The sequence below is a fragment of the Bacillus sp. B.PNR1 genome, assembly GCF_030386235.1.
Taxonomy (GTDB): Bacteria; Bacillota; Bacilli; order Bacillales; family Bacillaceae; genus Bacillus; species Bacillus stercoris.
Window position 1 is genome coordinate 800,676 of the sequence record NZ_JANYMN010000001.1, and the last position, 229,663, is coordinate 1,030,338.

242 protein-coding genes, 2 other RNA genes, 16 pseudogenes and 2 riboswitches (1 of these 262 running past the window's edge) are annotated in these 229,663 nt (G+C 42.0%); of the genes and pseudogenes, 184 read left to right on the plus strand and 76 right to left on the minus strand.

Features of this window, described 5'->3' with window-relative positions; translation table 11 throughout:
* Nucleotides 1-221 precede the first annotated feature (221 nt).
* The 21 genes from cheR (at nt 222) to ypjB (ending at nt 19,813) form a co-directional block, all read left to right on the plus strand.
* Complete coding sequence (gene cheR, locus NZD81_RS04450; RefSeq protein ID WP_014664412.1) at nt 222-992, plus strand: protein-glutamate O-methyltransferase CheR; 771 nt, start codon at nt 222-224, stop codon at nt 990-992.
* A 74-nt stretch (nt 993-1,066) separates the two neighbouring features.
* Nucleotides 1,067-2,239: a chorismate synthase gene (aroC, locus tag NZD81_RS04455; RefSeq protein WP_041521366.1), complete on the plus strand. Its 1,173-nt coding sequence runs from the start codon at nt 1,067-1,069 to the stop codon at nt 2,237-2,239.
* The gene (gene aroB / locus NZD81_RS04460; protein WP_040082766.1) at nt 2,239-3,327 is read left to right on the plus strand and encodes a 3-dehydroquinate synthase; all 1,089 of its coding nucleotides are present in this window, start codon (nt 2,239-2,241) and stop codon (nt 3,325-3,327) included. Before aroC ends, aroB begins: the two co-directional genes overlap by 1 nt.
* Nucleotides 3,324-3,707, plus strand: a complete 384-nt coding sequence (gene aroH, locus NZD81_RS04465; protein ID WP_014664409.1) for a chorismate mutase — start codon at nt 3,324-3,326, stop codon at nt 3,705-3,707. The genes aroB and aroH overlap by 4 nt, the downstream gene beginning before the upstream one ends.
* Nucleotides 3,708-3,923: 216 nt before the next feature.
* Nucleotides 3,924-5,471, plus strand: a complete 1,548-nt coding sequence (trpE, locus tag NZD81_RS04470; protein WP_040082768.1) for an anthranilate synthase component I — start codon at nt 3,924-3,926, stop codon at nt 5,469-5,471.
* A complete protein-coding gene (gene trpD / locus NZD81_RS04475) occupies nt 5,443-6,459 on the plus strand; it encodes an anthranilate phosphoribosyltransferase (RefSeq protein WP_282372497.1) in 1,017 nt (338 codons plus the stop codon). Before trpE ends, trpD begins: the two co-directional genes overlap by 29 nt.
* On the plus strand, nt 6,452-7,204 hold the full coding sequence (gene trpC / locus NZD81_RS04480) for an indole-3-glycerol phosphate synthase TrpC (protein WP_282372495.1): 753 nt from the start codon (nt 6,452-6,454) through the stop codon (nt 7,202-7,204). Before trpD ends, trpC begins: the two co-directional genes overlap by 8 nt.
* A 4-nt stretch (nt 7,205-7,208) precedes the next feature.
* A complete protein-coding gene (locus tag NZD81_RS04485) occupies nt 7,209-7,856 on the plus strand; it encodes a phosphoribosylanthranilate isomerase (protein ID WP_014664405.1) in 648 nt (215 codons plus the stop codon).
* On the plus strand, nt 7,837-9,039 hold the full coding sequence (gene trpB / locus NZD81_RS04490) for a tryptophan synthase subunit beta (RefSeq protein WP_282372494.1): 1,203 nt from the start codon (nt 7,837-7,839) through the stop codon (nt 9,037-9,039). Before NZD81_RS04485 ends, trpB begins: the two co-directional genes overlap by 20 nt.
* Nucleotides 9,032-9,835 (plus strand): tryptophan synthase subunit alpha, encoded by an 804-nt coding sequence (gene trpA, locus NZD81_RS04495; protein ID WP_040082776.1) that lies wholly within the window; start codon nt 9,032-9,034, stop codon nt 9,833-9,835. The genes trpB and trpA overlap by 8 nt, the downstream gene beginning before the upstream one ends.
* Before the next feature lie 10 nt (nt 9,836-9,845).
* Nucleotides 9,846-10,928, plus strand: coding sequence for a histidinol-phosphate transaminase (gene hisC, locus NZD81_RS04500; protein ID WP_040082777.1), 1,083 nt, complete (start codon nt 9,846-9,848; stop codon nt 10,926-10,928).
* Between the two features lie 48 nt (nt 10,929-10,976).
* Nucleotides 10,977-12,092 (plus strand): prephenate dehydrogenase, encoded by a 1,116-nt coding sequence (locus tag NZD81_RS04505; protein ID WP_282372492.1) that lies wholly within the window; start codon nt 10,977-10,979, stop codon nt 12,090-12,092.
* An 11-nt stretch (nt 12,093-12,103) separates the two neighbouring features.
* Nucleotides 12,104-13,390 (plus strand): 3-phosphoshikimate 1-carboxyvinyltransferase, encoded by a 1,287-nt coding sequence (gene aroA / locus NZD81_RS04510; RefSeq protein ID WP_282372491.1) that lies wholly within the window; start codon nt 12,104-12,106, stop codon nt 13,388-13,390.
* Between the two features lie 349 nt (nt 13,391-13,739).
* Nucleotides 13,740-15,011 carry a tetratricopeptide repeat protein gene (locus NZD81_RS04515; RefSeq protein WP_282372490.1) on the plus strand — a complete coding sequence of 424 codons (1,272 nt, stop codon included), beginning with the start codon at nt 13,740-13,742 and terminating at the stop codon, nt 15,009-15,011.
* A 71-nt stretch (nt 15,012-15,082) separates the two neighbouring features.
* On the plus strand, nt 15,083-15,622 hold the full coding sequence (locus tag NZD81_RS04520; protein WP_014664397.1) for a ReoY family proteolytic degradation factor: 540 nt from the start codon (nt 15,083-15,085) through the stop codon (nt 15,620-15,622).
* Between the two features lie 54 nt (nt 15,623-15,676).
* On the plus strand, nt 15,677-16,123 hold the full coding sequence (locus NZD81_RS04525; RefSeq protein ID WP_014664396.1) for a YpiF family protein: 447 nt from the start codon (nt 15,677-15,679) through the stop codon (nt 16,121-16,123).
* A 142-nt stretch (nt 16,124-16,265) separates the two neighbouring features.
* Nucleotides 16,266-16,769, plus strand: a complete 504-nt coding sequence (locus NZD81_RS04530) for a Rieske (2Fe-2S) protein (RefSeq protein ID WP_004398062.1) — start codon at nt 16,266-16,268, stop codon at nt 16,767-16,769.
* Between the two features lies 1 nt (nt 16,770).
* Nucleotides 16,771-17,445, plus strand: a complete 675-nt coding sequence (qcrB, locus tag NZD81_RS04535; protein ID WP_003225560.1) for a menaquinol-cytochrome c reductase cytochrome b subunit — start codon at nt 16,771-16,773, stop codon at nt 17,443-17,445.
* 34 nt (nt 17,446-17,479) lie between these two features.
* Nucleotides 17,480-18,247, plus strand: a complete 768-nt coding sequence (locus tag NZD81_RS04540) for a menaquinol-cytochrome c reductase cytochrome b/c subunit (RefSeq protein ID WP_014664395.1) — start codon at nt 17,480-17,482, stop codon at nt 18,245-18,247.
* A 109-nt stretch (nt 18,248-18,356) separates the two neighbouring features.
* Nucleotides 18,357-18,950 carry a lipoprotein heptaprenylglyceryl N-acetyltransferase LhaT gene (gene lhaT, locus NZD81_RS04545; RefSeq protein ID WP_041521364.1) on the plus strand — a complete coding sequence of 198 codons (594 nt, stop codon included), beginning with the start codon at nt 18,357-18,359 and terminating at the stop codon, nt 18,948-18,950.
* Between the two features lie 68 nt (nt 18,951-19,018).
* Nucleotides 19,019-19,813 (plus strand): sporulation protein YpjB, encoded by a 795-nt coding sequence (gene ypjB / locus NZD81_RS04550; RefSeq protein ID WP_014664393.1) that lies wholly within the window; start codon nt 19,019-19,021, stop codon nt 19,811-19,813.
* A 40-nt stretch (nt 19,814-19,853) separates the two neighbouring features.
* Here ypjB and NZD81_RS04555 read toward each other — a convergent pair whose 3' ends face one another.
* A complete protein-coding gene (locus NZD81_RS04555) occupies nt 19,854-20,726 on the minus strand; it encodes a YitT family protein (RefSeq protein WP_003230635.1) in 873 nt (290 codons plus the stop codon).
* Between the two features lie 140 nt (nt 20,727-20,866).
* Here NZD81_RS04555 and NZD81_RS04560 point away from each other — a divergent pair, with 140 nt between their 5' ends.
* The 18 genes from NZD81_RS04560 (at nt 20,867) to NZD81_RS04645 (ending at nt 37,093) form a co-directional block, all read left to right on the plus strand.
* Nucleotides 20,867-21,202: a nucleotide pyrophosphohydrolase gene (locus NZD81_RS04560; protein ID WP_014664392.1), complete on the plus strand. Its 336-nt coding sequence runs from the start codon at nt 20,867-20,869 to the stop codon at nt 21,200-21,202.
* Between the two features lie 11 nt (nt 21,203-21,213).
* A complete protein-coding gene (gene dapB / locus NZD81_RS04565) occupies nt 21,214-22,017 on the plus strand; it encodes a 4-hydroxy-tetrahydrodipicolinate reductase (RefSeq protein WP_014664391.1) in 804 nt (267 codons plus the stop codon).
* A 15-nt stretch (nt 22,018-22,032) separates the two neighbouring features.
* The gene (gene mgsA, locus NZD81_RS04570; protein WP_014664390.1) at nt 22,033-22,446 is read left to right on the plus strand and encodes a methylglyoxal synthase; all 414 of its coding nucleotides are present in this window, start codon (nt 22,033-22,035) and stop codon (nt 22,444-22,446) included.
* Nucleotides 22,439-23,149 carry a bacillithiol biosynthesis deacetylase BshB1 gene (gene bshB1, locus NZD81_RS04575; protein ID WP_282372482.1) on the plus strand — a complete coding sequence of 237 codons (711 nt, stop codon included), beginning with the start codon at nt 22,439-22,441 and terminating at the stop codon, nt 23,147-23,149. The genes mgsA and bshB1 overlap by 8 nt, the downstream gene beginning before the upstream one ends.
* A complete protein-coding gene (bshA, locus tag NZD81_RS04580) occupies nt 23,146-24,279 on the plus strand; it encodes an N-acetyl-alpha-D-glucosaminyl L-malate synthase BshA (RefSeq protein WP_282372480.1) in 1,134 nt (377 codons plus the stop codon). Before bshB1 ends, bshA begins: the two co-directional genes overlap by 4 nt.
* 4 nt (nt 24,280-24,283) lie before the next feature.
* Nucleotides 24,284-25,477, plus strand: coding sequence for a CCA tRNA nucleotidyltransferase (locus NZD81_RS04585; RefSeq protein WP_148343687.1), 1,194 nt, complete (start codon nt 24,284-24,286; stop codon nt 25,475-25,477).
* On the plus strand, nt 25,462-26,439 hold the full coding sequence (locus NZD81_RS04590) for a biotin--[acetyl-CoA-carboxylase] ligase (protein ID WP_103032260.1): 978 nt from the start codon (nt 25,462-25,464) through the stop codon (nt 26,437-26,439). Before NZD81_RS04585 ends, NZD81_RS04590 begins: the two co-directional genes overlap by 16 nt.
* Nucleotides 26,440-26,684: 245 nt before the next feature.
* Complete coding sequence (panB, locus tag NZD81_RS04595) at nt 26,685-27,518, plus strand: 3-methyl-2-oxobutanoate hydroxymethyltransferase (protein ID WP_136654144.1); 834 nt, start codon at nt 26,685-26,687, stop codon at nt 27,516-27,518.
* Between the two features lies 1 nt (nt 27,519).
* Complete coding sequence (gene panC / locus NZD81_RS04600; RefSeq protein ID WP_014664384.1) at nt 27,520-28,380, plus strand: pantoate--beta-alanine ligase; 861 nt, start codon at nt 27,520-27,522, stop codon at nt 28,378-28,380.
* A 1-nt stretch (nt 28,381) separates the two neighbouring features.
* A complete protein-coding gene (panD, locus tag NZD81_RS04605; RefSeq protein ID WP_014664383.1) occupies nt 28,382-28,765 on the plus strand; it encodes an aspartate 1-decarboxylase in 384 nt (127 codons plus the stop codon).
* Between the two features lie 125 nt (nt 28,766-28,890).
* Complete coding sequence (dinG, locus tag NZD81_RS04610; RefSeq protein WP_069149775.1) at nt 28,891-31,686, plus strand: ATP-dependent DNA helicase DinG; 2,796 nt, start codon at nt 28,891-28,893, stop codon at nt 31,684-31,686.
* Between the two features lie 143 nt (nt 31,687-31,829).
* Nucleotides 31,830-32,000: a YpmA family protein gene (locus tag NZD81_RS04615; RefSeq protein WP_003225588.1), complete on the plus strand. Its 171-nt coding sequence runs from the start codon at nt 31,830-31,832 to the stop codon at nt 31,998-32,000.
* An 8-nt stretch (nt 32,001-32,008) separates the two neighbouring features.
* Entirely contained in the window at nt 32,009-32,494 is a 486-nt protein-coding gene (tseB, locus tag NZD81_RS04620) for a cell wall elongation/penicillin-binding protein regulator TseB (protein WP_040082796.1), read from the plus strand.
* 22 nt (nt 32,495-32,516) lie between these two features.
* A complete protein-coding gene (aspB, locus tag NZD81_RS04625; protein ID WP_069839238.1) occupies nt 32,517-33,698 on the plus strand; it encodes an aspartate transaminase AspB in 1,182 nt (393 codons plus the stop codon).
* Between the two features lie 142 nt (nt 33,699-33,840).
* The gene (gene asnS, locus NZD81_RS04630; RefSeq protein ID WP_040083776.1) at nt 33,841-35,133 is read left to right on the plus strand and encodes an asparagine--tRNA ligase; all 1,293 of its coding nucleotides are present in this window, start codon (nt 33,841-33,843) and stop codon (nt 35,131-35,133) included.
* Nucleotides 35,134-35,225: 92 nt separating this feature from the next.
* Nucleotides 35,226-35,924 (plus strand): DNA replication protein DnaD, encoded by a 699-nt coding sequence (gene dnaD / locus NZD81_RS04635; protein WP_014664378.1) that lies wholly within the window; start codon nt 35,226-35,228, stop codon nt 35,922-35,924.
* Nucleotides 35,925-35,942: 18 nt separating this feature from the next.
* Nucleotides 35,943-36,602, plus strand: coding sequence for an endonuclease III (gene nth, locus NZD81_RS04640; RefSeq protein ID WP_014664377.1), 660 nt, complete (start codon nt 35,943-35,945; stop codon nt 36,600-36,602).
* A complete protein-coding gene (locus tag NZD81_RS04645) occupies nt 36,599-37,093 on the plus strand; it encodes a YpoC family protein (RefSeq protein ID WP_069149774.1) in 495 nt (164 codons plus the stop codon). The genes nth and NZD81_RS04645 overlap by 4 nt, the downstream gene beginning before the upstream one ends.
* A gap of 73 nt (nt 37,094-37,166) precedes the next feature.
* Here the strand turns inward: NZD81_RS04645 and NZD81_RS04650 are convergent, their stop codons facing one another.
* Both NZD81_RS04650 and recU read right to left on the minus strand, forming a co-directional pair.
* Nucleotides 37,167-39,911: a PBP1A family penicillin-binding protein gene (locus NZD81_RS04650; RefSeq protein WP_282372472.1), complete on the minus strand. Its 2,745-nt coding sequence runs from the start codon at nt 39,909-39,911 to the stop codon at nt 37,167-37,169.
* A 21-nt stretch (nt 39,912-39,932) separates the two neighbouring features.
* Nucleotides 39,933-40,553: a Holliday junction resolvase RecU gene (gene recU, locus NZD81_RS04655; RefSeq protein WP_014664374.1), complete on the minus strand. Its 621-nt coding sequence runs from the start codon at nt 40,551-40,553 to the stop codon at nt 39,933-39,935.
* A gap of 40 nt (nt 40,554-40,593) precedes the next feature.
* Between recU and NZD81_RS04660 the strand changes: the two genes are divergently transcribed.
* Nucleotides 40,594-41,556 carry a DUF2515 domain-containing protein gene (locus NZD81_RS04660; protein WP_040082801.1) on the plus strand — a complete coding sequence of 321 codons (963 nt, stop codon included), beginning with the start codon at nt 40,594-40,596 and terminating at the stop codon, nt 41,554-41,556.
* A 24-nt stretch (nt 41,557-41,580) separates the two neighbouring features.
* Here NZD81_RS04660 and sspM read toward each other — a convergent pair whose 3' ends face one another.
* Nucleotides 41,581-41,685 (minus strand): acid-soluble spore protein SspM, encoded by a 105-nt coding sequence (sspM, locus tag NZD81_RS04665; RefSeq protein WP_003225606.1) that lies wholly within the window; start codon nt 41,683-41,685, stop codon nt 41,581-41,583.
* A gap of 197 nt (nt 41,686-41,882) precedes the next feature.
* Between sspM and NZD81_RS04670 the strand changes: the two genes are divergently transcribed.
* Together NZD81_RS04670 and NZD81_RS04675 are read left to right on the plus strand one after the other, a co-directional pair.
* The gene (locus tag NZD81_RS04670) at nt 41,883-42,128 is read left to right on the plus strand and encodes a DUF5446 family protein (protein ID WP_014664372.1); all 246 of its coding nucleotides are present in this window, start codon (nt 41,883-41,885) and stop codon (nt 42,126-42,128) included.
* 45 nt (nt 42,129-42,173) lie between these two features.
* Nucleotides 42,174-42,545, plus strand: coding sequence for a YppE family protein (locus NZD81_RS04675; RefSeq protein WP_069149771.1), 372 nt, complete (start codon nt 42,174-42,176; stop codon nt 42,543-42,545).
* A gap of 39 nt (nt 42,546-42,584) precedes the next feature.
* On the opposite strand, the gene NZD81_RS04680 is transcribed toward NZD81_RS04675, so the two are convergent.
* Nucleotides 42,585-42,773 carry a YppF family protein gene (locus tag NZD81_RS04680; RefSeq protein ID WP_003230690.1) on the minus strand — a complete coding sequence of 63 codons (189 nt, stop codon included), beginning with the start codon at nt 42,771-42,773 and terminating at the stop codon, nt 42,585-42,587.
* A gap of 186 nt (nt 42,774-42,959) precedes the next feature.
* Here NZD81_RS04680 and NZD81_RS04685 point away from each other — a divergent pair, with 186 nt between their 5' ends.
* Complete coding sequence (locus tag NZD81_RS04685; protein WP_014664370.1) at nt 42,960-43,337, plus strand: YppG family protein; 378 nt, start codon at nt 42,960-42,962, stop codon at nt 43,335-43,337.
* A gap of 20 nt (nt 43,338-43,357) precedes the next feature.
* Here NZD81_RS04685 and NZD81_RS04690 read toward each other — a convergent pair whose 3' ends face one another.
* Complete coding sequence (locus NZD81_RS04690; RefSeq protein WP_282372469.1) at nt 43,358-43,777, minus strand: Hsp20/alpha crystallin family protein; 420 nt, start codon at nt 43,775-43,777, stop codon at nt 43,358-43,360.
* 138 nt (nt 43,778-43,915) lie between these two features.
* Here NZD81_RS04690 and NZD81_RS04695 point away from each other — a divergent pair, with 138 nt between their 5' ends.
* From NZD81_RS04695 to NZD81_RS04735, 9 genes are all read left to right on the plus strand, one after another.
* Nucleotides 43,916-44,422: a PTS sugar transporter subunit IIA gene (locus NZD81_RS04695; protein ID WP_282372467.1), complete on the plus strand. Its 507-nt coding sequence runs from the start codon at nt 43,916-43,918 to the stop codon at nt 44,420-44,422.
* Between the two features lie 102 nt (nt 44,423-44,524).
* A complete protein-coding gene (mrfA, locus tag NZD81_RS04700) occupies nt 44,525-46,774 on the plus strand; it encodes an ATP-dependent helicase MrfA (RefSeq protein ID WP_282372466.1) in 2,250 nt (749 codons plus the stop codon).
* A gap of 15 nt (nt 46,775-46,789) precedes the next feature.
* Nucleotides 46,790-48,031 carry a metal-dependent exonucleaseMrfB gene (gene mrfB / locus NZD81_RS04705; protein ID WP_172640331.1) on the plus strand — a complete coding sequence of 414 codons (1,242 nt, stop codon included), beginning with the start codon at nt 46,790-46,792 and terminating at the stop codon, nt 48,029-48,031.
* A 100-nt stretch (nt 48,032-48,131) separates the two neighbouring features.
* Nucleotides 48,132-48,260 (plus strand): hypothetical protein, encoded by a 129-nt coding sequence (locus tag NZD81_RS04710; protein WP_003230707.1) that lies wholly within the window; start codon nt 48,132-48,134, stop codon nt 48,258-48,260.
* Between the two features lie 82 nt (nt 48,261-48,342).
* On the plus strand, nt 48,343-48,567 hold the full coding sequence (cotD, locus tag NZD81_RS04715; protein WP_040082809.1) for a spore coat protein CotD: 225 nt from the start codon (nt 48,343-48,345) through the stop codon (nt 48,565-48,567).
* An 89-nt stretch (nt 48,568-48,656) separates the two neighbouring features.
* Entirely contained in the window at nt 48,657-49,199 is a 543-nt protein-coding gene (locus NZD81_RS04720; protein WP_040082811.1) for an SLOG family protein, read from the plus strand.
* 77 nt (nt 49,200-49,276) lie between these two features.
* Nucleotides 49,277-49,573 (plus strand): cell division regulator GpsB, encoded by a 297-nt coding sequence (gene gpsB, locus NZD81_RS04725; RefSeq protein ID WP_003225629.1) that lies wholly within the window; start codon nt 49,277-49,279, stop codon nt 49,571-49,573.
* A gap of 64 nt (nt 49,574-49,637) precedes the next feature.
* An RNA gene (gene rnpB / locus NZD81_RS04730) (RNase P RNA component class B) lies at nt 49,638-50,019 on the plus strand.
* A 100-nt stretch (nt 50,020-50,119) separates the two neighbouring features.
* Nucleotides 50,120-51,277: a THUMP domain-containing class I SAM-dependent RNA methyltransferase gene (locus tag NZD81_RS04735; protein WP_282372455.1), complete on the plus strand. Its 1,158-nt coding sequence runs from the start codon at nt 50,120-50,122 to the stop codon at nt 51,275-51,277.
* Nucleotides 51,278-51,329: 52 nt separating this feature from the next.
* Here NZD81_RS04735 and NZD81_RS04740 read toward each other — a convergent pair whose 3' ends face one another.
* Complete coding sequence (locus NZD81_RS04740; protein ID WP_010327933.1) at nt 51,330-51,482, minus strand: YpzG family protein; 153 nt, start codon at nt 51,480-51,482, stop codon at nt 51,330-51,332.
* A 163-nt stretch (nt 51,483-51,645) separates the two neighbouring features.
* Here NZD81_RS04740 and NZD81_RS04745 point away from each other — a divergent pair, with 163 nt between their 5' ends.
* Both NZD81_RS04745 and NZD81_RS04750 read left to right on the plus strand, forming a co-directional pair.
* Nucleotides 51,646-51,837: a hypothetical protein gene (locus tag NZD81_RS04745; RefSeq protein ID WP_014664362.1), complete on the plus strand. Its 192-nt coding sequence runs from the start codon at nt 51,646-51,648 to the stop codon at nt 51,835-51,837.
* Between the two features lie 102 nt (nt 51,838-51,939).
* Nucleotides 51,940-53,865, plus strand: coding sequence for an ATP-dependent DNA helicase (locus NZD81_RS04750; protein ID WP_282372454.1), 1,926 nt, complete (start codon nt 51,940-51,942; stop codon nt 53,863-53,865).
* A gap of 41 nt (nt 53,866-53,906) precedes the next feature.
* Here NZD81_RS04750 and kduD read toward each other — a convergent pair whose 3' ends face one another.
* A complete protein-coding gene (gene kduD, locus NZD81_RS04755; protein WP_014664360.1) occupies nt 53,907-54,671 on the minus strand; it encodes a 2-dehydro-3-deoxy-D-gluconate 5-dehydrogenase KduD in 765 nt (254 codons plus the stop codon).
* Between the two features lies 1 nt (nt 54,672).
* Nucleotides 54,673-55,500 carry a 5-dehydro-4-deoxy-D-glucuronate isomerase gene (gene kduI / locus NZD81_RS04760; protein ID WP_069149766.1) on the minus strand — a complete coding sequence of 276 codons (828 nt, stop codon included), beginning with the start codon at nt 55,498-55,500 and terminating at the stop codon, nt 54,673-54,675.
* A 221-nt stretch (nt 55,501-55,721) separates the two neighbouring features.
* Between kduI and kdgR the strand changes: the two genes are divergently transcribed.
* From kdgR to exnP, 14 genes are all read left to right on the plus strand, one after another.
* Complete coding sequence (kdgR, locus tag NZD81_RS04765; protein ID WP_282372451.1) at nt 55,722-56,741, plus strand: pectin utilization transcriptional regulator KdgR; 1,020 nt, start codon at nt 55,722-55,724, stop codon at nt 56,739-56,741.
* Nucleotides 56,742-56,778: 37 nt separating this feature from the next.
* On the plus strand, nt 56,779-57,753 hold the full coding sequence (gene kdgK, locus NZD81_RS04770) for a 2-dehydro-3-deoxygluconokinase (protein WP_282372450.1): 975 nt from the start codon (nt 56,779-56,781) through the stop codon (nt 57,751-57,753).
* 1 nt (nt 57,754) lies between these two features.
* Nucleotides 57,755-58,345: a bifunctional 4-hydroxy-2-oxoglutarate aldolase/2-dehydro-3-deoxy-phosphogluconate aldolase gene (gene eda / locus NZD81_RS04775; protein WP_282374322.1), complete on the plus strand. Its 591-nt coding sequence runs from the start codon at nt 57,755-57,757 to the stop codon at nt 58,343-58,345.
* 44 nt (nt 58,346-58,389) lie between these two features.
* Nucleotides 58,390-59,382, plus strand: a complete 993-nt coding sequence (gene kdgT, locus NZD81_RS04780) for a 2-keto-3-deoxygluconate transporter (protein WP_136654133.1) — start codon at nt 58,390-58,392, stop codon at nt 59,380-59,382.
* A gap of 110 nt (nt 59,383-59,492) precedes the next feature.
* Nucleotides 59,493-60,998: a carboxypeptidase gene (ypwA, locus tag NZD81_RS04785; protein ID WP_136654132.1), complete on the plus strand. Its 1,506-nt coding sequence runs from the start codon at nt 59,493-59,495 to the stop codon at nt 60,996-60,998.
* 140 nt (nt 60,999-61,138) lie between these two features.
* Nucleotides 61,139-61,239: riboswitch (purine riboswitch) on the plus strand.
* Between the two features lie 89 nt (nt 61,240-61,328).
* Complete coding sequence (gene xpt, locus NZD81_RS04790; RefSeq protein WP_014664353.1) at nt 61,329-61,913, plus strand: xanthine phosphoribosyltransferase; 585 nt, start codon at nt 61,329-61,331, stop codon at nt 61,911-61,913.
* Complete coding sequence (gene pbuX, locus NZD81_RS04795) at nt 61,910-63,226, plus strand: xanthine permease PbuX (RefSeq protein WP_282372448.1); 1,317 nt, start codon at nt 61,910-61,912, stop codon at nt 63,224-63,226. The genes xpt and pbuX overlap by 4 nt, the downstream gene beginning before the upstream one ends.
* Before the next feature lie 73 nt (nt 63,227-63,299).
* Nucleotides 63,300-64,397: a type III polyketide synthase BpsA gene (bpsA, locus tag NZD81_RS04800; protein WP_282372447.1), complete on the plus strand. Its 1,098-nt coding sequence runs from the start codon at nt 63,300-63,302 to the stop codon at nt 64,395-64,397.
* A gap of 3 nt (nt 64,398-64,400) precedes the next feature.
* On the plus strand, nt 64,401-64,907 hold the full coding sequence (bpsB, locus tag NZD81_RS04805) for an alkylpyrone methyltransferase (protein WP_282372446.1): 507 nt from the start codon (nt 64,401-64,403) through the stop codon (nt 64,905-64,907).
* Between the two features lie 70 nt (nt 64,908-64,977).
* On the plus strand, nt 64,978-65,067 hold the full coding sequence (gene fbpC / locus NZD81_RS04810; protein WP_100069434.1) for a Fur-regulated basic protein FbpC: 90 nt from the start codon (nt 64,978-64,980) through the stop codon (nt 65,065-65,067).
* Between the two features lie 175 nt (nt 65,068-65,242).
* A complete protein-coding gene (dynA, locus tag NZD81_RS04815) occupies nt 65,243-68,824 on the plus strand; it encodes a dynamin GTPase (protein WP_282374321.1) in 3,582 nt (1,193 codons plus the stop codon).
* 64 nt (nt 68,825-68,888) lie between these two features.
* Complete coding sequence (locus NZD81_RS04820; RefSeq protein ID WP_014664348.1) at nt 68,889-69,146, plus strand: YpbS family protein; 258 nt, start codon at nt 68,889-68,891, stop codon at nt 69,144-69,146.
* A 74-nt stretch (nt 69,147-69,220) separates the two neighbouring features.
* Nucleotides 69,221-69,367, plus strand: a complete 147-nt coding sequence (locus NZD81_RS04825) for a hypothetical protein (RefSeq protein WP_003230761.1) — start codon at nt 69,221-69,223, stop codon at nt 69,365-69,367.
* Between the two features lie 98 nt (nt 69,368-69,465).
* The gene (exnP, locus tag NZD81_RS04830; protein WP_014664347.1) at nt 69,466-70,356 is read left to right on the plus strand and encodes a 5'-3' exonuclease ExnP; all 891 of its coding nucleotides are present in this window, start codon (nt 69,466-69,468) and stop codon (nt 70,354-70,356) included.
* A 7-nt stretch (nt 70,357-70,363) separates the two neighbouring features.
* Here the strand turns inward: exnP and sspL are convergent, their stop codons facing one another.
* From sspL to NZD81_RS04845, 3 genes are read right to left on the minus strand one after another with little or no spacing between them, the layout of a single operon-like run.
* A complete protein-coding gene (sspL, locus tag NZD81_RS04835) occupies nt 70,364-70,492 on the minus strand; it encodes a small, acid-soluble spore protein L (protein ID WP_003218255.1) in 129 nt (42 codons plus the stop codon).
* A gap of 41 nt (nt 70,493-70,533) precedes the next feature.
* Nucleotides 70,534-70,932 carry a reverse transcriptase-like protein gene (locus tag NZD81_RS04840; protein WP_069149758.1) on the minus strand — a complete coding sequence of 133 codons (399 nt, stop codon included), beginning with the start codon at nt 70,930-70,932 and terminating at the stop codon, nt 70,534-70,536.
* Entirely contained in the window at nt 70,932-71,621 is a 690-nt protein-coding gene (locus NZD81_RS04845; RefSeq protein WP_134975414.1) for a queuosine precursor transporter, read from the minus strand. Before NZD81_RS04845 ends, NZD81_RS04840 begins: the two co-directional genes overlap by 1 nt.
* Nucleotides 71,622-71,703: 82 nt before the next feature.
* Here NZD81_RS04845 and NZD81_RS04850 point away from each other — a divergent pair, with 82 nt between their 5' ends.
* Together NZD81_RS04850 and NZD81_RS04855 are read left to right on the plus strand one after the other, a co-directional pair.
* Nucleotides 71,704-72,384, plus strand: a complete 681-nt coding sequence (locus NZD81_RS04850; protein WP_040082831.1) for a ribonuclease H family protein — start codon at nt 71,704-71,706, stop codon at nt 72,382-72,384.
* Complete coding sequence (locus NZD81_RS04855) at nt 72,377-72,559, plus strand: zinc-finger domain-containing protein (RefSeq protein ID WP_004397944.1); 183 nt, start codon at nt 72,377-72,379, stop codon at nt 72,557-72,559. The genes NZD81_RS04850 and NZD81_RS04855 overlap by 8 nt, the downstream gene beginning before the upstream one ends.
* Before the next feature lie 27 nt (nt 72,560-72,586).
* Here NZD81_RS04855 and NZD81_RS04860 read toward each other — a convergent pair whose 3' ends face one another.
* Nucleotides 72,587-72,856, minus strand: coding sequence for a DUF2564 family protein (locus tag NZD81_RS04860; protein WP_040082832.1), 270 nt, complete (start codon nt 72,854-72,856; stop codon nt 72,587-72,589).
* Between the two features lie 155 nt (nt 72,857-73,011).
* On the opposite strand from NZD81_RS04860, the gene degR reads away from it, so the two are divergent.
* A complete protein-coding gene (gene degR / locus NZD81_RS04865) occupies nt 73,012-73,194 on the plus strand; it encodes a transcriptional regulator DegR (protein WP_014664342.1) in 183 nt (60 codons plus the stop codon).
* A gap of 51 nt (nt 73,195-73,245) precedes the next feature.
* Here degR and cspD read toward each other — a convergent pair whose 3' ends face one another.
* The 4 genes from cspD to metA form a co-directional block, all read right to left on the minus strand.
* Nucleotides 73,246-73,446 (minus strand): cold-shock protein CspD, encoded by a 201-nt coding sequence (gene cspD / locus NZD81_RS04870; protein WP_003153604.1) that lies wholly within the window; start codon nt 73,444-73,446, stop codon nt 73,246-73,248.
* Nucleotides 73,447-73,461: 15 nt separating this feature from the next.
* On the minus strand, nt 73,462-73,608 hold the full coding sequence (locus tag NZD81_RS04875; RefSeq protein WP_139236111.1) for a hypothetical protein: 147 nt from the start codon (nt 73,606-73,608) through the stop codon (nt 73,462-73,464).
* Nucleotides 73,609-73,689: 81 nt separating this feature from the next.
* On the minus strand, nt 73,690-74,838 hold the full coding sequence (locus tag NZD81_RS04880) for a diglucosyl diacylglycerol synthase (RefSeq protein ID WP_134975415.1): 1,149 nt from the start codon (nt 74,836-74,838) through the stop codon (nt 73,690-73,692).
* A 230-nt stretch (nt 74,839-75,068) separates the two neighbouring features.
* Nucleotides 75,069-75,974, minus strand: coding sequence for a homoserine O-acetyltransferase MetA (gene metA, locus NZD81_RS04885; RefSeq protein WP_014664339.1), 906 nt, complete (start codon nt 75,972-75,974; stop codon nt 75,069-75,071).
* A gap of 328 nt (nt 75,975-76,302) precedes the next feature.
* On the opposite strand from metA, the gene NZD81_RS04890 reads away from it, so the two are divergent.
* The 10 genes from NZD81_RS04890 to NZD81_RS04935 all read left to right on the plus strand — a co-directional run bounded on the left by NZD81_RS04890 (nt 76,303) and on the right by NZD81_RS04935 (nt 84,632).
* Nucleotides 76,303-76,785, plus strand: coding sequence for a glutathione peroxidase (locus NZD81_RS04890; protein WP_040082835.1), 483 nt, complete (start codon nt 76,303-76,305; stop codon nt 76,783-76,785).
* Between the two features lie 13 nt (nt 76,786-76,798).
* Complete coding sequence (gene hdhQ, locus NZD81_RS04895; protein ID WP_134975416.1) at nt 76,799-77,416, plus strand: Mn(2+)-dependent (deoxy)ribonucleoside pyrophosphohydrolase; 618 nt, start codon at nt 76,799-76,801, stop codon at nt 77,414-77,416.
* A gap of 59 nt (nt 77,417-77,475) precedes the next feature.
* Nucleotides 77,476-78,609 (plus strand): conserved virulence factor C family protein, encoded by a 1,134-nt coding sequence (locus NZD81_RS04900; protein ID WP_069149754.1) that lies wholly within the window; start codon nt 77,476-77,478, stop codon nt 78,607-78,609.
* Between the two features lie 288 nt (nt 78,610-78,897).
* On the plus strand, nt 78,898-80,574 hold the full coding sequence (gene ilvD / locus NZD81_RS04905; RefSeq protein WP_289859679.1) for a dihydroxy-acid dehydratase: 1,677 nt from the start codon (nt 78,898-78,900) through the stop codon (nt 80,572-80,574).
* Between the two features lie 106 nt (nt 80,575-80,680).
* Complete coding sequence (gene brxA, locus NZD81_RS04910) at nt 80,681-81,115, plus strand: bacilliredoxin BrxA (RefSeq protein WP_134975417.1); 435 nt, start codon at nt 80,681-80,683, stop codon at nt 81,113-81,115.
* A gap of 41 nt (nt 81,116-81,156) precedes the next feature.
* A complete protein-coding gene (locus NZD81_RS04915; protein ID WP_134975418.1) occupies nt 81,157-81,939 on the plus strand; it encodes a class I SAM-dependent methyltransferase in 783 nt (260 codons plus the stop codon).
* A gap of 260 nt (nt 81,940-82,199) precedes the next feature.
* Nucleotides 82,200-82,811 carry a YpjP family protein gene (locus NZD81_RS04920; protein ID WP_009967559.1) on the plus strand — a complete coding sequence of 204 codons (612 nt, stop codon included), beginning with the start codon at nt 82,200-82,202 and terminating at the stop codon, nt 82,809-82,811.
* A 17-nt stretch (nt 82,812-82,828) separates the two neighbouring features.
* Nucleotides 82,829-83,362 (plus strand): phosphatidylglycerophosphatase A family protein, encoded by a 534-nt coding sequence (locus NZD81_RS04925; RefSeq protein ID WP_040082840.1) that lies wholly within the window; start codon nt 82,829-82,831, stop codon nt 83,360-83,362.
* Between the two features lie 142 nt (nt 83,363-83,504).
* Nucleotides 83,505-84,011, plus strand: a complete 507-nt coding sequence (gene dfrA / locus NZD81_RS04930; protein ID WP_040082841.1) for a dihydrofolate reductase DfrA — start codon at nt 83,505-83,507, stop codon at nt 84,009-84,011.
* The gene (locus NZD81_RS04935; RefSeq protein WP_014664330.1) at nt 84,012-84,632 is read left to right on the plus strand and encodes a lysophospholipid acyltransferase family protein; all 621 of its coding nucleotides are present in this window, start codon (nt 84,012-84,014) and stop codon (nt 84,630-84,632) included.
* A gap of 32 nt (nt 84,633-84,664) precedes the next feature.
* Here NZD81_RS04935 and trhA read toward each other — a convergent pair whose 3' ends face one another.
* Together trhA and NZD81_RS04945 are read right to left on the minus strand one after the other, a co-directional pair.
* Entirely contained in the window at nt 84,665-85,306 is a 642-nt protein-coding gene (trhA, locus tag NZD81_RS04940; protein WP_172640318.1) for a PAQR family membrane homeostasis protein TrhA, read from the minus strand.
* Between the two features lie 20 nt (nt 85,307-85,326).
* Nucleotides 85,327-86,322, minus strand: a complete 996-nt coding sequence (locus tag NZD81_RS04945) for a sigma 54-interacting transcriptional regulator (protein ID WP_014664328.1) — start codon at nt 86,320-86,322, stop codon at nt 85,327-85,329.
* Nucleotides 86,323-86,570: 248 nt separating this feature from the next.
* Here NZD81_RS04945 and ilvA point away from each other — a divergent pair, with 248 nt between their 5' ends.
* From ilvA to NZD81_RS04980, 7 genes are all read left to right on the plus strand, one after another.
* On the plus strand, nt 86,571-87,839 hold the full coding sequence (gene ilvA / locus NZD81_RS04950) for a threonine ammonia-lyase IlvA (RefSeq protein ID WP_040082842.1): 1,269 nt from the start codon (nt 86,571-86,573) through the stop codon (nt 87,837-87,839).
* Between the two features lie 85 nt (nt 87,840-87,924).
* The gene (locus NZD81_RS04955; RefSeq protein ID WP_014664326.1) at nt 87,925-88,176 is read left to right on the plus strand and encodes a YpmP family protein; all 252 of its coding nucleotides are present in this window, start codon (nt 87,925-87,927) and stop codon (nt 88,174-88,176) included.
* A gap of 146 nt (nt 88,177-88,322) precedes the next feature.
* Nucleotides 88,323-88,904, plus strand: coding sequence for a cytochrome c oxidase assembly accessory protein ScuA (scuA, locus tag NZD81_RS04960; protein ID WP_071578114.1), 582 nt, complete (start codon nt 88,323-88,325; stop codon nt 88,902-88,904).
* 77 nt (nt 88,905-88,981) lie between these two features.
* Nucleotides 88,982-89,749 (plus strand): SGNH/GDSL hydrolase family protein, encoded by a 768-nt coding sequence (locus NZD81_RS04965; protein ID WP_134975422.1) that lies wholly within the window; start codon nt 88,982-88,984, stop codon nt 89,747-89,749.
* Between the two features lie 9 nt (nt 89,750-89,758).
* On the plus strand, nt 89,759-90,322 hold the full coding sequence (locus tag NZD81_RS04970) for a YpmS family protein (RefSeq protein ID WP_282372419.1): 564 nt from the start codon (nt 89,759-89,761) through the stop codon (nt 90,320-90,322).
* 12 nt (nt 90,323-90,334) lie between these two features.
* Complete coding sequence (gene ypmT / locus NZD81_RS04975) at nt 90,335-90,529, plus strand: protein YpmT (protein WP_282372418.1); 195 nt, start codon at nt 90,335-90,337, stop codon at nt 90,527-90,529.
* A 71-nt stretch (nt 90,530-90,600) separates the two neighbouring features.
* Nucleotides 90,601-91,938, plus strand: coding sequence for an MATE family efflux transporter (locus NZD81_RS04980; protein WP_282372417.1), 1,338 nt, complete (start codon nt 90,601-90,603; stop codon nt 91,936-91,938).
* A 49-nt stretch (nt 91,939-91,987) separates the two neighbouring features.
* Here the strand turns inward: NZD81_RS04980 and NZD81_RS04985 are convergent, their stop codons facing one another.
* Entirely contained in the window at nt 91,988-92,413 is a 426-nt protein-coding gene (locus tag NZD81_RS04985; protein WP_282372416.1) for a MarR family transcriptional regulator, read from the minus strand.
* A gap of 131 nt (nt 92,414-92,544) precedes the next feature.
* Here NZD81_RS04985 and msrA point away from each other — a divergent pair, with 131 nt between their 5' ends.
* Nucleotides 92,545-93,078: a peptide-methionine (S)-S-oxide reductase MsrA gene (gene msrA / locus NZD81_RS04990; protein ID WP_040082847.1), complete on the plus strand. Its 534-nt coding sequence runs from the start codon at nt 92,545-92,547 to the stop codon at nt 93,076-93,078.
* Entirely contained in the window at nt 93,079-93,513 is a 435-nt protein-coding gene (gene msrB / locus NZD81_RS04995; RefSeq protein ID WP_014664319.1) for a peptide-methionine (R)-S-oxide reductase MsrB, read from the plus strand. It abuts the gene before it with no gap.
* Between the two features lie 43 nt (nt 93,514-93,556).
* Here msrB and NZD81_RS05000 read toward each other — a convergent pair whose 3' ends face one another.
* Nucleotides 93,557-94,582 carry an SDR family NAD(P)-dependent oxidoreductase gene (locus NZD81_RS05000; RefSeq protein ID WP_172640315.1) on the minus strand — a complete coding sequence of 342 codons (1,026 nt, stop codon included), beginning with the start codon at nt 94,580-94,582 and terminating at the stop codon, nt 93,557-93,559.
* Nucleotides 94,583-94,925: 343 nt separating this feature from the next.
* Between NZD81_RS05000 and NZD81_RS05005 the strand changes: the two genes are divergently transcribed.
* The gene (locus tag NZD81_RS05005; RefSeq protein ID WP_282372410.1) at nt 94,926-96,074 is read left to right on the plus strand and encodes a phytase; all 1,149 of its coding nucleotides are present in this window, start codon (nt 94,926-94,928) and stop codon (nt 96,072-96,074) included.
* A 70-nt stretch (nt 96,075-96,144) separates the two neighbouring features.
* Here NZD81_RS05005 and cgeB read toward each other — a convergent pair whose 3' ends face one another.
* A complete protein-coding gene (cgeB, locus tag NZD81_RS05010) occupies nt 96,145-97,098 on the minus strand; it encodes a spore maturation protein CgeB (RefSeq protein ID WP_172640313.1) in 954 nt (317 codons plus the stop codon).
* Nucleotides 97,099-97,104: 6 nt separating this feature from the next.
* Nucleotides 97,105-97,506, minus strand: coding sequence for a spore crust protein CgeA (cgeA, locus tag NZD81_RS05015; protein ID WP_040082853.1), 402 nt, complete (start codon nt 97,504-97,506; stop codon nt 97,105-97,107).
* Nucleotides 97,507-97,711: 205 nt separating this feature from the next.
* On the opposite strand from cgeA, the gene cgeC reads away from it, so the two are divergent.
* The 14 genes and pseudogenes from cgeC to NZD81_RS05085 all read left to right on the plus strand — a co-directional run bounded on the left by cgeC (nt 97,712) and on the right by NZD81_RS05085 (nt 108,144).
* On the plus strand, nt 97,712-98,017 hold the full coding sequence (cgeC, locus tag NZD81_RS05020) for a spore maturation protein CgeC (RefSeq protein WP_014664314.1): 306 nt from the start codon (nt 97,712-97,714) through the stop codon (nt 98,015-98,017).
* Nucleotides 98,018-98,080: 63 nt separating this feature from the next.
* Nucleotides 98,081-99,361, plus strand: coding sequence for a spore maturation glycosyltransferase CgeD (cgeD, locus tag NZD81_RS05025; RefSeq protein WP_282372405.1), 1,281 nt, complete (start codon nt 98,081-98,083; stop codon nt 99,359-99,361).
* A 28-nt stretch (nt 99,362-99,389) separates the two neighbouring features.
* A complete protein-coding gene (gene cgeE / locus NZD81_RS05030; protein ID WP_040082856.1) occupies nt 99,390-100,169 on the plus strand; it encodes a spore maturation N-acetyltransferase CgeE in 780 nt (259 codons plus the stop codon).
* A 43-nt stretch (nt 100,170-100,212) separates the two neighbouring features.
* Complete coding sequence (locus NZD81_RS21245; RefSeq protein WP_370881202.1) at nt 100,213-100,362, plus strand: YjcZ family sporulation protein; 150 nt, start codon at nt 100,213-100,215, stop codon at nt 100,360-100,362.
* A pseudogene (locus NZD81_RS05040) lies at nt 100,356-100,510 on the plus strand (hypothetical protein). The gene NZD81_RS21245 and the pseudogene NZD81_RS05040 overlap by 7 nt, the downstream one beginning before the upstream one ends.
* Complete coding sequence (locus tag NZD81_RS05045) at nt 100,491-101,825, plus strand: aspartate aminotransferase family protein (RefSeq protein WP_282372400.1); 1,335 nt, start codon at nt 100,491-100,493, stop codon at nt 101,823-101,825. Before NZD81_RS05040 ends, NZD81_RS05045 begins: the two are co-directional and overlap by 20 nt.
* 6 nt (nt 101,826-101,831) lie before the next feature.
* Nucleotides 101,832-102,521, plus strand: coding sequence for a CoA transferase subunit A (locus NZD81_RS05050; protein ID WP_014664308.1), 690 nt, complete (start codon nt 101,832-101,834; stop codon nt 102,519-102,521).
* Nucleotides 102,506-103,159 (plus strand): 3-oxoacid CoA-transferase subunit B, encoded by a 654-nt coding sequence (locus NZD81_RS05055; RefSeq protein WP_289859680.1) that lies wholly within the window; start codon nt 102,506-102,508, stop codon nt 103,157-103,159. The genes NZD81_RS05050 and NZD81_RS05055 overlap by 16 nt, the downstream gene beginning before the upstream one ends.
* A gap of 8 nt (nt 103,160-103,167) precedes the next feature.
* Nucleotides 103,168-104,478 (plus strand): peptidase, encoded by a 1,311-nt coding sequence (locus NZD81_RS05060; protein WP_205440301.1) that lies wholly within the window; start codon nt 103,168-103,170, stop codon nt 104,476-104,478.
* Entirely contained in the window at nt 104,456-105,283 is an 828-nt protein-coding gene (gene ablB, locus NZD81_RS05065; protein WP_205440300.1) for a putative beta-lysine N-acetyltransferase, read from the plus strand. The genes NZD81_RS05060 and ablB overlap by 23 nt, the downstream gene beginning before the upstream one ends.
* A 28-nt stretch (nt 105,284-105,311) precedes the next feature.
* Nucleotides 105,312-106,727 carry a lysine 2,3-aminomutase gene (gene kamA, locus NZD81_RS05070; RefSeq protein ID WP_289859681.1) on the plus strand — a complete coding sequence of 472 codons (1,416 nt, stop codon included), beginning with the start codon at nt 105,312-105,314 and terminating at the stop codon, nt 106,725-106,727.
* Nucleotides 106,724-107,002, plus strand: coding sequence for a YokU family protein (locus NZD81_RS05075; protein WP_040082864.1), 279 nt, complete (start codon nt 106,724-106,726; stop codon nt 107,000-107,002). The genes kamA and NZD81_RS05075 overlap by 4 nt, the downstream gene beginning before the upstream one ends.
* Nucleotides 107,003-107,088: 86 nt before the next feature.
* The gene (locus NZD81_RS05080; protein ID WP_003241575.1) at nt 107,089-107,313 is read left to right on the plus strand and encodes a YozE family protein; all 225 of its coding nucleotides are present in this window, start codon (nt 107,089-107,091) and stop codon (nt 107,311-107,313) included.
* Between the two features lie 150 nt (nt 107,314-107,463).
* Nucleotides 107,464-108,144, plus strand: a complete 681-nt coding sequence (locus NZD81_RS05085) for a hypothetical protein (protein WP_014664302.1) — start codon at nt 107,464-107,466, stop codon at nt 108,142-108,144.
* On the opposite strand, the gene NZD81_RS05090 is transcribed toward NZD81_RS05085, so the two are convergent.
* Nucleotides 108,141-108,284: a hypothetical protein gene (locus tag NZD81_RS05090; RefSeq protein WP_040082865.1), complete on the minus strand. Its 144-nt coding sequence runs from the start codon at nt 108,282-108,284 to the stop codon at nt 108,141-108,143. The two genes, NZD81_RS05085 and NZD81_RS05090, sit on opposite strands and share 4 nt — an antisense overlap.
* Nucleotides 108,285-108,402: 118 nt before the next feature.
* Here NZD81_RS05090 and NZD81_RS05095 point away from each other — a divergent pair, with 118 nt between their 5' ends.
* The 3 genes from NZD81_RS05095 (at nt 108,403) to yodL (ending at nt 109,644) form a co-directional block, all read left to right on the plus strand.
* On the plus strand, nt 108,403-108,579 hold the full coding sequence (locus tag NZD81_RS05095) for a YozD family protein (RefSeq protein WP_003231166.1): 177 nt from the start codon (nt 108,403-108,405) through the stop codon (nt 108,577-108,579).
* A gap of 78 nt (nt 108,580-108,657) precedes the next feature.
* Entirely contained in the window at nt 108,658-109,269 is a 612-nt protein-coding gene (gene pgpB / locus NZD81_RS05100; protein WP_289859682.1) for a phosphatidylglycerophosphatase PgpB, read from the plus strand.
* 60 nt (nt 109,270-109,329) lie between these two features.
* Nucleotides 109,330-109,644, plus strand: coding sequence for a shape determination protein YodL (gene yodL, locus NZD81_RS05105; RefSeq protein WP_014664300.1), 315 nt, complete (start codon nt 109,330-109,332; stop codon nt 109,642-109,644).
* Between the two features lie 38 nt (nt 109,645-109,682).
* On the opposite strand, the gene NZD81_RS05110 is transcribed toward yodL, so the two are convergent.
* Entirely contained in the window at nt 109,683-109,808 is a 126-nt protein-coding gene (locus NZD81_RS05110) for a hypothetical protein (protein ID WP_003231174.1), read from the minus strand.
* A 201-nt stretch (nt 109,809-110,009) separates the two neighbouring features.
* Here NZD81_RS05110 and deoD point away from each other — a divergent pair, with 201 nt between their 5' ends.
* Entirely contained in the window at nt 110,010-110,711 is a 702-nt protein-coding gene (gene deoD, locus NZD81_RS05115) for a purine-nucleoside phosphorylase (protein ID WP_003241589.1), read from the plus strand.
* An 82-nt stretch (nt 110,712-110,793) separates the two neighbouring features.
* Entirely contained in the window at nt 110,794-111,615 is an 822-nt protein-coding gene (gene ldcB / locus NZD81_RS05120) for an LD-carboxypeptidase LdcB (RefSeq protein WP_014664298.1), read from the plus strand.
* 80 nt (nt 111,616-111,695) lie between these two features.
* Here the strand turns inward: ldcB and NZD81_RS05125 are convergent, their stop codons facing one another.
* Both NZD81_RS05125 and NZD81_RS05130 read right to left on the minus strand, forming a co-directional pair.
* On the minus strand, nt 111,696-111,947 hold the full coding sequence (locus NZD81_RS05125) for a hypothetical protein (RefSeq protein ID WP_014664297.1): 252 nt from the start codon (nt 111,945-111,947) through the stop codon (nt 111,696-111,698).
* A gap of 86 nt (nt 111,948-112,033) precedes the next feature.
* On the minus strand, nt 112,034-112,735 hold the full coding sequence (locus NZD81_RS05130; protein WP_014664296.1) for a class I SAM-dependent methyltransferase: 702 nt from the start codon (nt 112,733-112,735) through the stop codon (nt 112,034-112,036).
* Nucleotides 112,736-112,887: 152 nt separating this feature from the next.
* Here NZD81_RS05130 and ctpA point away from each other — a divergent pair, with 152 nt between their 5' ends.
* The gene (gene ctpA, locus NZD81_RS05135; protein ID WP_069149737.1) at nt 112,888-114,288 is read left to right on the plus strand and encodes a carboxy-terminal processing protease CtpA; all 1,401 of its coding nucleotides are present in this window, start codon (nt 112,888-112,890) and stop codon (nt 114,286-114,288) included.
* Nucleotides 114,289-114,322: 34 nt separating this feature from the next.
* On the opposite strand, the gene NZD81_RS05140 is transcribed toward ctpA, so the two are convergent.
* Nucleotides 114,323-115,813 carry a sodium:solute symporter family protein gene (locus NZD81_RS05140; RefSeq protein WP_282372385.1) on the minus strand — a complete coding sequence of 497 codons (1,491 nt, stop codon included), beginning with the start codon at nt 115,811-115,813 and terminating at the stop codon, nt 114,323-114,325.
* Nucleotides 115,813-116,013 (minus strand): DUF3311 domain-containing protein, encoded by a 201-nt coding sequence (locus NZD81_RS05145; protein WP_014477095.1) that lies wholly within the window; start codon nt 116,011-116,013, stop codon nt 115,813-115,815. Before NZD81_RS05145 ends, NZD81_RS05140 begins: the two co-directional genes overlap by 1 nt.
* 183 nt (nt 116,014-116,196) lie before the next feature.
* Here NZD81_RS05145 and NZD81_RS05150 point away from each other — a divergent pair, with 183 nt between their 5' ends.
* Nucleotides 116,197-117,108 carry a ring-cleaving dioxygenase gene (locus NZD81_RS05150; protein WP_289859683.1) on the plus strand — a complete coding sequence of 304 codons (912 nt, stop codon included), beginning with the start codon at nt 116,197-116,199 and terminating at the stop codon, nt 117,106-117,108.
* Between the two features lie 14 nt (nt 117,109-117,122).
* Nucleotides 117,123-117,725, plus strand: coding sequence for an alpha/beta hydrolase (locus NZD81_RS05155; RefSeq protein ID WP_289859684.1), 603 nt, complete (start codon nt 117,123-117,125; stop codon nt 117,723-117,725).
* Between the two features lie 43 nt (nt 117,726-117,768).
* Here the strand turns inward: NZD81_RS05155 and NZD81_RS05160 are convergent, their stop codons facing one another.
* On the minus strand, nt 117,769-118,377 hold the full coding sequence (locus NZD81_RS05160) for a nitroreductase family protein (protein ID WP_014664292.1): 609 nt from the start codon (nt 118,375-118,377) through the stop codon (nt 117,769-117,771).
* 129 nt (nt 118,378-118,506) lie between these two features.
* Between NZD81_RS05160 and yodB the strand changes: the two genes are divergently transcribed.
* Nucleotides 118,507-118,845 (plus strand): transcriptional regulator YodB, encoded by a 339-nt coding sequence (gene yodB, locus NZD81_RS05165; protein ID WP_014664291.1) that lies wholly within the window; start codon nt 118,507-118,509, stop codon nt 118,843-118,845.
* A 371-nt stretch (nt 118,846-119,216) separates the two neighbouring features.
* Here yodB and NZD81_RS05170 read toward each other — a convergent pair whose 3' ends face one another.
* Nucleotides 119,217-119,606: a tautomerase family protein gene (locus NZD81_RS05170; protein ID WP_147772018.1), complete on the minus strand. Its 390-nt coding sequence runs from the start codon at nt 119,604-119,606 to the stop codon at nt 119,217-119,219.
* 478 nt (nt 119,607-120,084) lie between these two features.
* Here NZD81_RS05170 and NZD81_RS05175 point away from each other — a divergent pair.
* Both NZD81_RS05175 and NZD81_RS05180 read left to right on the plus strand, forming a co-directional pair.
* Nucleotides 120,085-120,264, plus strand: a pseudogene (locus NZD81_RS05175) (GntT/GntP/DsdX family permease); the annotation flags it as partial.
* An 86-nt stretch (nt 120,265-120,350) separates the two neighbouring features.
* Nucleotides 120,351-120,587, plus strand: coding sequence for a hypothetical protein (locus NZD81_RS05180; protein WP_040082877.1), 237 nt, complete (start codon nt 120,351-120,353; stop codon nt 120,585-120,587).
* A 31-nt stretch (nt 120,588-120,618) separates the two neighbouring features.
* Here the strand turns inward: NZD81_RS05180 and NZD81_RS05185 are convergent, their stop codons facing one another.
* The gene (locus NZD81_RS05185; RefSeq protein WP_040082879.1) at nt 120,619-121,092 is read right to left on the minus strand and encodes an Hsp20/alpha crystallin family protein; all 474 of its coding nucleotides are present in this window, start codon (nt 121,090-121,092) and stop codon (nt 120,619-120,621) included.
* Between the two features lie 98 nt (nt 121,093-121,190).
* On the opposite strand from NZD81_RS05185, the gene rarD reads away from it, so the two are divergent.
* The 4 genes from rarD to bshB2 all read left to right on the plus strand — a co-directional run bounded on the left by rarD (nt 121,191) and on the right by bshB2 (nt 123,472).
* A complete protein-coding gene (gene rarD / locus NZD81_RS05190; protein WP_040082880.1) occupies nt 121,191-122,087 on the plus strand; it encodes an EamA family transporter RarD in 897 nt (298 codons plus the stop codon).
* A 75-nt stretch (nt 122,088-122,162) separates the two neighbouring features.
* Nucleotides 122,163-122,441: a hypothetical protein gene (locus NZD81_RS05195; RefSeq protein WP_040082881.1), complete on the plus strand. Its 279-nt coding sequence runs from the start codon at nt 122,163-122,165 to the stop codon at nt 122,439-122,441.
* Entirely contained in the window at nt 122,438-122,788 is a 351-nt protein-coding gene (locus tag NZD81_RS05200) for a YojF family protein (protein WP_003231213.1), read from the plus strand. Before NZD81_RS05195 ends, NZD81_RS05200 begins: the two co-directional genes overlap by 4 nt.
* Nucleotides 122,789-122,806: 18 nt before the next feature.
* On the plus strand, nt 122,807-123,472 hold the full coding sequence (bshB2, locus tag NZD81_RS05205; RefSeq protein WP_040082883.1) for a bacillithiol biosynthesis deacetylase BshB2: 666 nt from the start codon (nt 122,807-122,809) through the stop codon (nt 123,470-123,472).
* Between the two features lie 25 nt (nt 123,473-123,497).
* On the opposite strand, the gene rsbRC is transcribed toward bshB2, so the two are convergent.
* Nucleotides 123,498-124,346 (minus strand): RsbT co-antagonist RsbRC, encoded by an 849-nt coding sequence (gene rsbRC / locus NZD81_RS05210; protein ID WP_014664282.1) that lies wholly within the window; start codon nt 124,344-124,346, stop codon nt 123,498-123,500.
* A 14-nt stretch (nt 124,347-124,360) separates the two neighbouring features.
* A complete protein-coding gene (locus tag NZD81_RS05215; RefSeq protein ID WP_069149730.1) occupies nt 124,361-125,719 on the minus strand; it encodes an MATE family efflux transporter in 1,359 nt (452 codons plus the stop codon).
* A 265-nt stretch (nt 125,720-125,984) separates the two neighbouring features.
* Here NZD81_RS05215 and cdaS point away from each other — a divergent pair, with 265 nt between their 5' ends.
* The 8 genes from cdaS (at nt 125,985) to odhB (ending at nt 137,600) form a co-directional block, all read left to right on the plus strand.
* Nucleotides 125,985-126,608, plus strand: a complete 624-nt coding sequence (gene cdaS, locus NZD81_RS05220; RefSeq protein ID WP_082033042.1) for a cyclic di-AMP synthase CdaS — start codon at nt 125,985-125,987, stop codon at nt 126,606-126,608.
* Nucleotides 126,609-126,843: 235 nt separating this feature from the next.
* Entirely contained in the window at nt 126,844-128,061 is a 1,218-nt protein-coding gene (locus NZD81_RS05225) for a macrolide family glycosyltransferase (RefSeq protein WP_289859685.1), read from the plus strand.
* 379 nt (nt 128,062-128,440) lie between these two features.
* Nucleotides 128,441-129,679: a D-gamma-glutamyl-meso-diaminopimelic acid endopeptidase CwlS gene (gene cwlS, locus NZD81_RS05230; RefSeq protein WP_014664277.1), complete on the plus strand. Its 1,239-nt coding sequence runs from the start codon at nt 128,441-128,443 to the stop codon at nt 129,677-129,679.
* A gap of 93 nt (nt 129,680-129,772) precedes the next feature.
* A complete protein-coding gene (locus tag NZD81_RS05235) occupies nt 129,773-130,363 on the plus strand; it encodes a superoxide dismutase family protein (RefSeq protein WP_014664276.1) in 591 nt (196 codons plus the stop codon).
* Nucleotides 130,364-130,426: 63 nt separating this feature from the next.
* Nucleotides 130,427-131,341 carry an AAA family ATPase gene (locus NZD81_RS05240; RefSeq protein ID WP_080478239.1) on the plus strand — a complete coding sequence of 305 codons (915 nt, stop codon included), beginning with the start codon at nt 130,427-130,429 and terminating at the stop codon, nt 131,339-131,341.
* 10 nt (nt 131,342-131,351) lie between these two features.
* A complete protein-coding gene (locus NZD81_RS05245) occupies nt 131,352-133,268 on the plus strand; it encodes a vWA domain-containing protein (protein WP_282372373.1) in 1,917 nt (638 codons plus the stop codon).
* Nucleotides 133,269-133,496: 228 nt separating this feature from the next.
* Nucleotides 133,497-136,331: a 2-oxoglutarate dehydrogenase E1 component gene (gene sucA / locus NZD81_RS05250; protein ID WP_069149726.1), complete on the plus strand. Its 2,835-nt coding sequence runs from the start codon at nt 133,497-133,499 to the stop codon at nt 136,329-136,331.
* A gap of 15 nt (nt 136,332-136,346) precedes the next feature.
* Nucleotides 136,347-137,600, plus strand: coding sequence for a 2-oxoglutarate dehydrogenase complex dihydrolipoyllysine-residue succinyltransferase (odhB, locus tag NZD81_RS05255; protein ID WP_069149725.1), 1,254 nt, complete (start codon nt 136,347-136,349; stop codon nt 137,598-137,600).
* 48 nt (nt 137,601-137,648) lie between these two features.
* Here odhB and NZD81_RS05260 read toward each other — a convergent pair whose 3' ends face one another.
* Nucleotides 137,649-138,614, minus strand: coding sequence for a bile acid:sodium symporter family transporter (locus NZD81_RS05260; protein ID WP_040082892.1), 966 nt, complete (start codon nt 138,612-138,614; stop codon nt 137,649-137,651).
* Nucleotides 138,615-138,833: 219 nt separating this feature from the next.
* Here NZD81_RS05260 and NZD81_RS05265 point away from each other — a divergent pair, with 219 nt between their 5' ends.
* Entirely contained in the window at nt 138,834-140,171 is a 1,338-nt protein-coding gene (locus tag NZD81_RS05265) for a sodium-dependent transporter (RefSeq protein ID WP_282372363.1), read from the plus strand.
* Nucleotides 140,172-140,203: 32 nt separating this feature from the next.
* On the opposite strand, the gene NZD81_RS05270 is transcribed toward NZD81_RS05265, so the two are convergent.
* From NZD81_RS05270 to dhaS, 3 genes are all read right to left on the minus strand, one after another.
* Nucleotides 140,204-141,049: a superoxide dismutase gene (locus NZD81_RS05270; protein WP_282372361.1), complete on the minus strand. Its 846-nt coding sequence runs from the start codon at nt 141,047-141,049 to the stop codon at nt 140,204-140,206.
* Complete coding sequence (sqhC, locus tag NZD81_RS05275; protein ID WP_014664268.1) at nt 141,039-142,937, minus strand: sporulenol synthase; 1,899 nt, start codon at nt 142,935-142,937, stop codon at nt 141,039-141,041. Before sqhC ends, NZD81_RS05270 begins: the two co-directional genes overlap by 11 nt.
* 100 nt (nt 142,938-143,037) lie before the next feature.
* On the minus strand, nt 143,038-144,525 hold the full coding sequence (gene dhaS / locus NZD81_RS05280; RefSeq protein WP_071582002.1) for an aldehyde dehydrogenase DhaS: 1,488 nt from the start codon (nt 144,523-144,525) through the stop codon (nt 143,038-143,040).
* A 229-nt stretch (nt 144,526-144,754) separates the two neighbouring features.
* Between dhaS and NZD81_RS05285 the strand changes: the two genes are divergently transcribed.
* Both NZD81_RS05285 and NZD81_RS05290 read left to right on the plus strand, forming a co-directional pair.
* Nucleotides 144,755-144,958 carry a DUF6501 family protein gene (locus NZD81_RS05285; protein ID WP_003231245.1) on the plus strand — a complete coding sequence of 68 codons (204 nt, stop codon included), beginning with the start codon at nt 144,755-144,757 and terminating at the stop codon, nt 144,956-144,958.
* 354 nt (nt 144,959-145,312) lie between these two features.
* The gene (locus NZD81_RS05290) at nt 145,313-145,657 is read left to right on the plus strand and encodes a PH domain-containing protein (RefSeq protein WP_003220141.1); all 345 of its coding nucleotides are present in this window, start codon (nt 145,313-145,315) and stop codon (nt 145,655-145,657) included.
* A 78-nt stretch (nt 145,658-145,735) separates the two neighbouring features.
* On the opposite strand, the gene NZD81_RS05295 is transcribed toward NZD81_RS05290, so the two are convergent.
* Together NZD81_RS05295 and NZD81_RS05300 are read right to left on the minus strand one after the other, a co-directional pair.
* A complete protein-coding gene (locus NZD81_RS05295; RefSeq protein ID WP_014664266.1) occupies nt 145,736-145,969 on the minus strand; it encodes a hypothetical protein in 234 nt (77 codons plus the stop codon).
* A 4-nt stretch (nt 145,970-145,973) separates the two neighbouring features.
* Entirely contained in the window at nt 145,974-146,237 is a 264-nt protein-coding gene (locus NZD81_RS05300; protein ID WP_004399338.1) for a hypothetical protein, read from the minus strand.
* Between the two features lie 66 nt (nt 146,238-146,303).
* On the opposite strand from NZD81_RS05300, the gene yocM reads away from it, so the two are divergent.
* A complete protein-coding gene (yocM, locus tag NZD81_RS05305) occupies nt 146,304-146,780 on the plus strand; it encodes a salt stress-responsive protein YocM (RefSeq protein WP_014664265.1) in 477 nt (158 codons plus the stop codon).
* On the opposite strand, the gene NZD81_RS05310 is transcribed toward yocM, so the two are convergent.
* Complete coding sequence (locus tag NZD81_RS05310; RefSeq protein WP_014664264.1) at nt 146,767-146,994, minus strand: hypothetical protein; 228 nt, start codon at nt 146,992-146,994, stop codon at nt 146,767-146,769. The two genes, yocM and NZD81_RS05310, sit on opposite strands and share 14 nt — an antisense overlap.
* Nucleotides 146,995-147,070: 76 nt before the next feature.
* Here NZD81_RS05310 and NZD81_RS05315 point away from each other — a divergent pair, with 76 nt between their 5' ends.
* From NZD81_RS05315 to NZD81_RS05340, 6 genes are all read left to right on the plus strand, one after another.
* Nucleotides 147,071-147,403 carry a hypothetical protein gene (locus NZD81_RS05315; RefSeq protein WP_172640301.1) on the plus strand — a complete coding sequence of 111 codons (333 nt, stop codon included), beginning with the start codon at nt 147,071-147,073 and terminating at the stop codon, nt 147,401-147,403.
* 74 nt (nt 147,404-147,477) lie between these two features.
* The gene (locus NZD81_RS05320) at nt 147,478-147,969 is read left to right on the plus strand and encodes a TraR/DksA family transcriptional regulator (protein ID WP_069149721.1); all 492 of its coding nucleotides are present in this window, start codon (nt 147,478-147,480) and stop codon (nt 147,967-147,969) included.
* A gap of 150 nt (nt 147,970-148,119) precedes the next feature.
* A complete protein-coding gene (gene azoJ, locus NZD81_RS05325) occupies nt 148,120-148,746 on the plus strand; it encodes an FMN-dependent NADH-azoreductase AzoJ (RefSeq protein WP_014664261.1) in 627 nt (208 codons plus the stop codon).
* A 232-nt stretch (nt 148,747-148,978) separates the two neighbouring features.
* Nucleotides 148,979-149,165: non-coding RNA, 6S RNA (gene ssrS / locus NZD81_RS05330), on the plus strand.
* Nucleotides 149,166-149,306: 141 nt separating this feature from the next.
* Nucleotides 149,307-151,082 carry a DNA helicase RecQ gene (gene recQ, locus NZD81_RS05335; RefSeq protein WP_136654100.1) on the plus strand — a complete coding sequence of 592 codons (1,776 nt, stop codon included), beginning with the start codon at nt 149,307-149,309 and terminating at the stop codon, nt 151,080-151,082.
* 247 nt (nt 151,083-151,329) lie between these two features.
* The gene (locus NZD81_RS05340) at nt 151,330-152,193 is read left to right on the plus strand and encodes a LysM peptidoglycan-binding and 3D domain-containing protein (RefSeq protein ID WP_014664259.1); all 864 of its coding nucleotides are present in this window, start codon (nt 151,330-151,332) and stop codon (nt 152,191-152,193) included.
* A gap of 569 nt (nt 152,194-152,762) precedes the next feature.
* On the opposite strand, the gene desR is transcribed toward NZD81_RS05340, so the two are convergent.
* The 5 genes from desR to NZD81_RS05365 form a co-directional block, all read right to left on the minus strand.
* Nucleotides 152,763-153,362 (minus strand): two-component system response regulator DesR, encoded by a 600-nt coding sequence (gene desR / locus NZD81_RS05345; protein ID WP_014664257.1) that lies wholly within the window; start codon nt 153,360-153,362, stop codon nt 152,763-152,765.
* Between the two features lie 18 nt (nt 153,363-153,380).
* Nucleotides 153,381-154,493: a two-component sensor histidine kinase DesK gene (desK, locus tag NZD81_RS05350; RefSeq protein ID WP_014664256.1), complete on the minus strand. Its 1,113-nt coding sequence runs from the start codon at nt 154,491-154,493 to the stop codon at nt 153,381-153,383.
* Between the two features lie 119 nt (nt 154,494-154,612).
* Nucleotides 154,613-155,671: a Delta(5) desaturase DesA gene (desA, locus tag NZD81_RS05355; RefSeq protein ID WP_040082903.1), complete on the minus strand. Its 1,059-nt coding sequence runs from the start codon at nt 155,669-155,671 to the stop codon at nt 154,613-154,615.
* 161 nt (nt 155,672-155,832) lie between these two features.
* A complete protein-coding gene (locus NZD81_RS05360; protein WP_282372345.1) occupies nt 155,833-156,810 on the minus strand; it encodes a S66 family peptidase in 978 nt (325 codons plus the stop codon).
* A gap of 63 nt (nt 156,811-156,873) precedes the next feature.
* A complete protein-coding gene (locus tag NZD81_RS05365) occupies nt 156,874-157,371 on the minus strand; it encodes an N-acetyltransferase (protein WP_040082905.1) in 498 nt (165 codons plus the stop codon).
* Nucleotides 157,372-157,541: 170 nt separating this feature from the next.
* Between NZD81_RS05365 and NZD81_RS05370 the strand changes: the two genes are divergently transcribed.
* Both NZD81_RS05370 and NZD81_RS05375 read left to right on the plus strand, forming a co-directional pair.
* Nucleotides 157,542-158,324: a VLRF1 family aeRF1-type release factor gene (locus tag NZD81_RS05370; protein WP_148343712.1), complete on the plus strand. Its 783-nt coding sequence runs from the start codon at nt 157,542-157,544 to the stop codon at nt 158,322-158,324.
* Nucleotides 158,325-158,461: 137 nt separating this feature from the next.
* A complete protein-coding gene (locus NZD81_RS05375; RefSeq protein WP_003231280.1) occupies nt 158,462-158,998 on the plus strand; it encodes a DUF420 domain-containing protein in 537 nt (178 codons plus the stop codon).
* Nucleotides 158,999-159,087: 89 nt separating this feature from the next.
* Here NZD81_RS05375 and NZD81_RS05380 read toward each other — a convergent pair whose 3' ends face one another.
* Nucleotides 159,088-159,765 (minus strand): lysozyme family protein, encoded by a 678-nt coding sequence (locus tag NZD81_RS05380; RefSeq protein WP_289859686.1) that lies wholly within the window; start codon nt 159,763-159,765, stop codon nt 159,088-159,090.
* A 192-nt stretch (nt 159,766-159,957) separates the two neighbouring features.
* Here NZD81_RS05380 and czrA point away from each other — a divergent pair, with 192 nt between their 5' ends.
* Nucleotides 159,958-160,281, plus strand: a complete 324-nt coding sequence (czrA, locus tag NZD81_RS05385) for a Zn(II)-responsive metalloregulatory transcriptional repressor CzrA (RefSeq protein ID WP_003231284.1) — start codon at nt 159,958-159,960, stop codon at nt 160,279-160,281.
* 26 nt (nt 160,282-160,307) lie between these two features.
* Here czrA and csk22 read toward each other — a convergent pair whose 3' ends face one another.
* Complete coding sequence (csk22, locus tag NZD81_RS05390; protein ID WP_282372339.1) at nt 160,308-160,853, minus strand: mother cell-specific sporulation protein Csk22; 546 nt, start codon at nt 160,851-160,853, stop codon at nt 160,308-160,310.
* A gap of 206 nt (nt 160,854-161,059) precedes the next feature.
* On the opposite strand from csk22, the gene NZD81_RS05395 reads away from it, so the two are divergent.
* The 7 genes from NZD81_RS05395 to csaA all read left to right on the plus strand — a co-directional run bounded on the left by NZD81_RS05395 (nt 161,060) and on the right by csaA (nt 165,851).
* Nucleotides 161,060-161,998: a helix-turn-helix transcriptional regulator gene (locus NZD81_RS05395; RefSeq protein WP_289859687.1), complete on the plus strand. Its 939-nt coding sequence runs from the start codon at nt 161,060-161,062 to the stop codon at nt 161,996-161,998.
* Between the two features lie 53 nt (nt 161,999-162,051).
* The gene (locus tag NZD81_RS05400) at nt 162,052-162,534 is read left to right on the plus strand and encodes a GyrI-like domain-containing protein (RefSeq protein ID WP_289859688.1); all 483 of its coding nucleotides are present in this window, start codon (nt 162,052-162,054) and stop codon (nt 162,532-162,534) included.
* A 77-nt stretch (nt 162,535-162,611) separates the two neighbouring features.
* Nucleotides 162,612-163,313: an MBL fold metallo-hydrolase gene (locus tag NZD81_RS05405; protein ID WP_289859689.1), complete on the plus strand. Its 702-nt coding sequence runs from the start codon at nt 162,612-162,614 to the stop codon at nt 163,311-163,313.
* A gap of 5 nt (nt 163,314-163,318) precedes the next feature.
* Entirely contained in the window at nt 163,319-163,894 is a 576-nt protein-coding gene (locus NZD81_RS05410; RefSeq protein ID WP_289859690.1) for a TetR/AcrR family transcriptional regulator, read from the plus strand.
* A 76-nt stretch (nt 163,895-163,970) separates the two neighbouring features.
* Complete coding sequence (locus tag NZD81_RS05415; protein ID WP_289859691.1) at nt 163,971-164,714, plus strand: GNAT family N-acetyltransferase; 744 nt, start codon at nt 163,971-163,973, stop codon at nt 164,712-164,714.
* Nucleotides 164,715-164,728: 14 nt separating this feature from the next.
* A complete protein-coding gene (locus NZD81_RS05420; protein WP_080478332.1) occupies nt 164,729-165,454 on the plus strand; it encodes a helix-turn-helix domain-containing protein in 726 nt (241 codons plus the stop codon).
* Between the two features lie 64 nt (nt 165,455-165,518).
* Entirely contained in the window at nt 165,519-165,851 is a 333-nt protein-coding gene (gene csaA / locus NZD81_RS05425) for a chaperone CsaA (RefSeq protein WP_014664243.1), read from the plus strand.
* 475 nt (nt 165,852-166,326) lie between these two features.
* Here csaA and NZD81_RS05430 read toward each other — a convergent pair whose 3' ends face one another.
* Together NZD81_RS05430 and NZD81_RS05435 are read right to left on the minus strand one after the other, a co-directional pair.
* Nucleotides 166,327-166,596 (minus strand): hypothetical protein, encoded by a 270-nt coding sequence (locus NZD81_RS05430; protein ID WP_134975448.1) that lies wholly within the window; start codon nt 166,594-166,596, stop codon nt 166,327-166,329.
* A complete protein-coding gene (locus tag NZD81_RS05435; protein ID WP_014664240.1) occupies nt 166,571-166,921 on the minus strand; it encodes a winged helix-turn-helix transcriptional regulator in 351 nt (116 codons plus the stop codon). Before NZD81_RS05435 ends, NZD81_RS05430 begins: the two co-directional genes overlap by 26 nt.
* Nucleotides 166,922-167,089: 168 nt before the next feature.
* On the opposite strand from NZD81_RS05435, the gene NZD81_RS05440 reads away from it, so the two are divergent.
* Entirely contained in the window at nt 167,090-167,836 is a 747-nt protein-coding gene (locus NZD81_RS05440) for an SDR family NAD(P)-dependent oxidoreductase (protein WP_014664239.1), read from the plus strand.
* Nucleotides 167,837-168,268: 432 nt separating this feature from the next.
* Here NZD81_RS05440 and NZD81_RS05445 read toward each other — a convergent pair whose 3' ends face one another.
* A complete protein-coding gene (locus NZD81_RS05445) occupies nt 168,269-168,442 on the minus strand; it encodes a hypothetical protein (protein ID WP_169051584.1) in 174 nt (57 codons plus the stop codon).
* A gap of 44 nt (nt 168,443-168,486) precedes the next feature.
* Between NZD81_RS05445 and NZD81_RS05450 the strand changes: the two are divergent.
* The 3 genes and pseudogenes from NZD81_RS05450 to NZD81_RS05460 all read left to right on the plus strand — a co-directional run.
* Nucleotides 168,487-168,639: pseudogene (locus tag NZD81_RS05450) on the plus strand (ABC transporter ATP-binding protein); the annotation flags it as partial.
* A gap of 13 nt (nt 168,640-168,652) precedes the next feature.
* A complete protein-coding gene (locus tag NZD81_RS05455; RefSeq protein ID WP_040082925.1) occupies nt 168,653-168,862 on the plus strand; it encodes a bacteriocin-like WGxF protein in 210 nt (69 codons plus the stop codon).
* Nucleotides 168,863-168,943: 81 nt separating this feature from the next.
* Nucleotides 168,944-169,477, plus strand: a complete 534-nt coding sequence (locus NZD81_RS05460) for a GNAT family N-acetyltransferase (protein ID WP_003230849.1) — start codon at nt 168,944-168,946, stop codon at nt 169,475-169,477.
* Nucleotides 169,478-169,599: 122 nt separating this feature from the next.
* Here NZD81_RS05460 and yokF read toward each other — a convergent pair whose 3' ends face one another.
* Entirely contained in the window at nt 169,600-170,490 is an 891-nt protein-coding gene (yokF, locus tag NZD81_RS05465; protein ID WP_282372319.1) for an endonuclease YokF, read from the minus strand.
* A 180-nt stretch (nt 170,491-170,670) separates the two neighbouring features.
* On the opposite strand from yokF, the pseudogene NZD81_RS05470 reads away from it, so the two are divergent.
* A pseudogene (locus tag NZD81_RS05470) lies at nt 170,671-170,924 on the plus strand (SunI/YnzG family protein).
* Nucleotides 170,925-170,982: 58 nt separating this feature from the next.
* Nucleotides 170,983-171,537 (plus strand): annotated as a pseudogene (locus NZD81_RS05475) (SMI1/KNR4 family protein).
* A 117-nt stretch (nt 171,538-171,654) separates the two neighbouring features.
* Here the strand turns inward: NZD81_RS05475 and NZD81_RS05480 are convergent.
* Nucleotides 171,655-171,759, minus strand: a pseudogene (locus tag NZD81_RS05480) (hypothetical protein); the annotation flags it as partial.
* A gap of 251 nt (nt 171,760-172,010) precedes the next feature.
* Entirely contained in the window at nt 172,011-172,250 is a 240-nt protein-coding gene (locus tag NZD81_RS05485; RefSeq protein WP_081483625.1) for a hypothetical protein, read from the minus strand.
* A 72-nt stretch (nt 172,251-172,322) separates the two neighbouring features.
* On the opposite strand from NZD81_RS05485, the pseudogene NZD81_RS05490 reads away from it, so the two are divergent.
* The 4 genes and pseudogenes from NZD81_RS05490 (at nt 172,323) to NZD81_RS05505 (ending at nt 175,828) form a co-directional block, all read left to right on the plus strand.
* Nucleotides 172,323-172,687: pseudogene (locus tag NZD81_RS05490) on the plus strand (hypothetical protein).
* Between the two features lie 91 nt (nt 172,688-172,778).
* Nucleotides 172,779-173,093, plus strand: a complete 315-nt coding sequence (locus tag NZD81_RS05495) for an XkdW family protein (RefSeq protein WP_014664233.1) — start codon at nt 172,779-172,781, stop codon at nt 173,091-173,093.
* A 603-nt stretch (nt 173,094-173,696) separates the two neighbouring features.
* The gene (locus NZD81_RS05500; RefSeq protein ID WP_282372312.1) at nt 173,697-174,053 is read left to right on the plus strand and encodes a hypothetical protein; all 357 of its coding nucleotides are present in this window, start codon (nt 173,697-173,699) and stop codon (nt 174,051-174,053) included.
* Between the two features lie 485 nt (nt 174,054-174,538).
* Nucleotides 174,539-175,828, plus strand: coding sequence for a Na+/H+ antiporter NhaC family protein (locus NZD81_RS05505; RefSeq protein WP_069149705.1), 1,290 nt, complete (start codon nt 174,539-174,541; stop codon nt 175,826-175,828).
* A 134-nt stretch (nt 175,829-175,962) separates the two neighbouring features.
* Here the strand turns inward: NZD81_RS05505 and NZD81_RS05510 are convergent.
* A pseudogene (locus NZD81_RS05510) lies at nt 175,963-176,522 on the minus strand (transposase); the annotation flags it as partial.
* A gap of 269 nt (nt 176,523-176,791) precedes the next feature.
* Nucleotides 176,792-176,947, minus strand: a pseudogene (locus NZD81_RS05515) (ATP-dependent DNA ligase); the annotation flags it as partial.
* A 311-nt stretch (nt 176,948-177,258) separates the two neighbouring features.
* On the opposite strand from NZD81_RS05515, the gene xynA reads away from it, so the two are divergent.
* On the plus strand, nt 177,259-177,900 hold the full coding sequence (gene xynA, locus NZD81_RS05520) for an endo-1,4-beta-xylanase XynA (RefSeq protein WP_069149704.1): 642 nt from the start codon (nt 177,259-177,261) through the stop codon (nt 177,898-177,900).
* 1,233 nt (nt 177,901-179,133) lie between these two features.
* Here xynA and NZD81_RS05525 read toward each other — a convergent pair.
* Complete coding sequence (locus tag NZD81_RS05525) at nt 179,134-181,536, minus strand: peptidase G2 autoproteolytic cleavage domain-containing protein (protein WP_289859692.1); 2,403 nt, start codon at nt 181,534-181,536, stop codon at nt 179,134-179,136.
* Between the two features lie 363 nt (nt 181,537-181,899).
* The gene (locus tag NZD81_RS05530; RefSeq protein ID WP_136654085.1) at nt 181,900-183,336 is read right to left on the minus strand and encodes a flavin monoamine oxidase family protein; all 1,437 of its coding nucleotides are present in this window, start codon (nt 183,334-183,336) and stop codon (nt 181,900-181,902) included.
* A gap of 113 nt (nt 183,337-183,449) precedes the next feature.
* Between NZD81_RS05530 and NZD81_RS05535 the strand changes: the two are divergent.
* Both NZD81_RS05535 and ppsA read left to right on the plus strand, forming a co-directional pair.
* Nucleotides 183,450-184,003, plus strand: a pseudogene (locus NZD81_RS05535) (SMI1/KNR4 family protein).
* Nucleotides 184,004-184,338: 335 nt separating this feature from the next.
* Nucleotides 184,339-186,939: a phosphoenolpyruvate synthase gene (ppsA, locus tag NZD81_RS05540; protein ID WP_289859693.1), complete on the plus strand. Its 2,601-nt coding sequence runs from the start codon at nt 184,339-184,341 to the stop codon at nt 186,937-186,939.
* A gap of 406 nt (nt 186,940-187,345) precedes the next feature.
* Here ppsA and NZD81_RS05545 read toward each other — a convergent pair whose 3' ends face one another.
* Nucleotides 187,346-187,609: a hypothetical protein gene (locus NZD81_RS05545; RefSeq protein WP_040082952.1), complete on the minus strand. Its 264-nt coding sequence runs from the start codon at nt 187,607-187,609 to the stop codon at nt 187,346-187,348.
* 371 nt (nt 187,610-187,980) lie between these two features.
* On the opposite strand from NZD81_RS05545, the gene NZD81_RS05550 reads away from it, so the two are divergent.
* Nucleotides 187,981-188,346 carry a DUF3221 domain-containing protein gene (locus tag NZD81_RS05550; RefSeq protein ID WP_151257411.1) on the plus strand — a complete coding sequence of 122 codons (366 nt, stop codon included), beginning with the start codon at nt 187,981-187,983 and terminating at the stop codon, nt 188,344-188,346.
* 234 nt (nt 188,347-188,580) lie between these two features.
* Here NZD81_RS05550 and bla read toward each other — a convergent pair.
* Nucleotides 188,581-189,476, minus strand: a pseudogene (bla, locus tag NZD81_RS05555) (class A beta-lactamase).
* A gap of 332 nt (nt 189,477-189,808) precedes the next feature.
* On the opposite strand from bla, the gene NZD81_RS05560 reads away from it, so the two are divergent.
* Nucleotides 189,809-190,240 (plus strand): hypothetical protein, encoded by a 432-nt coding sequence (locus NZD81_RS05560; protein WP_172640281.1) that lies wholly within the window; start codon nt 189,809-189,811, stop codon nt 190,238-190,240.
* Nucleotides 190,241-190,397: 157 nt separating this feature from the next.
* Here the strand turns inward: NZD81_RS05560 and NZD81_RS05565 are convergent, their stop codons facing one another.
* On the minus strand, nt 190,398-191,285 hold the full coding sequence (locus NZD81_RS05565) for a DMT family transporter (RefSeq protein ID WP_289859694.1): 888 nt from the start codon (nt 191,283-191,285) through the stop codon (nt 190,398-190,400).
* Between the two features lie 100 nt (nt 191,286-191,385).
* On the opposite strand from NZD81_RS05565, the gene NZD81_RS05570 reads away from it, so the two are divergent.
* Nucleotides 191,386-192,258: a LysR family transcriptional regulator gene (locus NZD81_RS05570; RefSeq protein ID WP_136654079.1), complete on the plus strand. Its 873-nt coding sequence runs from the start codon at nt 191,386-191,388 to the stop codon at nt 192,256-192,258.
* Between the two features lie 132 nt (nt 192,259-192,390).
* On the opposite strand, the gene NZD81_RS05575 is transcribed toward NZD81_RS05570, so the two are convergent.
* The 3 genes and pseudogenes from NZD81_RS05575 to NZD81_RS05585 form a co-directional block, all read right to left on the minus strand.
* Nucleotides 192,391-193,182: a DUF817 domain-containing protein gene (locus NZD81_RS05575; RefSeq protein ID WP_069839333.1), complete on the minus strand. Its 792-nt coding sequence runs from the start codon at nt 193,180-193,182 to the stop codon at nt 192,391-192,393.
* Between the two features lie 105 nt (nt 193,183-193,287).
* Nucleotides 193,288-193,544: pseudogene (locus tag NZD81_RS05580) on the minus strand (helix-turn-helix domain-containing protein).
* A 10-nt stretch (nt 193,545-193,554) separates the two neighbouring features.
* Entirely contained in the window at nt 193,555-194,037 is a 483-nt protein-coding gene (locus NZD81_RS05585; RefSeq protein ID WP_069149696.1) for a DUF2975 domain-containing protein, read from the minus strand.
* A gap of 337 nt (nt 194,038-194,374) precedes the next feature.
* Here NZD81_RS05585 and NZD81_RS05590 point away from each other — a divergent pair, with 337 nt between their 5' ends.
* Together NZD81_RS05590 and NZD81_RS05595 are read left to right on the plus strand one after the other, a co-directional pair.
* Nucleotides 194,375-195,286, plus strand: coding sequence for a VanW family protein (locus tag NZD81_RS05590; RefSeq protein WP_282372279.1), 912 nt, complete (start codon nt 194,375-194,377; stop codon nt 195,284-195,286).
* An 85-nt stretch (nt 195,287-195,371) separates the two neighbouring features.
* Nucleotides 195,372-195,866 (plus strand): hypothetical protein, encoded by a 495-nt coding sequence (locus tag NZD81_RS05595; RefSeq protein ID WP_282372278.1) that lies wholly within the window; start codon nt 195,372-195,374, stop codon nt 195,864-195,866.
* A gap of 389 nt (nt 195,867-196,255) precedes the next feature.
* Here the strand turns inward: NZD81_RS05595 and NZD81_RS05600 are convergent.
* Nucleotides 196,256-196,614, minus strand: a pseudogene (locus NZD81_RS05600) (hypothetical protein).
* Between the two features lie 345 nt (nt 196,615-196,959).
* On the opposite strand from NZD81_RS05600, the gene NZD81_RS05605 reads away from it, so the two are divergent.
* The 3 genes from NZD81_RS05605 (at nt 196,960) to oxdD (ending at nt 199,673) form a co-directional block, all read left to right on the plus strand.
* Nucleotides 196,960-197,721: a GNAT family N-acetyltransferase gene (locus NZD81_RS05605; protein WP_147771981.1), complete on the plus strand. Its 762-nt coding sequence runs from the start codon at nt 196,960-196,962 to the stop codon at nt 197,719-197,721.
* Nucleotides 197,722-197,883: 162 nt separating this feature from the next.
* Nucleotides 197,884-198,372 carry a DUF4944 domain-containing protein gene (locus NZD81_RS05610; protein WP_172640275.1) on the plus strand — a complete coding sequence of 163 codons (489 nt, stop codon included), beginning with the start codon at nt 197,884-197,886 and terminating at the stop codon, nt 198,370-198,372.
* Between the two features lie 122 nt (nt 198,373-198,494).
* The gene (gene oxdD / locus NZD81_RS05615) at nt 198,495-199,673 is read left to right on the plus strand and encodes an oxalate decarboxylase (protein WP_289859695.1); all 1,179 of its coding nucleotides are present in this window, start codon (nt 198,495-198,497) and stop codon (nt 199,671-199,673) included.
* A gap of 499 nt (nt 199,674-200,172) precedes the next feature.
* Here oxdD and NZD81_RS05620 read toward each other — a convergent pair whose 3' ends face one another.
* Together NZD81_RS05620 and NZD81_RS05625 are read right to left on the minus strand one after the other, a co-directional pair.
* On the minus strand, nt 200,173-200,853 hold the full coding sequence (locus tag NZD81_RS05620; protein ID WP_014664199.1) for an SOS response-associated peptidase: 681 nt from the start codon (nt 200,851-200,853) through the stop codon (nt 200,173-200,175).
* A 231-nt stretch (nt 200,854-201,084) separates the two neighbouring features.
* Nucleotides 201,085-202,122 carry a polysaccharide lyase family 1 protein gene (locus NZD81_RS05625; protein WP_282372268.1) on the minus strand — a complete coding sequence of 346 codons (1,038 nt, stop codon included), beginning with the start codon at nt 202,120-202,122 and terminating at the stop codon, nt 201,085-201,087.
* Nucleotides 202,123-202,294: 172 nt separating this feature from the next.
* Here NZD81_RS05625 and NZD81_RS05630 point away from each other — a divergent pair, with 172 nt between their 5' ends.
* Nucleotides 202,295-202,972 (plus strand): YoaK family protein, encoded by a 678-nt coding sequence (locus NZD81_RS05630; RefSeq protein WP_069839340.1) that lies wholly within the window; start codon nt 202,295-202,297, stop codon nt 202,970-202,972.
* Between the two features lie 270 nt (nt 202,973-203,242).
* Nucleotides 203,243-203,941: an expansin ExlX gene (gene exlX / locus NZD81_RS05635; protein ID WP_282372263.1), complete on the plus strand. Its 699-nt coding sequence runs from the start codon at nt 203,243-203,245 to the stop codon at nt 203,939-203,941.
* Nucleotides 203,942-203,978: 37 nt separating this feature from the next.
* Here the strand turns inward: exlX and hpaB are convergent, their stop codons facing one another.
* A complete protein-coding gene (hpaB, locus tag NZD81_RS05640; protein WP_014664194.1) occupies nt 203,979-205,430 on the minus strand; it encodes a 4-hydroxyphenylacetate 3-monooxygenase, oxygenase component in 1,452 nt (483 codons plus the stop codon).
* A gap of 326 nt (nt 205,431-205,756) precedes the next feature.
* Here hpaB and NZD81_RS05645 point away from each other — a divergent pair, with 326 nt between their 5' ends.
* On the plus strand, nt 205,757-207,442 hold the full coding sequence (locus NZD81_RS05645) for a methyl-accepting chemotaxis protein (RefSeq protein ID WP_282372258.1): 1,686 nt from the start codon (nt 205,757-205,759) through the stop codon (nt 207,440-207,442).
* A gap of 114 nt (nt 207,443-207,556) precedes the next feature.
* Here NZD81_RS05645 and NZD81_RS05650 read toward each other — a convergent pair whose 3' ends face one another.
* Together NZD81_RS05650 and NZD81_RS05655 are read right to left on the minus strand one after the other, a co-directional pair.
* Complete coding sequence (locus NZD81_RS05650; RefSeq protein WP_282372256.1) at nt 207,557-207,850, minus strand: YozQ family protein; 294 nt, start codon at nt 207,848-207,850, stop codon at nt 207,557-207,559.
* 43 nt (nt 207,851-207,893) lie between these two features.
* Nucleotides 207,894-208,019 carry a hypothetical protein gene (locus NZD81_RS05655; RefSeq protein WP_014664191.1) on the minus strand — a complete coding sequence of 42 codons (126 nt, stop codon included), beginning with the start codon at nt 208,017-208,019 and terminating at the stop codon, nt 207,894-207,896.
* Nucleotides 208,020-208,293: 274 nt separating this feature from the next.
* On the opposite strand from NZD81_RS05655, the gene NZD81_RS05660 reads away from it, so the two are divergent.
* The gene (locus NZD81_RS05660) at nt 208,294-208,698 is read left to right on the plus strand and encodes a UPF0715 family protein (protein ID WP_282372253.1); all 405 of its coding nucleotides are present in this window, start codon (nt 208,294-208,296) and stop codon (nt 208,696-208,698) included.
* 397 nt (nt 208,699-209,095) lie between these two features.
* On the opposite strand, the gene NZD81_RS05665 is transcribed toward NZD81_RS05660, so the two are convergent.
* Together NZD81_RS05665 and NZD81_RS05670 are read right to left on the minus strand one after the other, a co-directional pair.
* Complete coding sequence (locus NZD81_RS05665) at nt 209,096-209,389, minus strand: hypothetical protein (protein WP_014664187.1); 294 nt, start codon at nt 209,387-209,389, stop codon at nt 209,096-209,098.
* A 103-nt stretch (nt 209,390-209,492) separates the two neighbouring features.
* Nucleotides 209,493-211,535, minus strand: a complete 2,043-nt coding sequence (locus tag NZD81_RS05670; protein WP_282372249.1) for a molybdopterin oxidoreductase family protein — start codon at nt 211,533-211,535, stop codon at nt 209,493-209,495.
* Between the two features lie 145 nt (nt 211,536-211,680).
* Nucleotides 211,681-211,772, plus strand: a riboswitch (SAM riboswitch).
* Between the two features lie 95 nt (nt 211,773-211,867).
* Here NZD81_RS05670 and NZD81_RS05675 point away from each other — a divergent pair.
* From NZD81_RS05675 to NZD81_RS05700, 6 genes and pseudogenes are all read left to right on the plus strand, one after another.
* Nucleotides 211,868-212,902: a 2-hydroxyacid dehydrogenase gene (locus NZD81_RS05675; RefSeq protein WP_282372247.1), complete on the plus strand. Its 1,035-nt coding sequence runs from the start codon at nt 211,868-211,870 to the stop codon at nt 212,900-212,902.
* A 4-nt stretch (nt 212,903-212,906) separates the two neighbouring features.
* Nucleotides 212,907-214,369 (plus strand): annotated as a pseudogene (locus NZD81_RS05680) (FGGY-family carbohydrate kinase).
* Nucleotides 214,370-214,463: 94 nt separating this feature from the next.
* Nucleotides 214,464-215,708: an MFS transporter gene (locus tag NZD81_RS05685; protein ID WP_071580939.1), complete on the plus strand. Its 1,245-nt coding sequence runs from the start codon at nt 214,464-214,466 to the stop codon at nt 215,706-215,708.
* Between the two features lie 190 nt (nt 215,709-215,898).
* Nucleotides 215,899-216,729: a lipase family protein gene (locus tag NZD81_RS05690; RefSeq protein WP_282372244.1), complete on the plus strand. Its 831-nt coding sequence runs from the start codon at nt 215,899-215,901 to the stop codon at nt 216,727-216,729.
* Between the two features lie 24 nt (nt 216,730-216,753).
* Nucleotides 216,754-217,581, plus strand: a pseudogene (locus NZD81_RS05695) (lipase family protein); the annotation flags it as partial.
* Nucleotides 217,561-219,075 carry an arylsulfotransferase family protein gene (locus tag NZD81_RS05700; protein WP_354669334.1) on the plus strand — a complete coding sequence of 505 codons (1,515 nt, stop codon included), beginning with the start codon at nt 217,561-217,563 and terminating at the stop codon, nt 219,073-219,075. The pseudogene NZD81_RS05695 and the gene NZD81_RS05700, both read left to right, overlap by 21 nt.
* A gap of 156 nt (nt 219,076-219,231) precedes the next feature.
* Here NZD81_RS05700 and NZD81_RS05705 read toward each other — a convergent pair whose 3' ends face one another.
* From NZD81_RS05705 to NZD81_RS05715, 3 genes and pseudogenes are all read right to left on the minus strand, one after another.
* Nucleotides 219,232-219,765, minus strand: a complete 534-nt coding sequence (locus NZD81_RS05705; RefSeq protein ID WP_282372243.1) for a GNAT family N-acetyltransferase — start codon at nt 219,763-219,765, stop codon at nt 219,232-219,234.
* A gap of 41 nt (nt 219,766-219,806) precedes the next feature.
* Nucleotides 219,807-220,579, minus strand: a pseudogene (locus tag NZD81_RS05710) (hypothetical protein).
* Nucleotides 220,580-220,647: 68 nt separating this feature from the next.
* Nucleotides 220,648-220,953 carry a DUF948 domain-containing protein gene (locus NZD81_RS05715; RefSeq protein ID WP_014664180.1) on the minus strand — a complete coding sequence of 102 codons (306 nt, stop codon included), beginning with the start codon at nt 220,951-220,953 and terminating at the stop codon, nt 220,648-220,650.
* Nucleotides 220,954-221,105: 152 nt separating this feature from the next.
* On the opposite strand from NZD81_RS05715, the gene NZD81_RS05720 reads away from it, so the two are divergent.
* From NZD81_RS05720 to proB, 4 genes are all read left to right on the plus strand, one after another.
* Entirely contained in the window at nt 221,106-221,822 is a 717-nt protein-coding gene (locus NZD81_RS05720) for a 3-ketoacyl-ACP reductase (protein WP_040082991.1), read from the plus strand.
* Nucleotides 221,823-222,111: 289 nt separating this feature from the next.
* Complete coding sequence (gene rtp, locus NZD81_RS05725; RefSeq protein WP_003220337.1) at nt 222,112-222,480, plus strand: replication termination protein; 369 nt, start codon at nt 222,112-222,114, stop codon at nt 222,478-222,480.
* 147 nt (nt 222,481-222,627) lie between these two features.
* Nucleotides 222,628-223,521 (plus strand): pyrroline-5-carboxylate reductase, encoded by an 894-nt coding sequence (proC, locus tag NZD81_RS05730; protein ID WP_010886524.1) that lies wholly within the window; start codon nt 222,628-222,630, stop codon nt 223,519-223,521.
* Nucleotides 223,518-224,633, plus strand: coding sequence for a glutamate 5-kinase (gene proB, locus NZD81_RS05735; RefSeq protein ID WP_014664179.1), 1,116 nt, complete (start codon nt 223,518-223,520; stop codon nt 224,631-224,633). Before proC ends, proB begins: the two co-directional genes overlap by 4 nt.
* Before the next feature lie 49 nt (nt 224,634-224,682).
* Here proB and gltC read toward each other — a convergent pair whose 3' ends face one another.
* Nucleotides 224,683-225,585: a glutamate biosynthesis transcriptional regulator GltC gene (gltC, locus tag NZD81_RS05740; RefSeq protein WP_014664178.1), complete on the minus strand. Its 903-nt coding sequence runs from the start codon at nt 225,583-225,585 to the stop codon at nt 224,683-224,685.
* A gap of 146 nt (nt 225,586-225,731) precedes the next feature.
* Between gltC and gltB the strand changes: the two genes are divergently transcribed.
* Nucleotides 225,732-229,663 carry the 5' portion of a glutamate synthase large subunit gene (gene gltB / locus NZD81_RS05745; RefSeq protein WP_282372239.1) on the plus strand. Its footprint extends 628 nt past the window's final position, so 3,932 of the gene's 4,560 nt are visible here — the first part of the coding sequence; the start codon lies at nt 225,732-225,734; its stop codon lies beyond the right edge, outside the window.

The window sequence follows — 229,663 nt, forward strand, 5'->3', positions numbered from 1 at the left end:
GTAACAGAGCCGGCATTATTGAACGCCGCCGGTTTTTGAACTGTTTTGTAAAGGTTTACATTGAAGTGAATAAAGGGTTCAATGGCAGTGCGCATCAGGCCTCTGCCTTTCCCAATGATCTAAAATCAGCTGAAAAGCTGATTTTTTTATTGAATTAATACAATTTCCTGATAAAACAAGCTATACTAGGACAAAAAGACAGCGAGACTGGGAGAGTAGAGATGGATACATACAGCGTTTTTACAACGAAATGGAAACAATTAACCGGAGTCGATTTGACACTATATAAAGAGTCACAAATGAAGAGAAGGCTAACATCACTTTATGAGAAAAAGGGGTTCCAAAGCTTTAAGGAATTTGCGGCGGCATTGGAAAAAGATCCCGCTCTCTTAAATGAAACATTGGACAGAATGACGATCAATGTTTCAGAATTTTATCGTAATTATAAAAGATGGGAAGTTCTTGAGACTGCAATTCTGCCGTTAATCAAGACCTCTAGACCTTTAAAGATTTGGAGTGCCGCCTGTTCAACAGGTGAGGAGCCATACACGCTTGCCATGCTTTTGGACCAGCAAAAAGGTCTTCCGGGCTATCAGATTTTGGCAACGGATATTGATGAAAAAGCATTGGAAAAAGCGAAAAAAGGCGTTTATCAGGAGCGGTCTTTACAGGAAGTGCCGTTATCAGTGAAGGATCGTTATTTTACTCAAAACACAAATGGAAGTTATGAAGTAAAACCGGGAATCAAAAAGAATATTACATTCAAAAAGCACAATCTGCTGGCGGATCGTTATGAACAAGACTTTGACTTAATCGTGTGCCGCAATGTATTTATTTACTTTACAGAAAGCGCGAAGGAAGAGCTTTATTTAAAAATGGCAAATAGCTTGAAAAAGAATGGAGTTCTTTTTGTCGGCAGCACCGAGCAAATCTTCAACCCTGAGAAATTCGGCCTGGCTCCAGCCGATACATTCTTTTATCAAAAAAGATAGACTGACTTTTTGCTGAAAAATATGTTATAGTAGTCTTACTTAAAAGCGTTAATGCGATGAAGGGAGAAGAAGTCATGAGATATTTAACAGCCGGAGAATCACACGGCCCCCAACTGACAACCATTATTGAAGGTGTGCCTGCCGGGCTTTACATAACGGAGGAAGATATCAATTTTGAGCTTGCCAGACGCCAAAAAGGCCACGGCCGCGGCCGTCGCATGCAGATCGAAAAAGACCAAGCCAAAATTATGAGTGGGGTGCGCCATGCACGTACACTCGGCTCACCAATTGCTCTCGTTGTTGAAAATAACGATTGGAAGCATTGGACAAAAATCATGGGTGCCGCTCCGATTACAGAAGATGAAGAGAAGGAAATGAAGCGCCAAATTTCCAGACCGAGACCTGGGCACGCTGACTTAAATGGCGCGATTAAATATAATCATCGTGATATGAGAAATGTGCTTGAGCGCTCTTCAGCAAGGGAAACAACTGTCAGAGTGGCGGCAGGGGCTGTTGCTAAAAAGATTCTTTCTGAGCTCGGCATTAAGGTGGCGGGCCACGTGTTGCAAATTGGCGCAGTTAAAGCTGAAAAAACAGCATATACGTCAATTGAAGACCTGCAGCGTGTAACGGAGGAGTCTCCTGTCAGATGCTACGATGAAGAGGCAGGAAAAAAAATGATGGATGCCATTGATGAAGCGAAGGCAAACGGAGATTCGATCGGCGGAATTGTGGAAGTCATTGTCGAGGGAATGCCAGTAGGTGTGGGCAGCTATGTCCATTATGACCGCAAACTGGACAGCAAGCTTGCTGCAGCTGTACTGTCAATTAACGCATTTAAAGGTGTTGAATTCGGGATCGGATTTGAGGCGGCAGGCCGAAATGGAAGTGAAGTCCATGACGAGATCATTTGGGACGAGGAAAAAGGCTACACCCGTGCCACCAACAGACTTGGAGGGCTGGAAGGCGGCATGACAACAGGGATGCCAATTGTTGTCCGCGGAGTCATGAAGCCGATTCCGACTTTGTATAAACCGCTGAAAAGTGTCGATATTGAAACGAAAGAACCGTTTTCCGCCAGCATTGAACGTTCTGACAGCTGTGCTGTTCCTGCGGCAAGTGTAGTAGCTGAAGCGGCTGTCGCTTGGGAAATTGCGAACGCAGTCGTTGAACAATTCGGCTTAGATCAAATCGACCGCATTAGAGAAAATGTGGAGAATATGAGAAAACTGTCGAGGGAATTTTAATGAAGACACTGCATGTTCAAACTGCTTCTTCGTCGTATCCTGTTTTTATCGGACAAGGCATCAGAAAAAAGGCTTGCGATCTATTAACCTCCTTAAACAGGCCTTTAACAAGGATCATGCTTGTTACGGATGAAGAGGTGGACCGCCTGTATGGCGATGAAATGCTTCATTTGCTGCAAGAAAAGTGGCCTGTGAAAAAAGTGACGGTACCGAGTGGAGAGCAGGCGAAATCCATGGACATGTATACGAAATTGCAGAGTGAAGCGATTCGTTTTCATCTGGATCGCTCCTCTTGTATCATCGCATTCGGAGGCGGTGTTGTAGGGGATCTTGCCGGTTTTGTGGCTGCCACTTTTATGCGCGGCATTGATTTCATCCAAATGCCCACGACGCTCTTGGCGCATGACAGCGCAGTCGGAGGAAAAGTAGCCGTGAACCATCCGCTTGGAAAAAATCTAATCGGTGCGTTTTACCAGCCGAAAGCCGTGCTCTACGATACAGAGTTCTTGCGTTCTCTGCCTGAAAAAGAACTTCGGTCCGGAATGGCAGAAGTAATTAAACACGCATTTATCTACGACAGAGCGTTTCTGGAAGAGCTGCTGAATGTCCGCTCACTTCGTGATATCACTAATGATCAGCTGAATGACATGATTTTTAAAGGCATTTCAATTAAAGCGTCTGTCGTTCAGCAGGATGAAAAAGAAGAGGGGATAAGAGCTTACTTAAACTTTGGGCATACGCTCGGCCATGCCGTTGAGGCGGAATATGGCTACGGGCAAATCACTCACGGTGATGCAGTAGCCCTCGGGATGCAGTTTGCTTTATATATAAGCGAAAAGACTGCAGGCTGTGAAATGGACAGAAAACGTTTGGTCAGCTGGCTAAAACGTTTGGGTTATCCAACTCAAATCAGAAAAGAGACGGAAACTTCGGTTCTCTTGGACCGTATGATGAATGATAAGAAAACCCGAGGCGGGAAGATTCAGTTTATTGTGCTCAACGAATTAGGGAAAGTTGCTGACCACACATTTTCAAGAAATGAACTTGAGAGCTGGCTGAACAAATGGCGATTGGAGGAGACATCATGATGATTCGCGGAATTCGCGGAGCAACTACAGTTGAACGGGATACTGAAGAAGAAATTTTACAAAAAACAAAACAGCTGTTAGAGAAAATCATAGAAGAAAATCAAACAAAACCGGAAGATGTTGTTCAAATGCTTCTTTCGGCTACACCTGATTTGCACTCTGTTTTCCCGGCAAAAGCTGTTCGCGAGCTTTCAGGATGGCAGTATGTACCGGTAACATGTATGCAGGAAATGGACGTAACAGGCGGTCTGAAAAAGTGCATAAGAGTCATGATGACGGTCCAGACAGATGTCCCTCAGGATCAGATCAGACATGTATATTTAGAAAAAGCCGTCGTATTGAGGCCCGATTTATCATTGACAAAAAATACTGAATTGTAATACGATAAGAACAGCTTAGAAATACACAAGAGTGTGTATAAAGCGATTAGAATGAGTTGAGTTAGAGAATAGGGTAGCAGAGAATGAGTTTAGTTGAGCTGAGACATGCATGTTTATTCTACCCAAAAGAAGTCTTTCTTTTGGGTTTATTTGTTATATAATATTTTATCCTCTCATGCCATCTTCTCATTCTCCTTGCCATAAGGAGTGAGAACATTGAATTTCCAATCAAACATTTCCGCATTTTTAAAGGACAGCTTGTCCCACCACACGATACCGATTGTGGAGACCTTCACAGTCGATACACTGACACCCATTCAAATGATAGAGAAGCTTGACAGAGAGATTACGTATCTTCTTGAAAGCAAGGACGATACATCAGCTTGGTCAAGATATTCGTTTATCGGTCTGAATCCATTTCTCACAATTAAAGAAGAACAGTGCCGATTTGCAGCCGTTGATCAGGACAGCAAATCTCTTTACACGGGAAATGAACTAAAGGACGTACTGAACTGGATGAATGCCACATACAAAATCAAAACACCTGAGCTTGGCATTCCTTTTGTCGGCGGGGCTGTCGGGTACTTAAGTTATGATATGATCCCGCTGATTGAGCCTTCTGTTCCTTCGCATACAAAAGAAACAGAAATGGAAAAGTGTATGCTGTTTGTTTGCCGGACATTAATTGCGTATGATCATGAAACCAAAAACGTCCACTTTATCCAGTATGCAAGGCTCAATGGAGAGGAAACAGAAAACGAAAAAATTGATGTGTTCCATCAAAATCATCAAGAGCTCCAACATCTCATCGAAAAAATGATGGACCAAAAAAACATAAAAGAGCTGTTTCTCTCTGTTGATTCATACAAGACACCCAGCTTTGAGACAGTATCTTCTAATTATGAAAAATCGGCTTTTATGGCTGATGTAGAAAAAATCAAAGGCTATATAAAAGCAGGCGATATCTTCCAGGGCGTTTTGTCACAAAAATTTGAGGTTCCGATAAAAGCAGATGCTTTTGAGTTATACCGAGTGCTTAGGATCGTCAATCCTTCTCCGTATATGTATTATATGAAACTACAAGACAGAGAAATAGTCGGCAGTTCTCCGGAACGGTTAATCCACGTTCAGGACGGGCACTTGGAAATCCATCCGATTGCCGGTACGAGAAAACGCGGTGCAGACAAAGCCGAAGATGAGAGGCTGAAAGTTGAGCTGATGAAGGATGAAAAAGAAAAGGCGGAGCATTACATGCTCGTTGATCTTGCACGAAACGATATCGGCAGAGTAGCAGAGTATGGGTCTGTTTCTGTGCCGGAGTTCACAAAAATTGTCTCCTTTTCACATGTCATGCACATTATCTCGGTGGTTACAGGGCAACTGAAAAAAGGGGTTCATCCCGTTGATGCACTGATGTCTGCTTTCCCGGCGGGGACTTTAACAGGAGCACCTAAAATTCGTGCCATGCAGCTTTTGCAAGAGCTCGAACCAACACCGAGAGAGACATACGGAGGGTGTATTGCCTACATTGGGTTTGACGGGAATATCGACTCTTGTATTACGATTCGCACGATGAGTGTAAAGAGCGGTGTTGCATCGATACAGGCAGGTGCCGGCATTGTTGCTGATTCTGTTCCAGAAACCGAATACGAAGAAAGCTGTAATAAAGCCGGTGCGCTGCTGAAAACGATTCATATTGCAGAAGACATGTTTCATAGCAAGGAGGATAAAGCTGATGAACAAATTTCTACAATTGTGCGTTGACGGAAAAACCCTTACAGTCGGTGAGGCTGAAGCGCTGATGAATATGATGATGGCAGCGGAAATGACTCCTTCTGAAATGGGCGGTATATTGTCTATTCTTGCTCATCGGGGAGAGACGCCAGAAGAGCTTATGGGTTTTATGAAGTCAATGCGGGCACACGCTCTTACAGTCGATGGACTTCCTGATGTCGTTGATACATGCGGAACCGGGGGAGACGGTATTTCCACTTTTAATATCTCAACGGCATCGGCAATTGTTGCCTCGGCAGCTGGCGCGAAAATCGCTAAGCATGGCAATCGCTCTGTCTCTTCTAAAAGCGGGAGCGCTGATGTTTTAGAGGAGCTAGAGGTTTCAATTCAAACTACTCCTGAGAAGGTCAAAACAAGCATTGAAACTAACAATATGGGATTTCTATTTGCGCCGCTTTATCATTCGTCTATGAAACATGTAGCAGGTACTAGAAAAGAACTAGGTTTCAGAACGGTATTTAACCTGCTCGGACCGCTAAGCAATCCTTTGCAGGCGCAGCGTCAGGTGATCGGGGTCTATTCCGTTGAAAAAGCTGGACTGATGGCAAGCGCACTAGAGTCATTTCAGCCGAAGCATGTCATGTTCGTATCAAGCCGTGACGGTTTAGATGAGCTTTCAATTACAGCGCCGACCGACGTGATTGAATTAAAGGACGGAGAGCGCCTGGAATATACGGTTTCACCCGAAGATTTTGGTTTTGTAAATGGCAGACTTGAAGATTTACAGGTGCAGTCACCGAAAGAGAGCGCTTGTCTCATTCAGAATATTTTTGAAAATAAAAGCAGCAGTTCCGCTTTATCTATAACGGCTTTTAATGCGGGTGCTGCGATTTACACGGCGGGAATTACCGACTCACTGAAGGAAGGAACGGAGCTGGCCTTAGAGACGATTACAAGCGGAGGCGCAGCTGCGCAGCTTGAACGACTAAAACAGAAAGAGGAAGAGATCTATGCTTGAAAATATCATCAAACAAAAGAAAGAAGAAGTGAAAACACTGGTTCTGCCGGTAGAGCAGCCTTTCGAAAAACGTTCATTTAAAGATGCGTTGGCAAGCCCGAATCGGTTTATCGGGCTGATTGCCGAAGTGAAGAAAGCATCACCGTCAAAAGGGCTGATTAAAGAGGATTTTGTCCCTGTACGGATTGCAAAAGACTATGAAGCTGCGAAGGCAGATGCACTTTCCGTTTTAACAGACACCCCGTTTTTTCAAGGGGAAAACAGCTATTTATCAGATGTAAAGCGCGCTGTTTCGATTCCTGTACTCAGAAAAGATTTTATTATTGATTCTCTTCAAGTGGAGGAATCAAGAAGAATCGGTGCGGATGCCATATTGTTAATCGGCGAGGTGCTTGACCCCTTACACCTCTATGAATTATATCTTGAAGCAGGCGAAAAGGGGATGGACGTGTTAGTGGAAGTTCATGATTCATCAACGCTAGAACAAATATTGAAAGTGTTCACACCTGATATTCTCGGCGTAAATAACCGAAACCTAAAGACGTTTGAAACATCTGTAAAGCAGACAGAACAAATCGCATCTCTCGTTCCGAAAGAATCTCTGCTTGTCAGCGAAAGTGGAATCGGTTCTTTAGAACATTTAACATTTGTCAACGAACATGGGGCGCGAGCTGTACTTATCGGTGAATCATTAATGAGACAAACTTCTCAGCGAAAAGCAATCCATGCTTTGTTTGGGGAGTGAGGTTGTGGAGAAACCGGCATTAAAATATTGCGGTATTCGGTCACTAAAGGATTTGCAGCTTGCGGCGCAATCGCAGGCTGACTATCTTGGCTTTATATTTGCTGAAAGCAAACGAAAAGTATCTCCGCAAGATGTGAAAAAGTGGCTGAACCAGGTTCGCGTCGAAAAAAAAGTTGCAGGTGTTTTTGTTAATGAATCAATAGAGAGGATGTCACGCATTGCTAAGGACTTGAAGCTCGACGTCATTCAGCTTCATGGTGATGAAAACCCGGCGGATGCTGATGCGCTTCGCAAGCTGACAGATTGTGAAATCTGGAAGGCGCTTCACCACCATCATAATACAACTCAAGAAATAGCCCGCTTTATAGATAATGTGGACGGCTTTGTGATTGATTCATCTGTAAAAGGGGCTAGAGGCGGAACTGGTGTTGCATTTTCATGGGATTGTGTTCCGGAATATCAGCGGGCGGTGATTGGTAAACGCTGCTTTATCGCTGGCGGCGTGAATCCGGATAGTGTCACAGGCCTATTGAAATGGCAGCCGGCAGGAATTGACCTTGCCAGCGGAATTGAAAAAAATGGGCAAAAAGATAAAAATCTGATGAGGCTTTTAGAAGAAAGGATGAACCGATATGTATCCATATCCGAATGAAATAGGCAGATACGGTGATTTTGGCGGGAAGTTTGTTCCGGAAACACTCATGCAGCCGTTAGATGAAATAGAGACAGCATTTAAACAAATCAAGGATGATCCTGTTTTTCGTGAAGAATATTATAAGCTGTTAAAGGACTATTCCGGACGGCCGACTGCATTAACATATGCTGATCGAGTCACTGAATACTTAGGCGGCGCGAAAATCTATTTGAAACGAGAAGATTTAAACCATACAGGTTCCCATAAAATCAATAATGCGTTAGGCCAAGCGCTGCTTGCTAAAAAAATGGGCAAAACGAAAATCATTGCTGAAACGGGCGCCGGACAGCACGGCGTTGCCGCTGCAACAGTCGCAGCCAAATTCGGTTTTTCGTGCATTGTGTTTATGGGCGAAGAGGATGTTGCCCGCCAGTCTCTGAACGTTTTTCGCATGAAGCTTCTTGGTGCGGAAGTAGTGCCTGTAACAAGCGGGAACGGAACATTGAAGGATGCTACAAATGAGGCGATCCGTTACTGGGTTCAGCATTGCGAGGATCATTTTTACATGATTGGATCGGTTGTCGGTCCGCACCCTTATCCGCAAGTGGTCCGCGAATTTCAAAAAATGATCGGAGAGGAAGCGAAGGATCAGCTGAAACGTATTGAAGGCGCTCTGCCTGATAAAGTAGTGGCATGTGTAGGCGGAGGAAGCAATGCGATGGGTATGTTTCAGGCATTTTTAAACGAAGATGTTGAACTGATCGGAGCTGAAGCTGCAGGGAAAGGAATAGATACTCCTCTTCATGCCGCTACTATTTCGAAAGGTACGGTAGGGGTTATTCACGGTTCATTGACATATCTCATTCAGGATGAGTTCGGGCAGATAATTGAGCCTTACTCTATTTCAGCAGGTCTCGACTATCCGGGGATCGGTCCGGAGCACGCTTACTTGCATAAGAGCGGCCGTGTCACTTATGACAGTATCACAGATGAAGAAGCGGTGAATGCATTAAAGCTCTTGTCAGAAAAAGAGGGGATTTTGCCGGCAATCGAATCTGCCCATGCGTTAGCGAAGGCATTCAAACTCGCCAAAGGAATGGATCGCGGTCGAATCATTCTCGTTTGTTTATCAGGACGGGGAGATAAGGATGTCAACACATTAATGAATGTATTGGAAAATGAGGTGAAAGCCCATGTTTAAATTAGATCTTCAACCATCAGAAAAATTGTTTATCCCGTTTATTACGGCTGGCGATCCAGTGCCTGAGGTTTCGATTGAACTGGCGAAGTCTCTCCAAAAAGCAGGCGCCACAGCACTGGAGCTTGGTGTTCCATACTCTGACCCGCTTGCAGACGGCCCGGTGATACAGCGGGCTTCAAAGCGGGCGCTTGATCAAGGAATGAATATCGTAAAGGCAATCGAATTAGGCGGAGAAATGAAAAAAAACGGAGTGAATATTCCGATTATCCTCTTTACGTATTATAATCCTGTGTTACAATTGAACAAAGAATACTTTTTCGCTTTACTGCGGGAAAATCATATTGACGGTCTGCTTGTTCCGGATCTGCCACTAGAAGAAAGCGCCAGCCTTCAAGAGGAGTGTAAAAGCCATGAGGTGACGTATATTTCTTTGGTTGCGCCGACAAGTGAAAGCCGTTTGAAAACCATTATTGAACAAGCCGAGGGCTTCGTCTACTGTGTATCTTCTCTGGGTGTGACCGGTGTCCGCAATGAGTTCAATTCATCCGTGTACCCGTTCATTCGGACTGTGAAGGATCTCAGCACTGTTCCGGTCGCTGTAGGGTTCGGTATATCAAACCGTGAACAGGTCCTAAAGATGAATGAAATTTGTGACGGTGTCGTAGTAGGAAGTGCGCTCGTCAGAAAGATAGAAGAATTAAAGGACCGGCTCACCAGCGCTGAAAAGAGAAAACAAGCGCTGCAGGAATTTGAGGAGTACGCAATGGCGTTTGGCGGCTTGTACAGTTTAAAATGAGGTGACTGATTTGCGTATCAAAGAACATTTAAAACAGCTGAAGCCTTATCAGCCCGGTAAGCCGATCGAAGCAGTGAAATCAGAATATGGCTTGGATAAAGTTGTGAAGCTTGCTTCAAACGAGAATCCGTACGGCTGTTCGGAGGCTGCAAAAGAGGCGCTTCATCATGAGATTCAACAGCTTGCCCTTTACCCAGACGGGTATAGCGCCGCTTTGCGGACAAGGCTCAGTAAGCACCTCAATGTCAGCGAAACATCACTTATTTTCGGCAACGGTTCTGATGAAATCATTCAAATCATCTGTCGGGCATTTTTAAACGATAAAACAAACACGGTTACTGCTGCCCCCACTTTTCCGCAATATAAACATAATGCGGTCATTGAAGGTGCTGAAGTACGTGAAATCGCACTTCGTCCTGACGGCTCACATGATCTAGACGCCATGTTAGAAGCGATCGACGAACAGACACAAGTCGTTTGGATATGCAGCCCGAATAATCCGACTGGCACTTATACATCTGAAGGAGAATTACTCGCATTTCTGGAGCGCGTTCCTTCACGTGTCCTTGTCGTCCTTGACGAAGCATATTATGAATATGTAACAGCCGAGGATTACCCGGAAACCGTGCCGCTCTTAAGCAAGTATTCCAATTTGATGATTTTGCGCACATTTTCAAAAGCATATGGTCTGGCTGCACTTAGAGTCGGATACGGAATTGCTGACGAGAACCTGATTCGCCAGATTGAGCCGGCGAGAGAGCCGTTTAATACGAGCCGTCTGGGCCAGGCTGCGGCGATCGCAGCACTTGATGATCAAGCGTTTATTGCTTCCTGTGTCGAGCAAAATAATGCAGGCCTTCAGCAGTATTATGATTTTGCGAAGACTCATGGTTTAAAGTGCTACCCTTCACAGACAAATTTTGTGTTAATGGACTTTAAACGCCCTGCTGATGAACTGTTTCAGGCTCTGCTGGAAAAAGGCTATATCGTCCGGTCAGGAAATGCGTTAGGTTTCCCGACATCACTCCGGATTACGATCGGAACAAAAGAGCAAAACGAAGAAATACTTGCCATTTTAGCTGAAATTTTATAAGAGGTGATCAAATGTCACCTCTTTAGTCTATAAACCAGGTGATGACGTATGAATCAAAAGAAAGATACAATATTGCTCGCCGGTCTCGGATTGATAGGCGGTTCGATTGCGCTAGCGATCAAAAAAAATCATCCCGGCAAACGGATTATCGGAATCGACATCTCTGATGAACAGGCGGTTGCCGCATTAAAGTTAGGTGTGATAGACGATCGTGCTGATTCGTTTATCAGCGGTGCGAAAGAGTCGTCTACAGTCATCATTGCGACACCAGTCGAACAAACGCTGGTTATGCTTGAAGAGCTGGCTCATTCAGGAATTGAACACGAGCTTTTGATTACGGATGTGGGAAGCACAAAGCAAAAAGTGGTTGATTATGCTGATCAAGTGCTGCCTAGCCGCTACCAATTTGTCGGAGGGCATCCGATGGCGGGTTCACATAAATCAGGGGTGGCCGCTGCGAAAGAATTCCTATTTGAAAATGCATTTTATATTTTAACACCAGGCCAGAAAACGGATAGACGAGCGGTAAGACAATTGAAAAACCTGCTGAAGGGGACGAATGCCCATTTTGTGGAAATGTCACCAGAGGAACATGATGGCGTCACGAGTGTTATTAGTCATTTTCCGCATATTGTCGCAGCAAGCCTTGTTCACCAAACTCATCATTCGGAAGACCTTTATCCGCTAGTTAAGCGTTTTGCTGCCGGCGGGTTCAGAGATATTACAAGGATTGCATCGAGCAGCCCGGCCATGTGGCGGGATATTCTACTACATAATAAAGATAAAATTTTGGATCGTTTTGATGAGTGGATTCGTGAAATTGACAAGATCCGTACATATGTAGAACAAGAAGATGCAGAAAATCTATTTCGTTATTTTAAAACAGCTAAGGATTATCGCGACGGGCTGCCGCTTCGGCAGAAGGGAGCGATACCGGCATTTTATGATTTATACGTGGATGTTCCCGATCATCCGGGTGTGATATCCGAGATAACGGCGATCTTAGCTGCGGAGCGCATCAGCATCACGAATATCCGCATTATTGAAACACGAGAGGATATTAACGGGATTTTAAGGATCAGTTTTCAGTCTGATGACGACCGCAAACGGGCAGAACAATGCATTGAAGCCCGGGCGGAATATGAAACTTTTTATGCTGATTGAGGTGGAAAAAAATGAAACTAGAAAAGGTGCAGGCTTTACACGGAGAAATACATATTCCCGGTGATAAATCCATTTCTCACCGCTCTGTTATGTTTGGCGCGTTAGCGACAGGCACAACAACAGTTAAAAACTTTCTGCCGGGAGCAGATTGTCTGAGCACAATCGATTGTTTTAGAAAAATGGGTGTTCAAATTGAGCAAAGCGGCAGCGATGTCGTGATTCACGGAAAAGGAATCGATGCCCTGGAAGAGCCAGAGTGCCTTTTAGATGTCGGAAATTCAGGTACAACAATTCGCCTGATACTCGGAATATTGGCGGGTCGTCCTTTTTACAGCGCGGTAGCAGGAGATGAGAGCATTGCGAAGCGTCCAATGAAGCGTGTTACTGAGCCTTTGAAAAAAATGGGGGCTAAAATCGACGGCAGAGCCGGTGGAGAATTTACACCGCTGTCAGTGAGCGGCGCCTCATTAAAAGGCATTGATTATGTATCACCTGTCGCAAGCGCGCAAATTAAATCTGCTGTTTTGCTGGCCGGATTACAGGCTGCGGGCACAACAACTGTCACAGAGCCCCATAAATCCCGCGACCACACTGAGCGGATGCTCTCTGCTTTTGGCGTTAAGCTTTCTGAAGATCAAACAAGTGTTTCCATTGATGGAGGCCAGAAACTGACAGCTGCTGATATTTTTGTTCCTGGAGACATTTCTTCAGCCGCGTTTTTCCTTGCTGCTGGCGCGATGATTCCAAACAGCAGAATTGTATTGAAAAACGTTGGGTTAAATCCGACTCGGACAGGTATTATTGACGTCCTTCAAAACATGGGGGCAAAACTTGAAATCAAACCATCTGCTGACAGCAGTGCAGAGCCTTATGGAGATTTGATTATAGAAACGTCCTCTCTCAAAGCAGTTGAAATCGGAGGAGATATCATTCCGCGTTTAATTGATGAAATCCCTATCATCGCGCTTCTTGCGACTCAGGCGGAAGGAACGACCGTGATTAAGGACGCGGCAGAGCTTAAAGTGAAAGAAACAAACCGCATTGACACTGTTGTTTCTGAACTTCGCAAGCTAGGTGCTGAAATTGAACCGACAGCAGATGGAATGAAGGTTTATGGCAAACAAACGCTGAAAGGCGGCGCAGCAGTGTCCAGCCACGGAGATCATCGAATCGGAATGATGCTTGGTATTGCTTCCTGTATAACAGAGGAGCCGATTGACATCGAGCACACGGATGCCATTCACGTTTCTTATCCAACCTTCTTCGAACATTTAAATAAGCTTTCCAAAAAATCCTGAAGTTTTACTTCAGGATTTTTTATGCAGATTGACTGGAAGAATCATAACTCGAGGCAAAAAAACATAGCTTGTCTTATAGAGAGGAAAGAAAAACGAAAAGGGGGGATGCGCTTTACTGACAAGCCGGCAGGTCAAAGAGCTGCTTTACTGTACAGAGGGCGATCTTCCTTTTTTTCATTTTCTATCTCAAGATCTTTTGGTAAACTAATAAGACTCAATAATTCCCTTCCGTACAGCAAGCATCTTATTTGCCGGGGGCATTCGTCTGAATTATGATAAGATTAACCCGAACAAATAAAGCTTTTTTGTATGGTTGATGTTGTATAGGAAAAGAAAGGACCGGTCCGATTTGAATACATTAATTCAAGAAGCCATAAAATTAGTTGAAGCAGGTGAAACAGAAAAAGGTCTCAATACGCTCTCGAAAGCCGAAAAACAGCTGCATGATGAAGATAAAGCGATTGCAGCCCAGCTTTATTACGAGTGGGGCGATGTAGAAAAAGCCATTTCACTGATTAGTGATTTACATGATTTATACCCAAATGAAACAGAACTGACGAATTTCTACGCTGAACTTTTAATAGATATTGACGAAGAAGAAAAAGCTCTTGCTGTGCTGGAGACTATTCCGGAAACAGATCCATCATATCCGGAAAGTTTGCTGCTTATGGCGGATCTTTATCAGATGCAGGGATTATTCGAAGTCAGTGAACAAAAGCTTTTACAGGCAAAGTCCATTCTGGCCAATGAACCCGTTATTGATTTTGCACTGGGGGAACTTTACTTTACTCAGGGAGCCTATGCAAAAGCGGTTCAATATTTTAAAACAACGGCTGAGGAGAAGAGTGAGATCGGAGGCGTTAATGTCCATCAAAGACTGGCAGAATCGTTAAGTGCCTCAGGTGAATTTGAGGATGCCATTCCATGGTACGAGAAAGCTGTTGATGAGAGTCCTGATCCTAATACGATTTTCGGCTATGGGTTTACAGCCTTACATGCGGGGCTTGTAAAAACGGCTATTAAGCAGCTGTCTGATTTAAAGGAGCTTGATCCATCTTATTCTTCACTGTATATGCCGCTCTCAAAAAGCTATGAAGCTGAAGGAATGTATGAAGAGGCATTAAAAACGGCAAAAGAGGGTATCAGATTTGATGAATATAACAAAGAACTTTTCCTTTATGCCGCTAAAATGGCCCTGAAAATCGGGAAGTCAGAAGAGGGGAAAAAGCTGCTTCAGGAGGCGCTTGCGCTTGATCCGGGATTCGTCGAAGCGCTTCATACACTTCTTGCCGTGTATCATAAAGAAGAGGATTATGAACAGATCATTGATCTTATTCAAGAGGTTCGCAGCTACGGTGAAGAAGATCCGAAATACAATTGGTATCTTGCAAGCGCATATACTGAATTAGAGCAATACGAGGAAGCAAAACAATCCTTTGAGGCTGCCTATCTTCATTACCGGGAGGATAGAGATTTCTTATATGAATACGCAAGCTTCCTATTAGAAGAAGGCCTTCAAAAAGAAGCGCTGCCGCTTTTGAAAAAGGTTCTTGAAATGGACGGAGCCAATGAAGAGCTGGAAGAAACGATTTTGCGAATCGAGGATGAATTTTCGAGATAAGCAGGAATATTAACCGTTCATGTGGAACATATAAGTATATAGATTATACGAACGATAGAGGAGGGAATTACATGCAGACCCCTGTTTCTGTCAATGAGAAAAAGGATTTTATCCGTTGGTTTTTAAACCATTATCAGTTAAAGCGCCGAGAGTGCGTTTGGATCTTGAACTACTTAATGAGCCATGATTCTCTCATGGAGAAGGTTCATTTTGTGGAGCAGGCTGAATTTTGCCCGAGAGGCATTATAATGTCAACACATTGTGTTGAAGAAGTTCCGTTTCGGTTCTATAAAGAGAATGTCATGACTACCGACGCGGAAAAATCTTTTCATGATATTAGATTAAATAAACAGCAGGATTTGTTTATCCAGCTTAATTTCCGTTCGGCCTACAGCTCACCTGAGTATGCGGCGGTGCTGGAGTCCAATCCGCATATGCCGAAAGATCTTTTTGAGAATAAAAAAGACCAGGGGTTGGCGGAACAGATTTTGGAGCACGCCATTTCCACATTCCAAAGAGAAAAATTATTAAAAGACATTGACGACGCGTTAGATCGTCATGATAAAGAAGCATTTGAACAATTATCGCGCCAATTGAATCAGCTCACATAATATGACCAGCCTTGCAGCGTATTGCAAGGCTTGTTGCCGTAAAGGGGGAGAACAATGAGGTGGAGAATCACTGATGCCAAGGACTATTTACAAGCTAAGGATTACATTGATACCGCTGTCATTCCATTAATTAACATAAAGGTGGATAACCATTTTAAAATGGCGGCGGAGAAAGGCGAGTTTACACAGCTTCTCTCAGAGGAATTGGAAAGGCAGTTAAAGGGACGGGTATATTTACTGCCTCCTTATACATATGTTGATAGAAATGACATAACCGTTCAAGGGCTTAAGGATTTGCGGGAAGAGCTGCTAACGGAATTTCCGCATGTTGTCCTGCTCACATCTGACGAAAATTGGAGAACTGAGGATACGTTAGGCAAAATGATTGTTACACCGTCTGTTCCATTAGAGCATTTAAATGACTCTTTAAAAAGAAAAATATTGGATGAACGCACTGCTGAAATTTTGAACGTTTTGTTACAGTTATGGAGCACTTCATAAAAACACTTACATTTCCTCATAAACAATATTTTGGCTATATTGACCTTGCTGAGAGATTCATATATTATGAGGGTGTCTAGAGTTATTGCAATATTTTCTATTTTAGTCAGTTTGCAGGGGTGACCTAGAGGGGGGAGAAGAGATGGGCGGAAAACATGATATATCCAGACGTCAATTTTTGAATTATACGCTCACAGGCGTAGGAGGTTTTATGGCGGCTAGTATGCTCATGCCTATGGTTCGCTTTGCACTCGACCCGGTATTAAAATCGACAGGGAAGCAGGACATGGTTCAGGTTGTCAGTGTTGATGAGTTGACAAAAGAGCCGCAGCGCTTTGATTTCAAAATTAATCAAGTCGATGCCTGGTATGAGTCCGAAGAGTCAAGATCAGCCTGGGTCTTCAAAAACGGGGATGAAATTGTAGCACTTTCGCCAATTTGTAAACATTTAGGGTGTACGGTGAACTGGAATAGTGATCCTAAAAACCCGAATAAATTCTTTTGTCCATGCCATTACGGACTCTATGAAAAGGACGGCACCAATGTCCCTGGCACGCCGCCGCTTTCGCCTCTTGATCATTACGAGCAAGAAGTAAAAGACGGCTTCCTGTATCTTGGAAAAGCAAAGCCTAAGGGGGAAGGGTGACATGCTGAACAAAATTTATGACTGGGTAGACGAGCGGCTTGATATTACACCGATGTGGAGGGATATTGCCGATCACGAAGTACCGGAACATGTGAATCCCGCCCATCATTTCTCTGCGTTTGTGTATTGCTTTGGGGGACTGACGTTTTTTGTAACCGTTATCCAAGTATTATCTGGAATGTTTTTAACGATGTATTATGTGCCTGATATCAAAAATGCCTGGGAATCGGTATATTATTTGCAAAATGAAGTGGCATTCGGCCAGATTGTCAGGGGGATGCACCATTGGGGTGCGAGCTTGGTCATTGTGATGATGTTTTTACATACGCTGAGGGTCTTTTTCCAAGGCGCGTACAAAAAGCCGCGCGAGCTGAACTGGATTGTCGGTGTGCTGATCTTTTTTGTCATGCTCGGTCTTGGTTTTACAGGCTACTTGCTTCCTTGGGATATGAAGGCACTGTTTGCAACAAAAGTCGGGCTGCAGATCGCCGAAGCCACACCTTTGATCGGGACGCAAGTTAAAACGCTCCTTGCAGGGCATCCGGATATTGTAGGCGCCCAAACGCTGACTAGGTTTTTTGCGATCCATGTATTCTTTCTTCCTGCCGCATTGTTCGGGCTGATGGCTGCACATTTTATTATGATCCGGAAGCAGGGGATTTCAGGACCGCTTTAAACTCTTGATCTGCGAATAAAAGGGAGGGAATGACATGCACCGGGGCAAAGGGATGAAATTTGTAGGCGACTCAAGGATACCGGCTGAAAAAAAGCCGAATATACCGAAGGATTATTCGGAGTATCCCGGTAAAACAGAGGCTTTCTGGCCAAATTTCTTGTTAAAGGAATGGATGGTTGGAGCTGTCTTTCTCATCGGTTTTCTTGTTTTGACGATTGTGCATCAGCCGCCTTTAGAGCGGATGGCTGACCCGACTGATACTGGTTATATTCCGCTGCCGGATTGGTATTTTCTTTTCTTATACCAGCTGTTGAAGTATGAATACGCCGCCGGAAGCTTTACAGTGGTCGGCGCCATGATTATGCCAGGTCTCGCTTTTGGAGCCCTGCTTTTGGCTCCATTCTTAGACAGAGGGGCAGAAAGAAGGCCGTGGAAGCGTCCGGTCGCTGTCGGTATGATGCTTCTGGCCATTTCCGCTGCTGTATTTTTGACGTGGCAGTCAGTTGCTACTCATGACTGGGCCAAGGCAGAGGAACAGGGGAAAATCACAAAAGAGGCCGACATTGACACCAATACAGAAGGATATAAGATTTTTAAGGAACAAGGCTGTATTTCTTGCCATGGAGATAACCTTCAGGGAGGAGCGGCTGGACCTTCATTGGTTGACAGCGGACTGAAACCGGAAGAAATCAAAAAGATCGCTGTAGAAGGGAAAGGCAAAATGCCGGCGGGTGTGTTCAAAGGAAATGATAAGCAGCTCGAAGAACTTGCGAAATTTATTTCTGAAACAACCGCAAAATAACGTATTGTGAATTGTCAAATGGAAGGATATACTTTTAATATCAAAAGCTGACCTGGCGTCAGCTTTTTTATATGGACACATTATTTTTACAGACTGAGAGTTGATTGATGTGAAATGGTTTCAATATGTATTAGGACAGAGGCCGATGCTTTTTCTTGTCTTAGCCATTAATTTTCTGGGAACGGTTTACGGCTACTATTGGTACTTGCCGCAGCTCCTGGAGACACCGGCCCGTTTCCTGGTTTTTGTTCCAGATAGTCCGACAGCAACGTTTTTCTTTCTGTTTGTGCTGCTTGCCTTTATCATGAAACGGAATGCTCCGCTCTTTGAAGCGCTTGCGCTAGTTACTCTCGTAAAGTATGGCCTATGGGCGGTCGCTATGAATTTTCTTGTGCTTGCAGTAACTGGTGACTTGCCTTGGGAGGGCTACATGCTAATTGCTTCGCATTTTGCAATGGCAGTGCAAGGCGTATTATACAGTCCGTATTTTCGTTTTTCATTTTGGCATCTTGCAATTGCTGCAGTCTGGACACTGCATAACGATGTCATTGACTACTTGTTTGATATGATGCCGCAGTACTCTATGCTTTCTAATTATATGACTGAAATAGGGTACGGAACATTTTGGCTAAGCATCTTTTCAATCGGGCTTGCTTACTTCCTTGTGATCTCGAAAAAGCAAACGAAGCTTAAGCTGATGTAAAGACAATGTTGGTCTATCCTTGTCCCTTTCTTCATATTCTGTAAGGAGAGAGAGTGGGAGGGACCTGCATGAAACGAAAGCTGACGATCTGTTTGTTGATTGCTCTTATTTTTTATAATGGAAATGCCAAGGCTGCAGAGCGGGGAAGCCTCGAGGAATTGAATGATTTATCCGATACGGTCTTTCAAATGACCCGTCAGTCGAAATATGAAGAGGCGCTGCAAGTCCTGGGTTATTTTGAAAAAACATTAAAATCCGCTGAGAAAAAACAGCAAGACTCCATGCTAACAGGAGCCCAAATCCGTCAAATCACACTGGGCTATAATGATATGGTTCGAAGTTTAAAGCAGGCTGATACATCAGACACGCAAAAACTCAGAGCAGCCGCGCAGTTCAGAATGCTGATGGATGCGGTTGACAACCGGTCTGACCCACTTTGGGGTTCACTGGAAAAACCGATTATGGAAGCCTTTACTGAGCTGAAGCGAGATGTCCAAAAGAATGAAGGCACTAGCTTCCATGAAAAATGGAATGAATTTATCAGTTTATATGATTTGATTTACCCAAGTCTTACAATCGATGTATCAGAGGAAAAGCTGGAAACAGTCGGAAAACATATAGATGTGATTGAACAAGGGGAATTTCAACAAATGACAGAGAGCACGAAGCTTGAACGGCTTTCCCTTCTTCAGCATGACCTGAAAAATTTGTTTGACAGGGCGGAGGAGGATGATGCCGATCCGTCTTTACTCTGGGTGATGATTACAACCGGCAGTATCATCATTACAGCTCTCACCTATGTCGGCTACAGAAAGTACAAGGCGGAAAAAAACAAGCTGAAAAAACGGGACTACCCTAAATAAGGATGAGGGGCGGCGTCAGCCGCCTTTTTTCTATTACATGTCAGCGTGGAAGCGGATTTTTATTTTCATCAAGCGTAAATCCTTCTCCGAGCACATCGTGGACATCGCTTACCGCTACAAAGGCATGAGGGTCAATGGAGTTAATCACGCTTTTCAGCATCACCAATTCGTTTTTCGGCACCACACAATAAAGTACATCTATATCCTCTTTTGTGTAGGAACCTTGTCCTTTCAAAATAGTGACGCCCCGTTCCATTTCTTCAAGGATCTTTTTCTGAATCAGGTCGTTTTTCGAAGAGATGATCGTAGCGCCTTTAGCAGCGTAGCCGCCTTCCTGAATAAAATCGATTAATCTTGCCGCTACAAATACAGCTACCAGCGTATACATCGCTTCTTTATAGGAGAGATAAGTAAGCAAAGACAAAATGATGACGCAGGCATCGAAAGCAAACATCGTTCTGCCCATCGGGATTCCAAAATACTTATTCACTAAACGTGCGATGATATCAACACCGCCTGTCGTACCGCCGAACTTGAAAATAATTCCCAGTCCGGCTCCAATGAATACGCCGGCAAATAAAGCGGCGAGCGCTAAGTCGTGCTGAAGGGGCATATGGATTTCATATCGCTGAAAGATGCTGAGGAACAAAGACAAGGCCACAGTGCCGACAAGGGTATAAACAAACATTGTCCTGCCGAGCAAACGCCAGCCAATAAAAAAAATCGGAATGTTTAACACTAGGTTCGAGATAGAGGGGCTGATGTGGAAAAGAGCATAAAGCAAAAGTGTAATACCTGTAAAACCGCCCTCAGCCAGATTGTTTTGCATATTGAAATGAACCAAGCCAAATGAAAAAATTGCCGCTCCGATTAAAATGAAAAATATGTTTTTTAATCTAATTTCTCCAAGCATCACACAAAACCCCTTTTCCTTCCATTAGATAGCGTTTATATTATAGTGGATGAAAAAGAAAACAGCAAACGTGCTTAAACATTTGTCAAACGTATCTGAATTAGCTAACATGTAAGAGGATGATAGGAGGTTTCGTTTCAGTGAGTGATAAAACAATGAAAGACATACAGGCTGAAGTAGACCGTTACATCGGCCAGTTTAAAGAAGGATATTTCAGCCCGCTAGCCATGGTGGCAAGGCTGACTGAAGAACTGGGCGAACTTGCCAGAGAAGTCAATCACCGCTACGGAGAAAAACCAAAAAAAGCGACTGAAGACGATAAAAGCATGGAAGAGGAAATGGGCGATGTGCTATTTGTATTGGTTTGTTTAGCCAACTCTCTTGATATCTCTTTAGAGGAAGCCCACGACCGAGTCATGCATAAATTTAATACAAGAGATAAAGATCGCTGGACCAGAAAAGAAGAAGGAAAGTAGAGGAGATCAAGATGTCAAACGAAACAATTAAAGTAGTCATTGCAGGGCCGCGTGGAAGAATGGGGCAGGAAGCTGTTAAATTGGCAGAACGAACCCCTCATTTTGACCTTGTCGGTGCTATAGACCATACATACGATCAGCAAAAATTATCTGATGTGATGCCTGTTGAGTCAGATGCTTTAATTTACACAGATATCCATGCCTGCTTTACAGAAACACAACCGGATGTCTTGATTGATTTAACAACGCCTGAAATCGGAAAAGTACATACAAAAATCGCATTAGAGCACGGCGTCCGTCCAGTTGTCGGAACAACCGGTTTCTCAGAAGCTGATTTAAAAGAGCTCACGTCCTTAACAGAAGAAAAGGGGATCGGAGCCATCATTGCTCCAAACTTTGCGCTGGGCGCGGTGCTGATGATGAAATTTTCAAAAATGGCTGCCAACTATTTTGAAGATGTAGAGATTATTGAGCTTCATCATGACCAGAAGCTTGACGCACCAAGCGGAACTGCGCTTAAAACAGCGGAAATGATTTCAGAAGTCCGTAAAGAAAAGCAGCAAGGACATCCAGATGAAAAAGAAATTCTCCCAGGAGCTAGAGGAGCGGAGCAAAACGGTATTCGCTTGCACAGCGTCCGTCTTCCAGGGCTGATCGCACATCAAGAGGTCATGTTCGGCATGGATGGCCAAACGCTTCAGATCCGACACGATTCTTATAATCGCGCTTCTTTCATGTCAGGCGTTAAGCTGTCAGTCGAACAAGTCATGAAGATTGATCAGCTTGTGTACGGACTAGAAAATATCATTGATTAGACGGGGGGAGAAACGATGAAAATTGCTTTAATCGCGCATGACAAGAAAAAACAGGATATGGTTCAATTTACGACTGCCTATCGGGATATTTTGAAGCATCATGATCTGTACGCGACCGGAACCACAGGGTTGAAAATTCAAGAGGCGACAGGCCTTCAAATTGAACGTTTTCAATCCGGTCCTCTAGGGGGAGACCAGCAAATCGGAGCACTGATCGCAGCTAATGCACTCGATCTTGTCATTTTTTTGCGCGACCCGCTGACCGCCCAGCCGCATGAACCGGATGTCTCGGCATTAATTCGGTTGTGTGATGTGTATTCCATTCCGCTCGCCACAAATATGGGTACTGCGGAAATTCTTGTCCGGACACTTGATGAAGGTGTTTTCGAATTCCGCGACCTTCTTCGGGGAGAAGAGCCGAATGTATAATGCTGACGTTCTTGCTTTCGGCGCCCACAGTGATGATGTCGAGATCGGAATGGGTGGCACAATAGCGAAGTTTGTCAAACAGGGAAAAAAAGTAATGATATGCGATTTGACAGAAGCGGAACTCTCTTCTAACGGTACGGTCAGTTTGCGTAGAGAAGAAGCAGCTGAAGCAGCACGCATATTAGGCGCAGATAAAAGAATTCAGCTGACGCTTCCGGACCGCGGCCTAATGATGAGCGATCAGGCAATTCGGTCGATTGTTACAGTGATCAGAACCAACCGGCCAAAAGCGGTTTTTATGCCGTATAAAAAGGATCGCCATCCGGATCACGGCAATGCGGCTGCACTGGTGGAAGAAGCAATTTTTTCCGCTGGAATCCATAAATATAAAGACGAAAAAAACCTTCCGGCGCATAAAGTCAGCAAGGTTTACTATTATATGATAAATGGTTTTCATCAGCCGGATTTTGTCATTGATATCTCGGATACAATAGAGGCAAAAAAACAAAGCCTCAATGCCTATAAAAGCCAGTTTATCCCGTCAAAGGATTCAGTTTCTACTCCACTGACGAATGGTTATATCGAGATCGTCGAAGCGAGAGAAAAGCTTTACGGTAAAGAAGCGGGCGTGGAGTATGCCGAAGGTTTCTTTTCCAAACGGATGCTGATGCTAGATCATGATGTTCTTGGGGGCGAACAATGAAAAAACTAAAAATAGGGATCACATGCTATCCGAGCGTCGGAGGCTCAGGTATCATTGCGACAGAACTGGGGAAGCAGCTTGCTGAAAAGGGACATGAAATCCATTTCATCACATCAAGCATTCCGTTTAGACTGAATACATATCATCCCAATATTCATTTTCATGAAGTTGAGGTTAATCAATATGCTGTTTTCAAGTATCCTCCGTATGATTTGACATTGGCAAGCAAAATCGCTGAGGTGGCGGAGCGGGAGAATTTAGACATTATCCATGCTCACTATGCTCTCCCGCATGCTGTTTGCGCCTATCTTGCAAAACAGATGCTGAAACGCAATATCGGCATCGTCACAACTTTGCACGGCACGGATATCACGGTATTAGGTTATGACCCGTCTCTAAAAGATCTGATCCGTTTTGCCATCGAGTCATCAGACAGGGTAACTGCCGTCTCTTCAGCGCTTGCAGCTGAAACATATGATTTAATTAAACCGGAGAAAAAAATCGAAACGATTTATAACTTTATAGACGAGCGCGTGTATCTGAAGAAAAACACAACAACAATTAAAGAGAAACATGGAATCTTACCAGATGAAAAAGTCGTCATCCATGTGTCCAACTTCAGAAAGGTCAAACGCGTGCAGGATGTCATTCGTGTGTTCCGTAATATCGCCGGTAAAACGAAAGCGAAGCTGCTTTTAGTCGGAGACGGTCCGGAAAAATCGACAGCCTGCGAGCTTATCAGAAAATATGGCTTGGAAGACCAAGTCTTAATGCTTGGTAATCAAGACCGTGTTGAAGAACTTTATTCTATTAGCGATTTGAAGCTGCTGCTGTCTGAAAAAGAAAGTTTTGGCCTTGTCCTTCTGGAAGCGATGGCTTGCGGGGTGCCTTGTATCGGAACGAACATTGGCGGTATCCCGGAGGTTATTAAAAACAATGTGAGCGGATTTTTGGTGGATGTCGGTGATGTTGCAGGCGCAACAGCCCGCGCGATTAGCATTTTAGAAGATGAACAGCTAAGCAGTCGTTTTACAAAGGCGGCAATAGAGATGCTTGAAAATGAATTTTCCTCCAAGAAAATTGTCAGTCAGTATGAACAGATTTATGCCGATTTAGCAGAACCGGAGTGATCACATGGAAAAAGTTTTTGTCAAAGCACTTCCCGTGCTCCGCACCTTAATCGAAGCGGGCCATCAAGCTTATTTTGTCGGGGGCGCAGTTCGTGACAGTTATATGAAACGAACGATCGGAGATGTCGATATCGCGACAGATGCGGCACCTGATCAAGTAGAACGGCTGTTTCAGCGGACTGTTGATGTAGGCAAAGAGCACGGGACCATCATTGTGCTCTGGGAAGATGAAACCTATGAAGTCACGACATTCCGGACTGAGTCTGATTACGTGGATTACAGAAGACCGTCAGAAGTGCAATTTATCTCATCATTAGAAGAGGATTTAAAACGCAGAGATTTGACGATCAATGCGATGGCCATGACAGCGGACGGGAAGGTGCTTGATTATTTTGGCGGAAGGAAAGATATTGATCAGAAAGTGATTCGAACCGTTGGAAAGCCCGAGGACAGATTTCAAGAAGATGCGCTTCGTATGCTGAGAGCCGTCCGCTTTATGAGCCAGCTTGGCTTTACGCTTTCACCGGAAACAGAAAAAGCCATTTCGATAGAAAAATCTCTCCTCTCCCATGTTTCAGTCGAACGAAAAACAATAGAGTTCGAGAAATTGCTGCAGGGAAGAGCTTCCCGCCAGGCGCTTCAAACGCTTATTCAAACGAGGCTGTATGAAGAGCTGCCTGGTTTGTATCATAAACGAGAAAACCTGATTTCAGCGAGTGAGTTTCCATTCTTCTCTTTAACATCACGTGAGGAGCTTTGGGCAGCTCTTTTAATTGACCTCGACATCGTCTTGAAAGACGCGCCCCTTTTCCTGACAGCCTGGAAGCTCCCGGGAAAAGTGATGAAGGAAGCCATTCACATTGCCGATACGTTTGGCCAGAGCCTTGACGCAATGTCAATGTACAGAGCTGGGGAAAAATCACTGCTCTCAGCGGCCAAAATATCGCAGCTGCGGCAAAACAAAACACTGGATGAAAAAAAACTGAAGGACATTCAATACGCTTATCAAAACCTGCCGATCAAAAGCCTTAAGGATCTTGATATCACAGGTAAGGATTTGCTTGCGCTTCGAAACCGGCCGGCCGGAAAATGGGTGTCGGAAGAATTACAGAGGATCGAGCAGGCTGTTGTGACAGGAAAGCTCTCCAATCAAAAGAAACACATAGAGGAGTGGCTGAAGACATGCGGTCAACATTAAGAAAAGACCTTATTGAATTATTTGCTCAGGCCGGCAAAGAATTTATTTCCGGCCAAAAAATCAGTGATGCACTCGGCTGTTCTAGAACTGCTGTATGGAAGCATATTGAAGAGCTTCGAAAAGAGGGCTATGAAGTAGAAGCCGTAAGAAGAAAAGGATATCGGCTCATCAAAAAGCCCGGGAAACTCAGTGAAAGTGAAATTCGCTTTGGATTAAAAACGGACATGATGGGGCAGCATCTTATTTATCATGACGTTCTTTCAAGCACCCAAAAAACGGCTCATGAGCTTGCGAATAATAATGCACCGGAAGGCACCCTCGTGGTGGCTGACAAACAAACAGCCGGAAGGGGCCGAATGTCTAGGGTATGGCATTCTCAAGAAGGAAACGGCATTTGGATGAGCCTGATTTTGCGGCCAGACATCCCGCTCCAAAAAACACCCCAGCTCACACTGCTTGCTGCAGTAGCTGTTGTGCAGGGAATAGAAGAGGCGGCAGGCATCCAAACGGATATTAAATGGCCTAATGATATTTTAATTAACGGAAAAAAAACAGTCGGCATCCTAACAGAAATGCAGGCTGAAGAAGACCGCGTACGTTCAGTGATCATTGGAATCGGCATTAACGTTAACCAGCAGCCCGATGATTTTCCAGATGAATTGAAGGACATCGCGACAAGCCTCAGCCAAGCCGCTGGAGAAAAAGTCGATCGGGCTGGCGTCATCCAGCAAATTTTACTTTGCTTTGAGAAACGGTACCGGGATTATATGACACACGGATTTACGCCGATTAAGCTTTTATGGGAAAGCTATGCGCTCGGAATTGGCGCTAATATGAGAGCAAGAACGTTAAACGGAACCTTTTACGGGAAGGCGTTAGGTATAGATGATGAAGGCGTTCTGCTTTTAGAAACGAATGAAGGCATGAAAAAAATCTATTCTGCCGATATTGAATTGGGCTAATGTGTTGGTACAAGCCCGTTGATTTTGGTATACTTCCATTGGGCAGTATCGCCTGCGAACTGCACCTATTATTAAAATAGATAGACATTGCAGCAGTCTGCCTTGATCCAAAAAAGGACTGGGACAGAGGGATGAAACTCGCCGAACTTTAGAAAGTGAAGGATCCTTCTCGTTGTAACGGAAGGTTTTTTGGCTTGCAGAAGAAAACGGCAGCTCATCTCCTCTAAACATGAGGAGGAGAAAACATGAAAACAAAACTGGATTTTCTAAAAATGAAGGAGTCTGAAGAACCGATCGTCATGCTGACCGCTTATGATTATCCGGCAGCTAAACTTGCTGAACAAGCGGGAGTTGACATGATTTTAGTCGGTGATTCACTCGGAATGGTCGTTCTCGGCCTTGATTCAACTGTCGGTGTGACAGTAGCGGACATGATTCATCATACAAAAGCCGTTAAAAGGGGTGCGCCGAATACCTTTATTGTGACAGATATGCCGTTTATGTCTTATCACCTTTCCAAGGAAGATACGCTGAAAAATGCAGCGGCTATCGTTCAGGAAAGCGGAGCAGACGCACTAAAGCTTGAGGGCGGAGAAGGCGTGTTTGAATCCATTCGCGCATTAACGCTTGGAGGCATTCCAGTGGTGAGCCACTTAGGTTTAACTCCGCAGTCAGTCGGCGTATTGGGTGGATATAAAGTACAGGGCAAAGATGAACAAAGCGCCAAAAAATTAATAGAAGACAGTATAAAATGCGAAGAGGCAGGAGCTATGATGCTTGTGCTGGAATGTGTACCGGCGGAACTAACAGCCAAAATTGCCGAGACGCTAAGCATCCCGGTCATCGGAATCGGGGCTGGTGTGAAAGCGGACGGACAAGTTCTCGTTTATCATGATATAATCGGCCACGGTGTTGAGAGAACACCTAAATTCGTAAAGCAATATACGCGCATTGATGAAACCATCGATACAGCAATCAGCGGATATGTTCAGGATGTACGACATCGTGCTTTCCCTGAACAAAAGCATTCCTTTCAAATGAACCAGACAGTTCTGAACGGCTTGTACGGGGGAAAATAAAATGAGACAGATTACTGATATTTCACAGCTGAAAGAAGCGATAAAACAATACCAATCGGAGGGCAGGTCAATCGGATTTGTTCCGACGATGGGGTTTCTGCATGAGGGGCATTTAACCTTAGCAGACAAAGCTAGACAAGAAAACGACACTGTTATTATGAGTATTTTTGTCAATCCTGCACAATTCGGCCCTAATGAAGATTTTGAAGCATATCCACGCGATATTGAGCGGGATGCAGCTCTTGCGGAAAACGCGGGAGTCGATATTCTTTTTACGCCGGATGCTCATGATATGTATCCCGGTGAAAAGAATGTCACGATTCATGTAGAAAGACGCACAGACGTGTTATGTGGGCGCTCAAGAGAGGGACATTTTGACGGTGTTGCGATCGTACTGACGAAGCTGTTCAATCTTGTTCAGCCGACCCGTGCCTATTTCGGTTTAAAGGATGCGCAGCAGGTAGCTGTTGTTGATGGCTTAATCAGCGACTTTTTCATGGATATTGAATTGGTTGCTGTCGATACGGTGAGAGAGGAAGACGGCTTAGCCAAAAGCTCCCGCAATGTATACTTAACAGCTGAGGAAAGAAAGGAAGCGCCTAAGCTGTATCGGGCCCTGCAAACCAGTGCGGAGCTGATCCAAGCCGGTGAAAGAGACCCGGAAGCGGTGATAAAAGCTGCAAAAGAAATCATTGAAACGACAAGCGGAGCGATAGATTATATAGAGCTTTATTCCTATCCGGAACTCGAACCTGTGAATGAAATTGCCGGAAAGATGATTCTCGCTGTTGCAGTTGCTTTTTCAAAAGCGCGTTTAATAGATAATATCATTATTGATATTCGAGAAATGGAGAGAATATAATATGTATCGAACAATGATGAGCGGCAAGCTTCACAGGGCAACTGTTACGGAAGCAAACCTGAACTATGTGGGAAGCATTACAATTGATGAAGATCTCATTGATGCGGTGGGAATGCTTCCTAATGAAAAAGTGCAAATTGTGAATAATAATAATGGAGCACGTCTTGAAACGTATATTATTCCTGGTAAACGGGGAAGCGGCGTCATATGCTTAAACGGTGCAGCCGCACGCCTTGTGCAGGAAGGAGATAAGGTTATTATTATTTCCTACAAAATGATGTCTGATCAAGAAGCGGAAAGCCACGAGCCAAAAGTGGCTGTTCTCAATGATCAAAACAAAATTGAACAAATGCTGGGGAACGAACCAGCCCGTACAATTTTGTAGAAGAAAAGCCCCCTTTATCGGGGGTTTTCTTTTAAGATTTTGAGAGTAAAACGGTTTTGCCGCTCCATTTCCGTACAAAACGTGTTACACTTTTGTCGTATGCAAGAATTGAGGTGTCCATTTTAATGAATAAGCAACGGTTCGTTGTAATAGACGTAGAGACAACAGGGAATTCGCCGAAGAAAGGCGATAAAATCATACAAATCGCAGCGGTTGTAATTGAAAATGGACAAATTACTGAGCGGTTTTCAAAATACATTAATCCAAATAAACCAATCCCTGCTTTTATTGAGCAGCTTACTGGAATCTCTAGTCAAATGGTAGAGAATGAACAGCCATTTGAAGCAGTCGCTGAAGAAGTATTCCAATTGCTTGAGGGCGCTTATTTTGTCGCTCACAATATTCATTTTGACCTTGGATTTGTCAAGTATGAGCTTCATAAGGCGGGTTTTCAGCTCCCAGATTGTGAAGTGCTGGATACTGTCGAACTTTCACGGATTGTTTTTCCGGGATTTGAAGGGTATAAGCTGACGGAATTAAGCGAGGAGCTTCAGCTGCGGCATGATCAGCCGCACCGGGCTGACAGCGATGCTGAAGTGACAGGGCTTATTTTTTTGGAAATCCTTGAAAAGCTGCGGCAGCTTCCTTATCCGACATTAAAGCAGTTAAGAAGGCTTTCGCAGCATTTCATCAGTGATCTGACGCATTTGTTGGATATGTTCATTAATGAAAACAGACAAACCGAGATACCGGGCTATACACGCTTTTCTTCCTTTTCTGTCAGAGAACCTGAATCGATCGATGTTCGTGTGAATGAGGACGGGAACTTTTCATTTGAGATCGAACGATGGGAAGCGGAAAATGAAAAAGCGCTGTCAGAGTTAATGCCCGGGTATGAAAAAAGAGACGGCCAAATGATGATGATGAAAGAGGTGGCTGAAGCGTTTGCCAATCGTGAGCATGCGCTGATTGAAGCTCCTCCGGGAATCGGAAAAACGATTGGCTATCTTATTCCGGCTGCGCTTTTTGCCAAGAAATCAAAAAAGCCGGTCATTATCAGCACGTATTCGACGCTTTTACAGCAGCAGATTCTAACAAAGGATTTGCCGATTGTCCAAGAACTGTTTCCATTTCCGGTAACAGCGGCGATTTTAAAAGGGCAATCGCATTATTTATGCCTGTATAAATTCGAGCAGGTGCTTCATGAAGAAGATGATAATTATGATGCGGTATTGACAAAGGCACAGCTTCTCGTTTGGCTGACAGAGACAAATACAGGGGATGTAGCGGAACTGAATTTGCCTTCAGGCGGAAAGTTGCTGTGGGACAGATTGGCTTATGACGATGACTCCTATAAAAGAAGCCGCAATGAGCATGTGACCGGCTTTTACGAGCGGGCCAAACAGATCGCTATGCGTTCCGATTTGGTGATCACCAATCATTCCCTTTTGCTGACCGATGAAGGCAGCCAGAAAAAAAGGCTCCCCGAAAGCGGCACATTTATTATTGATGAAGCACATCACTTTGAACGAGCGGCAAGTGAACATTTAGGAAAAAGAGCCACGTACATAGAATTGCATACGAAATTGAGCAGGATCGGCACTCTGAAGGAGCAGGGACTTCTAAAAAAAATGAGACAGCTATTCCAGCGAAACAGCCTGCCGGTTGATTCATTTTTCGAATTGGAAGAGTGGCTTCAGCACATTCAAGCAGAAAGTGATGCTTTCTTCAGCTCTGTTCATTCTTTTGTCAAACGAAGAAAACCTAAAGAGGACTTAAACCGTCTAGTTTTTAAGGTGAACAAAGAAAGCCAGGATAAAAGCTGGTCGATCTTAACGGATGGTGCGGAGAGGCTTTGTTCCATGCTGACACACCTGCAGCAGCTTTTTGAGGCACAGTCGTCCCTGATAGAAAAACATCTGAAGGGTATGAAGAGCAAAACTGTCTTTTTGGCCGATGAATACCAAAGAAGCATGAAAGGTTTGCAGCATTACTGTCAGACGTTGCAGAAGCTGTTCTTTGGGTGCGATGACGATGAAGCGGTTTGGATTGAAATTGATGCTAAAGGTGCGAAAAATGCAGTGGCCATTTACGCACAGCCCCTTGAACCTGGGGAACTTCTGGCTGATCAGTTTTTCGCGCGCAAAAATAGTGTTGTGCTGACATCAGCAACCCTTACAGTCGAAGGCTCTTTTCAATTTATGATTGAACGACTGGGACTGAGTGACTTTTTCCCGCGGACAATGAGAATTGAGTCGCCCTTTTCTTATGATGAGCGCATGCAGGTGATGATTCCTAAGGAAATGAAGTCAATTCAGGATACAGGACAAACTGAATTTATCCAGGATACGGCTCGTTATATCGAACTGATGGCAAAGGAAAAACAGCCCAAAATCCTTGTGCTGTTTACATCCCATGAGATGCTGAAAAAGGTCCACCAGGAGCTTAAGCATATCATGAGTGCTTCCGGCATTCAGCTCTTGGCACAAGGGATTACAGGCGGAAGTCCCGGCAAACTGATGAAAACTTTTAAAACATCCAATCAGGCGATCCTGCTTGGAACAAATCATTTTTGGGAAGGCGTTGATTTCCCTGGTGATGAGCTGACAACAGTAATGATCGTGAGGCTCCCATTCCGATCCCCAGATCACCCGCTTCATGCTGCAAAATGTGAGCTTGCCCGCAAAAAAGGAAAGAATCCATTTCAAACAGTGTCATTACCGGAGGCTGTACTGACCTTCAGGCAAGGAGTCGGACGCTTGCTGCGTACTGCGGGAGACAAAGGAACGATTATGATATTGGACAGACGGATTAAAACCGCTGGATACGGCCGGCTGTTTCTTGATGCCTTGCCGACAACCTCAGTATTCGAAATGACTGACAGCGAGCTTGAAGCTTATGTTGCAGGGAAAAATAAATAAAAGCCGCATAAAGCGGCTTTTACGGTGTGGGAGTAGGATGATGTTTTATTTAAAAGCGGTTATTCCCGCTCTGTGATACTAGTATGGCGTGTCCTGAAATGGAGTATGACTAACAATATTTGTTCAAACTGGAGGATGAAAAAATGGAAAGTAAAATCGAGATTCTTTCAACAATTAATGTAGAGCATTCTGATGATTTGTATAAAATTGTGGACACACTGAATCGGACACTGAAAAGAGACAATCTGATGTTCGGTCTTGCACTTGATGAAGAAAACAAAAACCAAGCCGTTTTTACCATTTATCGTACGTAGGTGAGAAGATGAGAAAAAAAGCATTAATATTTACCGCCATTTTTGGTATTATTTTTTTAGCAGTACTTCTTGTCTCGGCAAGCATTTATAAATCAGCCATGGCACAAAAGGAAGAGGGGCACGAAGCAGCAGCTGCTGAAGCTAAAAAAGAAACCGATCTCGCCAATGTTGATCAAGTCGAAACATTTGTCGGAAAAGAAAAATATTATGTTGTCAAGGGTACGGATAAAAAAGGCACTGCCTTATATGTCTGGGTTCCTGCTAATAAAAAAGCAAAAATTCTCTCAAAAGAAGCAAAAGAGGGAATCTCGGAAGACAAAGCGGCGAAAATCATACAGGATGAAGGGCTGGTTTCAAAACAAAAAGAGGTTCATCTGGCAAGAGAAGGTAACGTTCTGCTTTGGGAAGTGACGTACTTAGACAAAGAAGGTCAATACAGTTTAAGTTATGTGGACTTTACAACTGGAAAGATTCTCAAAAATATCACGCCTTAAGACGAATTAGGGGGAGTTCAAGTTGAAACTGGCAAAAAGAGTATCCGCATTAACACCATCAACCACACTGGCAATCACAGCGAAAGCGAAAGAACTGAAAGCCGCGGGCCATGATGTCATCGGTTTAGGCGCAGGCGAGCCGGACTTCAATACACCGCAGCACATTATTGATGCCGCTGTGCGTTCGATGAACGAGGGCCATACGAAATACACGCCTTCAGGTGGCTTGGCTGAACTGAAAAACAGCATTGCAGAGAAATTTAAACGCGACCAGAATATTGAATACAAACCGTCTCAAATTATTGTCTGCACTGGTGCCAAACATGCTCTGTATACCCTTTTCCAAGTGATTTTGGATGAAGAAGATGAAGTCATTATTCCGACGCCTTACTGGGTAAGCTATCCGGAGCAGGTGAAACTCGCTGGCGGAAAGCCTGTTTATGTACAAGGACTTGAAGAAAATCACTTCAAAATTTCGCCTGAGCAGCTAAAAAATGCGATTACGGAAAAAACAAAAGCAATCGTTATTAACTCTCCAAGCAATCCGACTGGAGTCATGTATACGGAAGAAGAACTGTCTGCGCTTGGTGAAGTATGCCTTGAACATGACATCCTAATTGTGTCTGACGAAATTTATGAAAAACTTACATACGGCGGAAAGAAACATGTTTCCATTGCACAGCTGTCTGACAGACTGAAAGAGCAAACGATCATTATAAACGGCGTATCGAAGTCACACAGCATGACGGGCTGGCGAATTGGCTATGCAGCTGGAGCTGAAGACATTATAAAAGCGATGACGAACCTTGCTAGCCACAGCACATCAAATCCGACATCAATCGCACAGTACGGGGCGATTGCTGCTTATAACGGACCTTCTGAGCCATTGGAAGAAATGAGAGAAGCCTTTGAACATAGATTAAACACGATCTATGCAAAGCTCGTAGAAATCCCTGGGTTCAGCTGTGTGAAGCCGGAGGGTGCTTTTTACTTGTTCCCGAATGCAAAAGAAGCGGCTCAATCTTGCGGTTTCAAAGATGTAGATGAATTTGTTAAAGCGCTTCTCGAGGAGGAAAAAGTTGCGATTGTTCCTGGATCCGGATTCGGTTCTCCTGAAAATGTCCGTCTTTCTTATGCCACCTCGCTAGATCTTCTTGAAAAAGCGATTGAAAGAATCAAACGTTTTGTCGAAAAACATAGCTAATAGTGAAAAAAGCGGCTGACAGAAAGCCGCTTTTTATCTGCATTGACCCGGTTAGTTAAGAGCGGGTATAATAAAGTGATGATAAAAGAGTTCGCGGGGCAATGAGCTTCCGAATGTCTTTCTTGTTTTGGAGGGAAATATGTTGAAAACAACAATCAACCAAGTGTACAAGCACGTAGGTGAGGAAGTAACGATCGGAGCTTGGGTCGCTAATAAGCGTTCAAGCGGGAAAATTGCATTTTTACAGCTTCGGGACGGTACTGGTTTTATTCAAGGTGTCGTAGTAAAAGCGGAAGTGGAAGAAAGCATTTTCCAAACAGCTAAATCAGTGACTCAAGAAACGTCACTCTATATAAAAGGGATTGTCAAAGAGGACGAGCGTTCCCCGCTTGGATATGAACTAGCTGTGACAGATATTGAAGTCATTCACGAAGCGACTGATTATCCAATTACACCAAAAGAACATGGTACGGAATTTTTGATGGATCACAGACATTTATGGCTTCGTTCAAAGCGCCAGCATGCGATCATGAAAATCCGTAATGAAATCATTCGCGCGACTTACGAATTCTTTAATAACGAAGGCTTTGTAAAAGTGGATCCGCCGATTTTGACTGGAAGTGCACCTGAAGGAACAACAGAGCTCTTTGCGACAAAGTACTTTGATGAAGATGCGTATCTGTCTCAAAGCGGCCAGCTTTACATGGAAGCTGCGGCAATGGCTTTAGGAAAAGTATTCTCTTTCGGACCGACATTCAGAGCGGAAAAGTCTAAAACAAAACGCCACTTAATCGAATTCTGGATGATTGAACCGGAAATGGCGTTTGTAGAGTTTGAAGAAAACCTTCAAGTACAGGAAAATTATGTTTCTTTCATCGTGCAATCCGTTCTTAAGAATTGCAAAATTGAATTAAACACATTGGGAAGAGACACGTCAAAACTTGAGCAAATCAAAGCTCCTTTCCCAAGAATCACGTATGATGAAGCGATTGAATTTCTGAAAGAAAAAGGCTTTGACGATATCGAGTGGGGAGATGATTTCGGAGCGCCTCATGAAACAGCAATTGCTGAACACTATGACAAACCGGTATTCATCACTCGCTATCCGACGTCTTTAAAACCGTTCTATATGCAGCCGGCTTCTGACCGTGAGGACGTCGTGCTTTGCGCTGACTTGATTGCACCGGAAGGCTATGGAGAAATCATTGGCGGATCTGAACGGATTCATGATATGGAACTTTTGGAATCGCGTCTTACAGAACATGGACTGGATTCTGACGCATATAAATGGTATGCTGAACTTAGAAAATATGGATCAGTTCCTCATTCAGGCTTCGGTCTTGGATTAGAGCGGACAGTAGCTTGGATTAGCGGAGCGCCTCACGTTCGTGAAACGATCCCGTTCCCAAGACTGTTAAACCGTCTGTATCCGTAATACATTCAAATGAAACAAAAAAGAGTCTCCTGCAAGGGAGACTTTTTACAGTAAAGGGGAAATCACAATCCTTTACAGTAAGAGGTGTGACGATGAAAAAACAGCAATTTATTGATATGCAGGAGCATGGAACATCAACAATCCCCAATCTTCTGCTCACGCATTATAAACAGCTTGGACTTAATGAAACAGAACTTATTCTGCTGTTAAAAATTAAAATGCATTTAGAAAAAGGATCATATTTTCCTACACCGAATCAGCTGCAGGAAGGTATGTCAATTTCTGTTGAGGAATGTACAAACAGATTGCGCATGTTTATTCAAAAAGGCTTTCTGTTTATTGAAGAATGCGAGGATCAAAACGGCATCAAATTTGAGAAGTATTCTCTCCAGCCTTTATGGGGCAAGCTGTACGAGTATATTCAGCTTGTACAGAATCAAACACAGGAAAGAAAAGCAGAAGGGGAACAAAAAAGCCTTTATACCATTTTTGAGGAAGAGTTCGCAAGGCCGTTATCACCTTTAGAGTGTGAAACGCTGGCGATCTGGCAGGACCAGGATCAGCATGACGCACAACTGATCAAACACGCGTTAAAAGAGGCTGTACTGTCAGGAAAACTCAGTTTCCGCTACATTGACCGGATTTTGTTTGAATGGAAGAAAAACGGGCTGAAAACTGTGGAGCAGGCAAAAATACACAGCCAAAAATTCCGGCGGGTACAAGCAAAGCAGAATGAACCGCAAAAAGAGTATAAAAGGCAGGTTCCTTTTTACAATTGGCTTGAACAATAAAGTGAAAAGGTGACAATCGTGTTAAATCTAAAACAAATTGAATTCTGTTTGGACAAGATAGGTGACATGTTTCCTCATGCGGAGTGTGAACTGGTTCATTCCAATCCTTTTGAATTAGTGGTGGCTGTCGCTTTATCTGCTCAATGTACAGATGCACTTGTAAACAGAGTGACCAAAACATTATTTCAAAAATATAAACGGCCGGAAGACTATTTGGCTGTCCCGCTGGAAGAGCTTCAGCAAGATATTAAATCAATCGGTTTATATCGTAACAAAGCGAAAAATATTCAAAAACTGAGTAAAATGATTATTGAAGAGTACGGCGGAGAAGTGCCGAGGGACCGCGATGAGCTTGTTAAACTGCCAGGGGTCGGAAGAAAGACTGCTAACGTAGTGGTATCGGTTGCCTTTGGTGTGCCGGCCATCGCCGTAGATACCCATGTGGAGAGGGTCAGCAAACGGTTGGGTATCTGCCGGTGGAAGGACTCAGTGCTGGAAGTTGAAAAGACGCTGATGCGCAAGGTTCCAAAAGAAGACTGGTCCGTTACGCATCACCGCCTTATTTTCTTCGGCAGATATCACTGTAAAGCCCAATCTCCGCGCTGTGCGGAATGTCCGCTGCTTTCTTTATGCAGAGAAGGGCAGAAGAGAGATAAAAAAGGACTGGTGAAACGATGACGCAAGCGAAAGAAGTGTTGGCTTCCTATGAGGAATACTTGCGCAGTCTTGGCCCGGTGATCTCCCCGGATATGAAAGATGTCTTGCTGGTTAACCCTGTGTATTTTGATTTCAGCACGGAATCTCAAGGTGTTTTGCCATGGGAGGACAGAGGCAAGTATGTTCCGCTTTTATTTAATGTGTGGGAAGACATTAAAGAATCACTTCTGCCTGTCTTTCAAACACGAAAATCGAGATGCGATCAAAATGACATGCTGAAGGGCATTGTGTGTTTGCTTGCTTCGTTTCATTGGACAGCAGGTGAGCGGGTGAAATCTCTTGATTGGGCAGAACTGACGGAGAAATCATTTCCCGTAATGCCGATCAATTGGGCCGAACGAGTGGAATTTATCCTCCTCAAGCCGACTCAATATCATTGCTTTATTCAGCTTGATGAGCTGTTTACTGAAATGAAAAAGCATTTTTATAAATATCATGCGATGAATCGATAAAACCTTCTCTTAAAAGGGGAGGTTTTTTTATGAACAAAAAAAGCCATCACCCGAAGGGTGACGGCTTTTTTGTTTAATTTGTTTTTTCAGTTGATGATGAGTTTGTTTGTGCTTTATTAGATGTGTCTGTTTTATTTTTATTCGTGTCAGAACCTGATGAATCATTTTTACCAGAGTTCGAATCACCATCCGACGTATCCTGGTTGTTACTGTTGTCGTTATCGTTTGATTGGTCTTGGTTACTGTTGTCGGACGGATTGGTGTTTGTATTGTCTTGTTTTTTGTCTTGATCGTTTGTTGAATCATCTGTCTGATCTTGATCCGTCTGACCGTCATCTTTTTGAGAATCATCAGTTTGTGTATCATCCTGGGTCTTCTCATCATCTTGTTTTTCATCATCCGTTTGTTGCTGGTCTTTTTTATCTTCATCATCTTCAGCTTTTGGCACCTCATAGGATGTGGAAGCTGTGCTTTTGCCATCATCACTGACGGCTGTTACTTCGAATTTGTACACAGATCCTGGCTGCACACCCGAAATGACTGCTTCTTTTGTAGAGCTGTTTTGAATTTCCGAGTAGCTGCCGCCATCAACAGATTGCTTAACAGCAAAGGTCGCATCTCCGTCGTAATTCCAGCTTAACGTTAAAGATTGATTGTCTTTATCGTATTTCACGTTTAAACCAGACAGTTTAGCTGTTTCCTCTTTTTCTTCTTTCTCATATGTTTTAGAAACAGTAGAAGGAGCTGTGCCTTTAACAAAGTACTCTGTGAGCTTCTTATCGCTTGGCGTATTTGGCCCTGCCAGTTTTGCCGGATTAGAGCCTTTTTCTACAGTGGCTTCCACTACGCTGTCAGGCTTCTCAAATGATCCGCTTCCGTCATCGACATCGGAGATGAGTTGGGCGAATAGACGTTTTGCGACTTGCTGCTCTGTTTTATTTAAAGATTTTTTCCCTATCTTATTTTGAGAATCTACACCTGTCCAAACAGCAGCGGTATATTGAGGTGTATATCCTACAAACCATGAATCTGGTACACCGCCTTGTGCGATATTGTATTTTTGCATTGTCGCATCGTCAAAGTTTGTTGTACCTGTTTTACCTGCGACTTCCACTCCTGGTACTTGAGCGAGCTGTCCAGTACCTGTCTTAACAGCTGTTTTCAGCATATCTGTAATCATAAACGCAGTATAATCGCTCATGGCTGACTTTGATTTTGGCGTTAAATCAAGCTTCGTGCCATCGTTAAATTCAATAGACTTTACAAAATGCGGTTCATTATACGTTCCGTTATTTCCGAATGCACTGTATGCTCCAGCCATAGTTAGAGTAGAGACACCCGGATTACCTTCTCCGAATCCTCCGATAGAATATGATTCATACACTTTTTCTTTATTTAATCCGAGCCCCAGTCCATTAGCAAAATCAACTGCTGCATCTTTTCCGGCTGCTTGGAATGCTTTTAGAGCCGGGATGTTACGCGATTGGGCAAGGGCTTCACGCATAGACATGACCCCTTTATAGGAACGGTCAAAGTCACGGATGGCTGTTCCGTCTGAATACGTATAAGCTGAGTCATCAATTTGCTCGTAAGTTGACCATTTTTTATTTTCAATAACTGGACCGTAGTCGAGAATAGGTTTAATGGTAGAACCAGGCTGTCGCTGAGATTGCGTCGCGTAATTATAACCCCCAACTGTAGAATCTCTACCGGCACCAACCGCTCGGACTTCTCCGGTTTTTGTATCGAGAAGCGTAACACCGCCCTGCATACCTTCAGTAAATCCGACAGTGTCTCCGTCCATTAATTCATCTAGTTTATCTTGTGCTTTTGTATCTAATGTCGTATAGATCTTTAATCCGTCAGCAGATGGATCGACATCAGATTTTTCATCAATTTCTTTCATGACTTCTTCAACAAACGCGCTGTATTTATTTGAGTTTGTTTTTTCATATTCCTTCTGTGACACAATGCCTTCGTCTTTCACTGCCACTTTTTTCGCTTTGTTGTATTGAGAATCAGAAATGAATCCTTGTTTTTTCATCAGACTGAGGACGATGTTCCGTCTTTTTTCCGCTTTATCCGGGTTTTTAACCGGGTTGTATGCTGTTGGGCTCTGCGGCATGCCTGCCAGTGTGGCAGCCTGTTCGACAGTCAATTTGCTTAAATCTGTGACGCCGAAAAACTCTTCCGCTGCTTTTCCGATTCCGTATGCTCTAGGAGAAAAATAAATCCGGTTTAAATACATTTCTAAAATTTCATCTTTAGAGTAATTGCGCTCCAGCTGAATCGAAAGCCATACTTCCTGCACCTTCCGTTTTAACGTCTTCTGATGTGAAAGAAGGGAGTTTTTGACGACCTGCTGGGTGATCGTACTTCCGCCTTCAGCTCCGAAGCCGTCTGTAAAGTTTGCAACTAAGGCGCCGCCGATACGGACAGGGTCAATCCCGTGGTGCTCATAAAAACGAGCGTCTTCTGTCGCGATGAAGGCTTCTTTCACAACATCGGGAATTTGATCTATCGGCACGTAGGTCCGTTTTTCAGCGCCGACTTCAGCGATTTCTTTTCCGTTTTTATCGTATATTGTTGATGAATAAGGCGTCTTCAATTTACTTTCATCCAGTTTTGGCGCATCTGAAACCATGACGGCAAATGTAACGGCACCGCCGACAACGCCTAAAACAAACAGAATGAGTAAAGTGAGAAGGGTCTTTTTAAACAATCCGCCCTTTTTTCGTTTCTTTCCTTTTTTTGGTGAAGGACTCGACTTGCTGTTCGCTTTTCGTCGAGCTTCACGGCTGTTAAATTGATCTGACATAACATCTCAACCTTTCGTTAATCAACCTTTCGCACCAGATGATGGCGAAAAATAAAGCTGTTCAATAATACTAATATAATCAATTCTAGGTGCGTATCCAAGAGAAATCGGATAAGCCGCTTCTTCCAACTCATCTTTTCGAATTGATTTCCTGCCATTTTTTTCTTTTCTGTCCCAGAAATAAAACAGCTTATCGGCTTCCAAAAAATAAACCTGGTCGAAAGCGGATATAATAACAAAACAAATACCGTCTTGAGCCTTTACCTGCTTCATATGCTCGATTTGATGGTCATGGAAATTCTGCAGGGGGAAAGAGGTCTTGTTTTTCGTTTCTTTCGCCTCAAAATCAATATACCGTCCTTTGTAAATCCCATTGTAGTCTGTTGTCGATGATTGTTTAAAATAAGCTTCTTTAATCACTGCGGCACTTCTTTTTGGATAATGGACATTTACAATTTGAACAGGTGTCGGCTTTTTGTGTATAACGGCAATTTGGTTTGTCAGATAATACTTATTCGTTTCGTTTAAGTCATCTTCGAGGGTCATTCCGCGATTACTGTATGACGGGGCCCTTTTCTGACTGCTTTGGGATGAAACCGAATGTTTCGGCTGAAATGTTTTTCCATTAGGATACCGAATCACTTTCTCATCCTCCTTATTAAACTATTCATGACGGAAGTGAATGAACGTGCAAGAACAACAGACCATCAGAAAGCTTCTGAGCCGGATTGAGCGGCAAACAAAAACAAAAAACGCAGATAACATTTCAAGAACAAATGCATATAAAGCATTTTATGACCGTCATCCGGAAATCAAATGGTCACTCTTAGCTTCTTTCGTTTCTCGTAATGCCGGCTGGTCAATGACTGACTTAAAAGGCAGTCTGTTTCAGCTTGGACTCCGTGAGAGACAGCAAAAATGGTTCTTTTTAGCCTACGAAAGAGCGAACTGGCTTATTTTTTCGGATGCCTATCCGCAGCTTCTTTTGTACCACTGGTCCAAAAAAGTCGGGAAACCGCTGTTTCATCTTCTGCATGTGTTTGGCGTCTCACAATTTATGTCGGAAGAATGGGCCCGTTTTTGGCATGAGCGAAACACAGAGCGGCTAATGTATGCCCTCATTATAAATGAACAAAACACTATCCAAACACCTATTATACAAAATCCTTCGTTTAAAAAGAATGTTTTTGACACGATTCCTTTTTATTTAAGTGACTGGTTTCATTTTAACACCGTTATTTTTCCTTCCTCAGACGGGTTTCTTTACGGCATTTCAGTGAAACGCTTTTCAAAGGCGGAGGAAAGGATAAGGCTGGGAAAGCAGCTGTCTGAATTGCTGTTCAAGCCAGAATTGTTTTCCGCTTTTTATCACTTTTTGCACACAGTGCCGCACACAGGTTCCCGTTTTGATATGGAAAAGATAATCGGGATTACAAAGAGAACATCTCCTATGCTAAGGACATGCTACCCTGAGGTAATTCACTCATTAGACGGAACGAAAACAGATTGGTTTCATGGAAAGATAAAGAAAACGTTCTTTAGGCGCGAGGAATTGCCGAAGCAGATTGAATTGACAGACTGGTATTTACATAAAAAGCGCCAGCTTCATGCGCTTTTTGCGGTGGAACATTGGCTGAAAAAATAAAGAAGCAAGGAAATTCCTTGCTTCTTACGTAGAAGGGCGGTTCGGGCCGCCTAATTTTTTATCTAAAGAATCGATTGCTTTTGATTCAGTCTTTTTTTGTTGGCCGGCTTTTTTCGGTCTAGTTTTCATACGGCACCTCCTCACAAGTATCGTTTGCATTAAGGAGGAGGATCATACAATTTTTGCAGGTGTTTTTGTCGAAAACTTCAGCTTTTCGTGGAATACCTGTTTGTTTGGCGATTTGCTTCTAGTTTTGTCATGAAGAAGGAAAGAGCCTGGGGAGCAAAGAATGTTAACCGGAGAGACGAGGAAAGGGAGGTACACGAATGTCCGGTTATGTAAGCAAGACAGATATTCTCCGTATGCTTTCTGATATAGAAGATGAATTAACGCGAGCTGAGCAAAGCCTGAATCATTCTGTAAATGCATTAGAGGCTGAGATGCGGGAAGCGGAAAACGATCGCCTGAGTGTGCTGGAAGAAGAAATCATAGATCTTCATATTTGTATAAATGAGCTGTATCAATCGCCTGAACACAGGTATGCGTTTGAGAAGGTATACCGCATCGGCTGAATTTACGAGTGAAATTTGGTACGATAGGCATTGAGGTGAAAGGTATTGCTATCACAAACATTGCTGGGAATGACCGAGAAAATGATTGAAGTTGCTGAAAAAGGCGCTGATCGGTATCAGGAAGGAAAAAGCAGTAATCATTCTTATGATTTTTTTGAGACGATAAAGCCTGCAGTTGAAGAGAATGATGAGCTGGCGGCTCGCTGGGCGGAGGGTGCTCTTGAATTGATAAAAGCCCGTCGCCCTAAATATGTGCATAAAGAGCAAATTGAGACCGCAAAAGATAATTTCCTGGAATTGGTCCTTCAATCATATGTTCATCATATTCATAAAAAACGATTCAAGGACATCACTGAGTCAGTCCTTTATACATTGCATGCAGTAAAGGATGAAATTGCAAGAGAAGACAGCCGGTAAAGGCTGTCTTCTTTTAAATTCGTTATAGGGGGCCGGACGTTAATTCATCTCATATGCCGGGCTTTCTGCTCCATTTGCTTCGAGAACCTTCATACTGTTACGAAACTCAGTTATGCTGAGATGTCCTTGAATATAGAGGAACTTGGCAAAGTCCATCAGTTTATTCATACAGTCTGTTTCATATTTCTTCATTTCTGCAAAACGTTTGCTTAAGTATGATACGTTCATTATGGTGCATCCCCTCTCATCTGTATTGAAAACATGGTACCATAATGATTCGACTTTTTTCTGTTTTTAAAAAATTTAAACTTTCGACACAATTTGACAAACGCTAACCTTTACTCGTGACACAAACAATAGAAGTCATTCATACATATATAGAAGAGAAATATGTTGAGTTTAGGGGGAATCGCAATGAACAGGAGCTCTCGAAGCTATCCTCGGCAAATGGGCTATTATGATCCTCAGCAAATGCAAGGATATTATCAGCAGGCTGCACCCGGTTATTTGGAGCAACATCTGCCTCAGCAGCATTATGGACAGCAGGATTACTATCAGCCCTATGCTCCGATCCAGCCTATGCCTATGCAGCCGCCTGTATTTTCCAACCCTTATCCTATTCCAAGGCCTAATCAACAGCAGCCTTCGCAATTTCAAAGCATTATGTCGCAGTTCAAAAAAGCCAATGGGCAATTTGATTTTAATAAAATGATGGATACGACAGGCCAAGTGATGAGTGCAATGAATCAGGTCGGATCTTTAATAAAGGGATTTACCAGCTTTTTTAAATGATAGAAGCATGAATGAATCGTTCATTCATGCTTATTTTTTGGAAAGAATAGTGTCATTGTCTGCTCGTTCCAAGATGTTTCCATATCTTCTTGGCGAACTTCATAAGGAAGCTGCACCGTTCTTGTCATGCTTGTAAAAGTAGCTTCATATTGGTGTTTCTGTTTTTCTTGGAGTGTGACATGGAGATACCTCGATTTGACATCAACGACGATCTCGCCATCTCGAAACGTCGCCGGAATGGTAATATCGACATAGAGCCCAGTTTCTCTTTCTCTGACATGTATGGTTGTCTGCACATCCTTTAAACTCGAATTGATGAGGTTTTGAAATCCGTTTATAAGGTTGCCGAATGCTGAGGATTGAAAAAGAGTGTCTATTGCCTCCGTTATGATTTTCTCTTTCTTTTGCAGTTCGTTCTTTTTGTCATCATAGAATTCCACTTCAGCCACCGCCTTTTTTTAACCAGATTATGCGTCTATGCCAGATGTTGTTATAAATTGAAGCAAAATTGAAAGTGTGGTTAAATAGTGGTGAATGAAGGGATAACGGTTGAAGTGAATGAGAAGGGAGAAAACACATTGCTGAAAAAATTATTCGGAATGGGCAAAACTCAAGAAAAAGTGACAGAAGAGGTTATTTATTCTCCGGCAGACGGTACAGTAATGGACCTGTCAGATGTGCCGGATCCAGTTTTTTCACAGAAAATGATGGGAGAAGGAATAGCGGTGGAGCCCTCTAACGGTGAAATCGTTTCACCTGTTGAAGGTGAAGTCATTCAGATTTTCCACACCAAACACGCCGTTGGCATTCGGACTCGCTTGGGAATTGAACTGTTAATTCATGTCGGGCTGGAGACAGTCAATATGAACGGAGAAGGATTTACTGCCCACATTAAAGAAGGGGATAAAGTGAAGGTCGGTGACCCGCTGATTACATGTGATTTGGAATTAATAAAAGAAAAAGCGAGCAGCACCGTCATCCCGATCGTTATTATGAATGGTGAGGCTGTAGGATCAATTGTGCCGGCAGGCGAAAAGGCTGCCCGTAAAGGCGAATCAAAGCTCCTTACAATCAAAGCGAAATAAGCAGGGCGTATGCCTTGCTTTTTTTATTCAACTGTATAAAATTTGCACCTAGCCATGCAAACAAATATTCGGTAAACTGTACTTGACAAAGAGGTGTAAAGAATGAAAAAGAAATCACTGACTGAACTCATTTCTGATTTGAAAGGAAATGAAAACGTTGTGAATTGGCATGAAATTGAGCCTCGTGAAGCAAAAACAAGGCCCATGCCTGAAAGTATAGATGAGAGAATCAAAGCTGCCCTTACGAAAAGGGGCATTGATGAACTATATACCCACCAATATTCCGCTTTTCAATATGTGCAAAAAGGAGAAAGCATTGTTACCGTTACGCCAACCGCGTCAGGAAAAACGCTATGCTACAACCTCCCAGTCCTGCAGTCCATCGCTCAGGATGAAACAAACCGGGCGTTATATTTATTTCCGACTAAAGCGCTGGCACAAGACCAAAAGAGCGAGCTAAATGAAATCATCGATGAAATGGGAATTGACATTAAAAGCTTTACATATGACGGGGATACGTCTCCGGCAATCAGGCAAAAGGTGAGAAAAGCAGGTCACATTGTCATTACAAATCCCGATATGCTGCATTCTGCCATTCTTCCGCATCATACGAAATGGGTCAGTTTGTTTGAAAACCTTAAGTATATCGTCATTGATGAGCTTCATACGTATCGGGGGGTGTTCGGCAGCCATGTGGCAAATGTGATCCGTCGGCTGAAGCGGATCTGCCGGTTTTATGGAAGTGATCCGGTTTTTATTTGCACTTCTGCAACGATTGCCAACCCGAAGGAATTGGGAGAGCAGTTGACAGGCAAACCGATGCGGCTGGTCGATGACAACGGTGCCCCGAGCGGACGCAAGCATTTCGTATTTTATAATCCGCCAATTGTAAACAAACCGCTGAATATTAGAAAGAGCGCAACTGCAGAAGTGAATGAACTGGCGAAAGAGTTTCTTAAAAACAAAGTGCAGACCATTGTTTTTGCCAGAAGCAGGGTCCGGGTGGAAATTATTTTAAGCCATATCCACGAGCTCGTGAAAAAAGAAATTGGAACAAAATCAATCAGAGGCTATCGGGGAGGCTATCTGCCTAAAGAGCGAAGAGAAATCGAAAGAGGCCTGAGAGAAGGCGACATTTTAGGAGTGGTCAGTACGAATGCCTTAGAGCTTGGTGTTGATATCGGCCAGCTGCAGGTGTGTGTGATGACAGGTTATCCCGGAAGTGTCGCAAGTGCTTGGCAGCAGGCGGGACGAGCTGGCAGAAGACACGGTGAATCTTTAATTATCATGGTAGCTAATTCGACGCCGATCGACCAATATATTGTACGGCATCCTGAATACTTCTTTAATCGTTCGCCGGAATCTGCAAGAATCAATCCGGAGAATTTGATTATTTTAGTAGACCACTTAAAGTGTGCTGCTTATGAGCTTCCATTTAGAGCTGATGAAGAATTTGGGCCCATGGATGTAAGTGATATTCTTGAGTATCTTCAGGAAGAGGCCGTTCTTCACCGCAACGGCGAACGGTATCATTGGGCAAGTGAGTCGTTCCCTGCTTCAAACATCAGTTTGCGTTCCGCATCACAGGAAAATGTCGTCATAGTTGATCAGTCGGATATTGCAAATGTCAGGATTATCGGTGAAATGGACCGTTTTAGTGCGATGACGCTTTTGCATGATGAAGCCATTTATTTGCATGAAGGCGTTCAGTATCAAGTAGAGAAGCTCGATTGGGACCATAAAAAGGCTTATGTCAGAAAAGTTGATGTCGAATATTATACAGATGCAAACCTGGCAGTTCAGCTGAAGGTGTTAGAAATCGATCAAACGAAAGAAAAAAGCCGTACATCATTGCACTACGGAGATGTCACTGTCAATGCTCTGCCGACCATTTTTAAAAAAATAAAAATGACTACGTTTGAAAATATTGGGTCTGGACCTATTCATTTGCCGGAAGAAGAACTGCATACAAGTGCAGCTTGGCTCGAAATCAAAACAGCGGACGAAGACATCGCAGAAAAGACATTGGAACAGCTGCTTCTTGGCATCACGAATGTGCTTCAGCATATTGTCCCTGTGTATATCATGTGTGATCGAAATGATGTTCATGTCGTTTCTCAAATTAAAGCAGCCCATACAGGATTGCCAACCATATTTTTATACGATCATTATCCGGGCGGTATCGGTTTGGCAGAGGAAGTCTTTAAACGTTTTTCAGACATCAAAGAAGCGGCGAAACAGCTTATAAAACGATGCCCTTGTCATGACGGCTGTCCGTCTTGTATAGGTACCGAAATAGAAGGGATAAAAGCAAAGGAAAGAATTTTGCGCATGTTGGATCAGATGTCGTAAGGAGGGAGGTTGGATATGTCATTAAAAGGGAAACTCCAGCGTATGAAAAAGCACATGGTGCTCGACGAAGGAGAACAAAAAATAGAAGCTGGCAAACAAGAAAACCACTTTGATGACATCCCGTTTTTAGAAGAGTGGGAGGCTTTTGGCATGAAGCCTTTCTTTTTCGAAGATGAATACTGCCTCATCAGAGAAGTAGAATATCCGCTTTCTCACCGGCATGGGTTATACCATTTTTCTGAACTTGAGGAAGTGATCACATTGTGGAATCAAAGCGGCCTGTCGCATACGTTGTCAGCAAAAGGGTATAACAAAAACAATCTCTTTTTCTTTGATACAGAAACAACCGGTCTTGGAGGCGGAGCTGGGAATACCATTTTTTTGCTTGGCCATGCGAGAGTGTATGAAGACCGAGTGACAGTCAAACAGCATCTTTTGCCTAAGCCGGGGAACGAAGTCGCCTTGTATCAAAGCTTTTTAAGCGAGGTTGACATTACATCACTTGTGACCTACAACGGCAAAGCCTTTGATTGGCCTCAGGTGAAAACAAGGCATACCTTGATCCGTGACAGACTTCCGAAGCTTCCGGAATTCGGCCACTTTGACCTTTTACATGGAGCTAGACGCCTGTGGAAACACAAAATGGACCGTGTATCCCTCGGCACGGTTGAAAAAGAAGAGCTCGGCATCCGCAGACTAGAAGACACACCGGGCTACTTGGCGCCGATGCTTTATTTTCATTTTATCAAGGCGCAAGAGCCGGATCTTCTAAAAGGCGTCCTGCAGCATAATGAAATGGATGTGCTATCCCTTATTTCATTGTATATTCATATGTCTAAAAAAATCCTTTCAGAATCACATGCGCCAAAAGAACACAGTGAAGCTTATGCCATGGCCAAATGGTTTATGGCTCATAAAGAGATGGATCAAGCGATCAAACAGCTGGAAAGGCTTATAGAAAAACCGTTTGAGGATCAGGACAGTGCACGACTGGATTTATCGCTCCTGTACAAAAAACAAAACCGCTTGGAAGATGCAGTGCAGCTTTGGGAAAAACTGTCCTGCTCGCAAAATCAGAAGTGCAGATACGCTGCTGTAATAGAGCTCGCGAAATATTTTGAGCATAAGAAAAAAGAATTCGGAAAAGCATTGCAGATAGCAGAACAACTGCTTAGCGATGCGGCATTTTTATCAGAAAAAGAAACAGAAAAACTGCATATGAGAATCGCCCGGCTGAAGAGGAAATATTCCTCTTAAATATTCCCCGGGAAAGCGCAAAAGACGACTTGTTTCGCTATGAATTTTTTTTGCTGAATTCACAGTGATTTTGTTGTAGAATAGCGGCGAATCCTGTAAAATGACGTTAGTTATTTTTAAAGGGAGAGTTGGTATGTATAAGGGTGTTTTTTACTTGTTCTTTGTTGTGGTATTTTTGATTGCTTTTGTGTTTTCAAACTTTAAAGACAGCTTAATTGCACACTTTTAAAATAGGTTTTTGTATTAGAACATGTACCCCTTATGTTTCATAACCTAATATTGTAATAAAGTTATGGAAAGGGGATCTTATTATGTACCACTGCAGACCGCACGTGATGGCGCCGATTGTCCATCCTACGCATTGCTGTGAGCACCATACGTTTTCCAATACTGTCGTGCCGCATATTCATCCACAGCATACGACAAATGTAAATCACCATCATTTTGAGCATGTTCACTACTATCCACACACATACTCTAGCTATGATCCGACAACACATCAGCATTTTCAGGCAGGAAAACCTTGCTGCGATTAGTATTGAATCGTGCAGACTGATTGGTGTAACACGCAACAATAAAAATGGGGCCCTGAAGGGGACCCCATTTTTTAAAAGTAGGTGAAAACTTGAAAGTTTTGGCTATTACGGGATATAAACCGTTTGAATTGGGGATTTTTAAGCAGGATGATAAGGCGCTGTATTACATAAAAAAAGCGATTAAAAACCGGCTGATCGGATTTTTAGATGAGGGTTTAGAATGGATTTTAATTTCGGGACAGCTTGGAGCGGAGCTGTGGGCTGCTGAAGCTGCATATGATTTGCAGGAGGAATACCCTGATTTAAAGGTAGCTGTAATTACCCCTTTCTACGATCAGGACAAGAACTGGAAAGAGCCTAATAAAGAGCTTTACGAAGCTGTCCTGGCACAGGCTGACTACGAAGAAAGCCTGACTCACAGGCCGTATGAAAGCCCGCTTCAGTTTAAACAAAAAAATCAGTTTTTTATAGAAAAATCAGACGCCTTGATGCTGTTATATGATCCTGAAAAGGAAGGATCTCCAAAGTATATGCTTGAGACGGCTGAAAAGAGACACGAACGGGACGGGTATCCCATCTATTTTATCACGATGGATGACTTGAGAGTGACAGTGGAGGAAGACAGCTACTAACAAAGAGAGAGAAATTTGACAACCGTACAGATTTCTGAAAAAATATATGTGATGATTCACGATACGAGGTGAAAAAGATGCTTGCTGATAAAGTAAAGCTTTCTGCGAAAGAAATTTTGGAAAAAGAATTTAAAACAGGCGTTAGAGGCTACAAGCAAGAAGACGTTGACAAATTTTTAGATATGATTATTAAGGATTATGAAACCTTCCATCAAGAGATTGAAGAACTGCAGCAGGAAAATCTGCAGCTGAAAAAACAGCTTGAAGAAGCCAGCAAGAAACAGCCTGTGCAATCTAACACAACAAACTTTGATATTTTAAAACGGCTGTCTAACTTAGAAAAACACGTTTTTGGCAGCAAGCTTTATGATTGACGCGCTTGAAAAAAATGGCGCTTGTAAATTGTAATCAGTTGTTATATAATAATTCATGTTCTTAACGTTCGGGTAATCGCTGCAGATCTTGAATCTGTAGAGGAAAGTCCATGCTCGCACGGTGCTGAGATGCCCGTAGTGTTCGTGCCTAGCGAAGTCATAAGCTAGGGCAGCCTTTAGGGGCTGACGGCAGGAAAAAAGCCTACGTTCTCTGGATATGGCTGAGTATCCTTGAAAGTGCCACAGTGACGAAGTCTCACTAGAAATGGTGAGAGTGGAACGCGGTAAACCCCTCGAGCGAGAAACCCAAATTTTGGTAGGGGAACCTTCTTAACGGAATTCAACGGAGAGAAGGACAGAATGCTTTCTGTAGATAGATGATTGCCGCCTGAGTACGAGGTGATAAGCCGTTTGCAGTACGACGGAACAAAACATGGCTTACAGAACGTTAGACCACTTACATTTAAAATGATGAAAACAAGCTCTCCCGTATAAGGAGAGCTTTTATCTTGAAATGAGAAAAGTTTTAAAAGACAGGGTGATACGATGAAGAAGTATACACTAATTGCAACGGCACCAATGGGTATTGAAGCTGTTGTCGCAAAGGAAGTAAGAGATTTAGGATACGAATGCAAGGTTGATAACGGGAAAGTTATTTTTGAAGGTGATGCGCTCGCCATCTGCCGTGCAAACCTTTGGCTTAGAACAGCCGACCGCATAAAGGTTCAGGTTGCTTCTTTTAAAGCGAAAACATTTGATGAACTGTTTGAAAAAACGAAAGCGATTAACTGGCGCTCATTTATACCTGAAAACGGGAAATTCCCTGTCATCGGAAAATCGGTAAAATCAACACTCGCAAGCGTTCCCGACTGTCAGCGGATTGTCAAAAAAGCAATTGTCGAAAAGCTAAAGCTGCAGTCCGGCAAAGCCAATGATTGGATTGAAGAAACAGGTGCCGAGTATAAAGTGGAAATTTCTTTATTGAAAGATCAGGCTCTTATTACACTGGACTCATCAGGGACAGGCCTTCACAAACGAGGATACCGTGTCGATCAGGGCGGTGCGCCGATTAAAGAAACACTTGCAGCCGCTTTGGTGCAATTAACCAATTGGACGCCGGACCGTCCGTTTGCCGATCCTTTCTGCGGTTCCGGAACAATCGCGATTGAAGCGGCATTAATCGGCCAAAACATCGCTCCGGGATTCAACCGCGATTTTGTCTCAGAGGATTGGGAATGGATCGGCAAAGACCTGTGGGACAAAGCGCGGCTTGAGGTCGAAGAAAAGGCAAACTATGACCAGCCGCTTACGATTTTCGCAAGCGATATAGACCACCGCATGGTTCAAATCGCTAAAGAAAATGCAGAGGAAGCAGGACTGGGAGATTTCATCCAATTTAAGCAGATGCAGGTCAAAGACTTCACAACGAATCTGGAGTTTGGCGTAATTGTCGGCAATCCGCCATATGGAGAGCGTCTCGGCGAGAAAAAAGCTGTTGAACAGATGTACAAAGAAATGGGGCAGGCGTTCGAGCCGCTTGATACTTGGTCTGTGTATATGCTGACATCAAATGAAAACTTTGATGAAGCATACGGCAGAAAAGCAACGAAGAAACGCAAGCTCTTTAACGGGTTTATTAAAACGGATTATTATCAATATTGGTCAAAAGTAAGACCGCAGCGCAAGAAAACAGAAAACGAATAAAAAGAAGACGCTCTGCATGCGTCTTCTTTCATCTTTCAGCCATATTCTATCGTTACCAACGGTGAGCTTTCGCATTGCTTCTCAATATAATGTTGGTTTGGGACATTTCAGTGTGACCGTTTACTTGAGACTTAGAACGTTTAGGCCGCGTCCAATTGTGATGAAACAGTTCAGAATGCTGATCTAATCGGTTTCTATAACTCATGTCAACATCACTCCCTGATAGAATATTGTTGATAAGACGGATAATCCAAAGACGGAATATCAAGTGTAGTTTGTGCAAGTTTCGGGGATAACATGCGGTAAAGCATGTATATAAAATGAAAAGTTCGCATACAATGATGATTATTTCCATCAGAGGTGATCTCATGCTGAACAGCGAACATTTTAATCTTATTCAAAGGGCGCTTGACGCAACAGCAAACGAGCTAAAGGAGCTCGGGACTGATTCGTCTCCGTCTGTGATGTCGCATGCGCAAAATGATTTAGAAAAAGCGGTAGAACATATTTATTCAACAGACCATCCTTTTTTATCGTCGCATGTGATCAATCGCAAGTAAACTGCAAAAAACTTGGCAATGCCAAGTTTTTTTATTGTATTCATCAGCGGAAAATGATATTATTGGTGGTCTGAATGTCGAATAGTTGGGGGTTGGAACTAGGTGACAACATCACGTTTGCCTTTTTCTTTAACGAAAACAAAGAATTTTTATGAAGAATTGAACAATTGGATTGGTGACGTGTTTTACGATATCCTTCCCGAAAAAGGGTTTGATCTTCGGGATGAGCAAGTATTTATGGCTTTTCAGCTGGAGCGGGCGTTTAAAGAGAAAAAAGTCATGTTCGCCGAAGCTGGAGTGGGAACGGGGAAAACGCTGGTTTATCTTCTGTTTGCGATCAGCTATGCAAGGTATGTCGGCAAACCGGCCATCATTGCTTGTGCCGATGAAACATTAATCGAACAGCTGGTGAAAAAAGAGGGCGATATTTCAAAGCTGGCTGAGCATCTTGATCTGAAAATTGATACAAGGCTGTCAAAATCACATGAGCAATATTTATGCTTGAAGAAGCTTGAAAAAACAATGCAGCGTTCTGATGATGATAAATGGCTGGATCTTTATGAATCGTTACCGTCATTTGTCCATGAGTCACAGGCGATGCAGCGCTTTTATCCGTATGGCGACCGTAAGCAGTACGCAAATCTATCAAATGAAGAATGGTCTGACGTAAGCTACGACTCGTTTCAGGACTGTCTGACTTGTGATATGAGACACAGATGCGGCCTGACGCTTTCCAGAGATTACTACCGCAAGTCAACGGACTTAATCATATGTTCTCATGATTTTTATATGGAGCATGTATGGACGGAAGAATCACGCAAACGAGAAGGACAGCTGCCGCTTTTGCCTGATCATAGTGCAGTTGTATTTGATGAAGGGCATTTGCTAGAGTTTGCTGCACAAAAAGCGCTTACCTACAGAGTGAAGCAGTCTACACTTGAATTGTTTTTAGAACGTTTGCTGCAAAATGACATCAGAGAAGAGTTTGCAGAATTGATTGAAGATGCACTTGCTGCAAACGACGAATTTTTCTATGTTCTTTCTGAAGAATCAAAAGAAGTAGCCGGTTCACACCGTTTAGAAATAAAAAATGACCAGCGTGTCAAAAAGACGGCGGACGAGCTTTGCCGTTTACTTGATAAAATCGGTGAGGCACTTGTATTCGAGTCTGAAATGTACACGATTGATCAATACGAGCTGTCAGTTGTAGAAGAGTATGTTGAACAAATGGCGTATTCATTATCTCTATATCAAAAGGACGCGATCAGCTGGCTGGAGAAAAAGGAAGCAGAATCCACTTTTGTCGTGATGCCGAGAACGGTAGCAGAAGTACTTGGCGAAAAGGTGTTTTCTAAGAAAATCCCTTATATCTTCTCGTCTGCTACGTTGTCAGAAGGCGGTTCATTTGATTATATTGCCGACAGTCTCGGGATTCATGATTATTTGTCATTAACTGTTGATTCCCCTTATGATTATGACGAGCAAATGACTGTTAATCTATACACAAAAACAGACATGGCGGCTGAACAAAAAGCGGCTGAGACGATTGAAACAATCAAACGTTACAAAGGTAGAACCCTTGTGCTATTCCCTTCTTTTGAAGAATTAAACGAGTTTAAAGAGCTGTCGGCTGCATGGGAGCTGCCGTATCCGATTTTCTTTGAAGGTGATGAAGAAATCAGCAGCTTAGTGGAGAAATTCCAAGAGGAAGAGGAAACAGTACTTTGTTCGGTTCACTTATGGGAAGGACTCGATATTCCTGGTGACGCATTGAGGAATGTTACAATTTGGTCATTGCCATTCCCGCCTCATGACCCTGTATTTACTGCGAAACGCAACGGAGCGAAAAAAGATTCGTTCGAAGAAGTGGATCTGCCATATATGTTGTTACGCGTACGGCAGGGCATCGGGCGTCTGATTCGCTCGAATCAAGACAGCGGCTCGATTCACATTTACGCTGGCGGAGAAAATGAACGCATCATTGATGAGGTCAAAAAGGTCCTGCCTGTTGAACCGCATATGATGTAATAGGAAAAGCTGACGATCTTGTTCGTCAGCTTTTTTCATTGTCAGCGGGATAGCCAGCCTCCATCAACAGCTAAGATATGTCCATTCACATAATCTGAAGCACGTGACGCCAAAAAGACTGCTGTCCCTCCGATATCATCCGCTTGGCCCCAGCGGCCGGCAGGAATTCTTTTTAAAATGTCCTCATTTCGCTTTTCATCATCCCGAATAGGCTTTGTATTCGCAGTAGAAATATAGCCTGGGGCGATTGCATTGACCTGAATGCCCGATGCTGCCCACTCATTTGCAAAGGATTTTGTCAAACCGGCAACAGCGTGTTTGCTCGCGGTGTAAGCAGGAACGAGTATCCCGCCTTGAAAAGACAGGAGAGAGGCGATATTAATTATCTTTCCATAACCTCTTTTCAGCATGTGTCTGCCTGCCAGCTGTGTCAGAATAAACAAGCTGTTTAGATTGACATTCAGTACGTGCTGCCAGTTCTCTTCTGCAAAATGTTCCGCTTTTTCTCGATGAATAATACCCGCATTATTAACAAGGATGTCGATCTGCCTGTTTTCGAACAGCTCAGCTGCTGAATTCTTGATCGCTTCCGGCTTGCTCATGTCCAATGTAAAAGATGTAAATGTCCGGCCTTCCTGTTCCACAAGCTGCTGTGTTTCAGACAGACTGCTTGTATGTGATGTGCCGATAATATCAGCGCCAGCCCCGGCCAGCGCTTTGGCAATTCCTTGACCGATCCCTGTTCCCGGGCCTGTCACCAGCGCTGTTTTTCCTTCTAGTGAAAAGGCGTCATGCAGATAACCCATCTTATTTCAGCCCATCCATCGGAATGAGATCCATGTCCGTAAAAGTATAATTTTCTCCAGCCATCGCCCACACAAAGCTGTAATTTGATGTTCCTGCGCCAGAATGAATAGACCAGGCGGGGGAAAGGACAGCCTGCTCATTACCAACCACAAGGTGGCGTGTTTCGTCTGGCTGGCCCATGAAATGAAACACCTTTGAGTCTTTTTCAAGATCCAGGTAAAGATAAGCCTCCATCCGACGGTCATGAACGTGAGCCGGCATGGTATTCCAGTTGTTGTTTTGATCTAACATCGTTATTCCCATCATCAGCTGGCAGCTTTTAATGCCATCCTGATGTATGACTTTGTACAGGCTTCTGACATTAGACGCTGCATCATCACCAAGGCGGTCCGGTGTCAGCTCAGATAGGGCGGCTTTTTGTGTCGGATAGCTTTTGTGGGCGCAGGAGGAGACGAAGTAAAACTTCGCTTTTTCCCCGTTCAAGCTTGAAAACGATACATCCTGATTGCCCATTCCAATATAGAGAAAATCCTTTGTTTGAAGCACATATTCATCATCGCCAACCCTGACAGCACCAGGCTGGCCGACATTAATAATCCCGATTTCACGCCGTTCCAAAAAGAAGTCTGTTTTTAGAAAATCACCTGCATCAAGCTTCAGTTCACTTTGCCCTGGAGCCGCTCCGCCGATGACAACCCGGTCTTCATGTGAGTAATACATCGTAAGTTTGTTTTCTGTAAATAAAGAATCCATTAAGAAATGACTGCGAAGCTCCTCTGTTGTAAAGCGTTTTACTTGTTCAGGATGTACAGAATAACGATTTTCCATTATATTTCCCCCTTGGTTAGGATTTCAGCATCACTTGAATGAAAATATTTTGGTAACGGTTTCAAAGAAAATTTTAGGATAAATAGTGTAAAGAGTCAACGAAAAAATAATGAATTGACACATTATTAAAAAAACTCTTCCCAAATGTTAAAATTATGGTATTCTTTTGTTGTAACGGTTTTGAAATCGGTTTCAAATATAAGAGATACAGGAGTACTTGAATGAAAAAGAAAACAACAGGCCATACAACCATCAAAGATGTAGCTGAATATGCAGGAGTTTCGAAATCAACAGTTTCCCGCTATATTAACGGAAAAATTGACGCGATTTCTCCTGAAAAAGTGAAAAACATTAAAAAGGCAATCGCAGAACTGAATTATCGGCCGAGTAAAATGGCCCAAGGTTTGAAAATAAAAAAAAGCAAGTTAATTGGATTTGTTGTAGCGGATATTACAAACCCTTTTTCGGTCGCTGCTTTTAGGGGAGTCGAAGAGGTTTGTGATCAATATGGCTACAGCATTATGGTGTGCAACACAGATAACAGTCCTGAAAAAGAGCGGGAAATGCTCTTAAAGCTAGAAGCCCATTCGGTTGAGGGCCTGATTTTAAACGCAACAGGGGAAAACAAGGATTTGCTGCGCGCTTTTGCTGAACAGCACATTCCGACGATCTTAATTGACCGGAAACTGCCGGATCTGAAACTGGATACCGTAACGACTGACAACAGATCGATCACTAAAGAGATTCTTCAGAAGTCTTACAGCAAAGGGTATACTGATGTCGCGCTGTTTACCGAACCAATTTCCTCTATCAGCCCTCGTGCAGAAAGAGCAGCGGTGTATCAGGAAATGGCTGCGGTTCAAAATGTGAACGGGCTTGTCAGAATGTATGAAATTGACGTAAAGGACAAGGAGCAGCTTAAAGCGGCGCTTCGTTCTTTTCACAAGGAGATGCCGGAGCAAAAAAAAGCGATTCTGGCTTTGAATGGCTTGATTATGCTGAAAATCATCAGCTGTATGGAAGAGCTTGGCCTGCGCATCCCTCAAGATATAGGGATTGCAGGGTTCGATGATACGGAATGGTACAAACTGATCGGTCCAGGCATTACAACGATCGCTCAGCCGTCACATGATATGGGCAGGACGGCGATGGAACGTGTATTAAAAAGGATTGAAGGTGACAAAGGAGCGCCTCAAACCATTGAATTGGAGGCAAAAGTCATCATGAGAAAGTCACTTTAATCCTAGGTGCCCTCAACTAAGAGGAGGTTGGGAAGAGATGAAGCTTGATGCGGTGACATTCGGTGAATCAATGGCCATGTTTTACGCAAATGAGTATGGAGGCCTTCATGAAGTATCCACTTTTTCTAAAGGGCTTGCCGGAGCAGAAAGCAATGTCGCCTGCGGCCTTGCCAGACTCGGATTCCGAATGGGATGGATGAGCAAGGTCGGCAATGATCAGCTCGGCACGTTTATTGTACAGGAGCTTAAAAAAGAGGGAGTGGATGTGTCCCGCGTGATCCGCTCGCAGGACGAAAATCCCACCGGGCTGTTGCTGAAGTCAAAAGTGAAGGAAGGCGACCCGCAAGTTACCTACTATAGGAAAAACTCAGCTGCAAGCACATTAACTTCTGCTGAATATCCAAAAGATTATTTTCAATGCGCAGGCCATTTGCATGTGACAGGCATTCCGCCTGCCTTATCAGCCGATATGAAAGACTTCACGTATCATGTCATGAACGACATGAGAAACGCCGGGAAAACCATTTCATTCGACCCTAATTTAAGGCCTTCGCTTTGGCCTGATCAAGCAACAATGATACACACAATCAATGATCTGGCTGGGCTTGCAGACTGGTTTTTTCCGGGGATCACAGAGGGAGAGCTATTGACCGGAGAAAAAACACCTGAAGGTATTGCTGATTATTATCTGAAAAAAGGAGTCAGCTTTGTTGCTATTAAACTCGGAAAAGAAGGCGCTTACTTTAAAACGGAGACAAGTGAAGGATTTCTAGAAGGCTGCAGGGTCGATCAGGTGGTTGATACAGTCGGCGCCGGAGACGGATTTGCAGTCGGTGTGATCAGCGGTATCCTAGATGGTTTGTCGTACAAGGATGCGGTGCAAAGAGGGAATGCGATTGGCGCTTTGCAAGTGCAGGCACCGGGGGATATGGACGGTTTGCCGACCAGGGAGAAATTAGCTTCGTTTTTATCTGCTCAAAGAACGGTTTACCAAAAGAAAGGGGATTATTAATATGGATTCCAAAATCGTTGAAAACCGTCTGCAAGAAGCCAGGCTGATTGCAGTCATTCGCTCAAAGGATAAACAGGATGCCTGTCAGCAGATTGAGAGTTTATTAGATAAAGGGATTCGTGCAGTTGAAGTGACGTATACGACGCCCGGGGCATCAGATATTATCGAAACCTTCCGTAATAGAGACGATATTTTAATTGGCGCGGGCACGGTCATCACCGCGCAGCAAGCTGGGGAAGCTGCTGAGGCTGGCGCACAGTTTATTGTCAGTCCGGGTTTTTCAGCTGATCTTGCTGAACACCTTTCTTTTGTAAAGACACATTATATCCCCGGCGTCTTGACTCCGAGCGAAATTATAGAAGCGCTGACATGCGGTTTTACTACATTAAAACTGTTCCCAAGCGGTGTGTTTGGAATTCCGTTTATGAAAAATTTAGCGGGCCCTTTCCCGCAGGTGACCTTTATTCCGACAGGCGGGATACATCCGTCTGAAGTGCCGGATTGGCTTAGAGCCGGAGCTGGCGCCGTCGGAGTCGGCAGCCAGCTGGGCAGCTGTTCAAAAGAGGATTTGCAGGCTGTTTTCCAAGTGTAAGTGGAATTGTTTTTTCATAACCGGAGGATGGGAGAATCCACAATATGAAAATCAAGGCGACAATTGAACGGGTACCTGGCGGAATGATGATTATTCCGCTATTTCTTGGAGCGGCGCTCAACACGTTTGCTCCTGGAACAGCGGAGTTCTTTGGAGGTTTTACGGGTGCTTTGATTACCGGAACGCTGCCGATACTGGGTGTTTTTATCTTTTGCGTAGGAGCAACGATTGATTTTCGTTCCTCAGGCTACATCGCAAGAAAAGGAATCACGTTATTATTGGGAAAGGTCGGATTTGCGGCGCTGCTCGGCGTGATCGCAGCGCAATTTATACCAGACGATGGCATACAATCCGGCTTTTTTGCAGGCCTTTCTGTTTTAGCAATTGTCGCGGTAATGAATGAAACGAACGGCGGACTGTATTTGGCGCTTATGAACCATATGGGAAGAAAAGAGGATGCGGGCGCTTTCGCCTTTATTAGTACAGAATCAGGTCCTTTTATGACCATGGTGACGTTTGGTGTGACGGGACTTGCCGCATTCCCATGGGAAACGCTGGCAGCGACAGTCATCCCGTTTTTGCTCGGATGTATACTTGGAAATCTGGATCATGATCTCAGGGACTTATTCAGCAAGGTTGTGCCAGCGATCATTCCATTTTTCGCCTTTTCGCTCGGCAATACCTTGAATTTTGGAATGCTGATCCAATCAGGGCTGCTCGGCATTTTTATCGGAGTTTCTGTCGTCATTTTATCGGGCAGCTCCTTGTTTTTGCTTGATCGTTTTGTCGCGCGGGGGGACGGTGTCGCGGGTGTGGCGGCTTCTTCTACGGCGGGGGCGGCTGTAGCTGTCCCATACGCATTAGCGGAAGCGAATGCCTCATTTGCCCCAGTTGCTGAATCGGCAACTGCAATTATAGCGACGAGCGTAATTGTCACCTCGCTCTTAACCCCGCTGGCAACAGTGTGGGTGGATAAAAAAATCAAACAGAAAAAGAGGAGAACACCTCCGCCAAAAAATCAAATGACGATCAACTGAATAAAAGGCTGCCGCCAAACGTACCGGCAGCCTTTTATACAAACAATTTGACTTTCATTCCCCCTTCCATTAGCCTGTAATGGAACGGCTAGAATAGGGAGGGAATGGATATGGAGATACATACATATGAAAAGGAATTTTTTGATCTTTTAAAACGAATTTCACATTACAGCGAAGCAGTCGCGTTAATGCACTGGGACTCCAGAACTGGCGCGCCGAAAAACGGCTCAGAGGACCGGGCTGAAAGCATCGGCCAGCTTTCAACAGATATATTCAATATCCAGACATCCGATCGAATGAAAGAGCTAATCGATGCCCTGTATGAACGATTTGATGACTTGTCAGAAGATACGAAAAAAGCGGTGGAACTGGCAAAAAAAGAGTATGAAGAGAATAAGAAAATCCCTGAGGCTGAATACAAAGAATACGTAATTCTGTGTTCAAAGGCAGAAACAGCATGGGAGGAAGCGAAAGGAAAATCTGATTTCAGCTTGTTTTCTCCTTATTTAGAGCAGCTGATTGAATGTAATAAACGTTTTATTACGTACTGGGGATATCAAGAGCATCCTTATGATGCATTGCTTGATTTGTTTGAGCCCGGTGTTACGGTAAAGGTGCTTGATCAGCTGTTTGCTGAGCTGAAGGAAGCGATTATCCCTCTTGTTAAACAGGTGACAGCTTCCGGAAATAAACCAGATACAAGCTTTATTACAAAAGCGTTCCCGAAAAAAAAGCAAAAAGAGCTCAGTCTGTATTTTTTACAGGAGCTTGGCTACGATTTTGATGGCGGAAGACTTGATGAAACCGTTCATCCGTTTGCAACTACGCTGAACCGGGGAGACGTTCGAGTCACGACGAGATATGATGAAAAAGATTTTCGGACGGCAATCTTTGGCACCATTCATGAGTGCGGGCACGCGATATACGAGCAAAATATTGATGAAGCGCTGAGCGGTACGAACTTGTCAGACGGTGCATCAATGGGAATTCATGAATCTCAATCATTATTTTACGAGAATTTTATCGGCCGCAACAAGCATTTTTGGACACCGTACTATAAGAAAATTCAAGAGGCATCACCTGAACAGTTCAAGGACATCTCCCTGGATGATTTTGTCCGGGCAATCAATGAATCAAAACCTTCATTTATCAGGGTTGAAGCGGATGAATTGACGTATCCTCTTCATATCATCATCCGTTATGAAATTGAAAAAGCGATTTTCAGCAATGAAGTGTCTGTAGAAGAACTGCCATCGCTTTGGAATCAAAAATACCAAGATTATTTAGGGATTACACCGCAGACGGATGCAGAGGGGATTTTACAGGACGTCCATTGGGCAGGAGGAGATTTCGGTTACTTCCCATCCTATGCGCTCGGCTACATGTATGCGGCTCAGCTGAAACAAAAAATGCTTGAGGATCTCCCTGAATTTGACGCTCTCTTAGAAAGAGGGGAATTTCATCCGATAAAGCAATGGCTGACGGAAAAGGTGCATATTCATGGAAAACGGAAAAAGCCGTTAGACATTATTAAAGATGCGACAGGAGAAGAACTGAACGTTCGCTATTTAATTGACTATTTATCAACCAAATATTCAAATCTCTATTTGGCATAATCAAAGCCTGGCGGCGCGGCCGCCAGGCTTTTTATGATCGGATTCCTTTTAAATACGAATGATATCTAAAATAAAGAAAATAAAGTTCGGAAATTTTCACTTTCAGCCTATGCAAGAGATTAGAATCTTGATATAATTTATTACAATATCATAGGAACACTCATATAATCGCGTGGATATGGCACGCAAGTTTCTACCGGGCACCGTAAATGTCCCGACTATGGGTGAGCAATGGAACCGCATATGTACGGTTTTTTGTTATATCAGCATTGCTTGCTCTTTATTTGAGCGGGCAATGCTTTTTTATTCTCATAACGGAGGTAAGACTGGATGGAAGCACTGAAAAGGAAGATAGAGGAAGAAGGCGCCGTATTATCAAATCAAGTATTGAAAGTGGATTCTTTTTTGAATCACCAAATTGATCCGCTGCTTATGCAGAAAATTGGTGACGAATTTGCGACCAGGTTTGCACAAGACGGTATTACCAAAATTGTGACAATCGAATCATCAGGTATCGCTCCCGCTGTAATGACAGGCTTGAAGCTGGGTGTACCTGTTGTCTTCGCAAGAAAGCATCAATCATTAACACTTACTGACAACTTGCTGACAGCGTCCGTTTATTCCTTTACGAAGCAAACAGAAAGCCAAATCGCGGTGTCTGGGACCCACCTGTCGGATCAGGACCATGTGCTGATTATCGATGATTTTTTGGCAAATGGACAGGCAGCGCACGGGCTCGCGTCAATTGTGAAGCAAGCGGGTGCTTCTATTGCAGGAATTGGCATTGTGATTGAAAAGTCATTTCAGCCGGGAAGAGATGAACTTGTAAAACTGGGCTACCGAGTGGAATCTTTGGCAAGAATTCGGTCTTTAGAAGAAGGGAAAGTGTCCTTCGTACAGGAGGTTCATTCATGAAAAATGGATTCGGCAAAACGCTGTCATTAGGGATTCAGCATGTTCTTGCCATGTATGCCGGTGCCATTGTCGTTCCTCTGATTGTCGGAAAAGCAATGGGACTGACTGTCGAACAGCTGACCTACTTAGTATCGATTGATATTTTTATGTGCGGTGTGGCTACACTTCTGCAAGTATGGAGCAACCGCTTTTTCGGGATCGGACTTCCGGTAGTGCTTGGCTGTACATTTACAGCGGTATCGCCGATGATTGCGATTGGATCTGAATACGGGGTTTCGACGGTTTACGGAAGCATTATTGCTTCAGGCATTCTAGTCATACTTATTTCATTTTTCTTTGGAAAGCTCGTCTCGTTTTTTCCGCCGGTTGTGACAGGCTCTGTTGTTACGATTATCGGTATTACTTTGATGCCGGTTGCCATGAATAACATGGCTGGCGGAGAAGGAAGTGCAGATTTCGGAGATCTCTCCAACCTTGCCCTTGCTTTTATCGTTTTGAGTATCATTGTGCTTCTATACCGTTTTACAAAAGGCTTTATCAAGTCCGTCTCGATTTTGATCGGTATTTTGATTGGGACCTTCATCGCTTATTTTATGGGGAAAGTTCAACTTGCTAATGTGTCGGATGCGGCAGTTGTACAAATGATTCAGCCATTTTACTTCGGAGCGCCGTCTTTTCATGCAGCGCCTATCATTACGATGTCTATCGTTGCGATTGTCAGTCTTGTGGAGTCTACTGGTGTTTACTTCGCCTTAGGTGACCTGACAAACCGCCGTTTGACAGAGAGAGATTTGTCTAAAGGCTATCGCGCTGAAGGGCTGGCTGTGCTTCTGGGCGGTATTTTTAACGCTTTTCCTTACACGGCATTCTCTCAAAATGTCGGGCTTGTTCAGCTCACAGGAATCAAAAAAAATGCTGTCATTGTGGTCACAGGTGTGATCTTAATGGCATTCGGGCTGTTTCCAAAGATCGCTGCTTTCACGACGATTATTCCATCTGCTGTTTTGGGCGGTGCAATGGTTGCGATGTTTGGAATGGTGATCGCTTACGGAATTAAAATGCTTAGCCGCATTGATTTTGCGAAACAGGAAAATCTGCTGATTGTTGCCTGCTCAGTGGGTTTGGGACTCGGTGTGACCGTTGTGCCGGATATTTTCAAACAGCTTCCGAGTGCCTTAACGCTTCTTACAACGAATGGCATTGTGGCGGGCAGCTTCACTGCAGTTGTCTTAAATATTGTATATAACGTATTTTCTAAAGCCAAAAAAACAGAACAAGAAGCTGACCTTACGGAACAAAAAACAGCAGTCTAACTCCGCCGCGGCGGAGTTTTTTTTGCATATAAAAAAGATCGTTGCGGCACAATGTATGCAAAGAGGTGATTGCATGGCGTTTATTTTATCCATTGGAACAAGTCTTCCTGTATATGATGTAAATCAAGAGAAAGCGGCTGAGTTCGCCCGCTATATGTTTCAGCATTCCTTTAAGGATATTGACCGGCTGTTATCCTCCTTTAAAAACGGGCAAATCCATTCGAGACAGTTTGTTAAGCCGATTGAATGGTATAAAGAGGAGCACAGCTTTGAAGAAAAAAATCAAATATACATAGAAGAAACACTTAAGCACAGCAGGGAGGCTGTTCGTGAGTGCCTCTCTCACCCTGAATTTGTTCAAGAAGCCATACCTTATGAGAAAGTGGAAGCGGTTTTTTTCGTCTCCAGCACAGGTCTTTCCACACCGAGTATCGAGGCGCGGCTTATGAATGAACTTCCGTTTTCTCCATATACGAAGCGGGTTCCGATTTGGGGCTTAGGCTGTGCAGGAGGGGCCAGCGGGCTTGCGCGCGCAGCCGAATACTGCAAAGCGTATCCGGAGGCTTTTGTGCTTGTCATTGCTGCTGAGCTGTGCAGTCTGACATTTCAGCCGGAAGATAAAACGAAAAGCAATCTGATCGGCACCTCGCTATTTGGTGACGGCGTTGCCGCAGCGTTATTATGCGGAGAGAAGGCAGAACGCACGGTGTCCAAACTGAAGCTTGCCCCGAAGATAACAGACTTCCAATCTGTTTTGATGAAACAATCAGAAGATGTCATGGGCTGGGACTTTACCGATCAAGGATTCAAAGTCATTTTCTCACGAGACATACCAACTTTGGTAGAAAATTGGCTCAAAACAAATGTACAGATTTTTTTGGATAAACATCAGCTGTCATTCCGTGATATCAGTGTTTTTTTGGCGCATCCAGGCGGAAAAAAAGTGATCGACGCATACATCAAAAGTCTTGGACTGTCGTCAGAAAAGCTTTCATCAGCGCAAAACATATTGCGAAAGCACGGAAATATGTCTTCAGCCACAATCTTGTATGTGGTCAAAGACCATCTGCAGAACGGACATAAAAAGGAAGCTGAACGGGGACTGATTGGCGCATTAGGGCCGGGTTTCTCATCAGAACTGCTATTATTCAGCTGGGAAAAGGGGGCTTGACTTATGTTTTGGTTGTTGATCGCCATTCTCATTGTTCAAAGAGCAGCAGAAATGGCAGTGGCCAGACAAAATGAACAAAAGGTAAAGAAGCAAGGAGCAATTGAATTTGGCGAGAGCCACTATCCGTATATCATTACGATGCATATCCTTTTTTTCCTGTCCTTAATTGCCGAAGTGCTGCTGATGAATAAACAGCCGTCAAGCTGGTGGGTCGGTATCGCCGCAGTTATTTTAAGTGTACAGGCAGTGCGATATTGGGCGCTTTGTTCCTTAGGAGCAAATTGGAATACGAAAATCCTTGTCGTTCCAGGTGCAGAGCTTGTAAAAAAAGGTCCTTATAAATGGATGAAACACCCAAACTATGCTGTTGTTATACTTGAAATTTTGCTGATTCCGCTGCTTTATCAAGCGTATGTCACCATGTGTCTGTTTTCCATTTTAAATGCCGTGTTGTTAACCGTCAGAATTCGCGCAGAAGACAAGGCATTACAGGAATACAGTGTAAAATAGCGATTGAAAATCATTCTCACTCATGTTAAAATGAATTTGAAAAAGATTCTCAATCAGGATGGTGAATCAAATGACAATGCTGTTTTTGCTCGGAGCGGTTTGTACATATAGTGTATTAATTGGTTTTGTATTAAAAGGAATCTCTAATAAATCTGTTTGATGAATCTGGAACTTGTAAAAGTTGCAGATTTTCTTTTATAGAAGCTGCCATAATGGCGGCTTTTTTCTATTCTCCTAAAGAAATTTGGTTTATTCTTGTGTAAAATGAAAAGGGAATGAATTCAGATCTTTCGAAAAAGGTTCACAATTGAAACGGCACAAAGGGGTTCAGACTTATGACAGATCAAAACAGAAAAGAGCTTTTGCACAAAACTGGGGAACTTTATCAGCAATTTATTGAGAATCAAGATGAACAAAGGGCTGCTAAACTGGCTGCGGTCATGAAAAAAGCGGCAGATGAAGAGGTTTATATCGCGTTTACGGGGCATTATTCAGCGGGGAAATCATCACTGCTGAACTGCCTGTTAATGGAGAATATTTTGCCGACAAGCCCGATCCCAACGAGCGCTAACCTTGTTGTGATCAGAAACGGGGAAAAGCGAGTTCGGCTTCATACAACAGACGGAGCGTGTGCTGAGCTGGAAGGGGCTTACCAGAAAGACAAGGTACAGCAATATTGCAAAGACGGTGAACAGATTGAAAGCGTCGAAATTTTTGACAGGTATACTGAGATCGATCCCGGGGTTGCGTATATTGATACTCCAGGGATCGATTCAACAGATGATGCTCATTTTCTATCGGCTGCTTCTATTCTTCACCAGGCGGATGCGCTGTTTTACGTTGTTCACTATAATCACGTGCACGCCGAGGAAAATGTAAAGTTTCTCAGATCAATTAAAGAAAACATTCCGAATGTGTATTTTATCGTTAATCAAATTGACCGCCATGACGAGACGGAGACAAACTTTGGAGACTATAAAAAACAGGTAGAGGAGATGCTTTGCAATGAAGGGATTTCAAAGGAAGCGCTCTATTTTACGTCAGTAACAGAACCTGATCACCCGTTTAATCAGATTGGGGCTTTGAGAGAAGAGTTAAAAAGAATAGAAAAGCAATCAAAAAACAATTTGCAGGCTTTAACCGAACAAAAGATCCGTAATCTGCTGAAGAAACATACGGAAATGCTGAAGAAAGACGAAACAGACGGCCCGAGTTTCGTTGCACAGCTTAACATCCAAACTGGACTGGTCCAATCGCTGCGTGATCAATTGGATGAGGCTGCAAATCAGGCGGCTGAGGCAGAGAAGAGGATGCAGGAAGAAATCAATCGTATTTTAAAAAACGCCAACCTGACGCCTTTTGAAATGCGTGAATTGGCGGCTGCATTTTTAGAGTCACAAAAGCCTTCTTTTAAAACCGGCTTTTTCTTTTCTAAAGCGAAAACTGCACAAGAAAGAGATAAAAGGCGGAATGTTTTTTTCTCTGATGTGACCAAACGAACAGAAGCCGAAGCGGATTGGCACATAATAGACACGCTCCATAAACTCGCCAAAGCATTTGATGTCCATGACGCTGAGTGTGAAAAGCTGATTCAGTCCTATCGCACTCCGCTTGATATAAGCATCATTGAACGCGCGGTCAAGCAAGGTGCAGCCTTTTCTTCTGAATATGTATTGCAATATACAAAAGACTTGGCAGAGCTGGTCCGGAAAGAGGCGAAAAGAGAGGCCGCAGACATCATAAAGGTACTCTCCGCTATGGTGAAAGAGCGTGTTTCCAAAGACGTGCAAACGGTTAACGACCGGCTCGTCCAAGAATCGGAAAAACTTGTCCTTCTTCAAGAACAGGCTCGTTTAGAGAATCATGCCCGCGAGAAAATCAATCGCCTGTGGGCCATTTGGGAAGAAGAGTCCGAATGCCCGATGCATATAGATATAGAATGGTTTAAATTGAAGAAAAAAAGAGTGGCGGCTCCAGAACAGAAACAAGGCCGAGGCCAGCTGGCGGAGCAGCCGATGCCGAATCCAGAAATCAATATAGAACAAGAACTGCCGCTTCAAGACCAAATCAAACGCTTTTACACTTTGTCTGATGTTTTAGGCGAAAGCAGCATGTTGTCAAAGCATATTTCAGCGTTTCGTGAAAGGGTTAAACGGCTTGAGGAACGGAAATTTACACTTGCTCTTTTTGGAGGCTTCAGTTCGGGGAAATCATCTTTTGCCAATGCGCTTGTTGGCGAAAGAGTGCTGCCATCCTCACCAACGCCAACCACAGCGACAATTAACAAAATCACAAAGCCAATCAATGGCAGCCTAAACAAAACAGCGGATGTAGTATTTAAGACGGAGGATGACATAACAGCTGAAATTTTGCAGCTCACCGAAATATCAAAAGAACCCACAGGTCGTTCCTTCACAGAGAAGTGGGAAAAGGCAGTCAAAAAAAACAGGCTGCAAGAAGAGCACGTGAAATTGATCAGAAATTTTCTGCTTGCATACGAGAGGTATCAGCAGTATATACAGGAACAGAAGATATTAACGATTCCGCTGTCTGAATTAAAGCCGTATGTAGCAGAGGAAACAACGGCCTGTGCTGTGAAAGAGGTAACGGTCTACTATACATGCCCACTCACTGAAAAAGGGATTACGATTGTTGATACACCCGGCGCGAGCAGCATGAATAAACGGCATACAGAGCTGGCATTCCAATATATCAAAGATGCGGATGCATTTTTTTATATGACCTATTATCAACACTCCTTTTCAAAAGGAGATCGTTCATTTTTACGGAAGCTCGGACTTGTGAAAGAATCGCTCAGCATGGATAAAATGTTTTTCGTTATTAATGCCGCAGACCTTGCAAAAGATAAAACAGAGCTTGAAACAGTGACCGATTATGTCAGCGTGGAGCTTGTAAAAGAAGGGGTTTATGAGCCGCAGCTCTTTACCGTTTCAAGTAAGGAGGAGCTGCTGGGAAAACCGGAATCATTTTATAACCAGTTCCCGAAAGTAAGAAAACACTTAGATCGATTTATCGAAGTGGACGTAAAAAAAGCGTCCGCTGCACAGCTCAGTTTGGAAGCAGACAAACTATGCGAAACTGTTTTCCAGCTTCACAAATCCCAGCATCAGTCCATAGAAGAGAAGGAAGCGCAGAAACAGCGTCTCATGCTGTCATTTGAGCAGGCAGTTGCCGGTATCGAGAAACGGCGGAACTCAGTAACCATCATTGAGAAAGTGAAAAAAGATACAAGAGAGCAGCTTTATCACATTACACAGCGATTATCGTATTTTGCAAATGATTTATTAAAATCGGCATTTCATCCCGGGCTGCAAAACGGGGATTGGAAAAAGAATGTGAGTAAGGCGATGACAACAGCCTTGCATGAATACCAGTTTGAATATATTCAGGAAATCAAAACGCTTGATGTTCGCATGAGCGGTTTCATCGAACGGCATATCACAGAAGAATGGCTGGATAACTTTCAAAAAACATTAAACGCAGACGGTTATTTTTCCATTTATGCGGGTGATCAGCATTTGAGCGGCATACAGCTGAAGGAAGTTGAACCAGAAATGGAAGAACGTGTTTTTGAAAAGGAACTAAAAGAGGTCAAATCACCGAAGCAGTTTTTTGAGCAGAAAGGAAAAGCGGCCTTTATCGAAGCTGTACGGTTGAAACTTACGAAAATCACAGAGGCATGGATAAAAAATGAAGAAGAGAGCCTGATCTCTCATTACACAGCTCACCTCAGACGCTTACAGGAAGATATGGCTGAAAAGGCAATCGCGCAAATAACGGATCAAAAAGAGACGTATTTCAGAGGATATGCAGAAGGGGAACATGCGAAAGAGATTGAAATGGCGTACCAAGCGTGCATCTCCTGGAAAAGTTCAGAGAATACAATAAAAATGTAAAATTCAGTTGGCTTGTATGTCAAGGCATGATAGACTAAATAGAAAAAAGCGAGATGAACGATTAATGTCAGAGGTACATAAAGCAATTTCAGCACATTCATCAAAACAGCACGAGCATATCAAAGCATTTATGCGTCTTGAAAATATGCGTGAAATGGCCATTGAAGAAGCTGTAGCTAAATGCAAAAACGATGAGCCTTTTACTACAGACGCTATTAATGACATCACCGAGCAAATGAATCAGCTCGCTAAAAAAGGCATCGTCCCGACAAGACGGCTTGTATCAAAAGAAATGGTCAGAGAATACGTAAGCCGAGTGTAAGCTGGATGATCCTGCCGCGATTGAACCTCCTGCCGGATGCATATACTATGGACATCCGACGTAAGGGGGGATTCATGTTGGGCAGAACAAAGCTGGGAAACAGAAATGCACAGGCGAATAACAATGCCAAAAAGAAAAACGGATTTCAAACCCATTTTGACTCTTACGCAGGACGCGAAGCTGAGAAGCTGATCGCCAGCAACAAAAGACACAACGACTGATAATACCCAAACAGTATCTCTTTATTAGAGATACTGTTTTTTATTTCTGGGCCGCTTTATGCTAAAATAGAAGGAATGAAAGAAAAGGGAGTTATCAGATGAATAATAATAAACTATTGCTGGTTGACGGCATGGCTCTTTTATTTCGGGCTTTTTTTGCCACGGCCGTACATCGCAACTTTATGATAAATGACAGCGGGGTGCCGACGAACGGCGTCAATGGCTTTTTAAAGCATTTGATTACAGCCGTGGAAACATTCCAGCCGACACACGTCGTCTGCTGTTGGGACATGGGGAGCAAAACGTATCGTAATGACTTGTTTCAAGATTATAAGGCAAACCGCAGCGCACCGCCTGTGGAACTGATCCCGCAGTTTGATTTGGCAAAGGAAGCAGCCGCTGAGCTTGGGATCATGAATATTGGCTTTGCCGGTTATGAAGCAGATGATTGTATTGGAACTCTTGCCGATTTATTTGCAAATGAAGCAGACATTACGGTCGTAACAGGGGACAGAGACTTACTCCAGCTGCTAACGGATAAAGTAAGCGTTGCTCTGCTTCAAAAAGGAATCGGAAATTATAAAGTCTATACAAAAGAGACTTTTTATGAAGAAACAGGGGTAATGCCGAAAGCTTTGATTGATATTAAAGCGCTTATGGGTGATTCCAGTGATAACTATCCCGGCGTCAAAGGGATTGGAGAAAAAACAGCCTACAAACTGATTCGTGAATATGAAACGATTGACCGTTTATTGGAAAATCTTTCTCTTCTTCCAAAGGGACAGCAGGGAAAAATTCAGCAAGGTTTAAGTGATTTGGAGATGTCGAGGAAGCTTGCGGAAATTCATTGCTCTGTGCCGCTGGTCTGCACACTGAAAGACGCTTTATTTACTTTGCAAATGGAGCAGGCGGCTCAAATGCTTCGCCGCCACCAAATTAAAGGAATTGAGCGCATGCTTGAAAAGCTGAACGCTAGAGAGATCGTATAGATCTTCTCTAGCGTTTTGTATTGCTTTTTTTTGCCCTTTCCTCAAGCTCTGTTTTAGGGTCATTATGTGTATTGCCTTCCAGGTCGCCTTGCGGAGTAACGCCGCCAGTCAGCCGGCCTTTATCTTTCTTTTTCATGTTAGTTCACCTCGCCATTAGGATGAACCAATGACTAAGATTTAATTCTTTTCATTCAGCCGAATTGCATCTTTTGCCAGGAGATCGGCTTTTTGGTTTTGCTTGCCCGGTATCCATTTGATGAAAAATAGAGGGAAGGCTGCTTTTAAGCGGGTGATTTCCTCTACAAACGGCTGAAACGTTTTATTTTTAACCATTTCAAGCTCAGCGGCGCGCTCCACAATATCTGAATCCGTTCGAAAGGAAACCGATTGATACCCGCGCGTTGCGCATAGCTTCATCCCTTCAATTAATGCAAGAAATTCCGCTTCCTGGTTTGTATGCACTCCGATTGGAATAGAGAAAGATTCTGCTTTCCCCTCATGTTTGATAAAAATGCCGATACCGGAAGGCCCGGGATTACCGGCGCTTGCGCCGTCTACATATATTTCTGTAGGCATTATGAACTCCTTTCATCTTTAGGTATCATTTTTTTGGCTGCATAAGCATAAGGCAATGAAATCAAAGATACCGCAAACTTAATCAAATATGTAGAAATAAAAATATGAAGCCAAACGTCTGCCGGATAAATGCCGAAAAAAGCGACAGCAGTGAATATGAATGTATCAAACAACTGGCTGACTGCTGTACTGCCGCCGTTTCTGAGCCATAAAAGCCGATCAGAAGGAAATATCCTTCTAATTGCCGAATATACATAAACATCCAGCGTTTGGCTGAAGATAAAGGCAAGCAGACTTCCTAACCCAACTCGCGGAAGGAATCCAAAAATCGTTTCCAGCGCTGTTTGTGATATGTCGCTGGAAGCCGGTTCGAAAAGCAGCACGCCCTGCATGACAAATGTCAGCGTCAGGAGCGTTGAGAATCCGAGCCATACCGCTTTTCTGGCTTCAGCCGGCCCGTATTTTTCATTCAGTACATCTGTCGCAAAAAAGATTGTGCCATACATCACATTCCCGAGTGTCGCTGTTAAGCCAAACAGTTCCACTGTTTTGACGACTTGGAGGTTGGCGCAGACTGTCGCAAAACCGATCCAAACAAACAGTCCCATTTTGCCAAATCCTTTATAAAATAAAAGAACAATGATAAAATGAATGATCGCAAAAAAGATCCAAAACGAATTATTAAACAAGATGAAAAAGCTTCCTTTCCGGGGTAAGATTGGTTTGATTATAGCATAAGCCCGGCAACTAATGAATGGTAAGGTGATCGTAATGAAGCTCAGACCGCATTTAAAAATAGAAGCAAAAGGAACGGGATCCGTCTCATTTTTCAGCGAAGACTGGCTGACAGCACAGCAGGCACGTATGCTCGCCAGAGAGCTTGGACGTTTTCCATACATGAAAGAGCTGGAGTTCGAAGACGAGAAAGGCGGCAGCTGGACGCTGAAGGAATTGGAAAAGCTGACCGAGGAGCTTGCTCAAGAGCCTGATAACATCACTGTTTATTTTGATGGCAGTTTCGATAAGGAGAGCGAACTTGCGGGTCTAGGGATTGTTATCTATTATTCGTTGGGAGGAGTCCGGCATCGTTTGAGAAAAAATAAAAGCTTCCGGCTGAAAACCAATAATGAAGCTGAATACGCGGCACTTTATGAAGCAATAAGAGAAGTAAGAGAGCTTGGGGCAAGCAGAAATTCAATTACGATCAAAGGGGACTCGCTTGTCGTATTGAATCAGCTTGACGGCAGCTGGCCTTGCTATGATCCATCTCATAATGAATGGCTGGACAAAATAGAAGCACTCCTTGAATCACTGAAGCTTACTCCAACCTACGAAACGATACAGCGGAAAGACAACCAGGAAGCTGACGGCCTCGCTAAAAAAATTCTATCCCATCAATTCGTAGAAAGCCACACGAAATTAGACCGTAACGGAGATGACGATATTGGATAAGAAAATGATCTTTAAAGAACTGACAGAACTGCACGATGAATATTGCAAGGACTGTTTTATTAAGAAGCAATTTCGCAAAGAATTTGGCAAAACTTATGCACATTCTTTTTGTATCAATAAATGTACGGTTGGTGAAAAATTGAAAGCATACGGAGATGTCTTAACCAATCACTAAAAATAAAAACCGCAGAAGCTGCGGTTTTTATTCTTTGAATTCATCGAGCTGATGCTCGCTGTCATCCAGCAGCTGCTGTTGCTGCTTTACAAATTCAGGATCGTCGAGAGCTGCCAGCTCTTCAGAGTGTGACAGTTCTCTAGCATCCTCAATGGCTTGGTATGCTGAGTCGACTAATGTTTTGCTTTGGCCTCTCGTCGCGGCTCCTGTTGTTTTCTGCGCTGTTTCCACTGCTAGCTCCAGCTGCCGCTTATCCGTAAAGCCAGTCTGATCCTCATTATGGAATTTTGAAGTCAACAAAAACACCTCCACAATTATTTTGCAGAGTTTTTTTGAAATTTATGTACCAAAATAGAAAATAAAATAAAAATAAGCCGATATAACTATTGAACCAGAAATAATAGGACTGTTTTACTATTTGAGGTATCTTGATAGAGAAGGGGAACGCAGCTATGGATGATAAAGATTTGAAGTCGATCCTTCACAAAACATTTATAGAAATATACAGTGATTTAGAAGAACTGGCGGATATCGCGAAAAAAGGAAAACCGTCAATGGAAAAGTATGTTGAAGAGATTGAACAGAGGTGTAAACAAAACATTTTGGCGATTGAAATCCAGATGAAAATCAAATAGGAGAGGCGAATGCCTCTCCTCTATTTGTCATCTCATCATAATGTATTGAGTTTAGAGTTTTACAACATTAGAAGCTTGAGGTCCACGATTACCTTCGACAATTTCAAAAGAAACTTCTTGTCCTTCTTCTAATGATTTGTATCCTTCTCCTTCGATAGCTGTGAAGTGAACAAATACATCGTCTCCGCCTTCAACTTCAATGAAGCCGAATCCTTTTTCGTTGTTGAACCATTTTACTTTACCGTTTTGCATATTGCTTAATTCCTCCTAGTACTGTAGCACCCATGTGCTAAAAAAAATTTTGTCATCATTTAACTTTGATTCATTGTTAAATGATGGTTCAACTATACACCATCTGGGAGCACCCGTCAAGTTGCGAATCGGCTTATTTTTGAAAAGGAAGGTGAGTTTCACGAAAAAAATGTAACCGCTTTTATTAATGGCTGAATATAAATAAAAAGAGCACACGGTTTTCGTATGCTCTCAAGTACGCCATTAAGATAGCGCTTTGGTTTTTTGTTTGGCTGTCATCATTTCTGATTCTCTCAGGATATCCTCTAAAATGACTTCAGAGGAGTTTGCTAAATGAAGGCCCTTAATGTTTTTCTTCATGCGCTGCAAGGTATCTTCATCTGCAAGAAGGGAAGTGACTGACTCGAGGATCTCCTCATGTCGGTTCACGACGATGGCAGCTCCGCGGTCTTCAAAGAAGTTTGCATTTTCTTTTTCCTGGCCAGGCACAGGTTTGTACAGAATGACAGGCACACCAATGGCAGTTGCTTCAGTCAAAGTAATGCCGCCTGGTTTGGTAATCATGCAATCTGTGACCCGGAATAGCTCATCAATGCGCTCCACATAGCCCAGAACTTTTAATTTGTCACCGTTTTCCGCCTCAAGCGGACTCAAAGATTCTTTTAAAGCCGTATTTTTCCCGCACACGACAACCACTTGCACTTGCTCATCTTTGACAAGGTTTTCGCACAGCTCTTTTACGTTCTTTAATACACCGTGGGCACCTGCCATGATCAGAAGCACTTTTTTGTCTGGCGAAAGATTGTACTTTTTATATATCGGTCCAACCGGCATGGATTCTTCAAATTGCGGCCTGATTGGAATTCCTGTGATTTTTACGTTGCTTGGATGAGTGCCGATCTCCAGCAGTTTTTCCTTCACGTAATCTGTCGCCACATAATATTTATCCACGTTCTCGTGAACCCAAATTTTATGAAGGCAAAAATCAGTCATAACATTGAAGGTAGGAATGACTCTTCCTGTTCGGCGTCTGTACTCCGGCACGACAATCATCGGAAATGTATTAATAATAATATCGGGCTGATGTTCATCAACAAGTTCACCCAATCTTTTATTACCCATTTTAAAGTAAATATTGAATTTGCGTTTATTATAGATTTTGTCAACTCCGTAATAAAACAAACGATAAAACTGTTTCCCGATTGAGAAGCTTTTTAAATAAAGGTATTGAGTTACCTCTGAAACAATCGGATTTGACTCTTGGTACAAATTAGAAACTGTTACATGCTGAAAGCCGAGCCTTACACATTGTTCATAAAGTGTTTTGGCTACCTGCACATGTCCATTTCCGTAATTTGCAGTCAAAATTAATACTCTTTTATTGGTATTCAAGTAAATTCACCTCAATGTAATCAACAACAAGCAAGCTTCATGCATCGTAAGGAGTTATTGTCTATACATAAACATAACACAAATACATAATCGAATTATTAATGCAGTGAAAAAGTTAAGCTAATTTTAAATGATTTGGATTCCAGTATTTTAAATTTTTGTTATAGGCAGACTGAATCAGATGTATTTTATCATATTTTTTGCTCAGCGTATCACTAAAATAAGAAAAATTAGTCCCATTCATAAGGAGTTTCTTGGTAAACGTAATAATTCAGCCAGTTCATAAACAATAATGTGGCATGCGCTTTCCAGCGATTCACTGGCTCGTTGCTGCCTTTTGCAAAATAATGTTTAGGCGCCTCGACAGTAGAAAGGTTTCGTTCCAAATCTCTTTCATACTCTTGAAGAAGCGTATTTGTATCATATTCTGGGTGCCCTGTCAAAAAGACTTGTTTTTCGTCTTTAGACACAATTAAGCAAACCCCGGCTTCCTTTGATGCGGTAAGAATGTTTAACTCGGACACTGCTTGAAGCTGTTCCATATTTATATCTGTATGCCGGGAATGCGGCACGTAGTATAGCTCGTCAAAACCTCTTACTAATCTTTCATGTTTTGAAAGAACGGTATGCTCGAACACACCGAAGATTTTTTTCGGCATTTGAATTTTTTCCACACCATAATGGTAATACAAACCTGCTTGAGCGCCCCAGCAAATATGCATGGTTGAAGTAACATTTGTTTTGCTCCACTCCATGATTTCCTTGAGCTCTTCCCAATATGAAACCTCTTCAAACGCCAAATGCTCGATCGGCGCACCGGTGATAATCATTCCGTCAAACTTCTTGTGACGGATATTGGAAAAAGTCGTGTAAAATTCGTCAAGGTGTTCTCTTGCAGTGTTTTTCGGCGTGTGTGTGCTTGGGATTAAAAATGTGAAATGAACCTGTAAAGGCGAATTTCCAAGCAATCTGAGAAGCTGAGTCTCTGTTTGGATTTTTTTCGGCATCAAATTTAAGATAATAATTTTTTGCGGCCGGATATCCTGATGAAATGCTCTGCTTTCATCCATTACAAATATATGTTCACTTTCAAGCACCTGTTTTGCCGGCAGGTGTGTTGGTATATTAATAGGCAACGTGCCACCTCCATTATTTCCCCGTTTAATTTTCTTCATTATAGGAATTTTCACGCCAATTTTCAATCTATCTATACGTGTTGAGGGGGGAAACAACAGAAAACTCTTTATATAAAACGCACTGACACATCTTTTGGTTTCACAGAAAATGATTTTCCATGATGTCGGAGGGAATTGAAATGTTTTATAGAATGATAAGATAAAAACGAACCCTATGAATTGAAAATAAACGACTGCTCATGTCGTCAAGTTTCTTAATTGATGTTTACATTTTGAATTGAAATTTAAAAAAGATAAAATATTCACCAGGGACATAGGAGGGAATTACATGTCTATATATCATATGAAGGTACGTACAATAACAGGGAAAGACATGACACTTCAGCCTTTCACGGGAAAGGTACTGATGATCGTGAATACTGCAAGCAGGTGCGGTTTTACTCCCCAATTGAAGCAGCTGCAGGAATTATATGATACATATCAGCAGGAGGGGCTTGAGATCTTAGGGTTCCCCTGCAATCAATTTATGAACCAAGAGCCTGGAGAAGAGGCTGACATACAGGAATTTTGCGAAACAAATTACGGTGTTACGTTTCCCATGTTTTCAAAAGTGGATGTAAACGGAAAAAACGCCCATCCGCTGTTTGTGTATTTGACAGAGCATGCAAAAGGAATGCTGGGAACTAAGGCAATTAAGTGGAATTTCACGAAATTTATAGTGGATAGAAATGGAGAAATCGTTGGCCGTTATTCACCAAATACAAATCCGAAAGAGCTGGAAGATGCTATCGTGAAGCTATTAGGGCAATGAAGAGGGTGTTTTTGTGAAGAAATTGAAGCAGGCAGAGCAAATCAGGACATGGGTTCAATCTATCCTGACTGGCGAAAGCTCTGGACATGATTATCATCATGTATCAAGAGTTGCAGATCTTGCTGTGTATATTGGAGAAAAGGAAAAAGCGGATTTGTTCATTGTTGAAACGGCGGCTTTGGTTCATGATTTAATTGATGTGAAGCTGCCTGACACGGTCAGGCTTTCTGTGAGCGAAGTGTATGATCAGCTCGTTTTTTTCGGGGTAGGAAAAGAGGCTGCTGACAGAGTGATTCATATTATAACAAGGATGTCCTTTCGGGACAGGGGGAAATTGGCGAAGGAGCCGCTCTCAATTGAAGGAAAAGCTGTACAGGATGCTGACAGACTTGATGCGATTGGTGCTGTCGGCATTGCGAGAGCTTTCATGTTTGCGGGCGCAAAAGGGTATGGCCTATATGGAGATGATCAAAGCGCCTACGCTCATTTTTTTCATAAGCTGCTGCGGCTGAAAGATATGATGAATACAGACACTGCACGGGAACTGGCAGAAGAAAGACACGATTTTATGCTTCAGTTTGTCCGCCAATTAGAAAAAGACATACCCGGGATTGATGCCAAAACGTCGTAATAGAAGGCTTGGAACGACTGTGATAGAATAAGTCACAGATATGCTATAGGAGGACGATCATGAAGATAAAATCAATTGAACCTACACCAAGCCCGAATACAATGAAAGTCATCTTAACGGAAGAGCTTCCGGCGGGCAAAAGCAATAACTATAAACCTGAGCAAGCAGAAGGCGCACCGCCCGTTATAGCGGAAATCCTTAAAATAGATGGAGTTAAAGGGGTATATCACGTCGCAGATTTTCTAGCTGTTGAACGGAATGCAAGATACGACTGGAAAGACATTTTACCGCAAGTCCGCACTGCATTTGGGATGGAAAGTGCTGAAAGCGCAGAAGAAAACCGCTCTGAACAAGAATCTTTTGGAGAGGTAAAAGTTTTTGTGCAGATGTTCAGCGGCATTCCTATGCAAGTTAAATTGACGGATGGGGAGCGGGAAGAGCGCTTCGGCTTACCTGAGCGCTTTCAGCAGGCGATCTTAAAACTCAGATCTGAGGCTTCAAATGTTGTATTTGAACGGGCCTGGAAAGAACAAGGTGTCAGATTCGGCGACTTTAATGAAATCGGCCATGACGTGACAGAAGAGCTTCAGGCGGCATACAGTGATGAACGGCTGAAACGACTGACAGAAGCAGCTGCTCAAGGAAAGAGCGAAGCAAAACAAGCAGTACAGCGCAAAGCGTATAAAGTAACGCTCGACATGCTTGATGATGAGGACTGGAAAAAGCGTTATGCGCATCTGGAACAGATGGATCCAAAAGAAGAGGATATCCCGGTTTTACAGAAGGCATTGGATGATCCAAAGGTGTCCATCAGAAGACAGGCTGTTGTGTACTTAGGAATGATTGAAACACCTGATGTTCTTCCTCTATTGTATAAAGCACTTGAGGACAAAGCGGTCTCAGTCAGAAGAACGGCCGGAGACTGCCTGTCTGATATCGGCGATCCTCAAGCCATTCCTGCTATGATCAAGTCGTTAAGCGACTCCAGCAAGCTTGTTCGTTGGCGTGCGGCTATGTTCCTGTACGAAGTCGGCGATGAAAGTGCAATTGAAGCTTTGCGCGCTGCCGAAGATGATCCCGAATTTGAGGTCAGCCTTCAAGTGAAAATGGCGCTTGAGCGTATTGAACATGGAGAAGAAGCAAAAGGGTCTGTTTGGAAACAAATGACAGAGAGCAGAAAAAAAGGTGAATAGAGGTGAAAAAGGTGCAGATCATGCACCTTTTTTATGTGAATTCACTTTTTATAAAAATTATTTCGAATATTGTTGAAAAATATTCGAAAACTATTTATAGTAAGTAACAATATTAATAGTTGGAGGGTTCAAATCGACAGAAAGCTATATAAATATAAAAACACAAAAGAACAAACCAAGGCGAGGGCGGCCTGAAATTATCTTTTTCGCAAAAACAGTCCATAAATAAACTGAAAATTGTTAAAATAAAATCCAATCTAACAATTGAAAGAATTTAGGGGGATCACCATGGCAGAATTACGCAGTAACATGATCACACAAGGAATCGATAGAGCTCCGCACCGCAGTTTGCTTCGTGCAGCTGGTGTAAAAGAAGAGGATTTCGGCAAGCCGTTTATCGCGGTGTGTAATTCATACATTGATATCGTTCCCGGTCATGTTCACTTGCAGGAATTTGGAAAAATTGTAAAAGAAGCAATCAGAGAAGCAGGAGGCGTGCCATTTGAATTTAATACCATTGGAGTAGATGATGGCATCGCGATGGGGCATATTGGTATGAGATATTCGCTGCCAAGCCGTGAAATCATCGCTGACTCTGTGGAAACGGTTGTATCCGCACACTGGTTTGACGGAATGGTCTGTATTCCGAACTGCGACAAAATCACGCCGGGAATGCTTATGGCGGTAATGCGCATCAACATTCCGACGATTTTTGTCAGCGGCGGGCCGATGGCGGCAGGAAGAACAAGTGACGGGCGAAAAATCTCCCTTTCCTCAGTATTCGAAGGGGTAGGCGCCTACCAAGCAGGGAAAATCAATGAAAACGAGCTTCAAGAACTAGAGCAGTTCGGATGCCCAACGTGCGGGTCTTGCTCAGGCATGTTTACGGCGAACTCAATGAACTGTCTGTCAGAAGCACTTGGTCTTGCTTTGCCGGGTAATGGAACCATTCTGGCGACATCTCCGGAACGCAAAGAGTTTGTCAGAAAATCGGCTGCGCAATTAATGGAAACGATTCGCAAAGATATCAAACCGCGTGATATCGTTACTGTAAAAGCGATTGATAACGCGTTTGCACTCGATATGGCGCTCGGAGGTTCTACAAATACCGTTCTTCATACGCTTGCTCTTGCAAACGAAGCCGGCGTTGAATACTCTTTAGAACGCATTAACGAAGTCGCTGAGCGCGTGCCGCACTTGGCCAAGCTGGCGCCTGCTTCGGATGTGTTTATTGAAGATCTTCATGAAGCGGGCGGCGTGTCAGCGGCTCTGAATGAGCTTTCAAAGAAAGAAGGAGCGCTTCATTTAGATGCGCTGACTGTTACAGGAAAAACTCTTGGAGAAACCATTGCGGGACATGAAATAAAGGATTATGACGTTATTCATCCATTGGATCAGCCATTTACTGAAAAGGGCGGTCTGGCTGTTTTATTTGGTAATCTGGCTCCGGACGGCGCTATCATTAAAACGGGCGGCGTACAGAATGGGATTACAAGACACGAAGGGCCGGCTGTCGTATTCGATTCTCAGGACGAGGCACTTGACGGCATTATCAACCGAAAAGTAAACGAAGGCGACGTTGTCATCATCAGATACGAAGGGCCAAAAGGGGGACCTGGCATGCCGGAAATGCTGGCGCCAACATCTCAAATCGTTGGAATGGGACTCGGACCAAAAGTGGCATTGATTACGGACGGACGTTTTTCCGGAGCCTCCCGTGGGCTCTCCATCGGTCACGTATCCCCTGAGGCCGCTGAGGGCGGACCGCTTGCCTTTGTTGAAAACGGAGACCATATTATCGTTGATATTGAAAAACGCATCTTGGATGTACAAGTGCCAGAAGAAGAGTGGGAAAAACGGAAAGCAAACTGGAAAGGTTTTGAACCGAAAGTGAAAACCGGCTACCTGGCACGTTATTCTAAGCTTGTGACAAGTGCCAACACTGGCGGTATCATGAAAATCTAGCAGGTGAGGACACTTACTTCTGTATTTTAAGGCGTGAACATTTGAAATCCGGCCCTCTCTATAGTATCCTTTACTTCAGATGAAGGATACTAGAGGGGGCTTTTTTATGTCAATGGCTTATGAAGAATACATGCGTCAGCTTGTCGTACCGATGCGCCGCGAGCTGACTGGAGCAGGTTTTGAAGAGTTAACAACTGCGGAAGAAGTAGAAAACTTTATGGAAAAGGCAGAGGGCACAACTCTTGTAGTCGTTAACTCTGTATGCGGCTGCGCCGCAGGCCTTGCACGTCCTGCAGCAACACAGGCAGTTCTCCAGAATGACAAAACGCCTGACAATACGGTGACTGTATTTGCGGGCCAAGATAAAGAAGCTACTGCAAAAATGCGTGAGTATTTTACTGGCCAAGAGCCTTCTTCACCGTCAATGGCTCTTTTGAAAGGCAAAGAAGTTGTACATTTTATTCCGCGTCATGAAATTGAAGGACACGACATGGAAGAAATTATGAAAAATCTGACTACAGCCTTTGATGCACACTGCTAAATGCCCGTTTTCCGGGCATTTTCTTTTTGGGAGTACAGAAGATGATAACAACAAGCTATAGACCGTCTGAACACACCATAAAAACTGCAAAGCAGCTATCTAAAGAGCTAAATATGCCATACTGCGGCCGAAATAAACAAACGGTTGAAAACCTGCTGAAGTCATCTGAACGTGATTTGCTTGTGGTCGGCAAAGAGCGATTTGAGCTATTTACGAAACAAGGTGCCAAATTCTTTTTTCATCCGAATACCGCGATGTTCAGAGCCAAACGCTTCTTACGCGGCGAGCAAGAGCCGATGCTTCGGGCTGCCGGTTTATCGGAAGGAGATACGTTTTTAGATTGCACACTCGGGCTGGGGTCAGATGCCATTATCGCAAGTATGGCGGTAGGCGAAACGGGTTCTGTGGTTGGGGTGGAAAAAACCCATCTTGTATCCGTTTTAGTGAGGACGGGGCTGCATTCATGGGAAACAGGTATAGAAGAGCTTCAAGCAGCGATGAGAAGAATTCAGGTGAAGAATGGTGATTGCTTAGAATACATCAAGCAGCTTCCTGACGGCTCTGTTGATGTGGTTTACTTCGATCCAATGTTTCATGAACCTGTAGAGACCTCTGACGGTATTGCGCCTTTACGCGATTTGGCTGAGGATTCCGTTTTGCACGAAGAGTGTATCAAGGAAGCGGTACGCATTGCCAGAAAAAGTGTTGTGCTAAAAGACCATTGGAAAAGCCCGCGGTTTGAACAGTTTGGTTTTCATGTCATAAAAAGAAAAACAGCACTGTTCCATTATGGTGTCATTCAGGCAAGTAAAGAAATCCCGTGATTCATACCACGGGATTTTCTGTTAATCGGTGACTTCCATGACGACAAAGTATAACAATGTTAAGAGTGAAACTGTGGCAAACAGAGCGTCAATCATGCGGAAAGCCTCCTTTCACAGAATATTGTAAGCGTTTTTACACAAAGTGCATAGCAACGAATCTCCTAATTTGTGTATCAGTTTCATATAGTACATGACTTGAATGTTTTGGTTGTGCTAAAATAAGAGAAACATGACAATAAAATAGAGAGGAATAAGCAGTCATGAAATTGTGGATGAGAAAGACCCTAGTGGTTTTATTTACCATTGTGACGTTCGGGCTCGTATCTCCTCCGGCTGCTCTTATGGCGGACAAGCCTTCCGGACAGCCGAGCAGTCTTGAGCAGAATGATTACACCGCTTTTTATGATGAGCATGACCTGTACGATGATGAGTCGGATGACAGGCGAGATCCTGAACTGCTTTTTCAATCGTACAAGGAACAGCTCCTTGACAGCGCTGAGGATCAGTCCTTTTTAAAATTCGGCAGCAGAATCGCTCCGGTCATTGAAGATGATTATCGGAAAGAGATCCTGCCAAAAATCGAAAATGTGATTAGTGATTATTTAGCGACATTGCAAGATGATGAAGCGTACCAAGATGTTGTGATCTCAAGCATGCCTTCAGCAGGCAAAACGGAAAAAATATTCAACGTCTACAATCGGACAACTGGAGAAGATCTTCTGAGATTCCATGTGCGCAGAGACCATCCGCCTCATGACGGCTACTGGTTTAATTTTCATTATCATACAGCAGAAGATGGATTTCAATCACATCATGAGCTTGGGAGCATTTACTGGGACCGCAACACGCCTCCCAACTGGATGAGTGCTTAAAGGAGATGCCATTAGACATGAAAAAGTACACAATGAATGAAATGGTTAATATAACAAAAGATATGCTGAATAAACGGGGCGTTATGATAGAAGATATTGCACGCATTGTTCAAAAACTTCAGGAAAAATACAATCCAAACCTGCCGCTCAGTGTTTGCATGGAGAATGTAGAAAAAGTCTTGAACAAACGTGAAATTATTCATGCTGTTTTGACAGGACTTGCACTCGATCAGCTTGCAGAACAAAAGCTTCTCCCCGAACCGTTGCAGCATCTTGTTGAAACAGATGAACCGCTTTACGGCATAGATGAAATCATCCCGCTTTCAATCGTTAATGTGTATGGATCGATCGGCTTGACCAATTTCGGTTATTTGGATAAAGAGAAGATTGGTATTATTAAGGAACTTGATGAAAGTCCAGACGGTATTCACACCTTTTTGGATGATATTGTGGCAGCTCTTGCTGCAGCAGCGGCGAGCAGAATTGCGCATACGCATCAGGATCTGCAAGATGAAGAAAAAGAACAGGATGAAAAGCCTGTCGTCAGCTGACTATAAAAAAATCATTTCTGGGTTCAGAAATGATTTTTTATTGTGTTACACTACAAGAAGACTACTTTTAAAGGATGAAAAAAATGAAACAATATAAGGATTTATGCAGACATGTTTTAGAGCAAAAAGGGGCGGTCAGCATATGATTTCATTTATTTTTGCGATGGATGCCAACAGGCTTATCGGCAAAGACAATGATTTGCCGTGGCATTTGCCCAATGATCTTGCATACTTTAAGAAAGTAACATCGGGCCATTCAATCATTATGGGCAGGAAAACATTTGAATCGATCGGACGTCCGCTTCCAAATCGGAAAAATATTGTCGTCACATCAGCGCCGGCTTTAGAATTTCCGGGATGCACGGTTGTCAGTTCGTTACAGGATGTACTGGATATTTGTTCAGGCTCTGAAGAATGCTTTGTGATCGGAGGGGCTCAGCTCTATACGGACCTGTTCCCTTATGCGGATAGACTGTATATGACGAAAATTCATCACGAGTTTGAAGGTGACCGTCACTTTCCTGAATTTGATGAAGGCGATTGGGAACTGGTTTCTTCTGAGCAGGGGATCAAGGACGAAAAAAACCCGTATGATTACGAATTTCTCGTGTATGAAAAAAAGAATTCTTCTAAAGCGGGAGGATTTTAATTGGTTCGCTACAGCTTTCTAATGGTTTATATTGTGTATATGCTGTTGAAAAATATGAAACAATTATTTAATCAAACAATGCTCGACCCTCGTCTGTCATATAAAAAACAGATGACTCTTGTGTACGAACAGCCAAAGGCATTTTTGGAAGGCTGTATTGGCATCTCCGGTTCAGTTGTGACAATCCATCAGCCAGAGCCAATCCCACAAGGTCCTGTTTTGTATGTGCACTCTCGTTTGCGCTTGGCTGAACTGGCCTTAATTGCTGGATATATTGAGGAACCGGCCGGCTTTATCGCCAACCCAAAAGTGTTCCGCTTGCCTTTTATCGGGCAATGGCTGGATCGTATGGATGTGATTTCAGACGGTCATTCAGAGAAGGTATATGAAAATGTGACAAAACAGCTGGAAAAGGGGCAAAGCTTGATTCTTTCACTAGATGGTTCTATTGATCCTGTAGAACTTGCAGCCCGCTATCAACTTCCGTTAGTGATGGTGGAAACGAAAGGAACAGAGCACCTGCAAAAGGGGGCGTTTTTTAAACGCTTAAAACCAGCCGACATTGAATTGTCCTTTTCAAAAGCTTATATACCTGCCAATGAAAAACAATTACGTGCATAAAAAAGCGCAGTCGTTAAGACTGCGCTTTTTTGTTACGAAAGGAACGGTACCTTTACACAATAGAAAAGCACGCAGAAAAACATAGCAGCGCTCCCGCCCAATACGAAGCTATGCCAAATGGCGTGATGGAAGGGGATCTTTTTCCAAATGTAAAAGATGGTTCCGACAGAGTATAGAATGCCGCCGAGAAAAAGAAGGCTAAATCCCACTCCGCTCAGCGAAGCATATAAAGGTTTAACCGCAATAATCATCAGCCAGCCCATGATCAAGTACACTATGGTTGACAGTAGGATAAAGCGTTTCACGAAGAAAATTTTAAAGACGATTCCACCCAGGGCAAGTGACCATACGATAACCAGCAGGGTAAAGCCGAGTGTGCCTTTCAGCGGTCCGAGTAAAAAAGGCGTGTAGGTTCCTGCGATGAGTACGTAAATCGCGCTATGATCGATAATCTCCAAAATGTCCTTCGTCTTTTTATGTGTGATACTGTGAAGCAGTGTAGAGCTCAAATATAACAGCAGCATAGAGACACCGAAAATCGTAAAGCTGACAATGTCCCAGGCAGACCCGTAATTAGCCGCGAATATGATTAAAAACACTAAAGCAGGGATGGATAAGAGTACACCAATGCCGTGTGTAATGGCATTGGCGATCTCTTCTTTCATTGTAAACAAGTGCATTCTCCTTTCGATCGCTAAATCATTTGATTTTTTAACGTCTCTATAAAGCGCAAGCCCTCAAAGGTAATTTTTGTGCCGGCGCGTCCGCGGCTTTTGGTGACATAGTCTTTTTTCTCCAAATAGTCGAGACGGCTTCTGACCTGCTGTGGCGTTAACGAGGTTTGGGTATTTTTGCTGTGTTCAGAAATGATCCGTCTGCTGGCAGGTTCTCCTTTTTCATTCAATACTTTTATTGTTTCCAAAATAAACAAAAACTCAGCTTTTTCCATTAAAGTCAGCAGCTTTGCTTTTTTCTTTGAGGTTTTTCCGTCTATCGCGCCTCTAATATATGGCGGCAGGTCATGTGGATGAATCGTTCCCCCGCTTGATACTGCCGCCATATAATCTGCAGCGTTTTTTAATTCCCTGACATTGCCTTCAAATGTATGCTGCTCAAGCACCGGAAAGACAGAGGGGTCGATTAACAATTGCTGCCCGGAATTTGAGAGGAAATATTGTGTCAAAAGCGGTATATCGCTTTTTCGTTCGGATAATTCGGGCAGTGTGAGCGTTAAAATGTTCAGCCTGTAAAATAAGTCTTGCCTGAAGGAATGTTCCACGGATCCGTCTGCAGAAGCACAGATCATTCGCGGCTTCTCCATGTCTGAATCAAACGCTTTTAACAGCTGAGCTTGTACAGAAGCCGGCATGCGCCATACTTCATCAAGAAAAAGGGTTCCTCGTGCCGTTTTGTGAAAAGCACCTGAGTTTCCGTTAGGACCAAAAAGCTCATGCATAAGGCTTTCTTCAGAATGCGTGCTGCAATTGACGCTTATAAACGGTTCATTGCTTCTCGAAGATTCCAAGTGTATGGCATGTGCGAAATGATTTTTGCCTGTTCCGATTTTTCCTGTTATTAAGACAGGAAGCTCAGATAATGAGAACTGCTTGGCGATTCGCTTTGCTTCCAGGAAAGTTTGATGTTCTCCGATTAGTTGTTGAAAGGTATTGAGTTTTGGTGCGCTATTCATCAATTGGCTCCTTTTGGTTCTAATTGGTTTCATTATATCATGCCTTTTGGCTGAAAACACCTTTTATTTTACGATCATCTTTTTTCTTGAGTCTGCAGGATAATGGTTAAACAGAAGTTTCCACGAGATGTGGTGGACATAGTCTGTATTTTTTTAATTATTAAATAAAAATAATTGTCTTATTTTTTGAATATTCGTGTTATAATGGCATATTAAATAGGGATTTAAAACAAGAAAGGAATCTGTACATGAAACCGTTGTTGAAAGAAAACTCTCTCATCCAAGTGAAAGACATTTTGAAGGCTCATCAAAACGTAAAGGACGTTGTCATTCACACACCTTTGCAGAGGAATGACAGACTTTCTGAGAGATATGAATGCAATATCTATTTAAAACGTGAAGACTTGCAAGTTGTTAGATCTTTTAAGCTCAGAGGGGCTTATCATAAAATGAAACAGCTTTCCAGCGAGCAGACAGAAAACGGAGTGGTGTGTGCAAGCGCCGGAAATCACGCGCAAGGCGTGGCATTCTCGTGTAAACATCTTGGCATTCACGGAAAAATTTTTATGCCGTCTACTACACCGAGACAAAAAGTATCTCAAGTTGAACTATTCGGAAAAGGATTTATCGATATTATTTTGACAGGCGATACGTTTGATGACGCGTATAAAAGTGCCGTAGAGTGCTGTGAGGCGGAATCTCGGACGTTTATCCATCCGTTCGATGATCCGGATGTGATGGCCGGACAAGGAACGCTCGCAGTCGAGATTTTAAACGACATTGATGCAGAACCGCATTTTCTTTTTGCAAGTGTCGGAGGCGGCGGTCTTCTCTCAGGGGTAGGTACATATTTGAAAAATGTGTCTCCTGATACAAAGGTAATTGCTGTTGAGCCGGCGGGAGCGGCATCCTATTTTGAATCAAACAAATCTGGGCATGTCGTCACACTTGATAAAATTGATAAGTTTGTAGATGGGGCAGCAGTTAAAAAAATTGGAGAGGAAACCTTTCGGACGCTGGAATCTGTTGTTGATGACATTCTCCTTGTCCCTGAAGGAAAAGTATGTACATCCATTCTTGAATTGTATAACGAATGTGCGATTGTTGCTGAACCGGCCGGAGCTCTTTCTGTCTCAGCGCTTGATTTGTACAAGGATGAAATTAAAGGAAAAAATGTGGTGTGTGTGGTCAGCGGGGGAAATAATGATATAGGAAGAATGCAGGAAATGAAGGAGCGATCCTTGATTTTTGAAGGTCTTCAGCATTATTTTATCGTCAACTTTCCGCAAAGAGCGGGGGCACTCCGTGAATTTCTTGACGAAGTCCTAGGGCCGAATGATGACATTACAAGGTTTGAATATACGAAGAAAAATAACAAAAGCAACGGACCTGCTCTTGTTGGCATCGAGCTGCAGAACAAAGCCGATTATGGGCCGCTGATTGAACGGATGAACAAAAAACCGTTTCATTATGTAGAGGTCAATAAGGATGAAGACTTATTCCATCTGCTGATCTAATTTTTTTCGCAACCGCGCAAAATGACAGACAGCCAGGCTGGCATCATATATAATAGAAGAAAAACAAAAAAAGAGGATTGATAGCTTGTTACTCAAAAGCCTAGAGTTCAAACGCGGTGACGGGATTCAGGTGAAAGTGACAGAAATACCTGTATTAAAGGAAGATGAGCACTATTTCTTTATGTTACATCACCATTTGCAATTCTACTTAAAAGAAGTGTTTTCATCAAACAGCAGGACAAAAGTGTATTCTTTCCGACATTATATGAAGCGCCGGATGAAGTGGGCAGATTATCAGGCTGTTTTTCATCAAGAGGTGTTAAAGCACAACGCATAACATGCCGTTTTTTACCTGTATGTTCTCCTTTGTAATCGTTTAATGGGGAGGCATGCAGGATTTTTTTTGCTCAGTATCGAATACAAATATGGGACAGTAAGGACAGGTTAGAAAGCGTTTTTATGCTGGCTGAAAGGATGAATGTCATGAAGGTTATCAAAGGTTTAATGGCTGGGCTGTTTTTTCTGCTTTTGTGTGCCTGTGGAGGACAGCAGATTAAAAATCCGCTCAATTACGAAGTGGAGCCTTTTACATTTCAAAACCAAGATGGCAAGAACGTTTCATTAGAGAGTTTAAAAGGAGAAGTATGGCTGGCGGATTTTATTTTTACTAATTGTGAAACTGTATGTCCGCCGATGACTGCTCATATGACCGATCTGCAAAAAAAACTGAAAGCCGAGAATATAGATGTCCGCATCGTATCATTTAGTGTTGATCCAGAAAACGATAAGCCGAAACAGCTGAAGAAATTTGCCGCAAATTATCCATTATCTTTTGATAACTGGGATTTTCTCACCGGATACAGCCAGAGTGAGATTGAAGAGTTCGCACTTAAGAGCTTTAAGGCGATTGTGAAGAAACCTGAGGGAGAGGACCAAGTCATTCATCAATCTTCTTTTTGGTTAGTAGGCCCGAACGGCAAGGTGCTGAAAGATTATAATGGAGTGGAAAATACACCGTACGATGAAATTATCGCCGATGTAAAATCAGCAGGCACACTCAAGTAAGCTAGAAGACTAGGCATTTGCAAATCTTCTAAAACATGATACACTTTCCACTAGTAGAATGGGAAGGAGCAACAAGATTGAAGCTGCGCATTTTTTCAATCATGGCTGGTTTGATTTTGCTTCTTACTGCTTGTACGAGCATACGTACAGCATCTGAGGGAAAACAAAAAGATCATGAAACGAAAACGAAAGAGCACATTGTCATAGCGGCTGTCGGAGATTCGCTGACAGAAGGAGTCGGAGATCCCGATGGAAAGGGATATGTCGGCAAGGTGGCGGATTCTATCCGGTCAGATAAACAAGTCAAAACGGTTGACGTGAAAAATTATGCCGTAAAAGGGAACCGTTCGGATGATTTATTAGAAAAACTAAAAGATAAAAAGGTTCAAAAAGGCATAAAGGACGCAGATTATGTCTTTTTTACAATTGGTGGTAATGATTTGATGAAAGTCCTTCGCCAAAACTTCCTGCAATTAACCGTTGAACCGTTTCAGGAAGCGGAAAAACCGTACGAAAAGCGCTTTGAAAAAATCATTTCTGAAATTCGCAAGCTGAATGATCACGCTGAGCTGATTTATGTCAGCATGTACAATCCGTTTACGTTTACATTATCTGAACTAAATGAAATAAACGGTGTTGTCACGGATTGGAACCATATTGCTGAAAAAGAGCTGAAAAAGGATAAGCATGCGAAAATCATTTATATCGAAGATTTGTTCAACAAAAAAAGTGACAGCAGCCGAATTTCTGAGGAAGATGATTTTCATCCTAATGGTACGGGTTATTCTCTAATTGCGAAGCGCGTCTATCAATCCATAAAAAAAGAAGGATTACCGAAAGAGTAGGGTGACAGCATGAATAAGTGGAAACGACTGTTTTTTATATTGCTTGCAATCAATTTTATCCTCGCTGCCGGGTTTGTAACACTTGTTTTGCTCCCGGGAGAGCAAGCTCAGGTGAAGGATTCATCTGAGAGCGAGTATGGATTTCAAGTGACAAGCACAAAAGAATCATTAGCTGCGTTTGTTAACTCATATTTAAACGACAAGGCATCAAACAAGCTTGATTATAAAGTAGAGATTGATGATGATGTTCATGTCGCAGGGAAAATCATGGCATTTTCTACGTCTATTGATGCTTTTATCGCTTTTGAACCGACCGTGAAAAAAAACGGTGATGTAGAGTTGAATGTTACGAAATTTTCGTTAGGGAAATTGAGTATACCGATTAGCTTTGTGTTAAATTATATGGACAGCTTTTATGAATTGCCGTCATTTGTCCACGTTCATCCCGGAGATAAAAGCATTGAAGTGCGTTTGTCAGAAATGCCTTTAACGAATGGTATGTATGTCAAAGCGGATAAAATAAATTTAGAAAATGATGAAATTGAATTTTCCTATTACCATCCTAAACAATAGAGGTGACTGAAAATGAAACAGGTTTACCAGTATTTCAGTTTATTATCCTTTACATTTTCCCTGTACTTCGGCTGGCTGGCTTATCATCATCTGGCCGCTGAAGACATGGATCAAATGTATTTGAATGTTTCCTATTGTGCCTTGTTCCTAAGTGTGATGGTGTTTACATTCGGTATGCGAGACCGAAAAAAAAACGATAAATCATGAAAAAAGAGACATGAAACAACGTCTCTTTTTTCGTGCGGTCCGAAGAAAATTTGAGAATACAAGGAGAAAAGATGAAAGCATACGATTTTACACAGGGGAACGTGCTGAAACAGCTTGTACTGTTTTCAACGCCTATTATGCTCGGAAACGCATTGCAGGTTTCCTTTCAGTTTATAGACAGCTTGTGGATCGGCAATTTACTGGGGGCACAGGCTCTTGGGGCAGCCGCGGTATCAAGCACGATTGTTCTAACCGTGCTGTCTTTTATTTTGGGCCTTAACAATGCGACGTTAACCATTTTATCTCAGCAAAAAGGAAAAGATGATGAAAAGGGAATGACGTCGTATATTAACGCTTTTGTTGTTTTATTAACAGGCCTAAGCATCGGATTCGGCGCGGCCGGTTTTTTTCTGTCAGAGCTTTTGCTGCGTCTTCTAAAAACGCCGGAGTCTATGCTGCCGCTTGCTGAGACTTATTTGCAGATTCAATTTATTGGCATTTTGTTTTTATTTGGTTATAACTTTATCAGTACTGTGCTTCGGGCGCTGGGCGACAGCAAGACACCGCTCCGGTTTATTGCGTTTGCTGTTGTACTGAATACAGTGCTGGCGCCGCTCTTTATTTCTGTGTTTCACATGGGAATAGCGGGTGCGGCTTATTCAACGATTTTGTCGCAAGGCATTGCGTTTCTGTATGGGTTGTTTTATGTCATCAAACACAAGCTTGCGCCATTCTCAATTCCGAGAGTGCCCAAGTGGGAAGAGTCTGCGCTGATTTTAAAACTCGGAATTCCGGCCGGTCTGCAGATGATGGTGATTACAGGCGGTATGATGGCGATTATGAGTGTTGTCAACTCATACGGGGAGCACGTGGTATCAGGTTTTGGCGCGGTCCAGCGGCTCGACAGCATCATCACGCTTCCAGCAATGGCTGCCGGTACGGCCGTCAACAGTATGGCAGGGCAAAATATCGGAATCGGAAACAATAAAAGAGTAGGAACGATTGCAAGGCTTGGTGTGCTGGCTGTTATTTCCTGCATGCTGGTGATTGCGGTTATGATTTGGGTGTTTGGTAAATACCTTATAAGGTTATTTATCAGCGAGCCTGATGCGATCGCATTTGGTGAACAATATTTGCGGTGGATCGCGTTTTTCTACCCTTTTATTGGGATTAATTTCGTGCTGAACGGAATTGTCAGAGCCGCGGGAGCGATGCTGCAGGTGCTGGTTTTAAATTTAATCTCGTTTTGGGTGCTGCGATATCCTTTCACGGTTCTCTTTTCAGCTTGGCTTGGACAAAAAGGAATCGGGCTTGGAATCGGAATGAGTTTTTTATTTAGCAGCTGCGCGGCATTTTTGTATTACAGGTATGGCCGCTGGAAAACAATGAAGCTGTTTGCTGAAAAATAAGTGAAGCACTGCGAAAAGCACATACCTATATAGCGGTATGTGCTTTTTTTTACCGTTTTTTATCAAGTTTGCTGAAGAGCTCGATTAACGTGGCAAGTTCAGCATCAGTGTAACAGTCAAAGCGTTTGAAGAAATATTCCGTTTTTTTCTCGTTAAAGTGCTGAAGGACTGTTTCGCCAGCTTCAGTGATATGAATGCGAATAATGCGTCTGTCTTCCTTCGATCTGATTCTCGTAATCCATTCCTTTTCTACCAGCGCATCAGTCACAGCCGTAATGTGGCTTGCCGATACCTCTAAAATAGGCGCAAATTCAGTGACTTTTTTAGGCCCTTGCTCACTGAGGATCCGAAGAATGGTGAATTCATTCCGCGACAGCTCTTTATCTAAAATTTCATTGATTTCATTGCGTATTTGTTTAAAGACTTTACGGAGTAAAGTTTCCATATCGTACATCATCTGTGTTCTTACTTTCAAATTTGTGAACCTCCATTACATAAGCATATTGCTTAAAACCTATAGATTTTATTGAAAAGCAGAATCATTTTCATTCTATTTTTACATGCTATAATATAATAATACCACGTATTAACAAAGGAGGCACCAGTATGTCTGAAAAAAAAGAAATCGCCACATTTGCAGGAGGCTGTTTTTGGTGTATGGTTAAACCTTTTGACGAACAGCCGGGAATTGAAAAAGTGGTGTCCGGGTATACAGGCGGCCATACTGAAAACCCTACGTATGAAGAGGTGTGCAGTGAAACGACAGGACATCGTGAAGCTGTTCAAATCACGTTTCATCCTGATGTATTCCCTTATGAAAAACTGCTTGAATTATTTTGGCAGCAAATCGATCCGACTGATGCCGGCGGCCAGTTTGCTGATCGCGGCAGTTCCTACCGCGCAGCCATTTTTTATCATAATGATAAACAAAAGGAGCTTGCGGAAGCTTCCAAGCAACGTCTTTCGGAAAGCGGCATCTTTAAAGATCCGATTGTAACGGACATTTTAAAAGCTGAACCTTTCTATGAAGCGGAAGGTTACCATCAGCATTTTTATAAAAAGAATCCAGCACATTATCAACGCTACCGGACAGGCTCCGGACGTGCCGGATTTATTAATGAGCATTGGGGGGATAAATAAATGGCGTACAATAAAGAAGAAAAAATGAAGTCATTAAATCGCATACAATACGAAGTAACGCAAAATAACGGCACGGAGCCGCCGTTTCAAAATGAATATTGGGATCACAAGGAAGAAGGGCTCTATGTAGACATTGTGTCAGGCAAGCCATTGTTTACATCCAAGGATAAATTTGATTCCCACTGCGGCTGGCCAAGCTTTACAAAGCCGGTTGAAGAAGAAGAAGTGGAAGAAAAACTGGACACGAGCCATGGCATGATTCGCACTGAAGTAAGAAGCCGAACTGCTGACTCTCATCTTGGCCATGTATTTAATGACGGTCCGGGGCCAAACGGGCTTCGTTACTGCATAAATTCAGCAGCGCTGCGGTTTGTTCCAAAGCATAAGCTGAAAGAGGAAGGATACGAAAGTTACCTGCATCTCTTTGATAAATAAAATATTAAAAACAGGCCTGCCTAATGGATAGACAGGCTTGTTTTTATGCCTTTTTCTCTTGATGCAAGTCTTCAATAATCTGGGCAATTCTTTCTTTCGTAATGAGCGGGGCCTGATCAGATTGATACCCAGGCAGATTGACTTTGCGAAAGTCAGGATGTTTTTCAGGCTCTGGAAGGATCGCATAAAGGTTGCCCCATTCATACAGTGATTCAATTTCATGCGGGGATGTTAATTCTTCGTGAAGCTTTTCACCTGGACGCTTGCCGACTTCTACTGCAGCCGGCCGCGGGAGCCCGTGCTGCGATGCATATTCTTCAAATCCATGAATCAGTTCTTCAAGTTTCAGTGATTCCATTTTAAAAATAAAGGTTTCTCCGCCTTTTGTAATCGCAGCTGATTGCAAAGTCAATGTAGCTGCATCGTCTATTGACATGAAAAATCTGGTCATGTTCTTGTCTGTGATAGTCAGAGGCTGACCCTCCATCATCTGTTCAAATAATATAGGGATGACCGAACCCCTGGAGCCCAGAACATTTCCGAAGCGGACCGAACAAAACACGGTTCCTTTGTTTTGAACGTGGCGGTTTGCTTGATGAAACAGCTTTTCAGATAACAGCTTGGTGGCACCCATTGTGTTCACAGGAGATACAGCTTTATCTGTACTGATATTAATGACATGCTGCACTCGGTGTAAAAGGGCAGCTTCCACCACATTTTGTCCGCCGATGAGATTGGTCTGGATCGCTTCAAATGGATGATCCTCACATGTCGGAACCTGTTTTAGCGCAGCCGCGTGAAAGACGATATCGACGCCTTTCATCACCTGATTCACCCTTCTGTGATCGCGCACATCTCCGAGTACAAAGAATAGTCGCTTATCCTCCGCATACTTTTGGCTCATGACATACTGTTTACTATCGTCTTTGCTGAATACAATCACCTGTTTAGGTGTAAGCAGCAAAAGGCGTTTGACAATTTGACTCCCGATTGAACCTGTTCCGCCAGTGACTAAAACTGTTTTGTTATGAAAAAATGGTTTTAGTTCTGCTGTTTGCTGTTTAGGCATGGCTTATCCTCCAACTCTCGTTTCTCTACCATGCATCATATGTTCAACTTTATAATCGAATTAATGAAAGCAACCAATAAAACAAAATTTAGGGGAATGATCATGTCACAACGTGTTCTTTTTTAATAGAAAATGATGAAACTAAATAAACAATGTACTAAATATTCATTATGTTTTTATTTCGCACCTCAAAAACAAAGCTGACAAAGTCATCTCACGTACCTCTTTAGGGAAAGTTGTTTATGAGCCAGAAACCCTATAAAAAAAGGTTCATTTTCCTCACGGTAAATACATGTATATATTTTACAATAGGGATGATAGTGATAAAAGAGGAGGGTACCAAATGAAGTTTTCAAAAACAATGCTGCTAAGCACCGCCGCGGGTTTATTGCTTAGCCTGACAGCAAACTCGGTGTCGGCTCATGATGTGAGTGAGGAACATCATTTCAAAGTGACTGCGCAAACGGAGACAGATCCGGTCGCTTCTGGTGATGACGCAGCTGATGATCCGGCTATTTGGGTACATGAGAAACATCCGGAAAAAAGCAAATTAATTACGACAAATAAGAAATCAGGGCTCGTCGTGTATGATTTAGATGGAAAGCAGCTTCATTCTTATGAATTTGGCAAGCTCAATAATGTCGATCTGCGCTATGATTTTCCATTGAAAGGTGAAAAAATTGATATTGCTGCAGCATCCAACAGGTCTGAAGGAAAAAATACAATTGAAGTATATGCAATAGACGGGGATAAAGGAAAATTGAAAAGTATTACAGATCCGAAACATCCTATTTCCACTGGTATTTCTGAGGTTTACGGATTCAGCCTGTATCACAGCCAGAAAACAGGGGCATTTTACGCATTAGTGACAGGCAAACAAGGGGAATTTGAGCAGTATGAAATTGTTGATGGTGGAAAAGGTTTTGTAACAGGAAAAAAAGTGCGTGAATTTAAGTTGAATTCTCAGACTGAAGGCCTTGTTGCGGATGACGAGTACGGAAATCTATACATAGCAGAGGAAGATGAGGCGATCTGGAAATTTAACGCTGAGCCAGGCGGAGGATCAAAGGGACAGGTTGTTGACCGTGCGACAGGTGAACATTTGACAGCTGATATTGAAGGACTGACAATCTATTATGCACCAAATGGCAAAGGATATCTCATGGCCTCAAGTCAAGGAGATAACAGCTATGCAATGTATGAACGGCAGGGGAAAAATCGCTATGTGGCCAACTTTGAAATTACAGATGGAGAGAAGATAGACGGTACTAGTGACACGGATGGCATTGATGTTCTCGGTTTCGGGCTTGGTCCAAAATATCCGTATGGGATTTTTGTGGCGCAGGACGGCGAAAATATCGATAATGGACAAGCAGTCAATCAAAACTTCAAAATTGTATCGTGGGAACAAATTGCACAGCATCTCGACGGAATGCCTGATCTTCATAAACAGGTGAACCCGAGGAAGCTGAAAGACCGTTCTGACGACTAGAAACAAAAGCAGCTGAACAAGCTGCTTTTTTCTGTGAATGAAAAAATCGTTCATAGCAATGAACGATTTTTCAAGAAAGCGCCAGATGAATCGCCTTTAGTGTTGCAGGAAGCTCATCAAACGTAAATGCAGGTACGGTCTCATTATAATTGGCTGCTGCAGCTTTATGCCGTTCTTCAGGGTTTTTGATATAGAAAGCGGTTTTTTCCTTAAAGTCGTCCATGCCGTGATAAGAAATAAAGGATGAAAAAGGATGGGCCGCGGGTAAATCGGTTAATTGAAATGCTTCGCATGCAGCGATATCAAACGTTCGGTTATTAAAACTGGCATTTTTGATGCGCATAGTATTTTGGTTGAAAGCAAAATGATAGGGCCGATGCGCATTGATTACGATATCTGCTCCGTTATAATAATGAACGGCCTGTTCGGGTGGAACCCATGTGCTGACGACATCAATGTGCGGCTGTTTGAGCACTTTTTTAGGCAGATATTTTCTCCATTCCTTGCCGATTACCCGAACCGTGAAAGGCAGATGGACCGCTTCTTTCATAAGCTGAACCCGATTAGGGTAAGGATAGCCGATGATTAACAGATTTGAATGATAGGAATGTTCGGTGCCCATTTTTTTAAACAGCCGATGGTTAACTGGTATCGGAACATAATAGACGTTCTGGTAGCCGAGCTCTTGATAATAGAAAGCGGCATTTTGTTCAATCGTTAATATGGCGTCAGCAAGCTTAATTACCTGTAGGCTGATATCAATATAAAATGGGTCTTCGGTCAGCCAAACATACACGGGGATATCCTTACCCTTTAACCAGGTCAGCCAGTCGTGAGGAACGCGGTCTCCAACCATTATAAGTGCGAAGTCCGGCTGAAACGCTTCGATCTTCACCAAATATTCTGCTTCAGGTTTATCTGCAATCATATACTCTGTATGAGTGTTCTGAAAACAATCTTCAGCCCAGCGATCAAAATAACTGTATATGCCTCCGTATCCCGACTGGATATACAAGACTTTCATCGGATGTTATGAAAAGAACGTAACGCTTTCTACTTTGTCTACATCAATTAATGTTGTAGCTTGACCTGCCGGAGTGACGGAGCTTTCCTGTGTTACAAAGACGATACCGTGAACTTGATCGAAAGCAACGAAAACAACCGGTCCGATCATGTCACCTGAATCAGTCACAATGCTGATTGTCGTGCCTGGCGTAATTCTGGCAAAAATCCATCTTGCCGGAAGGGAAGGGTCTAAAATAGATTCTGCCGTAACCGTTTCACTTTCATCTACTTTTTGATCGATGGCAGCTTCAAGCAAGGCTTTAAGATTACTTTCCATGTTTTCTCCTCCTTCTGTTGCAGTTGGAAATAAAGGACTTAAAACGGTTTTAATTAAATCCTTTTTTAACTGTGCATTTTCAGAGCTCATTACACACACCTCCTATTCGATAGTGAACTCACGTTAATCTATTCTTCTGGCTGTTGTTTGGTATGAGTCGAACGCCGTACCAGACCTATTTTTCATGTATTTAAGGAAAATGCTGATTTTTTAATGGAGTGGACATAGCCCTATACCATACATCAAAGTCGCTCATATTGTGAAACAGAGTAAAGGGATAAGGGAGAGGGATTATTTGGATTTAGAGAAACAAGTGGATCGAGAAGAAAACCAAGATGAACTGCATTTTATTTTGCTTTTGCTGATTCTGCTTATTCGTCAATCATCTACTGAAGGAAATCCATCTGATCTCAGACGCCAGCTCGTTTTTGCAAAGGAGCTGGGCGTACCGGTTTCAAAAGTTCATTTGATCAACGGAGATACGCTTCAGAATGTCATCGTAAAAGAAGTACTGACTGATTTGGTTATTTTTCAAAACCCGTTAAATAACACGAGATCTCATGTGTCACTCTCAAGTGTTGTAAGCTGGGGTGCTTTTTAAATGATGACAGAGGCTCTGCTTGCTGCGGAGCCGTTTTTATGTTTGACGGCGGGGGCGGTATAGATGGGAGAGAAAGTGTCTATTATTTTAACAAGTTACAACAAACCTAAATATTTGCAAAAAGCGATCGAAAGTGTGATTCAGCAAACGCATGATCTTTGGGAGCTTTTTATTATGGATGATCATTCGAATGAAGAAACAACTGCGGTGATTCACAAGTATCTCCATGACCGGCGCATTCAATATCATAACAGTTTCGTGCAACCTGCAGATCGATTAAAAACAGCCCGTTATGCCACATTAATTAACAGTGCGCTCCCATTTGCAGACGGCGATTACATTTCCTATCTTACTGATGACACTGTTTATCATCCCGAGCGGCTGAGCCGTATGGTGCAAGAATTTTCACATCAGCCTGAAGCGCAGGTTGTCTATTCAAAACAAAAAGTTGTACATGTAAACGAAAGGGGAGAGGAAATCTCACATTTCTACAGAAATGCCAATGCAGTGCTAGAGCAGGCGGCTTTTCATGTTGATCATTGTTCAGTAATGCATCGCCGTTCGCTACTTAATCTCATTCACTATAAATATGGAGGCTATTGGGATGATGATATGAAGCATTGGAATCATGGCGACGCAATTTTTTGGGCGAGACTCAACAACTTTACCCCATTTCTGCCGATAAATGAAGTATTAGATACAACTTATAAAACCCCAGATTCATTTCAAAATGCATATCGGTTTCTGCCCGCCGATTTGATTGACGGCTCTTTTGTGAAAGGTTCAGATCAAACTGTGTATTTTCTTGATCAGGGTGTACGGCACCCTGTCGGGGAAAAGTGGAGTTTTTGGTATCTAAATCGGACTGTCGCTGTTCCAGACCCATATTTATTCCAATATAGGATGGGGAAAATTATAAACATTCCGAATTATATTTTAGTAAAGGAAGCTGACCATCCTGCCATATTTTATATCGAAGCCGGAAAAAAAAGGCGCATTGTGGACCAGTATGCGTTTCAATTTTATCAATTTCAAAGAAAAGACATATTGACAGTTGGAAAAGAGGAGCTGGAGGCGCTTTTGGAAGGACCGCCGATTATGTGGAAGCGATCTGAATTGATCAAAAATCCGCCTGGCCGAAGGCTGTTTTTCATCGAACGCGAGCCGTTTTTGTTTCTAAACGGCTTCTTTCACCCAATTAGTGAACAAGTAGCAAGGAAGTTTTTTTTACATCAGAAACCAATCTCCGCTTCTTTCCGAAATATTCAGCAATTTCCAATTGGAAAGCCGTTTTATCCGGTGTACGATGAGATTATAAAGAAATTGAACATTGCAACAGAGTAAAGGGATAGGTCATAAAAAGGAGACGTTCATGACAGGACATTATGCAAAAACGGAACATCAATATATATTGTTAACGTCTGAATCGACATCGTTTGATCATTACAGCGTATACAGAGATCCTCAGCTTCCGCAAATTTTTTCTCATAATTTTGTTCAGCTCCATGATACGTTTCCATTGGAGCGGTTATTGAATTTTTTGCCCTCCGTACCAAAGCTGCTTGAAGCGAATTATCTCCATTTAAAAGCATCGCCGCAGCATGTTTTTCCGCTCGGTTTGAAGCAGTCGCTTGTAAAAAGCGGTTTTGTCGTCGAGGATGAGCTACTATATGACATGAAGCTTAGTGACTGGAAGGGACAGATGGGACATCCTTTAACCGCATGGGGGACGGCAAAGAGCCTTAGCGACGGATCTTCTATTATGAAAATTTACGATTCCATTTATATTGGAGAAGCGATCGCCGAACAAAAATTAAATAGAAAATATCCTTTCTACGAAGCGGGTACAATCATTCTTGTTGTTTGTTATAGCGACCAGGCACAGAAAATTCCCATTGGGTGCGGAGAGCTGTTTATCGATCAGCAAGAGAAAACAGCTAAAATCGAAGAAGTGGCAATTTTAGATCAGTTTCAAAGGAGGGGCTACGGCAGTATCTTAGTGCAAGAAATGCTGTCCATCGCCAAATCACTAGGAATGGAAGCAGCCTACTTAGTCGCTACAAGCACAGACGGTGCAACCCATTTTTACGAAAAGCTGACATTTAAAAAATATGAGCGGGTGCATACTGTTTTTCATTATTTCCTTACATGAAATAGGCGTTTGCACAAACCATTTGGGACTTGGCCCGCATAAAATGCCGTATATCGTGATAAGAAAGGATGAAAACAGCATGTATGGATACCCTGGATACGGTTACGGATTTGGCTGCGGGACAAATACATTTGTATTGATTGTCGTCTTGTTCATTTTATTAATTATTGTTGGAGCCGCTTTTATTTGCTAGATGCTGAAATTCAAAAAGAGCCTTCCCCTTCAGGGAGGCTCTTTTTATGTGAAAAAGTTTTTGCTGGGAACGTCATGCCGCCATTTGGACACTCATACAATATGTTAAAAGGGTTTTGAGGTGGGAGCATGAGCAGTTATTTGATTAAGCCGGAGCTTAGCTCGGTCTATCCGGTTGTCGGTTATGCGAGGGGTTCATATGTTTATGATCAGACCGGAAAAAAATATCTTGACGGCTCGTCAGGTGCGGTGACATGTAATATCGGCCACGGAGTTCGGGATGTGACTGAGAAGCTGAAAGAACAGCTTGATCAGGTGTCTTTTGCTTACCGCTCACAGTTTACGAGCGAGCCCGCCGAGCAATTAGCCGCTCTCTTGGCACGGGAGCTGCCGGGAGATGTGAATTGGTCTTTTTTTGTCAACAGCGGATCAGAAGCGATAGAAACAGCGATGAAAATCGCCATTCAGTATTGGCAGGAAAAAAAGCAAACACAAAAATCCATCTTTTTGTCTCGGTGGAGCAGTTACCACGGAATAACTTTGGGAGCGCTTTCATTATCTGGTTTTTATGAAAGGAGATACCGGTTCACCCATCTCATTGAACGGTATCCAGCTATCTCAGCTCCACACCTTTATCGGCTGAATCAAGAGAAGGCAGAAAATTTTGTTCAGTCTGCAGCTGATGAATTGGACACTGCAATCAAAAGAATCGGAAGCCAATTCATCGCTGGCTTTGTGGCTGAGCCAATTATTGGTGCTGCAGGAGCAGCGATTACTCCGCCTCCGGGATATTATGAGAAATTAAGCGAGGTATGCCGCACACACGACGTGCTTTTTATTGCAGACGAAGTCATGACAGGGCTTGGGAGAACAGGAAGGATGCTTGCGACAGAGCATTGGCACACCATTCCTGATATTGCTGTACTGGGCAAGGGTCTCGGTGCGGGGTATGCCCCTATTGCTGCTGCTGTTGTATCTGATTCTATTGTTGAAACGATTAAACAAGGATCAGGTGTGATTATGAGCGGCCACACATATAGTGCACATCCCTATTCAGCCAAAGCTGCTCTTGAAGTTTTGCGGTATGTGTTAAAGCACGGCTTGATCAAACAATCAGAAATAAAAGGAGCTGTGCTGAAGAAGAAGCTTGAAGAGGCGGCATCTCAAAGCGGCATCATAGGTGATGTGCGCGGAAAGGGTCTGCTATTAGGCATTGAATTTGTGGCAGACAAGAAAATGAAAAAAGTGTTTCCGCCAGAACAGGCGGTAACCCAGCTTATTGTCAGCGAGGCGAAAAAACGCGGGCTGATTGTTTATCCTTCCAAAGCTGGGATAGACAGCGGAGAAGGAGATGCTGTCATTATTGCTCCTCCTTTTACCATTTCTGACGGTGAAGTTGAAGAGCTTATCTCTATTTTTTCAGAAACAGTTGCAGCGGTCGAAAAAAACTTAAAAAAGGATTGACATCAAATGGCGCCATTTCAAAAAGCAATCAGCATTGAAACAGCAATTGCAGATGTTCAGGACGGATCGGTTCTGATGTTTGGCGGTTTTGGAGGAGTCGGGTCGCCTCCTTCATTGATTGAGGCTATTTTGGACAGCGGTGTAACGGATTTAACTGTTATTTGCAATGACGCCGGTTTCCCGGAGATAGGGATCGGCCCGCTTATTGTTAATCAACGGGTCAAAACCCTGATCGCCTCGCATATCGGTTCCAATCCTGTAGCGGGGAAACAGATGACAGACGGGACATTAGAAGTTCAATTTTCACCTCAGGGAACGCTTGCGGAGCGGATTCGCGCCGGCGGAGCAGGACTTGGCGGTATTTTAAGCGATATCGGCATTGATAATCAAATGGTTTGCGAGGAAAAGGACATCGTAACTGTGGCGGGAAAACGATATTTGATAGAAGAAGCGCTGACGGCTGATTTTGCTTTCATCAATGCGTGCATTGCCGATGAATTCGGCAATCTAACGTATGACAAAACCGCGCGCAATATGAATCCGTTAATGGCAATGGCCGCCAGGAGAACCTTTGCCGAAGCTGAGCGTATCGTCCCGATGGGAGAGATTTCTGAAGAAATGATTGTCACACCGGGGGTTTTTGTCGAGGGGGTTGTACGAAGTGAAGGAGTGAAGTGGAAATGGGCTTGGGAGTAGCAGAAAGAGAACAAATCGCAAAACGGGCTGCTGCTGAAATTAAGCAGGGCATGATTGTGAATCTCGGCATCGGCATCCCATCCTTGGTCCCTAACTTTTTGCCAACTGACATGCAGGTCATGTTTCAAGCGGAAAACGGTGTCCTTGGCATTGGAGAAAGTCCTGAAATGGGAGAAGAGGATGCGCATTTATGCAACGCTGCAGGATATCCTGTCCGGGCTGTAAAAGGGGCTTCCTATTTTGATACTACGATGTCTTTTGCAATGATCAGAAGAGGCAAAATTGACATTACCATCTTAGGCGCCCTGCAGGTGAGCCAAACAGGCGATTTGGCAAATTGGCTTGTTCCGGGAAAAAAGGTGCCGGGTATGGGCGGGGCGATGGAGCTTGCCCAAAAAGCGAAAAAAGTGGTTGTTGTCATGAGTCATACAGATCAAAAGGGTAGGCCTAAATTAACAGAAAGATGTACGCTGCCGTTAACTGCCGCAGGCTGTGTGGATTTGATTATTACCGAAAAAGCGGTTCTTGAGGTCGATGGCCATCACTTTATTTTAAAAGAGCTGATGAATGGCTCGACAATCGAAGAGGTGACGAGGCTGACAGAGGCTGAAATCAAAATAGATATGCCTTTTTCTTAAGAGGGGGAATGAGGATGCAAGACATTGAAAGAAAAGTTATCGGGTGGCTTGATCAGCATTCGGCCAAAGCCATTCGTCTTCTCAAAAGGCTGATTGGGGAAAAAAGCACTTTGGGGTCAGAGTTTAACGCTCAAGCTGTTGTGCTTGAAAAACTCCGGCAATTTCATATGGACATTGATGTATGGGAGCCAAGCCTAAAGCAATTAAAACAGCATCCCTACTTTAAATCAAATCGTTCTGATTTTCATGAGAGCCCGAACATCGTGGCGAAAAAAACAGGAGCAGGCGGAGGCAGGTCCCTGATTTTGAACGGCCATATCGATGTTGTGCCTGAAGGAAACGTAAAGGATTGGAAGTATGAACCGTATCAAGCTTTCGAAGAGAACGGTAAAATATACGGCCGTGGCTCAACGGATATGAAGGGAGGCAATACAGCCCTTCTTTTTGCTTTAGAAGCCTTGCACGCCTGCGATGTCAAATTGAAGGGAGATGTATTGTTTCAGAGTGTTGTAGATGAAGAGTGCGGCGGCGCCGGAACACTGTCTGCCATCATGAGAGGCTATCGTGCTGACGGGGCGCTGATACCTGAACCGACGAATATGAAACTATTTATAAAGCAGCAGGGCTCAATGTGGTTTCGAATCACAGTGAAGGGATTAGCGGCACATGGGGGCACACGCTACGAAGGGGTAAGCGCGATTGAAAAAAGCATGCATGTTATCACAGCGATACAAGAGCTGGAAAAGGTCCGCAATGCGAGAATCTCAGATCCGCTGTATGACAATATCCCAATACCGGTACCGGTGAATATCGGCACCATCTCAGGCGGTGCCTGGCCATCTTCGGTTGCAGACCGTGTCGTCATAGAAGGGAGATGCGGAATTGCCCCCCATGAGAAACCAGAAGCTGTCAAACTTGAATTGGAAAACTGGCTGAAGGATTTAGAATACCGTGACGAATGGTTTAAACGCCATCCCGTAGAAGTAGAATGGTTTGGCGCTCAGTGGCTGCCGAATGATTTACCAGATGACCACCCTTTAATTTCTGTGCTGCAATCAGCCTATCAAAAAATGAAACAGACAGAGCCGATTCTCGAAGCTTCCCCGTGGGGAACGGATGGAGGGCTTTTATATCATGCAGGAGATACGCCAGTGATCGTCTTCGGGCCAGGGGAAACAAAAGCGGCCCATCAGGCCAATGAATACATTGAGCTTGAAGCCATGATAGAATCTGCTAAAATTATTGCACTTTTTGTCATGGATTGGTGCGGGCTTCATACAGACGGGGAGGATGCGGATGCTCAAGTCGATAAAGAGTAGCGGTGTCACAGCAGTTTTGGACCATGACAGCTTTAATAAACGAATCAGAGTGGTCTGTTATGACGGAGCCATTGAGAAGGCCCTGCCAGATATCGTGGCAGCGGCGAAAGAAGAGAATGCGGAAAAAATCATCGTCTATACGAAGCAGCATGATGAACCAATGCTTGTCAAACAATTATTTGCGCCGGAGGGTTATCTAAAGGGCTATTATCTCGGCCATTCGGCTTGTGTCATGGTTCGTTACCTTTCAGAAAACCGGAGACAAACAGATTCATATACTGAGGAACAGGAGATCATCGAATCCTTATATCGCACAGTGCCCTGTCTCCGCAACGACAACATACCCGTATTTACGATGAGAAAAGCAGAAACAAACGACATGTATCAGCTGTCAATGCTGTATAAAAAAGTATTCCGTACGTATCCGACCCCCGTATTTGACCCCGCTTATATTGAAAAGACGATGAAGGCAAATACGGTGTATTATATCATGCTTGATCATGACCGCTTGATCAGCGCAGCAAGCGCAGAAATCAATCCAGAGCTGGGGCATGCAGAAATAACCGATTGTGCTGTGCTGCCGGAATACCGCGGCCATTCGCTGACAAGCTTTTTAATCAAGGCGTTAGAAAAAGAAATGGCTGGAAGGGATATCTTCCATGTGTTTTCTCTCGCCCGTGCTTCGTCTTTTGGGATGAATGCTGTGTTGTACCATTCAGGTTATCAGTATGGCGGAAGGCTGATCAATAATTGCTTTATAGCCGAAGGTCTTGAAAACATGAATATTTGGTGCAAACAACTGTAAGTCAAAACATGCGCGAGGAGGAGTTCGTTTGGAAAACAAATGGTATACACCGAAACGGCATTGGAAGGAGATCGAGTTATGGAAGGACGTTCCGGAAGAGAAATGGAACGATTGGCTTTGGCAGCTGACACATACTGTTAGAACGTTAGAGGATTTAAAGAAGGTCATCAATCTGACCAAGGAAGAAGAGGAAGGTGTCAGAATTTCTACAAAAACGATCCCCTTAAATATTACGCCTTACTATGCTTCTTTAATGGACCCCGACAATCCGAGATGCCCGATCCGCATGCAGTCTGTGCCGCTTTCTGAAGAAATGCACAAAACAAAATACGATCTGGAAGACCCGCTACATGAGGATGAAGATTCACCGGTACCGGGTCTGACACACCGCTATCCCGACCGTGTACTGTTTCTTGTCACAAATCAATGTTCCATGTACTGCCGCTACTGCACAAGAAGGCGTTTTTCCGGACAAATCGGAATGGGAGTCCCTAAAAAACAGCTGGATGCTGCAATTGCTTATATCCGGGAAACACCTGAAATCCGTGATTGTTTAATTTCAGGCGGTGACGGGCTGCTTATTAATGATCAAATTTTAGAATACATTTTAAAAGAGCTGCGGAGCATTCCGCATTTGGAAGTCATCAGAATCGGAACAAGGGCGCCTGTCGTCTTTCCGCAGCGCATTACCGATCAATTGTGTGAGATATTGAAAAAATATCATCCGGTCTGGCTGAACACCCATTTCAACACAAGCATCGAAATGACAGAGGAATCCGTTGAAGCCTGTGAAAAGCTTGTGAACGCAGGTGTGCCGGTCGGAAATCAGGCTGTCGTATTAGCGGGTATTAATGATTCGGTTCCAATTATGAAAAAGCTTATGCACGATTTGGTAAAAATCAGAGTCCGTCCGTATTATATCTACCAATGTGATCTGTCAGAGGGTATCGGGCATTTCAGGGCGCCTGTTTCCAAAGGTTTGGAGATCATTGAAGGGCTGAGAGGGCATACCTCAGGTTATGCGGTTCCTACCTTTGTCGTTGACGCACCAGGCGGCGGAGGTAAAATCGCCCTGCAGCCAAACTATGTCCTGTCACAAAGTCCAGACAAAGTCATCTTAAGAAATTTTGAAGGTGTGATTACGTCATATCCGGAACCGGAGAATTATATCCCCAACCAGGCAGACGCTTATTTTGAGTCCGTTTTTCCTGAAACCGCTGACAAAAAGGATCCGGTCGGGCTGAGTGCCATTTTTGCTGACAAAGAAGTTTCATTTACACCTGAAAATGTAGACAGAATCAAAAGGAGAGAGGCATACATCGCAAATCCGGAGCATGAAACATTAAAAGACCGCCGTGAGAAAAGGGATCAGCTTAAAGAAAAGAAATTTTTGGCGCAGCAGAAAAAACAGGAAGAGATTGAAAGCGGAGGAGATTCTTCATGAAAACATGCGAATGGTGCGGCGAACTTGAAGCGGTGCCCGGAAGGAACACCGTGTACTGGGAGCTCCCTGATGGAACGAGGGCTATAGAATTGACAGACACCCCCGCCATGGTATGTGCTGCCTGCGGTATGAGCTATCAAGAGGAAAATACGGTTAAGGAGATTGAGGATCAGCTGCTTTTGATTCAAACAAAAAAACTGCCTGAAAGCCTAACGTATCAGCAGCTCATGGAGACAGAAAGGATTTTGAAACGCAACTATTTTGACTTCTCCTGAGTCATGTTTCAGTATTCTTTTGTTGTAATTTTACACTTGAACTGTATAATAGAACAACAAAAGACAGACACCAGGAGGGGAAACCCATGAAATCCTTTTATCACTATTTATTAAAATACAGACACCCGAAGCCGAAGGACAGCATCAGTGAATTTGCCAATCAGGCGTATGAGGATCACAGCTTTCCGAAAACATCAACCGATTATCATGAAATCAGTTCGTATTTGGAGCTGAATGCTGATTATCTTCACACGATGGCAACGTTTGATGAAGCTTGGGATCAATACGAGGCTGAAGTGCACGGCAGATAATAGCTGTTTCATCCGCAGATCACTGCGGATTTTTTTATGTCCATATTCATACCATAATTGGATATTTCCTTTGGTTTTCATGCCCATGCGAATTGGCTTCCCCCGGCATACGATAGCGTATGAGAAATGTTGCGGCGAGGGGGAGACACCATGAAGCAAAATAAACCGAAATTCCAAGTAGGGGATATCGTAGTCGTCATTATGTATGGAACAGTTGGCACCATCACAAAAGTGCATCAAATTGATAAACACTATCTTTATGAAGTCAATCATAACGAAGTTTTATACTTTGAATCGTCCATTCAGCTTTATAAAGATTATGAGGGTGTCATTGTCGACATGGAAAAGCTTGATATTGAATATGAATTCCTTATTGGGGACGTTGTTTATGTAAAAGATTATGGAAAAGAACTCTTTAGGATTATCGGCCACAGGACAGAAATTTGGAGATATTTAGAAGATGGCTGGGAAGATATCATTTATGAGCTCACCCGTTTAAAGGATGGAGAGTGGCTTGAAACGGAGGAAGAGGATCTCACGCTGGTGCTTAGAAAATATGAAATGGACCAGTTTGTACACCAGCTGTTGTTTGTCCACTATGTCGGAGAAACTGGCCATGAGATCGGCGAAGATATCGCATCGTCTGCTCTTCTTCAGTTTGAAGGCGATGATGAAGATCAAGATACCCTTCACATCCTTGCTGTATCAATTGTTGATGAGCTTCTGGATATTTATAATGATTACAAAATTCTGTACGAAATGTTTCATGATGAAGAGTATAAAGATATGATGAAGTTTGTTCTGGAAAGTTTAAAAGAGCATTTCAGTTAGTTTGTGAACATACGGATCAAGATATATAAAAAATAAGGCAGACAGCCCCAAATCATGACACGCGTCATCCCTTTGAGCGTTTTTTCCATTATGATATCAAATCTTTCTCCGTCCAGTGCTTCCATCATTTTAGCGATCATAGCGTCAGCCTCCCATGGCTCGTTTTTTATTCAATATATGACTGAAAGAATTGTTTAGAACACCGGGTATAATTCAGCCTGTTTTTTCATAAAACATAAAAAAGGAGGCGGTACGGAGATGAAAGAGATAGATCTTGTGATTGATACGGAAGAAATCGCTGAATTTTTTTACAGAGAGCTTGCAAGACGGGGCTACATACCGAGTGAGGATGAGCTGTTTGAAATCGCTGATATTACCTTTGATTATTTGATAGAAAAATGTATGATAGATGAAGAGCTGGATGAAGATGAGTGAGGCTTAAAACCGGAGCGGTCAGCTCCGGTTTTATTATTTATGTTCTATGACTTCTGTGAAATTGAGGTGGTTACATTGTTGTACAAGCCCGTTAGTTTGTTTCTTTTCTTCCTTGTTCTAGCTGCTGCCATTCATACAAATGCTGTTCAATCCGCAGATGAAGCCATAAGCAAAGCGGCTGTTTTGATCCGCCAGCCATGGCTTAATGATGTCATGACAGGAATCACGCATCTTGGTGCTTCTTCTTTTCTGTTTCCTCTAATTGTGATCATCGGAGCGGGCATGTTTTTCTACAGAAAAACATGGGATGGCCTGTTGATGCTCTTGGTATTCGGCGCAGATCGGCTGTTAAACAAAGTCCTAAAAGAATGGATCGAAAGAGTGAGGCCTGATTTTGCACCGCTGGTTCATGAATCATCCTACAGTTTTCCGAGCGGCCACTCTATGAATGCTGCTTGTGTCTATCCTGTCATTGCTTATGTTTTAGTGAAACACCTCCCGTTTTTGTCCAAGCATAAAAAAATGGTATATACCATTGCCGGCGTAATCACTGTTTTGGTGGGCTTAAGCAGAGTCTATCTGGGGGTTCATTTTTTGACAGACGTGTTAGGAGGCTTCAGTTTCGGCTTGCTTCTGTTTTTCCTGGTAAAAGATTTTGACGAAAAGATTAAGCGGTTTCGACAAAAATAGAGAGAGGAAAACACAGCAAAAAAGCCAATATGTTAAAGAAATAAAAGGGAGGGGATCTTGATGATGTTATCCGTGTTTAAAAAGAAGTCTTGTTCCTATGACGTGACAATATTTCAAACACCCCGGTTTGGCGAAAAAAAGGGCTACAAAGCCGTCTATCGAACTGAACTGAACGGGAGCGATCATCAAGATGTACTGAAAAGAGCGTTCTCTTTGTTTAATGTATTCGACACTGTTCCGAGTGATTATGATGCGAGATTTATGGCTACAGGGGACGTGATCCTGATTGATGAAGGCAGAAAAGGGAAAACATATTATCAACTGCTTCCCGCCGGCTGGAGGAAAATCAACCGTCTGATTGTACAAACAACATAACGAAAAGAAAACTGCGGAAATCCGCAGTTTTCTGCAATTTAAGGCTTGCGTTTGGCAGCGGAATATTCTTTCCCGTGTGCTTCTTCAGCTGCAATGATATCTTTTTCAGGTATATGATTGTTCTTTTTTTGGCCGGTGATCCGGTTACGATGTTTTTTACCCATGTCCCATCCCTCCTTCCTGCGGTTAGGTTTTCAAATTAACACCCCGATTATCCGCTTTTCTCAGAAAGCGCCTAACAGATCCCCGAACATTTCTTTTTTCTGCATATTCCTTTATAATCAATGCTGAAGTTTGTTTCATCATGACATTCGTTGTAAAATGGACGGGCTGGATGATAATTTAGATTTACAGGAGGATATGAGATGAGCGTACATATAGGTGCTGAAAAGGGACAAATTGCGGATACTGTGCTTTTGCCGGGTGATCCTCTCAGAGCAAAATTCATTGCAGAAACGTATCTTGAAAATGTAGAATGCTACAATGAAGTCAGAGGCATGTATGGGTTTACCGGTACATATAAAGGCAAAAAAATCTCAGTGCAAGGCACGGGAATGGGCGTTCCGTCTATTTCAATTTATGTGAATGAATTAATTCAAAGCTACGATGTGCAGAATCTAATAAGAGTAGGTTCTTGCGGCGCTATCCGTAAAGATGTCAAAGTGCGAGATGTCATTTTAGCGATGACCTCCTCAACTGATTCACAAATGAACAGAGTCGCTTTCGGAAGCATTGATTTTGCACCTTGTGCAGATTTCGAGCTTTTAAAAAATGCCTATGATGCCGCAAAGGATAAAGGCGTGCCGGTGACTGTAGGAAGCGTATTTACTGCTGACCAGTTCTACAATGACGATTCACAAATTGAAAAGCTTGCAAAATACGGTGTGCTGGGTGTTGAAATGGAAACCACTGCATTGTATACATTAGCAGCGAAGCACGGAAGAAAAGCGCTGTCAATTCTCACCGTGAGTGATCACGTATTAACAGGAGAAGAAACGACAGCGGAAGAGCGTCAAACCACATTTCATGATATGATAGAAGTGGCTTTACATTCCGTATCACAATAAAATAAATCAAGAGGCGTGCTGGGTGCCGGCAGCCTCTTCTTTATGAATGCGGAAACGATTGATAAAAGGAAGGTAATGTAATATGAAAAAGTCCGGTAAATGGTTCTCACTGGCTGCCGCTCTGAGTGTAACGGCAATAGTCGGAGCCGGCTGCAGCATGTCAAATGGAGATGCTCAAAAGGATACGAAAACCACAGCAGAAACAAAGCAAGCAGAACAAAAAACAGCTGACAGCAAAAAAACAAACACCCAGGACAGTGAGTTTTCATTGGAAAGCAAGTATTTCAATGATATTAAAAAAGTGGACGGTCTGGAAACCATTCAAAATCCAGAAAATATACTCGCGCTTGTCAATAAACAATACGCGCTGCCCGGAAACTATGAACCTAGCGATCTTGTCATACCTGATGTGGAGTTTTCTTTTGAAGAAAAGATTCAAAAACGTTATATCAGAAAGGAAGCGGCAGATGCGTTAAAAACGATGTTCGATGCTGCGAAAAAGGAAGGCTATGAACTGGCGGCTGTCTCAGGATACCGTGCGTATGACAGACAGAAAGTCATTTTCGACAATGAAGTAAGCCTTAAAGGAGAAAAGAAGGCAAGAGAAGCGGTTGCTTATCCAGGTGAAAGTGAGCACCAAACAGGCCTTGCGATGGACATTTCCAGCCGAAGCAATGGCTTTGAGCTAAATGAAGCCTTCGGTAGCACGGCCGATGGGAAATGGGTGCAGGACAATGCTTATAAATATGGCTTTGTCATTCGCTATCCGAAAAATAAAGAAGATATTACGAAATATGAATATGAGCCATGGCACCTGCGCTATGTAGGCAAAAAGGCCGCGAAAGTCATGCATGATAATGATTTAACGCTGGAAGAGTACTTTGAAAAAGTGAAAAAAATCTAAAAGAGATAGCCCGCTTACCATTGATAAGCGGGCTTACTTGTATTCGGTAATCTAGCATTGATCTGACTATGATTCTCTATTTACCAGAAGAATAAACCAGCCAGAGCCACTCCTGCAATTAAACCGAGGGAAATCCCGTAAGCTGCTCCGTATCCCCAATAACCGCCCCAATATCCGTAACCGAAACCTCTTGGCCCTGCGCCGACCGGAGCAATAAAAACTCTGTCTCTTGTTACACGGGTAATTCTGCCGACGTGAACTCTTCCGCCTCTCTCTGTAATTCTGACGACTTTACCTTGATGGTTACGGCAAAGATGGTAATATCTCTCCAATATTGTTCCCTCCTATACTGACTTTCTATCAGCATATGATAGATAGGAAAAAAAGGTTGGACGAAAATAGGGGGCGATACGCCGTTTTACTTATACGCGATAAAAATACAATGACCCATATACTCACTATATATTTGCATGAGCTGATAGTGTGTTTGAAGCGTATCGTAATAGATGGGGGCGATCGTTTGCGATAAATCCATTTCTGTGGTTGGTTCAAATTCCATGTCTTCTGGAAGCAGTGTCATCGCTTCCGTTTTTTGAAAGCCATAAGATCTTAAGAGTTTATGCCATTCGCTTTCTTCATGCAAGCAAGTAAATCCGTAAAAATCCATCATTTGATTCTTTTCTGCAGGGGGCATCGGTTTTTTTAAAGCTGCTTCAATACCAATCAGCATCCCGCCAGGTTTTAAAACTCTTGAAATTTCTTGAAGAGAGGAAGTCAGGCGTGAAAAACTGAGGACCGACTCTGACAGGACGCAGGAAAAGGACTCAGAAGAAAACGGGAGATGTTCCAGCTCTGCTTGATATGCAGGGATGGCAAGCCCTTCATTTGCAAATCTTTTTTTCGCTTTTTCAAGCATGATAGGATCTTTATCAACGACTGTCACAGGATACAGCAAATGTCCTAAATAAGCCGCTGTTTGCCCTGTTCCGCATCCAGCATCAAGTATCGGCTGGTCCGGGGAGGGCGCAGCCTTTTGCAAGACTGCTTTTGAAAAAGCCAGCCCGCCTGGGTGCGCTCCTGCGACACCGAATAAGGACAGCATTTCTAAATATCGGCTCAATATCGAATCCTCCTTTTTCTTTATCATATGTCGTATAAAGACATAGGTTTATGAAAAGCAAAAGAAGGGCGTTTCTCTCTCATTTCTGCTCCGAGTTGACGAATAAGAATTCGTCCATGATAATAATGTAAGAAGAAAAAGGTGGTGTTTAATTGAAACGGCAATTAAAACTGTTTTTTATTGTGCTGATCACTGCGGTTGTCGCTTCAGCGCTTACTTTATTTATTACGGGCAATTCCAGTATCCTGGGCCAAAAATCAGCAAGCACAGGAGACAGCAAGTTCGACAAATTAAATAAAGCGTATGAGCAAATCAAGAGTGATTATTACCAAAAAACAGATGATGACAAATTAGTAGACGGAGCAATTAAAGGAATGATTCAATCTCTGGATGATCCGTATTCCACATATATGGATCAAGAGCAAGCGAAATCATTCGACGAAACGATTTCTGCATCTTTTGAAGGAATCGGTGCCCAAGTGGAGGAGAAAGACGGAGAAATCCTTATTGTATCGCCAATTAAAGGTTCACCTGCTGAAAAAGCCGGTATTAAACCAAGGGACCAAATCCTAAAGGTGAATGGAAAAAGCGTTAAAGGCATGAATGTAAATGAGGCCGTTGCTTTAATCCGAGGCAAAAAGGGCACAAAGGTGAAGCTTGAGCTGAACAGAGCGGGAGTGGGTCATATCGATCTTTCCATTAAACGCGATACCATTCCTGTAGAAACTGTCTATTCAGAGATGAAAGACAACAACATCGGAGAAATTCAAATCACTTCTTTCTCTGAAACAACAGCTAAAGAGCTGACAAATGCGATTGACAGTTTAGAGAAAAAAGGCGCCAAAGGCTATATTTTAGACTTGAGAGGCAACCCGGGCGGCTTAATGGAACAAGCGATTACGATGAGCAACCTGTTCATTGATAAAGGGAAAAACATCATGCAGGTTGAATACAAAAACGGTTCAAAAGAAGTCATGAAGGCTGAAAAAGAACGTAAAGTGACCAAACCGACCGTCGTTTTGGTAAATGACGGTACAGCAAGCGCCGCCGAAATTATGTCCGCTGCCCTTCATGAATCGTCAAACATACCGTTAATCGGTGAAACGACATTCGGCAAAGGCACAGTGCAAACGGCAAAAGAATATGATGATGGCTCTACCGTCAAACTGACAGTCGCCAAATGGCTGACTGCTGACGGTGAATGGATTCACAAAAAAGGCATCAAACCTCAAGTGAAAGCAGAGCTGCCTGATTACGCGAAGCTGCCGTATTTGGACGCAGATAAAACGTACAAATCAGGTGATTCAGGCACAAACGTTAAAGTGGCCCAGAAAATGCTCAAAGCACTTGGTTACAAGGTAAAGGTTACCGGTACGTATGACCAGGATTTTGTATCTGTCGTCAAACAGTTCCAGAAAAAAGAGAAACTGAAAGAAACAGGCGTATTGACTGGCGATACAACAACGAAATTAATGACAGAACTTCAAAAGAAGCTGTCAAATAATGATACGCAAATGGAAAAGGCAATTGAAACACTGAAAAAAGAAATGTGAAAAAAACCATACGCGGCTGCCGCGTATGGTTTTTTTATGCACCCTTTTGATTCGGATTAGCGTCTTGTTTTTTGCCAAATAAACCTTCAATGACAGGATTGGATCCCGCTTTTTTAACGAACAGCGGATTCAGAATAACCACAGCGATCATGTTAGCGGCCAGTCCCCAGAATCCTTCATAAATGCCATGTGCGGACTGAGTGGTATACACAATAAACGTTACCGCAAGGCCGGCTAATAATCCGAAAACCGTCGCTTCTTTCGTTTGGTTTTTCCAGAACAGGCTGACAGCAATCGCAGGGAAAATTTGTACCATACCGGATACGCCTAATAGCTGAAGTGTCACTAAAGCAGTCGGAAACAGCATTCCAAACAGAAGCGCAAGGCCGATGACAACAAACACCATTGAACGTGTGACGAGGGTCAGCTTGCTTTGAGACACAGTCGGATGAATCAAGTCGCGGTACAAGTTATTGGCGAACAAATTTGATGCCCCGATTGCCATGATGGAACAAGGGATCAATGAAGCAAGAGCAATCGTGGCATATGCGAAACCTTGTGCCACGCCGCCGTAAGATGTTTGAATCAAATGCAGCAGCGCCAGTCTTGGATTTGTATCTTCCGGCAGAACAAGAAAGGCGATAAAGCCAAGAAAAATGACCAAAATTAACACAATATTGTAAAGTGGCAAAAACATGCTGTTTTTTCTTACTGCATCGGCGCTTTTCGCTGTAAAAACGCCTGTAGCGGCGTGTGCCCACATAAAAAGTGCCAAGGCGGAAACAATAGATGCTGTGATAAACCAAGGAATGCCTTTTGGCCCTTCTGCCGGTATCGTCAGCATTTGCGGCGCTTCCTTCACTAACGTGTCAATCATTGGCGTCCAGCCGTTAAAATGAATGAGAGGGAGGGACACCACCATAAACAGCATAATGACCCATACTAAAATGTCTTTAATGATAGCTGTAAATGTAGGCCCTTTAATCCCGCTGAAGAATGTATAAAGAGCAACGAGAATAAATGAAATGATTACAACGAATTTCACATTAATATATCCGGTGCCGGCAACCTGAAGCGTGTCTTGAATGCCGCTCAGCTGAAGGCATATGTACGGAATAAGCATGAGTACCCCGACGATGGCAACAAGGCTTGCCAAAAGCTTACTGTTAAAACGTTCCCGAGCGTAATCCGCGAGTGTTGTTAATTTATGAATTTTCGCAACTTTCCAAAGTTTAGGCAGGAAGAAGTAGGCAATAAAGTAGGCCAACACAGAGTAGGGAATGGCGAAAAATGCAACGCTTCCCCCTGTAAAAGCCGTACTGGTTAACCCCAAGAACGTATAGGCCGTATAGAGGTCAGCTCCTACTAAAAACCAGACGAGAAGACCGCCGAAGCGCCTGCCGCCGACAGACCATTCTTCCACAGAAGTGCGTGAGGATTTGTCTCTTCCGGCAAGAAACCCGATACAGACAACGGTTAAGACGATAATAGCTGTAATAAGAAGTGCAGTCAGATTCCCTTGCATTATTCAAGTCCTCCATCTTTTTTTTGCATCTGATAAATGCCAAACGAGCATAACGGCGTAATGATAATCCACAACAGCAGCCAAAAGTGGAAAAACGGCAGGCCGAACATAATCGGTTCTATTCGATTCACAAGCGGCAAAAGCGCGAGCTGAACGAATGGCAAAAGAATAAGAATAACAATAAGTGCTTTTTTAACCATTTACTTTCCTCCTGAAACATGATAATGCTCACTATAATAGCAGTTGTAAGATAAGATCACAAGATAATTATTAGAAAAAAATGATTTTTTCAATTATTTAATCAAAACACATGGTTTGCATCCTTTTCAATAAAGGTTTAAAATGATAAATATCTTGAAATCGAGATAAATAGGAGTGAGAAAATGAAAACAGAAGGATTGCACCATGTCACAGCATTTGCGAGAGATCCGCAGGAAAACTTGCGATTTTATACAGAAGTGCTTGGGCTCAGGCTTGTTAAAAAAACAGTAAACTTTGATGATCCCGGAACGTATCATTTTTACTTTGGGAATCAAAATGGAGATCCCGGCACAATAATGACCTTTTTCCCGTTCCAAGGAAGCGGACAGGGAACGGTCGGCAAAGGCCAAGCGGGCCGGGTGTACTTTTCAGTTCCTGCAGGCTCCCTGTCTTTTTGGAAGGAGCGTCTTGAGAAAAACGGGCTGAACCTAGAGGAAAAGACGTTATTCGGTGAAAAGAGCCTTATTTTTGATGATACAGAAGACCTTCCGCTGGCGATCATGGAGGATGCGAAAAGCAGCAAAAGCGAGTGGACGCCTGATGGGATCACAACAAATGAAGCGATTACGGGAATGAGAGGCGTGCTGCTGTATTCCTACGACCCGCAGGCAACCATACAATTGTTAACGGAAAGCTTTGGATATACCAAAGTGGCCGAAGAAGATCAGATTGTCAGGCTGACATCCTCAGCAGCTGTCGGCGGCGTCATTGACGTTCATTTACATCCTGAAAAAAGAGGGGTGGGAGGTTATGGGACGGTACACCATGTAGCGTTTCGGACAAAGAAAGAGGAACAGGCGAAATGGCTGCCGATTATTGCTGAACACCATCTGCCTGCGTCAGAAATCCTTGACAGGGAATACTTTACATCCGTTTATTTCAGAGAGAAAGGCGGTATCTTATTTGAAATCGCCACAGATGAACCGGGCTTTATGACAGATGAATCATTTGATAAGCTAGGGACTTCCTTAAAACTGCCTGATTGGCTGGAGAAACATAGACAACAAATTACAGACATTTTGCCTGAACTTTAAAGGGGGAATTTATGATGAAGCATATTTATGAAAAAGGGACATCTGAAAACGTACTTTTGCTGTTGCATGGCACGGGCGGAAATGAACACGATCTGCTTTCATTGGGTCGGTTTATAGACCCTCATGCCCATTTGCTCGGTGTCAGAGGATCGGTGCTTGAAAATGGAATGCCGCGATTTTTCAAACGTCTGAGTGAAGGGGTTTTTGATGAAAAGGATCTTGTGGTGCGGACAAGAGAATTGAAAGATTTTATCGACGAGGCTGCAGAAACGAATCAATTTGATCGCAGCCGAGTGATTGCAGTCGGTTATTCAAACGGCGCAAATATTGCGGCAAGCCTGCTTTTTCATTATAAAGATGTGTTAAAAGGGGCTATTCTGCATCATCCAATGGTTCCGATTCGCGGTATCGAGCTGCCTGATATGGCGGGGCTTCCCGTTTTTATCGGTGCCGGGAAATACGACCCTCTCTGCACGAAGGAAGAATCAGAAGAGCTTTACCGCTATTTACGTGACAGCGGAGCATCAGCCTCCGTTTTCTGGCAGGACGGGGGCCATCAACTGACTCAGCATGAAGCTGAACAGGCCCGTGAATGGTACAAAGAAGCGATTGTATAAAAAAAACCTTAGTCCGTATGTCGGACTAAGGTTTTTCATATCCTTACAGCCAAGTTGACACTTTTGAAAGCGGCAAGCGGTTGCTTTGATGGGCAGGTTTTACTGCTTTGCCGATTGAAATAAGCATAACAGGAACATAGCGTTCACTGATATCAAACTGCTTTTGGAACTGCTCTTTGTTAAATCCGCCAATTGCGCAAGTATCATAGCCTTTTGCTTTTGCGGCAATCATAAGTTGCATAGCAGCTAAAGAAGCATTTAAGAAAGCGGAATCACGTGCGAATTGCTCGCTTTGGTAGGCACCGTTGATTTGGCCGAGCAAAGTCTGTTTGATTTCATCTGTAATATAGCCTTGGCTTGCTAATTCAGCGTAAACTTCTTCACCGTTTTCATTTGCCTTTAAATCGCCTAAAATGGCAACAACAGCAGAAGACTCAACGATTTGTTTTTGATTATACGCTACAGGAAGAAGTGCCGCTTTTGATTCATCGCTGTGGAATACTGTAAAATGCCAATGCTGAAGGTTCCAAGCTGAAGGCGCTTTAGCGGCAAGATCCAATAGCTCAGTCAGCTCTTCCTTAGAGATCGGGGCATTTGTATCATATTCCTTTACAGATGCTCGTGCTTTTAAAACATCCAGAGTATTCGTCATAGTGTTTCCTCCTTCGGATAAACGTGGTATGATAATAGAAAAGTTAGAAGCTTACTAAATGTAACTTGAAAGATTATTGTAATGGATCATTGAATACATGTCAATCAATAGATGAAGGGATGAGGACTTGTGGGAAATACAATGTGCCCTAAAATGGAAACCGCTTTCTCATTGCTGGGAAAACGATGGAACGGTCTGATCATCCATGTGCTTATGGATGGGCCGAAACGGTTTAAAGAGATAACGGAAACAATACCGATGATCAGCCAAAAAATGTTGGCGGAGCGCCTGAAAGAGCTTGAACAAAACGAGATTGTCGAACGGCAGGTTCTCCCTGAAACGCCGGTCAAAGTCATCTACACGCTGACTGAAAAAGGGACAGCGCTTCAAGCTGTATTCCAAGAGATGCAGGCATGGGCAGATCAATTTTGCGAGCCTGGTGACACAGTGTGCGAAGAAGAGAAATAAGGAAATTAGCGTCTGGAAAAAGAGCTTTTGTTTCAATGATGAGTCATGTAAGTGTCGGTTCACACCCGTTTACATGACTTTTTATATTTGTCAGAATGGCATTTCGGGATTTGCAAACGTGTCATGTAGAAGGGGGTATGCTTAAAATAAGAAATAACCCATAAGTTACAGCGTGCAACCTGTTGTGGTTTCCCCTGTTATGCAAATTACAATGCGGAATGTAACCGCCAGCAGTTTCCAATTGGCATAGAGACTGGATTTTAAAGAGATCCAGGCACCTCGTTTTGCAGGATGTTTTCATTCGCCGCTGTTATGAAAAAGAAGAGAGAGCCTCTTTTGAGCTCTCTCTTTTTTTATGAAGAAGCGAAATCTTATAGTTTTCCATTCAAAAATTGAGCCTCACCGAGACCGAAACTCCAGTCTGCGTCACCATTCTCAGTAATAGATACCATGAGGTCTTCAGGGGAGATTCCGCATTTTTCTTCTAGCTTTTCAGCAAGCAGGGCATACAATTTTTCCTTTTGGCTCTTTGTTCTTGTTTTGCTTGTCATACTGATAATGACCAGATCTTTGCTTCTTTGCAATCCTAATCCTGTATCCTGGATCATAAGCTCGTTTGCAGGATGCTGGTGGACTATTTGGTAACGGTCTCTTTCCGGAACACCAAATGCTTCAACCATTGCTTGGTGAGCAGTATCTAATAACAATTGCAGCGATTTTTCGTCACGTCCTTCAATTACATCAAAGCGCAATAATGGCATGTGAACGCCTCCTCTTGTGAAGTTGTTATCCGTCTGTTTTCATATTGGTTCAGTTGCTTTCAGACAATGGATAGAATTATTGATTGGCAATCAACTTTAAAAAAACATAACACATAACCAATAGTTAATCAACATATAACTAATTAATCATTTGATAGGCGATAGGTAATCGAGACAAACTCGTAAAAACGATTGACAGTCATTGATTAGGAGATTAGTATGAAAATATTAGTTAACCAAAAGGTGACAATCATTTAACCAAGACGTTTTTTAGATATTAATGAAAACGATTTCTGTTTATCCAGGAATGAAAAGCGCTGAAACATCGCGAGATCATATCAAATACTTTTGGAGGGGGACACCATGCCGATTTTAATTGTAGCTGCCGGAGTGCTACCGGATTGCTATTACAGTGATTTACAAATTCAGGAATAAAAGTATACAGACGGCGGTTGTGATTGCCTCTTTTATCATTGGCATTGCCCTAACCGGAGCGGGCAGTGTCATTGCGTGTCATGTAAATGATGCAGGATTTTGGATGGTAAAGGAATTTTTCGGTTTGAGCCTGAAAGAAACATTTCAAACCTGGACGCTGCTTACAACAGTTCTTTCCGTTACAGGGCTCGGCTGTGTGTTATTGGCAGGGCTTGTTGTGTAACAATCTATAGATTCAGTCTATAGCCCAATCGTTTTTCTTCTTTATTGAATACCTTACGTATAGGCAGACATAAAGGAGGAAAAATCTTGTACCCTCATCATTCGTATTATCGCGGGAATCTCGGTCCAGCCGGATACCCGGCGCGTAGTCCTTTTTTGTTTGGCGCTCCTTTAGTCGGCGGTTTATTAGGCGGTTTTCTTGGGAGTGCCCTGTTTAACTATTCTCGTCCCTATGCTTATCCGCCTGGCCCTTATGGATACGGAGGCGGACCGTACGGTTTTGGTGCCGGCGTGCCATATGGGGGATATGCCGGCTTCTATTAATAAAAACGGCCTGCATTTTGCAGGCCGTTTTTTATCGGATGATTTCTACCTCAGACATATTGTAGTCTTGCTGCTTCTGAAACATGACTTCCAGAAGGCCATCCTTATAGACGGCTTTTGTTCCTTTGCGTTTGACTAAACAAGGAAGGTTTACTTTTTTCGGATGATCTGACCTTGGGAAGTTTTCCAACCATAATTCGTGAGATGTGTGTTTAATTCTCACATGTTCCAGCTGTTCTTCGCCGATTGGTACCTTTACAAACACATGGTCTGCTGTTTCGAATATATCAATATCAGGTTTGACATCAGATTTTGCATCAGGTTTGGCGGGCTGTTCTTTTTGGGGGAGAGGATCGCGGAAAGGAAATTGAGCCGCATAATCACTGCCGAACACACTTTCCATCACACGATTGACATACGTTTCAACTTCTTTCGGATCAGCTTTTTTTAATGCTTCTTTAGAAAATTGATTGTGGAAAGGAAAGTACTTGTTCCACTCAAACATTGTTTTCACATCCTTTCTTCACGGACAAAATAGTATATGCCCGCCAGATCTTTCACGTGATATAATATAAGATGCTCTAAAGAAAGGCAGGGATATCAATGCAACATGCAGAAACAAAAAAAGGCGTTCTTTACACAGCCGTTTCCTTTATCATGTGGGGGCTGTTTCCGCTTTATTGGAAGCTTCTCGAACAGCTGCCGGCTCTTGATATTTTGGCTCATCGTATTATATGGTCTTTTGTTTTTATGTGTATCGTACTTTTTTTCTTGCGCCAATGGAAAATAGGATGGCAGGAGCTGCGCTCTTTGAAAAAGAACGGAGGAATTCTTTCTTTATTTCTCGCTTCTATCCTGATTTCGATTAACTGGTTTGTTTACATATGGGCTGTCAATCATGGCTTTTTGCTTGAGGCTAGTCTTGGTTATTACATTAATCCGCTTGTATCAGTACTCCTTGGGATTATATTTTTAAAGGAAAAACTGAATCGCCTGCAATTAGTGGCCGTTTCGATTGCGGCGGCCGGCGTCATTATCTCGGCGTTCCAATACGGCTCCATTCCTTATGTCGCGCTTCTGCTCGCATTCAGCTTTGGACTGTACGGGTTAAGCAAAAAAAGAACAAGCCTGCCAAGCGCCATCGGTTTAACGCTGGAAACATTCATGATTATGCCGATTGCATTGGGATATTTACTGTTCAGCGGACATGCTCAGCCAGCGGGTGCAGAAAGCGGAGGGACGTGGCTGCTTCTCTTTTTGGCCGGTGTGTTTACGGCATTGCCGCTTTTATTGTTTGCGGAAGGAGCGAAACGGCTGCCGCTGTACCAAGTCGGTATCTTACAATATATTGCGCCAACCATTACTCTGCTGATCGGGCTGTTTGTTTACCATGAGCCATTTTCAAGCTCGAAGGCTTTTACATTCAGCTGTATATGGGCTGCGCTGCTCTTGTTTACGTTTTCACAAGTGAAGTGGAAACGGGCGTCAAAAAGCCATTGAGGCCTTTGGCTTTTCAGCTGATGCATATATTATGTATAATCATTTCATGTATGTAAGACATAAAGGAGCAAGACGATGGACAATGATAAAGAGATAGTGAAAGCCTACGCTTCACTTTGGAATAACCGATCTCTCGCACATGATGACGCAGAAGCGGTAGCAGAGGCGATTGATCTTGAGCTTTTGGATAAACGTACACATCCAAGACTCCGAAAACCGATGCTGGAAAAATATTTTGCCGCAATTCAGCGCATCGTGAATTCACAGCTCGAACCGGCTGTGAAATATCAGCTGGTCAAATTACATACAAAACGTGCAGAGTATTTAAAAGAAGAAAGAGGGGAGCAATCATGAAAGCAATCATAAAAGAAGATGTGCAAGCATCTTTAGAACGATATGCGGACCGCCCTGTATATATCCATTTAGAAACTACCACAGGTTCTTATTCAGCGCATTTAAATGAAAAGAACATGACGGTTGTTGCATATATCCGCAATGCAAAAGTCACTTATCATCAGGCAAAAATCAAAGGCAATGGACCTTACCGCGTTGGCTTGAAAACAGAAGAAGGCTGGATTTATGCTGAAGGCTTGACTGAATACACGGTAGATGAAGAAAACCGTTTATTAATGGCGGGACACCTGCCGGGCGGTAAACTGGCTATTTCTCTGCAAATCAGTGAAAAACCGTTCACAGTTTAAAGAAAAGGGTGAATAATAATGAAAGAACATGTACTAGTAATCCTGCCTCACCCTGATGATGAATCATATGGAGTGGCAGGCCTCATTGCCTTAAACAGAAAAAAAGACATTCCCGTTACGTATGCTTGTGCCACTTTAGGTGAAATGGGCAGAAATATGGGCGATCCATTTTTCGCGAATCGGGAAACGTTGCCGCTGCTAAGAAAACAAGAGCTCATCAACGCTTGCAAAGAAATGGATATCAATGACCTTCGTATGCTTGGACTCCGTGACAAAACGCTCGAATTTGAAGATGATGAGTATTTAGCTGATATTATGGAAGAGATCATAGATGATGTAAAACCAAGTTTAATTGTCACATTTTATCCCGGACACGGTGTGCACCCTGACCATGATGCATGCGGGGAAGCGGTTATCCGTGCATTGTACCGCAAAAAGAAAGAAGACCGTCCGCGTACAATCTGCATGGCTATTACCCGCAACAGAGAAGAGATTCTCGGCGAAGCTGATGTGGTACTTGATATCAAAGAAGTAGCTGATATTAAAATGAATGCGTTAAGAGCTCACCGTACACAAACAGAAGGTATGCTCAGAGAGCTTGAAGAGAAATTAAAAAATAATGAACCTGTTATGGCAACATGGTTTGAAGAAGAAATATATTGGACGTATCAATGGAATGATTAATCAAAAAGGTATAAGGCCTTAAGCCTTATACCTTTTTTAATTTTAAGTCTGATGCAATTGCTGAAGCGAGGGTGGATCTTAAGGAAATGTCATCGAAAGACAGACCTAGCTGAACCGCTGTTTGCGCGATTTCCGGACGGATTCCCGACAAAGTTGAAGAAACACCGATTAAACGCAGCGCCTCAATTAAACTGAACAGCTGGTGGGCAACCATCGTATCAATAATTGCTACCCCTGACAAATCAATATACAGCTGTGTCACTTTTTTCTCCGCACATTGATGCAGAGTGTTTTCCATAATTAGTTTGGCGCGAACCGTATCAATATCTCCGATTAAAGGCAGCAGCCCGACGCTGTGAAAAAGCACAATGACCGGCGCGCTCAATTCAGTAATCATATCTTTTTGGGCCTGCAGCTGAAGGCTTGTGTTTTTGTACATTTCTTCTATAAAAATATGGATCACAAGATCAAACGCTTTGATAAGGGAATGATACAGGTCTTCAGCTTCTTCGCCTTTCACAGTATCCTGATTGAGATGGACAAATTCTTTCACATAGGAAACATATAAATCTCTCACTCTGACAAACTCACGAATAATATAGTGGATAGGAGTCTTTAAATGCTCAGGATCCTGTGTCACTTCAAAGGCCCATTCTTTCAGGATAGGCAGGTATACTTCCTCATCATCTATGAAAATACGATTGATCTTATAATTGAAGGCGAGGTTCTGGCTTTTTAAATTGTGAACGACAGCAGGGTCTGTTGATGCATAAATGGAATTTGGATCAGTCTCCTCAATTGTTTCATACCATGTTGAACTGATGGTCTCCGCATGCTGAGAAAGATACTCGTATAATTTGTTGTTTTTTGCCATGATTGACACCTCTTTTACATGTATTGTTTTTGCGAATAACGTTTTTGCAGTTTTGCCAGCCTGAAAAACAGCCCAACTGCTCCGGCGGCGAGTCCTGCGATTAATCCAATCCAATAGCCGAATGCACCCAGGCTTGTAAATGTACCGACCATATAACCGATCGGAAGGCCAATGATCCAGTAAGAGACAAAAGCAGCTACAAGCGTATAGTTCACATCTTTGTACCCCCTGAGCGCTCCTTGGATCGGTGCGGCCACAGCATCGGAAAGCTGAAAAAACAGCGCATAAATTAAAAAGTGCTGTGTCAGCCTGAGCACATCGGGGTCAGAAGTGTACATGCCCGCAATTTGTTCTCTGAATAACAGGATACAGGCGGCTGTGAACAAAGAAAAGCCGATCGCCATCATGATGCCGATTAAGCTATATGAGCGTGCATCTCTAAATCGGGCTGCACCCGCTTCAAACCCGACTACAATTGTTAAAGCCATGGACACGCTGAGCGGCAGCATATATAGAAGAGACGCAAAATTCATGGCTGCCTGGTGGGACGCGATGGTCACTGTATGAAAATGGCTCATTAGAAGCGTAACAGCTGCGAAAATGCTCGTTTCAAAAAATACAGCGAACCCAATAGGCAAGCCGATTTTGAGTAGATTTTTGCATGCTTCCCAAGAGAACTTATACATCGTAAGGAAAATCCCGTATTCAGAAAACGGTGCGTTTTTATGGATAATGAAAAAACTGAAAACGCAGATACACCAATAAGTAAGCGCGGATGCCAGCCCTGCGCCGACGCCGCCAAGTGCCGGCATGCCGAATTTCCCGAAGATAAATACATAATTCAATACAAAATTGATTGGAAGAGAACTGAGTGTAATCATCATTGTGACTCTCGTTTTTCCTAATGAGTCGATGAATGATCTCAACACGGTGTAAACAAATAAAGGGAAAATTCCCAGTGATAAAAAGCCTAAAAAGTGTTTAGCAATCTGATGCACGTGAATATCAAGGTTCAATCGGCCAAGAATAAGGTCAACTGCAGCATATCCAATCACTAAAACGGCGATGCTAAGAAGCGCGGCCACGTATACAGCTTGTAAAACAGTAAAAGGAATCTTCTGTTTTTTCTCGGCGCCTAATAACTGAGCGACAATCGGGGTGACCGCCATTAATATACCTGCCAGTCCTGTGTAAACAGGGGTCCAAAGGCTTGAGCCAATCGCGACACCCGCTAAATCAGCGGGGCTGACTTTCCCTGACATCACCGTATCTAGAAAAGTCATTAGAGAAAGCCCCGCCTGGGTAATGAATATCGGGATTAAAATGTGCAAGAGCTGTTTGATTTTTTCCCGGGCGTTTTGAGTTTCTTTCATACATTGATCCCCGTTTCTTTTTCATAACGAGAGAAATTATAACATTTTATGTATAAAAAGCAATGAACGCCTGGCCTATTCTTTTTTTGTCGGTTTCGTTTTTCTAAACATTTGGGCATAAATAAAAGAAAGCGAAATCACGCCTAAAAAGGTGCAAATATACTGAATGATTCTTTCGATTTCCATTCTTTACATCCCTCCTTTCCCTATAGAATGTGCATCAATAAGATAAGCATTCGTGAAAAGTTGGAAATTTGAACAGGAGATGAAGGCTATGCGTTATGAACAGATATCAGAAAATGCATTCAAAGGGAAAATACAGGTGTACTTAGAGCAAATATTAGGGGATGCATCGTTAATTTTGAAAACGCTTCATGAAAAAGACCAGTGCCTTCTTTGTGAATTAGATGAGTTAGGGCACATTTTTCAGGATATGCAGGGGATTGCATCATCTTTTTATTTGCAATCATACATTGAGGAGTTTACGCCGGCATTCATAGAGCTGGCCAAGGCGATTAAAGCCTTATCGGAGCATAAGCACGGCGCCTTAATTGTGATTGAAAGAGCGGATCCAGTTGAACATTATATTCAAAAAGGCACCGCTCTTCATGCCGAGATCAGCTCATCATTAATTGAAAGCATCTTTTTCCCCGGAAACCCTCTTCATGACGGTGCTTTATTGGTGAGAGAAAACAAGCTTGTGTCAGCAGCCAATGTGCTCCCGCTGACGACGAAGGAAGTGGATATCCATTTGGGAACCCGGCACCGGGCGGCTCTCGGTATGTCGGGCTATACGGATGCGCTTGTGCTTGTGGTTTCAGAGGAGACAGGGAAGATGTCGTTTGCCAAAGACGGTGTATTATATCCGTTAATTTCACCAAGAACGTAAAAATAATGAAAAGGGCCTGATTTAGAATCCTGCCATGAGACAAAATGACTGAATTCGCATCTTTATTAAAGCATTCGCTTCAAGCTGAATGCTTTTTGTCTTGAAGACAGAAAATATAAAGTGGTAGAAAAGTTACGTGTGATTAATATTAATTAAGTGAAATACTTTACCTGTTTATGTATTTATAGTACCGTATGAAATATTACATAAATTTTCAAAGGAAGGGTGCTGCCGCATGGCTAATGTATTAATGATCGGTTTTCCCGGTGAAGGGCATATTAATCCCTCTATCGGTGTGATGAAGGAGCTGAAATCCCGGGGGGAAAACATTACGTACTACGCAGTGAAGGAATATCAAGATAAAATCACAGCTCTTGATATTGAGTTTCGTGAGTATCATGATTTCAGGGGGGATTACTTCGGCAAAAACGCAACCGGTGATGAAGAAAGAGACTTTACTGAAATGATCTGCGCTTTTTTGAAAAGCTGTAAAGATATTGCGACTCATATTTATGAGGAAGTCAAACATGAATCGTATGATTATGTCATCTATGATCACCATCTTCTCGCAGGTAAAGTCATTGCCAACTTGCTGAAGCTGCCGAGATTTTCATTGTGTACAACCTTTGCGATGAATGAGGAATTTGCTAAAGAAATGATGGGAGCGTACATGAAAGGGTCACTTGAAGATTCGCCTCATTATGAGTCATATCAGCAGTTTGTAGAAGCTTTAAATGCTGATTTTCAAGCAGAGATCAAAAAGCCATTTGATGTTTTTTTAGCTGATGGTGACTTGACGATTGTCTTTACATCAAGGGGATTTCAGCCAATGGCTGAGCAGTTCGGTGAGCGGTATGTTTTTGTCGGCCCTTCCATTACTGAAAGATCCGGAAACAATGATTTCCCATTTGATCAAATTGACAATGAAAACGTGCTGTTTATTTCAATGGGAACCATTTTTAACAATCAAAAGCAGTTTTTTAATCAATGCCTTGAAGTGTGTAAAGACTTTGATGGTAAAGTTGTGCTTTCCATCGGCAAACATATTAAAGCAAATGAGTTAAACGAAATTCCTGAAAATTTCATTGTACGCCCATATGTTCCTCAGCTTGAGATCCTGAAAAGAGCCAGCTTATTTGTGACCCACGGCGGAATGAACAGCACAAGTGAGGGTTTGTATTTTGAAACACCACTTGTCGTCATACCGATGGGAGGTGACCAATTCATGGTCGCAGATCAGGTGGAAAAAGTCGGCGCAGGAAAAGTAATTAAAAAGGAAGAATTATCTGAAAGTCTGCTGAAAGAGACGATTCAAGAAGTGATGAACAATCGCACGTATGCTGAAAAAGCAAAAGAAATTGGACAATCACTGAAAGCGGCAGGCGGCTCTAAAAAAGCGGCCGACAGCATTCTTGAAGCTGTAAAACAAAAAACTCAATCAGCAAATGCATAGTGTAAAAACCTGTTCTTATCGAAAGAACAGGCTTTTTGCCTTTTCATAAGAATGCAGAGGAAGGGATTTGGCAGATCGATAGAGAATGATAAGAAAAACAGACAAGAAAGGAGGAAAATCTGCTTCATTCATCAATAGAAAACCATCATTTTTACCCTCACTTAAATAGTTCCTTAGACTTTCGAAAAACATATCGTGTTTATGTAAAATGTTAGATGTTTATTTGAAGGTTTAAAGGTCGAATGATGCTGAAAATGCTGCCAAATGTTTGAAAAAGGGTTTAACTTGCTGAAAAATTGACGATAAAACAGTTGTATGCCATTTTTGGAAACAAAATACTAGCTGTTTTTGCCAAAAAACAGTTTAGGAGGTTGAATGAATGAAAAAGAAAATTGTAGCCGGCTTGGCTGTTTCTGCAGTTGTTGGGTCGTCGATGGCCGCAGCACCCGCGGAAGCAAAAACGATAAAAGTAAAAAGCGGTGACTCTCTTTGGAAACTTTCCCGCCAGTATGATACGACAATATCAGCTCTGAAATCCGAAAACAAATTGAAATCAACGGTGCTTTACGTCGGACAAAGCCTTAAAGTTCCTGAAAGCGGCAGCAAAAAAAGCACGACATCCTCGTCTAACTCAAGCAAAACGTCAACATACACAGTTGCCTATGGTGATTCCCTATGGATGATTGCTAAAAATCATAAAATGAGTGTATCTGAGCTTAAAAGCTTAAACGGCCTGAGCAGTGACCTGATTCGTCCGGGGCAAAAGCTTAAGATCAAAGGGACAAGCAGTTCAAGCGGATCAAATGGATCAAAGAAAAACAGCGGTTCCAATTCTTCAGGTTCTTCAAAAAGTACATATACAGTTAAGCTCGGTGACTCACTGTGGAAAATCGCAAACAGCTTAAATATGACTGTAGCTGAATTGAAAACATTAAATGGCTTAACATCAGATACGCTTTATCCTAAACAGGTGCTCAAAATAAAAGGAAGCAGCTCACCTAATAGCGGAAACAGCGGTTCCAAGAAGCCGCCAAACGCCAATTCCCCAAAAACAACGACGTACAAGGTAAAAGCAGGCGATTCACTGTGGAAAATTGCAAATCAGCTTGGAGTCACTGTCCAAAGCATCCGTGATAAAAACAATTTATCATCGGATGTGCTGCAAATCGGGCAGGTTCTGACTATTTCGGGAACATCAAAATCTAATCCGACAAAGCCAACAAAGCCAAAAGATAACTCCGGGTCAAACATTCAAATAGGCTCGAAGATTGACAGAATGATAACGGAAGCGAAAAAATATGTTGGAGTTCCGTACCGATGGGGCGGAAACACGCCTGCCGGTTTTGATTGCAGCGGCTTCATTTATTACCTCATTAATAATGTATCATCTATATCAAGATTGAGTACGGCAGGATATTGGAATGTCATGCAGAAAGTCAGCCAGCCGTCAGTAGGAGACTTTGTCTTCTTTACCACATATAAATCCGGCCCGTCTCACATGGGGATTTATCTAGGCGGCGGTGACTTTATTCATGCAAGCTCATCTGGCGTCGACATTTCCAATCTCAGCAATTCGTATTGGAAACAACGATACTTGGGCGCACGAAGTTATTTTTAAAAATGAGCATGGCAAAAAGCCTTTTATAGGCTTTTTTGTTTATATCATACAATGATTGACCACACTGTTAGAAAAAAACAAGGGGGAGACAGTATGTACCGTCTCTTGCTGTTGATAATGCTGACGGCACTGGGAGTTGCGGGATGCGGACAAAAAAAACCTCCAGACCCGCCTAATCGGGTGCCGGAAAAAAAGGTAGTTGAAACGTCAGCGTTTGGTCACCACGTTCAGCTGGTCAATCGTGATGGGAAAGCAGTCGGTTTCATAGAGATCAAAGAATCAGATGATGAAGGCCTCGATATTCACATTTCTGCAAACAGCCTGCGTCCAGGGGCTTCCCTCGGTTTTCATATTTATGAGAAAGGTTCTTGTGTCAGGCCGGATTTTGAATCAGCGGGCGGTCCCTTTAATCCGCTGAACAAAGAACATGGCTTCAACAATCCGATGGGGCATCATGCCGGAGATCTGCCGAACCTTGAAGTCGGTGCTGATGGAAAGGTAGATGTCATTATGAATGCGCCTGACACCTCATTGAAAAAAGGAAGTAAACTAAATATTCTCGACGGAGACGGGAGTGCGTTTATTATTCATGAGCAAGCCGACGACTATTTGACAAACCCAAGCGGCAATTCTGGTGCGCGTATTGTCTGCGGAGCCCTTTTGGGAAATAACGAGAAGCAGTAATATCATCCAAGCCCTTTTGTATTGAGCATACAGGGGCTTTTTTAGTATACTCGTTAATGGAATATGAATAGGAAAGGGAATCTGTCTATGACAACTCAACTACAGCACTTAACATTGCCGGAAGATATACAACAAAAGCTATTATCATATAAAGATCAGCCAATTTCCCCAGAGTTTCAATCGCTCATCGGAACATCAGGCTATGAGGCGGAGGATGAAGCCATTTTATTCGATGCCATTATTGCATTAGCCATGGGAAAAAATGTCCTGCTGAAAGGGCCTACAGGCTCAGGGAAAACAAAGCTGGCTGAAACATTGTCCAGCTATTTTCATAAACCGATGCACAGCGTCAACTGTTCAGTCGACTTGGACGCCGAGGCATTGGTCGGCTATAAAACGATTGAAAACCAATCTGGCCAGGCGACAATCGAGTTTGTTTCAGGGCCTGTTACAAAGGCAATGAAGGAAGGCCATTTTCTTTATATAGATGAAATCAATATGGCGAAGCCGGAAACACTGCCTATTTTAAACGGTGTTTTAGATTACAGAAAAATGATGACAAATCCGTTTACAGGCGAGGTCATACGGGCTAAAGGCGGTTTCGGAGTCATTGCAGCCATCAATGAAGGCTATGTCGGAACTGTTCCTCTAAATGAAGCTTTGAAAAACCGTTTTGTCATCATTGATGTGCCTTATATTAAAGGCGAGCTGCTGAAACAAGTGCTTATGTCTCAGTCAGCCTTGAAAGACGAGAAATTGATTGACAGATTTATTACGCTTTCCTCTGATTTGATTGTTCAGGCCAATAACGGACAGGTGTCTGAAGAAGCGGCATCCATCAGAGCTTTAATCGATACATGTGATTTAGCCGCTTATATTCCGCCGCGTCGTGCCATTGAGCGGGGAATTGTAGAAAAGCTTGATGATGACCGGGAAAAAGCCGCCGTCCGAAATATTGCAGAAACTCTGTTTGAATGAGGGGGCTGCGATGAAATTTATCAAATTTAACGACAGCACGATTGATTCGTTTTTATTTATGATGCTGGCTGATTTGGCCAAAACACTCACCAAGAGTGAAGCGGTAGAAGTAGAGTATGGCGTTCAGTCCTATTACAATCCATTCGAAAAGAAAATCTATATGAGCCACTTTTGGAAAGACAGGGCAGCTGAGGACATGGAAGCGGGGCTGAAAAGCGACGTCTACCTGCGTTCAGTCGGAACAAGATATAGCTCGCTGCATGAGTTCGCGAACTTTTTGAATGATATCCATCGCCGCCTTACATTCAAAAGTTTTGCCAAGCAGCTGTTTATGCTGCTTGAAGACATCAGGATCGAAGAATGCATCAAACGTGAGCGCCCGGGTACGAAACATGTATTTGCAAAACGAAAAGACATGTACAGAAAACATTTCTCAACCCAGCTCACCTTAAATTTGGAACGAAGCATTTTTACGGATGCGCTCTTTTGCGCGATCTATGTCAAGCTCACTGCGGAATCACCGCTTGAGACCCTTCCGTCCATGCGTGAAGATATCGATCTGATGCGCCCATTTATTGAGCAGCAGCTCTTGCTTGTGTATGAAGCAGATTCGACACGGCAGGTTCTGAAAATTGTGGAGGACCTCATGGACGGGCTTGAAGAGGTGCTCGATAAAGATATGCTCAACACTTACTTTTTTTTGCCGGAGCTGGATTATGCAAAAGCTGCTGATCAGCCGTTATTCGAAGAAGAGAAAAAAGCGCCGAAGCTGAGTGATGACATTACGCTTCCAAAACAATCTGACGGTGATGAGGATATTCATGAAGAAGAAATGCCGACATGGCACAGGGAAACAGAAGCACCGTCTAAAAGTTTTCTTCAATTTGATATTGAGCACGGCGCAAAATCAGATTTAGGAAAAGATGCAGCAAGGGAAGGCGACGATGGAGATCAGGCCCTTGGCTCTGTTCAAGGATCAGCCAGACAAACGAAACGGAAAGACTATTCCAAGCTGGAAGCGCTGGAATCCCAAAAAGACCAGCCGAATGGAGCGGGTATGGCTGACGGCAAAGAAAATAAATATGCATTCCCAATTTATAAAGAACCGCAGCCGGCAACAAACGAAGAAGAGCTTTCTTATAAACAGCAGACAAAAACGATTGAGTCATATCAAAAGCGTTTGAAACAAATGATTCAAAAAACGCTGGAGCATAAAAAAACATTGCCTAGAACAGACCTTCATGCCGGGAGATTGAACAATAAGCTTCTCCGGTATTTCACTGAGCGAAATCCGCGCCTGTTTTATAAAAAGCAAGAACCATCTTCAGAAATCGACGCTGTTTTTACATTACTGGTGGACTGTTCAGCCAGCATGTTCGACAAAATGGACGAAACAAAACGAGGAATCGTGCTCTTTCACGAAGCGTTGAAATCGGTAGCGGTTCCGCATCAGATTGTCGGCTTCTGGGAAGACACAAATGATGCGACCGAAACAAGCCAGCCAAACTATTTCAATACGGTTATTCCCTTCCAATCATCATTAAGACAAGAATCTGGGCCGGCAATTATGCAGCTTGAGCCAGAGGAAGATAACCGTGACGGGTACGCGATCCGCCAGATGACAAAAAAAATGCTGCAGCGCAGCGAGGCGCAAAAGTTTTTAATTGTTTTCTCAGATGGAGAGCCGGCTGCATTTGGCTACGAACAAAACGGAATCGTCGATACAAGTGAGGCGGTTATCGAAGCCCGAAAAAGAGGAATAGAAGTGATAAATGTTTTTCTCTCCAACTCAGAAATAGAAGAATCGCAAATGAAGACAATTCAGGATATGTACGGAAAATTCAGTATATTTGTCCCGGATGTTGATCAGTTACCGGATGTTCTGTATCCGCTGCTGAAAAAACTGCTTCATAAAAGCATAGGATAGCCCTTAATCCTATGCTTTTTGGCGTTTCTTTTTTCGAATGATTAAATTTTTTGTTTTTTATAAAGGTTTTTTACTATTTTGTGAACAATCAAGGTAGAATCAAATTGCAAACAGTGGTAAAATATCGTTGGAAGCGTTTTTATTACATAATTTTGGACACAGCGTTCGAAAGTTATTTCAAGATAGTGAATCAATCACTTGATTATCTAAGTTGGGGGTAATATTCAAATGTTTCAAAATAGTATGAAACAACGAATGAATTGGGAAGATTTTTACGGTCCGAACCTCGGCTATGCGCTGGAGCTTTACGATCAATATACCCAGGATCCGGACAGCATTGACCCGGATTTGAAGGAAATGTTCGACGAGCTCGGTGCTCCGCCAAGCGAGTTAAAAGAGGCCTCGGGAACAAAAGAAAAGGGACGTGTTACAGCCGATCTGATTCAAAAGATCGCATCCGCAGTCAGACTTGCAGAAGATATCCGAACCTATGGCCATTTAAACGCTTCCGTCAATCCGCTCAGAAAGGATGGGAAAAAGAGTGAACTTTTTCCATTATCCGATTACGGGCTAACAGAAGAGGAAATAAAAGCAATACCTGCGTCAGTCATCTGTAAAGACGCTCCTAAAAACATTACGAACGGTTTAGAAGCCATTCAGTATTTACGAAATACGTATAAAAGAACCATCTCATTTGAATTTGACCATGTGCATGACTTCAAAGAGCGCGAATGGCTGACAAAGATGATTGAATCTGGCGAGCTGTTCCAGAAGAACTCAGATGAAAAGCTGTCAGCTGTGTTGGAAAGACTGACAGAAGTAGAGGGCTTTGAGCAGTTTTTGCACCGCACATTCGTCGGACAGAAGCGCTTTTCCATTGAGGGTCTGGACGCTCTTGTTCCAGTGCTTGATGACATTATTGCACAATCTGTCAAATCAGGAACGACAAGCGTCAACATCGGGATGGCGCATAGGGGACGCCTGAATGTCTTGGCACATGTGCTTGGCAAGCCGTATGAAATCATCTTCTCCGAATTCCAGCATGCGCCGAACAAAGATCTTGTTCCGTCTGAGGGATCAATTGGAATCAGCTACGGCTGGACAGGGGATGTCAAATACCATTTGGGGGCGAATCGGGAGCTTCAAGACGCTGAAACAAAATCAGCGCGAATTACGTTAGCAAACAACCCGAGCCACTTAGAATTTATCAATCCGATTGTTGAAGGCAGCACAAGAGCGGCACAGGAAACGCGAACACAAAGCGGATATCCAGTGCAAGACGAAACAAAATCGCTTGCCATTTTAATTCATGGAGACGCTGCATTCCCTGGGGAAGGAATCGTCGCTGAAACATTGAATTTAAGCTCCTTAAAAGGGTATCAAGTAGGCGGTGCGATTCATATTATCGCCAATAATATGATCGGATTCACAACAGAAAGCGCTGAATCCAGATCGACAAAATATGCCAGCGACTTGGCAAAGGGCTATGAAATTCCGATTGTTCACGTGAATGCGGATGACCCAGAAGCTTGTCTTTCTGCTGTGAAGTTTGCAGTCGAATACCGAAAAACATTCAACAAGGATTTCCTGATTGACTTGATCGGGTACAGACGCTATGGACACAACGAAATGGATGAGCCGTCAACCACTCAGCCAATGCTGTATGATGCTGTCAGAAAGCATCCGACCGTCAAACAAATTTTCGCTGAAAAACTCGTAAAAGAAGGTGTGCTTACCGAGGAAGTCGTTCAAAATATCGAAAAATCGGTAACGAAGCGCATTGAGGACGCTTATCAGAAAGTACCGTCTAAAAAGGAACATATCGCCTGTGAAATTGAACTTCCAGAGCCTGTATCAAACGGTTTCCCTGATGTGGACACATCGATTGATTTTGATGTGCTTCGCAAGCTGAATGGCGAATTGATCAACTGGCCGGAGTCATTTAATGTTTTCGGCAAGCTAAAGCGCATTTTAGAAAGACGCGCCAAGGCGTTTGATGATGACAGAAAAGTGGAATGGTCTTTAGCAGAATCACTTGCGTTTGCTTCGATTTTGAAAGACGGAACACCGATTCGTTTAACAGGACAGGATTCCGAGCGCGGAACGTTTGCCCAAAGAAACCTTGTGCTTCATGACAGTGAGACGGGCGAAGAATTTGTGCCGCTTCATCACTTATCTGACTGCAGCACATCATTTGCCGTTCATAACAGCCCGCTGTCGGAAGGATCAGTTCTCGGGTTTGAATACGGCTATAATGTTCATTCACCAGAAACGCTTGTGTTGTGGGAAGCGCAGTACGGAGATTTTGCCAACGCTGCTCAAGTGTATTTTGACCAATTTATTTCTGCCGGACGCGCAAAATGGGGCCAAAAATCCGGATTAGTCATGCTGCTTCCGCACGGTTACGAGGGACAGGGGCCTGAGCATTCAAGCGGAAGAATCGAGCGGTTCCTGCAGCTTGCCGCGGAGAACAACTGGACGGTTGCCAACCTGACAAGCGCGGCACAGTATTTCCATATTTTAAGAAGACAGGCTAAAATGCTGCTTCGTGAAGAAATCAGACCGCTCGTCATTATGACGCCGAAAAGCCTTCTTCGCAACCCAAATACGGTGTCGGAAGTGCAGGAGCTAAGCGAAAGCCGCTTCCAGCCTGTTTATGAACAGTCGGGACTTTCTCATGACTATGAAAAAGTAACCAGACTCGTGCTATCCAGCGGTAAAGTGTCAATAGACATTAGTGATCATTTTAATAAGCTAGAAGACGCTAAAGAGTGGCTTCACATTGCGAGAATTGAACAGCTGTATCCATTCCCGGCAAAAGGAGTCAAAGAATTATTTGCAAAACTTCCGAACCTGAAAGAAATCGTTTGGGTGCAGGAAGAGCCGCAGAACATGGGAGCTTGGAGTTATATCAGCCCGTATTTGACAGAGATTGCACCAGAGGGAGTAAGCGTTCAATATATTGGACGAAGAAGACGATCCAGCCCTGCAGAGGGAGATCCGACAGTTCATAAAAAAGAACAGGAACGTATTGTATCTGATAGCTTGACTCGCAAAAACTAAGGGGGAAATGAAAAAATGGCGGAAATTAAGGTACCTGAATTAGCAGAATCAATCTCAGAAGGAACAATAGCCCAATGGTTAAAGCAGCCTGGTGACTATGTAGAACAGGGTGAATATCTGCTTGAACTAGAAACGGATAAAGTGAATGTTGAATTGACAGCAGAAGAATCGGGTGTACTTCAAGAGGTATTGAAAGATTCGGGTGATACCGTCCAGGTCGGAGAAATTATCGGTACGATTTCAGAAGGCGCGGGTGAAAGTTCTGCCCCTGCTCCTACAGAGAAAGCAGAAAGCAAGGAAAGCGTAAAAGAAGAGAAACAGGCTGAACCAGCTGCACAAGAGGTGAGTGAGGAAGCGCAATCTGAAGCAAAATCAAGAACGGTCGCTTCTCCGTCAGCCCGTAAGCTGGCGAGAGAAAAAGGAATTGACCTGTCTCAAGTTCCAACTGGAGATCCGTTTGGAAGAGTGCGCAAGCAGGATGTCGAAGCGTATGAAAAACCAGCATCAAAACCTGCTCCTCAGCAAAAACAGCAGCCTCAGGCTCAAAAAGCACAGCAAAGCTTTGACAAACCTGTCGAAGTGCAAAAAATGTCACGCCGCAGACAAACGATTGCAAAACGCCTTGTAGAGGTGCAGCAAACATCGGCGATGCTGACTACATTTAATGAAGTGGACATGACGGCTGTCATGAATCTCAGAAAACGCCGCAAAGATCAATTCTTTGAGCAAAACGAAGTAAAGCTCGGCTTTATGTCTTTCTTCACGAAAGCGGTCGTCGCTGCATTGAAAAAATATCCGCTGTTGAATGCGGAAATTCAGGGCGATGAGCTGATCGTTAAGAAATTCTATGATATCGGAATCGCTGTTGCGGCTGATGAAGGCCTTGTTGTTCCGGTAGTACGTGATGCGGACCGCCTGACATTTGCAGGAATCGAAAAAGAGATCGGCGAGCTGGCGAAGAAAGCAAGAAACAATAAATTAACCCTTAGCGAGCTTCAGGGAGGTTCCTTTACGATTACAAACGGAGGGACTTTCGGTTCACTGATGTCAACTCCGATCTTAAACAGCCCTCAAGTCGGTATACTGGGCATGCATAAGATTCAGCTGCGTCCAGTAGCAATTGATGAAGAACGTTTCGAAAACCGTCCGATGATGTATCTCGCTTTATCTTATGATCACCGGATTGTAGACGGTAAAGAAGCGGTTGGCTTCCTCGTGACAATCAAAAATTTACTGGAAGATCCTGAACAGCTTTTATTAGAAGGATAATAAAAAAAGGTACATCACTTTATCGTGATGTACCTTTTTTGATGATATTTAAAGTGATAGATTGCTGCTTTTGGATCCTGCTTGTTTCTTTTTCACTTTTTTAGACCAATATGTTGCAAGCATAGAACCTGAAAGGTTATGCCATACACTGAATATTGCGCTTGGTACGGCAGATAGCGGTGAGAAATGGGCCGTGGCAAGTGCAGCCCCAAGTCCTGAGTTTTGCATGCCGACTTCGATTGCAATCGCTTTTTGAGAAGGGTAATCCATTTTTAAAAGCTTTGCGCCCATAAATCCAAGCAAATAACCGATACCGTTATGCAGGATAACAACTGAAAAAATCAGCAACCCTGATTGAAGCAGATTTTCCCGGTTGCCGCTGACGACAGCTGAGACAATCGCCACGATGCCAATGACAGAAACAAGCGGAAGGGCATGTACGGCTTTCGCCACTTGTTTTCTGAAAAACATTTTGACGATCACACCTGCAATGATCGGAAATAAAACCGCTTGTAAGATTGAAAGAAATAAAGATCCTGGCGAGACAGGAAGCCATTCCTTGGCAAACAGCATAATCAAAACCGGAGTTAAAACGGGTGCCAACAAGGTAGATATTGTTGTAACAGCAACAGAAAGGGCCGTATTTCCTTTTGCTAAAAATGTCATGACATTAGATGCAGTTCCCCCTGGACAGCAGCCGACAAGAATAACACCTACTGCGATTTCAGCCGGAAGATGCAGTCCAATTGAAAGGCCGAAAGCAACGAGCGGCATGATGGTATACTGAGCAATCACCCCAATAATGACATGCCAAGGTTTTCTGAGCAGCTCTTTGAAATCATCGGCTTGCAGTGTAAGTCCCATCCCAAACATGATAATACCAAGAAAAATCGTAATATAAGAACTGATCCACGTAAAAAAAGACGGGAAGGAAAATCCCAGCACGGCAAACACAATGACCCATATGCCAAAGGTTTGTCCCGCAAAATGGCTTATTTTTCTAATGATGTCCATAAAAACACTCCTAACACATTCATCAAGAACTTCAGCAGAAATTCTCACTGATTTTTAAACATTCTCTTATTATAATTAATTTTCTGAATAATTCAATATCAATCGCCGAATAATAGTCGATAAATTTATTATGTAAACTAATCAAAATGTTCTTGACTATATAGGAAGATATTCTTACAATGAACCTTTATAATGGTTAGACAAAATAGGAGTGATAGGGTGAAGGAAGCGAATCAATGGTCTTCGAAGATCGGCTTTATTTTAGCCGCGGCAGGATCAGCTATTGGGCTTGGCGCGATATGGAAATTCCCATATGTAGCTGGAACCAGCGGAGGAGGCGCATTTTTACTTATTTTTATTTTATTTACGGTTTTAATCGGACTGCCTTTATTGTTAGGTGAATTCATCATAGGTAGAAAAACGCAGAAAGATGCCGTTCAGTCCTATAAAACACTTGCTCCAGGAACGAAGTGGCATTGGATCGGATATTTAGGCATGGTAACGTGCTTTATTCTTCTCTCCTTCTACAGTGTCGTCGGCGGGTGGATTTTAATTTATATTATAAAAGGCTTCACTGGCGGTTTGTCGCAAACAACTGGTTTTGATACGATATTTGCAAGTACCATTTCAAATCCTTATTTGGCTGTAGGAGGCCAGTTGCTCTTTATGGCAGTGACCATTTTGGTTGTTGCAAAAGGAGTTAGCAGCGGAATTGAAAAAGCTAGCCAAGTATTAATGCCGGCGCTATTTATATTATTTATTATTTTAATGGTGCGTTCTGTTACCCTTGACGGTGCGATGGAAGGGCTCAAGTTTTTCCTGATGCCTGATTTTTCAGCGATTGACGCTAATACGATTTTGTATGCGATGGGCCAGTCCTTTTTCTTATTAAGTGTCGGTGTATCTGTCATGGTTACGTACAGCTCTTATTTAGGGAAACAGGAAAATCTTGTGCAGTCCGCTGTATCAGTAACTGTATTGAACGTACTTGTTGCAGTTATGGCAGGGATTGCGATTTTTCCAGCTGTATTTTCATTTGGTCTCAAGCCAGACCAAGGACCGATTCTGTTATTTAACGTGCTGCCAACTATATTTAATCAATTGCCGTTCGGAATTATCTTTTTATTAGCATTTTTAATTCTATTTTTATTTGCTGCATTGACATCCGCTTTTTCAATGCTGGAAATTTTGGTCGCAGTGCTTTCAAAAGGTGATGTCAATAAGAGAAAACGATTCGCTTGGTTAGGTGGAATCGCTATATTTATTGTCGGTGTGCCGTCTGCACTATCATACGGTGTCTTAAGTGACGTTTCTATATTTCACTTATCCATTTTTGATGCGGCCGACTATCTTGTGAGCAATATTTTAATGCCGTTAGGCGCGTTATTGATCTCGATTTTTGTCCCGCTTAAAATACCGAAACAGGATTTGTTTGACGAGCTGAAAAGCGGTTCCAGCCTCAAACGGAAGTGGTTTGCGGTTTGGCTGCTGCTTATTCGTTATCTATCTCCTGTTGCCATCATCATCGTGTTTTTGCATGTGATAGGCATTTTTTAACACACGAAGCCCCCGGGGAAAGGGGGCTTTTTTTAATATAGTTTCCAAACGACTTCTTTTGCCTGCTCAAAACGTTTTTCTGCCTCGCGCCAATCCACGACATTCCACCAGTGATCGACATAGCTTGCCCGGTCATTTTTATATTGCAAATAGTAGGCATGCTCCCATACGTCAAGCGGTAAAAGAGGGATCACATCCCACTGGCTGAAGAGCTGGTGTTTTTCTGCTGTTAGAATCTCCAGCCGTCCTGATCGAGGTGCCCAGACCAGAATGGCCCAGCCGACACCTTCCACTTTTTTAGCGGCTTGGGTAAAATGTTCTTTAAAAGCGGAATAGCTTCCAAATGAAAGGTCAATCATTTGAAACAATGCCCCTGTAGGGCGCCGCTTTCCGTTTGGATGCATGGAAAACCAGAAAATACTGTGCAAATAATGGCCTGCTCCATGGAACGCAAGCTCTCTTTCCCAATGAGTGATCAAGTCAAAATTCTTTGTCGCCCTCGCTTTTTTAAGCTCCAATTCTGCTTTGTTCAGCCCATCAACATAGCTTTGATGATGTTTTGTATGATGAAGGACCATAATATCGCGTGAAATATAAGGCTCTAAGGCGGAATATTTGTATGGAAGCTTTGGCAGCACATGTTTCCCTATAGGGACATAAGCGTGTCTTTCATTTGTATCATCTGATTCTGTAATATCCCGGTAAAGGGCAGCTGCCTGCTTATACCAATCTTCTTCTGTTGTTTGGTCATCTTCCAGAGCCTCAATCATCTTGTCAATTTGATCTTCGAACTGGTCAAGCTGTCCCCGCTTTTGAATCTGGTCTTTCAGTGCTTCACACCAATTGAACATCTCCGTTTGATAAGATTCACGTTTCATTTGCTGTCTCCTTTTCAATAGAATCAAAATACTTCCCGACAGCCAGCAAAGAGAATACATATGGATAACTGTGATAGCGAATATAAAATTGCTTTGGCAATCCGATTCCTGCTGGATATGCGAGGCTATCGGCGCTGTATGAACTGCTGTCAGTAAGGTAGTGCATGCCTTTCACAACAGACGGATGTTCGGGATTTTCGTATGTGAGCAAAGCGTCTAAAGCCCAGGCCGTTTGTACAATGGTTCCTCTTTGAAGCGGTACGTATGTTTTGATTTCGGCGCTTTTGCAAGATTCTCCCCAGCTCCCGTCATCATTTTGTATGGATTTGAGCCAACGCAGAGCCTTTTGTATAGCGGGGTGCTTTCGGTCAACCCCGCATGCATGCATACCCGTAAGAGCAGCCCAGGTGCCGTAAATGTAGCAAACACCCCATCTCCCGTACCATGACCCATTTTGTTCCTGATTCTGGAAAAGCCACTTCACTGCGCGTTGAATATGCTGATGTTTTTCTGTGAAGCCAACTTTCTCGCCTAAAAAATGCAGTACACGTCCGGTGAGGTCGGCGGTTGAAGGGTCAACTGCAGCGTCCTCGGCGGATTCAAGCGGCAGATGGCGAATCAGTGGATGGTTCACATTTTTTTCAAAAGCAGAAAATCCGCCATCATTGTTTTGCATCGATAAAAGCCAAGACACCCCTCGTTCCCAAGCTGCAGGAGAATAATTGCGGGGAATCGCTTTTAAAACAGCTGCAGTGTCGTCACAGTCAGGGTTATTTGTATTAATGTTTGAAAATCCCCAGCCGCCGGGAATTGAATTTGGATTTTTGACAGACCAATCTGCTATTTTGGTATGCTGGCGCTCTAGCAAAAAGTCGGCTGCTTTTGAAACAGAGCCATCCGTTTCGGTCACACCACTTTTTTGAAGAGCATAGCTGATTAGAGCTGTATCCCAAACAGTTGAAGTAGAGTTTTCTAGATAAGGAACCCCGTTGCATTTAGTCATCAGTGATTTGATACCGTTAATCGCCCTGTTGATAACAGGGGAGTAGCGCGACACACCTAGTGACAGAAGGCTGTAAACCATAAATATGGTTGCACTCGCATAGCTGTATAATGTTCCGTCTTTTTCAATCCGGTCCAGTATATACGCTTTAGCTGTCTGTAAGCCCAGCTGCTGGAACGCAAATGGCGCATGGAAAATGCGTTTCCAATGTGACAAAATAGACGTGAGATCTCTTTCTTCAAAAGCATCAGACCGAAGCCAAGTGAAAGGGTTTTTTGTCATGTGCGGATCGAGATGGCGAAGAGATGAAATATTGCGGTTATTAAGGATAAATCGCTGATTGAGTGTTACAGCCATAGGAGCAAAATGAATACGGGCATATGAGCTGAACTGATAGAAATGAACCGGCAATGTTGGAGGGAGCGCCATAAGTGATAATGGTAAATACAAAGCAGGCCAAGGATAAAGCCCGTTCGCGGCAAGCATCCATTTTGTCATGAAATGTACATGTCTCAAACCTCCATGTGAGATGATAAATTGTTCGGCTTTTTTCATGTGTGGGTCAGATCTGTGAAAACAGCCAGAAGCAAGCATCCCGACATATCCTTGGACGGTAGCCGTTAGATTTCCGGGAGTTTCATCGGGATAATTGATAAATGTGCCATCGGGCTGCTGTTTTGCACGTATGCCAGCGGCAAGTGCTGATATCAGTTCTTTTTCATTTTTGCCGTCATCTAGGGAGGTCAGGAGCAAAATAAAAAAGGAATTTGTCATGATTGGTCCTTCAAAGCAAAATGTCCATGAACCATCAGCGTTTTGCCTGTCTCTTAACTCCGTAATGGTTTTCTTTTGAAAACGCCTCACTTTCTCCTGAAGTGTGCCCACCACGCTCAACTCCTTCAGAAGCATATATATTCAGCATCTTTTATGGGCATTACAGAAAGAAAAAAACTGCTGGCAGGCAGCAGTTTTTTAAACATACATGTTAGTCTTCAAGATTTATCCAAACACTTTTAACTTCTGTGTAATTATTCAAGGCATATGATCCCATTTCTCGTCCGAGTCCTGACTGTTTATAACCGCCAAATGGAGATGCCGCGTCGAACACATTATAGCAGTTCACCCAAATGGTTCCGGCTTGAAGGCGGTCCGCGATATAGTGCGCCTGCTTGACGTTCTCTGTCCACAGTCCGGCCGCAAGCCCATATTCTGAATGGTTTGCCCGTTCAATAACTTCATCGACTGTTTCGTACGGAATGGCAGTCAGCACGGGTCCGAAAATTTCTTCTTTTGCGATGGTCATTTCATCTTCAACATTCGCAAACACAGTCGGTGCGACAAAATATCCTTCTTCAAAAGGACAGCTTCCGCCAGTCACTGCTTTTGCTCCTTCATCTTTTCCTTTTTGAATATAGGAAAGAACGCGTTCATGCTGTTCCTTGCTTACGAGAGGCCCGATTTGCGTATCTTTATGAAGACCCGCTCCTTGGCGGAGTGACTCAGCATAGGACACCATTTCATCAACAACTTCATCATATTGGTCTTTATGAATGAAGACACGGGAGCCCGCACAGCAGACCTGGCCCTGGTTAAACATCACACCGTTTAAAGCGCCCGGGATTGCTTTTTTCAAATTCGCATCCGGCAGAAGAATATTAGGCGATTTTCCGCCCAGCTCCAATGTAACACGCTTAATGCTTTTCGCTGCGGTGGACATGATTTTCTTTCCAATTTCAGTCGAACCGGTAAAGGCAATTTTATCAACCGCTTCGTGGTTCGTCAGCGCTTCTCCCGCATCTTCACCGAATCCTGGGATGATGTTGATTACACCGGCAGGGAAACCGGCTTGGTCAATTAATTCTGCCAAATAAAGGGCTGAAAGCGGTGTTTGTTCAGCCGGTTTGAGAACGATTGTACAGCCTGTTGCAAGTGCCGCACCCATTTTCCACATCGCCATCAGGAGCGGGAAATTCCATGGAATGATCTGGCCGACGACACCGACAGGCTCATGACGCGTATAATTAAAATAAGCGCCGGAAACCGGAATCGTCTGTCCTGTTATTTTTGTACACCAACCGGCGTAATAACGCATATGCTCGATAGCCAGTGGAATATCTCCATTAGTCGTTTCATTAATTGGTTTCCCATTATCAAGTGTTTCAAGCTGAGCAAGCTCAGTTTTATGCTCTTCCATTAAGTCTGCCAGCTTATACATCAGCCTGCTTCTAGAAGCTGGAGACATTGTTCTCCATTCGCCTTGATCAAAGGCTTTCCGGGCAGCTTTCACCGCTTTGTCCACATCCGCAGCCTGGGCTTCATACAGCGTCATCAAGGTTTCGCCGGTCGCCGGGTTGGGAGTGTCAAAGGTTGCCCCTGAGGCACTCGGAACAAATTTTCCGTCAATATAAAGCTTCTTTGTTCCCTGTAAAAATGTCTCCAGCCTTTTCGTCACTTGCATCGTTAAAGAACTCATTCGTAACAAACCTCCAGTCATTTTTTATGGTCTGTCCTGAGATTCTTGGTGATAGCACATTGATTTCTTGATTGCATAGCAGAAATAAGCTGTGATATTTGCTGCAAACGTAAGCGTATACAAACATTCTATAATAGAAAACAAGGCAAAATCAATGAATAACCGATATTGCAATTTACAAAAGAAAAAAGCTACAATAAGCTTATAGATAAGTAAAGGAGATTTCATCATGATTCATAAAAATTGGCTTGAAAAAGAAACAATCAAAAAGGTAAAATGTGTGCAGACAAACGCAAAAAAATATATCGTAAACAGGGTCTTAACTCCGGGAAAAGAATATGAAGTGAAAAATGAAACAGAGGAGTTTCTCTTTGTGGTCGACAATACGAATAAAGTGGGCGGCTACTATAAAGAATACTTCGAAGAGATGTAATGTTTCCTTAAAGCATCAGACAAACTTGTTAAAAGCAGTCGATACATAAAACCGCAGCTCAGCTGCGGTTTTTTTGTGATTAAACAGGAAATATAAAACAAAATGCATGAAACATTAAAAACAACTTTTTTTATAAAAACATTGCTGAATATTGAAACTTTTTCCTCAATATGTGCGTATTACTTGATGACAACAGCTTAAAAGCCGAAAAACAAATCAAAAATTTGAAAAATGTAATCTGTTCGTAATGGTTTAAATGTCTTCTATGTCGTATTCTTATATAGGGATAAAGGACTTATTTTTATGTAGTGAATGATAAAACAAATAGATAAATGCAGAAAGAGGGGTTCTTCATTGGGTATTTTTTCTGTTAGCAGATCAACGGACGCAAAGAAGCTTGAAGCTTTGCTCGTTGAAGGGGAAAGAATAGAATCGATTTATAAGCTCCGAGTGGACCAAATTTGCTTTACAAATAAGCGGATCATTTTCTTTGACAATAAAATGTTTTCCAAAAAGAAGGTTCGTGTATTTCTTCCATATAAAACAATTGAAAGCTTTGCCATCCAAGAAGCGGGAATGTTTGATCCGGACACTGGGCTTTTACTGATGACAAGAAGCAAAACGTTCGAATTAGAATTTGCGAAAGACACCGATTTAAGCGAAGTTCAGGCGGTGCTGACAAAGCATTTGTGCAGCTGAATATTTCATGAGCCAGCCGTTCAAAAAATGGTTAGGCTTTTTTTTATAAAAAAACAGGGCATATGCGCCCTGTTCTGGTTATACCACACTGTTTTTCGCTGAGTTCGAATCAATAAGATCTGCATCTAATACATTTGAAATCGGTACGACAAGAGGAGTAAAGTCGCCATTTTCTTCTCCAAAGCCTTGATTTATTTTGGCTGATAAAAAGTAATCGACCTGCTGATACGGACCGAGTGTTAAAGAGGAACCACGGTCCATCGTATTGATTTTAAATCCGCCGACATTCACGACGGAGGGTGAAAAGAACATATCATCACTTCCTTTTGATCGAAGAGTTAACCGCTTCACTTTCAAAAGAGGCCGGAGAATCAATTTGGTCTCTGTCATCCACATGGCTTCTCGTGCCCATAAATCCGCTCGCATCTCCAAAATTCTGTCCGTAGCCTTGATTTTTTTTATCTGAATTTTGCCATTCTGCCAATAAATTTTGTCCTACGTTAACCGCTGAAGCATTTTCAAAGGAATTAATTTTCAGCATGAAAATATTAATATTGATATACGGAGTTGGTTGAACCACAGGCAAACCTCCTTTCTATAGTTGTATGCTGGCGGGTATAAAGTATGTTAAGACAGGGGGCTTCAAATGGATTTCGAAAAGATGAAGCAGTGGATGGAATTCGCACAGCAGATGTACGGCGGTGACTTTTGGAAACAGGTATTTGATGAAGACCAAAAAACCCCTTTTATGACAAATGGCCAATCTCCGTTTCCGTTTTCGCAGCAAGATCAGCGAGGGAAAGGAGATGCTTCATTTCCAAGCATGGATATTGTAGATACCGTTACGGAAGTCCAGTTTTTAATTTATCTTCCAGGCTACCGTAAACAAGACGTTCACATATTATCGTACGGAGATTATTTAGTGGTAAAGGGACAGCGCTTTTCCTATTTTAATGAACAGGACTTTCGCCAAAAAGAAGGGAAATACGGAAGTTTTGAAAAGAAAATTCCGCTTTCCGACCATCTTCATGGAAAGATGAGTGCCATTTTTAAAGACGGAATCCTATACATCACCATTCAAAAAGACGAAGGTCAAGCGAAAACCATTGTTATTGATGATTGATTTTCATACTGAGTGCATCTGCTCCGTCACGGTCATCAATTGATTCAATCGGAATGACCATGACCACAAAATCTGCATTTTGTTCCCCGAAACCGTTATTTCTTTTGATAGCAGAGCACTTGTTCCTTAATTCCGCAGAACCAAAGGTAAGGGATGAGCCGCTGCCTATCGTGTTAGTTTTGAGATGAGCAATATTGATGTTAGTCGGAAGCATGAAAACCTCTCCTTTCTTTGGGATATACACATTATATATGTAGACGAAAGAGGAGTATGCAAAGGGTCGTGATGTCATGAAAAAAATGCTTAGGTCCCTGATCAGGCATTGTTTGAAATCAGAATTTGACAAACTGCGTGAATGTGAAGAAAGGCTTTCACGGCTTGAGGAACAGAACAACAGCAGCAAACAGCAGGCTGAAGAAACCTATATACATATTGAAACGCTGAATGTTGAAAAAATTGATTATCATCTCGAATTCGGCGAGCTGACCATTGATGAACTGAGCGGCAGATTAAATATAGGCGCAACCTATTATATGCCGCCAGAAAAGAAAGACAAAAAGTGCCAGCGAAAATCCGAAGCACCATCAACACCAGCGGTCAAGATCCGTTCAAAAAGGCAGTAGCTCATCCTTCCATCCATGTTCCCATGTTTGACAGGAGGCAAAACGGGAAACAGAATAGAAAGGAGAGGATATACATGGCACTGACAAATGAACAAACACAGCACCTCTATCATAAATTGCTCGATATGCAAAAAGAATTGTCTGGAGAGAAAAAGGAAACAGAATCAATGACAGAAGAAGTGGGGGAGCTTTCCAATGGGGTTGACAACCATATGGCAGACCACGGTACGCTCGTCACAGACCGGATGACAGACCAAACGGTGAGAGAGATTGACCGGGAGCTGTTAGAGGAGGTTAACCATGCATTACAAAAGATGAAAGAAGGAACTTACGGCGTGTGTGAAAAAACGGGCCAAGACATTCCTTACGAAAGACTTGAAGTTGTTCCCTATGCGAGAATGACAGTTGAGGCGCAAGCTGATATGGAGGATGACCTTGAGACAGATGCTCCTTCATATGAACGAGCGTTTCACGAACAGGTAAAAGATCTATCCAACAAAGAAACAATTGATCAAAAAAGCTCACAGACGTATGAAATCTTGGATCGTGAACAAGATTCGAAGTAAAAATGCCAGGCAAGTACACCGATATTAGATGTACTTGCTTTTTTTTTGAAAAAAATCTCATATTCAAAATAAAGTGATTGACTTTGAGTAAAAAAGAAAGTAACATACTATTTGTAAGTAAATATAAAAAGTTTACCGGGAGGAATACAAATGTCTACAGTTTTATTTGTAAAATCAAGCGACCGTACAGCTGAAGAAGGCGTTTCAACTAAACTTTACGAGGCTTTCTTAGCTGCTTATAAAGAAAATAACCCTAATGATGAAGTGGTTGAATTAGACCTTCATAAAGAAAACCTTCCTTACCTCGGGAGAGATATGATTAACGGAACATTTAAAGCAGGTCAAGGAATGGAAATGACAGAAGAAGAGAAAAAACAAGCAGCAATTGCCGACAAATATCTGAATCAGTTTGTAAAAGCTGACAAAGTTGTTTTCGCATTCCCGCTTTGGAACTTCACAGTGCCAGCAGTGCTTCATACTTATGTTGATTACCTGTCTCGTGCAGGCGTTACATTCAAATACACACAAGAAGGACCAGTTGGTTTAATGGGCGACAAAAAAGTTGCACTCCTTAACGCGCGTGGCGGCATTTATTCAGAAGGACCAATGGCTTCTTTAGAAATGTCATTAAACTTCATGAAAACAGTTCTTGGTTTCTGGGGTGTTCAAGACTTACACACAGTTGTCATCGAAGGACATAACGCAGCGCCTGATCAAGCGCAAGAAATCGTTGAAAAAGGTTTACAAGAAGCAAAAGATCTTGCTGCAAAATTCTAATGAACAAAAACTCCTATCGCATTGATAGGAGTTTTTTTGTATACATATTTATATAGAAGAAAGTGATGAATCCTCTTAGCGAAAAAAGGCTGTTTTTTTATTGTAATATATTTTTTGATTTGTTGAATCTTTGGATATAATAGCGAAAAAACATTTTTATTGGCTGGAAAAAGTTTTTCTAAACAATTGTTCTGGCCTCTTGATTAAAACCGCCCGATGGTGTACTATATAAAAGAAGCTACTTTGTGCGTATTGTTAATTAAGTTTTAACCTTTAAGCTGTAATAGGGAGTTTTATATCGAAGCCGGAATGTCATGCCTCCATTGCTGAGGACGACAGGAACGTTTCTGCAAACACCCACTTTGAGGAGTGGTGGTTTAAAACTTTCTTACTTGCATACGGCAAGATGTAGCGAAAGCCATTTCCTTTTCGGAAATGGCTTTTTATTTTATATGAAAAGGTTGGTATAGCAAAAAATTCAATTTTTGTGTGAAAGAAATGAAGGCCTCTTTTTTATGATATGATGGGGGAAATTCAAGGAAAAGCGAGGTTTACACATTATGTTACATAGAGCCCAATCCCTTTTGGCTCATTATTTTGGTTATGAAAAGCTTCGCAGCGGCCAGGATGAAGCGATCCGCTTGGTAACGGAAGCGAGGCAAAATACGGCCTGTATTATGCCAACGGGAGGCGGCAAATCGATTTGCTATCAAATTCCAGCATTAATGTTTGAAGGGACGACAATCGTCATTTCACCGTTGATTTCCTTGATGAAGGATCAAGTTGATGCATTAGAAGAAGCGGGGATTAACGCCGCCTACATTAATAGCACACAATCCAATCAGGAAATATACGAGAGGCTGAACGGACTCAAAGAAGGGGCTTATAAGCTTTTTTACATTACACCAGAGCGACTAACGTCCACGGAGTTTATCCGGATTTTGCAGGGCATAGATGTTCCTTTGGTCGCAATAGACGAGGCGCATTGTATTTCTCAATGGGGGCACGATTTCAGGCCAAGCTACAGAAATATTGAAATTTTGTTCCGTGAATTACACGACAAGCCTGTCATCATGGCGTTAACAGCAACAGCCACACCCGAGGTTCATGATGATATTTGCAAACAGCTGCACATTCAAAAAGAAAACACGGTATATACCGGATTTTCACGAGAAAATTTAACCTTTAAAGTAGTAAAAGGAGAAAATAAAGATCGTTTTATAGATGAATATGTGCAAAACAATAGACATGAAGCAGGAATTGTCTATACCGCGACCAGAAAAGAAGCTGATCGGATATATGAGAGATTGAAACGAAATCAGATCAGGGCAGGGCGGTATCACGGAGGTTTGGCTGATGATGTGAGAAAAGAGCAGCAGGAAAGGTTTCTTAATGATGAGCTTCAAGTGATGGTGGCAACCTCTGCTTTTGGAATGGGGATTGATAAATCAAATATCAGATTTGTTCTGCATGCACAAATTCCAAAAGATATGGAAAGCTATTATCAAGAGGCTGGACGAGCTGGGCGGGACGGTCTTGCCAGTGAATGTGTTCTCCTGTTTTCACCGCAGGATATTATGGTGCAGCGCTTCTTAATTGAGCAATCAGAACATGAAGAGAAACAAAAGCAGGATTTAAAAAAGCTGAGACAAATGGTCGACTATTGTCATACGGAAGATTGTCTGCAGCGTTTTATCCTTATGTATTTCGGAGAAAAGGAGCCTGATGCGTGCGGACAATGCGGAAACTGCACTGATACAAGGGCGGCCCATGACGTGACGCGGGAGGCGCAAATGGTCTTATCTTGTATCATTCGCATGAAAGAACGATTTGGCAAGACGATAGTTGCCCAAGTGCTTGCCGGCTCCAAAAATAAAAAAGTTCTTGAAAACGGTTTTTCGGACCTTTCAACATACGGAATATTAAAACACCAATCAGTTGGCGAAATCAGTGATTTTATTGAATTTCTTATTTCTGACGACTTTATCAGGATGTCAGATGGTACGTTTCCGACTCTTTTTGTCAGCAGTAAAGGAAGGAATGTGCTGAGAGGAGAATTATCAGTCACGAGAAAAGAAGCGTTAAAAGCGGCAGCGATTACTGAAAATGACGAGCTGTTTGAACGATTGCGCATGGTTCGGAAACAAATCGCGGCTGAGCAGGGTGTTCCGCCATTTGTTGTTTTCTCTGACCAAACGTTAAAAGAAATGTCAGGAAAACAGCCCGTAAATGATGAGGAACTTTTGTCTATAAAAGGAGTCGGAGAACAAAAAAGAGCAAAATACGGCCGGCTTTTTTTACAAGAAATACAGGCTTATGCAAGGATGACAGACTAAAAAAACAGAAAATCAATCTTTTTTTCTATAAAAAACACATTTTATTTTCTCTGTTTTGCCTTAAAATAAAAAGACTTGCGAAGCCTATTATATCAAGGGTTCAGCAAGTCTTTCCATCAGAGAGAAATCCTTCATGTAAAGGAACTGTAATCTAAATCATATCTTTTTGTTATTGATTTGACATTTACGTGTGTTACGATATCACCTGTTAGCCGCCAATAAAAAGCTAACAAGGGAGGATTTACTTATGAAGAAGACGATTATGTCCTTTGTGGCAGTTGCTGCACTTTCAACAACTGCATTCGGAGCTCACGCTTCTGCAAAAGAAATTACGGTGCAAAAGGGTGATACGCTCTGGGGAATCTCTCAGAAAAACGGAGTGAACCTAAAGGACTTAAAAGAATGGAACAAGTTAACTTCTGATAAAATCATTGCAGGAGAAAAACTGACCATTTCTTCAGAAGAAACAACCACTAATGGGCAATATACAATTAAAGCGGGAGATACGCTTTCTAAGATTGCTCAAAAATTCGGCACGACAGTCAACAACCTGAAAGTTTGGAATAACTTAAGCTCTGACATGATCTATGCTGGATCAACTCTTTCAGTAAAAGGTCAGGCAACAGCAGCAAACACAGTTGTTGAGAATGCGCAAACAAGCGCACCTCAAGCTGCACCAAAACAAGAGGCTGTGCAAAAAGAGCAACCTAAACAAGAAGCTGTACAACAGCAACCTAAACAAGAAACAAAAGCTGAGGCAGAAACTTCTGTTAACACAGAAGAGAAGGCTGTTCAATCAAATACAAATAATCAAGAAGCTTCAAAAGAACTAACAGTTACTGCTACTGCTTACACTGCTAACGACGGCGGCATCTCCGGCGTTACGGCAACAGGCATTGACTTAAATAAGAACCCGAACGCGAAAGTTATCGCGGTTGATCCTAATGTGATTCCGCTAGGTTCTAAAGTCTATGTTGAAGGCTACGGGGAAGCAACAGCAGCAGACACTGGCGGCGCTATTAAAGGAAATAAAATTGACGTATTTGTACCAAATAAAAGCGATGCATCAAATTGGGGCGTCAAAACTGTAAGTGTGAAAGTCTTAAACTAATGATATAGATTGTGATAAAAGACATGAGCTTTTGGCTTGTGTCTTTTTTTCTTTATCATATGCTGATAAAGAAAAGTGGTCCCGTTTTTCTTTTTATGTGCGATTCAGGGGCTCCGTGTTCAATGAATGATTTCACATTCCAGAGACATTTTGCACCATGGCATTTATAGCTGGTTGTTAATATCCTTGATCGGCGAAATGAGCTGTTGTGTATCTTTTTTTGCGGATAAAAGGCAGTTGGATGTAGCAGTTGCCCTATACGGAAGCGGATTCATTTTAGACGGTCTTTTATTGTCATATTAGGCACTCTTGCAGTTGGGCAAGGCAGCTTGTGAGCGGAGTTGGACAGCAGATGACTTTCCATTAAATACGCAATTCAATCGATATCAGCAATTCAGCAGATGTGCAGTGGCCGACGATTTTAACAGGACAACAAGTCAATCTGAGGCTGTTAAGCTTATCATCGTTCAGCTGGCTTTAAGAGTGAAGGATATCGATCCGTCTTATTCCGGTTCCGGCGATGTATTCAGGTTAACAAAAAAGATCTTGGCATCTGCCAAGATCTTTTTTTATTTAAACCAGCCTTTTTCTTTTGAACGGGTAATGGCTTCAATTCGATTTTTCACTTCAAGTTTTTCTAGAATCATTGAGATATAATTTCGCACCGTTCCGCTTTTGATGCTGAGTTCCTGAGCGATTTCTTTGGTATTTTTACCGTTAGCCACAAGTTCAAGCACTTCTTTTTCTCTATCTGTAAGAGGGTTAGCCTCGCTGTATAAGTCCTCCATCAGCTCAGGTGCATAGATGCGCTTTCCGTTCATAACGCTACGGATGGCGCAGGCGAGCTCTTCGCTCGGACTGTCTTTTAATAAATAGCCTTTTACGCCTGCTTTAATAGCTCTCTGAAAGTAGCCGGGTCTGGCAAAGGTGGTTAGGATTATAATTTTGCAGCCTGTATTCTTTAACTCCTCGGCAGCTTCCAGGCCAGTTTTTCCAGGCATTTCAATGTCCATAATACATACATCAGGCTGGCGTTTTTTGACAAAGTCAACAGCATCTTGGCCGGTTGTCCCTTTCCCTACGACTTCCATATCGTCTTCTAGGTTTAGAAGTGATCCTAAAGCGCCCAGCAGCATTTGCTGATCTTCTGCAATAAATATACTAATCATGTAAGCCATCCTTTATGTTTATTTTGAATTATTAGGAATTGCCATGGTAAGCTTGGTGCCGTTTTCGGTATCGATGTGAAGGCTTCCGTTTGCAAACTCAAGCCGTTCTCTCATCCCGAGTAAGCCATGTCCTTTAGAAAAGGAATTTTCTTCTCCTTTAAATGTTCCATCGTCAGACACTGTAATGACAACTTCCTTCCAGAGCTGCTGAATGTCTACTCGGCAAGTTTTAGCCTGACTGTGTTTGACGACATTTGTGACAGCTTCTTTTAAGCACATGCTCAAAATGTTTTCATTTAGCAATGAGATATTTTCGGGCCACTTCTCTTCTTCATAGATAAACGTAATGTCTGCGGCTTCGAGAATCTGTTTGATGTTGATCAGTTCATCCTTGAGGCGGATGCCTTTCATGGAGGATACGATTTTTCTTACTTCATTTAAAGAAGTTCTCGCTGTTTGCTGAACACTTTTCAGTTCACGAGCTGCTTGTTCGGGATCTTTGTATATCAATTTTCTCGCTAAGTCGCTTTTTAATCCGATAAGAGAAAGCTTTTGTCCAAGCGTATCATGGAGATCGCGGGCAATTCGCTGCCGTTCTTCTAATTTTACCAGTTCTGCAATCCGTTCATTTGCATCCTCAAGCTTTTCTTCCAGCCGTTCGCGTTCCTTGCGGCTTCTTATACTGAAGGGCAATAAAATCGCGCTGATGAGGGTAATGACGACAAAAGGAATTTGAGTCAAAAAGAATTCCTTTTTTAATACGAGACTGAAATTAGCTGCGACAGCCGCGCTTATTAAATGGACATAATATAAAATATGAAAAGGGACGCGTTCCTTAATGTTTCCAATAAAATACGCGATAAAAAACGCAAAATAAATATAACTGAACAGAGTAATGGAGGACGTCGAAATGCCGATTAATAAAAATCCCCACAAATAAATGGTCCAGCCTTTTGAGACGAAAGCAAATCTATATACGGAAAAAAATAAAAGCGTCAAAATGATGCCGACAATAATAACAAATGTAGATGATGATTTCCATATAAAGTAGAAGGGGAGAATGAAAAATATTGTCCATATATAGGGAGTAATTCCGCTTAGTTTTTGAAATGTAAAATGCTTTTTAATCATGATCTTACCTCATTTTCAGCTTTTCATCTTACTTGTAACTTTATCATTGTGAAAGCCGGAATGCACCCTCCAATAATAAAAAGGAAGTCCTCTAGTATATTAGAAGACCTCCTTCATCATCAGGCGTTCTTTCGCAACTGCTCTTTATCTGGTGAACCAGGCGAAGAGCTTGAAGGTTTATGTTTGATGTCCCGAAAGGACACAAATTGTTTTTTATCTTCATCCCAAAGGCGGAATGCAAGTGATTGCAGACTTGTTTTTAAGGTAATAGTCGGTACGTTTTTTAATGGTTCGTGATGTTCATGAGCCACTTCAAGCTTATAGTTAGGCACCTTTGGACTCAAATGATGCACGTGGTGGTAACCGATATTGCCTGTCAGCCATTGAAGCAGCTTCGGAAGCTTATAAAATGAACTGCCTTCAACAGCGGCCTGAACGTAGCTCCAGTTTTCATCCGCTTCAAAATAAGAATCTTCAAAGGTATGCTGCACGTAAAACAGCCAAACACCGATTGAACCTGAAATCAGAAATATCGGGCCTTGCACCAGTAAAAACGATTGCCAGCCAAAGATCAGACAGCAAGCGGCAGCTAACGCAGCAATTGCCAGATTCGTAAGGTATGTGTTTACACGCTCCTTGCGTCTTGCGCCTTTTTTGTTAAAACGGTTCGTGATCAGAAAAACATAAATCGGTCCGAGAATAAACATGATAAACGGGTTTCTATAAAGTCTGTAGGCAAGCTTTGTTCGTCTGGATGCAGCCTTATATTCGTTCACTGTTAACATCCAGATATCACCTGTTCCGCGTTTATCCAGATTGCTGCTTGTCGCATGGTGAATCGAATGGCTGTGCTGCCATTGAAGATACGGGAATAAAGTCAGGACACCTGTCAGAAAACCAAGAATATGGTTATAGCGTTTTTGTTTGAAAAAAGATTGATGGCAGCAGTCATGGAAGATGATAAAAATTCTTGTCAGAAAACCCGCGGCAATCACTGTTAATGCTAACGTAAGAAGATAGGAGACATTGAGGCTGAGATAAGCAAGAAACCACAGGCCGAAGAATGGAATAAACGTGTTCAAAAGCTGAATCAGGCTGTTTTTCGTTTCAGGCTGAGCAAATGCAGCGACTTGCTTTGTCAGCTGTTTTTGTTTATGTGCAACGGTTTGTTCAGTCATAGTAAGTATCCTCTCATTGTGTGTCTCGGTTCAGTATACGCTAATGAGAGAAGTCTTTTGTAGTAGCACACATCATGCCTCCTATATGACATTTGTCATGTCTGGTGCGCCTTGCATAACCGATTACGCTAAAAAAGCTTGTAAAAAAATTTACAAGCTGATTAATGTTTATCGATCCATATTCGCGATGTGCCCGAAACAGCTTCAATTCTGCATGTTCCCCCTATAGGGAATGTGGCAATTGGCGAGGTATGTCCAGCATTTATGTTTGCGATGACCGGGATGCCGGATAATTCTTTTTTTGTTTCGATCATGGCTTTTACGAGCTCCATTGATACGTTTGATGCTTTCTGAAATCTGCCGATCAAAATACCCTTTACATGTGAAAAAGCGGGGAGGTGGATGAGTGATTGCAGATCGCGGTCAAACATGTGGATGTCTGACATATAATCATCTTCAATCAATAAGATGGTATGTTCTGTTTCTGGAAAATACTCCGTTCCCTGCAGCAAATTAAGCGTGCATAGGTTTCCGCCAATCAAAGTGCCTTCCGCATAACCCTCTTGAATCACAACAGGTCCGTTATTTGGATAAAAGCGTCTGCTTTCTTGATCCAAATACCAGCGGTCATCGCTCCATTCGCTCGAAGGATGAATCTCAAACGGATCGTCCGAAGCGCAGCAAGAAAGAAAATAATCTTGTGTATAATCGAGCTCTTTTTTCATTGCAAATGTTGAAAAGTGGGGGCCTGAATACGTAACAAGACCCGTTTTTTGATAAATGGCATTGCTGAGGGCCGTTATATCAGAATAGCCGCACAGAATTTTTGGATGCTGTTTGATTTTTTCGTAATCAAGATAGCGCAGCAGCTGATTTGAATTGAAGCCTCCGAGTGTCGTTAAAATCGCTTTGACGCCTGGATCAAAAAAGGCCGTGTGCAGATCATGGACTCTTGATTCGATAGAGGATGAATCAAATTCGTTACATTCATTTGCATGTTCAGCAATGGTGACCCGATAACCTAAGCGTTCTAATGTTGTTTTTGCTTGAACTTTTGCTTCGTTTGATAATATAGACATGCTGGTTGCGGGAGACACAATCCGGATCTCGTCTCCCTTTTTCAGTTTTGAGACGTACATAGAACCCTCCATCAATGGTTTTACACCATTACAGCACATCTAGGCTCATGATTCCAGATTTTTTTACAAATCAACCCACTTAATGCTGCCGGATTGTGTATCAGGATCGACGCATACTTTGAATTGATGTTTTTCATAAAAATGAATCAGCCGGTCTACATGATTCCAATCACGCTTGGCAATGTCGCCTGTGACTTTCGGAATATTGTGGTCTCTGGCGATATCTTTTAAATATTTCATGCAAATGGAACCAAACCCGTGATTCGGAGGGCCTTTGATGTCCCCGATATGAATGGCATCATCCTTGTAAGACGCTACAAGTGAAAAACTGCCTTTTCCTCTGTAAGCCGTTTTACAATCAGTAAGCATAATTTTGCATGTTTGGCCATCATCAATCGAGGAAACAATCATCCACTCTTGATGTTTCGATTGATCAATACCAAGCACTTTGGCATCCTTAGATAAATCCTTCATATTCTCCTGCATTCGGTAAATTTGAAATTCTAATTCATTTAGCTCTTCCTCAAGCTCTTGACGATTTTTTTCTTTAATAGTAAACAAGATCAAACTCCTTTCAAAAAACTGCTTAGAAACACAGTTACCAATTGTATTAGAAGAGAGGCGTATTGTAAACAACAATTCCATTATTACTAGAAATTAACGCTAAGTCAGGTTTGATCATTTTTAAGAGAGGAAATAGAAAACTAACCTGTGAAAAAGGAGGAAGCGGAATGGCGATTGATTCATTGATTAACAAATTACAATATGTCCAATTGGAACCGCCGGATAAAATTCTCTCCCTGTATCTCAATACAGATACGAGAGATCCAGAGCAGCAGAGGGGGGAATGGAAGATTGCCCTAAAGTCAGGATTCAGCCGATTAAAAGAGTATTTGGCTGCTAGTAATCCAGAGGAGGAGAAGTGTCTGGATGGAATAAGAGCTAAAATGAATCAATACCTGAATGCAATGGGAAAAGACATGCCCCGCAGTCTCGTGTTTTTTGTTTCCGACAGTGGCATATGGGAAGCGATTAAGCTTCAAGTCCCTGTAGATACTAGATTTTACTGGGAAGAAACAGCTGTCTTGGATCAGCTAAGGGATTTGCGCCAAACATACCCAAGTACGGCGTTTATTTTAACTCAGCAGCATGAAGTGAAAATTATTGAAACCGTTTTAGGGGAAATTGAGACGGTGGAGCGTTATGAGTATGATATGATCAATGAGTCTTGGAAGAATTGCCATTCCGCTGTAAACAAAGCGGAAGCATTTGAAGAGAACCGGATGAGGGAACATGTAACAGAGAACCAATCGAGACTATATAAGCGGCTGGCTGCCAGCCTAGATCAAAAAGCTGCTGCGAAAAGATGGGAACGAATGGTCATCGCCGGGGATAAAGAAACGGCTGATATCTTGGATCAGCATATGAATAAACCCATTCATTCGAAAATTCAAAAGAACCTGCTGAATGAAAATGAACATAAGGTCATTGAACATCTGATAAAAGAAGCGTAAACCTAACAGGGCCGGGGCTAATAGCCGCCGGCCTTTGAAGTGTGTCTAATTTCTGACGAAGCAGTCGAAAACGTTGACATCTTCTTTGAATTTGCATACGATTTGGATAGCCAGTACAAATTAGGAGAGGTCACCAAATGAATCAAACAGAAAATAAACCGAAAAATTACACGGGGATTGTCCTCACGCTGACAGTTCTGATTAACGGTTTAATCGCAGTGCTGTTTTTTATGCCTAAATTAGATCAGTTCAGCCATGCGAATATTCACATTTTGCCCATGCTGAATGCGATATTCAACAGCTTTACGTTTATCTTCTTATTGGCCGCGCTGATTATGATTAAACAGAAAAATATTAAAGCTCACAAACGCTTTATCTTAGCCGCATTCACAACAACATTACTATTTTTGATTTGCTATGTGACTTACCACTCGATTGCGGAAAATACGCTTTATGGCGGAGAAGGTATTATGCGTCCGATTTACTTCTTTATTTTAATTACACATATCTGCCTTTCTGCAATCATTGTGCCGCTTGCGCTGTTTACGCTGATCAGAGGCTTCAGCATGCAGGTAGAGCGCCATAAAAAAATCGCCAGATGGACAATGCCTTTATGGCTGTATGTAAGCCTTACAGGCGTTATTGTATATTTGATGATTTCACCATATTATTAAAAGCCATACTGAGTATGGCTTTTTTTACATGTAAACATGACAAAAGCCCAAATTCATGTTTGGGCTTTTATCAGCAAATTGATAGACTCTTATTCATGAGCCTTGGATTCCATGGTTTCAAGTGTTGCAACCTGCATAGATTCTTCAACAGTTTTTGTTTTTTCTTTTACTTTTTCTGCATACGTATAATCACCGTAGCAATACGGATAGCGGAAATTCTCCATGTTTCCCCCGCAAGTATACAGATCAGGATTTTTTTTGACTTGCTGCTCGGAGTATTGTTTTGCCAATTCCTCAGTATGCGTTCCTCCATGTTCAGCTACAAAATCAATGTAACCTGCCCCCATGTTGTAGCTTTGAATAATAGTATCCAAATCCACACCTTTTTCCTTACCGGTCTTGTACATGAGGGTAAATTGCTTGATGCCTTGTTTAACACTGAGTTGAGGGTCTGTTATCTCATTGCGTTTTAACCCCAGAGATTCAGAGGACTGCATGGGATCATTGCCTTTTCCTTTTGACTCCTGATACATCATGCCTAATATGAGTGATGTATAATGAGAGAGTCCTTGGCTTTCAAGCTCTTCTTCCACCAAGGGTTTGTAATCGGTTAAACGTTCCAAAACAATCGTTTTTGTATCGATCGGAAGTTTTTTGATTAAATCCCGGTTAAAAAAAAGCAATACCAATAAAAAAGAGGCGATGACAAAGACAAAAATCATCATAAAACCCGCAGCAGCGAAACAGCCTTTTCTCTTTTTCTTCACTGTGTTTCACCCTCAATGTTTGGAGCAGTATGACCTTTTTATTATGACATAGAACGATAAATCAGACCAAGTAAAAACCTAATTTGAAACATAAATTTAAACTATGAGATTGAAATGGAATACAAGCAGGCTGTTTTGCACTCAAGCGCATTTGTTATAAGATAAAATTATGAATAAAGAAAGGTGATACATATGACTGAATTTAGAGAAACGGAACAATCGGCTGCTGATCTGGACGAGGAGACTTTGTTTCTAGTAGCGCAAACATTCAAAGCGCTTTCTGATCCTACCCGAATCAGAATTCTTCATTTATTGTCACAGGGTGAACATGCAGTAAACGGAATTGCAGAAAAGCTGAATTTACTGCAGTCTACAGTGTCCCACCAGCTTAGATTTTTAAAAAATCTCCGGCTTGTCAAATCGCGCAGAGAAGGAACATCAATTTATTACTCTCCGGAGGATGAACATGTTTTAGATGTTCTTCAACAAATGATCCATCATACACAGCATGATTGAAAAAGACATCCTTGCTTAATTCGCTGTTAGCGGGCAAGGATGTCTTTTTCTTTATTGTGTCTGTGCTGTTCGAGTTCGTTTCGGCTAAGCTTGATGACAAAAGAGGAAAAACCGATATAATAAACGGCTATCAGAAAAAAGACGCCAATTGTCAGAGGGTCCGTTCCGATTGACTGACTGTATGATCCAAGGCTGTTTAGATCAGGTGAGGTAAGATAAAGCTCCGTCACTCGATACAGAAATCTTGATAGAAATAAAGTTAAGAGAATTACCTCTACCCAAATATGAGTCCGAAAATAGATCTTTCCTCTGCGTTTTTTAAAGGAGATGTTTTTCTTAGCGAAAAAGACAAGGAGCCATCCGCCAAGAATACCCATAATGAGATATCCATATAAAAAAGGGTGGATGAGGCTGAAGATTGAAAGCACAAAAGCAAACAGCGAGAAAAGAATGATGCGGGTGAACAGCCAGCGGGGCTTCAGCGGCTGGTATCCGATGGACCTTTTAATTTTTTTATACAGAAAAAAGATGATGATCATGGCAGGATAAACGCTTTGAAGTGTAAAATGCATGATGTGAAATCCCCTCCGTTGAGAAGTGTATGCTTATCCGGTTGGAAATAGTAGCTGAAATCAAATACTGAACACAAAAAAGAAGGGGGAACCCCTGTTTTCATAACATATGCAAGGTGTATGTGGCCGCATAATAGATATGCCCAAGCTTTATCAAAATGTTATGATTGTTTTGATGGGAAATACAAGAAGAAAAGGTGCGCAGAATGAAACTGGAACGTTTGTTAGCGATGGTTGTATTATTAATCAGCAAAAAACAAGTGCAGGCTGCTGAACTTGCTGAGCTGTTTGAAGTATCAGTCAGAACCATTTACCGTGATATTGAGACGATCAATAGGGCTGGTATTCCAATTGTGACCTCACAGGGCTCCGGGGGCGGAATTGGCATTATGGAGACGTATCGGCTTGAGAGAGAGTGGCTGAAGGAGGAGGAGCTGTTTGCGATCGCTTCTGCTTTGCAGAGTGTTTCATCTATGCACGAACCTGTTTCTCACAGCACAGCTTATCGAAAAATCAAGCACCTCATACCTGAGCAGTCAGCCGAAGCATTTAAGCACCAAACTGAAAAATGGTTTATTGACATGACGGCTTGGGGCCAGACTGAGGATCAAAAGGCGCTTCGTGAGAAAATCAGCGCCGCCATCGATCGATTGTCAACGATATCTTTTACATATACAAGCGCAAGCGGGGAAACACTGCTTCGGGAGACTGAACCTTATACATTGGTTTGCAAGGCGGGGCACTGGTATTTATATGCCTACTGCCTGGTAAGAAATGATTTTCGTTTTTTTAAACTAAACCGGATGAAAGATCTGGCCATCTTACATCAGACCTTTATCAGAAAAGACATTCAGCTGGACACTTTGCCATGGGATAAGAGATGGTACCAAAAGGACCGTTTAACTGAATTGGTTATTCTTGTTCAGCCGGCAGCACGTCAGCGCATAGGTGAATGGTTCGGATATGATGTCCTTCACTGTGATGAAAATGAAATCTGCCGGGCAGTGATTTCGCTTCCTGAAGATCAATGGCTGATCGGTTTTTTGCTCCAGTTCGAAAAGGATATTGAGGTTCTGCAGCCTCTTCATATACGGGATAAAGTAAAAGAAACCATTCATCACATGCAAAAAATATATGAAACCTGACACACTGCTGTCAGGTTTCTTTGTCTATAATCTTAAAAAAAGGAGGAGATCGTATGGGCTTTTCACATATGACACATTTAGACCGGAAACGATTTGCCGGACTTTCACAACAGACAAGCAACGCACTGGAAATGACGGAAGAAAGGAGGATTCCGGCACTGTGGGACCAATTCTGGAAGCAGGATATGAGCGTTCTTTTATCACAGGGAGAAAAAGACCAGAGCATTATTGCCTTATATTCGAATTATGAACAGGAGACAAATGGGCTTTACACATTTTCAATCGGAACGTTTCAGGAATACGACGACATCCTTCCGGAACCATATGAAAACATTGATTTGCCGGCTTCCGCTTATGCCGTTTTCACTTCCAGAATCGGTCCTATTGAAGAGATTGTGCTTGAAACGTGGAAGGACATTTGGACGTGGGATAAGCGACATCTGCGCACGTTTACAGGTGACTTTGAGGTGTATGATCGAAGTGCTGCAGTGCCACAGCGGGCACAAGTTAACATTTATGTAGCGATAAAAAAATAATAAACTCTTGAAAAACTAATGGTATTAGTTAATAATAAAACTAACGCCATTAGTTTTTTGTTAGGGGGAATAAAAAGATGAGAATGACTCAGTATCAAACCGTTTGGCAGCTGACTTTTTTTCCAGCATTGTTTCCAGTCAATTGCTATTTAGTAGAGGAAGAAAACGAAGTCACCCTTATTGATGCCGCGCTTCCAGGCAGCTATAAAGGAATCATTCAAGCTGTGAATCAAATTGGAAAACCGCTTCAGCATATTTTACTGACTCATGCACATGGGGACCATGTTGGATCACTGGATACATTGGCACAAACATTTCCGCATGCGAAGGTCATGATCTCGGAACGGGATTCATTCTTGCTTCAAGGTGACACATCCTTGCGGCAAGATGAGCCGCAGACGCCTATAAAAGGAGGTATTCCGAAACACATACAAACAAAGCCTCACCAACTGCTGACGGGCGGTGAAACAATTGGTTCCCTGCTTGCCATCCCTACACCCGGCCATACACCAGGCAGCATGTCATTTCTTGATACAAGAAACGGCACTTTAATAGCAGGGGATGCGTTTCAGTTGCGCGGAGGAATCGCTGTATCAGGCCAGATAAAATGGACGTTTCCTTTTCCCGCTTTCGCTACATGGAATAAGGAGGAGGCCATCAAAAGTGCACAATTGCTCGCTGATAAGGCGCCTTCCTGTCTCGCTGTCGGACATGGAAATTTCCTGCGATCACCTACAGAGCGGATGAGACAGGCGATCCAAAAAGCAAAGAAAGGATGATGAGCATGTCACCGAGAATAGGATTAACCCCAAAAATGATTATAGACGCTGCAGCTGAGATCGCTGATCAGGAAGGGGTAAATGGTGTCTCACTTGCAGCGCTTTCTAAAAAAATGAATGTACGCCCTCCGTCATTGTATAACCATATCAACGGGCTGCAAGCAATCAGAACAGAACTTGCTGTCAGAGGACTGACAAAGCTTTTTGATCAAATGGCGGACTCCGTAACGGAACGAAAGGGAGATTCGGCTATGCTTTCTTTAGCTCATGCATATGTTGATTTTGCAATTGAAAATCCCGGATATTATGAAGCGGCTCTGCTTAAGGTTCAGGACAAAAGAGCGGAAATCGCTTCAGACCAAATTGTCCGTCTTGTGACAGAGCTGCTCATTGAAAACGGCTATGCAAGTGAAAAGACTGCCATTCATGCGACAAGGGGGCTTAGAAGCCTGCTGCATGGCTTTGCTGCTTTAATTGCAAAAGAAGCATTTGAACGCGAGGAGAACATTTCAGAAAGCCTGTCATTTTCAATTAGGACGTTTTTGTCAGGTTTATTAATAAGCAATAAAACTATTATGTAAACCTATAAAAGGTGTCTTATATTTCTGAATATTGTATAATGTCAAGGGAGTATACAAAGGGGAGAGGCATTATGCAATGGATGACATTCACAAGATTGAACGGTTAGCGGCAGCTTCATGGCCGCCTTATATTCAAAAAAGCATAGGGCAATGGCTTCTCAGAGCGAATTTCGGCGTAACCAAAAGGGCAAATAGCGTATGGACTTCTGCGGATATGCCTGAAGGGGATTTTCAGCTTGAGGCCGAACTTTTTTATCAAAGTTTAGGCTTGCCTGTTTGTTTTCATATTAGCAACGCATCACCGAAAGGGCTTGATGACGCATTGGCAGAAAGCAGATATGAAAAGGTTGACGAGTGCTTCCAAATGACGGCGTTGTGCCGGTCGATTATGAGCCGAACAAATGACAACAGCCGATTTACATACAAGTGGGAACAAGAGCCATCATCTGTTTGGATAGATGAATTTATTCAATTAGAAGGGTTTTCGCCCGAGCGTCACAAAGGTTACAAACACATTTTCGAACGCATGCCGCCGTGTAAAACTTTTTTTAAGATGTATGACAAAGGAAGCCTGACAGCGCTTGGCACGGTTTCTGTTATTGATGGTTATGGCGGACTTAGTAATATCGTTGTAGCCGAGGAGCACAGAGGAAAAGGGGCAGGAACCCAAGTGATCAGGGTGTTGACTGAATGGGCAAAAAACAACGGAGCGGAACGCATGTTTTTACAAGTGATGAAAGAAAATCTGGCGGCAGTTTCGTTATATGAAAAAATCGGATTTTCGCCTATATCGGAACACCATTACCGGATCAAAAGATGACCAAAGGAAGGGGGTTGCTGATGGAATCGCTTCAAGAGATTATTTGCGAAAAACGGACATACACACGCCTATATCATTCACATAAGCACGCGTACAGCCAATTTCTATTTCCGCTTCAAGGAAGTATAGATCTTGAGACTGAGGGGCGCCAGGTGAAATTAAATCCGGATCATTTTTTATATATTCCGCCGGAGTGCGAGCATCGCTTCCGTTCTATCGGAAGAAATGAATGTCTTGTACTGGATGTTCCGCTTCATGCAATGAAAATTGATGAGTATCGTGCAGGATCGGGAATTGAAGCTGCACTCGATCCTTTCTGGTCTTCGATCAGGTACTTGCTGACAGAGGAAGCAAAGGCCGGAACAGCCAACTCGCTTCATATGCTAGTACAATACATAAAAGAAAAGCTTCAATCCCATAGCTATGCTTCAATTGCATACATTCACAGCCATTTATTTGAGCGGCTGACGATTAAGAAGCTGGCAGAAATCGAGCATTATCACCCAGCTTACTATTCAAGCTGGTTCAAAAAACAGACAGGGAAGTCCCCGCAGAACTATATTGCCGACCTTCGCCTTGAGGAAGCAAAACGAATGCTGATGGAGAGAAATGAAACTCTTACCGTTGTGAGCGAGGCGCTGGGCTTTCAAAACCTTTCTTCTTTTACCAGATGGTTCACAAAAAGCACAGGAATGCCGCCCCGCCTGTATCGAAACACCTTATATTCAGATAAAAAATAATGGCTGTTTGGTTAAGCGAATCTTGAATATCTCCTTTACAATAGGAGAAAAAGGAGTTATTGATATGGCAGTCATTGAAGACTTTGAGAAATTGGATATCAGAACGGGAACAATTGTAAAAGCGGAAGAATTTCCTGAAGCAAGAGTACCGGCAATCAAGCTTGTAATAGATTTTGGGACGGAAATCGGCATAAAACAATCGAGCGCGCAGATCACGAAGCGTTACCAGCCGGAAGTTCTCGTCAACAAGCAAGTCATAGCAGTCGTGAACTTTCCGCCCCGCCGGATCGCTGGATTCAAATCGGAAGTCTTGGTCCTTGGCGGCATTCCCGGCCAGGGCGACGTCGTTCTGCTGCAGCCAGATCAGCCTGTTTCAAACGGAACAAAAATCGGATAACACAAAAAAGACGTTTGCCTAAGGCAAACGTCTTTGCGTATTGAGGCGATGCACCACACGCCACATTCGTGTGTGCCGTAAAGGCATGTACATCGGCTTACACAATTCAGCTCATCGCTATATGAATATAGCATGGCGGGCGTAGGAATGCAAGGTAAATTTGTAATTGTGAGTGAATTTGTTGTCAGAAATCGTCTTATTTTGTCGAACATAAGCGAAACACACAATTCCAATCATGATATTGTTAATTTGTATTTACAATAGATAGCTTATGTTTTATCGTCCAAACTTAGAAAAGTGACTTAACTGTGACCTGAGTGTACCTCCAACACCGTTTTGATAATGTGAATAAAACCTGTTAAATCAATAAACACGTACTAAATAATAAGGTGAATACAGGGGAGTAGTGTGACCTGGATTTTTAATTCAGGTCTTTTTTATGCACAAAAAAATGCCTATCTAGAGATCATAGGCATTAAATATTATTATCAATATCTTCATTTATTTTTTGGCTAAGTTTCTGAACCTTCTCTTTAACATTTGAAACAGCTCTTTTTTGAATCTCATCAAAGTTCTCTTGAATATAGTCCATGACACTTCTTATTAAAACTCCGCTTTCAAAATTGAATATCTCATTTATTTCTGACTGTTCTTCATCTGTTAGGTGATGGTATTGAAGTTGTTTAGCATTTACTTCAGCAGCTACATCAATCCTAACTTTAGTTGTCTGGTTGTACAATTTCATATTCGCCTTCTGCATACTCTTGCTCCGCATAATGGCTTCCCCATTGACATAGCTCCTGCAAGATAGGTTTAAGAGATTCTCCAAGTTCAGTGGATGAATATTCAACCTTCGGCGGTACTTGATTATACATCTTTCTGCTCACAAGTCCACTGGCTTCAAGCTCTCTAAGTGTTTGAATCAGCATTTTCTGAGTTATATTTGGGATAATGCGCTTTAATTCACTCGTTCTCTTTGGTCCATTCATTAAAAAGTATAATACAAGGCCTTTCCATTTTCCACCAATAACTTCCTTTGTCACTTCAAACCCACAGCTAAATTTTTTCATGTCGAAAGCTCTCCATTCCACATTTATTACTTTTTAGTTACTATATCACAAAAAAGTGGGTACTTCCGATAATGTGCTTACTGAAGGATACTATATCTTGTAAGTTGTTCTTCAAGTACTTAAAGGTACTAGACATAAAATAAAATTAATTCTAAAGGAGTGTTAAGTATGGGTAAATTTGAAGGTAAAATAGCGCTTGTAACGGGTGGAACAAGCGGGATTGGTCTTGCTACAGCACAAAAATTTGTAAACGAAGGTGCATATGTTTATATCACGGGACGTAGACAAAACGAACTTGATAAAGCTGTTAACCAAATTGGCAAGAACGTAACCGGTGTTCAAGGTGATATATCTAAGCTTGAAGACTTAGACAAACTATATGACATTATAAAGCAGGAAAAAGGTAAGTTGGACATTCTTTTTGCTAATGCAGGCATCGGCAACTTCCTTCCATTAGGTGAAATTACTGAAGAGCAGGTTGATAGGACGTTCGACATTAACGTTAAAGGAACCATCTTTACTGTTCAAAAAGCGTTATCACTATTCCCGGACCAAGTAGGTTCTATTATTGTAACGGGCTCTACTGCTGGATCAATTGGCAACCCTGCGTTTAGTGTATATGGAGCATCTAAAGCAGCATTAAGAGCACTAGTTCGCAACTGGATTCTTGACCTAAAAGGTACTGAAATCCGTGTAAATGTGGTTAGTCCAGGAGTTATTCTTACACCTGCATACGATGAGCTTTTTGGTGATGCACTTGAAGGAGCAATGGAAAATACCAGAAATACTGTCCCAGCTGGAAAAGTTGGGACACCTGAAGAAGTAGCAAACGCTGTATCTTTCCTTGCTTCAGACGAAAGCAGTTACTTGACGGGTGTTGAATTGTTCGTAGATGGCGGGCTAGCACAGGTATAATTTCACTGCGCAGAGATTACAAATAGTCCCCAAAAAAGGTTAATGGGGATTTACTTGAAGAAGTCGTATAAAAAAGTCGTTTTCCTTAAAGGACAGGGAATTCGACTTTTTTATGTATGAATTTGATTAACGTTGTAAATTAGCATTTACCTGGGGCTACCACTAAATGACCTGTAAAAAAGATTACTTTGTGAATAAATGTACTTAAAAGTAACGGGGGCGTTAATTGAAGAACAAACAACACCGTTGTTGTAGTAAATGAGGTCATTTGTTGTACAAAAAAAGGATAGTTGAATACACCCTGTTCATCTATCCTCTCTTTTTGTTTATAAAATGTGTGATATTTCAGTTGGTTGCTTAATTATTAATAATTTTAAACATTTTCTTGACTTTTAATAAAAAATAATATCCCTGTCCTTGTTTCTAATACTTTTAAAAATATTTAAAGGAATCCTTATGTCCTGAATAACCACAAATGCTGCATACATAATCACCTGTGCTTGTACCAAGGTAATACTCTTTATCGGGTCTATTAGGATGGTCGCAAGGTGGATTCCCTTTTTCTTTCCAAGCTTTTCTTAACTCAGCTGCTTCGCTCATTTGCATACTAGTATTTTCCTTTCCGGTTGTATAAAATAGTATATACCTAGGCCGATGAACCGACCGGAAACCTTGATGAGTACAATAAGAACATTATTCTTTCTCTTTTCCATCAGTTGAAAGAAATGGGGAAAACAATCATATGTGTAACGCATGATCCAGAAATAGCTAACTGCTCTGATAGAGTAATAAATCTTTCGTAAGGAGTTGTTCTTGATGAAACATATTACTTTTGCAATTTCTACAAGCATCCTGATTATTATTACCGGTATTGTTCACAGGGTTATTTTTAGACTATTTGGATTTCCATTCGATGAAGCGCTTGTCTTCTGGGGCGGGTTTGTTGTTGTTTATTTTGTTTTAGCTTTGATTGCTTCCTTACTCTTTAGAAATGTTGGTTCTAGCAGCAGAAGATATCAGGCGTAACTATCTGGTCATTAAGGGAGTGCAATTTATAGGATGAAGAAAAATCTTATGGTAATTAATTAAAAGAACAGGAGACTATGAATGGAATTCTTAATTAGACAAGAACTCACACATGAATATAATACGACTGAAGAAATTGTTAAAAGAGCTTTTTTAAATGAAGAATATAGTGACAAGAAAGAGCATTTACTTGTAAATAGGATTAGAAAATCAGATGCATTCATTCCTGAACTTTCATTGGTCGCATTAAATCAAGATAAAGATATCGTAGGCCATGTCCTTTTATCTAAAATAAAAATCATAGATGGCGATAACACTGTCGATTCTTTAGCACTCGCTCCAGTTTCGGTTGCGCCTGATTATCAGAAAAAAGGAATTGGGAGTAAATTAATTCGTACTGCGTTAAAAAACGCAATAGAGCTTGGTTATCGTTCAGTAATTGTTTTAGGACATAAAGATTATTATCCAAGGTTTGGTTTTAAGCCAGCTAGCTTATGGAATATAAAAGCCCCATTTGAGGTGCCTGATGAAGTGTTTATGGCTCTAGAATTAGCAGATAATTCTCTTGAAGATGTGCAAGGTATCGTTAATTATTCAAAAGCTTTTTTTGAGTAAAAATTAGATGATTGATTAGATATTGTTAAAAAGAGGTTGTCCCGATTTTTTTAATCTGTGGATAGCCTCTTTTTGTGTAAAGAGCCCAAAAAATAAAAAAGAAAGCCAATAAGGGCTTTCAATTAGCGTTCACATGCATAGTGGTCATGATCCCTGTCCATTTTAGATTGGTAAGCAGGGTGGGAGCTAGGCACTCCATTCGGATATTTCTTTCTTAACTCTGTGCAATTTTTAAATGTTTCTGTTTCTCCAGTTGTCTCTGAAGAAGCTTCTTTTTCAGTTGTAGTCGAAGTTTCACTTGATGCCTTTGGAGTAGTAGGCTGTTTAGCTGCCGGTTTAGATGTTGTTGCTTTTTTAACTGCAGTGGTTTTCTCTTTCACACAGCCATTATATCCTCGCTCGTTCACATATCCATTCTTGCTCCAGATTGAAAGCTTCTCTGATTTTGCTTCCTGCTCGTCTTTCTTAAATTGGTCTATGTATTTGGTGTTTGGCTCATATACATATGCTACTCTGGCCAATCCTTCTTTTAGCAATGTTTCCTGAACAGATTTGCCATCCACATAAACATAAGCTAATAGTCTTCCGTATTTATCTCTGCGATCGCCTTTGTCAAATTCAAGTTGCACTTTACCACTGTTGACCAATTCTTTATTTCGCTTAGAAGCATCTTCACCGTATGGTTGAACACAAGAATTTGGTTTCTTAGTTTCAGGTGTATCAATGAGCAAGTAGCGAACTGTGTCTACATTTCCATTGTAGCTTACTTTAATTGTGTCACCATCAATTGCTCTATCTAGAGTAACATCGACCAATTCCTTTTTGTCTTTTTCCTTAGACTTGTCAGCAGTTTTTTCTTTAGTAGATTCCTTTTGTTCTGTTTTCTTTTCTACATCTGTAGAAGCTTGTGGTGTTTCTTTTTCTGTGCTTACTTTTTCAGAATCATTTGAGCTGCAGGCTGCCAATGATAAGCTCAAAGTGAATGCTGCAAAACCTAATAATACTTTCTTCAACTTCATTTCCCCTTTTAGAATGTTTGTTCTCTATTTATATCGGTAAACCATCAATAATTATAATCCTATATCCAATTATTGTGAATTTAATTTTTCCTTAATATCATCGTATTTCTCTTTTAAACTTCCAGGCGCATGTTAAAATTTCACTGAATTCATAGTCAAAAGGGGAATGTTTTTATGCTTGGAATCAACGTTGAAAAATTAAATGAAAACTTAATTATCAATTGGCAGCTATCCAAAATTGAAATTCCAATCAAAGAAATCAATGATGTATTTCTTGATCCAAACTATGGGGGAGAGGAAAAAAGTGCAGTAAGGATTGGATTTCCTTATGGCTCTACGGATAGGGTAGTGATTAAAACGCAAATAACACTTACATTTTGTTCACCACAAATGCTGCTTCTATTATGAGTAAAATTGTTAATGCTTAAAGTTTCATTTGCCATGTATTTGTGATTATAAATAGCTTTTATATATGGGGTGATTTATTTGACTAGCTTTGTTCATAGGACTGTAAACGGTTTGAAAAGTCTCTTAGATGAAAAAGGAGCCATTAAATTTTTTTGTTATGAAGGTTATATCATGGAGTTCCTTGTTACATTTTCAAAGGACAAAGCAACCTTGAATGACATTCAAAGCTTTGAGGCTAAACACCAGCTTACCCTTCCAAAGGATTATCAGAAGTTCATTACACTACATAATGGAGCGAAAATTTTTCAGATACTTGCTGATGGGTAGAACATAGGTGGGGGACTTTATTTATTTATCCTTGAAGAGATTGAAGAAGAATTAAAATATGAGGATTTGTTTGAAGGCATCAATGGCATCCCAATTGCTCACTTATTAGAAGGCTGCCACTTGATGATCGACAAAGATAAATTAGATGAAGGTGATCCCAACTATCTTTATATTTTACAAATAGGTGAGTATACACTATTAAATTTAAATTTTGAGATATTTCTAGACCGGTATATACAATCAAATGGGGAAGCTTTTTGGGTATGGCAGTACTATACAGCAGAAAATTATTATAGAACACGATAGCACGTTGTATAAGACAGTCTGATTTAGCTGTCTTTTTTTGTTATTCAAATAAATAATAGTGGTAAAATTTACATAGAGTAAGAATGTAAGGAGAATGTTACGAAGTTTGTAAAGAGTGACATTATAGCTTGGGTAATATTCATCTTCGGGCAAGAATTGATCTAGGTTGAATTGCTCGATGATGTCATCAAACTCAGAAAATAAAGTGAACCTGCCACACATGTTCATCATTCTTTTAAAAAATGGTTATCTATACATAAGGAGTCACTATTTTACCTAACGAGAAGCAATTAGATTTAATCTGGATATATTTATTGGTTTTGCAGGATGACGGATTCAAGAAACAGACAACCTTTAAATGATGCTTTTATTGAATGGAATGAATATATGAGTGATTAAGGCTGACTAGTTGGAAAATTTCATTTTATAGTTTAAATGGATAAATGTGGGGTGATTTCCGAATGACCACAATTTTACGTTTGGAGGAGGATTAAAGTGTAAGTCAATGATACGATGAATAAAAAATACGAAATATAAGAAAGTGCTTTTGAGGAACTTGTTCTATGTTTTTGGAATGTATAGATAAGTGCAAAACCCAAGAAGAAAACTGTTACAAACCAAGAAGTGTATTCTGGAAAGATGGCAACCAGCAAAACCATGATTGTTGAAAAAATAAATGAAGAGTAATGCGTAACTTTATGATCATTATTCAAAGAAATCACCTCTACAAATTTTTACCCAATTTAGTTTGTATTAAAACATTATATAAAAAGGAGAATGGAAAAATGTTAAGCATTATTTCTAAAGAACAGGATGAAGCATTTAAATACTTTAGAAACAAATTAAATTTATCAGACAAAGACTTATGCATACCGTTGATTAATTTTGAACTGCCTAGAAACAAAAATGAATAATAAGCCAATGTTCTATATGAGCTGTATAAAAATGACCCTTATTTGTTTAACAGAGCATTAAAAGAGGATACGTGGTTAATCAGCCAATTGTATTTGATGAGGCCATTGTACGTTACTTTAATGTAGAAGAGTTAGTTATTGTACATAGAACAGTCGGCAAGAGGTTCAATGTTAATGTGAAAATGAAGAAGCTGCCTGACGGCTTTACATTGCAAACAATAGATATATGGCTGTGAAGTGAAATTGTTTAATTATAGTAAACTCTTTACCTATATAATGAAAATATAATATAATATAGAAGAGTTTGATAATTGAGGAGATGTTTTTGTGGAGTTTAAAGTTGGTCAAGACGTATCAGAAATTTGGAATATTCATGGATCGATTCTTCCGGAAGTTTTAATGTATATGTTCCCTCATTCAGACGAATCTTATCATTGGGAATTTGTAAATGATAACGGGAGACATATCTTTACTGCTTGGAGAAAAAGTGAACCTATTCCTACAGTAGAGGAAATTGAAAAAGCAGCAATTGAGCTTGAAGAGAAGAAAAATGCGCCTAAGCCAAAAACTCTTGAAGAAAGAGTTGCTGATTTAGAAAAACAAGTGGCTTACTTAACGAGTAAGGTTGAAGGAACAAACTAACTAAGAATCCCTTATAGGGGCTTTTTATATTAAAAATGATAATTTTATTTTGAAATTGAAAGAATAGTTAATCTGTCAGCTGTATATATCCGAAGAACATAAAACTGTTTCAAAAGCGGTTTGGGTATGTTGAATGGAAGCGGCTTTAAAAAGGGGTGAAATGCCATTAAAAATTTAGTTTTATTGTCCAGCTTTTTCGGGGTTGTGCTATCAATTATAGGGCAATTATTTGGAATCCTGACAGATTTCTTTATTCCAGGTATTGCACGGCTTATGGGTGTTTTAGCTGGTCTCCTCGTATTACTTAGCTTGAAGTCAAGAAACACAGAAATACAGGCATTTATAGTGGGTTCAAGTACCGCGTTAGGAATAATGGGTGCAGGAATTTTATATTTTCCCGCTGCGATTGTCAACGTCTTAATTGGGTTCAAACTAAACAAAAAGTTAAAGGATGAAAACACTAAGAAGCAGATCTGAATTGACTGCTTTTTGTTTATTGGAAATATGGAAAATTGTAGTATAATAGTGATAAAATAATTATTTTATTCATTGTGAGGTTTAGAGTGTGCTTAAAGAAAGAGGTCAAATAGGATTGTGATTAGGTTGGTAAATGTAAACTCAAGTGAACTTATTTATGATCCAAAATTCTTAGCATTTTGCAGCTTGGCTACAGAAGGGTATGGAGGGAATAATCCAACTCCTTCATCCATTGGTTTTAGTGAATTCTGTGAAAAACTTGAGAAAAATGAGGTAGTAGAACCCGAGAATAAAAAAAGCTCACTTGACCTAAATAAGTCTTTAGATTATTGGAAATCAAGATTAATTGGTGGAGACAGCCTTTCTGCATTGGATTCGCAGTTATTAGATATGATCAAAAAAGCTTACAACTTAGGCATGGTTAATAAAGATAATATGCTGTTGCGAAACGAAGCAATTAATGCTTTTAAAAATTCAATTTAAATATAAAACAGGGACCATTTTAATAAAGTGCTGGGCGTTTTTCTTATTGAAAGCATTTTCTTGTAAAATCTTCTCATGTTCTCTGAAATTGTTTTATCTTGTTTGAATAACAGTTGCTACGACTGCAGATTGAGTTGGTGCATATAGAGGAAGCGTATGAACCCTTTCCTTACTGTTTTTTCTGCCGAATATCGTTGTTGCCAACTCCCCCAAAGTTTAATAAAAAAGTTTTAATTTTCTAGATATTCCCGCTTAAACACACCTCATCAAACAGTTTTATTTGCATATTGTACTTTCCAAATAATCTGTTGATAAGAGTGTTTTTTCCTCACCTTGAATAATCCTTCTTTCTTTTCTGTTATTAATTTAATAAATACTAATACTATTTTTCAGCTTGACTTTTTTACTGTAGCCTTTTAAAGTATGGAATGTTGTTTAGACTATGTTTAACGGTTTTGATATTGAAATTAGAGGTGGCTACTTAGATGAAACAGAATGGAAATCCTTGGGCGCTATTGCCGCTAGTTTTATTTGTAGGTCTTTTTGTCGGCTCTGGTGTATTGACTGGAGATTTCTATAAATTACCAATATTGATTGCGGCAATTATAGCATCAGCTTTCGCGCTATCATTTAACCAGAAGCAATCGCTCAATCAGAAAATTGAATGGTTTGCTTCCGGTGCGGGACATCCTGATATTATTATTATGGTTATCATTTTTATATTAGCAGGTGCTTTTGCTTCTGCAGCTGAAGCGATGGGAGCAGTACACTCAACCGTCAACCTTGCTTTGAGCATTATTCCGCAGCAGTTTATACTGCCTGGGCTTTTTATCATTGCTTGTTTTATTTCTGTTTCGATGGGAACATCAATGGGGACGATTGCGGCAGTTGCTCCAATTAGCGCTGGTATGAGTGGAGAACTGGGCTTGTCTTCTGCAGTCGCAATTGCAGCTGTTGTCGGCGGAGCTATGTTTGGAGATAATCTTTCTTTTATTTCGGACACCACCATCGCGGCAGTACGTTCACAAAAAACACAAATGATGGATAAATTTAAAACGAATTTTTTGATCGTTTTGCCTGCTGCTATCATAACTATCATTTTATTATTTTTTATACCGACAGGACACATAGGACATACTGGAGCTGAATCTTACAGCTGGTTTAAAGTACTTCCTTATGTTGCCGTGTTAGTCTTTGCGTTAATTGGTTTTAATGTGGTGGCTGTCATTTTTGGCGGATTGATCTTAACAGGAATTATAGGGTTTGTAAGCGGCAGCTTAACGCTTGAGTCTTATTTTAAAGCAATTACAGATGGAATTGCCGGAATGTCTGATCTTATCGTCCTTTCAATGTTAATTGGCGGAATGGTCGGCGTCATGAAACAAAACGGCGGGATTGAGTTTTTACTGGGAGTCATTTCTAAAAAAATCCATTCGAAAAAAGGTGCTGAAGCCGGTATTGCCGGATTGGTCAGCGTTACTAACCTAGCTACTGCCAATAATACGATTGCTATTATTACAGCCGGGCCGATTGCCAAAAATATCTCTGATGAATTTAAAATCGACAATCGAAAGTCGGCAAGTATCTTAGATATCTTTTCCTGCATGACACAAGGTTTAATTCCTTATGGAGCGCAGATGTTATCGGCCGGGAAGTTTGGAAATGTTTCACCCGTCAGCATCTTGCATTACTCCTTCTATCCTGTTTTAATCGGGATCTGTGGCATCATAGCAATTATATTCGAACTACCAAAATTCACAAGAAATACGAAGTAAAGGTAAAAAAGGTACCAAATGGTACCTTCAGCTTGTAGAGAAAACGATGTTTTTTCTACAAGCTTTTTTGTTTTATACAGTTTCTTTAGATATTCATCAGGTTTCAGAGATGCAGAAAAAGCGCTCCCACATGCCTAGCCCTGCTTGGCTAGGTATGTGGCAATCTTCTTCATGTTCTGGCATGCGGCTGTGAGGAGAACTTGTTCACTCACATTTCGTTTTCCCCTCAACCTGCAATAGCGAAGCCCATGCAGCTGTTTTGAATCTGCCAAGCTTCGCTCTATTTTTTCTTTTCTTTTTTTGTAGAGGTTTTTTCCTGAAACAGACAAGCGATTTTGTCTGTCCTTTTTTTATGATCTTCCCAAACATGCCGAGTAATCACTTTCTGCCGATTCTTTGATTTTGTCAAGTTTTCAAGCAGCGGGCATGCGGAACAGATTTCAGGATTTGATTTATATGACCGGTAGCCTTTTCGATCAGTTGTTGCGTATGTAAGTGTTTGGTGATATGGACAAATGTATCTGTCTTGTTCAATGTCATAATGAAATTTCCATTTTGGAAACAAGCCTCGGATAGGGTGATAACGTCTTTGTGCGATGACACCAAAGATTTGTCGGTCAGATAATCCTTTACAGATCGGAGTCGTTAAATATCCGGAATCAAGGGCGACGGCTTCTACTTGAAAACCAAATCGTGTCTTAACATGTGACCTGACGAAATAAAAAAGCGATGAACTGCGCTGTGTAAGGCTTTGTCATACCTCTTTGACCACACCACATTCGTGTGTGCCGCAAAGGGCATGTACATCGGCTTACACAATTCAGCGCATCGCTATCTGAATAAAGCATGGAGGGCGAAGGAATGCAAGGATTACTTTGTTAATGCGATTGAAAACGTGATAAAACTTGTCTTATTTTGTCTAAATTAATCGTGAGTAATTCTATAACTATAGTGAATTCAAAATGTCTTACGCACAGTGAGCGATTTAGAGGCAATTGACTGACCGTCTTTATAGATAACATCGACAATCTTATAAGCTGATTTTTTGGACATGAAACGTTGCATTAGAGCTTGAAAGTCAAGATCACCATCTGGATCAGCTACAATAATTTCAATATCTCTCATGAATATCACCTTTATACGAAATGGTTCCAATGGGAATTGGTTACAGATGTTACTCCATCAGATTTAGAAACAAGAATTGTGATCCTGCGAAGAAAGAATTAGAATATGGCAGAACAAAACCATCTATAATATGATTTTTAGGTATTTGTAATTAAATTACAAATACTTTTAATATTCACTCGTGAATTCGTGGTATTATACTGAAGGGAACGATCAAAAGCTATGGCGTTAGTCATTAGAATGTTTTAAATATATACAAGTGCTACCTCATGTCAAAGTCAGAAAAAAATTATAGGAGGTAACAAATGTTTAAGTTTAAAAAGAATTTTTTAGTTGGATTAACGGCAGCTTTAATGAGTATAAGCTTGTTTTCGGCAACCGCCTCTGCAGCTAGCACAGACTATTGGCAAAATTGGACTGATGGTGGCGGAACAGTAAACGCCGTCAATGGGTCTGGCGGGAATTACAGTGTTAATTGGTCTAATACCGGAAATTTCGTTGTTGGCAAAGGCTGGACTACAGGTTCGCCATTTAGGACGATAAACTATAATGCCGGAGTTTGGGCGCCGAATGGCAATGGATATTTGACTTTATATGGTTGGACGAGAGCACCTCTCATTGAATATTATGTAGTGGATTCATGGGGTACTTACAGACCTACCGGAACGTATAAAGGTACTGTAAAGAGTGATGGAGGTACATATGACATATATACAACGACACGTTATAACGCACCTTCCATTGATGGCGATCGCACAACTTTTACGCAGTACTGGAGTGTTCGCCAAACGAAGAGACCAACCGGAAGCAACGCTACAATCACTTTCAGCAATCATGTGAACGCATGGAAGAGCCATGGAATGAATCTGGGCAGTAATTGGGCTTACCAAGTCATGGCGACAGAAGGATATCAAAGTAGTGGAAGTTCTAACGTAACAGTGTGGTAACAGATCATCTTTAATCAGGGGTAGCTAACGGGCTGCTGATCGTTCCTTTATCATTGTTATTGTGAGTTACTAAGAGGCGATGGTCTTTTAGTTGAATCCTAATATACGCCTCGGATATGGTAAATGATTATTAAAATCGTTAGTAATGGTAAAAGGTCGTTTTCTACTACGGCCTTGGTATTGTTTGAGGTAGGGTTTTCTCCAAGTGGTTGGACTATAAAGGAAAGCCAACTAAAGTTATTAGACCAATTGAATAACAATGAATTTCCTAGATAATCAGTATACGTATTGCTCAAAGTTAATGTATCAAGTCTATGGTTTTAGCACATCTGGTGTTTTCCCACTTAATGAAGGAAGCCGTTTTTGGGAACCTTATCATTCTTTACAGGGAAGTGCATACCAAAGTGTGACACCTGGGTTGGTTTATAAGAAGGATATGGTTGGAAAAGGAGATATTCAATGAGCGCGGGGAATAACCTGCTTTTTTTATTTGCATCAAAATAAGATTTTTAAAGAAATCTATTTGGGAATGGGATTATATTCTAGTTTGAAAAACTGACTATATCTTTCTTAGTTTATAATTAGTAAACAAAGTGCAGGTATATCTATTATCGATCCATAATTTTGTTTTATATCATTCAGCATCAGACAATACGCAAGACACACGCATAATACTTACCTCTTAATTTTCGGAACAAATCCTAAATAGTACAAGAGAGGTTAGGTCATTCTCATATTAAGCAAATTTTAGGAACATACAGTCATGCTCTTTTGTCAATGCAAGTAGACGCAGCAGATAAGGTGGTTTTATTGTTGAAATCGTGATCTGACGAAAAACAAATAGCGATAAGCTATGATGTGTAAGGGTTTGTAATAACTCTTTGAACACGCCATATTCGTTTGTGTCGCAAAGGGCACATACATCGGTTTACACAATTCTGCTCATCGCTATCTGAATAGCATGGAGGGCGAAGGGAAATGAAAATTGCAATTTGTAAATACTTAAAGGAGAAACCGAACTTTATATCTATTTGCTCATTTCAATAGTAGCTTTGTATGTTAATCGAATTTTTCAACCTCAACCATTTCCGAATCTTAACTATCGTAATCAACTTATATTATAACAATAAGTTTTGACAACTGCTCCTTATCGTTATTTAATAAACGAACCTGATAAAGGATCTAATTATTAATTATATGGATAAACATATATTGAACTTGTCCTGGTGTCCACTATTTGATGACGGTTAGAGCGATACCATATCCTTTTTCTGATGTGTAAGCAGAAGTTATTTTCATTACTTTCCAGCTTCCTTCGGTGGCTTTTGTTCCTATTCCATGATGTGCTGTAAGATAGTCACCTTGACTGACAGTTTCGTCAACACGCACATAATGTTGGCCTACTAACCCTACTACGTGCCACTCGTCTCTTGCTGCCCGTGAATGATAATTTGCCTCAAATGCTGTATCGTAGTCTGGGTTTTGTTTGGGAACTTGTATGAGTTCACCGCTTTCCTTATCAGTCACTGTCTCATAAATAAATCCGCCAAACTCATTAGTCAAATAACGGCCCTGCCAGACGAAACTTGAGGCTCCTGAAATGAAAGCTGAAGTTTCTGAAATAATGCCAAGCATATAATCTCCCACATTCGCGGGCGCTATCTTTTCACCTCTTAAAGTCACGATTGTACCCGTATGGATTAACTGTCCATTTGAGCTCTCAAAATACTCTCCATATCCACCTAAAGAAGAACTGATTGCCCCGGCAAACGTCCCGTTTCCCCCAACAGAGTCAAGAAGCCATTTCATTGATTGATGACCTCCTGCGACGGTGTATGGTTCTTCAAGTATAATATTTTCAGAAGACAGTATCGTTCTTGAAGCATGGTTTCCTTTAAGATGTGCGTTATTTGAAGAAGCGATTAATGCGCGAGAGCCTTCAGTACTGGAGCCTCCAGAAGAGCTGATGACCGCATTTCTTTCTCCGCGGGCCATAATGTCACCGGTACCTGCTATAACTGCGCTTGTTTGGTTTACGGCAAAGCCAGAGGTCGTCGCAAGCTGTACGCCTCCTTTCAAATTGATTGGAACTTGTTGGTATGCTTGACCTTTGATTGAGGCTGCTATACCATAACCTTCTGACTGTACACCAAGAATTGTGGCCTGATTATTGGGAGACTGGATTCCAACTGTCCCATTGTCAGTAATCATCGTTCCATTTAGAATATTCACATTGTAGAGACCGCCACCGATTGAAATTCCTTTAGGTGCAGATTTATAAATATCGAAATTTGAAATTTTAATATAGTCTGTTTTATTTGATCCGCCTGATAAATTAATATCAACGCCGGCCTTTTTAAACCCTCGAATTTTTATGCCATTAATAGTTATATTTTGACTGCGATATTGCAAAGCCACAACAGGATTTCCTTTATAATCATAGTCTGGATCACCAATTGCTGTGAATCCGCTTACATTGACATTTTTATACGCTGAAATAACCAATGCTCTTGGTGTCACAGCATCATAAAGCGAGTTAAAAACCGGTTCAACTGCTGAACAATCAATGAGTGTGACATCGTATGCTGTTGTGCTTTCAGGATCTGTAATTTGGTGGTGACCAATATGACGAAGATCAAACGCACGAACATCGCGATAAGAAACATGCCCTATGATATGGACGTTATGAGAGGCCGGCCAAAGTTCATGGGCTTTTACCTCAACTCCACGGATGTTTCCACTTGTAAAGTTATTTAAAAGCCACACATGCCTAGAGCCGTCGTCAATTTCTATTCCGTTGGAGTTTGAAACACCTTCTGCAAATTCTGTTCCTCGAGGATTTCCTGAATGGCAGTTTGAAATAAAGATGTATTCACTGTAATGGGTGGTAATGCCGTCGTCTCCCGAACCATATGTCACACAGTTATCGATCCAAATATATCTTGATCCGTCTTTTGTCCAATCGGTATTAGGCAAATGATCATACGTTGGCGATGTGATATCAATGCCATGAAGACCTGCGTTAATAGCTTCCACATCTTTGATCCATCCATATTCAACCTTAGCAAAAGTCAAACAACTGGAGAACTGTCCCCCTGGGTTTCTCACACCACATTGTCTGCTTGGATTCCAGTCTAATGACATTCCTTGGACAAAAATATTGCGATTTCCATTTTGATAATCATCATTTGTAATCACCCATTCATGTGCTGGAGTGTCTTCATGTAATTTAATCACTGTGATCCCTTTACCTTGTCCAACAATTGTTGTCCAAGAGGGGAGTTTAATCCCTTGTACGTGATATTCTCCTGCTGGAACGTTTACCTTGACTCGGCCATTCCCGATTGCTTTTCGAAAAGCCTCAGTATTATCTCTTCCATCTGGAACAGCGCCAAAGTCTTCCACATTTACTTCCCGGGTGATTTTAGATAAAAGCTTATAGTATTCCTTGTCGAGACGTTCTTTTAAAAGAGAGGTAATCTCTCCTTCGGCCGTCACCCTTGCGTCAGTAACTTCGATATTTTGGTCTGTAACGGAGTGCTTAATAAAGTTTTGCATTCTTGTCTTAATATGTTCTAATTCGGGGTGAGATTTGGCGTTTAGAGAAGGATCAGGGCAGTTTTTAAAATGAACCATTCTAAAGACACCTCTTTCTTTTAATATAAGCGCAGTTTTTGTCTTTAAGATAAGGGTAGACATCTCTTGTGCGCTTATATTTCCAATTCTGTATTTGTTACAAAATTCCTTTTAGATTTGTAAAGTATTGAAGCAACATTAAGAATGTTGTACAGTGAAAGAAAGTTCGCCTGATGATTAATTAAAATGTTTCTTATAGTTTGGTATTTATTAATGATTATGGATGAAAAGGGAGGACTACAATTCCATCGTGTACAGGAATAATAAAGAATCGAATGTTCAGACATCCTCTTTCACCGCTGACTGTTTAAATACATCACTTCTTTTTTATATCAACCAATTCTAACTAGATGTGAGCATGATCTAAGGTAAGCGATTGACCCCATCAGCAACGCGTATTCCAGATTCAATTGCGCCCTGCATCCACGCATGGGTGAGTGAGGCGTGTTCTCCGGCGAAATGAATTCTGCCCTCAGGGACAGGAATATAGGGATACAGCTCTAATTCTTGTCCTGGTTCGAAAGCTGTAAATCCCCCCGCAGAATAGGGGTGCTGGCTCCAGCTGAAAGAAGCGCCTGATACAAATTCAGACCATACAATATCACCATAGATTTTAGATAAATCCAGTAAAGTATACCGGATACGCTCTCCTTCTGAAAGACTGTCCCATATCAGTGCCTCATCTGCCCATGTATAGCTGGCCAGAATGACAGCATGTCCATTTGCTCCAATATTTCTGCTTGGATAATACGAAAAACGAATTGGTAAATCAGTAATAGATTTGCCGCCGCGCTGCCCGGCTTTTTCCCAAAATCGGCTTTTAAACTCTATTCCGATTTTTGTTGCACTGATATAGTTTAACTCACGGATGGCCCTCCGTTTATAGTACGAGAAAGAATGGTATGGTTCGACTTTTACAAATCGCAAAGTTGAAAAAGGAATGGTTACAATAGCGAGATCAGCTGTAAACGATGCAAATTCTGCCGATTGTTGATGCTGGCAATGGATCGTAACACGATTTTCATCCTGAGATATTTTCATCATTTTTTGATGGTATAGAATGTTTGTTTTTAATTGGGGAAGAAACGCGTGTGGAAGCAGATCCATGCCGCCTGTTATCTCATAGAAGTGAGCGGGTGATGAAAAAAAGATGGATTCCCGCAATACTTCAACAAGGGACATCCCCATATACGCTTCCATATCCAAAAGTACACCGATCATATCGATCACGCCATAGGAAAAATACCTATTCAAAAAAGAGCTTAACGAATCATTTTTGTATTGTTCTTCGACAATCCGCCAATTTCTCGCTGGATTTTGATTGATGAAATTTAGAATAGGCTGCAGTACAGAAAGCATCAGCTCTTCAGATGTTTTCCCTTGTTCATGTGATGCGACTGGGTACCCCAGTATTCCAGGAGCTCGTTCAAACATGTGGAGACGTGTCTTGATTCCATTGGCATAAATGATGTCCAGAGGGGTTCTGTTGATAAATACATTTGTTGGCAATTTGAATTTTTTGATATATTCTAAGGTTAACAAATGGTTATTCGGTATGCGCATCGGACCAACGTTAAAATACAAATCACCACTAAAGGGAGATCTCAAAGTGCAGACACGGCCGCCCGCTCTGCCGCTCGCTTCGAGAATCGTTACTCTGTGACCGGCATTTTTCAGCAATGATGCTGATACAAGCCCGGACAATCCAGCTCCTACAACAAGAATATGCTTTGGGTGCTGCGTTGCACTAAGGCCATTTCGAATGATCTTCACCATGTCATCATTCTTTAGAAAATTCACTTTTGGGAGGCACCTCTTTTTAGGATTTATTGCATTGTATTCACTGAAAAGAGCGTCTATCACGATCTCTTTACATCTTTTGGAGTTTAAAAGGAAATAAAGGGGGGATGTATTTGACTAACTTTATCCATAAGACTGTAAATGGTTTGAAAAGTCTCTTAGATGAAAAAGGAGCCATTCAATTGTTTTGTTCTGAAGGGGACATCATGGAGTTCCTTGTTACATTTTCACAGGACAAAGCAACCCTGAATGACATTCAAAGCTTTGAGGCGAAACACCAGCTTACCCTTCCAGATGATTATCAGAAGTTTATTACACTGCATAATGGTGCGAAAATTTTCAGATACTTGCTGATGGGGAGAATATAGGTGGAGGACTTTATTTATTTAGCCTTGAAGAGATTGAAGAGGAACTAAAATATGAGGATTTGTTTGAAGGTATCAATGGTTTTCCAATTGGTCACTTATTAGAAGGGTGCCATTTGATGATCGACAAAGGCAAATTGGATAAAGGGGATCCCAACTATCTTTTCATATTAGAAATAGGGGAATATACACCATTAAATTTAAATTTTGAGATATTTCTAGATCGGTATATAGAATCCAATGGGGCAACTTTTTGGGAATGGCGCTTCTATACAGCAGAAAACTACTACAAAACAAGATAGCTCTATGTATAAGACAGTCTTTGACTGATAAAGTTTATAGGATCGAAACTTATGACTCGAAGTTTCTTACACAAAAAATAAGTCTAATTTATGAATGGGGGACTAAAAGAACAAAGTTTGAACCAAGTTTTTTTATGTGACTACTAGTCGCGGAAAATAAGAAAGAACCTGGTGAAATTGCCCAGGTTCTTTTTATATTGCACAAAAGCAGACACGGTGATATAATCACACTACGTGTGCTTCCTAGTTAAAAAGTAGTAGTTATCCATCTTATAATTTTATTATATCCTACTGGGAAGCTCTTGTCAATATTTTTTTTGAAGGGGAGATGTAGAATGAGTTCTTTCGTTCTCGGTTTACACGAAGTTGAAAAAACACAGCATTCGCTCGTTGGAGGAAAAGGAATAAATTTAGGAGAATTATTAAAAATTCAAGGAATACAAGTACCAGAAGGATTTTGTGTTACAACAAGAGGATTCCAAAAAGCCATTGAACAAAACGAAACGTTACGAGCGATGTTGGATCAATTGGCCATGCTAAAAGTTGATGACCGAGATCAAATTGGTAACATCAGCCGGAAGATTCGGCAAATCATTATGGAAGTAGATATTCCTTCCGATGTTGTGAAAGCAGTGGCTCACTATCTCTCCCAGTTCGGTGAGGAACATGCCTATGCCGTGCGTTCAAGTGCGACTGCTGAAGATTTACCACATGCCTCTTTTGCCGGTCAACAAGATACCTACTTAAATATTATCGGCGTCGATGCAATCTTGCAGCATATCAGCAAATGCTGGGCTTCCCTATTTACGGATCGAGCGGTAATCTATCGCATGCAAAATGGATTCGACCACAGCCAAGTCTATTTATCCGTTATCGTTCAAAGGATGGTTTTCCCTCAGGCTTCGGGGATTTTATTTACCGCTGATCCGATTACCTCTAACCGAAAGGTGTTATCCATCGATGCTGGCTTTGGACTTGGTGAAGCTCTGGTCTCCGGCTTGGTATCTGCCGATTGTTATAAAGTACAGGATGGGCAAATCGTCGATAAGAGAATAGCAACTAAAAAAATAGCTATCTATGGACGGAAAGAAGGCGGAACAGAAACACAGCAAATCGAGCCTGATCAGCAAAAGGCTCAAACGCTGACTGATGAACAAATTTTACAGCTTGCACGCATCGGAAGACAGATCGAAGCTCATTTCGGCCAGCCGCAAGATATCGAATGGTGTTTGGTCCGAGATACTTTTTATATTGTACAGAGTCGTCCAATCACTACTTTATTCCCCATCCCTGAAGCGAGTGACCAAGAAAATCACGTCTATATTTCTGTAGGTCATCAACAAATGATGACGGATCCCATAAAACCACTGGGATTGTCTTTTTTTCTGTTGACGACTGCTGCACCAATGCGGAAAGCCGGTGGAAGGCTATTTGTTGATGTCACACATCAACTGGCATCCTCTGACAGCAGAGAAGTTTTCTTAAAAGGCATGGGACAGCACGATCAGCTCTTAAAAGACGCACTTATGACTCTAATAAAGCGACGAGATTTCATAAAATCGATACCAAATGATAAAACAGCACCAAATCCCAGCAGAGGCAATGCAGATTTGCCGGCTCAAGTTGAAAACGATCCGACAATCGTGTCAGATTTGATTGAGAGCAGTCAAACATCAATAGAAGAGTTAAAACAAAACATCCAAACGAAATCAGGATCAGATTTATTTCGTTTTATTCTGGAAGATATCCAGGAATTAAAGAAGATTTTATTTAACCCAAAAAGTTCGGTTCTGATTCGATCTGCTATGAATGCTTCATTATGGATTAACGAAAAAATGAACGAGTGGTTAGAGGAAAAAAACGCAGCAGATACGCTTTCTCAATCTGTACCCCATAATATTACGTCAGAAATGGGTCTTGCGCTATTGGATGTTGCAGATGTGATTCGTCCTTATCCAGAGGTAATTGCTTATTTACAAGATGTCAAAGATGATCACTTTTTGGGTGAGTTGGTTAAGTTTGAAAATGGACAGGAAATTCAAGACGCGATCTATGCTTATCTAAACAAATACGGAATGCGATGTGCCGGAGAGATTGATATTACAAGAACTCGATGGAGCGAAAAACCAACTACACTTGTCCCGATGATTCTTAATAATATCAAAAATTTTGAGCCTAATGCCGGCCAGCGGAAATTTGAGCAAGGGCGAGAGGAGGCTTTAAAGAAAGAACAAGAGTTATTAGATCGCTTAAAGCAATTACCCGATGGTGAACAAAAAGCCAAAGAAACCAAACGAATGATCGACATCATCCGGAATTTCAGTGGATTCAGGGAATATCCAAAATACGGAATGGTTAATCGCTATTTTGTTTATAAGCAGGCTTTACTGAAAGAAGCCGAAATACTCGTAGAAATGGGCGTTATTCATGAAAAAGAAGATATATACTATCTTACTTTTGAAGAGCTTCACGAAGTCGTACGCACAAAAAAACTTGATGATCAAATTATCAGCAAACGAAAAGACGAGTACACATTATATGAAAAACTTTCTCCACCACGTGTTATCACGTCTGATGGTGAGATCATTACAGGCGAATACAAGCGAGAGAATCTCCCAGCCGGAGCAATTGCAGGTCTCCCTGTTTCCTCGGGAGTGATAGAGGGGCGAGCACGTGTCATCTTAAACATGGAAGATGCAGATCTAGAAGATGGAGATATATTAGTCACTTCCTTTACTGACCCAAGCTGGACACCATTGTTTGTATCCATAAAAGGCCTAGTCACGGAAGTTGGTGGACTGATGACCCATGGAGCTGTTATAGCGCGCGAATATGGCTTGCCTGCAGTTGTTGGCGTTGAAAATGCTACGCAACTGATAAAAGATGGGCAACAGATTCGCGTTCATGGTACAGAAGGCTACATTGAAATACGATAATGGCTGATGAGTGTAGCGAGCTATCAGATATTTTTCCATGTTCTCAGAAGCTGTAAGCTGATGGAATAGCATTTGTACCAAGAAAAGCCGGAACCTCTTAGAGGAGATCCGGCTTTTTATTTTAAATTGGTGTAGTGTGAGAAAGCCGATTTTGCGGGCGACAACTTTTTAAAGTGAATTTTTTTATTATCAGCATTTAAACTGAGCTTACTTTTTGTTCGTGTCGAAAATAAAGAACGGCTTTAAAGGAAATTGAACAACAGTGAATCAATCGTATTGAGAACATGGAAGATCAAGAAAAGAACAAAACCAGAGAATGTTGATATGTATTTGATAGAAGACCACATAGAAAGAAATACCTTGCTTAAAACAAGAGAAAAAGGAGCTAAAAAGCTCCTTTATAAGTTTAAACAACTTTTGTATAAATAGCGGTGTAAAACCCGATTGAGTAATCAAAATAATGGCGTGTAAGCGTATAAGTATAACCGTTATATTCTATTGTCGGCTGGAAGTTCATTGGCAGAGGACTAATGCGGTATATAGTGTCATAATCATATTCTTCATTTTTTACTGCAACTTCAGGCGAATTTTCAGCAGCCAATGCGGGAACCGCGGATATGAGCATGCCAAAGGATAAAACAGAACCCAATAAGATTTTCTTAATGTTCAATTATACCAACTCCTTTTACAATTAATACATATATTATGTAACGATTGGAAGTCGTTTTAGAAGTGAATAATGGATCATAAAATGTGAAAATTTTGATTTTAATAGGAGTCGTGATGTAAACGACACCAATGATAAGTATATTTATGCTGGAAACCACTAAGAAGGAGCCTTCAAGTTTAAAAGCGCAAAAGAGTAAGGGGATAATGTCGAAGGCAACCACATATAAACATTTGAGAAAGAACAAAAAGAAGTTTGAGGAATTGGAGAATGGAGTATGCTGCTGTTATGAATTGCAAAAAGAAGTAGAAGGTTTTGGGTGATCCTGTTGTTTATTTTAAAGATCAAAAAGAGTTTAAAGAGGAGGGAGAAAGGTGCCTAAAATCGGAGTAAGCTTGATAGTGCTCATGATTTTCCTTGCTGGCTGCAATAAAAATGAACAAAACGGAGAGGAAACAATGATGCAGAGCCTAGTCGGCTATGTCGGGTTTAAAGACAATAATAGGGCAATTCTCATTACTGATACGGAAGCCCTAGCGAAAGAAGATTATAATCTTTCGGAAGAACAACTGATGAACAAGTTTAAAAATAAGATAGTCATAGTGGGATTAAGTGAGATTGATAGCACAGCTGATCTCAAAAGAGGTGAAAAAGTAAAAGTGTGGTTCCATACACGAAAAGAGTCAAATCCACCAAGTGCAACGATACAGCAATATAAATTATTACAAAAAAATAATTGAATTCTCATATAGATAACCTCTGATGGTCTGTTCAAACTTTACTTGGTTTCATAAATGAAAACTTGCCATTCATGTTAACGATTCGTGTTTGTGGTGTTTTAAGATACTTAAAAAAAGAGGTATTAGTGAGAATATGAAAAAACCGTTCATTAAAAATGAACGGCGGGGTTTAAAAAAGTAATGTCTTTTTTAACTTTATGGCAAAAGGATAAAGCAATTCGCAATATTGTGCTTTTATTTGAGAACGTTAAGGACGACTTTAGCTGCCTTAGCAATAAGAGCATTATCATAATTTGCATCTTTCGTAAACCGCTTTGATAGGATTGCCAAAACAATAGGAGCTCTGTTAGGCGGCCAAACGATAGCAATGTCATTTCGTGTCCCGTAACTTCCGGCTCGGATTTATCGCCGACTTCCCATCCTATTGGAGCGCCTGCCCGAATCAGTTCGTCACCAGTAGCATTGCCCCTCATCCAATCGGTTAAGAGCGTGCGCTTGTCAGTCGTGAGGGTGTTATCCAAAGTGAAAGCTTTAAGGTCGGTTGCCAGTGCTTTTGTGGTGCTTGTGTCACGAATATCACCAGGAACCGCAGAGTTAAGATCCGTCTCAAATCGATTAGCTTTCGTTACATGATCCCCAATCTCTTTCAGTGTCTTTTCAAAACCTTTAGGGCCGCCAAGCTGTTGCAGCAATATGTTCCTAGCAGTATTATCGCTGTAACGGATAGCCGCTTCCGAGATTCTTTTTAGGCTCATACCTGTATCTAGGTGTTTCTCTGTGATTGGAGAATATGTAACAAGATCTTCTTTGATGTAGTGGATGACTTCATTAAGGTTTTCAGTTGAGTTTTTCTTAAGGACAGCAGCCGCTGCTAGAACTTTATAGGTTGATGCGTAAGCAAATCGTTCATTCGGCCGGTAGGCGATTGTCTTGTTTGAGCCTGTATCAATTACATAAACACCAAGCCTGGCATCAAATTTTTACTCAAGTTGATTCATTATACAGTTTGTCGTGCTTGTGGCTTCCTTGGATTTTGCTTCAGCATGTGCCGAACTGAAACCAGTAAAGCTTAAACATAAAAGTCCAACACACCTTCCGAATTTTATTGACGCTTTATTTTTCAACTTAATCAGGCCTCCTAATTCAAATGATTTTGTATTGCCTTCTAATTAACCTCGCAAAAGCAGATATAAAAATAATATTTTTCCAAAATGTTTCCCATGACAGTTAGTGTAACAAACCCCTTTAAAGTTTCAGATTTTAACATCAGGAAAGACTTCAGATGACATATCAAATTAAATATAAAAGCTTCACTGGCTCTTAAAAAGGAAATAGATTCGGATGAAAACTGTTCTCTTTAAGGCTCATTTCATGGTGCTAAAGATTCATTTGAAGAAGGCGGTCTTGATCAGAAAAGATCCTTCCAATATATTGAAGTAAAAAGATATCGGGAGGAACTCTTTTGAAAAAGATGTTGATGCTAGCTTTCACATTTCTTTTGGCTTTGACTATTCATATAAGGGAAGCTTCGGCAGTTATAGTGAAAGATGAGGAGAAAGTGAGCTTTACAATGACAGAAAATGAAAAATGGTTTATGAAATCTGATGATTTAAATCCAAACCATTGGACGTCTTACTTTGGATACAGATTCACCATTTTCGATACTGAAGGATGTACAATTAACGCAAGAATCATGCGAATGACTTTGTCTGGATACGAGATAACCGTTAGTGAAAAAAACTTCTCAGGGGATCATTATGATTTTAGTGCAACTGATCGAGTTGAGGCGATGCCTTATAAGACTCATTATTTGATTTTAACAAAAGATCCAGATTGCGGAGATGTTAAAGTAAAAGGTCTATACGGTTTTCAGTTTAATCAGCCGGAATGGTAATAAAAAAGAATTTTGGCAACCTAAACGCCAATAAAAAAAGCTAATGTCTCACATGCAGATATTAGCTTTTTTTATTGTTTAATAGGCTGCCGGCAGGATTTTAAAAGACAGCCGTCTCCTGTCACACGAGGCACAAATCGTAAAGAAAGTGTATCCTCTATCCATTCACACTTTTTTGTCGTGAAAATGTAAATGTATTCATAAAGATGCCGCAGCATATCAGCAGTGCGCCGAGGATAATGTTGATGGTGATCTGTTCGTGCAATTGCAGCCATCCAAAAAATAGGGCCAATACGGGAACAAACATTAATGCCATGGATGCTTTTGACGCTTCGATTTGATTGAGCACCCAAAACCATACGACAAAGGTAAAGCCGGTGGAAAGCAAGCCATTAAACAGCAATGACCATACCGCCTGATATGTCCACTCGGCTGAAGGGACCGGCTCAAATATAAAGGAAAACACCAATAACATGACGGCCCCCATCATAAGTTGCCATGCATTCATATGAATAACATTGATATGTTTGAATTGTAGCTTACTGAACACATTCGCGATTCCCCAGCTTAGCGATGCCGCAAGTACGCACAGCTCTCCAAATAAAACGCTTTGATCGATAGCAAGCATTTCCTTTCCAAATATAAATAACAGTCCGAAGAGGCCGCAGACCAGTCCGATCGTTTTATACGCATTCATTTTCTCATTTAATGTAAAATGGCTGAGCACCGTAACAAATATGGGCATCGTATATACCAAAACAGAGGTTTTTCCTGAATCGACAAACTGCATTCCATACGTTAAGATCCCCATATAACCCAGCCCCATCAGCAGGCTCATGATGATATAGCTTTTGAGATGTTCTTTTTGAATTGAAAGCTTTTTTCTTTGAATGAAGAGAATGAGAAATAATGGAACCGCTCCGATGAACAGGCGCAAAGCCGAAAATAAAAGCGGGGGGATGTCATGAATTCCTACTTTCATTGCAACCCAAGTATAACCCCAAATAAATGTGACAGATAAGATTCCCAACATGACTTTTACCATGATGAAGCCGCCTTTCTTGTTTAAATATCGTGCTGGTTTCTATCATATGTTATATTTGTATATAACTGAAATACATTTTTATTATCGGAGGTATAACCAAATGGTTATGAACATGAACCATCTTCACATATTTGTAAAAGTCGGGGAGAAATTGAATATTACAGAAGCGGCAAAAGAATTGTTCATCTCTCAGCCGGCGGTAAGCAAAGCGATAAAAAACCTGGAGAGCTCGCTGCAGCTCAAATTATTGATCAGGGATAAACATCATGGTTTAATACTGACTGATGTCGGAAAAGAAATTTTGCTGCTGGCGAGGCAAATGAAGGGAATTGAAAGCAAAATATATCAATTAGCCAACCGGGAAAACAAGCTGTTAAACGGGAAGGTGAAAATTGGTTCATTTCCTGCAGTTTCAACAAATATCATGCCCCAGGCGATTGCGGCATTCAGATCAAACTACCCGTTGATCCGCATCGAATTGATCGAGGGAACCTCTGACCAAATAAAAGAATGGGTTGAGGATCGGACGGTTGATATTGGGATCGCAGCATCTCCATTTGAACCATTTGAAAATCAGCTATTGTGTAACGACTATATGGTGGCCGTCATCCCGCAGCAGCGTTATCAATTAAAACAGGAAAAGCATGTCAACCTTGAAACATATCAAGATGACCTCATTTTCTGTAAAGGCGGTCATGAAATCGCGATGTCAAACGCATTTTCGCAATACAACATTGAATTAAAGGAAAACTTGACTGTGCAAAATGCAGAAACCTTGATTAATATGGTCAAAAACAACTTGGGCATAGGCATTATTTCAAACTTTACACTTTCATCCGTCCAGCATCAATTGAGTAAAAAGGACATTTTTCCGAGGATCACACGCGATATCGGCGTCATCGCACATTCATTTGAAGAGATAACGCCGGCGGCGCATGAGTTTGTCAAGTCGTTAAAAGCAGTCGTAATCTGAATCAGTTCTCGTGGTGCGACGAAGTTTGAAGAAGATGGATACCCGCAGGCAGAGTGACAAAAAAGAAAAGCAACACATTTGAACGTTGCTTTTCTTTTTAGCTGGAGTCTTGTATGCCAGCAGACTGTTAACCTAAAAAAGATTCACCCCTCTCTGCTTTGTGGGACTCTGCTCCTTAACTTGTTTTAATGATGCTACTATAAGAAAGCTAACAATCACTAGCAAGAGCCATGAACTTACCTTTCCGAGGTGTACGAGACTCCATGTCTCGATTTGGTTTGGATATTTCCAAGCCCCAAAAAACGTAGCGATATTTTCCGCTATCCATATGAAAAATCCGATGAGTACAAAAGAAAGTGCGAGCGGCATACGGTAACGAGCTCCATTCACCTCGTATGTAACCCATGTTTGCCAAAAGACAATGAGGACAAGTCCAGATAACCACCATCGAATATCAATCGAAAAATGATGGATGAAAAAATTCAAATAAATCGCAGCGGCAAGCGGAACAACCGCAAAAAAAGGCGGCCACTTAACCAATTCAACCTTAAGCCTTCTCCATGCCTGGCACAAATAACTGGCTACACTTGCGTACATAAAGCCGCTATACAAAGGTACTCCAAATATTTTGGAGTATCCTTCTTCTGGATAAGACCAAGAGCCCATATGGACTTTAAAAAGTTCCAGAGCAAGCCCGATAAGGTGGAACAATGTGATCACTTTTAATTCATCCCGAGTTTCAAGACCAGAACGCACCATCCACAATTGCATGAGGACGCAGATCATGAGAAGCCAGTCGTACCGCGGCAAGAAGGGTAGTGGGATCATTTGTGTAATAGCCAAAGAGGCAAAAATAACGACAGGAAACAAACATGAAAGCGCTTGTTCCCAGCCGAAATGAACGATTTGTTTTAAAGCTCTCATGTTATATGCGCCCTCCAAAGGAGTATTCTTCGTGTATGTAAGGGACGCTTAGTATAGGAGCTGGATGGATATAAGGTTATGTCCATAGGCTCACCGCCAATCACTTTATTTTTCTGTTGATGCCACATATTTGCTTTTTACGACTCCTTTGTGTCTTCATCACTTCGGTATTCCAATATATCTCCGGGCTGACATTCTAAAGCCTTGCAAATCGCTTCTAAAGTTGATAATCGAATGGCCTTTGCTTTTCCGTTTTTCAATATCGAAAGATTAGCCATGGTGATGCCAACTCTCTCCGAAAGCTCTGTTACGCTCATTTTTCTTTTAGCAAGCATCACATCAATGTTAATAATAATTGCCATAGTCATCACCTCAGACCGTTAAGTCATTTTCTGATTTTATATCAATCGCTTCTTTTAATAGTTTTTGCAGAACAGCAGCAAAGACCGCAATGACCATTGAAGCAAAAATAATAACCAATCCGATGACTATGATACCCGGGGCGTCGTCTATATCGGCTATCAGATAAAAGACAGGCATACCTGCTGCATAAAAGATACTGATAGTGACCGCACAGTATTTTATATTCTTCAAAGCCCTTACTGACAATCCCGAGAAAGCTTTATTCTTGTCAATATAGCTTAAAAGTTTGAACGCTTGATAAAGAGCAAAGTAAAAAGGAATCGCCGTTACATACAAATAGATGAAAACGAGATATTTCATATAAACGATATTTGGAAGTAATTCTGCTGAATAGTTGGCTATCTTAGGCACTAAAAAAATGCATAAAGCAAGAATTGGAATTCCAATAAAAATAACAGCTATTTTTAAAAAGAGTGTTGACATTCGATTCATAACGCACCTCATTTGTTTGTTGTCTATTTGAATGTAACAAAAAATTTATCGTTTCTCAATAAAAAAATATTGAAATGGACTAATTTGTTGTTGTTATGGGAAACCCTTTTTCATTTTTTGAGCAAGACAAAAAAGCATCCCACATCACTGAGATGCTCTGCTATTTTAAACTTGGCGAGTGAATGAACCGTGTACTTCAGTGGGCTCAAGGGATCGGTGTGAACAATTAAAGTGATAGCTCTTTTATGAACATCTAAAGATTCAAACAAACGATGGGAAGAAATACATCAAAGGAGAAGCTGCTGTTCATACTAATGATCGGGAGGTAAAGCAACTTATGATACAAATTTTGATCACTGGTCTTTTTTTATTGGCTCAGCCGAGTGGGCCGGATGACAGTTTAACGGTTACACAGCAAGGACGGACAATTGCCACTGTTCACCGTGAAGACTTTACAATGCCTCTTCCCGGCACTCCAATGATCGACGATGAAAAATACAGTAAATTTATCAAACAGCTTGATCAGAAAGTGTACCGGGAGCCGATAAACGCTGTCCTTAACGATCATGGAAGCATCGCCCCGGGCAGGGTTGGCTACAAACTGTATCAACAGGCTTTTAAGGAAAAGTTTTATGCGTATTTTTATGGCCAAGGCCCCTCCAAGGTAGAAGTGCCGGAAATGAACATTTATCCGAAGGTTGACAGCGAGCTGCTTTCTCACATCAGTACGCAGCGGCTTGGTCAGTACGTGACTTATTTTAATTCAAGCAATAAAAGCCGCTCACACAATATTTATCTTTCTGCAAAAGCCATTGACAATCACGTTGTTTTCCCTAATGAGACGTTTTCGTTTAACCAAGTTGTAGGCATGAGAACTCGGAACAAAGGGTATAAAAGTGCCCCCATTATTGTAAAAGGGGAGTTGTCTGAAGGTATAGGAGGCGGAATTTGCCAGGTGTCCTCAACACTTTTCAATGCAGTCGACCAGGCAGGGCTGCAGGTCGTTCAGCGCTATTCTCATACTAGAAGCGTGCCATACGTTCCACCCGGACGGGATGCTACGGTCAGTTGGGGAGGCCCTGATTTTCGTTTTCAAAACCAATATAACCAGCCAATCTTAATTCGGGCAAAAAGGTATGGGGGAAGTATGATTGTTACGCTATACTCTTCTGATGTGATCAACAACAAGTTGAGAAAAATCCCAAAAGCTCCATCTCGGATACCGAAAGAAATAAATGCTGAGCAGTAAATACACAACCGTAGTTAAGGCTATGGCTTAAGAGAGCTCAATTTTTTAAGGGATCGCCAGTGAAAAGAAAGGAGGGACAAATGAAATGAAAAGGGTATTCTTTTCCGTATGTGCGGTAATAGTAGTTGGATTTGCTTTTTGCCAATCAAAAGCGCACGCTCTGACTTTTACGGTGTTGCCTATTACACAAAAAACAGACCAGTGGTCAGTAAAAGTAAGTGAAGCAAAAAATGCAAAAGAATTTGCGGAATCTCAAAAAGGAGAATATCAAGTATATTCCTTGGAAGTCAAAAATGTAGGAGAAAAAGCAGCTGCTGTAGATGTGCAATTGTATAGAAATGATCCTGATTCAATCACACGGTTTTCGCTTTTTGGATGCCCTGATGAAAACTGTGACAAACCAGAAGATCATAAAATGTTAGCTAAAAGTTTAAACGATGGCTCACCGCTGAAGTTCAATCATTTTATGCTGGCAGATAAGGCCTCCGAATTAGAGGTTGTCATTATTTGGACGCAAAAGGGACAAGAAGGGAGAAATTTAAAACAGACCTTTAAATTCACTGAGGATGGCGTTAATTAGGCAAAAAACTTGTCAGTCATCGATATGAAAAGTCATATCTCTTAGATAGATAAGATTAACCAGCATTGAGCATACCGCAGAGAAAGGGGAGAGGAATACGAATATGGTGTGGTTTTGATGATGAAGCCAGTACAATGCCAGAGAAAAAAATGACAGTTGGAAAGCCAATTACAGATGAGTTAACTGCAAAGTGACTGCAATTTATCACTATAGTGAAGAACCAGAAGAGGCTCCGATCGAAGTGAAATGTTTGTTGATGATCATAAAGTCATTGGATACGAATAGAGAATGCGTGGAAATAAACAAGCGATTGAATCACCGCTGCGCATTTTAGCTTGAAATGTATGGACAAAGAGTGTTATCCCTTTGAAAAACAAAAAACACCCCACTTAATCATTAAAGCCGGTCATTTCAAAATTTTCTATGTCAAGATTTAAGTTTTTTAATTGTTCCAGCAAAACGTCGAATTTAAGCAACCACCATTTTTCAATTCTTCTGGAATATCTTCCGGATGAGCAATTTCCATCCCGCTCTCAATCCATTGTTTGCGATACAATTGAAATGAAGCCTCAATTAAATGATCAGGAGTTACAATAAAACCTAATCTCACATCATGATCCTCACTGTAGCCAAATTCAAAGCCGCAACATGGACAAATGTCAAACGTTTTTTGATATTCTCCTTTATACAAAGGATTTTGAAGTAATCCTTTGTATCCACAAATTAAACAAGAATATAATTTTCCCACTAAGTTTAATCCCTCCTTTAACTGTTATTTACTTTTGCTGCGCCCGTAACAAATATTACTTCAAAGAAACTTCGTGTACTGTATTTATAGCATAATACCCGCTAATTGTATTGTTTTTTTCCATTACGTATTGTTCTGAGTTTATTTAGCTTCTATTAAAGCAAGAGGAGTGCATCTAATCCTTGAAGATGAACACACTTGCAAGAGGAATCAAGCTAAAATCTCAATATAAGAAGGGTTTTTTAATTAATTGGCAAAATGGAAGATAAGAAAAAGTATTTGAGTTGGGACGGGTAAAATGAGTTGAATTCCAAGTAATTGTGTTAAAGGAGGAGAAAAGAGGAGATGCGCTACATTGAAATCACAAAGGACAATATTGAAGACAATCATATTTGCTGCGCATTAGGCGCGAAACAATATGAGCATGCAGTTCATGAAAAGAAGAGATGGCTCAAAGCTCGAATGGATGAAGGATTGGTGTTCTATCGCTTACATGAACGGGCAAAAGTCTTTATTGAATATCTACCTGCGAATGAGGCATGGGTGCCTATCAATGCGCCTAATTTTATGTATATTAATTGTTTGTGGGTATCTGGCACATATAAAAATAACGGCCATGCGAAACGATTGTTGGACAAATGTATAGCAGATGCGAAAGTCCGCGGCATGGATGGCATTATCCATATCGCAGGCAAGAAAAAACGTCCCTATTTAAGTGATAAGCGTTTCTTTGAGCATATGGGGTTTACTCTACAAGATGAAGCTGACCCTTATTTTCAATTAATGGCTTTAACTTGGAATGGCCTTGCAGCTTCTCCTGCATTTAAGGACCAGGTGAAAAGTGATTCCGTCAATGAAAAGGGGATTACCATATACTATACAGCTCAGTGCCCGTTTGCAGTGGGCATGATAAATGATTTGCGGGAATTGACTGAAAAGAAAGGGGTTCAATTTCAGTCAATTCATTTATCTTCAAAAGAAGAGGCACAAAAGTCACCAGCTATTTGGACAACTTTTAGCGTTTTTTTTGATGGGAGATTTGTGACTCATGAGATTATGAGTGTAAATAAATTTGAAAAGTTACTTAATAAACTCTTGTTAGCTTGATTTTTAAAAATATAAGCCCATTCTAAAACTATGTAAGGCGTGATATACGTTTAAATTTTGTCTCTGAAAGAGCTTTAATTTAAATTCGAAGTTTTTTATTTTCTTTTCAGTAACATTTTGATCATGTTTTCCTACTAAAGAATCAGGAAAGTGGGGAAAAACATGATAAAAAAGAACAACTTTAAGAAATGGCTATTGATCATTGCTGGATTCTTGATCATCTGCGTCATCGCATTATTTGTAATGGTGATAGGAAACAAAGTGAAATATGAGGGCAGCGGGAAAAGCGGACTGTGGATGTCTAACCTTGAAAAATCAGACAAAACTTCAATTGGACCTAATTACTTTCTGAATTTGTATTGGCAGGGGAGTAAGAAAGATGAGAAAAGAACTGTTGTTGAAAGAATTACTCTTTATGTAGATGGCGAAAAATATCAAGATGATCACATAGATGAGTACGACTTATCAGAATACACAGGTGAAGAAATGCCAGGTGGGGGACGTATGGAGGACCATATCGCCACCTTTGATTATATGCCTGAAGATGAAGTGATAGGACATGATGTATTAGTGAAGGTAGAGTGGAAGACAGGCCAGAAAAAACAGACAGAAGAAATCAAATTACATGAGAAGCCATGGTATAAAAAATAGCTTATTTGATGTATTTGTGATCACATTTGTGGTCACTTTTTTATTTGCGGATTCCTAGGCACAGCAATCTAAGACTCTGCATAGGCTGAAATAAAATCTTGTTCATTTCTAAAACGAGGTGCATGCTGTTGGAACAACAACCAATCAATCATGAAGACAGAAACGTGCCGCAGCCTATTCGAAGTGATGGAGCAGGAGCTATCGATGCAGGCCCGCGAAATATGATGCGAGATATTCAAAATCCGAATATACTTGTTCCGCCCGTTACAGATGAAGGTATGATTCCTAACTTGAGATTTTCATTTTCAGACGCTCCCATGAAATTAGATCATGGCGGCTGGTCAAGAGAAATCACCGTCAGACAGCTTCCGATTTCGACTGCGATTGCAGGGGTAAACATGAGCTTAACTGCGGGAGGTGTCCGCGAGCTTCATTGGCATAAGCAAGCGGAGTGGGCTTATATGCTTTTGGGACGGGCACGTATCACCGCTGTTGACCAAGACGGACGAAATTTCATTGCTGATGTTGGCCCCGGCGACCTTTGGTACTTCCCGGCAGGAATTCCGCATTCCATACAGGGATTAGAACACTGCGAATTTCTGCTCGTTTTCGATGATGGAAACTTTTCTGAGTTTTCAACGTTAACCATTTCTGATTGGCTTGCACACACCCCAAAAGATGTTCTCTCTGCGAATTTTGGTGTGCCGGAGAATGCTTTCAACTCTCTTCCTTCAGAGCAAGTCTATATCTACCAAGGGAATGTGCCGGGATCAGTCGAAAGTGAAGACATTCAGTCACCATATGGAAAAGTACCCATGACCTTTAAACACGAGTTGCTAAATCAACCCCCAATTCAAATGCCAGGGGGGAGCGTACGAATTGTGGATTCTTCTAACTTCCCGATTTCAAAAACGATAGCCGCTGCACTTGTTCAGATTGAGCCTGGCGCGATGAGAGAGCTTCATTGGCACCCTAATAGCGATGAGTGGCAGTATTATCTAACAGGGCAGGGACGCATGACAGTATTTATCGGGAATGGGACTGCCCGCACATTTGACTATAGAGCAGGTGACGTTGGATACGTGCCTTCTAATGCTGGACACTATATACAAAACACTGGTACAGAAACCTTATGGTTTTTAGAAATGTTCAAAAGTGACCGCTATGCAGATGTGTCACTCAATCAATGGATGGCATTGACCCCTAAAGAATTAGTGCACAGCAACTTAAATGCTGGATCAGTCATGCTTGATTCTCTGCGTAAGAAGAAAGTGCCTGTTGTAAAATATCCAGGCACGTAAAGACTGAACCGATCACACAGTGGTCTTAAAGTAACTAGAGCTGGGTGTCGGCCTGCGTTTTTATTTAATCCCTATGTATGCGTTATGTAGGGGTTTTCTGCTTGAATCGTATTGTAATGAGCTTTAAACTGTTTAGGTATTACACTGGATAGACAAAGAAAGAAGACCTTAATGTAAGATAAAAAAATTTAATTCTTAGGAGGAAAGGATATGGATTTACCTATATGGGCGTATATCATATTTGCAATCACAGGTGCGGCAGGTTTTATCAGTTTAATGTGGTTCAGTTTTTTTGCTGACAAAATTGAAAAGTGAAATTTTATAAGCAATGTAAATTCTTTTTACATCATTGGATTAACATTAAGTTTACATAATGATATTATTTGAAACTGAAAAAGAATAACTAATTGATCTGTGTACTAAATATTCATTGAAACAAAAATAGATTGGCCCTAAGGAACAAAGCCATTTTGCAAGTTCTTACTATAGAGCGCAATCACTACAGACTCTGTACATCAAGAAGCTCAGATGAATTATTTTTAGGTGAGTTTACTAATGATGAAACCCGGTATGCTTCCATGTCATCAGCTTCATAAGGCACAAGCAAGCTTTGCAGATATTCAGGGTTTGTATTGTGAGGATTTAGCCATTCCTTTTCAAAATCACGGGCCAATATAACCGGCATCCGGTCGTGTATATCTTTCATGAGCTCATTAGGCTCAGTTGTTATGATGGTGCAGGTATAAAGAGGGTCTCCTTGATGTGTGTTCCACTTTTCATATAAGCCAGCAAACGCAAAAAGAGCAGATGATTTCAATTTGATCCGCAATGGGATTTTGGTTTTGGAATCAAACCGTTTCCATTCATAAAAACTGTCGGCAGGGATGATGCAGCGTTTGCTGACAAGCGGTCTTTTAAAAGCCGGTTTCTCGGTTATTGTTTCGGCTCGAGCATTGATCATTTTATAACCGATCTTTTCATCTTTTGCCCAAGGAGGAATAAGCCCCCATCTAAGCTTTCCTAAGCGATTATTTGATCCATCATTGATGATCGCAAGAATGTTTTGTGATGGTGCGATATTATAGCTCGGCTGGTATTCATCTTTAGGAAAAAATTGATCGATGTCAAACTGGTCAATAATATCATCAAATGCAGAGAATAAAGTAAACCTGCCGCACATGTCCATCATCCTTTTTAGGGGTTTTTGAATAGTGTGTGGGACGAACGTTCATTTCATACAGGACCAGACAATGATTTCTTTTTACTTGCGATAAACTGGTATAATAAGAAAGACAGTAAAGAAGTTATTTTGAAAAAGAAATAATGCTTTTTGGTTTGACCAAGGATCGTTTAAAAATCGCGTTTAAGAACAAAAAGAGGCACGGCGTTTTTTACGCAGGCCTCTTTTATATCAGTAGCCAAATACCAGAGTTGTACTTTGTGATCCGGCATATTTCGTGACAAATTCTTTTGTATACTCCGGTGTTTGAACGCGATAACTGTAATTTGTCCCCGGATTCCATGAAGTCAAAGGGGAGGTTTGCTTGTTGAGTGAAGGGTAGCTGCCTATATCCTTGAAATAACCGGTGCCCTTGTCGTCAAGGATTCCGCCTTTTTCACTGCCTTTCCCAAAGTAATTATATTCGGAATATATTTTTGCTTTTGTGGCAATCGTAATCGCCTGGTTAAAATTGTTGCTGTAATTGTTTTTAACATGAAAGTATCCGTATCTCATCAGACCCGGGCCTCTAACATACAGGTTCTCAAAATAATTATTTGCGATTGTCATGTGCGGGTAGCCGTCATATTGATGCTGAGAATCATCTGGGTATCCTAAAATCAAACCGTATTTATGATTCGCAAATTTTGAGTTGCTGATCGTGATATAATCTGCTGATTTACCGATATACAGGAGTTTGTCCAAATCACTCCCGCTTGCACTATAGCTGTGGCCTGAGAATGTGACGTGATCTATCCAATAGTTCATGCCGGAGTCTAAATAAAGCTGGATATCATTATTTCCGTTAATCTGCGGACTGTGTTCAAACGTTAAATTTTGAAAAATGACATTTCCAGAAGCTGAAGAAGTTGTTAAATAAATATTTTTCAGCGTTTTTTTCGCGTAAGAGCCCACGAGTGTTTTATTTGAGCCAACGGTAACTGTTGTTTTCGCAGATGCGGAAAGATCATTTTGGAGCACTAAAATTTTTGGTGTGGATCCTCCTAGATGGGTTTTTAAATCATTTACGCTTTGAATGTAAACAATCTGCCCGTTTTTCCCACCCGTTGTGCCCGCTTTGGAAATGCCTCTTTCATTTTTAGCATTTCCGGCAAATCCTAAAAGGCCATTTGTCGAGGTATTCGGAAAATCGACTGCGCCTAACGCTTTATTAGGCAAGAGAACCAATAACAAACCAAACACGGCGAACCATAAACAAAATCGTTTCATTACAATATACTTCCTTTCAATTTTAATCATTTCCTTGCGGAGATTATTATTACAGTTAATGGAAAGGAATGATAGGTTCTATCTTCCCAATTAACGCTTGGTTACTTAAAAAATACAGATTGCGCCAAAAGACATACTAACAATTGAAATAGAAGAAAGGATTGATACAACGTTGACTGCAGCCGCTTATCGAAACACCTTGCTATCACTTTTATGTTTAACAGCTGGAATCGTGGATGTAATTGGGTATTTAAGCTTGGGACATGTGTTCACAGCTAATATGACTGGAAACATTGTATTATTGGGATTAGCTATCGGCAAATCCCTTCAGGTCACTGTTTTCAATTCCTTAACTGCGCTCATTGGATTTATATGCGGCGTGATCATTGCAACACTGATTGTCGGAAAGGCGGAAAATACCCTTTGGCCTGCTGCTGTAACAAAAGCCCTTGCACTTGAAGCATTCATTTTATTTGTCTTTGCTTGTCTTTCTTTTTACCGGGCTTTTGTTCCTGTGCACATTCTGATTATACTCATGAGCATTTCCATGGGGATTCAAACGATAGCAGCCAAAAAACTGGGGATCGCAGGTATTTCTTCAACTGTATTGACCGGAACACTCGCTTCTCTATTAGAAGATATATCCGGCCGTTTGTTTTTTAAGAAGCAAAAGAAGACTTTCTTAAGAGATACTGTGTTAAGAGCACTGGCTATTATTTTATATTGTGTGGGAGCTATTATTGTTGCTCTGAGTGAACCTAATTTTAACCGCTTCATTATTTGGGTTCCGATTGTGCTGATCTTTGGCATTATGATGACAGCTAAGTTGAAACTAAGCGGGGAAAAATAGCTTTTCCTGCATAGCTGTTATCAGGCCAACAGGCTGTCTCATTTTTTGATGGTTATGTGAATTTTGTGAGGTGAAAATAAGAAATTCGGCTGATGTGCACATTCGTTCATTCGAATTGCTTTTTTCATAAGTACGCTTCATTAGATATATGAATGATAGTGAATTCGCCTTAAAATCAACTATGAATCTATTTCCTCTTTCAAACCAGTTGGATTGAGTCTTATAATGATAATGATTCTCATTTGAAGTCTGGTTTGAGGAGGACCAAGTATGAAAAAGATCATGAGTGCATTTGTTGGTATGGTTTTATTGACGATCCTCTGTTTTTCCTCGCAAGCTTCGGCAGCATATGACGACCTGCATGAAGGATATGCAACGTATACAGGGTCAGGTTATTCAGGAGGAGCTTTCCTGTTGGATCCCATTCCTTCCGATATGGAGATTACTGCAATAAATCCAGCGGATCTCAATTACGGAGGAGTAAAAGCAGCTCTTGCCGGCTCTTATTTGGAAGTTGAAGGGCCAAAAGGGAAAACAATCGTTTATGTTACTGATCTATATCCCGAAGGTGCTCGGGGAGCTCTCGATCTGTCACCTAATGCCTTCCGTAAAATCGGGAATATGAAAGATGGAAAAATCAATATTAAATGGCGTGTTGTCAAAGCTCCAATCACCGGAAATTTCACGTACCGGGTCAAAGAAGGCAGTAGCAGGTGGTGGGCAGCAATTCAAGTCAGAAACCACAGATATCCTGTTATGAAAATGGAATATGAAAAAGATGGCAAGTGGATTAACATGGAAAAAATGGACTATAACCATTTTGTCAGTACGAATTTAGGGACAGGCTCTCTCAAAGTCAGAATAACTGACATTCGCGGGAAAGTCGTGAAAGACACCATTCCAAAGCTGCCTGAAAGCGGAACGTCCAATGCATATACAGTGCCAGGGCATGTACAGTTTCCTAAATAAAAAATACGAAACAGCGGATCTTTTCCCGCTGTTTTTTTCATTGTTCTACATCTGCTTGTAAAAATGCTTTTATGATGTTCAACTGCCCCTGCTTTGGATAGCTGGTATACAGCCTGCTTGAAATCCGAATAGGATCTCCGAAAAAGTATCTTTCGTAATGGGTTTGTCTTGTTCCGAATGAGCTCATTGTTAAATCCCATGCCAATCGGAAAATTTTCACCCGTTCTTCAGCATTTGTATTGGTTGCTTGAAGATATTGGTCAAGATCTTCCCGTATCTCTGAATCAAATGCATTTTCAGTAGGCAGTGTCACCATTCCGCTAGCTCCAATTAATTGTATGATTTCAGTAAATCGAGGATATAGCTTAGGAATAATCGTACTGATGACTTGAAGAGGAATTAAACTAGGGCGCATATAGCCGAATTCATCTAATTGAGCGTCATTTTCCGACTTGTCAATGAGCGCTTTGATTGTTTCCAATCCCACAATGATTTCAGAGAGCTTTTCTTGTATGTGCTGATATTCGGAAACATTAATGGTGTCAACCAGAAGCTGTGCAACGCCTAATAGAAATTCAATTTTTATCATTTGCCTAATGACAACCTGGTGAAAGGTAAAAGCATGAAATGAGCTTTTTGTCATAAATTCTTTAGCTGCTTCCACATTATCGTAAAAAAACACACGATTCCATGGCACTAACACATGATCAAAAACTACAATTGAATCCATCTCTTCATACCTTGAGCTTAAGGGGTGATTAAAGGCAGAGTCGCTTAACACAAATGATTCTCTTGTGATGAATTTGACGCCTTTTGTATTAGAAGGGAGTGAAAAAGCATAAGCTTCATCTGTTTCAAAGAAAAGTTTAGGCGCTGAAAAAACCAATATTTCATCAGTCAACCCGCCTTGTGTTGCAAGCAGACGCGCGCCATGAATGATTAAACCTTTTTCGGTTCTATCAATGACTTTAGCAGATATCGGTTTTTCACTTAGCCCGAAATAGGACTGTGACCGGTTCACTTGCGGGGTAATGAATGTATGGGTAAAAGAAAGGTCATGCTTAGCAGCTTGTTTATACATATCTAGTATATGTTCAGGAAAGCAATTCTCTTTATCTTTTAGAAGCTCTGCTGACGAAGCAAAGCTCATCATAACCGTATTCATGTAATCCGGACTTCTCCCCATCATTCCGTGAGTGTGTCTAGCCCAATGTTCAATCATGTTTCTTCTTTTTTTCAAATCATTCTTGGTCTTAGGCTGGAGATAGGAAAGGCCGATTCGATCATGATCTCCAGGAAGGCAATAAGTCATTTCGTTTATTAACTCATCCTTTGTTTGCAGTTCATAAAGCGAGCTTTTTGTTTTGAGTATTCCTTTAAATGCCGGATGATCAGAAATGTTACCCTTTATTTTTTTGCCATCATACCATATTTCGTTTTCTAGTTTGTTCAATCGGTCAATGAATTCTTTGCCATTGATGATCCCCATTTTAGTGTATCGCTCCTTAAATGTATGCTGCGTATTGTCATTATATTTTCGAGAAAACAGCCTGTTCAGCCAATTTGAGATGGGAAAAGCCTTTTTTAGAAAAACGAATAAGAGTGACTTACATACCGTAAAAGTCTGCAAATTTCATTTAAGGTTTTTCTGCAAGTTCAGAGATGTCAAAACATTTGCTTATTCATGTGAAAACATTACTATAAAACTTGATAACACGTGTCGATATTATGGGCATAAGCGTAAACGAATTGGATTCATACGCTTGAATATATTTTATTTCAGCCATTACTTCGTGGAGAAAGGGAAAACGACACATGAAAGTGAAAACAAAATTGCTGGGGATTATATCAATACTAGTTGTTTCAATCATTGGAATTGGAGGCTCCTCAGTTTTTATGATTTCTTCTATTGTGAAAAAGAATGAAGAACTTAAAGACAAAATGGAATTCCAAAAAGAGATGAAACACATTCAGTATGAATTGACCGGGTTATCAAATGATGAAAGAGGCTTCTTGATTACTGGAGACAAAGAATATGACGAAGGCATGAAGGAAAAATCAGACGATGTCTTAAAGAGCCTTGATCGGGTTTATGACTTGATTGATGAAGAGAAGTATCAATCCAATATTGAAGACATTAAGACAAGTTTTACTCAGTATAGAGCTTTGAATCAGCAAGTATTAACAGCCTACTCTTCAGATCCGAAAAAAGCAGAAACCATCCATTTTGGGGAAGAAAGAACACTAAGAAAAGAAGTCGTAGATCCGGCTGTCAATAAGCTGTCTGATCGCCTGGATCAAGAGGTAGAAGATCTAAAGGATGAAATACGGGGCAATGGGAAAATGAGTCAATGGCTCATCATCACTGTCACAGGAATATCAGTAATATTAGGCATTGTTCTAAGCATAATGCTGTTAAAGTCCATTATGGTGCCACTAAGAAGCATAAATAAGCAGCTAGAAGAAATTGCCCACGGTGAGGCTGATTTAACCAAAAAAGTCATTGTGAAAAATAAAGATGAATTTGGCCAGCTTGCCCAATCTTTTAATGCTTTTACTCATTCATTATCGCAAATTGTGAAGCAAATCAGCAGTTCATCTGAACAAGTCGCCGCTTCCTCCGAAGAATTATCGGCAAGCGCAGAAGAATCAAAATCAACATCTGAACATATTTCCCAATCCATGCAGATGGCTGCAGACAGCAATGTGAAGCAAAGCTCAATGACAGAAAAGAGCGCAGAATCCATCACTGAATTATTAGACAGTATATCATCTGTTGCTTCAAATACAGGGAACATAGCGGATCTTTCTTCTTCGATGAGAGACAAGGCTGAAATAGGATCTAAATCAGTTAACAAGATGTTAGATCAGATGAAATTTATTGATAAATCCGTAGAGTCAGCCGGGAATGGATTACAGGCATTGGTAGCGAGCACAGCAGAAATCAGTGATATTTCCTCGCTTATCACGACAATTTCCGAGCAGACCAATTTGTTGGCCCTAAACGCAGCGATCGAGGCGGCCAGAGCGGGAGAGCAAGGAAAAGGATTTGCTGTGGTGGCTGAAGAAGTTCGGAAATTAGCGGATGAAACAAATAAATCAGCAAACCACATTCAATCGGTGGTAGCGACCATCCAAAACGAATCGATAGAAACGGTAAATAATATTAAGGTTGTTCAAGAAAATGTGACCTCAGGTATTGTTCTTTCTCAAGAAACAACAGGAAATTTCAATGAAATCCTGAACCTGGTGGAACAGGTCACTTCTCAAATACAAGAAGTCGCAGCAGCAACTCAACAGCTTACTTCAGGCGTTGAAGTGATTCAGCACACAGTTCATACATTGGCCGCTGGAACAAAAGAAACGTCAGCAAATACAGAAGCGGTTGCAAAATCATCAGAGGAACAGCTACATTCAATGGAGGAAATCTCCTATGCTGCAGAATCTTTATCTCAGTTGGCGGAAGAGCTTCAATCCGTCATTAACCGTTTTAAATATTAATCAGATTACTAAAGCGCAAAACCCCATCTCATGAGGTGGGGTTTTACTGCCTTTATTGAGATTGTTTCTAAAAACGGAACCGGCTTTTTTCTCAAGCTCGTTCCGTTTGAATGACTAGTCCAAGTTTTGATCGATCGTCCCTTCAAAATAGTCATCGCTGACTTGTTCATGAGTCTCAGCCAATCCTTTTTCTAATTGTGTGGTCCCTTTATAATCTGAGGGCTCAAAGGATTTCCCGGCTACACCCGTTGTGTCATTTATGTTTTCTTTGTTATGAATTTGTGTTTCAGTGTGTACACTTTCTGTCTCAGCATTGCTGCTTACAGATTGCTGAGAATTATATTCCTTGTCTATTGAAGAAAATCTTTTATAATCATCAGGTCTATCGGCTCCGTTTTTTTGAGTCACTTTACTTCCTCCAGATTATTGAAATTTTAATGAGGGCAAGAACTTATTTCGTTCTTTTAGGATCAGAAGAACCATGTTTTTTAGGATCATCTGCTTTAAAAGCGGTCTCAGTCTCATGGTCATTTTTTATTTGTTCAATACTTGAATTTTGAATTCCTTTTTGACTCATAGGTTTCACTCCTTTACGAAAAGTGTTGAAATACAACTCTTTTTATTTTGTCTGTTGATCAGGTATTCATTCGTTTTTTTCATTCGCGATTTGGACAATCAGGAGAGGCATCTCCATGCCAATCGTATTATTTAATAAAAAGCCGGCATTTTTGAAACTTTTTATCATCGCATTGCGTATGGCAGTGGGGGAAGACATCTCGATAAAAGAAATACAAAGGTTGTGAATGTATACTAACAGCACTGTGAATAAATCAAACAAGGGGGGTGAAAAAATGAAAAAAATCGCAGGATATTATCTAATGACATTAGGGCTATCCAGCCTTACGTTTGGTTTGTTTTTCGGGCTATATTCTTTCGTTATGTATGACGATATGATAATTGCATTGTTTACAGCAGCAATTGCTTTATTATACGCTTTTATGATGTATGGCCTTTTTGCTGTTCCGCTGCAAATGATGTTGCAGAAAAAAGCGAGAACATTCAATGTCATGTATTTATTGATTTACAGTGTGATTGCTTTTATCGTAGCTTTCCTGTTATTTTTTATTGGTGAACCTGCGTCAATAGCATGGACATTGCAATCGTATATTTATTATGTGTTAAGTATTACAGCTGCAGTGATTTACTGGTTCTGGGATTCCCTGATCCTTTATAAACGTACAGCTTCGGGCGTATAAAGCAAATCAGAGAAACTGAAGTCGAATATGAAAAAAGTCGGGGATTCATTAAAATTGAGGATATTGCATTTACATTGCTGCGTGAATCTAAAAGTTTTAGGTTTCATAGTTTAAAAAGTAAATTCTCCGCGGATAAAGGCCCAGTATGGAAGGGCATAATGAGAGCACATATTCAATCCGAATAGGTTTTCTAAGTTTTTACGATACATACGTTCATCAAGATGATAACGTCATCAATCAAAGGGAATATAAAATCTATTGTAGTGGAACGGACATTTTGTCCTGTTTGAGGAAAGAAATTGATGGGGTTAATCGTTTTAACATCGCTTATGGCAAAGGGCCAAACCATATAGTTAAACTAAACTGAGGAGAGCATTGCGATCTCCTCAGTTTTTCTTTATTCACCCTGCTGTTTTTCAACTAATGTGAATGTCCATTCTTTTAACATCTGTTTCTGTACATATCTTTTTCCGTTTATTTCGATGTAAGGGATGTCTTTCATATCTCCGGCTAACTGTTTAGCCTCAGCTGTAGTAATTCCTAAAAAATGTCCGATGTAAAAGTGAATATCTCGTTCTTTTATAAGATAGGTATCACTTTTTTCATATGCTTTTGGATGGTTCATTTGCTTTAAGCCTTCACCGATAAAATAGCCAGCCAAAGCAATACCGATTCCTAAAAAAACGTCCATATGCATGCCTCCATTATGTCAATGTTATGATATACGGGCTTGGCATGCTCCGGGTTTCATTAAATTTGAAAGAAAACAGCCAAAACGAATACTGGCTGTTTTTTCAAACCTTTTCAATCTGTACACGGCCTGAAAAAAAGGTGGCGCCGCCTCCCATATCGGACAGCCGGTCTGGGGTTAGCGCGTTTACAAGCTGTTTTTTCCCTTGCTCATCTGCCCATAATCCTTGGCTGACAACGACACCTGGCAGTACTTGTTCTCCGACTGATGCGGTCAGCTCACATTCTCCCCGGCTGTTCCAAACTCGTACAGGAGCCCCATCAACGATTCCATGTTCTTCAGCATCTTTTGTGTTGATAAAGAGCTTTGGCGTCTTTTCGAGCTTGATGTGTTTTTCATTGTTTGAAAACGTTGAGTTTAAGAAATTATGGTTTGGTGCCGGAACATACATAAACGGATGTTCATTATCGGTTACAAGAGGCGTAAATGTCGGTAAAGCCGGGAAACCAGCTTGTCTCATTTGTTCTGAATATAATTCTATTTTTCTGCTTGGCGTTGGAAGTTTGCCAGGAAACAGCGGTTTATTGCGTTTCGCTTTCATAAATGAATGCTTAGTAAGTGAATCGTAATTAATCTCCGCCAAATGCGGATTATCTGGATGGTCAAGCGCTTGGCGGATTAATTCTTCATCTGAATCCTTGAGCTCCTGGTCTGTGAATCCCATTGCTTCAGCCAGTAATCGGAACATCTCAGTATTAGACTTGCTTTCTCCATAGTTCTCAATCACCGGCTGCTGAAGCTGAATGTAATGGTGCCAGTAGGAGGTATAAAAATCAGTGTTCTCAAAAGCGGATGTTGCAGGCAGTACAATGTCCGCATATGCAGCCGTTTCCGTTAAAAACAAATCATGAACCACGGTAAACAAGTCTTCCCGCAGCAAGCCTTGTCTGACTTTGTTTGCTTCCGGCGCGACGACGGCAGGGTTTGTTCCGTAAATAAAAAGAGAGCGGATAGGCGGATCTGTTTCCAAAAGCACCTTGCCAAGCTGATTCATATTAAACGACCTCGGTGTGCGCCCTTTCAATAAGTCGGGCCGCTGCAAGGCATTTGTGTTATATTCTAAAATTCCGCTGTTATGCTTAATTGCGCCGCCCCCTTTATGCAGCCATTGGCCGGTGATCGCCGGAAGACAGGCAATCGTCCTTACAATCATCCCGCCGTTATCGTGATGCTGGATTCCATTTCCGACTCTGATAAAAGAAGGGGAGGTTTTCCCATACATTCTTGCCAGCTGATAAATATTTTCAGTGCTGATCCCGGTGATCATTGATACCTTTTCCGGATTATACTGTTTCACGTGTTCACGGAGCTTGTCGTAGCCAACCGTGTATTCAGACAGGAATGCTTCATCGTGAAGGTTTTCTTTAAATAGAATGTGCATAATGCCAAGAGCAAGTGCGCTGTCAGTTCCCGGCTTTATTGGAATAAACCAATCTGCAAGACGCCCTGTCTGATTTTTATGTACATCGATCACGACAATTTTGGCACCTTTTTTTCGCGCTTTTTGGGCGAGTGTAATTTGGTGCATGTTTGTGCTGACAGCGTTAATTCCCCAAAAAATAAATAGTTTTGTATGAATGGTTTCCTCAGGATCGATTCCCGCGCTTATGCCCATTGTATATTTATAGCCTTCAGATCCCGCTTTGCTGCAAATCGTCCGTTCAAGCTGGCTTGATCCCATGCGGTAAAAAAAGCGGCGGTCCATTCCTTCAGCTGTCAATTTCCCCATATTTCCGTAAAAGCTGTAAGGAAGTATGCTTTCAGCTCCCTCTTCATCAATCAGCTGCTTCCAGCGGGAGGTGATCGTATCAATCGCCTCTTCCCAGGAAATCGGTTCAAATATCGCTTGGCCTTTCGCACCTGTTCGTTTGAGCGGCGTAGTCAGCCGCTTTTCATCATAGATGCGCTCCGTCATGTTTCGGACTTTGTTGCATATGTTTCCAGCTGTGACAGGATGATCGGGATCTCCCTGCACTTTCACGATTTTTCCGTCTTTTTTATGTACTAATAATCCGCACTGATCCGGGCAGTCCAGCGAGCAAACGGATTTAAAAATGCCGTTTTGTTGTGTGGCAAAAGATTTCATGGCCCAGTTCCTCTCTAGTTAGATATTTTGTAAGAATTATAACATTTCGGATGATAACGTCAATTCTGAAAAAAGAGATTGACATCAATCTGAGACTTCTTTATGATAAACGTATTCTTTATTCTGAAAATTACATACTCAACATTTTCTATCCAGAGAGGTGGAGGGACTGGCCCTATGAAACCTCGGCAACATTATTGTGCCAATTCCAGCAAGCGTCAGCTTGAAAGATAGGAAAGCAAGGTTTATACCGGCGTCTGCCTGTAACAGAACGCGCCCATATATGAATCTCTTTCCATCTTCGGAAAGAGATTTTTTTATGAAAAAATACGATGAAAAGGATGTTTTGCACCATGACGGTTTTGGTTACAGCGCCGTACAACGAAAAAGGGCGAAAAGAGCTTGAAAACTTGTTTGGCTCAGTTATTTATCAATCTTGGAAAGAACAAGGCCGGGCATATCGGGAGGATGAACTCATTCAGCTGCTAAAGGCAACAAATGCGACAGGTTTGATTACTGAGCTTGATCAGGTAACAGACAGCGTATTTGCTTCTGTTCCCGAACTTTCATTTGTCGGTGTTTGCAGGGGAATGCCCTCCAATGTGGATGTGGCAGCTGCTTCAAAAAGGGGCATACCTGTTTTTTATACACCAGGGCGGAATGCACAAGCCGTTGCCGAAATGTTTATTGGAAATGTGATTTCCTTTCTCCGTCATATCAGCGCCTCGAATCAGTGGCTGAAGGATGGGAAGTGGGACAGTGATTACCTGCAGGCTTATGTCAAATTTAAAGGAAATGAGCTAACAGGAAAAACGGTTGGCATGATTGGGTTCGGCGCGGTTGGCCAAAGGATTGCAAAACTGCTGACTGCGTTTGACTGTAAGATAAAGTATTACGATCCATACATTCAAGACGATTATCCGCTGTATGAAAAAGTAGCTCTTAAAACGGTATTTTCAGACAGTGATATCGTTTCTGTCCATCTGCCTCGCACTGAGGAAACACTTGGACTGATAGATCGGCAATATTTTGATTTGATGAAAGAGAGTGCGATTTTCGTCAATACTTCAAGAGCAGTTGTCGTAAACCGTGAAGATCTTTTATCTGTATTAAAAGAACATAAAATCAGAGGTGCGGTACTAGACGTTTTTTATCATGAACCTCCAGAGGAATCAGATTATGAATTGATCTCATTGCCTAATGTTCTGGCAACACCGCATCTCGCTGGAGCAACCTTTGAAGTAGAGGATCATCACGTGTCGATCATGAATGATGCCCTCAAAAAGTGGAAGGTTGAAAAAATTCCCAATATTCCAACATTATATAACAAAGACAAACTGAGAACAGATGTAAAGAAAAGAGGTTAACAGAATGAAAAAACAAAAAGGCTATCTCGTTTTCGATATCGGCACAGGCAATGCGAGGGTAGCGGTCGTGAGTGTCTCAGGCATTGTTCAAACGGTTGAACGGGAGGACATCGAGTATTCCACCGAGACGCTTTACCCGGACAGCCGTTATTTTTCCCCTCAGATACTGTGGAAGCAAGTAATGAGATTGGCAAAACGTGCGCTATCCCGTTCGCGTGATATTGACATCATTGGGTTGACATCGACGAGTCAAAGACAGGGGATTGTTCTGATCGATCAAAACGGTGACTCTTTTCTCGGGCTGCCGAACATAGATAACCGCGGCCGAGAGTGGGAGGAGAGCATTCCCGATCGGGAAGAAATATACAGCCGTACAGGCCGTCTGCCGACTGCGCTTTTTTCTGCACTCAAGCTTTATGGTTTGAAGCAGCGCCAGCCTTCTTTATGGGAAAAGACTGCAAGTTTTACAAGCATCAGTGATTGGGTGACATATCAACTGAGCGGAATCCTAACATATGAACCATCGCAGGCAACAGAAACGCTGCTGTTTGATGTGAAGCACAATACTTGGTCAGAAGAGATGTGCGACATATTCGGCTTTTCTCCATCTCTCCTTCCGCCTCTTGTAAGAGCGGGAACAGCAATTGGAACAATAGCAAATGAATATGCAGCCGAATTAGGTCTTTCAATAAATGCTAAGGTGGTAACTGGGGGCGGGGATACACAGCTAGCTGTGAAAAGCACCGGAGCTGGACTTGAGGACATAGTCATCGTATCAGGGACAACAACGCCAATAACCAAAATTACTGCGGATCATGGCGACACAAAACATAAAGCCTGGCTGAACTGCCATACAGATCAAGGGCATTGGCTAGTAGAAACGAATCCGGGAATTACCGGTCTGAATTATCAAAAATTAAAACAGATTTTCTATCCGAATGAATCGTACGACGTAATGGAGGAGGAAATTTCTGCACTAGCAAAAGAAGACAATGCGTGTGTAGCGGCTCTCGGCTCTTATTTATCAGCTGAAAAGAATGCATTAACGAGAGGCGGTTTTCTTTTTGACACTCCGCTTTCAGCAGATTTAAAGAGGGCACATTTTGTACGTGCGGCGCTAGAAGAGATCGCATTTTCAATCAAATGGAACTTTGACATTTTAACAGAGGTTACTCCGTTTACACGTGACTATGTTTGGGTGTGCGGAGGGGGACTCCAAAGCAAAGCGCTCACTCAATATATCGCTGACCTTCTTCAGAAAAAAATCTATGTCAAAGAGGGATATCATCAGGCATCTGTCGTTGGTGCTGCAGTCATTTGCAATGAAACTTTTCAATTAACGGAGGAGATGTCAGCAAATGTCCGGGTGATCGAACCGAAGAACTGTCAGACAGAATTGGCTTTATATGAGGAATGGAAGCAAACTCAGCGCTTTTTTCAGGGTCAGAAAGCAAAGTGTTGATATAAGGTGGCATATCCGGATGTTTTGAGGAATTGTCTAATTTTTAGCTTTAATAAGGTAATACGGTAATGTATATGAGCATCTAAGGAGGAAACAGATATGTTAGATAAAATTGGTATACCAAAGCGGCTTGCGTGGGGATTTTTAGGAGTTGTTTTGTTTATGATGGGAGACGGACTTGAACAAGGCTGGCTCAGCCCGTTTCTGACCGAAAACGGACTGACTGTTCAGCAATCTGCTTCCATTTTTAGCATTTACGGGATTGCGCTTGCCATAGCTTCCTGGTTTTCAGGTGTATGTCTCGAAGCATTTGGCGCAAAACGGACGATGTTTATGGGGCTGTTGTTTTATGTAATCGGTACAGCCGCCTTTATCGTGTTTGGGTTTGAACAGCTAAACCTCCCTGTGATGTATGTGACTTACTTCGTAAAAGGGTTAGGCTACCCGCTATTTGCTTATTCTTTCTTGACATGGGTCATTTACAGAACACCGCAAAACAGACTGAGCACTGCTGTCGGCTGGTTTTGGATTGCCTATTGCCTCGGCATGTTTGTATTCGGTGCTTGGTACTCAAGCTACGCGATCAAAGCGTTCGGTTATTTGAATACGCTTTGGAGCTCTATATTCTGGGTATGTCTCGGTGCATTCTTCGCATTGTTTATCAATAAAGACCGTTTTGAAAAGAAGAAAAGAAAACGATCAGAAACAGCCGAGGAGCTTTTAAAAGGGGTTACGATTCTATTTACAAACCCGCGCGTGCTTACAGGCGGAATCATCAGAATCATCAACAGCATTGGTACATATGGATTCCCAGTCTTTTTGCCGATGCACATGGCTCAGCACGGAATTTCAACCAATGTGTGGCTGCAAATTTGGGGAACCATTTTTCTGGGGAACATTGTGTTTAACCTTATCTTTGGAATTGTCGGCGATAAATTCGGCTGGAAAAATACTGTTATGTGGTTCGGCGGAGTCGGCTGCGGTATTTTCACCGTCTTATTATACTACGCACCGGTTTTCTCCGGCGGAAGTGTAGCGGTTGTCAGTGTGATCGGCTTTATTTGGGGCGGTTTGCTGGCAGGCTATGTGCCGATCGGTGCAATTGTGCCGACGGTGGCCGGAAAAGACAAAGGGGCAGCCATGTCTGTATTGAATTTGGCTGCAGGTTTATCAGCGTTTGTCGGTCCCGCGCTTGCTTGGTTGTTCATCGGCCTTGTCGGTGCGCAAGGCGTCGTCTGGATCTTTGCGGTTCTTTACCTAGCGAGTGCAGTCATGACGAAATGCATTCATATACCTGAAGAAAAAGCGGTAAAGGAGGAAACATCTCCTCAATATGCATCTTAATCAAAAAGCGTCCCTGCAACAGGGCGCTTTTTGTCTTTTTACATTTTCTTTTATTCCGTCATAAAGTAACTTCCCAGTTTTTTTTACCAATATCCCCGTTCATTTCACCATCATTAGCAATTCCGGGTTTTCATTCATATTGTACCATTAACATCATATTTACCTGTATTAAGAAAGGAATTGCGTATATATGGTTTCTTTAGATAAAAACAGTATTTTTAATAGCAAAACTGCAATATTTCTTGCAGCAATGAGCTATCAGACATATCCATTCTTTTTAGAAGGGAAACTTACCTTACCAAAAGACTTTAAACTTCGATATACCATTCGTGCTTTTGCTGACGTAGAGAATCCTATGGAAGAGGTATTCGGTTTTATTGCCGAATCACAAGATCAAATCGTTATAGCGTTTAGAGGATACGCAGCATATCCCAAGGATCTTTTAGCATCCTATGACATATTTCAAGTTCCCTATCCCTATGTTAAAAATGGCGGGAAAACGTCTCGTGGATTCACATGTCTTTATCAATCAACAAGAAACAATTTAATCAGACAAATAAATAAACTTTCTACGTCAAAAAAGCTGTTTGTTACCGGGCACAACTACGGAGGAGCTTTGGCAACGTTAGCTGCTTTAGATATTGCTGCGAACACTGGGTTTAATCATCCTTTCTTGTATACGTATGGCAGTCCGCGTATCGGTGACCCTGTCTTTGCTTCCCAATTTAACAAAGTGGTGATAAATAGTATACGAATTGTAAATATTCATGACTCTTTTCCAACTTTCCCAGCAAAAAAGTATCCACCACCTTTTACGGAGGAAGGATTATACTATCACCATGTAAAAACAAAGTATCCAATCTCTTTTCAATTGAATAATACGCCGCGCAATGATGCGATTGCTTGTTATGTTAAATACCTTAGTAAAATGAATCCTGATTTCTCCGAAATATTATGCGATAAAAATCCAGGGTTTTGTCCCGATCCTGACATGTGTACTCCGTTTCGAGGAACATGCTAGGAATAAAAGAAAGGAGCTGCTCGGATGAATCACTCAAGCTTATATTATATGTTTAACCGTGAGGATTCGATATTGCTATCGGCCATGATCTATCAGTCATATCAACTCTTTGAAAAGGAACCGCTTGTCTTGCCAAAAGGATATAGCCTTCGATATACCATACGAGCTCTTGCTGGTGTTGAGGATCCGGAAGCTGAAGTATTTGGTTTTATTGCCGAGTCACAAGATCAGATCATTGTAATTTTTAGAGGAACCCGAACATTTAAGGACAATGAGTCGGACCAAGACTTATATCAAGTACCATATCCGTTTGTCAGAAATGCAGGAAAAACCCATCGTGGATTTACATGTCTTTATCAATCGACAAGAAATGAGCTGATCGGGGAATTAACCAAGCTTTATGCAGCAAAAAGAATATTAGTCGCAGGCCATAGTTTAGGAGGAGCTTTAGCCGTGTTAGCCGCTTTTGATATTGCGGTGAATACCCGATTTAAAAATCCTTTTGTATATACTTATGGCAGCCCTCGAGTCGCTGACCCTGTCTTTGCGTCCCGGTTCAACCAAACGGTAAAGAATAGTATTCGTATTTTCAATATCCATGACATTATTCCCACCTTGCCGGATCAAGCATATCCGCCTCCATTTACAAAGCAAGGATTATTCTATCAGCATGTAGACAAGAAGGTAACGCTCTCTTTTCAGCTGAACAGTTTACCTGTTCGCAATCATGAGATTGTCTGTTATTTTAAAAACCTCAGCCAACAAAATCCTGCCTTTGCCAAATCATTATGTGATGAAAACCCGGGATTCTGTCCCGATACGGAATTATGCGTGCCATTTATGGGGGGATGCGGTGATAAGGCATCCGCAAATCATTCAAGCTCACAAGAATGGAACTTTGTTTCGGCTCCTGCCCTGCATCCCATGAAGGTTTCTATAAATGTCAACAAGCCAGGGGCAGCACCCGGCTTAATATTCGTTGCACCCTATACTGTGTTCGGCGCAACTATGATTGGGCAAACAGGTGCACTGATCATAGATCAAGCTGGTAACCCAGTATGGTTTAGACCTCTTGATAGTAGATTTACACAAAATACGGACTTTAGGGTACAATCCTACAAAGGGGAACCCGTTCTTACCATGTGGCAAGGAACAATATCTGGAACTCAGCCTAAAGATCCTAATCTCCCGGCGGGGGATCCGGAACCTGGAGCTTTTTTTCAAATCATCAATCAGAATTATAAAGTGATTAAGAAACTCACCGCCAAAAAAGGATTTACCTCTGATGTTCACGAGTTTACGATTACAAAGCAAGATACGGCTTTGTTTACTGCTGTGAAACAAGTGCCAGCGGATCTCACAATGTATGGAGGTCCGGCAGATGGGTACTTTGACAATTATTCCATTCAAGAAGTAGATCTTGAGACAGGAGAGCTTCTTTTCTTCTGGGATGTGCTTGCTCATGTTAATCCGGATGACTCGATGTTACCTGCGTCATCCGCCACAAGCGCTAACAATATTTGGGACTGTTTTCACGTGAATTCAGTTGAGGAAGGGCCGAACAATACTCTTCTAATAAGCATGCGTAACATGTGGGCGATTTATTTGGTTGATAAAACAACAGGAAAGATTGTCTGGCAGCTTGGTGGCAAAAAAAGCGATTTTACTTTTGAGCCAAATGCAACATTTTCTTGGCAACATGATGCACGTTTTAGGTCTAGAACACGGATAAGTCTATTTGATGATGCTTGTTGTGCTTCTTCAAGCTCTCCGCCTGAGGGAGAGGCTCGTGGTTTAATCCTTCAACTTGATTTCCATAACATGACTGCAAAAGCAGATCGAACTTATTATCATGATCCAGCGCTGTATGTTCCAAGTCAAGGAAATGTTCAGAAACTATCAAATGGAAATCAATTCGTTGGATGGGGACAGGAACCGTATCTTTCTGAATATAGGAGTGCTGGTAATAATAAAAAAGATCCTTCGTTGAATTTGTTATATGATATGCAGTTTCCTGGTCAAAATCTTTCTTATAGGGCGTTTAAGGATAAATGGGTAGGCTTGCCGTTTTATTCACCCAGTATTGCTGTAAATCCATTATGTGAAGATGCAGCCATTGTTTATGCATCATGGAACGGTTCAACTGAAACTGTAGCCTGGAAAGTGTTAGCTGGTCCAGCACCTAACAAATTGTCTGAGGTGGGAACGGATGCTCCCCGAACCGGATTTGAAACAGATATACTTGTTCATTCGATTGGGCCATATTTTCAGGTGAAAGCATTGAATTCTTCTGGCCAAACCATTGGTACATCACAGATCATTCATGCGGGGCAAGAAAAAGAATAAGCCTCTTCACTATATTTTGTGATGTGTTCTATCAGGCCATTTAGCATTTACTGTCCTATACTGGAGTCAGTGCAGAGGCTGGCTGCCCCTTCTATTTTGGGCAGTCACCAAGAAGAGGAAGGGAGTGTGCATACAGATCGAGAGAATGTCGTCCGTTCATTTGCTTGATTTTAAAATAGAATATACATTTGTATCATAGGGAATTCCATTTTGATACATGTACTGTCTTAAAACACCTTCTTTTTGAAATCCCATTTTTATAAGCAGCCGATTTGATGCTTCATTTTGGGTAAATACAACTGCGCCAATACGCGTCAGGCCAAGGGAAGTAAACCCGTAGGAGACAGCCTCTAAAATGGCTTCTGATGCAAAGCCGTTTCGCCAATGCGCCGGGGTGATTTCATAACCGATCTCTGCACGCCTATGCTTTTGGGCCAGAGCGTGAAAGCCGATTGTTCCGATCAAATCTTTCGTATCCCGTCTTTCTATTCCCCACCTTATACCACGTTTTTCTTGATAGAGCGCGGCAAAGGTTTGAATCATTGAAATGGCCTGTTCTATAGATTCCATGTTTTCAAGTCCGTAATAGCGTGTCACTTCATGGTTTGAGAAACAAGCAAAAATGGCTTCCGCGTCCTGATCTGTCATTTGCCTAAGTGTAAGCCGCTCCGTTTCTAATACAGGAAACATTCAACCACTCCCCATGTTTGTTTCTGTTTATCATATCCCTTTTATTTTCTCTTTTCTATAGAAAATTCAAAACTGAGAAAGCAAAAGAATGAATTTGTCTTTCTAGTTGCTCTTTGTTTTTGGCGAATTGTTTTAAACGATGGCCGTTTGCGCCTGATGGGTGGGGAAAGCCGCTAAGGCAAATCAAATTCTGGAGTCTGTACTGTCTGATCAATGTTTCACATACTGTTTCGGCGGCTTTTCCTAACGGAATAAGAAGAGCTGGCCCCGCCACATGATTGAGCTCCGCAGGGAAGTGATCAAAAGCATAGGTGCTTAGGATAGGAGAGCGAGTGATGGCCGGTTTGTATCCGGTATAGTTTTTTTGCTGGATAAAGACAGGATATCTAATAACGGAAGTTGTATGGAGCATATGCCGTAAGTCACCAAAAAGCTGCGCGGCGCTTTGAATGCCGAAAGCCTGTGGCAGCCCGCATAAATCCAGCATGGTAATAAGGTTATGCCTCGTCGATCCGGAGAAACTCGCTGCTATTTTTGTGTCTACTGCCATTTGCTCAAGAGTCCCGCCTTGCAAAAGGCTTTCGGCGGCTGTTTCGTACGCTGTCTTCATCTGGGAAAAACCCGGTGTGATCCCGGCAATCACAAGTGAGGCATCCCGATTGATAAATTCATTATGAGGTGAATAGTAGATGGCAAGTTCGTTTTCTTGATGGAGACGAAATGGATCAGTAAGTAAATCGGACTTTGTAAGTGAAGAGGGAAGAAAATGTAGTTTTTCTGCGAATTCCTTTAAGCAGCTGCGGTTTATAATCATATGTAAGCCTCCTCGAAAAATGAGATCCCATTGTCCATCTGATCGTAACAACGGGATCTCATTCATCTTTATCTGCTATTAAAATGTCCTGCCTGCCACACCTCTTTGACTGCTTGGGGAACTTCTTTCACTTCAGCTGCTGTCTGCTGAAACGCGTATTTTTTCATTTGGACATCATGCTGAATCTTCTTTTGTTTTTGCGTCAGCAGCTCTGCTTCTGTTTTTAATCCCTCGACTTGTTTTTGCATAGCCTGCGTAACAGAAGTGAGCTCCTTTAGTGCGGGGTCTATTTTTTTCTTGTTTTGGATCACATTAAACCCTAAAAATATGATAGAAATAGCCAATACTGCCAGACTGATATAAACAATAACCATATGTTCACTCCTTTTTTCTTTTGTCATTACCCTGTTTCCGCTTTTTTAATCCAAAGAAATGATGATTGCACAGTTCGTTTGATTTGCGTATTGGATATATTCTACTTATAATGTGATATCGTACATAGGTAAACAAAGAAAGGGTGCTTCAATTGCAAAGTTTACAAAATAAAACCGCTTTAATTACAGGCGGAGGCAGAGGGATCGGCCGCGCTACAGCTCTTGCTCTTGCGAAAGAAGGCGTAAATATTGGGTTAATCGGCCGGACTGCCGCTAATGTTGAAAAAGTGGCAGAAGAAGTCAAAGCGCTTGGTGTAAAAACTGCATTTGCTGCTGCAGATGTAAAAGATGCCGAGCAGGTTAACCAAGCCGTAGCTCAAGTGAAGGAACAGCTTGGTGATATCGATATTCTCATTAACAACGCCGGAATCAGCAAATTTGGCGGTTTTTTAGATCTATCAGCCGATGAATGGGAAAATATAATACAAGTCAACCTAATGGGTGTGTATCATGTGACTCGCGCGGTGCTTCCGGAAATGATCGAACGCAAAGCCGGAGACATCATTAATATTTCGTCTACAGCGGGCCAAAGAGGAGCTGCTGTAACAAGTGCTTATAGCGCTTCTAAATTTGCCGTTCTCGGATTAACAGAGTCTCTTATGCAAGAAGTGAGAAAACATAATATCAGAGTCAGCGCATTAACGCCGAGCACTGTCGCTAGTGATATGTCTATCGAATTGAACTTGACAGACGGTAATCCTGAAAAAGTGATGCAGCCTGAAGATCTTGCTGAATACATGGTGGCGCAATTGAAATTAGATCCTCGTATTTTCATCAAAACAGCGGGATTATGGTCAACAAATCCGTAAAAATGAGAACCTGTCTTTCGACAGGTTTTTTTATTTGAGTGAAATTCATACCGACATATGCAAATCTGAAAATCGTTTTAAATTGAAGCTGGCAGTGAATGTAGGCTATAATAGAACTAAGAAAACTATGTGCCAAATGTTCAACGACCTATTTATTTTCCGCTTCACCTATAATCAGTAACCATGAGATAACTCGACGATCAGTCTTTAATATAAGGAGGAAAACAATAAAAGAAAATTGAATATTTAGTACATAGTGTTGTCAGTGACAGAAGAAGGAGTGCATATCATGAAAGAAGAAAAAAGGAGTTCAACCGGCTTTTTAGTGAAACAACGTGCATTTTTGAAGCTTTATATGATAACAATGACAGAGCAAGAGAGACTCTATGGATTAAAGCTGCTTGAAGTACTTCGGTCTGAATTTAAAGAGATTGGTTTTAAACCAAATCATACTGAAGTATACCGGTCTTTGCATGAGCTTCTTGATGATGGGATACTAAAACAAATTAAAGTAAAAAAAGAAGGGGCTAAGCTTCAGGAAGTCGTCCTCTATCAATTTAAAGATTACGAAGCTGCCAAACTATATAAAAAACAGCTGAAAGTTGAGCTGGACCGCTGTAAAAAACTGATTGAAAAAGCTCTCTCAGATAATTTTTAATAGAAACAAACACCCGGTACACACTGCTGCACCGGGTGTTTTCTGCTTTACATTATACATATTTGTCGAAAAGAAACAATACAAATCAATGATGACCTTCAAACTTGACATCATTTCCTCACGTGGTAACATTTAAAACGTGTGAAAATGCGAACAAAAAAGCGAACAAAGGAGATGTTACCGATCTTTGATCAAAAGAAAGTAGCCTTTATAGGAGCAGGATCTATGGCGGAAGGAATGATATCAGGTATCGTTCGTGCCAACAAAATCCCGAAACAAAACATCTGCGTTACAAACCGCAGCAATACAGAGCGATTAACTGAACTTGAACTTCAATATGGAATCAAAGGCGCCTTGCCGAACCAACTATGTATTGAAGACATGGATGTGCTCATTTTGGCAATGAAGCCAAAAGATGCCGAAAACGCTCTGTCATCACTAAAATCACGTATCCAACCCCATCAATTAATATTGTCGGTCCTTGCCGGCATAACCACCTCTTTTATTGAACAATCATTGCTTAATGAACAGCCGGTTGTCAGAGTGATGCCCAATACTTCCAGTATGATCGGCGCTTCTGCAACAGCGATTGCCCTTGGCAAGTATGTGTCAGAAGACTTGAAGAAACTGGCCGAAGCATTGCTCGGATGCATGGGCGAAGTCTATACAATCCAAGAAAATCAAATGGACATATTCACCGGAATTGCAGGCAGTGGTCCCGCGTACTTTTATTATTTAATGGAATTCATTGAAAAGACAGGTGAGGAAGCGGGTCTTGATAAACAGTTATCTCGAAGCATCGGTGCACAGACGCTATTAGGCGCAGCAAAAATGCTCATGGAGACAGGAGAACATCCCGAGATCTTGAGAGACAATATCACGTCACCGAACGGAACGACAGCGGCAGGGCTGCAAGCCTTGAAAAAGAGCGGCGGCGGAGAAGCGATTTCTCAAGCGATAAAGCATGCGGCTAAGCGTTCAAAGGAAATCAGCGAAGATATTGAAAAAACAGCAGCGCCGCTATCAGGAGTGATAAAGTGACGCCTGATACAAGCATAAAAAGAGTTGTTGTGAAGATTGGAAGCAGTTCATTAACAAGCCTCCATGGAGAAATCAGCATTCGAAAATTAGAAGCGTTGGTCGATCAGGTCGTCAAACTCAAAGACGCCGGATATGAAGTGATTTTGGTTTCCTCAGGCGCAGTGGCGGCTGGATATCGGAAGCTCGGATTTATCCAAAGACCCGAGAAGCTTCCAGAAAAACAAGCGTCAGCTTCAATCGGCCAGGGATTGCTGATGGAAGCTTATTCAAAACTATTTTTGGCACACGGCTATGTCGCATCCCAAATTTTAATTACGAGAAGCGATTTTTCTGATGAATATCGGTATAACAATGTCAGGAATACAATGAATGTGCTGCTCGAGCGCGGCATCATCCCGATCATAAACGAAAACGATACAGTTACAGTCAATCGGCTCAAGTTTGGCGACAATGATACGCTCGCAGCAAAAGTCGCTGGATTGATTGATGCAGATATGCTTGTGATTTTATCAGATATCGACGGATTATATGACGGCAATCCGCGCACAAATCCAGAAGCGAAAAGGATACAGCGAGTGAGTGAAATAACACCTGACATCGAAGCGTGCGCAGGTGACAGTGGGAGCGTTGTCGGAACCGGCGGCATGCGCTCTAAGCTTGATGCATTTAAAATCGTCATGGCTTCTGGCATTAAAGGTTTTCTTGGTCAGGCAGATGCCGGCGATATTTTATACCATGCTGTTCGTGAAGAGGCGGCAGGCACCTATTTTGAAGCAAAAGGAACGCTTCCGTTGAATCGAAAGGAACAATGGATCGCTTTTAATTCCGGTCCTGAAGGTGAAATGATTTTATCAGATGATTATTCACGAAAAATAACAAATGGGCAATCGAGCTTATACCTGGACGGTGTACAGAAGATTAAAGGAAAATTCAAAAGCGGTTCAGTTGTTCGGCTAATGGATTCACAAGGAACAGAAATCGGACTTGGAATCGTTAATTATTCTTCTGTACAGCTTCAAGAACCAGAAAAGAAGAAAGAACTGATCAACAAAGCGCTAATTGATCAAGAAGCATTTGTTTGCCATGTGGATTTTACTTTGCCTGTTAATTAATTTGCAGCAAAAAACCCGAGCTTCTATAAAGAAGATCGGGTTCATTTTTTTATTGATACTGCTCCAGCTTAGAGAAGAATTGAATGACAAACTCATAAAAATCATTCGCAGAAGGCGCAAGCTCTCTATTTTTCGGTTTAATGATTCCGACAGTCCGTTTCACTTGAGGGAACTCAATTGGAATTTTCACAGTAAAACGAGGTGTTGTTTCAGCAAACGTACTTTCAGGCAGAAGGGTAACGCCCATTCCTGCGGACACTAATCCTTTGATAGCATCCAAATCCTCACCCTCCGTTGAAACGAGAGGAGCAAAGCCGGCTTGTTTGCAGGAATCGATTGCCATTTTTCTGAGTACAAATCCTTCCGGGAACAATACAAATTGATCGTTGCGTAAATCGATTAAATGAACCGTTTTTTGTTGAGCGAGCGGATGATTTAATGGAACAAGCGCGTAAATTTTTTCAGTGAATAAAATTTTCCCCGCTATGTCAGAGAAATTCGTCGGCACCGGCCCTAATAAGGCTAGATCAATATCGCGGTTTCTGACAGCTTCAATCAGAAACTTATAGGAGCCTTGGCGCAGCAAAAATTCGACGTGCGGATATTCTTCCTTAAACGCTGAAATGACAGTCGGCAAAAGCTGGCTGGCGAGGCTCGTAGGAAATCCGATCTTTACCGTTCCGCGGTGCGGGTCAAGATACTCATCAATTTGTTCTTTTGCATAATCAATGGCTTTCATTGCGGTCTTCACATGAATCAAAAATTCTTTCCCGATTGGCGTGAGTTTGATATTTCTCCCTTCACGCTCAAATAAGGTCACATTTAATTCCTCTTCAAGATTGGCAATTTGTCTGCTGATTGCTGATTGGGCCACATGCAAATGATCAGCAGCTTCTGAAACGTGTTCTCTTTCAGCCACCTCCATAAAATAACGCAGTTGGCGCAACTCCATGTTTGTCTCACATCCATCTATCTCATTTTGAGATTCTTTTGATCTAAATTATATATTGTTTATATCGTTTTGAAAACCTACAATGATTATAGAGTTGTTAGATTTTATGACCGGTATTATCGGAAATTGATCGGGGGAGAGGAATTATGACGTACAATCAAATGCCAAAAGCTCAAGGTCTCTACCGTCCTGAATTTGAACATGATGCATGTGGAATCGGCCTATACGCACACTTAAAGGGCAAGCAGACTCATGACATTGTCAAACAAGGACTTAAGATGCTTTGCCAACTGGACCACAGAGGAGGGCAAGGCAGTGATCCGGATACAGGAGACGGAGCCGGCTTACTGGTTCAAATCCCTGATGCTTTCTTTAGAAAAGAGTGCAAAGACATCAATCTGCCGGAAAAAGAACGTTATGGGGTAGGAATGGTCTTTTTCTCGCAGAAAGAAGATGAAAGAAAAAAAATTGAAAAGCAAATCAATGCACTGATCGAACAAGAAGGCCAAGTCGTTCTTGGATGGAGAACTGTACCTGTAAATGTCGGAAAAATCGGAACAGTGGCACAAAAAAGCTGTCCGTTTGTCCGTCAGGTATTTATCGGCGCAAGCTCTGACCTAAAGGACAATTTATCTTTTGAACGAAAGTTGTATGTCATTCGTAAACAGGCTGAAAACTGGGGTGTAATGGAAGGTTTTGATTTTTATTTTGCCAGTCTTTCAAGCCAGACCATTGTTTACAAAGGCCTTTTAACACCTGAACAGGTTGATGCGTTTTATTCTGATCTGCAAGATGAAGCATTCGTTTCAGCTTTTGCGCTTGTTCATTCACGCTTCAGCACCAACACATTCCCTACCTGGGAAAGAGCGCATCCTAACCGCTATTTGGTTCACAACGGTGAAATTAACACCCTTCGCGGAAATATCAATTGGATGAGAGCACGTGAGCAGCAATTTGTATCTGAAAGCTTCGGTGAGGACTTAAATAAAATTTTGCCGATTCTCAATGCTGACGGCAGTGACTCTTCCATTTTAGATAACGCATTTGAGTTTTTTGTGATGGCTGGACGCAAACCGGCACATACAGCAATGATGCTCATTCCTGAACCTTGGACGGAAAATACGCATATGTCTAAGGAAAAAAGAGCGTTCTACGAGTACCATAGCTCTCTGATGGAGCCTTGGGACGGACCGACAGCCATTTCATTTACTGATGGAAAACAAATCGGCGCAATCCTTGACCGGAATGGTCTCCGTCCGGCCCGTTATTATGTCACAAAAGATGATTATATTATTTTCTCATCTGAAGTAGGCGTTATTGACGTTGAACAGGAGAACGTTTTATATAAAAACCGTCTTGAGCCTGGGAAAATGCTTTTAATTGACCTGGAAGAAGGCCGGATTATCTCCGATGAAGAAGTCAAAACACAAATTGCAACTGAATACCCGTACCAAAAATGGCTAGAAGAAGAGCTTGTCCAAGTGAATCCTGATCCGGAATCAAGAGAGGAAGAACAATTTACTGATCTTCTAACTCGCCAGAAGGCATTCGGATACACATATGAGGATATCCAAAAATATCTCATTCCTGTTATTAAAGAAGGCAAAGACCCCCTTGGTTCAATGGGGAATGACGCGCCGCTTGCTGTACTTTCCGATCGCGCGCAATCACTGTTTAACTATTTTAAGCAGCTGTTTGCACAAGTAACGAACCCGCCAATCGACGCGATTCGTGAGCAGCTTGTCACTTCAACGATGACATGGCTCGGTGCGGAAGGCGATCTTCTTCACCCAAGTGAACGAAACGTTCGCCGGATTAAACTGTATACACCTGTTTTATCCAATGAACAGTTTTACGCATTGAAAACGATTGTTCATCCTGATTTAAAAAGCCAAAAAATCGATGTGCTGTTTTCAGAGGATCTTGAACGCGGATTAAAGGACATGTTCACACAGGCAGAGAAAGCCATCAGTCAAGGCGTAAGCCTGTTAATTTTATCAGACAAAAAGATGAATGAGAGCTTGACACCAATTCCGCCGCTTCTGGCAGTAAGCGCGCTGCATCAGCACTTAATCCGCAAAGGGCTGCGTACGAAAGTCAGCATTATTGTGGAATCGGGAGAAGCACGTGAAGTGCATCACTTTGCAGCATTAATCGGTTATGGCGCAGATGCGATTAACCCTTATCTCGCTTATGCGACCTACAAGCAGGAAATTGATGAAGGCCGTTTGGATATCAGCTATGAAGAAGCGGTCAGCAAATATGGGAAAAGCATTACTGAAGGTGTTGTAAAAGTCATGTCCAAAATGGGGATTTCAACCGTACAAAGCTACAGAGGCGCCCAAATTTTTGAAGCGGTAGGAATCAGCCGTGATGTGATCGACCGCTATTTCACAGGTACTGCATCACAGCTCGGAGGCATCGATATACAAACAATTGCAGAAGAGGCGCAGCGCCGTCACCGGGAAGCGTATCAGGATGATTACAGCAAAACGCTTGAACCGGGAAGTGACTTCCAATGGAGAAATGGCGGAGAGCATCATGCGTTTAACCCGAAAACGATTCATACCTTGCAATGGGCTTGCCGCAGAAATGATTACACTCTGTTTAAACAGTATACAAAAGCGGCAGATGAAGAACGCATCGGATTTTTGCGGAACTTGTTCGCATTTGACGGAAACCGCAAGCCTTTGAAGCTGGAAGAGGTTGAATCCGCTGAATCGATTGTCAAACGCTTTAAAACGGGTGCGATGTCATTTGGGTCCTTGAGTAAGGAAGCACACGAAGCTTTAGCCATCGCAATGAACCGTCTTGGAGGAAAAAGCAACAGCGGTGAAGGCGGAGAAGATCCAAAACGTTTTGTTCCGGATGTGAACGGCGATGATAGAAGAAGTGCGATCAAACAAATTGCATCAGGACGTTTCGGTGTCAAAAGCCATTACCTTGTTAATGCTGATGAGCTGCAGATTAAAATGGCTCAAGGCGCTAAGCCGGGTGAAGGCGGTCAGCTGCCTGGAAACAAAGTATATCCATGGGTTGCCGATGTCCGAGGGTCAACACCAGGTGTCGGTTTAATCTCACCTCCTCCTCACCATGACATTTATTCAATTGAGGATTTAGCCCAGCTGATCCACGACTTGAAAAATGCCAATCGTGATGCAAGAATCAGCGTAAAGCTGGTGTCAAAAGCAGGCGTAGGCACAATTGCTGCAGGTGTGGCCAAAGCGACTGCAGATGTCATTGTGATCAGCGGCTACGATGGAGGTACAGGTGCTTCTCCGAAAACCAGTATTAAACATACAGGGCTACCATGGGAACTTGGTCTTGCAGAAGCACATCAAACATTAATGCTTAACGGCCTTCGTGACCGTGTTGTATTAGAAACGGATGGAAAGCTCATGACGGGCCGCGACGTTGTGATGGCTGCCTTGCTCGGTGCAGAAGAATTTGGTTTCGCAACGGCTCCGTTAGTTGTACTCGGCTGTGTCATGATGCGTGCCTGTCATTTGGATACATGCCCTGTCGGTGTAGCCACACAAAACCCAGAGCTTCGCAAAAAGTTCATGGGGGATCCCGACCATATTGTGAACTATATGCTGTTCATTGCTGAAGAAGTTCGTGAGTACATGGCCGCGTTAGGTTTCAAGACATTTGATGAAATGATCGGCCGCACTGATGCACTTCATGTAAGTGAACGGGCGAAGGGGCACTGGAAAGCAAGCCAGCTAGATTTGTCTACACTTCTTTATCAGCCTGAAGGCGTACGGACGTTCCAATCACCGCAAAATCATAAAATTGATCAATCGCTAGATATCACAACGATTCTCCCGGCAGTACAAGAAGCCATCGAATCTGGAAAAGAAGCTGATATATCGATTGAAATCAATAATACAAACCGTGTAGCCGGAACGATAACCGGCAGTGAGATCTCTAAGCGCTACGGAGAAGAAGGGCTTCCTGAAGATACGATCAAGCTGCACTTTACTGGATCAGCCGGCCAAAGCTTTGGAGCTTTCGTTCCTAAAGGAATGACACTTTATTTGGACGGAGACTCAAATGATTACGTCGGAAAAGGGCT

Coding starts and splice junctions, on each gene's coding strand:
- NZD81_RS04735 (WP_282372455.1), top strand. CDS start 50,120: ATGAAGAAGTATACACTAATTGCAACGGCACCAATGGGTATTGAAGCT.
- cgeA (WP_040082853.1), bottom strand. CDS start 97,506: ATGAGCTCTGAAAATGCACAGTTAAAAAAGGATTTAATTAAAACCGTT.
- bshB2 (WP_040082883.1), top strand. CDS start 122,807: ATGAAAGAACATGTACTAGTAATCCTGCCTCACCCTGATGATGAATCA.
- NZD81_RS05645 (WP_282372258.1), top strand. CDS start 205,757: ATGAAAGTGAAAACAAAATTGCTGGGGATTATATCAATACTAGTTGTT.
- dfrA (WP_040082841.1), top strand. CDS start 83,505: ATGATTTCATTTATTTTTGCGATGGATGCCAACAGGCTTATCGGCAAA.
- proC (WP_010886524.1), top strand. CDS start 222,628: ATGCGAACAAAAAAGCGAACAAAGGAGATGTTACCGATCTTTGATCAA.
- kdgK (WP_282372450.1), top strand. CDS start 56,779: ATGAAGCTTGATGCGGTGACATTCGGTGAATCAATGGCCATGTTTTAC.
- sspM (WP_003225606.1), bottom strand. CDS start 41,685: ATGAAAACTAGACCGAAAAAAGCCGGCCAACAAAAAAAGACTGAATCA.
- NZD81_RS05240 (WP_080478239.1), top strand. CDS start 130,427: ATGAATAGGAAAGGGAATCTGTCTATGACAACTCAACTACAGCACTTA.
- NZD81_RS04615 (WP_003225588.1), top strand. CDS start 31,830: ATGGAAAGTAAAATCGAGATTCTTTCAACAATTAATGTAGAGCATTCT.
- yocM (WP_014664265.1), top strand. CDS start 146,304: ATGGATTTCGAAAAGATGAAGCAGTGGATGGAATTCGCACAGCAGATG.
- msrA (WP_040082847.1), top strand. CDS start 92,545: ATGTCTGAAAAAAAAGAAATCGCCACATTTGCAGGAGGCTGTTTTTGG.
- NZD81_RS05570 (WP_136654079.1), top strand. CDS start 191,386: ATGGTTATGAACATGAACCATCTTCACATATTTGTAAAAGTCGGGGAG.
- NZD81_RS04660 (WP_040082801.1), top strand. CDS start 40,594: ATGAACGTGCAAGAACAACAGACCATCAGAAAGCTTCTGAGCCGGATT.
- NZD81_RS05565 (WP_289859694.1), bottom strand. CDS start 191,285: ATGGTAAAAGTCATGTTGGGAATCTTATCTGTCACATTTATTTGGGGT.
- NZD81_RS05395 (WP_289859687.1), top strand. CDS start 161,060: ATGAAACTGGAACGTTTGTTAGCGATGGTTGTATTATTAATCAGCAAA.
- msrB (WP_014664319.1), top strand. CDS start 93,079: ATGGCGTACAATAAAGAAGAAAAAATGAAGTCATTAAATCGCATACAA.
- trpC (WP_282372495.1), top strand. CDS start 6,452: ATGCTTGAAAATATCATCAAACAAAAGAAAGAAGAAGTGAAAACACTG.
- hpaB (WP_014664194.1), bottom strand. CDS start 205,430: ATGGGGATCATCAATGGCAAAGAATTCATTGACCGATTGAACAAACTA.
- kduI (WP_069149766.1), bottom strand. CDS start 55,500: ATGGAAAATCGTTATTCTGTACATCCTGAACAAGTAAAACGCTTTACA.
- bshA (WP_282372480.1), top strand. CDS start 23,146: ATGAAAAAACTAAAAATAGGGATCACATGCTATCCGAGCGTCGGAGGC.
- rtp (WP_003220337.1), top strand. CDS start 222,112: ATGAAAGAAGAAAAAAGGAGTTCAACCGGCTTTTTAGTGAAACAACGT.
- NZD81_RS05145 (WP_014477095.1), bottom strand. CDS start 116,013: ATGGTTAAAAAAGCACTTATTGTTATTCTTATTCTTTTGCCATTCGTT.
- cheR (WP_014664412.1), top strand. CDS start 222: ATGGATACATACAGCGTTTTTACAACGAAATGGAAACAATTAACCGGA.
- NZD81_RS05150 (WP_289859683.1), top strand. CDS start 116,197: ATGAAAACAGAAGGATTGCACCATGTCACAGCATTTGCGAGAGATCCG.
- scuA (WP_071578114.1), top strand. CDS start 88,323: ATGAAGGTTATCAAAGGTTTAATGGCTGGGCTGTTTTTTCTGCTTTTG.
- exnP (WP_014664347.1), top strand. CDS start 69,466: ATGAATAATAATAAACTATTGCTGGTTGACGGCATGGCTCTTTTATTT.
- NZD81_RS05285 (WP_003231245.1), top strand. CDS start 144,755: ATGATTCATAAAAATTGGCTTGAAAAAGAAACAATCAAAAAGGTAAAA.
- bpsA (WP_282372447.1), top strand. CDS start 63,300: ATGGCGTTTATTTTATCCATTGGAACAAGTCTTCCTGTATATGATGTA.
- NZD81_RS05170 (WP_147772018.1), bottom strand. CDS start 119,606: ATGCCATTATTGCGCTTTGATGTAATTGAAGGACGTGACGAAAAATCG.
- NZD81_RS05690 (WP_282372244.1), top strand. CDS start 215,899: ATGGTTTCTTTAGATAAAAACAGTATTTTTAATAGCAAAACTGCAATA.
- eda (WP_282374322.1), top strand. CDS start 57,755: ATGGATTCCAAAATCGTTGAAAACCGTCTGCAAGAAGCCAGGCTGATT.
- NZD81_RS05505 (WP_069149705.1), top strand. CDS start 174,539: ATGAAACAGAATGGAAATCCTTGGGCGCTATTGCCGCTAGTTTTATTT.
- trpB (WP_282372494.1), top strand. CDS start 7,837: ATGTATCCATATCCGAATGAAATAGGCAGATACGGTGATTTTGGCGGG.
- aroA (WP_282372491.1), top strand. CDS start 12,104: ATGAAACTAGAAAAGGTGCAGGCTTTACACGGAGAAATACATATTCCC.
- NZD81_RS05055 (WP_289859680.1), top strand. CDS start 102,506: ATGGGCTTGGGAGTAGCAGAAAGAGAACAAATCGCAAAACGGGCTGCT.
- NZD81_RS05460 (WP_003230849.1), top strand. CDS start 168,944: ATGGAATTCTTAATTAGACAAGAACTCACACATGAATATAATACGACT.
- NZD81_RS05005 (WP_282372410.1), top strand. CDS start 94,926: ATGAAGTTTTCAAAAACAATGCTGCTAAGCACCGCCGCGGGTTTATTG.
- gpsB (WP_003225629.1), top strand. CDS start 49,277: ATGCTTGCTGATAAAGTAAAGCTTTCTGCGAAAGAAATTTTGGAAAAA.
- dynA (WP_282374321.1), top strand. CDS start 65,243: ATGACAGATCAAAACAGAAAAGAGCTTTTGCACAAAACTGGGGAACTT.
- cotD (WP_040082809.1), top strand. CDS start 48,343: ATGTACCACTGCAGACCGCACGTGATGGCGCCGATTGTCCATCCTACG.
- NZD81_RS05310 (WP_014664264.1), bottom strand. CDS start 146,994: ATGCTTCCGACTAACATCAATATTGCTCATCTCAAAACTAACACGATA.
- NZD81_RS05340 (WP_014664259.1), top strand. CDS start 151,330: ATGAAGAAGACGATTATGTCCTTTGTGGCAGTTGCTGCACTTTCAACA.
- gltC (WP_014664178.1), bottom strand. CDS start 225,585: ATGGAGTTGCGCCAACTGCGTTATTTTATGGAGGTGGCTGAAAGAGAA.
- NZD81_RS05455 (WP_040082925.1), top strand. CDS start 168,653: ATGAAACATATTACTTTTGCAATTTCTACAAGCATCCTGATTATTATT.
- NZD81_RS04840 (WP_069149758.1), bottom strand. CDS start 70,932: ATGCCTACAGAAATATATGTAGACGGCGCAAGCGCCGGTAATCCCGGG.
- NZD81_RS04920 (WP_009967559.1), top strand. CDS start 82,200: ATGAAATTGTGGATGAGAAAGACCCTAGTGGTTTTATTTACCATTGTG.
- fbpC (WP_100069434.1), top strand. CDS start 64,978: ATGACAATGCTGTTTTTGCTCGGAGCGGTTTGTACATATAGTGTATTA.
- NZD81_RS05660 (WP_282372253.1), top strand. CDS start 208,294: ATGAAAAAAATCGCAGGATATTATCTAATGACATTAGGGCTATCCAGC.
- NZD81_RS04555 (WP_003230635.1), bottom strand. CDS start 20,726: ATGCTTGGAGAAATTAGATTAAAAAACATATTTTTCATTTTAATCGGA.
- ldcB (WP_014664298.1), top strand. CDS start 110,794: ATGAAAAAGTCCGGTAAATGGTTCTCACTGGCTGCCGCTCTGAGTGTA.
- NZD81_RS05605 (WP_147771981.1), top strand. CDS start 196,960: ATGCGCTACATTGAAATCACAAAGGACAATATTGAAGACAATCATATT.
- oxdD (WP_289859695.1), top strand. CDS start 198,495: ATGCTGTTGGAACAACAACCAATCAATCATGAAGACAGAAACGTGCCG.
- kduD (WP_014664360.1), bottom strand. CDS start 54,671: ATGGGTTATCTGCATGACGCCTTTTCACTAGAAGGAAAAACAGCGCTG.
- NZD81_RS04525 (WP_014664396.1), top strand. CDS start 15,677: ATGAGGTGGAGAATCACTGATGCCAAGGACTATTTACAAGCTAAGGAT.
- NZD81_RS04745 (WP_014664362.1), top strand. CDS start 51,646: ATGCTGAACAGCGAACATTTTAATCTTATTCAAAGGGCGCTTGACGCA.
- NZD81_RS04670 (WP_014664372.1), top strand. CDS start 41,883: ATGTCCGGTTATGTAAGCAAGACAGATATTCTCCGTATGCTTTCTGAT.
- NZD81_RS04650 (WP_282372472.1), bottom strand. CDS start 39,911: ATGTCAGATCAATTTAACAGCCGTGAAGCTCGACGAAAAGCGAACAGC.
- aroH (WP_014664409.1), top strand. CDS start 3,324: ATGATGATTCGCGGAATTCGCGGAGCAACTACAGTTGAACGGGATACT.
- NZD81_RS05585 (WP_069149696.1), bottom strand. CDS start 194,037: ATGAATCGAATGTCAACACTCTTTTTAAAAATAGCTGTTATTTTTATT.
- NZD81_RS05610 (WP_172640275.1), top strand. CDS start 197,884: ATGATAAAAAAGAACAACTTTAAGAAATGGCTATTGATCATTGCTGGA.
- NZD81_RS05400 (WP_289859688.1), top strand. CDS start 162,052: ATGGGCTTTTCACATATGACACATTTAGACCGGAAACGATTTGCCGGA.
- NZD81_RS05590 (WP_282372279.1), top strand. CDS start 194,375: ATGATACAAATTTTGATCACTGGTCTTTTTTTATTGGCTCAGCCGAGT.
- NZD81_RS05360 (WP_282372345.1), bottom strand. CDS start 156,810: ATGTACGTCTCAAAACTGAAAAAGGGAGACGAGATCCGGATTGTGTCT.
- csaA (WP_014664243.1), top strand. CDS start 165,519: ATGGCAGTCATTGAAGACTTTGAGAAATTGGATATCAGAACGGGAACA.
- NZD81_RS05320 (WP_069149721.1), top strand. CDS start 147,478: ATGGCACTGACAAATGAACAAACACAGCACCTCTATCATAAATTGCTC.
- NZD81_RS05685 (WP_071580939.1), top strand. CDS start 214,464: ATGTTAGATAAAATTGGTATACCAAAGCGGCTTGCGTGGGGATTTTTA.
- NZD81_RS05440 (WP_014664239.1), top strand. CDS start 167,090: ATGGGTAAATTTGAAGGTAAAATAGCGCTTGTAACGGGTGGAACAAGC.
- NZD81_RS05595 (WP_282372278.1), top strand. CDS start 195,372: ATGAAAAGGGTATTCTTTTCCGTATGTGCGGTAATAGTAGTTGGATTT.
- NZD81_RS21245 (WP_370881202.1), top strand. CDS start 100,213: ATGCCGTATATCGTGATAAGAAAGGATGAAAACAGCATGTATGGATAC.
- NZD81_RS04915 (WP_134975418.1), top strand. CDS start 81,157: ATGATAACAACAAGCTATAGACCGTCTGAACACACCATAAAAACTGCA.
- trpA (WP_040082776.1), top strand. CDS start 9,032: ATGTTTAAATTAGATCTTCAACCATCAGAAAAATTGTTTATCCCGTTT.
- desK (WP_014664256.1), bottom strand. CDS start 154,493: ATGATTAAAAAGCATTTTACATTTCAAAAACTAAGCGGAATTACTCCC.
- NZD81_RS05405 (WP_289859689.1), top strand. CDS start 162,612: ATGAGAATGACTCAGTATCAAACCGTTTGGCAGCTGACTTTTTTTCCA.
- NZD81_RS04505 (WP_282372492.1), top strand. CDS start 10,977: ATGAATCAAAAGAAAGATACAATATTGCTCGCCGGTCTCGGATTGATA.
- ypjB (WP_014664393.1), top strand. CDS start 19,019: ATGAAACGAAAGCTGACGATCTGTTTGTTGATTGCTCTTATTTTTTAT.
- NZD81_RS05375 (WP_003231280.1), top strand. CDS start 158,462: ATGAATCAAACAGAAAATAAACCGAAAAATTACACGGGGATTGTCCTC.
- bshB1 (WP_282372482.1), top strand. CDS start 22,439: ATGTATAATGCTGACGTTCTTGCTTTCGGCGCCCACAGTGATGATGTC.
- NZD81_RS05705 (WP_282372243.1), bottom strand. CDS start 219,765: ATGTTTCCTGTATTAGAAACGGAGCGGCTTACACTTAGGCAAATGACA.
- NZD81_RS05435 (WP_014664240.1), bottom strand. CDS start 166,921: ATGAAAAAATTTAGCTGTGGGTTTGAAGTGACAAAGGAAGTTATTGGT.
- NZD81_RS05050 (WP_014664308.1), top strand. CDS start 101,832: ATGGCGCCATTTCAAAAAGCAATCAGCATTGAAACAGCAATTGCAGAT.
- ppsA (WP_289859693.1), top strand. CDS start 184,339: ATGAGTTCTTTCGTTCTCGGTTTACACGAAGTTGAAAAAACACAGCAT.
- NZD81_RS05445 (WP_169051584.1), bottom strand. CDS start 168,442: ATGCAAATGAGCGAAGCAGCTGAGTTAAGAAAAGCTTGGAAAGAAAAA.
- cgeE (WP_040082856.1), top strand. CDS start 99,390: ATGACAGGACATTATGCAAAAACGGAACATCAATATATATTGTTAACG.
- kdgT (WP_136654133.1), top strand. CDS start 58,390: ATGAAAATCAAGGCGACAATTGAACGGGTACCTGGCGGAATGATGATT.
- mrfB (WP_172640331.1), top strand. CDS start 46,790: ATGTCATTAAAAGGGAAACTCCAGCGTATGAAAAAGCACATGGTGCTC.
- NZD81_RS05670 (WP_282372249.1), bottom strand. CDS start 211,535: ATGAAATCTTTTGCCACACAACAAAACGGCATTTTTAAATCCGTTTGC.
- qcrB (WP_003225560.1), top strand. CDS start 16,771: ATGCTGAACAAAATTTATGACTGGGTAGACGAGCGGCTTGATATTACA.
- NZD81_RS04680 (WP_003230690.1), bottom strand. CDS start 42,773: ATGAACGTATCATACTTAAGCAAACGTTTTGCAGAAATGAAGAAATAT.
- NZD81_RS05045 (WP_282372400.1), top strand. CDS start 100,491: ATGAGCAGTTATTTGATTAAGCCGGAGCTTAGCTCGGTCTATCCGGTT.
- degR (WP_014664342.1), top strand. CDS start 73,012: ATGGATGATAAAGATTTGAAGTCGATCCTTCACAAAACATTTATAGAA.
- NZD81_RS05235 (WP_014664276.1), top strand. CDS start 129,773: ATGTACCGTCTCTTGCTGTTGATAATGCTGACGGCACTGGGAGTTGCG.
- cwlS (WP_014664277.1), top strand. CDS start 128,441: ATGAAAAAGAAAATTGTAGCCGGCTTGGCTGTTTCTGCAGTTGTTGGG.
- NZD81_RS05315 (WP_172640301.1), top strand. CDS start 147,071: ATGAAAAAAATGCTTAGGTCCCTGATCAGGCATTGTTTGAAATCAGAA.
- NZD81_RS05270 (WP_282372361.1), bottom strand. CDS start 141,049: ATGAAACGTGAATCTTATCAAACGGAGATGTTCAATTGGTGTGAAGCA.
- NZD81_RS04925 (WP_040082840.1), top strand. CDS start 82,829: ATGAAAAAGTACACAATGAATGAAATGGTTAATATAACAAAAGATATG.
- ypmT (WP_282372418.1), top strand. CDS start 90,335: ATGAAACAGGTTTACCAGTATTTCAGTTTATTATCCTTTACATTTTCC.
- NZD81_RS05675 (WP_282372247.1), top strand. CDS start 211,868: ATGAAAAGGATGTTTTGCACCATGACGGTTTTGGTTACAGCGCCGTAC.
- mrfA (WP_282372466.1), top strand. CDS start 44,525: ATGAAAAAGAAATCACTGACTGAACTCATTTCTGATTTGAAAGGAAAT.
- NZD81_RS05200 (WP_003231213.1), top strand. CDS start 122,438: ATGAAAGCAATCATAAAAGAAGATGTGCAAGCATCTTTAGAACGATAT.
- panB (WP_136654144.1), top strand. CDS start 26,685: ATGAAAACAAAACTGGATTTTCTAAAAATGAAGGAGTCTGAAGAACCG.
- xynA (WP_069149704.1), top strand. CDS start 177,259: ATGTTTAAGTTTAAAAAGAATTTTTTAGTTGGATTAACGGCAGCTTTA.
- yodL (WP_014664300.1), top strand. CDS start 109,330: ATGATGTTATCCGTGTTTAAAAAGAAGTCTTGTTCCTATGACGTGACA.
- NZD81_RS05370 (WP_148343712.1), top strand. CDS start 157,542: ATGGCGATTGATTCATTGATTAACAAATTACAATATGTCCAATTGGAA.
- NZD81_RS05085 (WP_014664302.1), top strand. CDS start 107,464: ATGAAGCAAAATAAACCGAAATTCCAAGTAGGGGATATCGTAGTCGTC.
- NZD81_RS04540 (WP_014664395.1), top strand. CDS start 17,480: ATGCACCGGGGCAAAGGGATGAAATTTGTAGGCGACTCAAGGATACCG.
- NZD81_RS05225 (WP_289859685.1), top strand. CDS start 126,844: ATGGCTAATGTATTAATGATCGGTTTTCCCGGTGAAGGGCATATTAAT.
- pbuX (WP_282372448.1), top strand. CDS start 61,910: ATGAAAAATGGATTCGGCAAAACGCTGTCATTAGGGATTCAGCATGTT.
- rsbRC (WP_014664282.1), bottom strand. CDS start 124,346: ATGGCAAAAAACAACAAATTATACGAGTATCTTTCTCAGCATGCGGAG.
- NZD81_RS04980 (WP_282372417.1), top strand. CDS start 90,601: ATGAAAGCATACGATTTTACACAGGGGAACGTGCTGAAACAGCTTGTA.
- recQ (WP_136654100.1), top strand. CDS start 149,307: ATGTTACATAGAGCCCAATCCCTTTTGGCTCATTATTTTGGTTATGAA.
- NZD81_RS05295 (WP_014664266.1), bottom strand. CDS start 145,969: ATGTTCTTTTCACCCTCCGTCGTGAATGTCGGCGGATTTAAAATCAAT.
- tseB (WP_040082796.1), top strand. CDS start 32,009: ATGAGAAAAAAAGCATTAATATTTACCGCCATTTTTGGTATTATTTTT.
- azoJ (WP_014664261.1), top strand. CDS start 148,120: ATGTCTACAGTTTTATTTGTAAAATCAAGCGACCGTACAGCTGAAGAA.
- NZD81_RS05655 (WP_014664191.1), bottom strand. CDS start 208,019: ATGAGTCAAAAAGGAATTCAAAATTCAAGTATTGAACAAATAAAAAAT.
- NZD81_RS05000 (WP_172640315.1), bottom strand. CDS start 94,582: ATGCCTAAACAGCAAACAGCAGAACTAAAACCATTTTTTCATAACAAA.
- panD (WP_014664383.1), top strand. CDS start 28,382: ATGTATCGAACAATGATGAGCGGCAAGCTTCACAGGGCAACTGTTACG.
- csk22 (WP_282372339.1), bottom strand. CDS start 160,853: ATGCATTTTACACTTCAAAGCGTTTATCCTGCCATGATCATCATCTTT.
- NZD81_RS04850 (WP_040082831.1), top strand. CDS start 71,704: ATGAAGCTCAGACCGCATTTAAAAATAGAAGCAAAAGGAACGGGATCC.
- cdaS (WP_082033042.1), top strand. CDS start 125,985: ATGAAGGCTATGCGTTATGAACAGATATCAGAAAATGCATTCAAAGGG.
- NZD81_RS05575 (WP_069839333.1), bottom strand. CDS start 193,182: ATGAGAGCTTTAAAACAAATCGTTCATTTCGGCTGGGAACAAGCGCTT.
- ilvD (WP_289859679.1), top strand. CDS start 78,898: ATGGCAGAATTACGCAGTAACATGATCACACAAGGAATCGATAGAGCT.
- rarD (WP_040082880.1), top strand. CDS start 121,191: ATGCAACATGCAGAAACAAAAAAAGGCGTTCTTTACACAGCCGTTTCC.
- aroC (WP_041521366.1), top strand. CDS start 1,067: ATGAGATATTTAACAGCCGGAGAATCACACGGCCCCCAACTGACAACC.
- kdgR (WP_282372451.1), top strand. CDS start 55,722: ATGAAAAAGAAAACAACAGGCCATACAACCATCAAAGATGTAGCTGAA.
- panC (WP_014664384.1), top strand. CDS start 27,520: ATGAGACAGATTACTGATATTTCACAGCTGAAAGAAGCGATAAAACAA.
- NZD81_RS05195 (WP_040082881.1), top strand. CDS start 122,163: ATGGACAATGATAAAGAGATAGTGAAAGCCTACGCTTCACTTTGGAAT.
- NZD81_RS05625 (WP_282372268.1), bottom strand. CDS start 202,122: ATGAAACGATTTTGTTTATGGTTCGCCGTGTTTGGTTTGTTATTGGTT.
- cgeB (WP_172640313.1), bottom strand. CDS start 97,098: ATGAAAGTCTTGTATATCCAGTCGGGATACGGAGGCATATACAGTTAT.
- NZD81_RS04590 (WP_103032260.1), top strand. CDS start 25,462: ATGCGGTCAACATTAAGAAAAGACCTTATTGAATTATTTGCTCAGGCC.
- NZD81_RS05415 (WP_289859691.1), top strand. CDS start 163,971: ATGGATGACATTCACAAGATTGAACGGTTAGCGGCAGCTTCATGGCCG.
- desR (WP_014664257.1), bottom strand. CDS start 153,362: ATGATTAGTATATTTATTGCAGAAGATCAGCAAATGCTGCTGGGCGCT.
- cspD (WP_003153604.1), bottom strand. CDS start 73,446: ATGCAAAACGGTAAAGTAAAATGGTTCAACAACGAAAAAGGATTCGGC.
- NZD81_RS04645 (WP_069149774.1), top strand. CDS start 36,599: ATGACGCAAGCGAAAGAAGTGTTGGCTTCCTATGAGGAATACTTGCGC.
- NZD81_RS05090 (WP_040082865.1), bottom strand. CDS start 108,284: ATGATCGCTAAAATGATGGAAGCACTGGACGGAGAAAGATTTGATATC.
- NZD81_RS04945 (WP_014664328.1), bottom strand. CDS start 86,322: ATGAATAGCGCACCAAAACTCAATACCTTTCAACAACTAATCGGAGAA.
- NZD81_RS04900 (WP_069149754.1), top strand. CDS start 77,476: ATGAAGATAAAATCAATTGAACCTACACCAAGCCCGAATACAATGAAA.
- NZD81_RS05215 (WP_069149730.1), bottom strand. CDS start 125,719: ATGAAAGAAACTCAAAACGCCCGGGAAAAAATCAAACAGCTCTTGCAC.
- NZD81_RS04710 (WP_003230707.1), top strand. CDS start 48,132: ATGACGTTAGTTATTTTTAAAGGGAGAGTTGGTATGTATAAGGGTGTT.
- czrA (WP_003231284.1), top strand. CDS start 159,958: ATGACTGAATTTAGAGAAACGGAACAATCGGCTGCTGATCTGGACGAG.
- trpD (WP_282372497.1), top strand. CDS start 5,443: ATGAACAAATTTCTACAATTGTGCGTTGACGGAAAAACCCTTACAGTC.
- deoD (WP_003241589.1), top strand. CDS start 110,010: ATGAGCGTACATATAGGTGCTGAAAAGGGACAAATTGCGGATACTGTG.
- dhaS (WP_071582002.1), bottom strand. CDS start 144,525: ATGAGTTCTTTAACGATGCAAGTGACGAAAAGGCTGGAGACATTTTTA.
- NZD81_RS04820 (WP_014664348.1), top strand. CDS start 68,889: ATGTCAGAGGTACATAAAGCAATTTCAGCACATTCATCAAAACAGCAC.
- dapB (WP_014664391.1), top strand. CDS start 21,214: ATGTCAAACGAAACAATTAAAGTAGTCATTGCAGGGCCGCGTGGAAGA.
- NZD81_RS05080 (WP_003241575.1), top strand. CDS start 107,089: ATGAAATCCTTTTATCACTATTTATTAAAATACAGACACCCGAAGCCG.
- NZD81_RS05155 (WP_289859684.1), top strand. CDS start 117,123: ATGAAGCATATTTATGAAAAAGGGACATCTGAAAACGTACTTTTGCTG.
- NZD81_RS05715 (WP_014664180.1), bottom strand. CDS start 220,953: ATGGTTATTGTTTATATCAGTCTGGCAGTATTGGCTATTTCTATCATA.
- mgsA (WP_014664390.1), top strand. CDS start 22,033: ATGAAAATTGCTTTAATCGCGCATGACAAGAAAAAACAGGATATGGTT.
- aroB (WP_040082766.1), top strand. CDS start 2,239: ATGAAGACACTGCATGTTCAAACTGCTTCTTCGTCGTATCCTGTTTTT.
- sucA (WP_069149726.1), top strand. CDS start 133,497: ATGTTTCAAAATAGTATGAAACAACGAATGAATTGGGAAGATTTTTAC.
- bpsB (WP_282372446.1), top strand. CDS start 64,401: ATGTTTTGGTTGTTGATCGCCATTCTCATTGTTCAAAGAGCAGCAGAA.
- NZD81_RS05140 (WP_282372385.1), bottom strand. CDS start 115,813: ATGCAAGGGAATCTGACTGCACTTCTTATTACAGCTATTATCGTCTTA.
- NZD81_RS05060 (WP_205440301.1), top strand. CDS start 103,168: ATGAGGATGCAAGACATTGAAAGAAAAGTTATCGGGTGGCTTGATCAG.
- ilvA (WP_040082842.1), top strand. CDS start 86,571: ATGAAACCGTTGTTGAAAGAAAACTCTCTCATCCAAGTGAAAGACATT.
- NZD81_RS04585 (WP_148343687.1), top strand. CDS start 24,284: ATGGAAAAAGTTTTTGTCAAAGCACTTCCCGTGCTCCGCACCTTAATC.
- NZD81_RS05095 (WP_003231166.1), top strand. CDS start 108,403: ATGAAAGAGATAGATCTTGTGATTGATACGGAAGAAATCGCTGAATTT.
- ablB (WP_205440300.1), top strand. CDS start 104,456: ATGCTCAAGTCGATAAAGAGTAGCGGTGTCACAGCAGTTTTGGACCAT.
- exlX (WP_282372263.1), top strand. CDS start 203,243: ATGAAAAAGATCATGAGTGCATTTGTTGGTATGGTTTTATTGACGATC.
- ypwA (WP_136654132.1), top strand. CDS start 59,493: ATGGAGATACATACATATGAAAAGGAATTTTTTGATCTTTTAAAACGA.
- dinG (WP_069149775.1), top strand. CDS start 28,891: ATGAATAAGCAACGGTTCGTTGTAATAGACGTAGAGACAACAGGGAAT.
- NZD81_RS05260 (WP_040082892.1), bottom strand. CDS start 138,614: ATGGACATCATTAGAAAAATAAGCCATTTTGCGGGACAAACCTTTGGC.
- NZD81_RS05665 (WP_014664187.1), bottom strand. CDS start 209,389: ATGGACGTTTTTTTAGGAATCGGTATTGCTTTGGCTGGCTATTTTATC.
- xpt (WP_014664353.1), top strand. CDS start 61,329: ATGGAAGCACTGAAAAGGAAGATAGAGGAAGAAGGCGCCGTATTATCA.
- dnaD (WP_014664378.1), top strand. CDS start 35,226: ATGAAAAAACAGCAATTTATTGATATGCAGGAGCATGGAACATCAACA.
- NZD81_RS05160 (WP_014664292.1), bottom strand. CDS start 118,377: ATGACGAATACTCTGGATGTTTTAAAAGCACGAGCATCTGTAAAGGAA.
- NZD81_RS05620 (WP_014664199.1), bottom strand. CDS start 200,853: ATGTGCGGCAGGTTTACTTTATTCTCTGCATTTGATGATATTATTGAC.
- NZD81_RS05430 (WP_134975448.1), bottom strand. CDS start 166,596: ATGAAATTGTACAACCAGACAACTAAAGTTAGGATTGATGTAGCTGCT.
- NZD81_RS04740 (WP_010327933.1), bottom strand. CDS start 51,482: ATGAGTTATAGAAACCGATTAGATCAGCATTCTGAACTGTTTCATCAC.
- NZD81_RS04890 (WP_040082835.1), top strand. CDS start 76,303: ATGTCTATATATCATATGAAGGTACGTACAATAACAGGGAAAGACATG.
- NZD81_RS04685 (WP_014664370.1), top strand. CDS start 42,960: ATGAACAGGAGCTCTCGAAGCTATCCTCGGCAAATGGGCTATTATGAT.
- odhB (WP_069149725.1), top strand. CDS start 136,347: ATGGCGGAAATTAAGGTACCTGAATTAGCAGAATCAATCTCAGAAGGA.
- brxA (WP_134975417.1), top strand. CDS start 80,681: ATGTCAATGGCTTATGAAGAATACATGCGTCAGCTTGTCGTACCGATG.
- NZD81_RS05245 (WP_282372373.1), top strand. CDS start 131,352: ATGAAATTTATCAAATTTAACGACAGCACGATTGATTCGTTTTTATTT.
- sspL (WP_003218255.1), bottom strand. CDS start 70,492: ATGAAAAAGAAAGATAAAGGCCGGCTGACTGGCGGCGTTACTCCGCAA.
- NZD81_RS05110 (WP_003231174.1), bottom strand. CDS start 109,808: ATGGGTAAAAAACATCGTAACCGGATCACCGGCCAAAAAAAGAACAAT.
- NZD81_RS05185 (WP_040082879.1), bottom strand. CDS start 121,092: ATGTTTGAGTGGAACAAGTACTTTCCTTTCCACAATCAATTTTCTAAA.
- NZD81_RS05525 (WP_289859692.1), bottom strand. CDS start 181,536: ATGGTTCATTTTAAAAACTGCCCTGATCCTTCTCTAAACGCCAAATCT.
- NZD81_RS05075 (WP_040082864.1), top strand. CDS start 106,724: ATGAAAACATGCGAATGGTGCGGCGAACTTGAAGCGGTGCCCGGAAGG.
- NZD81_RS04825 (WP_003230761.1), top strand. CDS start 69,221: ATGTTGGGCAGAACAAAGCTGGGAAACAGAAATGCACAGGCGAATAAC.
- desA (WP_040082903.1), bottom strand. CDS start 155,671: ATGACTGAACAAACCGTTGCACATAAACAAAAACAGCTGACAAAGCAA.
- cgeD (WP_282372405.1), top strand. CDS start 98,081: ATGGGAGAGAAAGTGTCTATTATTTTAACAAGTTACAACAAACCTAAA.
- NZD81_RS05410 (WP_289859690.1), top strand. CDS start 163,319: ATGTCACCGAGAATAGGATTAACCCCAAAAATGATTATAGACGCTGCA.
- NZD81_RS04520 (WP_014664397.1), top strand. CDS start 15,083: ATGCAGACCCCTGTTTCTGTCAATGAGAAAAAGGATTTTATCCGTTGG.
- NZD81_RS04970 (WP_282372419.1), top strand. CDS start 89,759: ATGAATAAGTGGAAACGACTGTTTTTTATATTGCTTGCAATCAATTTT.
- NZD81_RS04530 (WP_004398062.1), top strand. CDS start 16,266: ATGGGCGGAAAACATGATATATCCAGACGTCAATTTTTGAATTATACG.